Here is a 162,297-nt window from a genome sequence, read left to right as displayed (position 1 = left end):
CCGCATCCGCAGCGAGAAAGGCATCCGCTGGGGCGGACGCCCCCTCACCACCGCAGCCTGACAAACCCGGCGAACCAACACGGTCACAGCACTAGTGAGCGGGCGGACCGACGCGGGCCTCTCCGTACGGCACGAGGCGTACCGGCCCCATCAGTCCGTACGCCTGCCGTGCCAGGCCGCCGTACACCCCGGGATCGCTCACCCGCAGCCGGTTGGCGAGTGGGGTCGCCACCTCGACCTCGACGACGTTCTGCCCGCGGCGGAGCAGGCCGCCGAGATCCACCACCGGATGGATCTGGTCGACCGGGTCGAGGCGGTGGCCGTTGACGGTGACCCGGCAGGTGTCGGTGACGGCGCCCAGTTCGAGGCGTGCGCCCCGGCCGCCCGTCCAGGCGTCGCCGAGCGTGACCGTGGTGCGGTAGCGGCCGATGCCCGAGACGTCGGCGAGTTCCGGGAGCTGCGACCAGGGCACGAGGGCGTCCAGGGTCAGTTCGTGCTCGACGACGGTGGTCCTGGTGGCCGTGGCGCCGGGCCGCCAGTCCTGTACGCGCAGGCGCCAGGAGGTGAGTTCCGTCGGCTCGGGGACGTCCTTGAGGGACGTACGCACCGTGCGTCCGTGGGACAGCTCGGTCCGGTACGTGCCCGCCTTCGTGGCGCGGACGGTGAGTCCGGCGTCCGTGAAGCGCACCTCGTCGGCCTCGCTGCCGACCGCGTGCGGGCGGTCGCCGTTGCGGTCGCCGAAGAGGCCGGGCCGCCCGATCGCCACGACCAGGGTCTCCGCGGGCTGGAGGGCGACCCGCACGGTGACCGCGTCGCCGTCCTCGGTGTACCGGGCGACGCGTTCGGCTCTTCCGGTCCACGGGTCCAGTAGGTACGGCACTCCCTTGGCCGTGGTGCGGTGAAGGGTGACCTCGTGGTCGACGGCGGCCACCGGTGGCTTCACGGTCTCGGCGTGCTTGCCGTTGCACAGGTAGTAGTAGTCGACGCCGTCGGCCACCCGGTGGGCGTTGAGGAGGGTGGAGGCGGTCGCGTATCCGACGTCGGGCCGCACCCCGAGTTCGGCGAGCGCGGCCGGCACCGCGGTCTTGTCGGTGACGCGACGGACCCGCGGCTGGGCGAGCAACTCCGCGACGACCGCACGCAGTTCGTCGGTCTCGCGGCTGTCGGGGATGCCGGACGGCACGACGGTGTCCCACGCCCCGAGCAGCACGATCGGCAGTCCGGCGCGGGTGAGCCGCAGCAGGGCGCGGGCGTCCCGCAGGGCGAGGGTCACCGTGGAGCCGTAGAAGAAGTCGCCCTCGACGAACAGGGCCTTGTAGGCCGGGCCGTCGGGTGCGAGTCGTCCCCGGCGCACGGTGGCTGCGGGCAGGTCGAGCAGCGGGCCGCTGAGGAACTGGTGGGTCCAGCCCAGGGTGATGCCCGTGGCGGTGAACCAGGACGCGCCGATGCCGGTGGCGGTGTAGCCGGTCTGCCGGAACACCGCCACATCGGCTCTGGGCCGGCCGGTCTGCAGCACCTGGTGCACCCGCCCCAGGTAGCCGGAGACGTCCGGCACATGCTTCCAGGTCGGATGGCGGGGTCCCCAGGACTCGCCGTAACCGGCCGTGCCCTTGTACGGGGTGAAGGCCGCGTAGCCCGGCCAGTTGACGCCCGGCAGCTCGGCGTAGGAGAAGCCGTGCACGACGGTCTGGTTGACGCCGGCCGCGTAGGCGCCGCCCATGGTGCGCAGGAAGCGCTGCCAGGTGGTGCTGTAGGCGCTGCCGGAGTAGGCGCCGGCCTCGCACGAGAGCACGGTGTGCCCGGCCATGTCACGGCCGCCGGCCAGACAGCGGTGGTCGTCGAGGTTCTTGAAGCCCAGGGACTCGCCCTCGGCGATGTCCAGGAGCGCGGCCGAGGCGATGGCGTCGGTCTGCAACCCGTAGGGCTGGGAGCGCAGTTGGAGGCCGAGCGAGTGGGCCCAGGTGCGCAGCGCCCCGACGTGGTGCCTGTTGAAGAGAGTGGAGACCGTCTCCCAGAAGTCGTGCCGGATCTGGCGGGTGGCGGCGGCCTCGAAGGCGAAGACCTGGTTGCTGTTGTCGAGGATCACGGCGGGCAGCAGCGGCAGCAGGGAACGGCCGGTGTGCTCCCGGAACGCGTCGGGCAGGCCCGGCGTCCACTGGAGCCCGTCGGTCTCCAGCTCGATGGAGTCCTCGAAGAGCGCGCCGCCGGAGACCTTCAGCAGACGGCGGATCGCCGGGGTGAGGAGGTGGGCCTCCCAGAAGTCGGTCACCGCTCGGGTGCCGGCCGCGCTGAAGTGGTCGACGACGTAGGACGGCGGGTCGGTGTGCGGGCCGGCCTCCGGTGTCTGGCCGGAGCCGCGCGCCCAGTACGCGATCAGGACCCAGGTGCCGTCGTCGGGCGCGGTCCAGCCGAGCGTGCCGCCGGAGACCGTGGAGGTGAGGTCGCGGACCGAGTCCTGGTCGAGGCCGGTCTCCTTGCGGGTGGAGTTCGCGGTGTTCACCCGCGCTGCCTGCACCAGGAGCAGTTGCCGCTTGGTGACGCCGGACGCCGCCTCGTGGACGGGCTCGGGGACGGGGCCGGAGTAGGCGGTACCAGGGGCCAACGTGACGGCCCCGTGGGCGAGTTCCTTGACGGCGGCCCCGCTGTCGGGGGTGATGCCGGGGACCGCCGCGGGCCACGCCGGGCCGACGGTGAGGTCGATGGTGAGTCCGCGTCGGGCCGCCTGGCTCAGCGCGGCCTCGACACCGGCGACCCAGGAGGGGCTGCCCCAGCCGTGGCGCTCGGTGTCCAGCACCGCCGGGTCGGCGACGCTGTGGTGCACGGCGGCTATCTCGGCGCCGCCGAAGCCCGCGTCGGCGATCTGGTCGATCTCCCGTCTGATCTCGTCGGGCCGCACCAGGCCGTCGGGCCACCACCAGCGGAACTTCGGCCGCACCGCGCGACCCGGCTCGGCGAAACCCGAGAAGGCGGACGAGGCGGAGGTGGCCGAAGCGGAGGCGGCCGAAGCGGCGGAGGCGGCCGCGGCGCTCCCGGGCCCAGCCCAGGTGAGCGCACCCGCCCCGGCAGTCGTGGCCGCGGCGGCGAGCAGCGTACGGCGTGGAATGCCCGTCCGGTGAACTGCGGTGGGGTCGTCCATGGTTCCTGTCACTCCCGGAGGGCAGCACGAAGAGACCCCCTGAGGGGCCTGGCGGTTGAATCGTTTTAATCGCTGCGAAAGTAAGTCTCTCGATCAAGAGGCGTCAAGAAGCGTGCACGACGCAAAATCCTGACGAGAGCCGGCCGGGCGGTGAGGCTGTCGCTGTCGCGCGTTGCCCCGTGGACCTACCGGCGGGTCTCCTCCACCTCGCCGAAGCCGTCCGTCCGGCTCCAGCGCAGCCGGGTCAGCCACTCGGTGGACGAGCGGGTGAACGTGAGGCGGTCGGCGCCGTCCGACGCCTCGGCCTTCTCCCAACCGTCGAAGCTCTTCTTGAGTTTCGTGTCCCACGCCGACAGGTTCTCGGTACCGACCGCGGCGATCGACTCCATCGGCGGTTCACCGTCGGAGCAGTAGGGACCCCAGTTCGCGATGGCCGCGACCGTACCGTCGAACGCCTTGAGCGTGATGCTCTGGCACGGATCGGACTTGGTCGCGTGGACCAGGCGAGGCTTGCTCCACGCCCCGCCCGCGGTGTCCTGGTGCTGCTCCATGAGCCCGTGCTTCGCGGCGTAGTACATGCCCACGCGGCGACCGTCGGCCCACTCGATCTCCTCGACGAAGCGAGCGTGCGACGGCGAGGGGCGGGAGGTGGGGGAGGCATGGGCGGTGCCGGGGCCGGGCGAGGCGTCCCCGGCCCCCGCTTCGGTGCTCCCACAGGCCACGACGGCCCCCAGGAGCGCCGTCACCCCGGCCAACCGCGCCGGCCGGACCCCGTGTACTCGTCGCATGTCTGTCTCCCGGCCCTGACCACGTCAGGCGTCGTACGAACGGCTCGGGTGAACACGACGGCTCACCTGAAGACATTGTCCGCGTCGTCCCAGGTGTAGGGATCAACGGTCGAGAGATTACGGGGGACTCGCGAGGACGATTGGTACATGGCCTCGATCTCGGCGGCGTAGCGCTGAGCGATGGCGTCCCTGCGTAACTTCATCGAGGGGGTGAGCATGCCGTTGGCCAGGTCGAACGCCTCGGGGAGTACGCGGTACACCCGGATCGACTCCGAGCGCGACACGGTGCTGTTGACCGCGGCGACGGCGCGCTTGACCTCTTCGCGCAGGGCGTTCTCCTCGCGCATCTCGCGGTCGTGCACCTCGCCCGGTATGGCGAGGACCGAGCGCCAGTGCGCCAGGAAATCCGGATCGAGGGTGATCAGCGCTCCCACACAGGGCTGGTTGTCGCCCACGACGACCGCCTGATGGATGAGCGGATGGACGCGCAGCCGCTCCTCGAGAGCCGCGGGAGCCACACTCTTGCCGCTGCTCGTGATGACGATGTCCTTCTTGCGCCCGGTGATGCTCAGATAGCCCTCGCTGTCGAGTCGGCCGATGTCGCCGGTGGCCAGCCAGCCGTTGTACAGCGCGGCCCGGGTGCTCATCTCGTCGTTGATGTAGCCCTGGAAGACAGCGGGGCCCCGCACCAGGATCTCCCCGTCCTCGGCGACCTGGACCTCCATGTCGGGCAGGGGGCGTCCGACGGTTCCGAATTTCTCCCGGCCCACCGGCTGGGCCGTAATACCTCCGCTGGTTTCCGTCAGCCCGTATCCGTCGTGGACGAAGATCCCGATTCCCGAGTAGAAGAGGGCGAGTTCACGGTTGAGGGGCGAGCCGCCCGACACCGCGCCGCAGACCCTTCCGCCCAGCGCCGCACGCAGCTTTCGGTACACCGTCTTCTCGTAGAGGGCGTGTTGCAGTCGCAGATCGAATCCGGGGCCCGGACCCGTCCCCAGCCTGTGCCGCTCGGAGGCGGCGGCGAAGTCCCGCGCCGTGCTGACCGCGCGCTCGAACAGGGCGCCGCGGCCCGCCTCCTGAGCCTTGCGCAGGAAGTTCTTGTAGATCTTCTCGAACACGGACGGGACGGCGTAGAGGAACGTGGGGCGGAAGGACAGCAGGGCGGCGGACAGCGTCTCCTCGCGCAGATCGGGCACGTGCCCCATCAGCATCCCGCCACGCATGCACAGCCCCTGGATCATGAGGCCGTACACGTGCGAGAACGGCAGGAAGGCGAGGATGGCCGGCTGCTGCCCCGAGCGCGCCACCGTGTGACCCCAGCCGGCCAGCAGGGTGTCGCAGGAACTCGCCAGGCTGCGGTGGCTCAGGGCGCATCCCTTGGGAGGCCCCGTCGTACCCGAGGTGTAGGCGATGACCGCGGTCGAGTCGGGCAGCACGATCCGGCGCATCGACTCGACGGTGGTGACCGGTACCGACCGGCCCTGCTCCATCAGATCCGTCAGGGCTCCGGAGTCCAGCTGCCAGACGTGCTGCAGAGTCGGCAGCGAGGCGCACACGGAGCCGACCGTCATGATGCCCTGCTCGTCCTCCACCACGACCGCGACGCAGCCGGCGTCCTTGAGGATCCAGCCGACCTGCTCGTGCGACGACGTCGGGTAGATCGGCACGATCTCGGCGCCCACCGACCAGAGGGCGTAGCTGAGCACGGTCCACTCGTAGCGGGTGCGCGCCATGACGGCCACGCGGTGGCCCGGGAAGATCCCGGCCGCGATGAAGCCCCGGGCCACGTCGACGACTTCGTCCCGCAGTTCGATCGCGGCCACCGGTTCCCAGGCCCCCGGGGCGGCGTCCGAACGGCGGGCCAGCTGAGACAGGGTGGGATCGCGTTCCGCCGTCTCGAAGAGACTGTCCGCGAGCCCTCCCTGCATCAATGGCGGAGCGGGTCTGACAACTTCCAAGGGGTGCATGTACCGCTCCAGTAATTCCGCGCAGAGCGCCCCTCCGATGGAGTCCGGAATCGAGGCGTTCGAAATCTAGCCCACGGCGGCGGTGAGTGTATGACGAACCGTCGAACGCCTGGCCTGATGTCGATTCCGGAAAGAGCGGTTCACGTGGTGCCGAGCCACTTCAGCCCGTCGAGCAGGAAGCGGTTCTGGGGCGCACTCGCGAACGTGGACGACAGCGGGGTGTCGGACGCGTAGTCCATCGCGTCGTGGCCGAAGTTCGCATACAGCATGCGGTACTTCGCGTTGGTCCAGCGGATCGGGTAGTACCCGCTGTACCAGGTCTGATCGGGATCCGTTCCCAGGGGGAAGCTGCTTGCGTCGACAGAGGCAAGGATCTTGATGTCCGGATTCCGTCGCAGGTCGTTGGACCAGCTGTACCACTCGCTGACCGACGAGGTGAAGGTGGCGGGCAGGTTCCTGGTCGAGGCGTGCGTGCGGTCCTCGGTCCGCAGGACGGCGGTCGTCGGACCCCAGGTGTTGGATCCGAAGTTCCCGCTGCCGAGGAACTGCTGGTGGTACCAGGGCCACTGCTGCGCCTCGGTCGTGAACGCGGAGACGTGGAAGCCCAGCCAGCCGCCGCCCCCGCGCATGTACCGCTCGAAGCCCGCCCGTTGGCCGGCAGGTTCCAGTCGGTGCTCGACGTGTAGGTGAAGCCGTTCTCGGCGGCCCGGGCCGGAAACCACCGGTTGGCCTCGCGGACGAAGCTCATGTGCGCGGCGTCCCACGTACCGCTGTAGAGGGCGAGCACCCTGAACGGGGCCGCCGTGGAGGCCGCCTGGGCGGGCGGCGAGGCGAGGCCGAGCAGAGTGGCCAGCAGTACGAGGACCCGCAGCGCGAGGCGCACCGGACCGGAGGATCTGATTCCGAGGATGGAACGTCCCTTCCTGTTCACGATCACGGGCCTGGCCCCGATCACGGGTAGCTGACGAGGTTGGCGACGTCGGTGGCGGAGTCGGACGGGCCGCCGCGGTCGTTGACGACGTGCCGGATCGTGCCGGTGCCGCCGAGCGAGACGGTGACCATGCTGCGGAAGCGCACGTTCGCGTTGACCGGCGTCTCGATGGCGTGCTCCGCGGTGACGCCCGGGTTCACGTTGAAGTAGCAGTAGCTGCCGAAGCCGTACACCTGGTGGCTGGTCACGGAGTTCGCGACCTTGTAGGCGGCGTAGCCCTGGGTGGAGCCGTTCATCCAGGCCGCCTGGCTGGGCGGGTCGTAGGGCATCTCGTTCTGGTAGAAGTACGTGCGGCCGCCGTTGCCGTTCCAGATCGTCTGGTGCTTCTGGTAGTGCTCGACGAACAGGCCGTACATGGTGACGTCGTGGCCGTTGACCACGAGCCCGGTGTCGGCGGTGTTGGTGTTCCAGCCGACGCCGCTGACGTGGTCGGCAGGCCAGATCCACAGGTGGTCGCCGATGACGTCGTCGCTGTTGATCGTGAGGCTGGTGGTGGCCTTGCCCGCGGCCGCGCCGTCCGCGGCCGCGCCGTCCGCGGCCGTCACGTCGGCGACGTCCCAGGTCTTCGTGGTGTCGCCGCGGCTGTCGACGCGGACCCGTCCGTCGGAGGTGTCGCGGAGCCGCCACTGCTGGGCCTGGCTGCTGTTGCACGCGTACTGCTGGACGGCGTGCCGTCGGCCGTTCCGGCGGCCCGGGCGTCCACGCACTTGCCGCTGCCCGCGTTGACGACGGTGGCCCAGCCGGCGGGGAGGGCGGCGGCCTGTGCCGCTTTCGTGGGCGGGGCGGCGGCCACGGCGGTCGCGGCCGACGCCACCAGGGCGAGGGCGGTGAGGAGCGTGGGTATGCGACGGCCGGGTGATCTCGTCGATCTGAACACGGATTCTCCTGTGCGAGTGGGGGGCGAGGAATCGCTGTTCATGAATGTGAACGGTGAGCGTTGAAGGCGGCGCACCCGGAGGAGCCGCCGGAAGGGCGCTGAAAAGTCGCCGGCAAGCGGCCGGGGAGCGGTGGACCGTCCCGCCGTGGACGCGCGGTCCACCGCGCCCGTCCTTACGATGAGAGAGATCGTGGCGCCGCCCCGCGGGTCCGCGTGCGAGGGGGCCGACCGACGTCAGGAGGGCCGCCGTGAGCACGATCGCGGTGAAGTCCGCCCGGCTGGGGAGCGGGCTCGTCCTCCCTTATGCCGAGGCGGGCTGTCCGGACGGCCTTCCCGTCGTCTTCGTGCACGGTCTCGCGGACTCCTGGTGGACGTTCGAACCGCTGCTCCGGCAGCTCCCCGCCGCGGTGCACGGATACGCCCTCACTCAACGGGGGCACGGTGACGCCGAACGGCCCCCGGACGGCTACGGGCCGGAGGACTTCGCCGGTGACCTGGTGGAGTTCCTCGACGCGGCCGGCATCGGCCGCGCCGTCCTGGTCGGGGCGTCGAGCGGCGGGGTGGCCGCACGGCTGGTGGCGGGCAGCCATCCCGACCGGGTGGCGGGCCTCGTCCTGGTGGGCGTCCCCGCGACGCTCGCCGACAAGCCCGGCATCACGGCTCTGTGGGAGAGGATCCAGGCTCTCGAAGACCCCGTCCCGCGTGCCTTCGTGGAGGATCTGCTCGGCGACCTCGGGACCCGGCCGCCGGCCCGCGGACTCCTGGCGACGATGGCCGAGGAGAACCTCAAGGTGCCCGCACGGGTGTGGCGGGAGACCATGCGCGGCCTGCTGGAGGCCGACCTCGCCGCGACACTGCGGGGAATCCTCGTACCCACACTCGTGATCTGGGGTGACGCGGACAGCGTGCTGCCGCGCGCCGACCAGCAGCGGATCCTCGACGCGATCCACGGCTCGACCCTCGTCGTGTACGAGGGCGCCGGGCACCTTCTGTACTGGGAGGAGCCCGAACGGATCGTCCAGGACGTCGCCGGCTTCGCCGCCCGGGTCCTGCCGGCCCGCCCCGACGGCGACGGGGGCGGGCCTTCCGCGTGACGTCGGGTCAGGCGTTGGGGTCGAACGCGATCCCGGACGGCTTCGCCGAGGACAGGTGCGAGTTGAACGTGCTGTCCTTGATGCCGAGCGTGGCGCTGCCGAAGTTGTACGAGGTCAGCGTGTCGCGTACACCGGCGGGGTAGCCGTTCCAGCCGACCAGTGGCGGGTACTGCCAGGTCCCCTTGTGGTTCTCCGGCGGCTCGTCGCCGGAGGTCGCGGCCCGGAAGCAGTGCGTGCTGATCCCGTCCTTGTGGTACACGATCTTCGGGTGTGTCCCTTCCCAGCGGATCGCCGAGCGGTTGTGGACCGTGAACGAGCCGTGGTTGGAGGTCGAGACGTACTGGGCCTCGTTGTTCTGCACCCAGACCACGACGTGTTCCCAGTCGTGCCGGTGCCCGCCGAGACTGCTGCCGGGCAGGGCCTGGTCCTTCTCGAAGTAGAGGGCGTACACGATCGCGCACCAGCCGTTGTTGCACTTGGAGCGCGAGTAGCCGTTGGTGTTGTCGAGGTCCGAGGCGTCGCGGCACTGGCCGTTGAGGGCGCCGCTCGGGTTGAGACCGCCGTTGACGGCGCCGCCGGGGCCGATCGCGGGCGTCGAGTAGCAGCCGTCCGTGTCGTAGTCGTAGGCGGGCTGGAACGTCTGGTCCAGCCCGTCGGCGTTGGCGGGCAGTGCGCCGGGCGGGGCCGCCAGGGCTGTGGACGGGAAGACGAGGACCAGAGCGGCGGCGCCCGCGAGGACGCCGAGTGACCTCCGGCGCAGACGCCGGGATCCGGAAAGCTTCGATGCGGGTCTGCCGTTCAAAGTGTCCTCCTCATCGGCCCTGCGCAGGCCAACGCCCTTTGTGACATGTGCAGTTCAGAGTCCCGGGTTTTCACTCGCGTGCCAAGAGGTCGCAGGCGTCGCATTGGTGAAGGAGTGCCCAACACTTGGGCCCCGCGTCGGCAAAGTGCGTCACGGAGGGTGGGGTTGATGGGAAGGTAGGCCCCATGAGCGCGCCGCGGATCACCGGGCTCGACGGTGACGAGCACACCGCGCCCGACCTGCCCGCACCGACGGCAACGGGCGGGCGGCCAGGTCGAACCGATGCGCTCAAGCGCTTTCTGCGGCACCGGCGTTCGCTGTATGTGCTGGCCGTCGTCGCGCTTCTCGCCCAGATGGCGGTCGCGATGGTCACCACGGCCGTCGAACAGACCCCGACCATCGACGAGCCCGTTTACGTGGCCACGGCCGAGGTCTACCTCAAGGAGCACAGCCTCCGTTACAACCCCGAACACCCGCCCCTGGGCAAGCTGATCATCGCCTCCGGGCTGGTGTTCACCGACGCGCACCTCGACTCCGGCTTCGTCGGCAGCCAGTCGGCCCTGGGGCGTAGCGTGCTGTACGAGTCGGGCAACGACCCGGAGCGGCTCATGCTGTGGGCGCGGCTCCCGGTGATCGCGCTGACGCTGCTCTTCGGACTCGTCGTCCTCGTGTTCGCCCGCGATCTCACCGGCCCGGCGGGAGGGTTGGTGGCCCTCGCCCTGTACGCGTTCTCGCCGGACGTCATCGCGAACGGATCGCTGGCCACGCTCGACGTCCCCGCGGCCGGTTTCCTGCTCACGTCCGTCTGGCTGCTGTGGCGGGCGCGGGAACGGCCGTACCTCTGTCTCCCGCTCGCCGGGGTGGCGCTGGGCGCGGCCGTGGCCACGAAGATGAGCATGCTCGTGGTGGTTCCGGTCCTGATGCTGCTGGCCGTCCTGTCGTTCTGGTCCGCCCGAAGGACGCCCGGGCTCGGCGCACGCGAACGGATGCGGATCCTCGCGTACGGCGCCGCGGTCGCCGTCGGCATGGCGCTCGTGGCGGTCGCCGTCGTGTGGGCCACTTACCTCGTCGTCGACCCGCGGTTGCGCTGGACGCAGCCCGAGAACGTGCCGGACATCCGCGGGATGCGCGGCCGTGTCGCCGCGTGGCTGCCCTTCCCGGAGGCGTACCGGGACGGCATGCGCATCCAGTTCGGCTTCGAGTACGACATCTGGCAGGGCTTCCTGTTCGGCAGGCTGTACGAGGGCTCGCTCTGGTACTACCTGCCGGCCGCGCTCCTGGTGAAGACCCCGCTCGGCATGCTCGCCCTGTGGCTCGCCGGCGCCGTCGCGGTCCTGGCGCTGCGCCGACTGCGGCCCGCGGCACCGTACGTGCTCGTCCCCGCGGGCCTGCTGCTGGCCGTGTCCATGAACGGCGCCCGCGACCTCGGCGTCCGGTACGCGATCTTCATCCCGATGTTCGCGGTGGTCGCCGCCGCCGGTGTGACGCTCGTGCGCCGCCGGTGGGTGTACGGCGTGACGGCCGCGCTGGTGTGCTTCGTTGCCGTCAGTTCACTGCGGACGTTTCCGTACTACCTGCCGTACTCCAACGAGGCGTTCGGCGGGCCGTCGAAGACCCATCTGCGGCTGCACGACTCGAACGTCGACTGGGGGCAGGACCTCGGCCGCCTCGCCGACCGCCTCCGCCGCGACCACCCGGGCGAGCGGGTGTGGCTCGTCTACAAGGGCGCGGGCGTGCCCTCGTACTACGGAATCAACGAGGCCAACCCGCTCAAGGCCCCGCTGGGCGAGGTCCACGGACTGCTCGTCGTGTCCAACTCCTCGGCGGCCAAGGCCGACGGGCGGCTGGCCGCGCTGCTCGACACCAGCACACCGATCGACGAGGTCGGCCACTCGATCACGCTCTACCGACGGCGCTGAGCGCCCAACTGCCATGGGGGACTGCGCCATTCACATGTGACACTTTGGTCCAACCGAGTCACAGGTTCCGACGGTATCTTCTATGTCATGACAACGCGTCGTACGAGGAGACGCGGCGGGGCCAGAGCAATTGTGCTGGCCCTGTTGTGCGTTCTGGTGGCACTCCCCGCGGGAAGCGGTGCCACCCCTGACGCGGCCGCCGCCCCCGATGTGGCCGCCCGACCGAACGTCACCCCGAGCCTCTACGTCGGCACCTTCAACATCTACGGAAACATCGGCCATCGAGGCGACGCCGGCGACTGGATCAAGGAGGAGGCCGACGCCATCAGGAACATCGCGCGCGGCGGCATGGACCGCTGGCTGTTCATCGGCCTCCAGGAAGTCTGCGAGACTCAAGGCGAGCGGTTCGCCCGGGAGTTGGGCCTGCGCAGCGCCTTCATCGACACCGGGACGGACTGCGCCGACGGCCAGCCGTACGGCAACGCCGTCCTGTTCCACTCGGCGGCGAAGATCCTGCCACCGGCCCTGCTGCCGAACCCGGACAACAGAGGTGGGGAGCGGGGCATCATCTGCGCCCTCGTACGCGCTGCCGGACACCAGGGCGCCTCGGGACCCCAAGTCACCGCGTGCAGCACGCACTTGAGCGTCGGCGTCACGAAGGACGGTGAACGGGACGCCCAGACCGAGTTCATCCGCCACGGCTGGAAACCGGACGGCACGCACACGCTGGGTACGGACGGCCCGGTCGTCATAGCCGGTGACCTCAACGCCCCGCCCGACGCACCGGAGTTGGACGTCATGTACGACGGCGTCGAGGCGAGCGGACCTCGTGAGTCCGGGCCGCCGTACGCCTTTCCGACCTACGAGGACGGCCGCAAGCTCGACTACCTGTTCGTGTGGGGAGACCGGGGCGCCGCACGCTGGGCCGGTACCGGCACCCGCTCGACCGCCCACTCGGACCACGACTTCTACTACAGCGAGTTGTCGATGGGGATCGGTTGAGCGGGGATCCGCGGCGCGGTTGAGCGGGCGGGTTCCGGGCGGTGGACGCCGCGCGGCCGGTAGCCCAGCCGGTCCGACACGCCCGCCAGATCGGCCAGCAGCCAGATGATCGCCAGCCACATCTCGGTGCCCTGGAGACCCGGGTCCCGGCCGGGACCCGAACCGCCCTCGCCGGGTGGGCCGAACCCGAAGCCGGCCCCGTCCCGCCAGCGCTCCAGCGCCTGGGCCAGCTGCTCCTCGGCCCAGGCCCGCGCCTCGGCGGCACGGTGGCGGGTCTGCTGCCCGGCGAGCCACAACGGGTGCGCCACATCCAGCACGTTGCACGCGTTCTGCCGGCCCGCCGCGAACCAGCGCGGATCACCGCCGTGGGCCAGCACGGTGTCCACCACCCGTTCCGGATACGGCACTCGCAGCCCGAACTGCGCGAACGAGCCCCGCGTCAGTCGGTAGTAGCCGTTGACCAGTTGCAACCGGCCCGCGGCGGGAGAGACGGCTTCGCCCCACATCCCCGTCCAGGGATCGACCCGGGTGCCCAGCCAGCCGAACAGCGCCTCCAATGCGCCGGGCGTGCCCGCCTCGGCGCCCAACTCCAGGTTCCGGTGCGCGCCGGTCGCCCAGCAGTCCACCCACGCACCGGCCGACCACGCCCGGGTCCGCCACGGCAGCGAGTCCAGGCGCGCGACGAGTCGATCGGCCGTCATACGCCGTACGACGTGGACCGGGTGGGCGAAGCGGGAGCCCAGCAGGCCCAGCGCGTAGCCCACGGACAGCACGTGGTACTCAGCGGTCCCGTCGTCGATCCAGCCGTCCGCCGCCGGGGCGGGCAGCACACCGGGACCGCCGTCCGCGGCGAGTTCGGGCACGAGTCCGCTGTCGGGGTCCTGCAACGCGCGCAGCCGCTCGGCGTGTTCGGTGGCGGACAGCTGCGGCGGATGCGAGCGCAGGAGGAGATCGGCGATCTCGACGGCGTCACAGTGCGCGCGGACGGTCCCGGGCGCTCCGGGCCGGTCGCTGTACCGGCCGGTGTCCGCGTTCCAGGCACGGGCGAGGAGGTCGGCGGCCTGGCTCCGAGCCAGGTCCGCGAAGCGGGCGACGGCGTCGCCCGGGCCGCCTGCCGTCACCGGGCTTCGGCGCTGTCCTTCCTCTCGCCGCTCCCCGACGTGACCGAACCGCACGGTGGACGCGGCCCCCTGACCGCGACGGTCGCGCAGCGGGCGGGCCGGGTTCCCGGCGGCGACCGTCCACGGCGGCAGATCCTTGGTCACGACGGCGCCCGCGCCCACCACACAGTGGTCGCCGATCGTCACCCCGTCGAGGACGACGACGTTCGAGCCGATCCACACGTCGTCGCCGACGGTGATGCCCTCGCTGGTGAGGGGCTGCCGGTGCACGGGCCGGTCGGGAGCGAAGCCGTGGTTGAAGCCGAGCAGGGAGCTGTGGGCGCCGATCCGCACACCGTCCCCGAGGGTGATCCGGCCCCGCACGGTGGCGTACGGATTGACCGTGCAGTCGGCACCGGCCGTCACCTCGCCGGTGACGTACGCGTGCCCGGCGATGTAGGAGTTCTCGCCCAGACGCAGGACGTCGGTAAACACGCCGGCGGCGGGGGAGACATAGGTGCACGGGCCGAGACTCGCCCCGCCGGCGGTCAGCCGTTTCTGAAGCGCTGCCTGCGCGGCGCGCTGCTCGTCGGACGCGCGACGGACGAAGTCCCAGGGGCAGTAGTCGAAGTAGGAGTCGTCCACCGCGCCTTCCGAGTTCATCGCACGCGAGTCTAGATAGCGCTTACTGCCCCCCGCAATCCTTCTGCTGCCGGTGCTGCCGCCTGAACTGCCGCTGCTCCTGCCGTTGATCATGCCGCCGGTCAGGGGCATGGCGGTCGTGTCAGCGCGGGCGTCGGCGGGCCGGGTCGTACGGTGGCCACCGCAAGAGCCGGACCCGAGCGACGAAACACCTGGTGGCGTGATGTGCTGGAGCGCGACGGCCGATCTCGTGGCGGGCTGCGGCATCGCCGCCGTCGGAGTCGCCTGCGTGGCGCGGACGCGCAGGGCCGGTGACCTTCCGCTGGCCGGGCTGCCGTTGCTGCTCGGGGCACACCAGGTGGTCGAGTCCCTGGTCTGGCGTTCCGGGGGAGGCACCGGGCCCGCCACCGTGGCCTGGGCGGCGATGGCGCTTCCGCTGCTGGCGCTGTGGGTACCGGTGGCCGTGCTGTGCGCGACGCCGCCGCGTGTCCGCCGCCGGCTGATGATCCCGCTCGCAGCCGGCCTCGCCACCGCGGCGACCCTCTCGTACAACCTCGCCACGCACGCCGTGACCGCCGATATCCGAGGCCACACCGTCGGCTACGTCATCGATCTGCCGCAGGCCGAACTGCTCGTGGCGGGCTACCTGCTGGCCACGGTCGGCTCGCTGCTGCTCTCCGGCGACCGGATGCTCGTGCTGCTGGGTGTCCTGGTCGCCGTCGGCGCGGTGGTCTGCTGGGCGCTGTGGGAGCTGGAGTTCGTCTCGACGTGGTGCGCGTTCGCTGCGGTGTGCTCGGTGGTCATGTACGGCTGGGTGCGCGGGCGGTCCGTGTCACCGGGAGTTCCCCGCGTGTCCGCCGAACGGTGACGGTGACGCGCGGCGGCGGACACCGCAGGCGCGGGAGATACCTCGATGAGCATGTCGGGAGCCGATGAGATTCGGCGCGGCGCGCAGTCGGTACTGGCGGGAGGCGGCGAGCGCCTCGAACCGAGGAAGGGCAGTGCACCGTGAGACTGATTCTGCAGGAGTTCCTGTCGCTGGACGGCGTGGCACAGGGCCCCGGTTCCCCGGAGGAGGACACCAGCGACGGGTTCACCCGGGGAGGCTGGCTCGTGCCGCACCTGGACGACGCGTACATGCGGATCGTCACGGGCTGGCTCGACGAGGTGGACGCGTTCCTGTTCGGCCGCCGTACCTACGTCGACTTCGCCAGGGACTGGCCGAAGATGAACGACCCGGACGACCCGATCGGCACCAAGCTCAACGGCCTGCCGAAGTACGTGGCCTCGCACAGCCTGACCACGGCCGACTGGGACCCGACCACCATCCTTTCCGGAGATGTCCCGGCCCAGGTAGCGGAGTTGAAACGGCAGCCCGGCCGCGAGCTGCAGATCCACGGCAGCGCCCGTCTCGGCGCGTCCCTGCTGGCCGCCGGGCTGGTCGACGAGGTGCGCCTGATGATCGCGCCGGTGGTCGTGGGCGGCGGCCGCCGGCTGTTCCCGGAGAACGGCGAACCGTCCGGGCTGCGCCTGCTGCACAGCGAGACGACGCCGAGCGGAGTGACCTCGCAGATCTACGAGACGACGGGCCTGCCCCGGTACGGGACCTTCGACTCCGGCGCGTAGGCCCCGTCGGCGCGGCTCACCGGCCGAGGGGGCTGCCACGTCCCTGCTCTGTCATCGAGGGCCTCCGCCGCGCCCGGTCGGCTGCCGGGCGCGGCGGTGTCTCGGACGCGGTGGCTCAGAAGGTGAGGCTCCAACTGTCGAGATAGCCCGGGTCGACGGTGAAGATGCCGGGCGTGTTGTCCGTGACGCGCAGTTTCCAGGTGCCGTTGGCGGGGATCGCCGACGCGTCGACCGTGAAGGTCGCGTGCAGTTCGGAGCCCGTGTCCCAGACGAAGTCCTTCACGGGCAGCGTCGTGCCGTCCTCGCCGATCAGCTGGATGATCTGGCCGCCGATGAAGTCGTGGATCAGGTCGACGGTGACCTTGAGATCGCTGGAGGCGTTGCCTTCGCGGCCGGTGACGGTGATCGGCGACTCGATGGTGCGCCAGTTGGGGATGTCGAATCGGGCGGGATTGACGAAGTGGTCGCCCCCGGAGGCCAGGACCTTCCAGGTGAAGGGCAGCGCAAGGGTCTCCGCGGCGGAGTTTCTGATGGCGACGGCGGCCGTGAACGTACCGGCCGTCGTCGGGGTGCCGGAGATGAGCCCGGTCGCGGAGTCGATGGACAGGCCGTCCGGCAGGCCCGTGGCGGAGTACGTCAGGATGCCCGGTCGGGTGCTCGTCGCCTCGATCGGACGGCTGGTCGGCTGGCCGACGGCGGAGTCGCGGGTGGAGGGCGCCTTCGCGGCGATGTGGTTGACGTAGCGGGGGCCGACGTTGACGGCCGCCCAGGCGTTGCCGACGGTCTCGTACGCGTCGCTGGACATGCCGAACAGGTCTGCGGCCGCCTGGAGCGTGGCGGTGCGGGCCCCCGCGTAGTCGGTGCCGCTGGTCATGTAGCGGGTCAGGGCCCGGTACCAGACGTTGGTGGCGTTGTGCAGGCCCAGCCCCGCGACCGGCAGGCCGTCGTGCGTGGGGCTGTCGTAGGCGATGCCGTTGACGGTCTTCTTCCCGCTGCCCTCGGCGAGCAGGTAGAAGAAGTGGTTGGCCACGCCGGAGCTGAAGTGCGGGTCCAGCTTGCGGGTCTGCGCTGTCCAGTGGTCCTGCGAAGTGCCCTTCACGGAGGCGTCCTTGGAGGGCTCGTCCATGTACCGCAGGGGTTTTCCGGTGCCGCGTACGTCGGCCAGTTCGCCGATCCGGTAGTCCGGCACGTCCTTGGCGTTGTCGGCGAAGAACTCCACGGCGGTGCCCATGATGTCGCTGGTGGCCTCGTTCAGGCCGCCGGATTCACCGGAGTACGTGAGGTCCGCGGTGGCGGAGGTGACGCCGTGGGTCATCTCGTGGGCGGCGATGTCGAGTTCGGTGAGCGGCCGGGCGTTGTCCAGGCCGTCGCCGTACGTCATGCAGAAGCAGCGGTCGTCCCAGAAGGCGTTGGCGTATCCGTTGCCGAAATGCACCCGGGAACGGGCGCCGACGCCGTCGTCGGCTATGCCGTTGCGGCCGAACCGGTCGTGGTAGAAGTCCCAGGTCTTCTGGGCGCCGTAGGCGGCGTCCACGGCCGCCGTCTGCCGGTCGGTGGGCGTCCCGTCGCCCCAGACATCGTTGTCATCCGTCAGGAGCGTGCCGAGCCCGCCCGCGCTCATGTCGTACGTCGCGTGCCCGCCGCGCTGGGGATCGGTCAGCTGATACAGGTCACCGCCGCGTACGGAGCCGACCTGCACCGTGCCGCTGTACTGGCTCACGCCCGTGCCGGAGTGGACCTGCTCGAAACTTCCGAGCCGCGCGCCGCTCCTGGCGTCGGTCACGACCCGCAGACTGCTCGGGGTCCCGTCCTCCCGCACGCCGGTGACGACGGTCTCCCAGGCGAGCACCGGTTCGGCGGCCCCGCCTCCCGCCCAGACGGCGAGCCGCGGGGCGCCTTCCGGTGCGGCCCGGTCCGTCTTCTTCGACTCGGCCGCGTCGAGCGCCGACCTCTCCGCCTTCGCGGCCGGTACCGAGGCCTTCGTGGTCGGTACGGAGATCGTCGTGGGCGACGACTTGGAGACGGTACGGGTGCCGCCGCGGTCGTGGACCACCAGGTCGCCGCCGAGGACGGGCAGCCCGGCGAACGTGCGCTCGTAGCGGGTGTGCACGGTTCCGTCGGCGTCCTTGACGACGTCCTTCGGTATCAGCTTCTCCCGCTCGCCCAGCTTCAGGGAACGGGCCGTGGCCGTACGGGAGTCGGCCGCCGCCGTGAGCATCCTCTTCCGCTGTGCGGGGGAGAGTCCGACGGTTCTGGCGCCGGGTCTGGGCTCCGCCTCGATCTGCCGGGGCGCCCGATCCGCGCGGGCGGTGCCGGTCCCGGTCACGGGTTCGGTCGCGGGCTCGGCGCTCCAGGCGGGAAGAGCCGAACCGAGAAGCGCGACCATCGTGGTGACCGCGACCGTCGCCACGCGCGAGCGAGCGGAGGTGTGACGTCGGGATGGCGGAGGATTCTGGGGCGACGATGCCGCCCCGGGCGTACGGAAGGTGTCCGTCACTGCTGCAACTCCTGTTGTCCGGCTGTGTGGTGACAGCTCGTCAGGGTGTGGAGCCGGAGGACGGGACGTCCTCGGCGGGAGCGGTGCGAGTGGCGACCGTGCGGTCGCTGGATCGTTTCAGTGCGAGAGGCGACTGTCACCACTGCGGAGATCGTTGTCCGAAATACGGTCAGCGAGCGTCTGCGCGTCCGCTGCCGCGCGTGGTGGATCACATGGGCCTTTACCTGGTGGCAACACGGCTTCCGTCAGCCACTTTGGCCACTTCCCGCCCTGTCGCCCTACCGCCCGAGCAGCCGTCACAGCCGTCCCCGGCGCGCGGCCTGCCAGGCCGGCTGCACACCGGTCCCCGGGCCCGCGAGCTCCGTCATGCGCTGGATGTGACGCTGCACCGTGCGGCGGCTCAGGCCCAGTTGGGCCACCACCGCCTTGTCGGTGACGCCCGCCACCAGGAGGCCGGCAGCCGCCGGTCGATCGCGGACAACGGGTCGGGCCCCTGGGTGAGTACACGCCCCGCCGACCTGAGTATGTGAACTCATGCCTCACCGGACCCACCCGAAGAGACTGGACCGCAGTGGGGCACCGGAGCGGCCGGAACCTCTCGTACGAGGGAGCAAGCACGATGAGTTCAGTCACCGGGGTCCAGAAGCTCAGCGCCCCCTTCGGCACCTGGCCCGCTCGGCTGTATCTCGCGATGTCCGCCGCGCTGATCGTCTGGCTGGCCGTCGTGTCGTCGCAGCCTCAGGAGGACGCCTCCTTCGCCGCCGTGATCCCGATCCTCTTCACGGCCCCGACCAGCCTGCTGATCCTGGCGATACCGGACGGATCGGTGGCCTGGCTGTACGCCGTGCTCGGCGCGTCCGCCATGGCCAACGCATGGCTCATCGACCTCGTCTGGCGACGGCTCAGCGGCCGGAAGGGCTGAGCGCTGCGGACTCGCCCGGCCCGCCCCGCCGTCCTCACCAGCGCCGCGGTTCGCTCCCCACGATCGGTGCCGACGGCTTGCCGTCCACGCCGACCGGGACCTCGCCCGCGAGCATCACCCGGTGCATGATCCGCGGATGATCGAGCTGGGCCGTGTCGCCGGGAGCCAGATGAATGGTGGCCCTGTTGTCCCAGAAGGCCACACTCCCCGGCTCCCAGCGGAACCGCACGGTGTACTCGGGCCGGGTCGCCTGACCGAGGAGCATCTCCAGCAGCGGCGCGCTCTCCATGCGGGAAAGACCCAGAATCTGCTCGACGTAGTAGCCGTTGACGAACAGCACCCGCTCGCCCGTCTCCGGGTGCACCCGCACCAGCGGATGGTCGGAGGCGATCTGCCGGTCCAGCAGCTGCCGTACGTACGCGTCGTCGCCGGGCCGCGGCTGATAACCGACTCCCAGCCGGTGCTCCGCCCGCAGCCCGTCGACGAAGTCGCGTACGGGCTCCGAGAGCCCCGCGTACGCCGCCGCCAGGTTGGACCAGGTCGTGTCGCCGCCGTACGGGGGCACGTCCTCGGCGCGCAGGATGGTCGCGGCCGGCGGATCGACTCGGGCGCCGTGGTCGCAGTGCCAGCCGCGCAGCAGCGAGTGCCGGCGCCTGCGCAGCCACTCGTCGTGGTCCATGCCGTAGCGCCCGCCGAGTTCCAGCCGGTCGGCCGTCGTCTCGACCTCCGGGAAGTCAGGGGGTGACGCGCTGCCGCGTCTGCCGAGGCGGACCGGTTCGCCGAACCGCCGGGCGAACGCGACATGCGAGGAGTGGTCCAGGCGCTGCCCCCGGAAGAACACCACCTTCCAGCGCAGCACCGCCGCCCGGATCCCGGCGACCGCCGCGTCGTCCAGGTCCCCGGCCAGGTCGACGCCCGTGATCTCGGCGCCGATGTGTCCCGCGACCGGCCTCACCTCGATCTGTGTGTCCCTGTCCGTCGTCATACGGGCTCCGTCGATCGCTCGTTCCGACTCGTCGGGGCAAGCATGACCGCTCCGTCCGGAGCGCGACAGTGCGCCTCGGAGGAGCGGTTCACGTCCGCGCGCGAAGGGTCTTGGCCCGGGCCGCCAGCGCGCCCAGCAGCAGGTCCACGGCCGGTTCGAAGGAGCTCTCGGCCATGGCGTGCAGCTCGCCCCGCACCTCGCCCAGCACGGGATAGGCCGCCGGGTCGACCGACTGGTAGGCCTCCGTCCACGCCTGCTCGTCGGCCTCGCGCTGCTCCCGGGGGAGTGCGTGGCACGCGGCGTCCAGCGCCGCGTGACCGAGGACGGTGTCGATGAAGGCCAGGTAGAGACGGACGGCCTGGGCGGGCGGGAATCCGGCGGACAGCAGCAGCCCCACCCCGGTCTCCACGGCGCGGATCTCGTGCTCACGACGGGTGATGCGGTACGAGGCCATGGCGGCCGCCCGCGGATGGGCGAGATACCCGGCACGCACCCGCATCGCCATGTCGCGCAGCGAGGCGACCCAGTCGGGACCCGGGACGAAGCCGGTCATGGCATCCCCGATGATCCGGTCGGAGACGGCCAGCAGCAGGTCGTCGGTGTTGCGGAAGTAGCGGTAGAGCGCGCTCGGATCGCAGCCCAGGGCCGCGCCCAGGCGGCGTACGCTCAGCGCCTCCGGACCGTGCTCGCCGATCAGCCGGAGCGCGGTCTCGGTGATGAGTTCCTTGGACAGCACGACGCCCGAGGCGGCGGGGCGACGGCGTCGGCGTTCCTGCGGGGTGCGGGTGGGCATGAGGGTGGATCCCTTCGCACGGTCGACGGGCCTCTGCACGCTCAGTGAACGGCTCACCGCAGCCTTATGTCAACAGCATTGACGCAAGGTGTGCGGCCGTTGTTCCATCCTTCGCATCCCCACACGGCTCTTCCTCCCGTCCCTCTCCCTCCTCGTGAGGAGCCCTGATGTCCTCCCTCGCCCCCGGCAAGTCCGCCCCGGACCGCCCGCCCGCCGAACTGCGCCGCTCGCTCGGCGTCCTCGACGGTGTCGCCATCGCCGCCTCCAGCACGGCGGCCACCACCAGCATCGCCATCGGCATGGGCGCCATCGGCACGATCGTCGGTCTCCAGGCCCCGGCCCTGCTGCTCCTGGCGTTCCTGCCCGTCCTCGGCATCGCCACGGCCTTCGCCCGCCTCAACCGCTCGGAACCCAACTGCGGCAACGGCTACACCTGGGTCGGCAAGTCCCTCGGCCCCTGGCCCGGCTTCCTGGCTGGCTGGGTCACCCTCGTCGGCTCGATCATCTTCCTCGCCTACACGAGCGCGGTGACCGGCTCGGTCGTGCTCATCTTCGCCAACAAGGCCGGCCTGGACTCCCTCGCCGGGATCGCCCTCGACCCGACGTCCACCGCCGTGAGCACGGTCGTCGGCCTGGTGGTCCTCGCAGCCGTCACCGTCCTCGCGATCACCGGGGTGCGCAGCGCCACCCGGCTCCAGTTCGGCCTGCTGGTCTTCGAGTACGCCGTCCTGCTGGTCTTCTGTACGTGGGCCCTGGTCACCGGCCACCAGGACTTCTCCTGGGCGTGGTTCAACCCCTTCGAGATCTCCAGCGGCACGGCCTTCGCGCAGGGCATGGTCCTCGCGGTGTTCTTCTTCTGGGGCTGGGACGCGGCGTTCAGTGTCACCGAGGAGACCAGGAGCCCCGGCGACTCGGCCCGCGGCGGGTTCATCGCCCTGTTCGCCATGCTCGGGCTCTTCATCTTCGCCTCGGTCGCCTTCCAGCGGGAGATGAGCCTGCCCGAACTCATCGAGAACGGCCCACAGGCCCTCCCGTACCTCGGCGCCAAGCTCGCCGCCGAACCCTGGGCCAGCCTCCCGCTGCTCGCCCTGATGTTCTCGGCCGTCGCCTCCGTCCAGTCCTCCGTCATCCCCACCGCCCGCGGACTGCTCGCGATGGGCCGCGACCGCACGATGGGCCCGGTGTGGACCCGTATCCACCCCAAGTACGGCACGCCCGCCGCCGGAACCGTCGTCGTCATGTCGATCGCCGCAGCCATCGCCCTGCTCGCCATGGCCATCCCCAAGCTGAGCGACATGCTGCTGGCCGCCGTCAACGCCATCGGCCTCGTCGTCGCCCTCTACTACGGCCTCACCGCGCTCGCCTGCGCCGTCCGCTTCCGTGCCGCCCGCCACGACGGGCCGCGCGAGGCACTGCTCGCCATCGGTGTGCCGGCCGCCTCCGGACTCGTCCTGCTCGGCCTCGGCGGCTACCTCGGATACTCGTACCTGACCATGACCGACCACATCGAACTCAGCCCCGACAACGGCTGGTTCATGCTCTCCCTGCCCGTCACCATCGTGCTGAGCGGACTTGTCATGGCGGCCGTCGCCAAGTACGCCCGCCGCTCGCCGTACTTCACCACCGGGCGCGGCACCGACGCCGACGCGCTCGCCCTCCCGATGGACCGCACCGCCGTCTGATCTCCCGATGGACCGTCCGCCCCCCTCTCCTCTGGAGCGTTGAACCCATGTCCCACCCCCAGGCCGCCGATCTCGTCCTCACCGGCGGACCCGTCCACACGGTCGACGCCGCGCGCAGCCGGGCCACCGCCGTGGCCGTGCGCGGCGGGCGGATCGTCGCCGTCGGCCACGGCGAGGTCCACGAGCTGATCGGCACCGGCACCGAGGTCGTCGACCTCGCCGGACGGCTGCTGCTGCCCGGCTTCCAGGACGCCCACGTGCACCCTCAGGGCGCGGGCACCGAACTGGGCCTGTGCCACCTGAACGACACCGTCGACCCGCAGGAGTACCTGCGCCGCGTCAGGGCGTACGCCGACCAGCACCCGGACGCCGAGTGGATCACCGGGGGCGGCTGGTCCATGGAGGCCTTCCCCGGCGGCACGCCCACCGCCGCCCTGCTCGACACGGTCGTCCCCGACCGGCCCGTGTTCCTGCCCAACCGTGACCACCACGGCGCCTGGGTCAACTCCCGTGCTCTGGAACGGGCCGGCATCGACGCCCGCACCCCCGACCCGTCCGACGGCCGCATCGAGCGGGACGCCGACGGCAACCCCACCGGCATGCTCCAGGAAGGCGCGGCCCACCTGGTGTCGCGCCTGATGCCCGACCGCAGCCCCGAGGAACAACTCACCGCGCTGCTGCGGGCCCAGTCGGTGCTGCACTCGTACGGGGTCACCGCCTGGCAGGACGCCATCGTCGGCGAGTTCGCCAACATGACCGATCCGACGCCCGCCTATCACGAGGCGGTCGACCGCGGTCTGCTCACCGCCCGGGTCGTCGGCGCGCTGTGGTGGGACCGGAGCCGGGGCGGCGAACAGATCCCCGAACTCGCCGCCCGCAGGGAGGAGTCGAGCCGGGGCCGGTTCCGGGCCACCAGCGTGAAGGTCATGCAGGACGGCATCGCCGAGAACCACACCGCCGCCCTGCTGGGCCCGTATCTCACCGGCTGCGGCTGCGCCTCCGACAACTCCGGCCTCAGCTTCGTCGAGCCCGACGAGCTGAAGAAGTACGTCACCGAACTCGACGCGCTCGGCTTCCAGGTGCACTTCCACGCGCTCGGCGACCGCGCGGTGCGTGAGGTGCTGGACGCCGTGGAGGCGGCTCGCGCGGCCAACGGTTGGCACGACACCCGCCACCACCTCGCCCACCTCCAGGTCGTCCACCCCGAGGACGTGCCGCGCTTCCGCGCACTGGGCGCGACCGCCAACCTCCAGGCGTTGTGGGCCGCCCACGAACCGCAGATGGACGAACTCACCATCCCGTTCCTCGGCCCCGAACGAGCCGCGTGGCAGTACCCGTTCGGAGACCTCCTGCGCGCCGGAGCGACCCTCGCCGCGGGCAGCGACTGGCCGGTCAGCAGCCCCGACCCCCTGGCGGCCCTCCACGTCGCCGTCAACCGCGTCGCCCCCGACGCACCCGAGGGCACCCAGGCCTTCCTCCCGGACCAGAAACTCGACCTCGGCGCCGCCGTCGCCGCGTACACCGCGGGCAGCGCCCACGCCAACCACCTCGACGACACCACCGGCAGCATCACCGTCGGCAAACTCGCCGACCTCGTCGTCCTGGACCGCGACCCCTTCGCCGGACCGCCGGAGGAGATCGCCGCCACGCGGGTGCTCCAGACGTTCGTCGACGGCCGCCGGGTGTACGCGGCAACCGACGCGTGACGGACCGGACCAGGTCGGCTAGGGCGTGTCGGGCGACTGCCAGTCCGAGGCCAGCAGGCCGAACACCAAATCGTCCGTCCACTCGTCCTTGAGCCAACTGGCCTGGCGGAGAAGGCCCTCCTGGACGAAGCCGACCCGTCGCAGCAGCCGTGCCGAGCTGTCGTTGCGCGCGTCGCACTCGGCGGAGACCCGGTGCAGCCCTCGGCGTTCGAAGAGATCACCGAGGACAGCTCGTACGGCCTCCGTGGCGTAGCCTTGCCGCTGCCGGTCGCCGGCCAGTGTGAAGCCGAGCTCCGCCTGCATGCGGTTCTCGTGCAGGCGGACTCCGACGTCTCCCACCAGACAGCGGTCGGCCTTGAGCTCGATCGCGTACTGGAACCATCCCGGTTCCTCGGGGGACCCCGTGGCCAGCCCTCTCACCATCCGCGCCGCCGAGTCGAGCGACACCGGCGCGGTCCAGCTCTGGTAGCGGGCAACCAGCGGATCGGACCGGTACGCGGCCAGCGGCGCCGCGTCCTCGGCACGGAACCGGCGCAGTACGAGCCTCGGGGTCTCCAGCAGCATGGCCCGATCGTCCCACGACCGCGATTCGCGCTCGGTTCCGCGGAGCCCCGGACGTCGGGCCACGAACGGACGGAGCGTCAGGACACGTACACGGCCGGGGCGTCAGGACACGTACGAGGCGTTCTGCGCCGTGGTCACCACCTTCTGGCCGTCGGCCTGGGTGAGGAGGCCCGCCGACGCCCAGGAGTTCACCGCGCTCTGCACGCGCGAGACCAGGGCGGCCTTGTTGCCGAAGGGGGCGCCTGCCCAGATCTCGTCAAGGAGCGTCGTGCCGTCGGACTTTGCCGGGTTGGTGACGCCGGAGTCGGTGGTGCCGAATACCACCTTGGGCTCGGCCCGCCGGAAGTAGGCGTGGGTGGGGTCCTCGGTGCCCTCGAAGAACGGGGCGAACTCCGTGCCGTTCAGGGTGTAATGGAGCGGCTTGCCCGACACGGGGGAGAGGCTCGGCAGCAGGTCGCCGGAGAGTGCGGCGTTGCGGTAGAGCCCGAACTGCAGGGAGCCCGTACCGGAGTTGCGGGCGACCAGGTTGACCGGACCGTAGAACAGGGTCTGCAGCCCCGAGTCGTCGAGGGCCTTCTCGACCCGGGCCCGGAAGGGGATGGCGACCTTCACGACGTCACCGCTGCGCCAGGTCCGTGAGACGGCGAAGTAGCTCCCGGCGACCGGAGTCCCGCTCACCGCACTGCCGTTGACCGTCACGCGGAAGCCGCTCGCCGCCCAGGACGGCACGCGCAGCCGCAGCTCGAAGGCCGCGCTGCCGCCGCCGAAGGTGAGGGTGGAGCCCTGCTCTCTCGGATAGTCCGTGGTCTGCGTGACCGTCACGCCCTTCTCGGCCCAGGTCAGGGTGGTGGGGCTGTAGAGGTTGACGTACAGCGCGCTCCCGTCGGCCTTCCTGAAGTACACCGAGTCCTGGTACTTGGTGGCGCTCTCCATGCCCGTGCCCTCGCAGCAGGTGGTGCCCTGCTTGGGGGTGTAGTCCCGGACATGACCGGGCGTCAGGCCTATGAAATAGGTGACGAGCGGCTTCTCCGCGTCGGCCTTGTCCTGCTTGGAGCCGAGGACCTGGTTGTAGAGGGCCCGCTCGTAGTAGTCCATGTACTTCGGGTCCTGCTCGTGGAAGAACAGCATCCGGCTGAGCTTGAGCAGGTTGTACGCGCAGCACGACTCGGCGTTGGTGTCGCTGATCGTGCCCGCGACGACGCCGCGCGCCTTCCAGAACTCGGCGGTGCTGGTTCCGCCGATGCCGTACATGCGGTGGGGCACGACCATGCCCCAGAAGTTCTTGGCGGCGGTGAGGTAGCGGGTCTCACCCGTGGCGTCGTACAGCCGGATCAGGCCGGTGAAGATGGGGATGTGCTGGTTGGCGTGCAGGCCGTCGAGCGTGTCCGTGTTGGCTGCGCAGGCGTCGATGAGTTTGTCGAGGTCGAACAGCTTGGCCAGCGTGAGGTGTTCGGCCTTGCCGGTGATCGTGTACAGGTCGACGATCGTCTCGACGATGCCGCCGAACTCGCCGCTGGAGAAGATGCCCCACATCCGCTGCAGGGTGGCCTCGGGCAGCTTGGACAGCCGGGAGTACATCCAGTCGCACATGCCGGACGCGAGGTCGAGCGCCCGCGCGTCGTCCGTGGCGAGGTACGCGTCCAGCAGGCCCTTGAGGATCTTGTGCGCGGTGTAGTAGGGCGCCCACACCTTGGTGTAGTCCGGGCTGGTCCGCGACTCCAGGTCGATGAACTGCGTCTCCGGATACGCGGCGAGGAACCCGGCGTGGCTCGGCCCGCCCCAGGTGCGTCGCAGCGTCGCGGTCAGTCCACGGCCCGAGGCGTCGGCGAAGGTGCCGCCCGTGGTCTCGTCGAAGGTGTATGAGGCCAGGGTGCCGCGGCCCGCCGAGGAGGCCGCGGCGCGATTGTTCTGCAGCGACGTGATCTCGGCCGCGGTCAGCGCCCGCGACCAGACGTTGAACTCGTCGTAGGCGCCCGCGAACACCGGGTCGTCGAAGTTCGAGCGGCCGAGCCAGTTGTTCGTCAGGGCGCCCAGGGACGACGGGTTGAGCGTCATCGACGTGTTCTGGGCGACGGAGGTGCCGTTGACGTAGAGGGTGCCGGTGCTGCCCGAGATCGTGACCGCCAGGTGGCTCCACTGGTTGAGCGGCAGCGCGGCGGTGCCGTTGAGTCCCTGCTCCCCGCCGGGCCCGTTGGTCGAGATGGCGAAGCGCGGTACGCCGCTCGCGTTGCGGGCGGCCAGGTACATGTACCGGGTGTTGTTGTTGCCGAAGTCGAAGACCCGGGTCCAGTTGGCGTCGTGGGTGGGCTTCACCCAGGCCGACAGGGTGACCGTCGCGGAGCCGTTGAGCACGGCGGCCGGCAGGCTGACGTACTGGTGGGAGCCGCGCACGTTCTCGGCCGCGGTGCCGAACTTCCCGGTGACACTGAGCACCGCGGGGTCCTTGCGCAGGGCAGCGCGCACGTCGGTCAGGGCGCCGATCATGGTGCGGATCCTGTCGGCGTAGACCTGGTCGCCGGTGCTCGCGTACGCCTGGGACAACATGGTCAGGAAGTGGCCGGTGTAGTGGCCGCGGAGATTGCCGTTCGCCTCACCGTCCAGGCCCTCCCAGCCGCCGGGGGCGACGGCGCCGCCGGTGGAGAGCCCGGCGTTGGCGCGGAAGACCTGGAGCAGCCGGTTCACGTCGTAGCCGCGGCCGTGGTCGAGCATCAGCTGGCGCTTGGCGGCGAAGACGCCCTGACCGACCTTCACGTCCTTGAGCTCGAACGGTCGGAGCGTCCAGGAGGAGGGCGCGGGCAGCGTTGCGGCCGCGGCAGAGCCGCCTCCCGCGGCGTAGGAGAACGCCGGTGTCGCCGTGGCGAACAGTGCGGCCTGGAGGAGTCTCCGTCTGGGGAGGGCGGGGGCCATGCGTTCCTCGTCTCTGCGCGGGAGGTTGGGACCGTGTGACGGGTGTAGGGACATCGCAGATGTTCGAAATACCGTACGCTGTGCGGAAGTTCGACCAAAACATAGGTTTGGCGTGGAGGCACGTCAACGCTTCCGGCGCGTTCGGCTCCGGTTAATTTCGCGCGACGGGCGTCTGTCGAGGGTGTCGTGTGCCGGGGCGGGTGCGGCTGACCGGTACCCGGTGGTGGCGATCCGTCGACTTCGCGGTGGCGCGGGCATGGCTTCGGTGCCCCGCTGGGGCGCGGGCCGTCCTCAGCGCGTGACGTTGGTCGTGAGCAGGCGGAGCACCTGCTTGGCCGTGGCGTCCTGTTCGGGGGGCAGGCCCATGGCGTCGCCGATGGCGAGGGGGACGGTGCCCACCCGTTCCCTGAGCCGGGCTCCGGTGTCGGTGAGGCGCAGGGCGACCGAGCGCTCGTCCTCCGCCCGGCGCTCGCGCCGCAGCAGGCGGTTCGCCTCCAGGCGCTTGAGGAGCGGGGAGAGGGTGCTGGACTCCAGCTGGAGTGCGTTGCCCCGGTCCCGTTCGGAGATCCGGTCCTGCTCCCACAGCACGAGCACGACGAGGTACTGCGGATGGGTCAGCCCGAGTTCGTCCAGCAGGGGCCGGTAGCCACCACCGAGCAGCTCACCGGCCTGCCGCCGGCTCTCGTCGTCACCGCCGAGGCCGACGTCCTGCGTGACGAGGGCGAGGCCTACGCCGACAAGCCGCGCGAGGCGGGCGTCCCGGTCGCGACGGCCCCGCCCCCGCGCGCAGGTCCGGGAGGCCGGGCGGCGTTCGGCCCCGAGCGGCAAGACGGGCGGGCAACGAGCGGGAGACGGGCCGTGTACGGCCCGGTTCTTCGGGTAGGGCCGACCTACACGACAGCTGCCCTGCCCGCAGTTCACCGAGAGAGCGCATGTGGAGACCGACCGGCCCACGGGCCGCGACCAGGACCCCGGCCATGAGCCGGACACGCTTGCCCGCCACGTCGTCGACACGGTGGAGAGTCTGGTGACGCTCTGGTTCGCGGCGACCGAGGACGTCGTCCCGCACCTGTCGGCGCGTCAGCTGTTCGCGCTGCAGACGGTCCGCCGCCGGCCCGAGCTCAATCTCACCGCTCTGGCCGAGCACTTGGAGATAGGGCTGCCCACCGCCAGCCGGCTGTGCGGCCGGCTCGTGTCCGCCGGGCTGCTCCAGCGGACCGTCCAGCCCCACAACCGCCGTGAGGTGCGGTTGGCGGTCACCGCTGACGGACGGCGGTTCCTGGCGGACGTCACCGAGCGGCGATCCCTCTGTCTCGCGACCGTGTTCGAGGCGATGGCGCCCGGCGAACGTGCGTCGCTGCAGCGGGGACTGGGCGCCTTCCAGCAGGCCCAAGCCCGCACACACGTCCGCGACCGCGGGGCGACAGGCAGGCCGGGGGAGGAGCGGTGACCGGCGGCTGAAGCCCGTCAGACGGGCAGCCGGGCGGGGGAGGGCCGTACCGTCTCCGCCCCTCGGCTCGGGAGGTGGCAGAGCAGCAGACACACGTCGTCGTCCCGCTCGGAGTCGCTCAGCAACGGATGCAGGAGACGGTCGGCCGAGCCGTCCAGGTCCGTGTCGAGGTCCTCGGAACGGAAGGCCCCGAGCGAGGCGGCGAGACGCTCGATACCCGGGTCTATGCCCTGCGCGCGGCGCTCGACCAGCCCGTCCGTGTAGAGGGCCAGCGTAGAGCCGGGAGCGAGGCGCACGGTGTGGTCGTCGATCTCCTGCCGCAGCGGGATGCCGAGCATGGCACCGGGCTTGGCGTCGAGTGTGTGCACCTGCCCGTCGGGGGTACGCAGCACCGGCGGCGGATGGCCCGCGGCGGCCCAGGTGAGCGTCGGATCGTCGGGGTGGAAGCGCGCGATGACGGCCGTCGCGTACAGATCGGGCTGCAGATGGTGCAGGAGGATGTGCAGCCGGGTGAGGAGTTGGCCGGGGGTGCCTCCGTCTACGGCGTACGCGCGCAGCGCCGTGCGCAACTGGCTCATCATGACGGCGGCGTGCAGTCCGTGCCCCGTCACGTCGCCGATGACGGTGATCAGGCTGCCGTCGGGCTGGCGGAAGGCGTCGTACCAGTCCCCGCCGATGTTCAGACCGTGCGTGGCCGGCAGATAGCGGGCCGCCAGGCGCAGTTCCGGAGTGGTGGGCAGGTCCGTGAGCAGGGCCCGCTGCAGGGTCTCGGCGATGTCGCGGTTGTGCTCGAAGCGCCGGGCGTTGTCGATGGCGATGCTGGCGCGGCGCGTGAGTTCGATCAGCATGACCGCGTCGTCGGCGTCCCAGCGATCGCCGGGCGGCGTCAGGGTCAGCACTCCCAGCGGTGCCCGCCGCGTCGGCAGCGGGACGCACAGCAGGGACCGCGCGGGATGCAGCGCCGAGGGCGGCTGGTCGTCGACACCGGGCAGGCCGCCCGGATGGTCGGCGGCGTACTGGGGGCGCCCGCTGCGGGCCGCGACCACGGCGGCGGCCGGACGCGGACTCTGCCGCAGCCTGTCGTCCTCGCCGTCGAACAGCCACACATCGACACTGCGGGCGTACTCCGGCACCAGGAGACTGGGCAGCCGTCGCACGATCTCGTCGTGGTTGAGCGACGCGGTGAGTACGGCGCTGGCGTCGGCCAGGAACGTCAGCCTGCGGCGGGCGCTCTCCGCCTCCGTACGAGCCTTCCGCTCGGCGGCGAAGAGCTCGCGCTGGGCCCGCCCCGCCGCGTCGAGTTCCGCGTGCAGTGCCAGGACACCCTGATTGGTCTGGTGGAGCTCCTCCCGGTGGAACTCCACCAGCCCTTCCTGCTCGCCGAGTTTCTCCAGGACCAGGGCCGTGTCCTCGTCGGCGCCCAACAGCGCCTCGGCCAGGATCGCGGAATCGTCCGCCACGAGGCCGACGTCGGAGAGGTCAGCGCCCGCCGGGCACGTGACCGTCATGTGCCACGGCGGCTGCCCGTCGGCGTCGGCGTCGTCGAACGAGGTCACGACGGCCCGCAGGAGACCGTCCCCGGGCGGCACCGCGGGCGTCGTTTCCAGGCAGAGCCGCCACGTGCCGCCCTTCGTGAGGCACTGCCGCAACTGCGCGCTGAGCGCGGTGGTCAGCCTGGTCCGCTCCAGACCGGGCACCCCGTACGCGGCCGTCAGGCGTGCCGTGTCGATACGGGCCCGTGCGGCGTCGGTGACCGTGGTGATGTGCCAGGTACGCATCATGGTGTGCCGTCCGGCGGAACGGGGCTCAGTACGGCGACGGCGGTGTCGTCCCGTACCGGCCGGGCGGAGCTGCTCGCGTCGCGCACCGTCACGGAGGCGATCACAGCCGGGTCGAAGGACGCGAGCCAGGCGTCCGCGGGCGGGGTCCAGCGGCTGGGCAGCCCGTCGCTGTGCAGGACGAGCAGACAGTCCGCTCCCCACGTCGCACGGTGTTCGGGGATGGTCGTGGGCCGGTGGGCTCCGACTATGCCGGGACGGGACAGCAGCGGCCGCCAGCCCTCACCCGTGCGCAGTCTGGCACCGATGTTCCCGATGCCGGAGAAACTCAACTGCTCGGTCTCGGCGTCGAGTTGGGCGACGGCGACCGCGGCGCCCCTGGTGGGGCGGAGCTCCGCGTCCAGGTACCGGAGCACTTCGGCCGGCGGCAGATGGCCCGAGCGGCGCAGTGCCTCCACCGCCGCCGACGAGGCCCTCGCGGCCTCGGGGCCGTGGCCCAGTCCGTCGGCCAGCATCAGGGTCGTACGGTGGCCCGCCCGGACCCACGCCCACGCGTCACCGGAGAACTCCGCGCCGGCGAAGGGGATGTTGACCCCTCCAGCCCGAGCCGCGGCGGCAACCGGTGCGGGAGCAGCCGTGCGATTGCGGCCGCGGGTGGTGCCGATCCGTGCCAGCGCGACCGTGCCCCGCCCCGGCACGCTGTGCAGGTCGAAGTCGTCGGCGATGCGTCGGCAGGCGCCGAGGCCGGCGCCGAGGGTGGACGCCGTGGAGAAACCGTCACGCAGGGCGGCCGGGACGTCGGCCATGCCGGGGCCGTGGTCGATCGCGGCGATCTGCACCACGGAGGCCGCTTCCCGCCCGGCCGGCAGCGTGGGAGGCGGCACGGTCTCTATGAGCAACTGGCCTCCCTTGGCGTGCTTGAGCAGGTTGGTGGCGAGTTCGGTGGCCACCAGCGCGGCCGCGGCGGTGCGGTTCCTGTCGAGCCCGGCCAGGGCGGCCGCGCCCTCCGCGGCGACCCTGGCGTCGCGCACGCGTGTCGAGTCGTGGACCGGGACGTCCCAGACGCGGGGCATCAGGTCTCCTCCCGGTACCGCGGCGGACGGACGGTCCACGAGGTCACGGTGACCGTGGTGCCGTTCCCTGGGCTGCTGTCGACCGCGAACTCGTGGACCAGCCGCCGGGCGCCGCCCAGCCCCATACCGAGGCCGTCCCCCGAGGTGTAGCCGTCGCTCAACGCCCGCTCCAGGTCCGCGATGCCCGGTCCCTCGTCGATGAACGCCAGCCGCAGCCCAGGCGCGTGACCGTGCTTCAGGACCGTGGCCTCCACCTCGCCACCTCCGCCGTGCACCAGCGTGTTGCGGGCCAGCTCGCTCGCCGCGGTGACCAGCTTGGTCTGCTCCACCAGACCGAAGCCCAACTGAGCGGCCGTCTGGCGCACATGCTGCCGTACCCACACCAGATCCATGTCCGAGTGGATCGGCAGGCGGGCATCGACAGAGCCGGCTGTCTGCATCACGGACTCTCCCGCCATGTGCCGCGGGGACGGTACGGCGAGACCTCCACGGCCAGGAGGCCCAGGGCGTCCTCCGTGGTGAGCGCGGTCCGCAGACCCGGCAGCGTCAGCCCCAGTTCCACCAGGGTGATCGCGACCGCCGGCCGCATGCCGGCCACCACGGTCTGCGCGGCCAGGAGCCCCGCCTTCGCCGCGATCTCGGCCAGCACCCGCCCCAGGAACGAGTCGACCATCTCGACCCCCGAGAGGTCGATGACCACACCGGTGGTCGAACTGCTCGCGATGGTCTCGCTGATGTCCTGCTGGAGCTGTTCCGCCGTACTGTCGTGCAGGTCGCCCTGGAGGGTCACGAGGAGGACGTCGCCGAGCCGCAGCACCGGGACGGACCCCCACGGAGGTCCCGTGTGCGCGTGGGTCACCGCGCGACCGCCCCACGGGGCGCCGGGTCCACGATGCCGGAGCCCTGCTGGTCGAGGGCGTACGCCAGGGCGTCGGCGAGGCTGGCGCGGGTGACCACCGTGCCCAGGTCGAGGCCGAGGTGGACGATGGTCTGCGCGATGGCCGGGCGGATGCCGGAGACGATGCACTCCGCTCCCATCAGCCGCGCCGCCGCGACCGTCTTCATGAGGTGCTGCGCCACGAGGGAGTCGACGGTCGGCACACCGGTGATGTCCAGGATCGCGAAGCGCGCGTGCTGGTCGACGACGGACTCCAGGAGCGTCTCCATCACCACCTGGCTGCGGGCGCTGTCCAGCGTGCCGATCAGCGGTACGGCGACGATGCCGTCCCAGAGTCTGATCACGGGCGTGGCCGTCTCCAGCAGTTCCATCCGCTGCCGGTCGATGAGGGCCCGGCCCTCGTTCAGCGCCGACTCCATGACGACCAGCCGCAGCGTGCCCATCAGCACGGTCAACGCGGTCGCGCACTCCCGCACATGCTCGTCGGACGCCTGCGGCAGGTCGGCCACGAGGAGGTCCACGGCGGGCGGACGCAGGGCGTCCACCTCGTTCGACACCTGTGCCGAGCCGGCGCCGGCGCGTGACCGGGCGGCCGCCGTGCGCGTCAACTGCTCGCGCACCACGGTGAATCCGTCCGCCTCGGCGTCCTCGACGCGTCCGGCCGCGGCCACCGCGGCGAGTGCCTCGACCACCGCCTTGCCCGCCTCCACCGCTTCGTCCCTGGACACGGTGAAGACCGTACGGAACAAGGGGGTGTCGGCCCACCGCTGGGCGATCTGCTCGCGGCGGCGCCGCAGGAAGTCCCCCACCTCCCGCGCGGGCGATCCGTGCTGTCCTGCCGTTTCGTGCTCCGGCACCTGTTCCACTCCTTACGTGCGTCACGTGCGTCGTATCGCTCCGAACTTGCCGAAGGCAACGAGAAAGCGATGTAAAGCTTGCCGGATGACAACTGTAGCCGTGGCGCCGTCCGGCGGGACACCTACGGTGCGGGTGCCCGCCTAGGGCGCCGGCTGCTTTCCGTGCCAGTCGAGACAGGCCACCAGCGCGTCGTCGTCCGGCTCGGGTCCGCCGCGATGCCCCGTCAGCTCCCGCAGGACCGCCCCGGGTACCTCGGGGGCCGGCACCAGGCTCGTGGAGGTGACGGCCCGGGCCAGCGCCCGGTCGCCGTACCGCTCGCCGCCCGGGGCCACGACCGCGTGGACCCCGTCGCTGACGAGGACGAGCCGGTCGCCCGGCTCGACGCTGAACTCCTGCGCCACGTAGTCGGTTTCCTCGAACATGCCCAGCGGGAGCTGTGCCTCCATGTCCACGGTCGTGACGGACCTGTCCCGCAGACGCAGCATCCGGGTTGAGCCGGCGTCGACGACCCGCAGGCGTCCGGTGGACAGTTCGAGGTCCAGCAGCAGCACCGACAGATGCGCGGCGCCGCGGTGGTGGGCGTACACCGCCTGGTCGGCGAGAGCCGCCTGGTCCGCGATGGGGATGCCCGCCCGCCGGGCGTTGCGCAGCGCGTTGATGCCGAGACTGGTCAGCAGCGAGGCGTCGATGCCCTCCCCCATGCCGTTGGTGACGTACAGCGTCAGCCGGTCGGCGGTGACGCACCAGTCGAAGTTGTCCCCGAACACGGCGTAGGCGGGCTCCAGTTGGGCACCGAGCGTGAACTCGGGCCGGGCGCAGGAGCGCGCGGGCAGCAACTGCCACTGCATCTCCGCCGCCAGAGTGAGCCGGTCCCTGCGCCGCGCCAGCAGATACAGGTCGGTGTCGCGGTCGGCGACGACCACCTCGTGGCCCAGGACCTCGGCCACCTCGGCCAGTTCGGTCCGGCACTCCCGGGCCATGTCCGCCGAGGGCAGGGTGACGGACAGCACGCCGAGCCGGTCGCCGCGCACGGTGACCGGCAGATGAAGACGCGCGCTCCCGGCGCCATGGTCCTCCGTGTACGGCTCCTGCGACCCGAAGGCCCGGCCGGCCGGGCTGTCGTGCACCGGCAGCGGGTCCGGGGTGTGCCGCACCGCGGACACGGGCTGCAGCAGGGTCAGTCCGTAGTCGGCGAGGAATAGTTCGGCGTCCTGCGCCCCGTACTGGTTGCACAGCACCTCGCGGACCGCGTCCAGCAACTGGTGCGGTGCCGCGGAGCGCAGTGCGCGCTCGGCTGCCACGAATCTGTTCACGATGGTGGATATGCCATTCTCTCCGCGTCGGCGTCGGGTCCGTTTCGTCGGGTACACGACGCCGACGGTCTGTTGTGTGAGTCGGTCATTGGGGGCCGGTCGTCCGAGGCGGCGGGCTGACAGCGTTCGGGAAGCCTGGGAGAGTGTCACCGTGACTTCCTCCTACGCGCGCCCGCGACCCCAGGAAGTGGCGCGTGTGACCTCAGAGGCGGCGGAACTGCTGGAAGTCCTTTGGGGGCGTGCCTCGACGGCTCCGGTCTCGGCGTCCCAACTGCGTGTGCTGTTCATCCTGGAACACCACGAGGGCATCAACCTGCGCACACTCGCCGACGCCCTGGGTTCCACGCCTCCCTCGACCAGCCGGCTCTGCGACCGCCTCCAGGCCGTGGGGTTCGTCGAACGCAGACCGGGTGCCACGAGCCGTCGCGAACTGCGGCTGTACCTCAGCCGCCGAGGGAGTGCCTTCCTGGTCGACCTCCGCTCCCGCCGCGAGCGGGCTCTGCAGTCCGTACTGGAGCACATGCCGGCCGAACAACGGACCGCACTGCTGGAAGGCCTGGTCGCGTTCTGTGCCGCCGCGGCGCAGGAGATCCACGAGGACGACGTCGCCGACGCCAGGACGGCCTGACCGCCTCGCGGAACTCGCTCCGTGTGATTGTCCGTCGTCATCCATCGCCCCATCCCTGGCCCCCTCCCCACGCCGCCGTACCGCTCGCGCTCCCGTTGTTCAGAGCTCGGGCTCGTCCCGCGGTCTGTCCACGAGGGCGAGTGCTTCGTCGACGGTGTCCGACACGGGCACGGTGATGCTGACGCCTGTGAGGTCCAGGATCCGCCGCACGGCCGGTGGCGGCCCGATGATGTGCACGCTCCCGGAGGACTCCCGGGTCTGCTGGTACGCCCTGATGATGATGTTCATGCCGGACGAGTCCATGAAGGGCACGGCCGAGAGATCGAGCAGGAAGTGCCGGCGGCCGTGCTGGAACTGGTTCGCCAGATGATGCTGCAGCCCTGTCGCGGTGTCGATGTCCAGATGGCCCTCGACCGTGAGCAGGGCGATGCCCTCGCGAGGCAGTGCGACCTCGACGGACAGCGGGTTCTGGGCAATGGACACAGGTACCTCCCGAAGAATTGACGGCTTGGGCCGGTTACCCCCCTGCGCGCATTCGATGCCCCCGGTGGCCGCCCGCGCGACGTGATCAGACTCTCGTCGGCGCCACGGCTACGACACGCGGATGCCGATGATGCAGGTGTCGTCGTCGGTGTCCGACCTGCTGTACGTGAGCAGCCGGTCCAGTTGCTGGTCGAGCGTGGACGGGGCCGCACGGACCATCGTCAGCAACTGGGTCATGGACTCCGCCATCGAGCGGTCCCGGCGCTCGATCAGGCCGTCCGTGTACATCAACAGCGTGTCGTCGACCGCCAGTTGGATCTCGTCCTCCTCGTACGTCACCTGGGGTGCCGCGCCCAGCAGCAACCCCTTGACGAGGGGCAGGGACACCGCCCCCGTGTCGCGTACCAGCACGGGCGGCAGATGACCGGCCCTGGCCCACCGCAACGTGCGGTTCTGCGGGTCGTAGAGGCCGCAGACCGCGGTGGCGGTGACGGTGCCCGTCAGATGGTGCGCCACGCTGTTGAGCCAGGTCAGCAGCTGGCCCGGGCCCGCGCCCGTCACGGCCAGTCCCCGCAGCGCGTTCCGCAGGACGACCATGCTGGTCGCCGCCTCCATGCCGTGACCGGCCACGTCCCCCACGCACAGGAGCACGAGACCGGACGGCAGGACGACCGCGTCGTACCAGTCGCCGCCCACCAGGTGTTCCGTCTCGGCCGGCCGGTAGCGGACCGCCACGTCGATTCCCGGGGCCCGCAACGGATCCTGGGTCGGGGGCATGATCGCGTGCTGGAGCTGCAGCGTGAGGCGGCTGCGTTCGGTCGCCTGCTGCTCGGTGTGGGCGAGCTGGACACGGGTGGCGGCGAGCGCGACCTCCGTCCAGTGCTGGGCCGAGATGTCCTGATAGGCCCCGCGCACGACGAACAGCCGGCCGTCGGCGTCGAGCACCGGCTCCGCCACCACCCGGATGTGGCGCGTCACCTCGTCGGGACGCCGGAGCCGGAACGACGCGGACGCCGGTCGCCGGTGGTGGAGCACGGTGCGCAGGAAGCGGCCGATGGCGACGGCGTCGTCCGGGTGCGCGTGGACGGACAGTTCCTCCAGCGGGACGGGCGCGCTGGTCGGAGGCCTGCCGTACAGGGTGAAGAGCTGGACGTTCCAGGTGATCTCGCCGGTGAGCAGATTCTCCTCGAAGCCGCCGATACGGCCCAGGCGCTGTGCGTGCTGGAGGATGCTCGCGAGCCGTGCCGTCTCGTCCTCGATGCGCCAGATGAGCAGCACGCTGTTGGCGTGCCGGCTGATGCTGATGTCCGCCACGGCCGACAGGGGCACCTGGTCGACGAGGGCCGTGAGGTTCATGCGCTGCGCGCGGAACGGCTCGCCGGTGGCGTAGACGCGCTCGATCCGCTGGAAGAGTTCGCTCTCCCCGGCGGCCAACGGGTAGGCCTCCAGCAGCATCGCGCCGTTGACCAGCCCGCGCGGCCGGCCGGCCGGATCGAGGAAACGGCTGTTGACGTGATGGATGTGGAAGTCGACGAGCTGCCCGCCGTCGAGGTAGGGGACGAGGACCAGGGCGGGGTCGTGCAGCCCGTCGGCCAGGTCCACCAGTTCGGTGGCGTCGGGGACGACACGCGGCTCGCGCAGGGCCTCGTCGCCATGCACGAAGGCGTACGTCTCCAGCGTGCGGGCGCACAGTTCCGCCAGGGCCTCCACCTGCCGGACCACCTGGGGCGGTTGCGGTTCCAGGCGGGAGGGCCAGACGATCTCCAGGGCCCCGTGGATGCGGCCTCCGGTGCCGGCCGGAACGGCGGCCCTTCCACCGTCGGGGAACTGGTGCTGGCCGATGGAGGGAAGACCGGTCTCGGCCAGTGATCCGATCCACTGACCGGCACGCTCCGAGAGACTGGTGCGCGCCACCGTCACCACTCCCGGGGGCACGTGGTGCCAGCGCCCCGCCTCCGCCGGGGAGAACCCGGCACTGCCGGCCAGCGTCAGGGAGCCGTCGGAGCGCACGGTCCAGATGGCCACGGCCACCGCGCCGAGCGGGGTCAGCGCGTGCTGCAGCAGGGAGTCGGCGACGGCCTGGGTGTCGGGGGCGGCCAGCGCACCGCTCTCGGCCTCCCGCATCCGTACGGCGGGGGAGTGCGCGTCCGACGCCCCGTCACCCGTGGCAGCGGCGGTGGACTTCGCGGCGGTGAGGAAGGCGTCGGCGACCTCCGAAAGCCGGTCGCGGGCAGCCTGGTTGATGACCTCGACGGCGAGTTCGAGGGTGCTCACCCCGGACTGCTCGGTGAGTTCGGCGAGCTGGCGGGCGGCCTGCGCGGGCCCGCACCCCAGCCGCTCCACCAGGATGCCCTTGGCGAGTTCGATCAGGGCACGTCCGTCGGCCTCGGCCTGGGCCGCACGCACCTCGCGGCGCAGGCGCTCGACCGTGGCGGCGAGCCTGCCCACCGGGTAGGTCGCGAGAAGGGCGGCCGAATCCTCGGGCGACTCGTCCGCCGAGGGCTCAGACGACTCGTCTCCCAACTCGTCGGTCGGCTCGTCCGCGGACTCGTCCGGTGACCGTTCGTCGGCCGGATCAGGGCACTGCTCGGTCCGGGTCACGCGGGCAGCCACCGGCGGACGCAGGCGATGAGGTCGTTGGTGTCGACCGGTTTGGTGACGTAGTCGCTGGCCCCGGAGGCGAGACTCTTCTCCCGGTCGCCGGGCATCGCCTTCGCGGTGACGGCGATGATGGGAAGCCCCGCGTACTGGGGCATCTTCCGGATCTCCGCCGTCGCGGTGTAGCCGTCCATCTCCGGCATCATCACGTCCATCAGGACGAGCGAGATGTCCGGGTGGTGGAGCAGCGCCTCGATGCCCTTGCGGCCGTTGTCCGCGTGCAGGACGTGGAATCCCTGGAGCTCCAGGATCCCGCTGAGCGCGAAGAGGTTGCGTGCGTCGTCGTCGACCACCAGGACCGTGCGGCCGAGGAAGGCGTCCTCGACGGGGTGCGGTGTCTCGGACTGCGGTTCCTCGGCACGGGCCAGGGAGGGGACATCGCCCAGCTCCTCAGCCGAGAGGTGCAGGGCGATGCGCTCGCGCAGTTCGTCGAGGCTGGACAGGAACTCCAGGGCACGCGTGCCCGAACGGGCCTGCAGCGTCTGTTCCTGCGCCAGATCGGCGCGGTGACCGCTGTGGACGAGGACCGGAACGTTCGCGAGGGCGGAGTCGCCGTGCATCGCGTCCAGGAACCGGGTCGCCTCGCCGTCCGGCATGCCGAGTTCCAGTACGACGCAGTGGCACGGTCCCGCGGCCAGCGCGCTCGCCGCCTCGTGTGCCCCGACGGCGGTGATGACGTCGATCGTGCCGCGTGGATCACCGGTGTCCGGGCCGTGGGCGACATCCGCGACCGTGCTCTCGGCGACCAGGGTCAACAGGCCGCGCTGCCGTTCCTCGACGACCAGCAGACGACGCCTGCGGCTCCTGGGCGGGGCGGCCGGGCCCGAGGGTGACGCGTGTGCCGCCGACTCCTCGGACGGAGCCGCGGTCAGGGCCTTCTCGGACGACCGGTCGCCGCTCAGGAGGTCCTCGAAGTCGGCGCGCGCCACGGGCAGGAACAGCGTGAACGTACTGCCCTGTCCGGGTGTGCTGGCGACAGTGACGGCACCGCCGAGCAGATGCGCGATCTCCCGTGTGATGGACAGACCGAGGCCGGTGCCGCCGTACTTGCGGCTCGTCGTCCCGTCGGCCTGCTGGAAGGCTCCGAAGATCGTCTCCAGATGCTGTTCCGGGATCCCGACCCCCGTGTCCCGTACGCGGAACGCCACGATGGTGCCGCCCCGGAGCACGCCGTTGGGTACCTCGTCGTCCGCCGCCGGTTCGATACGCAGCTCGACGCCGCCCTGCTCGGTGAACTTGACCGCGTTCGACAGCAGGTTGCGGAGCACCTGACGCAGCCGGGAGTCGTCGGTGAGGAGGTCGCCCGGCGCCCCGGGCGCGGTGCGCACGGTGAAGCTCAGGCTCTTCTGGGTCGTCATCGGCCGGAAGGTCGCCTCGACGTACTCGAGAAGCTGCCTCAGCGGGACGCGCTCGGGAGCGAGTTCCATCTTCCCGGCCTCGACCTTCGACAGGTCGAGGATGTCGTTGATCAACTGCAGCAGGTCCGATCCCGCGGAGTGGATGATGCCCGCGTACTCGACCTGCTTCGGCGTGAGGTTGCGCGACGGGTTCTGGGCCAGGAGCTGGGCGAGGATGAGCAGACTGTTCAGCGGGGTCCGCAGCTCGTGGCTCATGTTCGCCAGGAACTCCGACTTGTACTTGGAGGCCAGAGACAACTGCTGGGCGCGGGTCTCCAGTTCCTGTCGGGCCTGTTCGATCTGCAGGTTCTTCGCCTCGATGTCGCGGTTCTGCGCGACGAGCAGCGAGGCCTTCTCCTCCAGTTCCTCGTTGGAGCGCTGCAGTTCGTCCTGCTGGACCTGCAACTCCTCCGACCGGGCCTGCAGTTCGGTGGTCAGACGCTGGGACTCGTCCAGCAGCTCGTCGGTCCGCGCGTTGGCCACGATGGTGTTGACGTTGACGCCGATGGTCTCCATCAGCTGGTCCAGGAAGTCCTGGTGGATCTGCGTGAAGCGGGTGACCGAGGCCAGTTCGATGACTCCGAGCACCTGGTCCTCGACCGTGATGGGCAGCACCACCAGGGCGTTCGGCACCGTCCGTCCGAGCCCGGAGGAGATGGTCACGTATCCCGGCGGCAGCTCGTCCACGGAGATGGTGCGGCGGCTGCGCGCGGCCTGGCCGACCAGCGAGCGGCCGAAGGGGATCCGGACAGGACGCCCGTCGTCGTCGGGCCAGCCGTAGGAGCCGACGAGCCGCAGCTCGTGGCCGCGCCCGGCCTCCTCCGCGAGGTAGAACGCGCCGTACTGGGCCGACGCCAGGGGCGCCAGCTCGTCCATGATGAGCTCGGCCACCACGGACAGGTCCCGGTGACCCTGCATCAGGCCGGAGATCCGCGCGAGGTTGGTCTTGAGCCAGTCCTGCTCCTGGTTGGCCCGCGTGGTCTCGCGCAGGGACTCCACCATCGAGTTGATGTTGTCCTTGAGTTCGGCGACCTCGCCGGATGCCTCGACGGTGATCGAGCGCGTCAGGTCGCCCTCGGCGACGGCGCTGGTGACCTCGGCGATCGCGCGTACCTGCCGCGTGAGGTTGCCCGCGAGCTCGTTGACGTTCTCCGTCAGACGTTTCCAGGTGCCGGAGACACCCTCCACCTCGGCCTGTCCGCCGAGCCGGCCCTCGCTGCCGACCTCGCGGGCCACGCGGGTCACTTCGGCTGCGAACGCGGAGAGTTGGTCGACCATCGTGTTGATCGTCGTCTTGAGTTCCAGGATCTCGCCCCGGGCGTCCACGTCGATCTTCTTGGACAGATCGCCCTTGGCCACCGCCGTCGTCACGAGCGCGATGTTGCGCACCTGGCCGGTGAGGTTGTTCGCCATCGAGTTGACGTTCTCGGTGAGGTCCTTCCATGTGCCCGCCACGTTCGGCACCTGGGCCTGCCCGCCCAGACGGCCCTCGGTGCCGACCTCGCGCGCCACCCGGGTGACCTCGTCCGCGAACGCGGACAGCGTGTCGACCATCGTGTTGATGACGTCCGCCAGGGCCGCGACCTCGCCCTTGGCCTCGACGGTGATCTTCTGCGACAGGTCGCCGCGGGCCACGGCGGTGGCGACCTGGGCGATCGAGCGGACCTGCCCCGTCAGGTTGGACGCCATCACGTTGACGTTGTCGGTGAGGTCCTTCCAGGTGCCCGAGACACCGCGGACCGTGGCCTGCCCGCCGAGATTGCCGGCCGTGCCGACCTCGCGGGCCACGCGGGTCACCTCGTCGGCGAACGCGGACAGTTGGTCGACCATCGTGTTGATGGTCTCCTTGAGCGCGAGGATCTCGCCGCGGGCGTCGACGGTGATCTTCTGTGAGAGATCGCCCCTGGCCACCGCGGTCGCCACCTGGGCCACGTTGCGGACCTGGGCGGTGAGGTTGCTCGCCATGAAGTTCACGGAGTCGGTCAGGTCGCGCCAGGTGCCCTTGACGCCCTTGACGTCCGCCTGGCCGCCGAGCCGTCCCTCGGTGCCGACCTCGCGGGCGACGCGGGTCACTTCGTCGGCGAACGCGGAGAGCTGGTCGACCATCGTGTTGATGGTGTTCTTGAGCTCCAGGATCTCGCCGCGGGCCGGCACGTCGATCTTCTGGGAGAGGTCGCCCTTGGCGACCGCCGTCGCCACCTGTGCGATGTCGCGGACCTGGGTGGTGAGGTTGCCCGCCATCGCGTTGACCGAGTCGGTGAGATCGGCCCAGGTGCCGGAGACGCCCGGCACCTCCGCCTGTCCGCCGAGCGTCCCCTCGGTGCCCACCTCGCGCGCGACACGGGTCACTTCGGAGGTGAACACGGACAACTGGTCGACCATGCCGTTGAAGACGGTGGCGATGTCTCCCAGCAGACCCCCGCCGTCGTCCGGCAGACGTGTGCCGAAGTCGCCGTCCCGCACCGCGGTCAGCCCGGCCAGCAGCCGGCGCAGCTCCGGCTCGCCCGGAGTGCCGCCGACGGGGACGGTCGTCTGGCTGGTCATGCGCACCCTCGTTCCGTTCAAGACAAAGAGCCCCGTGAAAAGGGGGGACTCGGGAACTCCAGGCCCACTGCCGGACCCCTCCTCGCCGGCGCGAACCCGTGAACTCGGGGCCGCCCGTCGAGGAGGTACGCCGCAGGCTAACCCGAAGGTCATGCCGTGAACAAAGGTCGAGCCAGATTGATGCCGGGAAGCGTGATCTTCCCTGGAACACGCCACCGGAGCCGCGCACGACGAAGCCCGCCGTCCCGCTGTCGCGAGGTGAAAGTGCTCGCGAGAGCGGGACGGCGGGCTCGACGACCTGGTGCGGGATCAGGCGGTCGGCGGGACGGCGGCTCAGGCCACCGAAGGGTCGAGCAGACCGGCGCGCAGCCGCTTGATGATGCGGCTGATCAGTCGCGACACATGCATCTGGGAGATGCCGATGACCTCACCGATCTCCGCCTGGGTCCGCTCCTCGACGAACCGCAGATGGATGATGAGCCGCTCGCGCTCGTCGAGTTCGGCGATGAGGGGGGTCAGGGAGTGGAGGTCGTCCACGAGCTCCAGCGCCCGGTCGTCCTCGCCGATGAAGTCGGCCAGGACGGTCTCGCCCTGCGAGTCGCCGTCGGAGGTCATGGCCGCGTCGAGCGATGAGGAGTTGTAGCAGTTCGCCGCCTTGCGGGCCTCGATGACCTCTGCCTCGGGCAGCGACATGAGCTGCGACAACTCGGCGGTCGTGGGCGTACGCCCCAGACGCGTCCGCAGTTCCTCCGTGGCTTTCGCCAGCTCGACCCGGGCCTCCTGCAGACGGCGCGGCACATGGACGGCCCAGCTCGTGTCGCGGAAGAACCGCTTGATCTCGCCGACGATGTAGGGGACGGCGAAGGAGGTGAACTCGACCTCGCGGGCCAGCTCGAACCGGTCGATGGCCTTGATGAGCCCGATCGTGCCGACCTGGACGATGTCCTCCATCGAGTCGCCCCGGCCGCGGAACCGGGAGGCCGCGTACCGGACGAGGGACAGGTTCATCTCGATCAGGGTGTTGCGCGCGTACTGGTATTCGTGCGTGCCTTCCTCCAGCACGGCCAGGCGGTCGAAGAACTGTCGGGACAGATCGCGAGCGTCCTTCGGCTTGATCAGCGACGGTTCGTCGATGAGAGGGAGTGCCGTCTCGTCGACCGTCTGCGTCCGCTGTGCCGTGGCCGTTGCTACGCCTGCCGTCACGGCTGTCATGCCGTCCACCCCACTCGTCGCCGCTGATGTGTCAAAGCCCGCATGCCCTGCTTCAGGGCGCCCACTCCCTCTGAGAGGTAAGAGAAGGCAGGCGCCGGGAGGATCTGGCCGGAAGTCGCCCCTTTGTTCCCTCTTCTGAGGGGGTTTCGGGCGGGCGGCGACCATGGACGAGGCCTGGCCGGAGCCGTGGCGGGGCGGGAATCCCGCCGACACGTCGTGTGGTCGATTTCGAGAAGCGGTGTTTTCCCTCGGCGAGCACGGGCAAGCGGAATTTCGTGCTTCGGACCGGAGGCACGTCCGTGGGAGCGAGTAGGTGTGAGCTCCGGGGGCCTCCGGGCGGCTCGGGCGACCCCACTCCTCCTGCGGCATTCCCCCGCAAGCCAATGTTCAGGAGCGAATCCGTATGCCTAGCGATTTGTCTATAAATCGACCTGACAAGCCCGTGAGCACAGAGACGGCCGTCCGGCCGGACTCATCCGCCCGGCCGTCCACCCGTGCGAAGCACCCGTCCACCCACGCGAAGCACTCGCACGACGACGCCCCTGACGCCGCGGCCGCGTTCGCCCGGCTCGCCGAACTGGCGGACGGGCCCGAGCGGGACGCCGTACGCGGCGAACTGGTGACGGCGTGGCTGCCCATGGCCCACCGGATCGCCGGCCGCTTCCGCGACCGGGGCGAGTCGGTCGAGGACCTGCGCCAGGTCGCGGCCATGGGGCTGGTGAAGGCGGTCGACCGGTACGACCCCTCGCGCGGGGCGTTCGAGAGTTACGCCGTGCCCACCATCACCGGTGAGGTGAAGCGGCACTTCCGGGACCGGATGTGGGCGCTGAGAGTGCCCCGCCGGGTCCAGGAACTGCGCAACAAGGTGCGGCTGGCCCGTCGGGATCTCACGTTGAATCCCGGGGCCCCGGAGCCGACGGTGGCCGAGATCGCGGCGCACACGGGCCTGACGGAGGACGAGGTCGGGGCGGGGATGGAGGCGATGGAGAGCTTCAGCACGCTGTCCCTGGACGCCGAACTCGCCTCCGCGGACGACAACTACAGCCTCGCGGACACCCTGGGCGACGTGGATTCCTCGTACGAGCTGGTCGTCGACCGGGAGGCTGCCAGGGAAGGACTGCGCCGGCTGCCCGAACGCGAGCGGGCCATCCTGTACATGCGTTTCTTCGAGGACATGACGCAGACGCGCATCGCCGATGTGCTCGGCATCTCCCAGATGCACGTCTCACGTCTCATCAGCCGCAGCTGCGCGCGCGTGAGGGACGAGGCGATGGGCGGGCAGCAGCCGGGTGCCGGGCGCCCCGATGGCGACGTACGGACCGATGCCGACGGACGTGACAGGGCCGCGTGACGCGGAGAACCGAGGAGGCCGAGGAGGCCGAGGAGTGAGCCCGATGCTGATGCCCCATCCCGAGGCCCTGCGCAGGCTCGTGGACGAGTACGAGGCGCTGATCGACCCCGAGGGCGAGGCCGGCGCCGTGGCGAAACCGGACCAGCGGGTGCGGGACCTCGCCTACACGCTCTGTGTGTCGACCGGCACGCGTGACGTGAGGCGCGCACTGGAGCGGGCACGCCGCCATCTCACGGACGCCCGGCAGCCCGTGGCGCCGCTGTTCCCGCGGCCTCCTGGCGCGGGCGGGACCGAGGTGCGTGACGGCGGGGAAGCCGTCACCAGGTGAACCCCGAGGGCCGGGCGCGCAGACGTGCGACCGGCCCTCGGGGCGCGCGACGACGCCCCGGACACGTTCGACGAAGACTCGGACACGTTTATGGAACGCCAGTGCGACGGCGTATTGTGGCCCCGGGGTGGCACCGGTGGACCTGATGGGCAGCACGGACGGATCGTTGTCCGTGTCGAGGTCCCGCAGCGGTGGGCCGCCCCGGCCGAGTCGGCCGACGGCCGGCTTCACGCCCGGAGCCCACGAGACCCGGGCCGGGTGGTGGCGGATTGCCCAGACCCCCCGGCTCCTACCCCCGAAGACTGGTGGGGCGGCATGACGACGACGGCCACCGAGGACGCCCCCTTCGTCCATCCCGCGCTCTTCTACCGCGGTGACCAGGAGTACGTGGCCGGGACGGTGCCCTTCCTCCTGGAGGGACTGGCCGAGTCGGAGCCCGTCGCGGTGGCCGCCCCCGTCCCGCGGCTGGAACTGATCGCGGCGGCGCTGGGAACAGCGGCCGAGGCCGTGCACTTCGTCGACATGACCAGAGCCGGCCGGAACCCCGGCCGCATCATCCCGTCCGTCCTGCGGGCCTTCGCCGACGCCCGGCGCGGCGGCCACGTGCGCATCATCGGGGAACCGATCTGGTCCGGCCGCACCGCCACGGAGTATCCGGCCTGCGTCCAGCACGAGGCTCTGATCAACGCGGCGTTCCGCGGCCGGGACGTGACCATCCTCTGTCCGTACGACGCACGGTCGCTGCCGGACGACGTCATTGCCGACGCCCACGCCACACACCCGCTGCTCATCACCGCGGGCCACCGGTCGGTCAGCGGCGCCTACGACCCGGTGAAGGTGCTCGACCGCTACAACGAACCGCTGCGGTGTCCGCCCGGGGCGGCGACGTTCCGGTTCGACGCCGAAGCCCTGCCGGTCACCCGGGACTTCGCGCTCCAGGAGGCGCGGGAGCGGGGGATGGGAGTGGTCCGCCTCCAGGATCTGGCGCTGGTCGTGGCGGAGTTGACCACGAACAGTGTGGTGCACGCCGGCGGCAGGGGAACGCTGCGGCTGTGGGCGGAGAGCGAGCAGATCGTCTGTGAGGTCCAGGACACCGGCCGGCTGACGGACCCGCTCGTGGGCCGCCGCCCGGCACCCCCCGACCAACTCGGCGGCCGGGGACTCCTCCTCGTTCACCATCTGTCGGATCTGGTCCGTGTGCACACCGATGAGCACGGCACGACGATCCGCAGCTACGTGGCGCGCGTATAGAGCACGCGTACGTGGCCCGCGCATAAAGCACGCGGGAAGGCCCTTTCGGTGAAATCGTTGCGAATGCCAGTCCGTCGGCAGGGTATTTGCTGCCCGTGGAGCATGACGGGCGGCGGATGTCCGGCCCTGGTACTCCACCCGGCCTCACACGAGACGGAATGCACACGGGACGGAAGGAGCGGCGTGGTCACCGACAGAATCTGGTCGTACGCGGGGGACAGCGGGCACACGGAGGGGCAGCGGCTCACGGGGTTCACGGTGGTGGCGTCCGACGGCACGATCGGGCATGTGGACCGGCAGGCCGACGACTCGGGCCTGCGCCATCTGATCGTCGACACCGGAGCCTGGCTGTTCGGCAGCAGTGTGCTGATACCCGTGGGCGTCGTCGCCGCCGTCGACGCCGGGGCCGAGGAGGTCAGGGTGGCGTGCACCGAGGAGGAGATCAAGGCCGCGCCGCGGTTCAAGACCGATCGCGAGACGCTGGACCCCGAGTACCTCGCCGGTGTCGGCGACTACTACCGGACTCTGCCTCCACGGCGGGCGGCCGCGCCCTGACCCGGCACGACGGTCGGGGGATTCGCACCCATGGTCGTGCGCTCAGTGGGAAGACGGTTGTGGACGGACCCGTTCTGGGAGCCGGCATCGAGCGAGCAGATCTCAGGGGCACGACGGATATGGACCGAATCGACACGACTGCCTTCGCGCCGCCCGACCGCATGTCCGGTGGGACGTCGATGACGGCCGTTCCGATCACCACCGCGGCGATGGCCCGTGCCCACGTCCGCGCCGTGGTGCTGGAGCAGTGGAACACCCCGTCCCGCAGGGCGACGGAGACCGCTGTCATCGATCTCCTGCTGGTCGTCTCGGAGTTGGCCGCGAACGCCGTCCGGCACGGGGGCGGGCTGGTCGGCGTCGAGGTGACGTCCACGCGTGAGGGCGTGGGGCTGGCCGTGCACGACAACAGTGACGTCGTCCCCGCCGCCGCCTTCGGCCCGGGCGGCCTTCCCCCGGTGCATCACGGCAACGGCTACGGCTGGCCGCTGATCATCCGGCTGGCACGCGACATCGCCATCGAAAGGCGTCCGGGAGGCGGCAAGACGATCCGCGTCCTGGTGCCGCTCCAGACCATGCCGTAGGGGAACGCCGGGAACCTCACCACGGCATGAACACGTGGATGTCCTTGCCCTTCTCGGTCGGCACCACACTCACCTGGTCGCACAGCGTATGGATCAGATGCCATCCCACGCCCCCGTCGTTCCGGCCGGGACGGAAGGGACGAGGCGCAGGTGGTGTGGTACTGGTGTCGTGCATCGTTACGTGTACACCGTCGAACGTGCGCCGCATGTGCAGCGTGAACGGGCCCGGCGCGTACTGCACCGCGTTGGCGGCCAGTTCCGTGACGACCAGCAGGATGTCGTCCCAGCGCTCGGGCTCCGCCGGCGGCGAGGCACGCGTGAGCGCAAGAAGGAACGCCTCCGCGGCGAGTCGTGAGGCCGTCACGTCGGACGGTTCGCCGGCGAATTCGGTGGTCTGGGTGTAAGTCTCCTCAGAAGGCAGTTTGTCGTCCCAACGCGGCTCGGTCGCCATCATGGCTTCCCCTCAGCCCATTCCCTGTGGGGCTGTGGCGCTTGCTTTGCTTCCACCGTTGCTGCTTCCCGGAGGCAAAGGGCTTACTCGTCCGGTTCCGGTGACGATGGCGGGGACTCCGGAATGCGGTGGTCTGCAGGGATTCCGCTGTGGTGGGCGGGTACCACGATCGGCCCGGGTCATGGGCGTCTGATCCGGCCGGGCCGGGGCACTCGTCGGGTGGGAGCGGGATCTGAACCCGCTCCGGAAACCGCAGAGAGGGGAATCCATGCTCGGCATGGCAGCGGCCGTCCTGTTCCTCATCGCGTTCCTGATCAATGCCGCGGAGATCTCGACCAACGATGTCTTCACCTCGACCAATGTGATGCTGATAGGGCTGATCGTGCTGGCCCTGCACCTCGCCGGGGTCGGCAGTGGCCTGGCGAGCAGGGGCCGCCGAAGGTGACATACGGAGGGCGGTCCCGTATCCCTCAGATCCAGGTGTCGAGCCACATTCTCGAATGCCAGTCGGAATACGGGATCGTCGTGCCGGTGTAGATCGGGAAGAAGTAGATGAAGTTCCAGACGATGAGCAGTACGAGGACACCCGCGCTCATCGCCCCCACGGCCCGGCGTCTCTCACTCGACCCCGGCGGCCCCAGCATCGCGCCCACCAACATCGCGACGGCCAGGCACAGATACGGCACGAAGGCGACCGCGTAGAAGGAGAAGGTCGTACGGTCCTGGTACTGGAACCACGGCAGGTAGCCGGCACCCACCGCGCACAGGACGGCGCCCGCACGCCAGTCGCGACGCAGCGCCCACCGGTAGAGCAGATAGAGGATCGCGAAGCACGCCGACCACCACAGCAGCGGTGTGCCCAGCGCGAGGATGGCCTGTGAGCAGCCGGACGCGGTGCGGCAGCCGTCCTGCGTGAAGTCCGTCTCGTACGAGTACGCCACCGGCCGTCCGAGGACCAGCCAGCTCCACGGGTTCGACTCGTAGCGGTGCCAGGAGCCCAGCCCGACGTTGAACTCGTAGACCCCGTACTCGTAGTGCCACAGGCTGCGCAGGGGGGCGGGGATCCACGACCACGGGCCGCCCCGGCCGTCCGCCCAGTGCCGGCCGTAGCCCTTGTCGGACAGGAACCAGCCGGTCCAGGTCATCAGATACGTGACCAGGGCGACCGGCGCGAGGGACAGCGCGGACCAGCCGAGGTCCTTGCGCAGCACCGAAAGATACGGGCGGCGTGCCCCGGCGACGCGGCGGGAGCCGACGTCCCACAGCACGGTCAGGACCATGAAGAACGCCAGTACGTAGAGGCCGTTCCACTTGCTCGCGGCGGCCAGGCCCAGCAGGGCGCCGGCCGCGATCCGCCACGGCCGTACGCCCGTCCCCGCGTGCTCGCCGGTGTGTTGATGCGGACCCGCGAAGCCGTCCGCGTCCACCGGCAGGGCTTGGGCGAGGCGGGCCCGTGCCCGGTCCCGGTCGACCAGCAGGCACCCGAACGCGGCCAGGACGAAGAACATGACGACGAGGTCGAGCAGGGCGATACGGCTCATCACGAAGTGCAGGCCGTCCACCGCCAGCAGCAGCCCGGCCAGACAGCCCAGCGCCGTCGAACGGAACAGCCGGCGGCCTATTCGGCACAGCATCAGCACCGACAGCGTGCCGAGCACCGCCGTCATGAAACGCCAGCCGAAGGGGTTCAGGCCGAACATCCACTCGCCGAGGGCGATCACCCACTTGCCCATCGGCGGGTGCGCCACGAAGGTCCCGGTGTCGGACAGCGGGATCACCTGAGGGTCCGCCAGGATCTGCGGGTCGACGGTCTTGCGGTCCGGCCACGTTCCCTCGTAGCCGAGTCTCAGCAACGCCCAGGCGTCCTTGGCGTAGTACGTCTCGTCGAAGGCGACGGACCGCGGCCGGCCGAGGTGCCAGAAGCGGATCGCTCCGGCGAGGACGGCGACGAGGACCGGACCGATCCAGCCCATCGCCTTCATGACGCGGTAGGTCAGTGCCGGGCTGAGGCCCAGGGCCTCGCCGACACGCGTGCCGGGCTCCGGGAAGGGCGGGACCAGAAGGTCGCGGGTGTCCGTCCGTGGGCGTCCGGTGTAGCCGAACCGGCGCAGCCGCCTCGCCCAGGGAGGGGAATCCGTCTTCGGGTGGGCGTCGGCGTCGGCGCCCACCTGCGCCGCGATGTCACTGGTCACCGGGTCATCGTAGGGAACGGATGTTCAGCTCATGCGTTTTCGGCCACCGACCTCACCGGCCGGGGTCAGGGAGACCCGGTGTGTGGTGCGGTCGAACAGCGGGGTGCCCAGCGCGCGCACCGCGCTTGACACGGAGGAACGTCCGCCAACACGCCTCTGTGCCCGCCGTGCGTGACGGCGGGCACAGAGATGTGCGACAGAAGGTGCGTCCGGGTGCCTGCCCGGGCGGTGGCCGGTCCTAGTCGGTCACGTCCGTGACTTTCCAGCGCTGGTTGGCGCCGGAGTTGGGCGTCCACAGTGTGACGGCGGCTCCGTCGTTCGTGGCCTGGCCGCCGACCTCCAGAAGCCGTCCGGTGGCGGCGTTGACGAGGGTCCAGGTGCCGTCGCCGGTCGTCGACATGATCCACTGGGTGGCCCTGTCGCGCGGGCCGGAGTCGGCCTCCAGGACGGGGGAGCCGTCACGGACCGCCAGGCGCTTGCCCTCCACCGGGTTGGTGAAGACGTACCGCTGCCGGTTGCCGGTGTCCCCGGAGATCTGCCGCAGCTTCCACTCCTGGCCGGCCGCGTCTCCCGCCGAGGTCCTGATGACGAGGCCCGTGCCGTTGTCGGCGACGGTGAGTGCCTTGCCGCTCTGGACGCCGGTCAGCTCGTAGCTGTGGCCCTTCCGCAGCTCGGCCGCGTCCTTCGCGACACCCGAGACACCCTTGACGACGAAGGAGGTCACGGACTGCGCGGGCACGGTGAAGGTGGCCTTGCGGTCACTGACCTTGACGGCCCTGTGGCGTTCGAGCTTGCCGTCGGCGCTGGTCACGACCGGGGTGACGGTGGCGCTGCGGCTGACCTTGCCGAACTTCGACAGGTCGACCGTGACCGCGCGGGCGTCGGCGGTGCTGTTGACGTGGACGACGGTGGCGCCGTTGCCCTTCTTGGAGACGGCGGCGGCGCTGGAGGTGTCGTCGGTCTTGATCAGCCGGTCACCGGGCTTGATGTAGTGCGTGAAGTTGCGGGCCGTGTCGAACTTCGTGTTCGTGTAGATCGGGCACGACTTGAGGGTGTCCTTCGAGGTGCAGCTGAACGGGAGCTGGATACTGCCCCAGTTGCCGCCCTTGGCCGACTCGCCGCCCGGCTTCATGTTGTCGTAGTCCTCGACGGGCTGCCAGAACACCCAGGCCTTGGGCTCCAGTTCACGCAGGTCGTCGACGATGCGCTGGGCGAGACCGAGGCCCGGCCGCATGTCCGTGAAGCTCTGGCCGTCACCCCAGTCGCCCTCGACCTCGCTCTGCCACAGCGGTTTGTCGGCCGCCTTGGCCAGGTCACGTACGGTGGTGCGCTGACCGGTGCCGTAGGTGTGGACGTTCATCTGGCCGACGAGGTCCCGCACTTCCTGCGGGTAGGTGTTCCAGTTCGTCGAGAAGATGGACGGGTTGGTCTCGTCCATCGCGGAGATCTCCGCCTTGGTCTTCGCCTTCTTCAGCGCCGGGGCCAGGGCTTTGATGACCTTCTGCTGGAGCTCGGGGCCGATGTGCGCCCCTTCCTGGCGGCCTCCGACGGGCTCGCCGTCGGCGCCCAGGCGGGTGCTCCAGTAGTTGGTGTTGGGCTCGTTGAACGGGTCGATCGTGTCGACCTTGATGCCCTCGGCCTTCTCGAGACGCTTGGTCGCCCCCGCCATGTAGGCGGCGAAGTCGTCGACCGACTCGGTCTTGAGCTGGTCGTCGGTGGCGTTGAACCCGCCGGAGACATAGCCGCTCTTCGTCATGAACCACGGCGGGGAGTTGCTGAACGTCTCCCAGTGGTCGATGTCGTTCTTGATGCGGTCGACCCACCAGCGCTGGGTCGCGTCGGCGTTCTTGTTCCAGTCCGCCGGGTCGTCGGCGCTCCACCAGTCGGTGTCCTCGCGGGTGGTGCCGTCCGGGGCCTTCCACCAGCCCTCGACCGCGCCGCCGGGGCGCAGGTAGTCCTTGACGTCCGGGGCGTTGCCACCGCCGATGTTGTAGCGGGCGATGTTGAGCGCCAGGCCGTCGTCACCGAAGAGGAGCTTGGCGAGCTTCTCGCGTATCTCCTTGGGGTAGTCGCCGGTGGCGTTGGCGAACCAGACCAGGCTGGTGCCCCAGCCCTCGAACTTCTGCTGCTCGTACGAGGGGTCGGGCCGCACGGTCACGGCGGCGGTGTCGGCCGCTGTGACCTGTGCGGTGGACGACGGGGCGGAGACCAGGGCGGCCCCGGTGGCCAGGGCGGTGAGGCCGGCGGCTCCGAGGAGCCGTCTGTTGCGGGTGCGGCGTGCCATCGTGTGCTCCCAACTGCGGTGGTGGTCGCTGCGGTTGACCCCCCGCCCGTCGGGCAGGAGGGATGGCCCTCGAACGGATGCGGCGACGTTCGAGGAGTCGGCGGTGTGCGGGTGCGTGGGTCAGGTGGCGGGCTGCCGCACCACGGCGACGTCCCTCGGCCCGAGGACGAGAGCGCCCTCGGCGTCGGTGTCACCGACCAGGACCTCACCCGAGAGGCCGGTCAGCGGCACGCTCTCGTCGGTCCGGTTGACCAGGAACAGGAAACGGCCGTCGGGCCCGCGGCGTACGGTCTGCTCGACCGAACCCCGTGCGTCGGCGGGCAGTTCGCTCCGGACGCCGGCCGGGCCGAGCAGCTCCGGCAGCAGACCGGCCAGCCCCTCGACGCCGAGCCGGGTGGAGACGTACGAGGCCGAACCCTGCCCCGCCGCACGGCGGGTGACGGCGGGCATGCCCGCGTACGTACCGGTGCTGTAGTGGGCCAGCACCTCAACCGCCGGGTCGGTGACGGTGATCCGGTCGGTCCACAGGGTGCCCGTGCCGGCGCCGTCCAGGCCGACGCTGTCACCGTCGAGCAGCGGTCCGAACTCCTCGATTCGGATGCCGAGGAGGTCGCGCAGCGCTCCGGGGTGGCCGCCGAGCCAGATGTGGTCGTTCTCGTCGACGACACCGGAGAAGTACGTGGTGACCAGGTGGCCGCCGGTCTCGGCGTACCGCGTCAGCTCCTTGGCCAGGGGCGCCGGGATCACGTGCAGCACGGGTGCGATCAGCACGTCGTAGCGGCCGAGGTCGGCCGTGGTGGTGACGACGTCGGCCCGGACGCCGAGGGCGAGGAGGGCGGAGTACCAGTCCAGCGCCTCCTGGCGGTAGTCGAGCAGGGCGGTCGGGTGCGAGTCCTGCTCGCTCGCCCACCACGACTCCCAGTCGAAGACGATCCCGACCCGGGAGGGCTCGCGCTCGGTGCCCGCGATCGGCGCCAGCGTCCTGAGGGTCTGGCCGAGGGCGGTGACCGCGCGGAAGACCTCGCTGTCGGCACCGGCGTGCGGCACCATCGCGGAGTGGTACTTCTCGGCGCCGGCCGCGGACTGGCGCCACTGGAAGTAGCACACGGCGTCGGCGCCGTGCGCGACGTGCAGCAGCGAGTCGCGGGCCAGGTCGCCGGGCCGCTTGGCCACGTTGACGGGCTGCCAGTTGACGGCGCTGGTGGAGTGCTCCATCAGGAACCACGGACGGCCGCTCGCGATACCGCTGGTGAGGTTCGCGGAGAACGACAGCTCGTCGCGGTCCTGCGGGCCCGGATGGACGTAGTGGTCGTTGGAGACGAAGTCGATCTCGCCCGCCCAGTCCGGGTAGTTCATGCCCTTGGTGTTGCCCATCACCATGAAGTTGGTGGTGACCGGCACGCCCGGCGTGATCTCCCGCAGCACGTCCCGCTCCGCGCGCAGGTACTCCTTCAGCGCGTCGGAGGAGAAGCGCTTGAAGTCCAGTTGCTGAGTCGGGTTCGGGTGGGAGGCGGCCAGCCGCGGCGGCAGGATCTGCTCCCAGTCGCTGTAGCGCTGCGACCAGAAGGCCGTGCCCCAGGCGTGGTTGAGGGCGTCGAGGGTGGTGTACCGGTCGCGCAGCCAGTCGCGGAAGGCACGGGCCGCGTCGTCCGAGAAGTCGTAGATGTTGTGGCAGCCCAGCTCGTTGGAGATGTGCCAGGCCACGAGCGCGGGATGGTCCGCGTACCGCTCGGCCATCTTCCGCACCAGGCGCAGCGCGTGGTCGCGGAAGACGGGCGAGGTGGGCCGCCAGTGCTGCCGCGCCCCCGGCCACACCGTCTCACCGGAGGCGGTCACCGGAAGGATCTCCGGGTGCGCCGTGGTGAGCCAGGGCGGCGGGGACGCGGTGGCGGTGGCCAGGTCGACCCCGATGCCGCCCGCGTGCAACAGGCCCATGATCTCGTCGAGCCAGCCGAAGTCCCACTGGTCCTGGGCCGGCTGGATGCGGGCCCAGGAGAAGATCCCCACGGAGACCAGGTTGACGCCGGCCTCACGCATCAGCCGTACGTCCTCCTCCCACACCTCGCGAGGCCACTGCTCGGGGTTGTAGTCGGCGCCGTACGCGAGGCGTGGGGTGGAGTCACCGTCCGGCCCGTTCAGCTGGGACAGGAGGGTGGAGATCATCGTGGTCCTTCCGGTGTGGCACAGGGGGCGGAGTGGGGGCGTGTGTCGAACTACTCGACGGTGAAGCCCTGTTCCTTGCCGTACTTGATGGAGGCGTCCTGCCAGGCCTGCAGCCCGGCGGAGAGCTTGGTGTCGCTGATGTAGGCCTTGCCGACGGTGTCGTTGAAGATCGAGTTGGCGTACTGCTGGAAGGGCAGGTACGACCAGTCGGAGGCGACGTTGGCGGCCGACTCGGCGAAGATCTGGTTGGCCTTCTGGCCGCCGAAGTACGGGAACTCCTTGTTCTGGAACGCGCTGTCCTGGAGCTCCGCGGTGGTCGCCGGGAAGGCGCCCTCCTTGATACGGGTCGCGACGCCGTCACCGGAGTTCGCGTACTCGACGAAGGCGTAGGCGAGTTCCTTGTTCTTGCCCAGCGCGGGCACGGTCAGCGCGCTGCCGCCGTTCTCCGTGCTCGCCTTGTCGCCCTTGGTCCAGGCCGGCATCGGGGCCGCCCGCCAGTCACCGGAGGCGTTCTTCACGCCGGTGACGAAGTTGGCGGGCATCCAGGCGCCGCTGGGCAGGGTGGCGATGGTGCCGTCGCCCAGGCCCTTGTACCAGTCGTCGGTCCAGCCGTTGATGGGGGCGACGAGCTTCTCGTCGATGAGCTTCTGCCAGGTGGCGGTGTACTTCTTGGCGCCCGCGTCGTTGAAGTCGATCTTCACCTTGGTGCCGTCGACCTTGTAGGGACGCGAACCGGTCTGCCACAGCAGGCTGGTGGTGAGACCGGCGTCGCCGGCGTCGGCGGCGATGAAGATCTTGGAGTCGGCCTCGTGCAGCTTGCGGGCCGCCTCGACGTACTCGTCCCAGGTGGTCGGGACGGCGATCTTGTACTTGTCGAAGACCTTCTTGTTGTAGAACAACGCCATCGGGCCGGAGTCCATCGGCAGGCCGTAGGTCGCCTTGCCCTCGCTCACCGCGTTCCACGGGCCCGGGGTGTACTTGGACTTGAGCTTGTCCGCGCCGAAGGGGGTCAGGTCGCTGAGGCCCTTGGTGAGGGCGTACTGGCTCATCGCGAAGTACTCGACCTGCGCGACGTCGGGGACGCCCTTCTTGGCCGAGATCGCGTTCGACAGGGCCGTGTAGTGCTTGTCGCCGGAGCGCTCGCCGACGAGGTTGATCTTGACCTTGGGGTACTTCTTCTGGAAGTCGGCGGCGACCGACTTGAGCGTGGGCTCCCAGGCCCAGACCGTGACCGAGCCGCCCTTCTTGAGGGCCGCCTGGATGTCGTCGGCGGAGACCGGCTTCTGGCCGGAGCTGTCGTCGTCGGAGCCGCCGCAGGCGGTCGCGCCCAGGGCGAGGACGGAGAGGACGGCGAGGCCGCGCATCAGGCGGCGTGTGGTTCTGCGCATGGAGGTGCTTCCACTTCTTCGTGGGTGGGACAGGGTGAGGGTGAGAGATGAAGGTGAAAGAGATGGGACCGAGAGGCCCTTGAGGGCCGGGCTACTCCTTGACGCTTCCGGCGGCGAGCCCGGACTGCCAGAACCTCTGCAGCAGCAGGAACGCGGCGATCAGCGGGATGATGGTGAGCAGCGAACCGGTGATCACCAGGTTGAAGATCACGTCACCGCCGATCGTCTGGGCCTGGTTGTTCCAGGCGTCCAGACCCAGGGTTAGGGGATACCAGTCCGGGTCCTTGATCATGATCAACGGCAGGAAGTAGTTGTTCCAGGTGGCGACCGTGGTGAACAGCAGCACGGTCACGGTGCCGGGGGCGAGCAGTGGCAGGGCCACCTGGAAGAAGGTGCGGATCTCGCCCGCTCCGTCGATCCGGGCGGCCTCCATCAGTTCGCCCGGGATCGCCTCGGTGGCGAAGACCCACATCAGATACAGGCCGAAGGGTGAGACGAGCGAGGGGATGATCACCGCCCACGGGGTGTCCGTGAGCCCCATCTTGCTGAACATCAGGAAGGTGGGCACCGCCAGCGCGGTGCCCGGGACGGCGACGGCACCGATGACCACGGCGAACACGGCGCGCTTCCCGGGGAAGGTGAACTTCGCCAGCGCGTAGCCGCCCAGGATCGCCAGGAGGGTGGCGCCACCGGCACCGAGCACCACGTACAACAGGGTGTTCAGCAGCCAGCGGACGAAGATGCCGTCGTGGTACGAGAACGTCTGGCTGATGTTGTCCCAGAGGGCGAAGTCGTTGCTGAACCAAAGCCCCGACGAATCGGCGAGCCCGTCCTGGGTCTTGGTGGCGCTGATGACCAGCCACACCAGGGGCACCACGGTGTAGAGCAGGACCAGGCCGGTGAGGACGGTCAGCAGCACACTGCGCTTGGGGCGCCCGGGAACGTGGCCGCGGCGTGTGCGCAGACGGGGCACGCCCTTGGAGCCGCCGGAGTTCTGGGCGGGTGCGGGCTGGGAGGCGGTGGTGACGGAGCTGCTCATGTTCACGCTCCCTTGCGCATGCCGCGGAGCTGCACGACATAGGCGATGACCATGGTGATCAGGCCCATGATGATGGCGACCGCCGCGGAGTAGTTGTGCTGCTGGCCGTTGAAGGACAGCGAGTACGTGTAGAAGTTCGGGGTGAAGTCGGTCGTGATGGCGTTGCGCGCGATCGGCCGCAGGATGGCCGGCTCGTTGAAGAGCTGGAAGCTGCCGATGATCGAGAAGATCGTCGCGATGACGAGGGCACCACGGATCGCGGGGAGCTTGATCGCGCTGATGACGCGGAACTGTCCGGCGCCGTCGATCTCCGCGGCCTCGTAGAGCGACTGTGGGATGACCCGTAGCGCGGAGTAGAAGATCAGCATGTTGTAGCCGATGAACTCCCAGGTCACGATGTTGCCGATCGACGCCAGGATCAGGTCGGACGAGAGCGGGTCGGGCAGGGTGACGTCGAAGGCCGAGTTGATGTCGCCCACCAGTCCGTACTTCGTGCCGTACATGAAGCCCCACATCAGGGTGGCGACCACGGCGGGCACGGCGTACGGCAGGAAGATCACGATGCGGAAGAAGTCCTTGCCGTACAGGCGTCCGCTGTCCAGTGCGAGGGCGATCAGCAGGGCGATACCGAGCATGATCGGAACCTGGACGGCCAGGAAGAGCGAGACCCGTGCGAGCGAGTCCCAGAACCGGTCGTCCTTGAGCGCCTGGGTGTAGTTGTCCAGCCCGACGAAGGTGGTGCCACCGATCAGCTGGTCCCGGAACAGGCTGAGGTAGATCGAGTACACGATCGGTGCCAGGAAGACGAGGGCGAACACGGCCACGAAGGGACCGATGAAACCCCACCCCGTCCAGGAGCGGCGATCCCGTTTCGCCGGAGGCCGGTTCGGGCGCCGCTTGGCTGCCGCCGGCGGTTGTAGCGTCGTCATGTCGTTCCTCGCTCGTCCCTCTCGCGAACCCGGCGTCGTGCGCCGCTGATGTTTGCGTAAACATCCAGTCCCCAAGCAGGTCGTGGCCTGTTATGTTTACGTAAACATCTGATGGCGGCATGTCTACACTGCCCCGTTGACGGTGGTCAAGGGTCATTTGAGGAAACTGCGGCTCGAACGGCGAGGGAGACGGGTGGACACAGCGGACAGCGCCTCGGTGAGCAGGCCGAAGGCGTCGGCACGTGCCGGAAAACGGGCCTCACGCCGGACGCAGAGCGCGTCCATGGCGGATGTCGCCCGACTGGCGGGCGTCTCCTCGCAGACCGTCTCGCGGGTGTCGAACGGTTACGCGGGCGTGAACGAGGAGACCCGGCAGCAGGTGCTGGCGGCCATGCGGGAACTGGGCTACCGGCCCAACAGCGCCGCCCGGGCGCTCAAGCGCGGCGAGTTCCGCACGATAGGCGTCATCACCTTCGGCCTCTCCACCACGGGCAACGTGCGCACGCTGGAGGCGATCGCCACCTCCGCGGCGCACGAGGGGTACGCGGTCACGCTGCTGCCCGTCGCCGTTCCCACGCAGGACGAGGTGCGTGGCGCCTTCTCCAGGCTGGGGGAACTGGCCGTCGACGCCGTCATCGTCATCCTTGAGGTGCATCTGCTGGACGCGGTGGCCCTCACCCTGCCGCCCCACATCCAGGTCGTCGTGGCCGATTCGGACGCGGGCGACCGCTACACCGTGGTCGACACCGACCAGGCCGGCGGGACCCGCGCCGCGGTGCGGTATCTGCTCGACCTCGGCCACCGGACCGTCTGGCACCTGGCCGGTCCCGAGGAGTCCTTCGCGGCCCAGCGCCGCGCCGACGCCTGGCGTGCCGAACTCACCGAGGCGGGCTGCACGGCGCCGCCGCTGGTGCGCGGCGACTGGTCGGCCGAGTCCGGCTACCGGGCCGGCCTCGAACTCGCCGCGCAGCGGGAGTGCACGGCGGTGTTCGCGGCCAACGACCAGATGGCGCTGGGCCTGCTGCGGGCCCTGCACGAGCAGGGCCGGTACGTGCCCGACGACGTCAGCGTCATCGGCTTCGACGACATCCCCGAGGCGGGCTCCTTCCTGCCTCCCCTGACCACCGTCCACCAGGACTTCGCCGAGGTGGGACGCCGCTGTGTCGAGGGCGTGCTGCGGCAGATGCGCCACGACACGCCGGAACACGGGACCACGCTCGTGCCGACGCGGCTCGTGGTGCGCGACAGTACGGCGGCGCCGCGGGTGGGCTGAGCGCTCGGCGCTCCGCCGGACGTGCCGTGCGTCGTCGTCCGCGGGTGCCTCGTGGCCGGTCGCGCGGTGCCCCGCGCCTCTAATGGGGCGGGGCGGGGTTCTGCGTACGGCGCGGGACGCCGGGCGCATGGCCGTGAGGCGGGCCGCGGGGATGGCGACGTGCGGTCAAGCGGTCCGGGGGAGCCGTCGGCTCGGCCGGCCGGTCGGGGCCATGGGGGCCGAGCGAAGTACCGAGGGCGGGCCGGCCAGGAGGGCCTGGCCCCGGGGAGGGCCCGCCCGGGAACCGGGATCAGTTGTCCGGCTGTTCCATGGCCTCCACGATCGCGTCCCAGAGGCGGGACCTGGCCTCCAGCGCGAGGGTCGCCGTCTCCGCGGCTTCCTTCCAGCGGGTGTCGTCGTCGCGGCAGAGGTCCGCCACCATGGCCATGGCCATGGGTGTGTGCTCCTCGCCGTCCACCTCGATGTGCCGGGCCAGGTAGTCGCAGAAGATCGGGAACCGGTCGGAGCCCTCCTTCTTGATCACCTGGTCGAACATGTCCGGGATGAGGTCCTCCCGGGAGAACGCGAAGGCCGCCGCCTGGCAGTGGAGGGGCCTGTCGAGGATGATCCCGAACGTCGTGGTGACGAACTCGGCCGCGGGGCCGGGTACTTGGGCGGCCCGCAGCGCCGCCTGTACGTCATGGCCCTCCCCGAGCAGTGCGAGGAACGTGTCGAGGCGTGAGGTGTCCGCTCCGGCCTCGATCATGCCGCCCCGGTAGAGCTCGAAGTGGCTGGTGAAGCCACCGTCCAGCTCGTCGCTCTCCTCCACCAGCACGATGTCGTTGATGAGCCGTCGGCTCACCTGCGAGCCCCGCGGCACCCAGGGGACGTCCACACACGTCAGCTCCCGCTGGAGGGACTTCAGGAGCGACATGAAGTCCCACACCGCGAAGACGTGGTGCTCCATGAAGGTCGCCATGTCCTCCCGGGTACTTATCCGCTGGTAAATCGGATGGGCGGTCACTTCTTTTCGGGCCGGTTCGATCTCGGCGCGCGCCCGATCGATTCCCTCGTGGGTCATGCTCCAGTCATACCTGGACATGGGTCTCCTTCTTGCTTTTCAGATCCGGCTTATTCGGCTCGACGTTCGGCTCTTCACGTCGCCGGCGAACGGTGCCCCCGCGACCGATGGTGCCGCTTTGCTCGAGAACCCGGCAAGTGGTTTCAGGAATTGACAAATGTTACCCGAAGTACGCCATGACAAAAGCCATCAAGGCGGGCAGAAGGATGACAAAGTGCCGCTTTCTCGGCTGCGCGCAAAAACTCCGTTGAGAGTTGAACATCAGGAGTTGCCTTTCCGTATTCAGAGGCGTGACCAGGAATCCCGTTACCGTCACCGTCGCGTATCGAGTGGTGCCGGGCCGCGAGGCCGAGTTCCACTCCTGGGGGTGGGGCGTGCTGCGTGCGACCGCGCAGGAACCGGGCTTTCTTGGCGGTGGCGTACTTGTCGACGGAGAGGCGGAGTGGCATGTGGTCTACCGCTTCACCAGTGAAGGTTCCGCCCTGGCCTGGGACAACTCGGTCGAGCGGGCGGAGTGGCAGGCCCGTGGGGAGACGCTGGCCCGTGAGACGGGCCGGCGGACCGTGCGGGGGTCGAAGGCCTGGTTCGAGTCCCTGACCGAAACGCCTTCCGCGGCGGCACCACGTCCGCCACCGAAGTGGAAGTTATGGTTCGTGAATATGAGCGCGGTCTTCCCTCCCGTCCTCATATTCAATTTGTTGGTGCTTCCTTACCTCGGTGACTTCAACCCTCTCATCCGCACCTTGTTCCTCTGCCTGGCCGTGACGGCCATTGTCACGTGGATTCTCATGCCGCGGCTGCAGCGTTTCTTCAAGAAATGGCTGTACCCGCCGTTGCAAGCGATCCGTGGACGGCACAAACGACGGGCTGCGCAAGGCTGAGAACGACCAAAAAAGGGGGGTGGGCGGGTGAAGACCCTGCTCATCGACAATTATGACTCGTACACATACAACCTGTTCCAGCTGATTGCCGAGGTCAACGGCGAGGAGCCGGTGGTGGTCCTCAACGACGCCTCGGCCGACGATCTTCCGGACCTCCGGGGGTTCGACAACGTGGTGGTTTCCCCGGGACCGGGGCACCCCGCCCAGGCCCGTGACTTCGGCATCAGCGCCACGGTGCTGGCCGAGGCCGCGATCCCCGTCCTCGGCGTCTGCCTCGGACACCAGGGCATCGCGGCTGGCGAGAGCGCCCGGGTGACGGCCGCACCGGAGCCCCGGCACGGCCATCTCTCCAGAATCCGGCACACGGGCGAGGGCCTGTTCAGCGGACTCCCGCAGGACTTCACCGCGGTCCGCTACCACTCGCTGTCCGTACGGGAACCACTCCCGGCGAGCCTCAAGGGCACCGCCTGGGCCGAGGACGGCGTCCTGATGGGGCTGAGACACCGCACCCGGCCGCTGTGGGGCGTGCAGTTCCACCCCGAGTCGATCCTCACCGAGTACGGCCACCGGCTGTTCCTGAACTTCCGAGGCCTCACCGCGGCGCGCAGTCGCGGGGTCCGCCTGGCCAAGTCCCGGCCGCGGGAGCCCCGAGCGGAAGGCGGCGCGGCCAAGGCGTTCGTGCCCCGCCCCCGGCGCTCCGCGCCCGTCGGCCACCGGCTGCACAGCCGCCGGATCGCGACCGCCGTGGACACCGAGACGGCCTTCACCCGGATGTGCGCCGACGCGCCCAGGGCGTTCTGGCTGGACAGCTCGCGGGTCGAGGAGGGGCAGTCCCGCTTCTCGTTCTTCGGCGACGGCACCGGTCCGCTGGCCGAGTTCGTACGGTACGACGTCGAGTCCGGTGTCTGTGAGGTCGAGCGGCCCGGGCGGCCCCCGCGCAAGGTGCAGGCCAGCGTCTTCGACTATCTGAAGCGGCAGTTGGCGACCCGCCGGGTGGACGCCGGCGAGCTGCCCTTCGACTTCACCGGCGGCTACGTCGGCTACTTCGGCTACGAGCTCAAGGCCGACTGCGGCTCGCCGAACCGGCACCGGGCCGACACCCCGGACGCCTCCTGGCTCTTCGCCGACCGGCTGATCGCGGTCGACCACCAGGAAGGCTTCACCTACGCGGTCTGCCTGGCGGAGGACACCCCGCAGGGCGCGCGGGACGCCGGCGACTGGCTCGACAGGGCGGTGGCGCAGCTGAGCTTCGTGCCGGCGGCCGGGCCCGCCGTGACCCCGCCGGCCGCGTCCGAGCCGGACCTGCACGCCGCCGAACCCTGGCTGGTGCGCGACCGGGATACCTATCTCGCCGACATCGAGGCCTGCAAGCGCGAGCTGAACGCCGGCACCAGCTACGAGATCTGTCTCACCGACGCCGCCGAACTACCGGCGCCGCCCGACCCGTTGGCCTACTACCGGGTGCTCCGGCGCATCAACCCGGCGCCCTACGCGGCCTTCCTGCGGTTCGGTGACCTGGCCGTGGCCGGCGCGTCCCCCGAGCGCTTCCTGCGGATCACCCGGGACGGCATCGCCGAGGCCAAGCCGATCAAGGGCACCGCGCCCCGCGACGACCGGCCGGAGGAGGACGCCCGGCTGAGGGACTCGCTCGCCGCGGACGCCAAGACCCGCGCCGAGAACCTGATGATCGTCGACCTGCTCCGCAACGACCTGGGGCGGGTCTGCGAGACCGGCACGGTCCGGGTGCCGCGCCTCATGGCCACCGAGACGTACGCCACCGTGCACCAGCTCGTCTCCACCGTCGAGGGCCGCCTCCGCGAAGGCACGGAGGCCGTGGACTGCGTACGCGCCTGCTTCCCCGGCGGCTCGATGACCGGGGCGCCGAAGCTGCGCACGATGGAGATCATCGACTCGCTGGAGACCGCCGCCCGCGGTGTCTACTCCGGGGCCGTCGGCTATCTCGGCTGCAGCGGCGGAGCCGACCTCAACATCGTCATCCGTACCGCCGTCTTCACCGGCGGCCGGATGCACCTGGGAGCCGGCGGCGCCATCGTCCTCGGCTCCGATCCCGAAGCGGAGTACGACGAGATGCTGCTGAAGACCGCCGCGCAGTTACGTGCCCTCCGCGAGTCCACGACCGCCGAGCCGGTCTCCTTGCAGGAGCAGATCCGATGACGCCCACGACCTCCGCCCCGAACCCCACCGACACGGGCGGTGTCACCGAGACCGAGGCCGGGAACCTGGCCTCCGGGCTCGCCGCGCTGGCCGAGGGCCAGGGCTGGACCGACCGGCCCGCCTTCCACCAGGGCCACCGGGCCTGGACCCACGGCGAGGTGCACGACCTCGCCGCCCGCGCGGCCGGCGTGCTCGCCGACCACGGTGTCCGCCCCGGCGACCGGGTACTGCTCGCGCTGCCCGACTCCCTCGCCTGGGTGACGGCCTTCCTGGCCACCGCCCGGCTCGGCGCGGTCGCGGTCCTCGTCAATCCCGAACTGCCCGCGGCCGACCACGAGTTCATGGCCGAGGACGCCGGGGCCGCCCTGTGCGTGACCGGGCCGGGACTGGAGGAGCGGTTCACCGGCCGGACCAGGCTGGGCGCCGACCAGCTCGTCGCGCTCACCCGCAGCACACCGCCGACCACCGGCGCCCACCCGGCCGGACCGCGCACCCCGCTCTACATCCAGTACACCTCCGGAACGACCGGCACCCCCAAGGGAGTTGTGCACTGCCACGGTGACCCCGGGACGTACCACGAGCTCATCGGCGACCCGCTGCTGCGCATCACCCCGGACGACGTGACCCTCTCGGTGTCGAAGCTGTTCTTCGCCTACGGCTTCGGCAACGCGTTCGTCTTCCCGCTCTTCTCGGGATCCTCCGCCGTACTGGTCGACCGGCGCCCCTCGCCCGCCGCGGTGGACGAACTCGTCGCCCGCCACCGGGTGACCCTGCTCTACTCCGTCCCCTCGGCGTACGCCGCCCTGGTCGCCGACCGGGCCGACGGACACGCCGCCTGCTTCGCCTCCGTACGTGTGGCGGTGTCGGCCGGCGAGGGCATGCCCGCCGGACTCGGCGAACGCGTCACCGAACTGCTCGGCGCGCCCGTCCTGGAACAGATCGGCTCCACCGAGGCCGGGCACGCCTTCTGCGCCAACAGCCTCGACGCCAACACCCCCGGCACCGTCGGCCGCCCGGTCCCCGGCTTCTACGTGGAGCTGCGCGACCGCGCCGGACACCCGGTACCGGACGGCTCGGAGGGCGAACTCTGGGTCAAGGGACCGACGTTGACACCCGGCTACCTGAACCTGCCCGGAGAGACGGACCGTGTCCTCGTCGACGGCTGGCTCAACACCCGGGACCGCGCGCGACGCGAACCGGACGGCACCTACCGGCACTTGGGCCGCGCCGACGACATGGAGCTGGTCGGCGGCATCACCGTCTCCCCGCTGGAGGTGGAGGCCGTGCTGCGCAAGCATCCGGCGGTACGCGAGGTCGCGGTGGCGGCCGTCACCGACGAGCGCGGCGCGACCGCGCTGCGGGCCTACGTCGTGATCGGCGTGTCGCCCTCGACGGCTCCCACCTTCGCGGCGTCCAGGTCGGGTCTGGAGTCCGAACTCATCGCCCTGGCCCGCGAACACCTCGCCCCCTTCAAGGCACCCCGAACCGTCCACGTCGTGCCGTCACTGCCCCGCACCCCGACCGGCAAGCTCCGCCGCCACCTCGTACGCCAGGGAGCGTGGTGACCGTGTCCACGACCGCGAACACCCCAGAAAGGAAAGGGCACATGCCACAGCCGCAGTCCCTGTTCTCCGATCGTGGGTTCTACCTCGGCCCGATGTTCCAGCAGGCCGCCGCCCGGCACGGGGCCGTCCCGGTCACCCTGGACCGGCCGCTGGACGTCAACCCCGACCTCGGTCTCGACCTCAGCTACCCGGTCCTGGCCGCCCTGGTCGAGGACCTGTCCGGGCGGTTGTGGGAGGCCGGCGTCCGGCCCTCCGAGCAGGTCGTCGTCCACAAGACGGACAACGTCGACATCGTCCTGCTGACCTGTGCCGTCTCCCGGATCGGCGCCGTCCCCGTCCTGCTCTCCCCGGGCCTCCAGGGCCCCGTCGTCGGCGAGCTCCTGAAGCGGCTCCGCGAGCCGTGGCTGGTCACCGACCGGGCGAAGCTCACCGGACAGCTCAAGGACATCGAGGTCGCCCGGCTCGTCCGGCAGACCCTCAGCGTGGGCGACGCTCCCGGAGCGGTCCCGCTGGACAAGTACGCGGGCGCCCCGCCCCACGGGCCCGTCCGGCTGCACCCGCGCGAACCCGCGCTCATCACCCACAGCTCGGGCACGACGGGCATCCCCAAGCTCGCCGTGCACTGCCCGAACACCATGTGGAACCGGCTCGTACCGCAGAAGGCCATGGGCTGGCCCACCCGCGGCGAGACGGCCGCGCTCCACATGTCCTTCGTGCACTCGCGCTTCTACCACCTGCTCGGCGTACTGCTGCACTTCGGCAGCCCCCTGCTGTTCATCACCGACCCCGAGCCCGCCGCCGCGGGTCCGCTGCTCGCCCGGCACCGCCCCGGCATCGTCGAGACCCACCCCAACACCTTCGTACTCTGGGAGGAGTTGGCCGACGCCCCCGGCGCACCACTGGCCCGCGTCCGCTCGTACGGCAGCACCTTCGACGCGATCCACCCGCGCACCGTGCAGCGGCTGCTCGGTGCGTCGAACCGGCGCTCGCCCTGGCTGATGCAGCTGTACGGACAGAGCGAGACGGGCCCGGTCGCCTTCCAGTGGTACACGCGCCGCAGCGCGGCCAAAGCGGACGGCCGCCGCGTCGGCATCGGCATCCCCGGCTTCACCCGGGTCCGGATCGCCGACAGCGAGGGACGGCGGACGCAGCCGGGTACAGCGGGCCGTATCGAGGCCCGCACCAGGGGCCGGATCCTCACCTACCTCGGCGCCCAGGACCAGTACGACCGTCAACTGGGCGGCGGCTGGTGGCAGATGGGCGACATGGGCTACCGGAACCGCTGGGGCGCCCTCTATCTGATCGACCGTGAGATCGACCAGATCGACTCCGTGCACAGCAACCTGGAGATCGAGGACACACTGATGTCCCGCCTCGACGAACTGCGCGAGGTCGTCATCGTGCCGGGCGTCGACCGCGAGCCGGTACCGGTGGTGGTCGTCCGGGGCGAACAGCCCCTCGACCTGCAACGCTGGCACGAGGCGACCGCCGACCTCCCCAAGATGACCTACCCGCGGCAGTGGCGGTTCGACGAACTGCCGATGACCTCCACCTGGAAGGTCAAGCGGGTGGAGATCACCCGCATGCTCACCGAGAGCGCGACCGCGAAAACCACCGCCGAGCATCCCGGCGGCGCCTGACGTGAGCCCTGTCATCGTCGTGGGCGCCGGGCCCGTGGGCATGTCGGCCGCACTCGGTCTGCGCGCCCACGGACTCCCGGTCACCCTCGTGGAAGCGGACCCGCAGGGACGCGAACGGCCGGGCAGCCGCGCCCTGTTCGTCCACAAGGAGACCCTGCAACTGCTCGAAGGGATGCGCCCGGGTCTCGCCGCCCACATCACGTCGTACGGACGGACCTGGCAGACCAGACGCACCCTGTACCGGGGCCGCGAGGTGTACGCCAAGTCGTTCCCGCCGCCTTCCTTCCCGCCCCCGTTCACCAGTCTGCGCCAGGTGGACACCGAGCGGTTCCTGCTCGCCGCCTGCGAGGCGGCCGGGGTGGACTTCGCCTGGGGCGCGCGTGTGACGGGGGTCAAGGTCACCGACTCCGGAGTCGCGGTGAGCAGCGAGGACGGGCGTGGCTGGACGGGCACCCACGTCATCGCCGCGGACGGCGCCCGCTCGGCGGTCCGGCGGGAGCTGGACATCCCCATGGAGGGCACCCGTTCGGAGGGCTTCCACGTCGTGGTGGACGTGTCCGACATCCCGGGCGCCGACCTGCCGCTGGAGCGGGTCTTCCACTACGAGCATCCCGGCGTCGGCGGCCGCAGCGTCATGCGCGTGCCGTTCACCGGAGGCTTCCAGGTCGACCTGCAGTGCCGCGACGACGACGCGCAGGAGTCCTACGGCACCGAGGAGGCGGTACGGCGGTGGCTGCCCGCGGTCGTGGGGGAGGGGTACGGCGACCGGATCCTGTGGGTGTCGACGTATCACTTCCTCCGGAAGGTCGCGGCGACCTTCACCGACGAGGAGCACCGGGTGCTGCTCGTCGGCGAGGCGGCCCACCTCTTCCCGCCCTTCGGTGCCCGCGGAATGAACAGCGGCATCGCGGACGCGGCGGCGGCAGCGGCGGCAGTGGCCGCCGGCACCACGGAGGCGGTCGCGGAGTTCGCGGCGGCCCGGCGGGCGGCGGCCCAGTTCAACAGCGCGGCGGCCGGCGCCGCCCTGGACCATCTGCGGCCCAGCAGTCGGACCGTACGGGCGAAACAGTGGGCCGCGGCGGCTCTGGCACCCGTACTGCCCTGGTGCGGGGCCTGGTTGGAACACGCACCGTACGGTCCCAGGCACGGATCACCGGCGAGCGCCGGCCGGAAGTACTGACCGGAGCACCTGACGCACCGGCCGCACTGACGCACGTACTGAGAGGAGAAAGTTCCTTTGATGACACAACCGGCAACCGCAGAGGGGCTGTTGGCGTGGATGCCCGGCCGTGGACTGATCGCCGGCCTGGCGGCCGACACCCAGCTGCTGGTCGCGGACTCCTGGCTGGTCAGGGACGGACAGGTGCGCGGGCTCGACCGGCACCGGGAGCGGTTCCTGCGGGCCTGCGGCGACTGCGGAGGTCCGTCCCCCGATCAACTCGACGAGTTCTGGCGGGACATGACGGCCGCGCTGCCCCGTACGGGATCGTGGTTTCCGCGCGTCGAGCTCGTGGCCGGGTCCCTCCAGTTGCGGCTGCTCCTGCGGTACGCGCCGCCGATCGCCCCGGAGGTACGGGTGTGGGCGGCCGGCCAGCCGGACCCGAGAACCGTGCCACGCCGCAAGGGACCCGACCTGGACGTACTGGCCCGGGTCCGGCAGCGGGCGAGGGGACAGGGCGCGGAGGAGGCGGTACTGATCGCCCCCTCGGGCCTGGTACTGGAGGGGGCGACCTCCAGCGTGCTGTGGTGGGAGGACGACACCCTGTGCCTGCCCCCGCAGCAACTGCCGATCCTGGCCGGCGTCACCACCGGCCTCATCCAGGAACGGGCCGTGCACAGCGGGATCCGGATGGCCCACCGCGAGCGGACCCTGGAGCAGCTCGCCGGGCGGGAGGTGTGGCTGGTGAACGCCCTGCACGGAATCCGGCCGGTGATCGGCTGGGAAGGCCGGCCGATGGAAGCGGGTCAGGACCTCTTCGCCAAGGAATGGCGGGAATGGCTCGACGGCCTGGTGGAGCCCCTGCCCCCTGCCTGATCCGAACCTGATCCGAACCTGATCCGACAAAGAATCCGATAAATGATCAGATAAATAGGGGAAAGGTACGCGCCGGACCGAATGCATTCGGCCCGGCGCGATTATCCATATCCGCATTCAGTAAATTTCGGAGATCACTTCTCGGAGATCGCTCAGGCCTTCTTCTGGGCCGGCTGATAGGCGCCCGGAACCATCCGTGTCGCGATGGCGATGCGGTTGTACGCGTTGATGACGGTGGCCGCCCAGATCAGTGCCGCGATCTGTGCCTCGTCGAAGACCTCGGCCGCCTCCGCGTAGACCTCGTCCGGGACGTGCCCGTCGTGCACCAGAGTCACAGCCTCGGCCAACGCCAGTGCGGCGCGCTCCCGTTCGCTGAAGAAGGGCGTCTCTCGCCAGGCGTTCAGCGCGTACACACGCTGCTCGCTCTCGCCCTGCGCACGGGCGTCCTTCGTGTGCATGTCGATGCAGAACGCGCAGCCGTTGATCTGTGAGGCGCGAATCCGGATGAGCTCAAGGAGCTCCGGCTCGACCTTGGCGTCCTGAGCCGCCAGAACGGCCGCGCCGTGCAGCGCGCCCATTGCTCCGGACACGTCGGGGGTTATTTTCTTGAGGGCCACGCGGGGTGTGGATTCAATCTTTGGCATGGGCCGACTCTATCCGCCTTGTGGACTGCATGAAAAGGAAACAGTGCGAATAGTCGTGTGACGATTCCCCGGCAGGACGGCTATTGTGCGGCCATGACCGGATCCACGGAGCGTCCACTGCTCTTCCTCGATGTCGACGGTCCGCTCGTACCCTTCGGGGCGACATCGGGGCAGTACCCGGGCGGGTATCCGACGTATGGGGCGGACCCGGCAGGACCCGACGGGAATCCGCTCCTGGCCAGGATCAACCCCGAGCACGGACCCCGCTTGACGGCTCTGCCGTGCGAGCTGGTCCGGGCCACCACCTGGATGGCCGAGGCGAACGAGACCGTCGCCCCACGGCTCGGTCTGCCCGAACTGCCCGTCGTGCGCTGGCCCGAGACGGACGACGAAGAGGCCGACCAGGACGCGCGGCGCGGACTGCACTGGAAGACCCGCGCCCTGGTCGACCTGGCGGCCGGCCGCGCCTTCGTCTGGGTCGACGACGAGATCACCGACACCGACCGGGCCTGGGTCTCCGCACACCATCGCGGGCGCGCCCTGCTGCACCGGGTCGACCCCCGCCGGGGCCTCACCGACGCGGACTTCGACGCCCTCGACGAGTGGCTGGCCGCCGAAGCCGCCAGGGGTTCCTGACTCCCTGGACCACTCGACGGGTCTCCCGCCCCCTACGACGCTCCATATGCCGGTGCGATCAAAGCATCGTTAAATGGGGAAAATCGTGATCATTCACTGCGGGAGCAGCCCATGTCGCCAACGCGGTCCGGTACAGGGGATGGGCAGGCTGCACCCGGGCGGCTGCGCAGGCTGGGGGAGTGGTGCGCCCGGCACTTCGTGATCGTCATCGTGGCCTGGCTGGTCGTGCTGGCCGCGTTGCAGGTGCTGGACCGCTCGTTCGGCGGAGAGTACTCGGACGACTTCCAGCTTCCCGGGGTCCAGTCGGAACAGGGCCTGGACGTTCTGAAGGAGCACGACCCGGCGGCGGGCGGCTACAGCAGCCAGATCGTGCTCCGCGACGACAAGCAGTCGCTGACGTCGGTGAGCTCGCAGATGAGCCAGACGATCACCGACCTGCAGAAGCTCCCCCACGTGCTCTCGGCGCAGAACCCGTTGACGGCCTCCTCCTCCCAGCAGTCGTCGCAGCAGTCCTCGGGACAGTCCCAGCAGCCGAACGTGGGCCCGCTGTCCAGCGACGGGAAGACCGGGTACATCACCATCCGCTTCGACGTACAGCCGTCGACGCTCGGCGACTCGTACCTCGACGGAGTGGACAGCTCGGTGCAGTCCCTGAGGTCGGCGGGCGTGGACGTCGAGTACGGCGGCCCCCTCGGTGAACTCGCCAGGCCCGCCGCCGACGACCGGATCAGCGAGCTGATCGGCTTCGCGGTGGCGATCGTCGTCCTGCTCGTCGGTTTCGGCAGCGTGCTCGCGGCCGGCATCCCGCTGCTGACCGCCCTGATCAGCGCCGTGGGAGGGCTGGCCTGTCTGGGGCTGCTGGCCACGGCCTTCACCTTCGCCACGGTGTCCCCGACGCTGGCCACCATGATCGGCCTCGGTGTCGGCATCGACTACGCGCTGTTCCTCATCACCCGCCACCGGCAGAACCTGATGAACGGCGACGACCCGGTCCGCGCGGCGGGCAGGGCCACCGCCACCAGCGGCCGTGCCGTACTCGTCTCCGGCTGCACGGTGATCGTCGCCCTGGCCGGTCTCTCGGTCTCCGGAGTCAGCTTCATCGGCCTCCTGGGTGTGGCCGCGGCCGTGACGGTCGTCTCGGCCGTCGCCGGCGCGCTGACCCTCGTCCCCGCCCTGCTCGGACTCATCGGCCACCGCATCGACCGCTACCGAGTACGCCGCCCCGTCGCGGAGACGAACGCCGCCCCGGGCGAACCCGTCCAGGGCACGTGGCACCGCTACGCCCAGCGCGTGCAGCGCCGCCCCTGGTGGTTCCTGGCCGGCGGAGTCGTCACGGTCCTCGTCCTGGCGATCCCGCTGCTCTCGATCCAGCTCGGCCACATCGGCGACGGCGCGGACCCCAAGTCGTTCACGGACCGACGGGCCTACGACCTCATGGCGGACGCCTTCGGACCCGGCTCCAACGGTCCGTTGACCGTCGTCATCGACCAGACCTCCGTACCGTCCGACCAGCGTTCGTCGCTGGCGACACAGGCGCAGAAGTCACTCACCGATGTGCAGGGCGCGGCCACCAGCACACAGCTCACGCCCACCCAGGACGGTGACGTGCTGGTGGGCACGGTCTACTCCAAGGAGGCTCCGCAGAGCGCGGACACCACCGACCTGACGAACCGCCTGGTCGACGAGACCCTTCCCCAGGCCGTCTCGGGCACCGACGCCAAGGGCTATGTCACGGGCACCACGGCCGCCCAGGTCGACTTCCGTGACATCGTCGCCGAGCGCCTCCCGCTGATCATCGCGGTGGTGGTCGCCCTGGCCTTCCTCATCATCCTGATGGTCTTCCGCGGACTGCTCGTCGCCCTCAAGGCAGCCGTCCTCAACGTCCTGTCCATCGCCGCCTCGTACGGCGTGGTCGTCGCCGTCTTCCAATGGGGCTGGGGCGGGCCCGCGTTGGGCGTGTCGGGCAAGGTGCCCATCGAGAGCTACGTACCCATGATGATGTTCGCCATCATCTTCGGCCTCAGCATGGACTACGAGATCTTTCTGCTGTCGCGTGTCCACGAGGCATGGCTGCGCACCGGGGACGCGAAGGCCAGCGTGGCGCACGCCCTGGAGATCACCGCGCGTGTCATCACCTGCGCCGCCCTGATCATGGTGAGCGTCTTCGCCGCGTTCATCGTGAGTGACAACATCGTCGTCAAGATGCTCGGGCTGGGTCTGGCCGTGAGCGTGCTGATCGACGCAACTGTCGTACGCCTGCTCCTCGTTCCGGCCGTCATGACCCTGCTCGGGCGGCACGCCTGGTGGACGCCGGGCTGGCTCGACCGGATCATGCCGCACGTGGATCCGGAGGGGGACCGCGACTGAGCTTGCGGGGCGGCCGTCGCGACCCGTGCGGGAGGTGCGGGCCCCCGCCTGCGCGGGGGCCCGCAGGAGGTCAACAGGTCGAATTGGTCTGGGTCAACAGGCCGAGGCGATAGGGGAGTTGGGAGTAGTCGCCGCCGGCCGAGGGGTCCAGGCCCTGGTAGAGGAACTGCAGACGGCACGGGTTGATCGTCATGGTCTGGTCGTTGCCGGCGCGGACGAGTTCGCCGTGGCTGATGTCCTTGGTCCACGCGCCGGAGGGGAACGTCACGTTGGTCGCGCGGGCGAACGGGTTGGCCTCGGTGGCCGCCAGCGGCTGCCACTGACCGGTGAGTCCCTGGGCGGTGAAGGAGCGGTAGTACCGCCTGCCGTCGCCGCCGATGGCCTCCCACAGCAGCAGATACGTGTTCGTGCCTTGTACGCGATAGACGGCGCCGCCCTCGAACAGGGCGAACTTGGAGTCCTGCAGTACGAGTTGGGTGTTGCGGAAGCCGCCAGGGAACTCGCCCACGGTGGTCTCGGAGCGGTACACGTGGCCGTTGTCGTCCGCGGAGAACAGGTAGCACATGGCGCTGTCGCAGATGGTCCAGTAGTCGAGCGTTCCCGACGGGGCGGCGTTCTGGAACGTCCTGGGCGCCGACCAGCTCTGCGGGTTGCCGGGGTCCGTGCTCGTGGAGTAGGAGGGCGGGCCGGTCTGGTAGACGAGGTACCACAGGTTCTTCGGCGCGAAGTGGAAGACCTGCGGCGCCGCGCGGTAGCCGGTGCCGATGTCGGGGTTGGTGTCCAGGTAGGTGAGCGGGGCCGCCGAAGCCCCCGACCAGTCGGTGAAGCTCGTGTAGGCGAGGCTCCACGACCCGGCCGTGTTCGCGGTCGTCATGAAGACATGCCACTTGCCGTTCGCCTGGACCACCGTCGGGTCCTTGACGGAGACGACGGGGTGGCTCGCGTCGGGCTTGGGTGAGATCAACCGGCCGCTGGACGACCATCGGAAGCTGCTCGGAAGTTGCGCCGCGACCGCCGATTCCTTCGGAGGCGGAGCGGAGTACGACCGCGTGGGAACGGCGAGCAGCGACATCGCGAGGGCCAGTAGGAAGACCATGGCCGCGCGGCGGGCACGGTGGGCGTGGTGGATGTGCTGATGGCGCGGGCGTAAACCGTGTACGAGTGCGGGCATTCGGGCTCCCAGGGGAGATCGGGGCTCGCCGCACGAACACCATGTGCGCTCTTCGTCCGGAACAGTGGCGTGTGGGGAGAGCCTTGCCGGTACGGGTGATGCGGGTGCTGTCGTGCCCAGTTCGCGCGAAGGGGTGCACGAACCACTGTGGCCATGTCTTTGTTCGTGCAGTCGAACATGGACCGGCCAGTTGGACGCCTTGGATGATAGAAGCCTCACCAGGAGCGTCAATACCTCTCGCATCATTCGGGTCGAGAGTCGCATCTTTCGGTGTGGTCTCGCGGGGCTCTGGAGCCCGCTCCTGCCTCGGGGTTCACCTCGGTGGCACGCCCCTCGGAGGCCGGAGAGCGGGGGTCGTGATCAACTCGAAACATGGTGAACTCGTGAAGGATTGACGGGAGTTGTGAAAGGTGACAAGAATTCGGATCACTTCACTCCGCTGTGTCTGAAGCGGGTGAAGTGACGCGAGTGACTCGGTCGCGCACGCCTTCGTTGCGTCCGCCCGCGTCGGTCACGCGCGCTCAGCCACCTCCCACACATTTCGATCCATAGAGGCTTATCTTGTCGCGTTCACAACAATCAAGGATTCCGGCTGCCCTCGCGGCGTCCGCTTTCCTCGCAGTCGCCGCCGTGCCCGTGTTCGGGGCGGGCGTCGCAAACGCCACGCCCGGCGGGACGTGCCAGTCGGCCACCGTCCAGTACCGCCTCGTCGGCGCCGACGGAGGTGTCGTGGGCGAGGACTGGACCTCGCAGGGCGGATTCCGCTCCTGGGACACCGTTCCCGGCCCCGTCGAGGTCCGGCTGGCCCCCGGACAGAAGGTCGCGGACGGCTGCAAGTACCCCGTCTCCCTCGCCGAATACACCACCGAGGGGCCGAACTGGCCGACCTCCGGCCGCCAGACCATGGTCGACAAGGCCACCGTCTACCTCACCGCCGCGGACGTGGCCGGCGACGACGACGCGAAGCGGACCTGGCAGAAGCTGGCCGTGAAGCTGCCCGACTGCTACGGCCAGATCGACCTGTACGGCGACGACATCGCCTACGACGGCAAGACGGGGGACGGGCACGGCCCCGCCCCCTACCAGCCCGAGGGTGTCGTCACTCCGTACCACCTCATAGCGGCGTGGAACGGAGGCGAGAAGTCGTGTGACACCAGCCCGCCGGACTCGACCACCCCGCCCGCGACGCCGTCGGAGCCGACCCCGTCGACGCCCGCGGGCAGCACACCGCCCGCGGAGGAGACGACTCCGCCGACCACCCCGAAGCCCTCCACGACGCCTCCCACGACACCGGACGTGCCGCCGCTGTCGTCGAAGCCGCCCACCACTCCGGAGCCGTCGCCCAGCGACAGCACGCCGCCGCTGGCGGAGACGGGTGCAGGCGCGCCGGTCGGCCTGATCGCCGGTGGCGCAGCCGTGGTGATCGTCCTGGGTGCCGGAGGGGTGTACGCGGCATCCCGCGCGCGTCGCTCATGACGGACACGCACGAGATCATCCTCGGGCCGTAGCCGGCGCATGCCTGCGGCTCCGCCTCCCGACCGGCACCATCCGTGCAGCCGGGAGGCGGAGCCGCTGCCCGAGGGCCACGGCACGTTCAGGGGGCGATGCCCACGCCGCTGATCCGGCTCCAGGACCTCTCCTGGGCGGCGCTCATGGCAGGCCAACGCAGCCCACCAGGACGGGCGTTGACCCGCGTGGCGTAAGAACGGGGGAAGAAGCCCGGGTCGTAGAAGCAGCCGGTGCCGTACCTCTTGTCGAACGCTCCGCAGGACGCCGCGAGCGACTTCGGCGTCGGCTTCTTTCCGGTGCGTACCCAAGTGTCGAGAGCGGAGATCGAGTTGGCGTACTCGGAATTGCTCAGCCCGCTGTGTTCGCTCTCCCGGGTGAAGGACTGCACGAGCCTCTTCTCCCGGTGGGCGCCCCGAAGGCTGTCGCGATAGGCCGCCTCGTGTTCTACGAACGCCGTCGGATCGTCGATGGCGTGGAGAGTGAGCACGGGAATCGCGATCCTGCCCGTGAGATCACTGTCGTACGACAGATCGCGGACTGCGGTCGGATCCGCGGAGAACCGTTCGACACCCGCGTTGAGCGCCTCGTCGTCGTGGGACCCTGAATAGCGAACGCCCTTGTTGCCGAAGGGATTCCGCCCACCGAGCCGGTTGTGCACGATGTCGCGGAAGGTGAACGTCGCGAAGCGCAGATGCGATTCCAGGGTGCGCTCCGGAATGCCGGTGACCGCGAGGATGTCGTCCAGATTGCGCTGCTGCGGAGCGGTCCGCTCCTCGGCGGGGGAGGCGAATCCCGTGCATTCCTCCAGGCGGGCGCGCAGCCCCGCGCTCGTCATGGTCGAGGGCGCGCGCAGCCCCTCCCACAGCGGGTACTGGGGCTCGGTGGGACGAGGGTGGTTCTGGCAGTAGTACTGGTGGACAACCCGCAGGTCCACGCGGTAGTCGTAGCCGCGCGAGCCGCCACCGAGCACACCGTTGGTGAGCAGGGCGCCGTCGTACGGGCCGTGCTTCTTCGCGCCGTACGTCTCCACGACCTTCGCGGCGACGTCGCCGCCCCACGACTGACCGTGTACATAGGTCCGCCTCGGCCTGTCGAACTCCTCGACGAACAGGCGGCGCAGGTTCTCCGTGTCGGCGGCGGCCATCCGGGTTCCGTAACCGCCACGTCGATACGACGAACCGGCCCACGCGTATCCTTCCTCGACCATCACCGACCAGCGTTCCAGATCGCCGAAGCTGCGGTCCGGGTCGGAGTCCGCGCCGAGGTCGGGGCCTCCGTGCGCGTGCATCACGAGCGAGCCGTTCCATTCCTTCGGTACGGCGATCGCGTAATAGGCGCCGTTGGAATCCTGCCCGGTGTAACAAGTGGCCTTTCCGGTCAGAGCGGTTGGGCACTCCAAGGAAGCCGGTGCGCCCGCAGCCGTGGAGGCGGAGGAGGCCGACGTCGGTCCGGCGAGTGTGCCGACGAGAACTCCCGCGACGCCGACGGCGATTGCGGCACGGCGGCGTCGAAGTCCCTTGAGTCCATCGCGGATGTCACGGATACCCGACGTTCCGAGTCTCGGCCGGTCCATGGGCGTACTCCTTCTCCTCGTCGGCGCACCGTTGCGCGGCGGGGCCGACGCTAAGGAGAGGCAGGGTGAAAACCCATGGTTTGATCATTTGCGTTCATTGTGTTCATTCGGCGGTGACCGCAGGCTCGCCGGGCAGTCGTGGGCATTCCTGCGGTCGGGACCGCCGAATTGGTTCAGGAGAGCCAGTCGGTGTAGCGGGTGGGCGCGATGTGGGCGTCCTTCGGGGCGATGAGGACGGCGCCGCGCACGGCCGCGAACATGCCCGCGCTGTCGTCGGTCGTGACCGTGCGGCCGTCCGGGTGGGCGGCCAGCGTGATCCTGCCGAGCTCGTCGAGCCGGTAGACGTCGGGGCCCGCGACATTGTGGATACCCCGCAAGGGGGTACCCGCGGCGACCTCGGCGACCGCTGCGGCGACGTCCTTGGCCGCGATCGGCTGGATCGGTGTGCTGGGCAGTCGGACGGTGTCGCCGTCGGTGGTCCAGGACAGGACCGCGTCCACGAACTCCATGAACTGGGTGGCCCGGACGATCGAGTAGGGGACCGGCCCGGCCCTGAGGACGTCCTCCTGGAGGGCCTTGGCCCGGTAGTAGTCCAGCTCGGGCACCTGGTCCACGCCGACGATCGAGAGGATGACGAAGTGCTGGACGTCGCTCTTCCGGGCGGCCGCGATCAGGTTGTCCATCGAGGTCTGGAAGAACGCCGGGGAGGCTCCGTCGAAGGTCGGGGAGTTCGTCAGGTTGATGACGGTGCCGGCGCCCTCCATGGCCTGGTCCAGGCCCTTGCCCGTGATGACGTCGACTCCGGTGGACTGGGAGTGGGGCACCGCGTCGTGCCCGGCGGCGTTCAGATTCGTGACGACCTGCGAACCGATCAGTCCGGTACCGCCGATCACTGCGAACTTCATGACACGGCCTTTCCGTCTGGGTCTGTCGCTTGGCATACCGATCGCTCCCGATTCGGGAGGGACCGTACAAACGGTAGAGGAAGGTTCGAGCAGTCGCGCGGCATCCGGTGAGCGCCGACGGCCGACCGCGGTGGGTCAGCGCAGCTGCTTCTCGAAGAAGTCCATCGTCGTCTCCATCGAGGCCGGCCACTGCGGGGCGAACGTGTGGTGCTCGCCCTTGTACCTCACCAGCTCGACGTCCTTGCCCGCCTTCTCGAACGCGGCTGCGGTCCGCTCCGACCAGACGATGGGGCAGCTCTCGTCGGCGGTGCCGTGGTGGATGAGCAGCGGTTCGGTCACCCGGTCGACGTAGGTGATCGGGGCAACCTCCCTCCAGAACTTCGGGTTCTCCTCGGGGGTGCCGTGCGTCCTGTCGATCTCGGCGACGACCGGGTCGCCGTCACCGCGCTGGAAGTGGTCGATGTTCTCGTCCGGACGTGAGCTCACCGGGGCGAACACCACGGCGGCGTCGACCAGGCCGGGCGCGACCACCAGCGTGTTGTACACGACGCCGCCGCCCATCGACCGCCCCAGCAGGCCGATCCGTTCGCCGTCGATCTCCGGGCGCCCCGACGAGCGCAGCGCCATGACGGCGCCGATGGTGTCCTCGGTGTAGCCGAGGCGCAGGTTCACGTCGTTGTCCGGGTCGTCGTCGGAACCCGCGTGGTTGCGGTAGTCGGTGTGCAGGACGACATAGCCGTTGCGGGCCAGCAGCTCCTGCTCCCGGGCCAGTCCGCGCCCGCTGGTATAGACGGCCGGGTCGATGTACCCGTGCGCCAGTACCAGGGCCGGGAAAGGACCCTTGCCCCTGGGAATGTTCATGATCCCCGAGATCGTCAGCCCGTTGGCCTCGTACGTGACCGCGTACTGGGTGTAGGCGTCGGTCCGCACCCGTACGTTCCCGAGCCTGAGGTCGGAGCCCCGGTGCTCGCGCTGGATCAGCCCCGGGATCGACACGGGGTTGGCCGGAGTCGAGGTGGGGGCCGGGGTGGGCGTTGCGCTGGGCGTCTTGGCGGAAGTACGGGCCGAGGTCGGCGGGCTGGTGGGCTCCGCGTCACCGTCCCCGGTGCAGCCGACAGCGGCCACCAGCACCAGCACGGCGGCACCACAGGCCAAGCTCCGAAACCGCACACGGCCAGTATCCCCCCGGATCCAGAGCCATGAGCGGTGCCGTACGAGTTCCACCACCCCGCGGCCGTCCGTCAGCCCGGGACGGCGGCCGCACCGCTGTGAGTGACCTGGCCCCCGGTGCCGGAGAAGATGACCCCGGGCTCGGAGGGTGCCTGGTTCAGGACCCACAGACCGATCAGGGTGGCGAGCGTGAAGACGACCGCGATCAGGACCGCGAGCACGAGCCGGCGACGCCGCTCGCGGCGCAGCCAGTCGCCGCGGGCCGTGCGGTAGGCGTCAGGGGCCGCGTGCACCCCGCCGGCCAGTGTCTCCAGGGCCTCGCGCAGCTCTTGCTCCGTGCGGTCCGGCTCTTGTTCCGTACGGTCCGGAGAGGTGTCGTTCATCGCCGGGCCTCCATCGCCTGGGTCAGGGCGGCGATGCCGCGTGCGGTGTGTGTCTTGACCGATCCGCAGGAGATTCCCATCGCGGCGGCTATCTCGCTCTCCTTGAGGCCGAGCCAGTGGCGCAGCACGAGCGCTTCGCGCTGCCGCGCGGGCAGTTGCTGAAGCGCGTCGATCAGTACCCGCTGGTCGTCGTGGAGCAGTGCCGTGCTCTCGGCGGAGGCCACGACATCGCTCGGCGGCTTCTCGACGTGCTTGCGCGCGACCTGGAGGTGGCGTATCCGCATCCGGGTCAGATTGCACACCGTGGACCGCAGATAGGCCTCCGCGGCCTCGGCGTCCCGGAGCCGGCGCCACTTCCGGTAGATCTGGTAGTACGCCTCGGCCACGACGTTCTCCGGATCGTCGGCGCCGAGCAGCACGGCCAGGCGCAGCATCGAGGAGTAGTGCACCTCGAAGAGCCGGGCCAGAGCCGCTTCCCGTTCCAGGTCGACGGGGTCGCCGACAGCGGGGGAGAGGGTCGTCTCCCCGGGCGTCCCTTCGCGTACGCCGTCGGGGCGGGACTCTTCGTCGGGGCCTGGGTGGTCCGCGACCGGCGGTCGGGCCGTCGCCGCCGCGCGCGGGACGCGTGGCTCGGGAAGGGCGGCCGGAGCGGCCTGTGCCACCGTCGCACGGGTGTGGAGTCTGCGTCTCACGGGTTCGGAGCTCCCGTCTCGGGGCGGCGCCTGACGGTCAGGCGTGGCGGTAGGTCGGTGACATCGGCGCCTCGCGGGACGCCGAGCCGTTCGAGGGCCGCGGTCCCGGCCAGGGCGACGGCCAGATTGAGGACCAGGGCCGCGAGCCCGGCGTAGATCTCCAGCGGCCGGTCGGCGGAACCGAAGGCCACGATGGAGGAGAACCCCTCGCGCACCACCAGGAACGTGCCGGAGGCCATACCCACGGCCCACCCGGCGAGCAGTGCCCGAGGATGCAGCCGGCCGGTGAACAGCCCGACGGCCACGGCGGGGAAGATCTGCAGAATCCATACACCGCCGAGCAGTTGGAGGTTGATCGCGTCCTGGTCGCGCAGCCCGAACACGAAGGCGACCGCTCCCACCTTCGCGGTGAGAGAGACGGCCTTGGCGATGCGTACCTGCCGTTTCGGCGTGGCGGTCGGCTGCACGTACTCGACGTACACATTGCGTACGAAGCAGGTCGCGGCGGCGATCGACATCACGGCGGCCGGGACGAGCGCCCCCACGACGATCGCGCCGAACACCAGCCCGGCCAGCGGCCCCGGCATCAACCGGTCGACCAGCATCGGCACGGCCGCCTCGGCGCCTCCCTCCGGGGCCTCGACGCCCGCCGCGAGGGCCGCGACGCCGAGGAAGCCGAAGAGCGCGAGCAGGCCCGTCCAGGCCGGCAGGGCCACGGCGACCTTGCGCAGGGTGCGCGGGCTGTCAGCGGCGAATCCGGCGGTGAGCACGTGCGGGTACATGAGCAGGGCCAGCGCCGAGCCCAGGGCGAGGGTGGCGTAGGCGGGCTGCTGCTCGGGGGAGAGGAGCAGGGCTGAGTGCGCCGTGTCCGTACCGCCGAGCCGTTGCGCGGCCCGGTCGAAGAGCGGGCCGGGGCCGCCGAGCCGGTCGAGGACCAGCCAGCAGACCGCGGTGAGCGAGACGAAGACGGCCACCGCCTTGAGCGCGGAGATGACCGCCGGAGCGCGCAGCCCGTGCCGGTACGTCGCCACCGCGAGACCCGCGAAGAGCGCCACCATCACCAGGTCACCGGCCGCGCCGCGCGGATAGACGCCCCCGGCGGTGAGCACCGCGCGGATGCCCAGCAACTGCAACGCCAGATACGGCATCGTCGCGAGGATCCCGGTGAGCGCGACGACCAGGGCCAGCGGCGGCGAACCGTACCGTCCGCGGACGAAGTCGCCGACGGTCACGTAGCCGTGGCGCCGGGCCACCGCCCACAGCCGGGTCAACAGGACGAAGGCGAGCGGACAGACGATCACCGTGTACGGGACCGCGAAGAAGGCGGGCGCCCCGTTGCCGTAGGCCAGACCCGGGACAGCCGTGAAGGTGTACGCGGTGAAGATCGTGCCGCCCAGCAGCAGCCAGGTCCACACCGGGCCCAGGCTCCGGTCGGCCAGCGCCCAGCCCTCCAGGGACGGCAGCCGGTCGGTGGGGCGCAGTCGGCGTGCCGTGACGGCGAGCAGCGACGCTCCGCCGATCACGGCGAGAAACGTCGCGGTCATGGCGACATCCGCCATGGGTCACCGTCCTTGGTGTGCCTGTGCCCTTGCCGGAGAGTTGCGCGGGCGCCCCACTCGGAGGACAGAGAACCGGCGGGAAATCTTCTGGAAATTCGCTGTCAACCAGTTCCGGCCGGTGGGCAACTCTTGCACAGACCGACAACCAGGGGGAGAGGAGCACAGGTCGTGGCACCCACGGGTCAGCACCGGCTACGGCGCGTCGCGATCGCCGTACTGCTCCTCGCGCCCGCCGCGGGACTGCTGTGGGTCCCCTGGTACGCCGGCGAGAGCCCACGGCTCGCCGGGACGCCGTTCTTCTACTGGTACCAGCTCGCCTGGGTGCCGGGCTGCTGCCTGTGCCTCCTGGCCGCGTACGCGCTGACCAGGCACGACCGCCACGACCCCTAGCTCGTACGCGTTCCGCAACCCGCACCGCCGACCCGTACGCACCCGTCCCACCACACATCACCGTAGAGGTGAGGAGCCGCCATGCCCACGCCAGTCATGCCCGAATCCGGTCGCCCGGCGCCGGAAGAGCCGCCGCCCGCACGCTCCCGGATGACACCGCGGTCGATGCTCCTGTGGGCCGCCGTCGCCCTGATCGGAGCGATCGGCTGGGGCGTCCTCGCGCTGGCCCGCGGCGAGGAGATCTCCGCGGTCTGGCTGGTGGTGGCCGCCCTCGGCTCGTACGCCATCGCCTACCGCTTCTACTCCCGCTTCGTCGCGCGGCGCGTGCTGAAGCCCGACGACCGGCGGGCCACCCCCGCCGAACGCCTGGAGGACGGTGTCGACTTCCAGCCGACCGACCGACGGGTGCTGCTCGGCCATCACTTCGCGGCGATCGCCGGGGCCGGGCCGCTGGTGGGGCCGGTGCTCGCGGCCCAGATGGGATATCTGCCGGGCACCCTGTGGATCGTCGCCGGAGTGATCTTCGCCGGGGCGGTGCAGGACATGGTCGTCCTGTTCCTGTCCATGCGACGGGACGGCAAGTCGCTCGGGCAGATGGCCCGGGAGGAGATCGGCAGGGCGGGCGGGGCCGCGGCCCTGATCGCCGTCTTCGCCATCATGATCATCCTGCTCGGGGTGCTGGCCCTGGTCGTGGTCAACGCGCTCGCCCACTCCCCGTGGGGCACCTTCTCCGTCGCCATGACCGTCCCCATCGCCCTGTTCATGGGCTTCTGGCTGCACCGCATCCGGCCGGGCCGGGTCGTCGAGACCAGCCTGATAGGTGTGGCGCTGCTGCTTCTCGCCATCGTCGGCGGCAGCTGGGTCCAGGAGTCCTCGCTGGCCGATACCTTCACCCTCAGCCCGACGACCCTCGTCTTCTGTCTCGTCGGCTACGGCTTCGTCGCCTCCGTCCTGCCCGTGTGGATGCTGCTCGCGCCGCGCGACTACCTCTCCACCTTCATGAAGATCGGCACCATCGCACTGCTCGCGGTCGGCGTGATCGTGGCCGCGCCCGTGCTGCGGACCGACGCGGTCAGCGACTTCGCCTCCTCGGGCACGGGCCCGGTCTTCGCCGGAGCCCTTTTCCCGTTCCTCTTCATCACCATCGCGTGCGGCGCGCTCTCCGGCTTCCACGCGCTGGTCGCCTCCGGGACCACCCCGAAGCTGATCCAGAAGGAGTCCCAGGTCCGCATGATCGGCTACGGCGCCATGCTGATGGAGTCGTTCGTCGCGATCATGGCGCTGATCGCCGCGGCCACCCTGGAACCCGGCCTGTACTACGCGATGAACGCGCCCGCCGGGCTGCTCGGCACGACGGCCGAGTCCGCCTCCCACGCGGTGGCGGGCCTCGGCTTCACCATCACCCCCGACCAACTGACGCAGGCCGCCAAGGCGGTGGAGGAACAGACCCTCATCGCCCGCTCGGGCGGAGCACCGACCCTCGCCGTCGGCATGTCGGAGATCTTCTCCGGAGTCTTCGGCGGCAGCGCGATGAAGGCCTTCTGGTACCACTTCGCGATCATGTTCGAGGCTCTGTTCATCCTGACCACGGTCGACGCCGGTACCCGCGTCGGACGCTTCATGCTCCAGGACATGCTCGGCAACGTCTGGAAGCCGATCGGCCGGGTCAACTGGAAGCCGGGCATCTGGCTGTGCAGCGCACTCGTCGTGGCGGCCTGGGGCTACTTCCTGCACTCCGGCGCCACCGACCCCCTCGGCGGAATCAACCAGCTCTTCCCGCTCTTCGGCATCGCCAACCAGCTCCTCGCCGCCATCGCCCTCACCGTCTGCACGACCGTCCTCGTCAAGTCCGGACGGCTGCGCTTCGCCTGGGTCACTGGGATCCCGCTGGCCTGGGTGGTCGCGATCACCTTCACCGCCGGCTGGCAGAAGATCTTCTCCGCCGACCCGCGCGTCGGCTTCTTCGCCCAGCGCGAGCGGTACGCGGACGGCATCGACGCCGGTCAGGTCCTGCCACCCGCCAAGAACCTCGACGACATGCACACCGTGGTCACCAACTCCACGGTCGACGGCGTCCTGATCGCCCTGTTCCTGCTCCTGGTCGCCGTGGTGATCGTCAACGCGGCCATCGTGTGCGTACGCGCCGTACGGTCCCCCGTCCCACTGCCGACGACCGAGACGCCGTACGTCGAGTCCCGCATCGACCTCCCGGAGCAGCCCGCCGAACCGCTGGCGGGAGCCCGGACATGAGCGTCCGGCGGTGGGCACGGGCCGTGCGCTGGTACCTGCGCGAGCTGACGGGGGAGGCGGAGTACGACCGCTTCCGCGAGCGCCACCTGCGTCAGCACCCACTCGCCCCGGTACCGACACCACGCGAGTACCAGGCACTGCGAGCCCGGCACCGGGAGGACCATCCGCAGAGCCGTTGCTGCTGACTTGAGAGCGCGAGCGAGGGCGCGGCGGCCCGGCGGTTTGCCATGCCACCGGGCCGCCGCACCCTCGCTCGCGCTGCACCACCGGGCTGCCGATGACCGCTACTCCGTGCGCAGAGCCACAGCAGTTCGGGCCTTGGCCGCCCAGCCCGCAGGGAGCAGCGCGCCCAGCATCGCGATGGCGATCCCGGCAAGTCCCAGCAGCACCAACTGCCAAGGCACGTACACATCGAGGACCGAGGGCGGCAGATCGGTGCCTGCGGCATGCCCCATCACGGGCAGTACGACGCCGTGCAGCGCGAACCCGGCGGGCACGCCGATCAGACCGCCGAGCACACCGATCCCGGCCACCGAGGCGAGTACGAGGCCCACGGTCTGCCGCGGCGACATGCCGAGCGCCTTGCAGACGCCGAGGTCGTGGACACGCTCCCGGGTGTCGATGACAACGGAGTTGAGCACCCCGAGGCCGGCCACGGAGACCAGCATGAGGGTGAGCAGCGCCGCCATCGACTGCAGGATGAGGATGAAGTTGTCCTGTTCCGAAGGGGAGTTGGCCATCGCGTCGCCGCCGAGCGGGCGCACCGCCGTGGCGAGCTTCTCGGCGTAGTCGGCGGGAGAGACACCCGACTTCACCTCGACGAGGAAGGTCCGGGGTTCGGCCGCGGGGAAGTCGGCCATGCTCGCGTGGAGTTGCATGCCGTCGTCCTCCGTGTCGAAGGCCTCGCCGACGATCCGCAGGTCCCGGCTGTCCCCCTGGTGGGTCATCCGGACCGTGTCACCGACCTTGGTGCCGGTCCGTTCCAGGAAACCCGACGCGACCACGACCTGCCCCGCGCCGTCGATCCAGTGCCCGGTGATCATCTCGTAGCTGCCCGGGCGGGAATCTCCCTGGTAGAGGGTGACCATGACCGAGCCGGTGACCCCGGCGACGGTGGCGTCCTCCTGGGACGTGCCGTAGTACGAAGCGGTGCCGTCCTGAGCCTCGACGGCAGCGCGTATCCGGGCCGGATCGGCGGCCGGGGCCTCGGAGTTGCCCGGGGCCGGAGTTTCGGGTTTGGTCTCGGGCGGCGCTTCGGGATTGGCCTGGACCGGCTGGGGTCCGGGGCCGCCGGGTGGTCCGCCGGCGAAGACGGTGACCGCGGCGCGGTCCTCGGGATCCTGCGCTTCGCCGACCGCGGTGAGGGACGCGGTGAGCCCCACCGCGAAGGTCGCCGCGACCGTACCGAAGGCGACCGCGAGCAGCATCGCGACCGTGCGGACCGGGTGCGCGAAGGGGCTCGCGAGGCCGTACGTCACCGCCCTCGGCAACGGCAGCCGCCCCGCCACCCGGTGCGCCCACTGCCCGCGGCCCGTGCGCGGGGCCCGGCCCACCGCGATGGCCTCCACCGTCCGCAACCGCCCGGCCCGCAGCGCGGGAACCAGCGCGGCGACCCCCACGACCACCAGCGCGGCGACCGGCACCACGACGTCCACCCACCAGGCCACCGTCAGTGAGGCGGTGCCGTACGCCTGCTCGGTGTCGTCGAGGAGCGGCACGGCCAGCAGGTTTCCCAGCACGACGCCCAGCGCGATCCCGACGGCGGCCGGGATCAGCGCCTGGGCCACATAGGCCCGCACGACCTCACGCGGCGTGAAGCCGATGGCCTTGAGGATGCCGATCCTGCGCAGACCGGAGCCGACCGCGCCGCTGGTCACACTGCCGACGATGATCACCGACATCACGATGCCGAGGACGCCGAAGGCGATGAGGAAGGGGATGGTCGGCGCCGCGCCCTGGTCGGCGGCGCGCTTGGTCTCCAGATAGGACTGGCTGCCCAGCAGCGCACCGGACGGCACGGCCGCGGCGAGCTTCTTCCGGCCGTCGGTGATCTGCTTGTCCGTCCCGGCCGAGTCGAACCGGTACAGCATCTGACTGGTGAGAGGGCTGTCCGCCGACGCCAGCGCCCTGGTCTGCGCGGGGGTCGCCCACGCGTCGGCGGTCTTGCTGACCGACAGGGCGAAACCGACGACGGTCAGGGTCGAACTGCCCTCCGCGTCCGAGGTCTTGAGAGTGTCGCCGAGCTTGAAGGCGGGGCCCGAGAACGACGCGTTGAGCACGATCTCACCCGCCTTCGCCGCCCACCGGCCGGACTTGAGGTCCAGATCGTCCACGTCGGCCTTTGGCGCGGACCGTCCGACGAGCGTCAGCGCCGGCATGCGCCGGCCCTCCGAATCCTCCGGCTGGACCGTCGTGGAGGGGTACGGCCCCGCGCTCGCGGTGACGCCCGCCTGTTCCCGGGTGGCCTTGAGCTGCGCCGCGCTCGCCTTGGCCGGATCGAACTGGGCCGTCAGATGGGCGCCTTGCTGTTTCGCGAAGGCGTGGTCGAAGGGCGCGTTCGCGGCGACGATGAGCGAGCCGGCGACCACCGCCGAGGCCACGGCCATCATCGTGGCCACGGCGATCACCACGGTCTGCACCCGGCGCCGCCCCACACCGGAACGTATGACCCGGCCGAGCGCACCGCCGCCGAAGCGGATCATCGGACGGCCTCCGCCCGCGTGTCGAGGGCGAGATGGCCGTCGACCAGATGGATCGTCCGGCTCGCACACGCCTCGGCGAGCGCGAGGTCGTGCGTGACGAGCACGATGGTCTGCCCGCCGCGGTGCAGCTCCACCAGCAGTTCCCGTACGTCCTGGCCGGAGGCGGTGTCGAGGGCGCCGGTCGGCTCGTCGGCGAGCAGCAGCGCGGGCCGGTTCACCAACGCCCGGGCGACCGCGACGCGTTGGCGTTCGCCGCCGGAGAGCCGGCCCGGATAGGCGCGGGCGTGCTTCTGGATGCCGAGCACCTCCATGAGTTCATCGGCTCGGGCCGCCGTCTTGCGCCGTGCGGTGCCCGTCAGTTGGGCGGGGAGCTGGATGTTGTCGGCGACGGTGAGGTCGTCGAGCAGGTTGAAGAACTGGAACACCATGCCGATCTGCTCGCGGCGGAACCGGGCCAGCGCGTGCTCGTTGAGAGCGTTCAGCTGCCGGCCGCCCACGGACACGGTGCCCTCGGTCGGCTTGTCCAGGCCCGCGACGAGGTTCAGCAGCGTGGACTTGCCGCTGCCGGACGGGCCCGTCACGGCAAGGGCCTCGCCCTTCTCGACGGAGAGCGTGAGAGGGCCCAGCGCGGGCGTGCCGACGCTGTCGTAGCGCTTGGCCACGCCCTCCAGTTGGATCACCTGAGTCATGGGAGTCGACCGTCCTTCGGGTGGGTTGACCGGGCTCAGCGAACCTAGGAGCGCGGGGTGTCGTGGCGCGTCGGCCGCGGCACCGACATCAGGACCTCCTCGCGAAGGACCCGGCCGCGGGGTCATCCCTGCGACGTACACCTGCGGGACGGGACTCTGGTCGCGCAGACGGACGCGGACCGGGGCGGGGAGCCAGACAATGATCCGATGGAGACGGAGGACCGCCGCGACAGGCTCCGGCAACTGCGTGACGCGCTACGGCCGGAGGAGAAGCCCGACCCGCTGTCGCGGTGGGCGGTACGCGCCGACGTGGTGCTGGCGATCGTGCTGACCGTCGTCGCGTTGATCGTGGCGGCGCGCTTTCCCGGCGACGGGCCGGCCCGCGTCTCGGTCAAGTCCGAGCAGCGGACCGAGCAACGGACCGACCACCGGACCGAGGTGCCGCTCCCGCCACGACCGCCCGTACCTCATCCGGGATTCGTGGAGCCGGAGCCCGCAACCGTGCCCTGGCCCCTGGTCGTCATGTCGGCGCTGCCGCTCGCGGCCAGGCGGCGATATCCGCTGGCCACGTTCGGGGTCGTGATGGGCGCGGCGCTGCCCATCGGCGACGACGCCTCCTGGATCAACGTACTGACCTGCGTCATCGGTGCCTACAGCGCCGTCATGTACAGCCGCTACCAAGCGCGGGCGCTGGCGGGAATGGTCGTGGCGGCCGTGCTCGCCGGGTTCGCGTTCCGGGAGACGGATCCCACGCTCCCGGGCTGGTCGAGCCCCGCGGTCGTCCTGCTGGCCGCCGGGGTGCTGGCAGGGCTCGTCCGCGTCGGCGGCCGGCGGCTGACCGCCAGCCGGGACCGGTTCACCCAGCTGCAGCGGGACCAGGAGGAGGCCATGCGCCGGGCAGTCGAGGAGGAACGGGCCCGCATAGCAGCGGAGTTGCACGACGTCGTGACCCACAATGTCAGCGTGATGGTGATCCAGGCGGGCGCGGCCCGCAAGGTGATGGACACGGCGCCCGAGCGGTCGAAACAGGCACTGCTGGCGGTCGAGGCCGGGGGTCGGGCAGCCATGTCCGAACTCCGGCATGTGATGGGGCTGCTCGCAGCCCCGGACACCGGCCGCCCCGACAACCCCGCCGACGGGTTCGAACCGCAGCCCGGTCTCGAAAACCTCGACGCCCTCATCGAACGCGTACGCGCCGCAGGGACACCGGTCGCCATCGCGGTGTCCCTGCCACCGGAGCCGCTGCCGCCCGGGGTGGACCTCGCGGCGTACCGCGTCGTGCAGGAGGCACTGACCAACACGATCAAACACGCGCCCGGCGCCGACGCCTCCGTCACGATCGGCCACACCGACGACCGTCTGGAGATCGAGATCACGGACACCGGAGCCGCCCACGACACCCTCTCGACGGGAGTCAACGGCACAGACGCAGGCGTGGGCACTCGTACCGGCGGTGGCAACGGCCGCGGGCTGATCGGTCTGCGCGAGCGGCTGACGGTCTACGGCGGCGAGCTGACGGCCGGGCCGACCCTCGCCGGCGGATACCGGATCAGAGCCCGAGTCCCGTGGCGGACCGCGTGAACGGGCCGTCCCTGCGCGCCGTCATCGCCGACGACCAGGCTCTGGTCCGTACGGGATTCGGGATGATCCTCGCCGCCGACGGCATCGAGGTGACGGCGGAGGCGGCGGACGGGGCCGAGGCGGTCGCCGCCGTCCGGCGCACCCGGCCCGACGTCGTGCTCATGGACATCCGGATGCCGCGGATGGACGGCATCGAGGCGACCCGGCGGATCCTCGGGGACGAAGGCCCGGGCGACACCCGTGTCATCATCCTCACCACGTACGACCTCGACCACTACGTCTACGCGGCACTCACCGCCGGTGCCAGCGGCTTCCTGCTCAAGGACGTCACCCCCGAGCACCTGGTGGCCGCCGTCCGCCTGGTGCGGTCCGGCGACGCGCTCCTCGCGCCCACCATCACCCGCCGGCTGATCGAGCGCTTCGCCCACCGCGAGGAGCCCCGGCCACCGACCCTCCACCGCGACCTGTCCGGCCTCACCCCACGCGAGCTGGAGGTGCTCCGGCTGCTCGCGACCGGCCTCAGCAACGCCGAACTCGCGGACCGCCTGTTCCTCAGCCCCACCACGGTCAAGACACACATAGGCCGCATCCTGTCGAAGCTGGACCTCCGAGACCGCGTCCAGGCGGTCGTGCTCGCGTACGAGACCGGCCTGATCGCTCCAGGAGACCCGACACCCGACACGGGCTGACGACCACGCGGCTTCGACCTCCCTCTCACCTCCGAAGCCTGATCACTCCCGAGGCTTGACGAATTCGGTGACAGGGCGCTCCAGCCGCTCCCCGTCGACCGTGATGTCGACGGCCTCGTTGAAGAAGGCCACCCGGTCCTTGACGACTCCCACGGCCGGGAGAGGGCCGGGATAGCTCCACGCGATGTTCGGCGGTACGTCCCCGCCGGGCCACGACCAGTAGTCGGTCGCCACGCCCTTGTAGGGGCAGCGGGTCGTGAGGTCGCTGGGCGTGAACAGATCGAGGCGTACGTCCTCACGCGGGATGTAGTACCGCACGGGCAGACCGGTCTCGAAGAGGAGGACCGGCGCGCGGGTGTCCGCGACGACCGTGCCGTCGATCTCGACCTTGACATGCCGCGAACTGGGCAGCGCGTCCACCCGTTTGTGCGGGTCACGCGGATGGACGAAGATCTCCTCGTCCTCCTCGTACCAGTGGTCGAGCACCTCCCGCCCGAACCACTCGAACGAGATGTACGAGCCCAACTCCTCGCCGGGATACGTCCAGGCCGCCCCGGCAATCGTCTCCCCGCCGATGACGAGGTCGTAGAAGAGCGTCGTTCCGGCGTGCGGCCGCCCGGCGGACTTCTCCGTCTCCCGCAGCAGATCCGTACGGACGTCCTCGCGCGGGAACGCGTACAACGGCACCGGCCGACCGGGCTCCCAGACGAGGACCGACCGCCTGCTGTCGACGACGGTGACATCGCCCTTCGTCCCGCGTACCCATCGCTCGCCGGGTTCCCAGAGGAGGCTGTCGGCGGGGGCAGGTGGGTGACGCAGTACCGGGACGTTCCGTGAACTGTTGCCGGGGGAGTTCATGACTGCCTCCTTGCCGAACGTGGGGCGTCGAACTTGAGGCGCCGAACGTGGGGCTCGGACCGGGCCCACTGGTGCCTCGGACGTCAGCCTAGACGCCGGCCTCGGCCCGGCCGTCGACCGTCGTCGGCGATGTCGTGATCACTCTCACCCCGGCCTCGTGCAGGGCTCCGCAGGTCGCGTCGTCCGCAGACGCGGTGGTGATGAGCACGTCCAGGTCCTCCGGGCCGCAGATCTTCACCATGCCGCTTCCGGGGAACTTGCTCCGGTCCGCCAGCAGCGCCACCTTGTCGCCGGCGGCGATCATGGCGCGCCTGGCGGGCACCTCGGCGACGGTGGTGTCCATGACCTGGCCGAGCGGCGCCCGTGCAGTCGGCGTGCCAGCCGGTGGACCGTCGTGCCGCTGTCGAGGATGACCGACTGGCCGTCCTCGATCAGCTCGGCCGCGCGAGCGGCTATCGCATCCTTCTCGGCAACCTGGACGTCGGCGGCCTCGTCGAACGGCGCACGGTCCTCCTCGACGACCGCTCCGCCGTGCACGCGGCTGAGCAGCCCGTCACCCTCCAGCTTGAGGAGGTCACGGCGGACGGTCGCCGCACTCACGTCCAGCTGCTCGGAGAGGTCGGTCACGGAGGCGGTGCCGCCGGAACGCAGGGCCCGCAGGATGAGTTGGTGTCGTTGTTCAGCCAGCACGCGACGGAACACTACACACCATCACGAGGCCCGATCCGCCTGCTTTCCGCTCACTTCCGGCCGTTGTCGACGCGCTGCCGCGGGGACTTCCCGACGCCCGCGATCGCTTCCACCACCTCCATGAGGGCCGCCAGACTGTGGCCGCTCACGAACGCGTCGCAGTGGGGGAGCGCGGCGGTCATGCCGGCGGTGCGTGGGGTGTAACCGGGGGCCGCTTTGCGGGGGTTGACCCAGACGATGCGGTGGGTGAGGCGTGCGAGGCGGGCCATCTCGCGGCCGACGGCGGTGGGGTCCTCGCCCTCCCAGCCGTCGGAGAAGATCACCACGACGGCGCCGCGTGCCATTCCCCGGCGGCCGAAGCGGTTGTTGAACTCGGCCAGCGCGTGGCCGATGCGGGTGCCGCCCGACCAGTCGGACGCGGTGGCGCCCGCTCGGCGCAGCGCGGCGTCCACGCCGGACGGGCCGGTGTGCCGCAGGACGGGGGTCAGCCGGGTGAGGCGGGTGGCGAAGACGAACGCCTCCGCCGCCGCACCGGCCGCCGCTCGGGGGAAGAGGCGGAGGTAGGCGCGTGTGTACGGCTCCATGGAGCGGGAGATGTCGCACAGCAGCACCAGTCGTCGCCGTCGTAGGCGGTGGCGGGTGCGGGCCAGCAGTACGGCCTCGCCGCCGGTGCGCTGGCCCGTGCGCAAGGTACGGCGCAGGTCGATGCGGCGGCCCCGGCGGTCGGCCTCCTGGCGGCGGCCGCGGCGCACGGGCGCCCTGAGCGTCAACAGGGCCAGGAGCCGGTTCAGTTCGGCCAGTTCGCCGGGGCCGAGGGCGGCGAAGTTCTTGTGGGTGAGGACTTCGGCCGCGCTGCCCGCCGTCGGCACTTCCACGGTCCGCCGGTCCTTGTCCGTGTCGGGGTGCCGTGTACGGTCGCGGTCCGACGCCTCGCCGAAGGTGCCGCCCGGCAGGGGAGCGCGGGTGGGATCCGGGCCGATCCCGAAGAGCGGTGGGGGCCGACCGGGGGCGGTGCCCGGAGCGGGCTCGGATCCGCCACCGGCGACGCGGACCGCCACCGAGCGTGGCCCGCCCGCGAAGACCGCGTCGAAGACCCGGTCGAACGGCTCGATCTGCTCGCGATCCGTCACGAACGCCAGCCGCGCCGCCCAGTACAGCGTCGTACGGTCCACCGGTGGCAGCAGGTGCAGCGCCTCCAGGAACCGCACCGACCGCTCCGGAGTCACCGCCACCCCGGCGTGCCGCAGTTCCGCGCCGAGCCGGCCCGCGAACTCGGCCCGGTCGAAGAGCGGCACCGCCGTCGCGGTCACGGCTGGCGGTCCGCGACCAGCCAGTCCAGACCTCGCTCCCGCACCAGCTCCTGGTCCTCGCGGTACTTCAGCAGGGAGCCGAGCGTGCGCCCGGCGACACCGGCGTCGAGACGGGGCACGCCGAGCAGGTTCAGCGCGGAGATCCAGTCGATGGTCTCGGCGACGCCCGGTGCCTTCTGCACGTCCAGGGCCCGCAGCCGTCCTACGGCCGTCGACACCGCGACCGCCAGTTCTCGCGATGTCCCGGGTACCCGGCGTCGCACGATCTCGACTATCCGGTCCGTGTCCGGATAGTCGATCCAGTGGTAGAGGCAACGGCGTTTGAGCGCGTCATGGAGATCTCGGGTGCGGTTGGAGGTGAGCAGCACCACGGGCGGTACGACGGCCCGGATCGTGCCGATCTCCGGGATGGTCACCGCGGCCTCGGCCAGCACTTCGAGCAGGAACGCCTCGAAGTCGTCGTCGGCGCGGTCGATCTCGTCGATGAGCAGCACGGCGGGGGCGGGACCGGGGTGCGTGAGCGCCGCCAGCACGGGCCGCCGCAGCAGATACTCCTCGCTGAACAGATCGGCCTCACTGAGCTGCTCGTACCGGGACTCGGCCAGGCGGATGCCGAGCAGCTGGCGCGGATAGTTCCACTCGTACAGCGCTTCGGCCGCGTCCAGGCCGTCGTAGCACTGCAGCCGGATCAGCGGGCTGCCCAGGATCGCGGCCACCGCCTTGGCCGCCTCGGTCTTGCCGACGCCCGCCTCGCCCTCCAGAAGTAACGGCTGCGGCAGGCGCAGGGCGAGGAAGAGCGCGGTGGCCAGACCGTCGTCGGCGAGATATCCCAGCGAGTCCAGCGCGGCGCGCAGACTCTCCACGCCCGGCAGACACCGCTCGACGTACTCGCTCACGAGGTGTCGGCCTTCGCGTAGCGGGCGGGCTCCTTCTCGTACGCGGCACGACAACCGGCACAGCAGAACCAGCGGCGTTCGTCGCCGCCCCCGTCGGAGTACGGGGTGCTGTCCGCGACGGCGACCGTCATCCCGCACACGGGGTCGACGGCGGTCACCGAGCCGGTCTCCGGAGCCATATCCGCCTCCTCCGCGGAGAGCCCCCTCACCATCTGAATCACCTCCGCGAGGATCGACACCGCGATCTCGCCCGGTGTGCGGGCGCCGATCCACAGTCCCGCCGGTGTGAGTATCCGCGCGCGCTGCTCGTCGTCGAGGGCCAGCCCGTCCAGCACCGCGGCTCCGCGCCTGGGGCTGGCCACGAGCCCGATGTACGGCACCCCGGCGCGCACGGCCGAGACGAGCACCGGCACCTCGTCCCGGCCGTGCGAGGCGATGACGAGCGCCTGAGTGCCGGCCAGGTCCTCCGGCGTGATCCCGTCCGCACCGGACACCGCCGTGATCTCGTAACCGAGCACCGGCCCGAAGGCGAGCAACGCGCGGGCGATGGGGGACTCGCCCAGGACCACCACGCGCGGCACGGGCCGCAGCGGCTCCAGGAAGATCTCCAACTCACCGCCGGACAGGCACGGGTTGGCTACGCTCACCGCGCCCTCCTCGACGACGGGCTCCCCGGTGCCGTCCGCCGTCTCCTCCGGTGAGATGCGCAGCAGCAACGACTCCCCGCTGCGCAGCGTCCGCAGCGCCTGCACCCGTACGGTGGCCTCCGCGCAGGCGCCTCCGACGAAGCCCTCGACCCGGCCGTCCGCGAGTACCAGCGCGGTGTCGCCCGGCCGCGCGCTCGCCGGACGACGGGCGCGCACCACGGTGGCCTTCACGAACGGCACGTGGCGTCCCGTCAGTTCGGCCATGCGTGCCTCAAGTGGGAGTGCGGCGGGGCTCATTGCGGTGCCTCCACCTCGCCCCGCTGCAGCGCCTGCCACACGCGGCTCGGAGTCAGCGGCATGTCGGCGTGGCGTACGCCGATCGCGTCTAGGACCGCGTTGACGACGGCCGGCGGCGAACCGACCGTCGCCGACTCTCCGATGCCCTTCGCGCCGATCGGATGGTGCGGGGAAGGCGTGACGGTGTGGTCCAGCTCCCACGCCGGGACCTCCAGCGCGGTCGGCAGCAGATAGTCCATGAAGGACCCGGACAGACAGTTGCCGTCCTCGTCGAAGCTGATCAACTCCATCAGCGCCATGCCGACGCCGTCGGCCAGCCCGCCGTGCACCTGCCCCTCGACGATCATCGGGTTGATACGGGTTCCGCAGTCGTCCACGGCGATGAAGCGCCGCACCTTCACCGTGCCCGTGCCGGAATCGACGTCCACCACGCAGACGTACGCGCCGAAGGGGTACGTGAGATTGGGCGGGTTGTAGACGGTCGTCGCCTCCAGGTGACCCTCCACCCCCTCCGGCAGTTCCAGTGAGCCGTGCGAGGCGAGTGCGATCTCCTGGATGGTCTTCGTCATCGCCGGGTCGCCCGCGACCGACCAACGGCCCTTGGTCCATTCGAGATCGTCGGGGGAGACCTCCAGCATGGCCCCGGCGATGATCCGCGCCTTGTCGCGCACCTTCCGCGCCACCACGGCAGCAGCCGCTCCCGACACGGGAGTTGAGCGGCTGCCGTACGTGCCGAGCCCGAACGGCGTCTGGTCGGTGTCGCCGTGCACGACGTCGATGTCCTCGGGCGGGATGCCCAGTTCCTCGGCGACGATCTGCGCGAACGTCGTCTCGTGGCCCTGACCCTGCGTCTGCACGCTCAGCCGGACCACCGCCTTGCCGGTGGGGTGGACGCGCAGCTCGCAGCCGTCGGCCATGCCGAGGCCGAGGATGTCCATGTGCTTGCGCGGCCCGGCGCCGACCGTCTCGGTGAAGAACGACAGCCCGATGCCCATGAGTTCGCCCCGGGCCCGCTTCTCGCTCTGCTCCTTGCGCAGCTCCTCGTACCCGGCCAGGTCCAGGGCCTTGCGCAGACAGGCGGGGTAGTCGCCGGAGTCGTACGTCCAGCCCGTCTTGTTCTCGTAGGGGAACTGCTCGGGCCGCAGCAGGTTGCGCATCCTCAACTCGGCTGGATCGGCGCCGAGTTCGGCCGCCAGACAGTCCACCATCCGCTCGATCAGATACACCGCCTCGGTGACCCGGAAGGAGCAGGCGTAGGCGACGCCGCCGGGCGCCTTGTTGGTGTAGACGCCGGTGACCGAGCAGTGCGCGGCCTCGATGTCGTACGAGCCGGTGAAGATGTGGAAGAAGCCGGCCGGGTACTTGGTGGGCTGCGCTGTGGAGTTGAACGCGCCGTGGTCGGCAAGGACCTTGACCCGTACGCCCAGGATCCTCCCGTCCCGGGTCGCGGCGATCTCGCCGGTCATGTGGTAGTCGCGGGCGAAGGAGGTGCTCATCAGGTTCTCGGAGCGGTCCTCCATCCACTTCACGGGCCGCCCGGTGACGATCGAGCCGACGACCGCGCACACGTAACCCGGGTAGATGCCGACCTTGTTGCCGAAACCGCCGCCGATGTCCGGGGAGACGACCCGGATCTTGTGCTCGGGAATCCCCGCCACCATCGCGTAGAGCGTGCGGTGTGCGTGCGGGGCCTGGGTGGTGCAGTACAGGGTGAGCTTGCCGTCGACCGGATCCATGGCGGCGACCGCCCCGCACGTCTCCAACGGGGCCGGGTGGACGCGCGGGTAGAGCATGGTCTGCTCGACGACGACGTCGGCCCGCGCGAACACCTCGTCGGTGGCCGCGCTGTCGCCGGCCTCCCAGTCGAAGATGTGGTTGTCCCTGCGGCCTTCGAGGTCGTCCCGGATGACGGGTGCGCCGGGGTCGAGGGCGTGCCGGGCGTTGACCACCGGGTCCAGCGGCTCGTACTCGACGTCGATCAACTCGATGGCGTCGCGCGCCGCGTAGTGGTCCTCGGCGACCACGAACGCGACCTCCTGCCCCTGGAAACGCACCTTGTCGGTGGCGAGCACGGCCTGCGTGTCCATCGACAGCGTCGGCATCCAGGCCAGGCCGAGGCCCGCGAGCGTCTCGCCGGTGATCACCGCCTTGACCTTGGGGTGGGCCTCGGCGGCCGAGGTGTCGATGGAGAGGATCCGGGCGTGCGCGAACGGGCTGCGCAGCACGGCCCCGTGCAGCATGCCGGGCAGGTGGATGTCGTCGACGTAGCGGCCCTTGCCGCGTACAAAGCGGGGGTCCTCTTTGCGCTTCATCCGGCCGAAGCCGATGGGCCGTTCGTCCGGAGCGGGTGCGACGGGGGGTTCGTCGACGGCTGTCATGTCCGGCCTCCCGCCGTCTCGGCGACTCCGTCGGCCTCGGCCCGGTTCCTCGCCGCCCACTGGATGGACTTGACGATGTTGAGGTAGCCGGTGCACCGGCACAGCTGGCCGGAGATGGCCTCCCGGATCTCCTGCTCGGACGGATCCGGGTTGCGGTCGAGGAGCGCCCGGCCGGTGAGCATCATCCCTGGGGTGCAGAACCCGCACTGCAGACCGTGCTGCTCGATGAACCCCTGCTGAACGGGGTCCAGTTGGTCTCCGTCCGCCAGGTCCTCGACCGTACGGATCTCGTGACCGGCCGCCATGACCGCCAGGACCGTACAGCTCTTGACGGGCTCCCCGTCCATCAGCACCACGCACGTTCCGCAGTTGCTGGTGTCGCAGCCCCAGTGGGTGCCGGTCAGTTCCAGGTCGTCGCGGAGGAAGCGCACGAGCAGATGCCGGGGTTCGACCTCCCGGGTGTGGTCGTCGCCGTTGACGTTGACGGTGATCCGCATGCGCCTCACGCCTCCCTTGCCGTGGACCCGATGGGCCGCCCGGCCCGGGCGACCGCCCGCCGCAGCGCCCGCCTGGTGAGTTCGCCGGCCAGATGCCGCTTGTACTCGGCGCTGCCCCGGCCGTCGGTGACCGGCGAGCAGCTCTCGGACGCCACCCGGCCCGCCTCCTCGTACAGTGCCTCGGACGGTTCGCTGCCGTTCAGCAGTGTCTGGACCGCGTGGAGGTTCAGCGCCCCGGCGCCGACCGCCGCCAGACCCACGCCCGCGTCGGCGATCCGCCCCTCGCGCAGCGTCAGGGCGACTCCCGCCGCGGCGACGGCCCAGTCCCCGGCCTTGCGCTCGACCTTCTCGTACGCGCTGCCCGCGCCCGGCAGGACCGGCAGCCGCACCTCGGTCAGCATCTCGCCGACGCCCACGGCCGTTTCGTACGGGCCCTGGTGGAAGTCGGCCATGGAGACGATCCGTTCGCCGCCCGCCCCGCGGATGACGGCACGGGCGTGCAGCGCGCCGCACACCGCGGAGAGGTCCTCCGACGGGTCGGCCTGGCAGAGGGAGCCGCCGATCGTGCCCCGGTTGCGGACCGGTGGGTCGGCGATCACCTTCTCCGCGTCGTGGACGATGGGAAAGTACCGGCCGACCAGCTCCGACTCCAGCAGTGTGCGGTGCCGGGTGAGGGCACCGACGCGCAACTCGTCGCCGACCAGGGCGATGTGGTCGAGTTCGTGGAGGTCGTTGATGTCGACGAGGACCTCGGGGGAGGCCAGGCGCAGCTTCATCATCGGCAGCAGGCTGTGTCCGCCGGCCACGACCCGGGCCTCCTCGCCGTAGCGTCGCAGCAGTTCCAGCGCCTCGTCCACGCTCTCGGCGCGCTGGTAGTCGAACGAAGCGGGTACCTGCACGGCACGCTCCCTCCCGGACCGGGCCGCCCGGCACGCCCGGGCGAAGCAGCGCGCGCGGGAGCTGTCCGTCGATTGAGGACCTGGCCGGTTTCCGGAGGCCCGGGGGAACAATTGCGCGAAGGGATGGGGCGGTCAACGGCGACTCAAGCGAATGCTTAAGACACCTGGGCAACGGAGGGGGTCCTACCGGTCGAACAGCCGTTGTAATGGCGGACATGACGCTGACTCAGCTCCGCGCATTCGTCACGGTGGCCCGACTGGGCTCGGTCAAGGGCGCCGCGGGGTCGCTCGGCGTCACCGAGGCCGCGGTCTCCGGCGCGGTCGCCGCGCTCCGCCGTGAACTGGGAGACCTGCTCTTCATCCGGGCCGCCGGCGGGATCAGTCTCACCCCGGGCGGCAGACGCCTCGCCGCAGGAGCCGCCGAGATCGTCGGCCTCGCCGAGGAGACCCGCCACCGGGTCCGCCAGGCCGGCTCGGGCACCGCCCAACTGCGGGTGGCTTCCACCGAGGCAGGCGCCGAACAGGTCCTCCCCGCGCTGCTCGCGGCCTTCGGGCGGCGACAGCCCGATCTGGACGTCGACACCCTCGCCGTGCCGGTGGCGGTCTTCGGCGACCTGCTCCGCGACCGACGCGCCGATGTCACGATCGGCCCGTCGCCGCGGCCGGAACCGGGCATCGAGTCGATCCCCTTCCTGCGCTTCCAACTGGTCGTCGTCGCCGCGCCGGACCACCCGCTCAGGCACCGGAAGCGGCTCGCACCCGCCCAACTGGCCCACGAGTCATGGCTGTTGGGACCGGCCGGACTGGACCCGGACACCCTGTCCGGTACCTTCCTCTCCCACATCGGAGTGGAGGCCACCAAGGCCAAGGCATTCCCCAGCGTCACGGCCTCTCTCAACGCGGTGGCGGGCGGGGCCGGGCTGTCGATCGCCTTCCTCCACGTCGTACGCGACGAACTGCGCCGCGGATCACTGGCAGTGCTCGACGTCTTCGGCGCCCGGCTCGGCGGCATGCTGTACGCGAGCGCGCTCACCGGCGAACGGCGCTCGACGACCGCCGCCGCGCTGTGCCGCTTCGTCACGACACCGGCCGCCACACAGGCCGTGCTGACCCGGTCCAAGGGCGTTCCGATGAACGAGTTCCGACCACCGGTCCACGTCACGATCTGGAGCTGACCGGACTCGACGGGACTCGCGGAGTCGGCGGATCATGGCTTCCGGCGTCCCGGGCGGGGCCTCTTAAGCAAACCCTGAAGAGCTCATTGACGGCCCGGTCGCCCGCGCGCATCGTGTGTCCGTCATGGACTTCACGAACGAGTTCCGAGTGAACCTGCCGCCCGACCAGGCCTGGTCCCTGCTGACCGACGTCGAGCGGATCGCCCCCTGCATGCCCGGCGCCCAGCTCACAGGCATGGACGGCGACACCTACAACGGCGTCGTGAAGGTCAAGGTCGGCCCGATGACCGTCCAGTACAAGGGTGTCGTCTCCTTCGAGGAGAAGGACGACGAAGCGCGTACGGCGGTACTCCACGCGCGCGGCCGTGACACCCGCGGGCAGGGAAACGCCGACGCCCGCGTCACCGCCCGGCTCGTCCCTGACGGCGACGGAACGCGGGTGACGGTGGACACCCACCTCACCATCACCGGCAGGATCGCGCAGTTCGGCCGAGGGGTCATCGAGGAGGTCAGCGGGAAGCTCCTGGCCCAGTTCGTCGACAACCTGGAAGGGCAACTCGCGACGGAGAAGAAGCAGGAGGAGGAGCAGGCGCCGGAACCGGTCGCACCGACGCCGAAGCCCGGGTCGGAGGCCGCGACCGGGGCAGGGGCTGGGGCTGGGCCTGAGTCCGAGATCGGCGCCGGGGTCGCTTCGAGCGTCCCGTCGGAATCCGCTTCCGCCGGCGGGGCCACGGTGGACAAAGCCTCCGCCGCCGAAGCCCCGAGGAAGACCGCTCCAACCGCACCGGCCACCACCGCCTCGAACGGCGTCCGCCCCGCGGAAGTGCCCGCCGTCTCCCGTACGCCGGCAGCGGCCGCACCTGAGCCCCTGGACCTGATGAGCGTCGCACGCGGTGCCGTGCTCAAACGCGCTCTTCCGGCGGCGCTGGTCCTCGCAGTGGTCGTGGTCGTCCTTGTCGTCTGGCTCACGCGATGATGGGGGCATGACCGACATCCATACCCCCCGTCTTCTGCTGCGCCGCTGGCAGGACGACGACCTCGTGCCCCTCTCCGAGATCCACTCCGACCCGACGGTGATGGCATGGATCGGCGACGGCGTGCCCCGCTCCCTGGAACAGACCGCCGAGGACATCGAGGCCTGGGAGGAGGAGTGGGACGAGGAGGGCTTCGGGGTCTTCGCCGTCGAACTCCTCGGATCGGGGGAGCTGGCCGGGGCGGTCGGGCTGTACGTTCCCGATTCCCCGCCCGAGGTCGCGGGGCAGGTGGCGATCACCTGGCGGATGGCGCGTGTCTTCTGGGGCCAGGGCTATGCCTCGGAGGCGGCCCACGCCACACTCGAATTCGCTCTGCAGGACCGCGGCATCGACCGGGTCGTCGCCGTGTGCCGAACGGCCGACACCGCATCGTCGAACGTGCTGGACAAGCTCGGCATGCAGGCGGAGGGCGCGACCGTGGATCCGGTCCACCGGCACGACGTGCGGATGTACGGGATCGACCTGACGGAGTTCGAGGGCTGACCGGCTCGCCGGTGGTGCGCCGAACGACCGACCGGGCGGCCTACCGCGACCGGACCGCGATGGAGACCATGATGCAGATCCCTTCGCTGCCGTACCGCGATGAGCACACCACCGTCGTCGCGGCGGGAACCGATGACGTGTGGCGCAGTCTGGGCGCCACGCTGGACCGGTCCTTCTCGCGCTCCGGCGCGAACCGTTACGCGCGGCTGGTCGGATGTGCGGACCGCACGGCGTCAGGTCCGCGACCGCTTTCTGTGGGCTCGACGTTTCCCGGGTTCCGGGTGGCCTCCGCGGTCCCGGGGCGGGAGCTGGTCCTCGGCGGGCGCCACCGCTTCTCGTCGTACGCGCTGATCTTTCGCCTGGAGCCCGCGGGTCCGGGCCGGTCACGGTTGACCGCCGAGACCCGGGCCACTTTCCCGGGCCCGGCCGGCGGCCTCTACCGGTTGCTCGTCCTCGGGACAGGAGGGCACGCGGTGGGCGTGCGGCGCCTGCTCGCGGCGGTCCGCCGCGGGGCCGAGTCATGAGGGCCGCCGGTCGCGGGCACAAGCACGCGCACGCCCAGGGGCTCAGACGGGCCTGAGCCCCTGGGCGCCCGCTTCGGTGACGAAGGACGCCGCGGTCGTGATCGGAGCCCCGGGCGCGGTGACGGCGGACACGGTCTTGAAATCCGCCCGCGCCGCCTGCGGCGTCAGCCGCACCCTCACGTAACCGCGTTGTCCGTTGTAGAACTTCAGGTGGGGGTTGGCACTCAGATAGGTCGCCCAGTTCGTGGGTCTCACGATGCCGTCCCCTCCGCTGGCGATGGACGGGGTGACGATCTCCGTGCCCAGGGTCCTGGACGAGGGATTGTCGAAGTCGTCCTTGATGTCGAAGGCGTACCCGACGTGGACGTCCCCGGTGAGCACCATCAGGTTGTCGACGCCCGCCGCCTTCGCCCCGGCCAGGACCCGATCGCGTGAGGCCCGGTAGCCGTCCCAGGCGTCCATGGACACCTTGGCGACGGGGCTGAGGTCCAGCTTCCGCTGGGAGAAGCAGACCTGTTGCGGCATCACGTTCCACACGGCGTCGGAGGTGCGCCACCCGTCGATCAGCCAGCGTTCCTGGGCGGCGCCGGTGATGGTGCGTGCCGGGTCGTCCGACTCCGGGCCGGGGATGTGCGGCCGGTCTCCGTAGGCCTGGTCGGAGCGGTACTGGCGGGTGTCGAGGACGTCGAACTGCGCCAGCGTGCCCCAGTGCAGACGGCGGTAGAGCTGGGCGTCGGGCCCGTTGGGCAGCTGGGAGGCGCGCAGCGGCTGGTTCTCCCAGTGGGCCCGGTAGGCGGCGGCGCGGCGCAGCAGGAACGCGGCCGGCGGGGTGCCGTTCTCATCGCTGTCGGCCGCGTAGTTGTTCTCGGTCTCGTGGTCGTCCCAGGTGACGATGAACGGGTGCATGGCATGGACGGCCCGCAGGTCCGGGTCGCGGCGGTAGAGGGCGTAGCGCAGCCGGTGGTCCTCCAGAGTCACCGTCTCCCGGTTGAACAGGTCGGGCAGGATGCGGTCGGTGTACTTGCGGGCGCCGCCGGCGGCGTCGACCGCGTACTCGTAGAGGTAGTCGCCCAGGTGGAGGACCACGTCGACGTCGTCGCCCGCGAGATGCCGGTGAGCGGTGAAGTACCCCTCGTGGTACGCCTGGCAGGACACGGCGGCGAAGGTGAGCGCGGAGGCGGGGCCGGTCGTGGCCGGAGCGGTGCGCGTGCGGCCCGTCGGGCTGATCCAGGTGCCCGTCCGGAAGCGGTAGTAGTACACGCGACCGGCGTCGAGACCGTCCACCTCGACGTGCAGGGTGTGGTGAGCCTCGGGGTGGGCGATGGCGGTGCCGCGCCGGACGACCGCGCCGAACCGCTCGTCGTCCGCCACCTCCCATTCGACGACGACACGCTGCTGTGCCAGGCCGCCGTCGGCCTGGTACGGCTCGGGCGCGAGCCGTGTCCACAGCAGTACGGAGCCGGGCCACGGGTCACCGGAGGCGACGCCGAGCGTGAAGGGGTCGTCGGCGATCCTCGCCGCGTCGAGCTCGGCGGCGCTCGCTGCGCCGGTGGCGGGCAGGTGTGTGCCGAAGGCGAGCGCGGCGGCTGCCGCGGTGACGGTCAGGAAGCGGCGGCGTGCGAGATGGCGCGCGGCCGCACGCAGTTCGGGGGCATGCTGCGACGGCGGTCTCTGGCGGCCCGGGGGCATGGCTCGATCCCCTCACGGTGATGGCACAGGGCAGCCCCGGCAACGGGTGCTGCGGGGCTTGTGAATGCTAATCAGATGAAGATCATGAACCCGGCAGGCGCGGCGTCCCGAAGCGCGGGCGGCGTAACGGCCGAGGCACGCCACGGGCCCACCGGCGCGATGCGGCACGCGGCCGGCGGGCCCGGATCGCCGAAGGCATACGGCCGGACAGGGGTCATGTTCGGAACCCGTGGCTTGGAAGACGAGGAGGAATGGCCGGAGTTCGCCCTGGCTGCTTCCGTCGGACGTACATACGATGCGACCGCTCCGGTCTTCACAGCTCCTTCACAGGGCCGGGCTCAAATGGTCATGCGTTTGGCATGTGCATGACCATTGAACGACTGTGCTCGATGTCCGATCCATGCCTGATCCATGTCTGATCCAACGCACCTGGTCCGCGACGGCTCTTCGCGCAAGCGAAGGCCGCACCCCCCAATTCGCGGCGGGGCGCATTCGCCCGCCGCCGGAACACCGACGCAACGGATTGGAGCACCATGGCTGGTGCGATGCTTCTGAGCGGCGCGATCGCCGCTCTCTTCGCCACCGCACTCCCCGCGCACGACCCGTCCACCGGGATCGTCGACCCGCCCCCGGACAAGATCGTCATCAAGGTCGCCACGGTGAACGGCTCCGGCTGTCCCCAGGGCACCGCCGCCATCGCCGTGTCCCCGGACAACACCGCGTTCACGGTGACCTACAGCGACTACCTCGCGAAGGTCGGGGGCAACTCCGATCCCACCGCGTTCCGCAAGAACTGCCAGCTCAACCTGACAGTCGCCGTACCGGGAGGCTTCACCTACGCCATCGCCAGTGCGGACTACCGCGGCTTCGCCTCGCTCAAGGCGGGGGCGAACAGCACCGAGAAGGCCTCGTACTACTTCCAGGGTTCGTCGAACACGGCCTCCATCACCCATCCCTTCAGGGGCCCCTACGACGACAACTGGCAGGCCACGGACACGACGGAGTGGGCGCAGCTCGTCTGGGCGCCCTGCGGTGTGCAGCGGAACTTCAACATCAACACCGAACTCCGCGTGAACGCGGGCACGTCCTCTCCCGGCAGTACCAGCTTCATGACCATGGACTCGACCGACGGTGACATCAGCACCGTCTACCACCTGGCCTGGAAGGAGTGCCCCAGCTCCTGACCCGACCGCCTTGGCCGGCTCCACCGCACCGGAGTCGGCCAAGGCGCGGCATGCGCGCGTACGCCCCTGTCGGCCTTTGTGGCCGCCGACCGGATGCATCGTCTGGTCCGATGAAAACATGGCCCCGAACGAGGGGCGTGTGCTCGCTCGATCCGGTTGCCCTGGCGTGCGAGGGCGTACCACCGGCGCACGAGCCCCGTTGCACGGACATGGACAGCACATTCGCCACAACGGGGCCCTTCCTGGGCCGCGGGGGTCAGGACCGGCCGTCCGTCGAGATCGCCGGCGGCCACTGGACGGACCCGCCGATCTACGCGGCGCTGGTCGCCGACTGGCAGGCCCGCGGACGCGTGGTTCCCCGGCGGCACCAGGCGGGCCGGCCGGCCTTCCGCGCCCTGCGCGTCACCGGCGTTCGCCTCCCCGGTCCCGGCCGGCGCCGAAGCGACGGCCCTGGGGCGAGCGGGTCCTGAGGGGCTCTGCCCGGCCGGCGGCCCGGCCGACTCAGCCGAGGTGACCGCCGTGACCCGGCCCGGGACGCACCGCGTTGCCCACGGGGCGGCCCCGGTCCCCGTTCACCAGGGCGGAGAGCATCTCGGCGGCCTGATGGAGTGCCACTTCCAGGGCGGTCGGGAGGTGCAGGGCGCCCTGGCCGTCGGGCGGAACCAGCCAGCGCAGCGTGCCGGATGTCCGGCGCGGCGAGGGCACCGCGATCCAGGAGCCCTTCCCGGAGTAGCGGATGTCCTGGCCCACCCAGTAGCTGTCCGGGTCCGGGGGAAGGAAGAACCCGACCCGGTGGGCGCCGAAATCGGCGAGCGTGGGGCCGGGCATCGGCAGCGGGAGGCGCAGCAGGGCGTCCAGAGCGAACAGGCCGATCTCCTCCGGCACGCTGAGGACGTCCCAGAACCGGCCGGCCGGCAACAGCGCGGCACCGCTCGCGCCGTGCTCCCACTCGCGCTTGCAGGCCCGGGGGTCCACCGCGGCTGCTGCGAGCCACTCCACGGCTTGTTGGTGGGGAGCGCTTCTCATGTCTCTCCTCTTCGACCGCAGGTCCGTGTGAGCGGACCGTGATACCCCCTCCGCGGGCGCGGCTCCGTGTGTAATTCCCGAGGCGATGCCCAGGGTCATATTCGTAGATATATCTATCCAGTGGAAGGGGTGGCGTGCCGTGGCGTTTGTCCGTAGAACACCCGAACTTCGGACGAGGGTTCGGTCCTTGTGTGTGGGTGGGGGCGTCGTCGCGATTGCCGGAGTCACCTCGCTGGCACTGTTGCTGCGGACCTGCCGTCGAAGTCTCCTTCGACGCTTCCGATGTGCCCGCTTCGGGCTTCCCCGTTTCGCGCTTCCTCGCGGAGACCCGCTGACGCCGCTGGTGAGAACCGCGCGCGGCCTGAACTACGGCGCCGGAGACTTCTTCGGCCAGGTCGATACGGATGACGACGACGGCTGACGGATGCGCTACTCCACGGCCGGGACCGCCCGCCCACGCAGGACCATGAGTGAGCCCTCCAAGGTCGCCACCATGGCGAAGGGGAACCGGTCGAGCTCAAGACAGAGCTCGACGTCATCGGGATGGACTCCTTGGCGCACCCCCTCCGCCAGTTCGGCGGCGGCGCGTGACCCGGCGGCGCGGCGGAGGAACTCGGCGGCATCCGTCCCGGCCCCGGTGGCCCTGCGGGCGATGTACTGAGCGCACGCCAGGTCTTCATCGGCCTGTCCGTCCTCGCCGGTGACCACGAACGTGACGCTGTCGCTCTTGCGCATCCGCAGGAGCTGAGCCGTTGCCTCCGCCACCACGAAGCCGGCGCACAGCACCAGCGGCGCTTCCCTGACCGCCAGGGCGCCGACCGTCCCTGCCGTGGTCTTCTGCACGACGGTCCGTCCGCCGAGGTCGATCGACCGCAGCAGGCCCGGGGAGTTGACGGTGTCGAACCCGGGCGCGGGCGGACCGTCCTTGAGGGCCACCCATTCCGGGTGACGGGCCTTGAGCGCCAGGGCTTCGTCCAGCGACTCGGCGAGAACGATCTTCTCCGCGCCCTGGGCAAAGGCCCAGGCAGCCACGGTGAAAGCACGCATCACGTCGACCACGACCGCCACCGACGGGGTTTCGGCCAGATCGGCGATGCCAAGGAAACGAGTGTCCATTCCGATCATCATGGCGCATGGCCGGCCGGTTCCGGGAGTCTCCCTTCCACTCCCGGAACCGGCCGGCCTGGCTGTCGGTGGGTCAGAACGGTGTGTCAGAACCAGCCGGTGCACTCGATGGCGCCGCCCGGGCCGTTGGTGCCGCAGGCCCGCATCACGAGGCCGGCGTCGTTCCACTGGGTGGTGTACGCGTCGTTGCCCGAGGTGATGGTGGTGAAGCCCAGCATGGGGGACCAGGTCGCGCCCCCGTCGGCGCTGCGGTCGACCCAGATCTCGTCGCCGGGCGCGCCGCCGGTGATGCGACCCCACGCGCACTCGGTGGTGCCGTTGTAGCGCAGCTCCACGGTGCGGCCGAAGACGGTGGTCGACCTGGCCGTCCAGGCGCCCGTGGAGTTGGGCTCCGTACCGTCGCCGCAGGACGTGTTGTTCTCCGCGCCGGCCAGCGTGCCGCCGATCTCCGGGAAGTCACCGCAGGACGGCACATCCTTGAGCACGGCCGGCCCCTGTACGAACAGGTTGCTGATCCAGCTGTGGTAGTCCGGCAGGAACGACCAGACGTTGTTCACCATGCCGTCGACCGTGGCCCGTTCGCCCACCCGCTGGCACAGCACCCGCGCCTGTACGGAGATGCCGTTGCCGTTGGTGAAGTTGATGCGGCTGCTCATGTTCGAGTCCTGCCGCAGGTTGGGCTGGCCCCAGGTCTTGTGGTACGAGCCGCGCCCGTCCCAGGACCAGACCCCCGGCGTGACGTCGGCGTGCGGGCGGAACGCGCCCTGGTAGCGCTCCCAGCGTGCGCTGATGTTGTTGACCTGGATCTGCGCGCCCGACTGCGGCGCCTCGACCATCTTGCCGTTGCCGAGATAGATCGCGACGTGCGTCGGGCCGAGGCCCGTCGGGCCGAAGTACATGATGTCGCCGGGCAGCAGGACGCCCGATCCCTGCGACTTCAGGAACTTCGTGTGCGCGTACCCGGGCGCCGCGAAGGTCGCCTGCGTCGTGCGCTCGGTGATGAGGTCCCGGCCGGTCGCCTTGTACCAGGCCCAGCGCACCAGACCGATGCAGTCGAAGCTCCACAGCTCCGGGTCCGCGTACGACGCGGGGTCCGTGCGGTCGATCTGGCCCTGACTCGGACCGGGCATGCCCTGTGCGTGACCGCCACCCCAGGCGTACTGCTTGCCGACGTACCGGCACGCGACCTCGACGGCCGCCTCCGCGGCCGCGCTCGCACCGGACTGGAGCGGCGCGCACCCCGTGGCGGCGGCCGCCGGAGTGGCCGAGACGGCCGGCAGACCGAGACTGACCACGGTCACGAGCGCGGCCAGGACGAGCCGTACCCGGCGGCCCCATGACCGTTCTCCCCACCCCGCTCTTCCGGACCCTGTTCTTCCGTACCCTGTTCTTCCGGTTCCTGCTCTTGCGGTTCCTCGGATTCTGCGAACTCTGTTGATCACGGCACGCACTCCCCCTGGTCTCGGTGGTCTCCCGCGAACGTACGGACTCCACCCGCCTGCCGGTCCCTGTCATCTGTCAGGATGCGAGCCCCCGACGCGGTGGTCCGTCAGTGACCGGGCCGGTCGCGGGCCGGCGTACCCCTTGACTTCACAAGACCCTCGCGCGAGATTCCTGACTCCGCATCAGAACCGGGACGCCACAGGCCAGTTGCCTCCCGGGGCACAGCACGTCCTCATCTTCCATCGCCCTGTTGGAGTGCTGCCATGTCGACAACCGCGGACCCTGCGAGAGGTACCGAAACACCCCCACAGCCCGGCCCGTCGCGGCGCCGGGTGCTCGGCGCCGCGACGGCGGGCGGGCTCGCCCTCGCGGCCGGCCTCCCGAGCGCCGCCGACGCGGCCGAACTGCCCCTGCTCGGCACGTACGACGTCGTAGTGATCGGATCCGGAGCCGCGGGGATGACCGCCGCGCTGACGGCCGCGAAACAAGGACTGAGCTGCGTCGTCGTGGAGAAGGCGGCCACCTTCGGCGGTTCGGCCGCGCGCTCCGGCGCGGGAATCTGGATCCCGAACAACTCGGTGATCCTCGCCGCCGGTGTTCCCGACACCCCGGCGAAGGCCGCCGCCTACCTGGCCGCGGTGGTCGGCCCGGACGTCTCCGCGGAACGCCGGCAGGCCTTCCTCGGACAGGGCCCGGCCATGATCTCCTTCGTACTGGCCAACAGCCCGCTGCGCTTCCGCTGGATGGAGGGGTACAGCGACTACTACCCGGAGCTGCCCGGCGGGCTGCCCGGCGGCCGTTCCATCGAACCCGCCCAGCTCGACGGGAACATCCTCGGAGCCGAACTCGCCCGGCTGAACCCGCCGTACCTGACGGTTCCCAGTGGCATGGTCGTCTTCAGCGCCGACTACAAGTGGCTCGCGCTCTCCGCGGTCAGTGTGAAGGGCGCCGCCGTCGCCACCGAATGCCTGGCCCGCGGCACCAGGGCGGCCCTCCTCGGCCAGAAGCCCCTCACCATGGGCCAGTCACTGGCGGCCGGCCTGCGCGCGGGACTGCTCGCCGCCCAGGTGCCGGTCTGGCTGAACACCCCGCTCACCGACCTGTACACGGAGAACGGAGTCACAGCGGGAGCGGTCGTCACGAAGAACGGCACCCCGGGCCTGATCAGGGCCCGGCGCGGAGTGATCGTCGGCTCCGGCGGCTTCGAGCACAACGCGGCCATGCGCGCCCAGTACCAGCAACAGCCCATCGGCACCGAGTGGACCGTCGGAGCCAAGGAGAACACCGGCGACGGAATCCAGGCGGGCCGCCGGGCCGGTGCCGCGCTCGACCTGATGGACGACGCATGGTGGGGCCCGGCGATCCCGCTGCCCGGCGAGCCCTACTTCTGTCTCGCCGAACGCACCCTGCCCGGCGGGCTCCTCGTCAACGCGGCCGGCGCCCGGTTCGTCAACGAGGCCGCCCCCTACAGCGATGTCGTGCACACCATGTACGAACGCAACCAGACCGACCCGGACATCCCGGCCTGGCTGATCGTCGACCAGAACTACCGCAACCGCTACCTGTTCAGGGACGTCGCGCCGACGTTCACGTTCCCCGACGCCTGGTACACGTCCGGCGCCGCCCACAAGGCCTGGACCCTCGACGCCCTCGCCGCACGGATCGGCGTGCCCGCCGCCGCCCTGCGGGCCACGGTCAACCGCTTCAACGGCCTGGCCCGCAACGGCACGGACACCGACTTCCACCGCGGCGACAGCACGTACGACCACTACTACACCGACCCCGCGATCCTCCCGAACTCCTGCCTGGCACCTCTGTGGCTGGCCCCCTACTACGCCTTCAAGATCGTCCCGGGTGACCTGGGCACCAAGGGCGGTCTGCGCACGGACGCCCGGGCCCGCGTGCTGCGCCCGGACGGATCCGTCATCCCCGGCCTGTACGCCGCCGGGAACGCCAGCGCGGCGGTCATGGGCCACAGTTACGCCGGCGCGGGCTCGACGATCGGACCGGCGATGACCTTCGGCTACATCGCGGCACGGGACATCGCGGCAGGTGCCACTGCCTGAACCACGGGACACGATCCACGGGAAGCGCGTCCCCGCACCCCGTGCGAGCCCCGGCGGTCGAGCCCGCCCGGACAGACCCGGCCGGCTCACCCGCCGGAGCTCGCACAGATGACTTCGGGCGGCCGGAACGAGCGCCCGTCGGCGGACTCCTCGTCCACCTCGACACGCACGGTCTCCAACTGCCGCAGCAGCGAGTCGAGATGCCCCTTCGAGGGGTCCCGGAAGAACTCCAGGACCGCGCGGTGGAAGGCGTCCCTGAGCTCCGGCGGCATCACGTCCGAGGCGTCGAAACAGAGCGTACGGGCGCGTGAGTTGAGCAGGTCGTCGATCTCCTGCTCGACGGGGTTCGTCGGCACCGAGGGCGGCAGACCGGCCGTGTTCGGGAACAGCGGGCGCACCCCCGGGTCCGCCTCCGCCTGCCAGCGCTTGCGTCCGGCCGGGCTCGACAGCCGCTCCACCAGCTCCTGGGCCGCCGGATCGTCGCTGAAGACGGCAGCCATGTCGCCCGCGACCTCGTACGCGTCGCGGTACTCGGCCCGTCCGCCCAGGAACCGGGCCGACGGCTCCACACGGACGTCCTCACTCGCGTACAGGTACCGGATGAAGGCGCTCTGATGCTCGTACGCGCAGTCGAAGCCGGGGGAGTCCAGCAGGCCGCGGGGCCCGCCCGGACCGGGCACACCCTCGTACGAGGTGGTCAGGGACCGCTCGATCGACTTCGGCGGGCGGTCGCCGAGCAGCTCGGCCCAGGTCGTCCAGGCCCGCCGGACCGCCGGATTGAGCCAGCCGAGCCTGCTGGTGGCCCACTCCTCGTAGACGGCGGGGCCCGCCTGGTGGAGCAGGATGTCCTCGACCCAGTCGGTGCCCGGCCAGCCCGAGGTGGCCTGCGAGGCGAGTCCCACGCACCAGGTCGGATCATCGCTGGACGTGCCCTCCTTGCTCCACACCAGGCTCTTCAGATCGACCTTCAGCGGCACCCAGTACGTGCGGCGCCTGCCGTCCACCAGGAGAGTCGGAGCCCACGGCGGGTACGCGCGTTCGGCGGTCTCCTCGACCAGCGGCTTCAGCTCGTCGCGGCGCGCGTACTCGGTGAGTTCGCCGATGCTGTTGAGGATCGCCACGTCCGGCGGGGCGTCCGCCTCCAGCTGTGAGACGAGCGTCTCGCGCAGCGAGCGGGTGCCCTCGTACGTGTACGTCCTGCCGGTTCCGTCGTCGAGCCGGTTCAGAGCCGCCTCGAATGCCTTGCCCTCCTCGCCGGTCCACGGGCCCAGCACGACGAGCGGGTCGGGGGTGTCCGACGTACAGCCGGGGACCAGGGTGAGCAGACAGACCGCGAGGAGGACGCGCAGGACACGGCCGACGGCACGGTTCACGGGCCGGCTCTCGGCGCGGCACTCGGCACGGTTCACGACACGGCTCCCGGGCGGGCGACCACCAGATACTCGCGACGGTACGCGTGCAGGGCACCGCCTGCGACGACCGCGCCGACCAGGCCCGCGGGGAACACGAAGGGCGCGACCCCGTCCAGGAAGGCGAGCCGCCCGTTGGACAGCCCGTCGTCGATCCGCGCCTCCAGCACCTCGATGGACCGCGGGTCCGGACCGTCGAACGGACGCTCCTCCGCGATCGTCTCCGTCTGGGGCGAGGTCCGTTTCGCGAGTGCGTCCGCCACGGGGACCGCCTCCTTCTGCGCGTGCTGCGCGAGCAGCGCGTCGGTCGTCAGGAGCGGTACGGCGAGGAGCGGCAGAGCGGCGACCGCCAGCGGAACACTGAGCCGGATCCGGAACCGGCGCCGCAGGAACGACACCGTGCGCCAGAGCCCGGCGGCGAGCAGCACGAGGGCGAGTCCGCAGACCACGGCGGCGACGAGCACGGGCCCGCTCCAGGCGGCCCTGTCCACGAGCCGCTCGCGCAACTGCCGTTCGAGCCCGGCCACTCGGTCCACGATCGAGGTCGCGGCGGAACCGACCGTCGCACGGCACGGTGGATAGCGGTCCTGACGGTCCGCGACGGCGACCGGCGTCGAACAGAGCATGCTGCGCGCGTACGTGAGCTCGGCGTCCCGCAGCACGGGGTCGGCCACGTGGTTCTGCGCCCGGCCGATCCAGCCCGTGTAGTCCACCACCAGCGCGGACACCACGCGCAGTTCCTGTTCCTCGGCCACGGTCAGGGCTCCGCTGCGCGTGACCTGGTTCAGGCTCTGTGTGGCCCGCGCCACCCGTGTGCGATACCGCTCGCTGAGCCCGCTGAGTTCGGCCGCCCGTCCTTCGGCGAGGTTCTCCTCCGCCTCGCCCTGCGCGATGAACAGCGATGCCTTGGCGTTCGCGAGACCGACCAGCGCGGGCGCCAGCCGCTCCCGCACGTACGCGGAGTCGTCCCGCACACCCGAGTACGCCCACCCGAGCGCCCCGAACGCCACCACGGCGAGCAGCGGCAGCGCGACGAGCCGCTCCCGCAGATACGCGCGGTTGCGACGGCCGGCCGCCGACGGCCACACGAACAGCCAGACCCTGCGGGCGAGTTCGGCCGTGACGAGGCGTGCCGCCCACGCGGTGCGCAGGACCCGTGCGGGCGGCGCGGCAGCGTTCTCAGCGGGCTGCGTGGGCGCGGCTCCAGTCACTCGCGGACCGTCCGTGTGCTCTTCCCCGGTGCCGGCACCGGGAGGGGTGGCGGTGTCGGCGTACGGGCGATCGACCGGAGCCAGGTCGTGACTCTCTTTCCGAGCCATGGGCTGTCCCTGTGGTGTCGGAAGGCGAGCGGGCGGACCTCGTAGGCGCGGTCCAGCAGGGTTTCGGCGACGGCCGCGTCCTCGGGCGAGGCGGAACGGGCGGCCTGGTGGGCGAGGGTGAGATAGAGGCGGGAGAGGGCCTTGCGCAGACCGGGCCCGTCGGGCGGGAGGCCGAGCCGTTCGTCGGCGCCCGCGGCCAGCGAGGCCAGGCCCGCCGAGTCGAGGGCCCCCCGGGCGAGCGAGCCCTGCACGGCCTCCCACACCTCAGCCGTCATACGGACCCTGGCCTGCTCGTCCGTCAGCCCGTGCGCGTGGAAGAGCCGGGCCAGCCGCTCCAGCACCTCGCGGAGCCGCTCGGTCACCTCGTCCGGGCGCTCGGCGGTCCGCACGTGCTCGACGCCGACACGAACGGCGGCCGTGCGCGCGGCAGTTCGGTGCCGTGAATGCTGCGGCACCACGTCAAGGGCCCGCACGGCGTCGTCCCACGCCCGCTCTCCGCCCAGCGCGAGGCGAGCCCGTACCGCGCCGAACGCCGCACTGCCCAGCGACGGGTTGCGCAGTCGCACCGCCTCGTAGAACGTCAGCGCCTCCTGCCACCGGCCGAGCCGCTCGGCGCAGTAGCCGAGCGCGAGCTTCGGCGCGTACTCGCCCGGGATCGCCGCGAACACCTCGTCGAAGTGCCGCCGGGCCGCGGCCGCTTGGTCCCGGCCGAGTGCGAGCAGCCCTCGGTGCCAGCCGAGCCGCCAGTCGTGAGGAGCGCGCTCGGCCCCGATCAGCGCCTCGGCGGACCGCAGTTCACTCTCGGCGGCCGTTGTACCGCCTCCGGCACCGCGCAACCGCAGGCGGCAGCGCAGCAGATGCACCTCCGGTGAGTCGCGCCAGTCCCCGGTGTGCTGCAGCAGAGCCTCCGGCGCGGCGTCGGCCAGCCTGCTCAACTGTGCGTGGTGGTAGTCGTGCCGGTCGGGCCGCGGTACGGGCAGCCGCTGGGCGGCCTCGGAGGGCGACGGCGGTGCGTACGGGGCGGGAGCGTCCGGCGTGGCCCACCGGGCGAGGGGCGGCGCCGACCCGAGCGCCGCGTCCAGCGCGTACGACGACTGGAGGAAGAGCGGCGACGGTTCGAAGGTCTCCAGGCCGGTCCGCAGCGACCGTAACTCCCGGAAGACTCCGCGCAGTTGCTCCTCCATCTCCCGTGCGGTGGCGAACCGCTCGGCCCGCTCGCTCCGGGTCGCGCGGTGCAGCACCCGGGCGAGCGACACCAGACCGAGCCCCACGGGAGGGGGTGCCGTCATCGGACGGGCCCGCGCGGTCTCGGGCTCGCCGCACGGTGCGCCGAGCCCGCCGATCACGTCCAGGTGGCCGAGTTCCGCCAGGTCGTCAGGCGACCCGCCGAGGCCGCTCAGCCGCCGCAGCGTCTCGCCCAGGCTGAACAGGTCGTCCTGGCCGGTGGATTCACCGCTGCGGCCGGCGGTCGGGGCGCGGTACCCCTCCGTGGTGTGGCCGGGCAGACCGGCCATGCGGACGCTTCCCACGTCGATGATCTTCGTGGTGGTGCCGTCGTGCATGACGTTGTCCGGTTTGAGGTCGCCGTAGACCTTGCCGGGCCAGTCGCCGTGCAGATACCCGAGCGCGGCCAGGAGCCGTATCCCGTAGGCGAGTACGAACTCGTGGAAGCGGCCGCCGCCGAATTCCCCCGGGTTCACCTGCGCCCGCGCCCGCACCTCCTCCAGGGTGAGCCCGTCCACGTACTGGAGGACGAGGAAGTCCCCGATCTCGGGATGGTGCCCGTAGTTGAAGACGCGGATGATGTCGTCGTGGCTGAGGTCGACCAGCGCCCGCCGCTCCTGGGCCAGGGCCTCCGCCGCGGCCGCCGCCTGCTCGCCGCGCAGTACCTTGATGGCCACCTCGCGGTTGTCGACCTTGGTGTCGAGCGCGAGGTACACCTCGCCCATGCCGCCGTAGCCGAGCGGGCGGATCATCCGGTACTGCCCCGCGAGCATGTGCGGCGGCGGCAGCGGAAGCCCCTCCGGGTCGCTCCCGCGGGACGCGGCGCGCTCCAGCAGCGTGATCGAGGGCAGCAGGACGGGGTCGGGACTCTCCTCGGGCAACTCGACGCGCGCGGCCCGCAGGATCACCGGTTGCTGTGGCGCGATGAAGAACGGCTCGCTGGATTCCGGCGGTTCACCGGTCGCACCTCTGCCCGCAGCCCCGTCCATGCGTCCTCAGAATAGACGCGGGGGCCCTGAATGGCTGCGGGGCGAGGCGAAGATGATGTGCGGAAGTGACCCGAGGAGGCGTCCCGCTCTCTCGGGTCATGGCTTCCGTGCGTGACCTCGGGCCGGCGTCGGCCCCCTGCTCGAACGCCGGGCACACGCCGGCCCGTTGGATCAGCCCTCCTTGGCCTTCGCGTACTCCGTCGCCATGCCTCCGGCGAAGTCGTACACCACGGCGGGTTCGTCCCCCACGACCCAGGCGTCGTGACCGGGCGGGCAGACGAAGACATCGCCGGGGCCGACCTCGCTCTCGGCGCCGTCGTCCATACGGATCCGCATCCGGCCCTCGACGACGTAACCGTTGTGATGGACCTGGCAGCTCTCGGTGCCCGCGATCGGAGCCACGGACTCGGACCAGCGCCAGCCCGGTTCGAACGTCGCCACGGCGAAGTCGAGCCCGGTGAGGTGGACCGCTTCGAGGTGGCCGCGAGGGAAATCGCGCCGCTCGTCCGGCTTTTCGACCGCCTTGACCTCGATCATGACGGCTCCTTCCCATCTGGCCTTGCGCAGCATCGGCGGGCGGTCGGTCACCGCCTCGCGACGACCCGGCCGTACCCCTCGTCTCCATCGTCTGCCCGTCCGCCCGACTCCGCCATTCGGGGGACGGAAGCCCCTCTACAGGGCGATGGTCACCTCGTCCTCGACCGGCGGGTCGATTTCCTGCTGGAGATTGCCCGTCGCCGAGAAGCAGCGCAACCGGACCGAGTCCGGAGTGACGTCCAGGCGCAGGAAACACTTGAAGAACGGCGGGCTGTACGTCGCCGAGCCCGGGGACAGCAGCTGCGTGTACGCCTTGCGCACGGGGAGGCGGAAGCGGGAGGTGCGGTCCGGACGGCCCCCGGCGCCCAGCAGGCTCGCGACCAGGCGGGTACGCAGGGTGACGTGAACGGGCGAGGCCTGAGCGCGGGTCGGGCGGATGCCGAGCCGTTCCGCGATGACGGCGGTGGCCTGGGCCTCGGTGAGGGTGAAGAAGCGCCGCATGCGCAGCCGGCGTCCGTAGAGCCTGCTGTAGAAGGCGAGCGAGTCGCCGCGCAGCGGATAGCAGCGGAAGTCGTCCTCGCTGACACCGGCGACGGAGACGCGCGGGACGGTGTGGGTGGCGTGCATGAAGGCTCCACCGCCGCCGGCGACCACGTACTGGATGGTGCGGCCGTCCACCGTCACCGGATAGCGCTGGTAGTTGTGGATGTCACCGCCTATCGCGGCCACGTAGTGATGGTCCGGGTCGCGCACGATGTCGTCGACGGTTCCGCCGCCGTCTATCGGGCAGGGGTGGTGCTCGGCGTCCACGTACAAGGGCGAACCGGTGACGAGGATCTTCGGGGTGTCTCCCTCGGACACCTCGCGGAGCCAGCGGCCCTGCTCGGCGTCGACAGTTCCGAGCAGGCCGGTGTCTATACCTATGATGCGCACCGGCCCGGCGTCGACGGCCCAGTACGGGCCGGGCTGCACGGCCTGTTGCGCCGGCGCCGAGCGCAACTTCCGTGCCTCGGCGAGGCGTTGCTCGTCGGTGCTACGCGGCTTGTGCCACAGCAGTGACCGCAGCCAGGCGGGCGTCAGCGGGCGGGGCGCGGCTTCCGGCATGAGAGGCGGGGCCTCGCAGAAGACCCGCATGAAGCCCTGGAGGTCCTCGTACCAGTCGTGGTTGCCGGGTATCGCGTAGATGGGTGCCTGGTAGTCCTTGTACGGGCGGTGGAACTTCGTGCCGTAGTCGTCGGCGGTGCCGACCGGATAGACCACGTCACTGGCGAGAACCGCGAACCGTGTGTCCTGACTGACCTTCAGAAAGCCCGGCACGACTGCGTATTGCGGGTCGTCGCCCTCTCCCGTGTCCCCGATGACCATGAAGGAGAAGTGGTCCGGATCGTCGCGCCGGACCACCTTGTCGGCGGGTGCTCCGGCGACTGTCCGCTGCTCCACCCAGCGGCTGCGGGTCCGCCCGGTCGGGTCGCCGAACCAGGAGGCCAGTACGCCGTTGCGGGCGGGCCAGAGCGTCTTCGGGTTGAGCCAGGAGAGCTTCTCGACCCGGTGCGGCATCAGTTGCTTGTAGTCGCCGCGTTCCGCTGTGCCCCAGCCGGCGCCCTCGGCGGTGTCGCGTGAAGAGTGTGACATCGGTGCACGGTAACAACGCCCTCGTACGATGATCCACGTGGGGCGGCCGAGCGGGGGCGGGCACCAACTACCGTGACGTGTATGGACATCAGCGTGGTTGCCGCGGCGCGGGAGGACGACAGCCCGGTCGACGAGCCGTTGCGGGTGGCCGCGCTCGCCGACCGGCTCGGATACCGCGAGGTGTGGGCCGGTGAGGGGCCCACCTGGGACGCGTTCGTACTCGCCACGGCGATCGGGCTCGGCACCGAGCGCGTCACGCTGACCGCCGGGCCGGTTCCCGTTTCCGTACGGGACCCGCTGACGATCGCCAGGGGCGCGGCGTCGGCCGCAGCGGTGATCGCCCGTCCGGTCGGGGTGGCGCTGGGGACGTCCAGCAAGCGGGTGGTCGAGGGCCTCCATGGCCGGCCTCGCACCCGGCCCGCCGCCGCACTGGCAGAATCCGCCGAGACGGTACGCGGTCTCCTGCACGGCGAACCCGGCGAGGCGATCGTGCCCGGAAGCACCTTCCGCCGACGTCAGCGGCCGCCCGGAGGCCCGCTCACCGTGGCGGCGTTCGGGGACCGGGCGATCGCCGTGGCCGCCGCGCACGCCGACCGGATGCTGCTCGACGTCGTCTCCCCGGAGCAAGTCCGCGCCCTGCGAGCCAAGTTGACCGCGGCCGCCGAGCTTGCCGGCCGGACGCCGCCCCGGCTGGCCGCCTGGCTGCCCGCGGCGGTCGACCCCGAGGCCGAGTCCTTCCGGCAGATCCTGCGGAGCATCGTCGGCTATCTGACCGTCCCGGGATACAACGAGGTGTTCGCCGCGGCCGGCTTCGGCGAGGCGGTCGACCTGGCCCGGTCCGGTGCCACCCAGGACACCCTCCTCGCCGCGCTCCCGCCGGAGGCCGCCCACGCGCTCGCCCTGGTGGGAGACGGCCCGACCGTCCGCGCCCGCATCGACGCGTACGCCGAGGCAGGTCTTGACGAGATCGCGCTGGTCCCCGCCACGGCGGGCGACCCGGCGGGGGAGCGGACGCTGACGGCGTTGGCGGACCTGGTGTCCGAGTGAGGGAGACGGACGACGTCCGCCCCCGGCATCATGGCCGTATGAGTGATCGTGAGGAACTCCCGACGGCGGTCGACGCGGAGGCGCTGCTCGCGCTGGCCGAGGGGTATCACGCGCGCGGGACACGGGCGTTGGGCACCCGCGAGGCCAGTGGGCATGTGGTGAAGGTGTACGCGATCGAGGCGCCGGGGCGCGTCGTGACGGAGCGGGACGAGGCGGCTGCGTTGCGGATTGCCGGAGCGCAGCTGGCGCTCGGGCGTGCCCGGGGGTCGCTGGGCCTCGCCGTCCTGCTCGTGCACGCGGGAGGCGACGGGGACTATGTCCTCGTCTGCAACTGGATCGAGGGGTACATGTCCGACCTGGCGGTCTTCTCCGGCCCGGCCGGTCAGCCCGACCTGCTGCGGCCCGGGCGGGTGGGGCTCGCCCCCTGTGTCTGGGAGGCCGCCGTCCTGGCCCATGAGCGCGACGCGTTCACGCGGCACGTCCTCGACGGCAGTGGCCCGGTGGCGGACCGGCTGGCCGTGTGGGGTGCGGACACCATGGCAGGGGACGTCCGATGACGGGCGCTCCACGTGTGAGGCACGCCCGCCCCGCCGACCTGCCGCGTGTCGCCGAACTGGCCGCGGAGCACGCCTCGTACGAGAAGTCCGCACCACCCGTCCCCGACCTCGCCGAACGGCTCCAGGTACTCCTCTTCGGCACGCCGGCACCGCGGTTGAGGTGCCTCGTGGCGGAGTTGCCCGACGGCGAGGTCGTCGGCTACGCCACCTGCGCACCCGAGATCTCCACCTGGGAGGGCCGCGAGTACCTCACCATGGACTGCCTCTTCCTTCGCGACGGCAACCGGGGACTCGGCCTCGGCGCCGCGCTGATGGAAGCCGTGGTGGCCGAGGCGCGGGACCTCGGTGTGACCGAGGTCCAGTGGCAGACCCCCGCGTGGAACGAGGGCGCGATCCGCTTCTACGACCGCCTCGGCGCACGAGCCAAGGAGAAACTCCGCTACTTCCTGGCGGTGCAGGGCTGAGACTACGAGCCGCCGTGCCGTTGAACGAGTGAACGGCCGAACGACTGAACCGCCGAACGGCCGAACCGCCGGCCCGCCCGCCGCGGGCCGGTTTCTTCCCGCTCAGGAAAGGGGCGCCGTCGATCCCCTGATCACCACCCGGCAGGGCAGGGTCTCGACCCCCGGGCGCCGCGTCCCGGCGATCGCGGTGAACAGGGCGTGCGCGGCGGCGCGGCCGACCTGTTCCAGGTTCATGTCGACGCTCGTCAGGGGTGGCCGGGAGGCGGACGTCAGGACCTGCCAGTTGTCGAAACCCATGACCGCCACGTCCTCCGGCACACGGTGGCCGCGCTCACGCAGTACGTCCATGACACCGCGCGCGATCTGATCGCTGCCGCACAGGACGGCGTCCACGTCCCGGTGCTGGTCGAGCAGCATCGCGGTGGCCGCCCGGCCCCAGCCCTCCGACCACACCCCGAACCGCGGCTCGCCGACCAGGGCGAGGCCGGCGTCGGCGAGCGCGGTCAGCGCCCCCTCGGACCGCTCCTGCGAGGCGAGGTACCCGGGGTCACCGGTGATGTGCGCGATCCGCGTACGACCGCAGGCGAGCAGATGCTTCACCGCCATCCGGCCGGCGCCCACGCTGTCCGGGACGATGGACAGATCCGCCGGATCCTCGGACGGCGCGTACGCGTAGACGACGGGGACGGGCAGTTCGCGGCCCAGTGACGGACGAGGGTCGGTGCGGCTGCCCACCACGATGAGGCCGTCGACCCGGCGGCCGAGCAGCGCGCGGACATGGTGCTGCTCGCGGATCGCGTCACCACGGGCGTCGCAGAGGAACACTGCGACCTCGCCGGCGCCGAACGCGTCCTCGGCGCCCATGAGGATCGGAATGCTGAACCGGCCCTCCAGGTCGCTGGTGAGCAGACCGACCGTGCCCGTCCGCCCGGCCAACAGGCCCCGGGCCACCTCATTGGGCCGGAACGACAACCGCTCGGCCGCCGCGATCACCCGCTGTCTCGTCTCCGCACGCACCTGACTGCGGCCGTTGAGGGCCTTGGAAGCGGTGGCGATGGACACGCCCGCCAGCCGGGCGACGTCGCTGAGCGTGGCGGGCTGCGAACGAGAGGGGCCGGTGGCCTGTGCCATGGAGGTTGCTCCTGTCTCGCGTCTCACGCGTCACGTGCCGACGCCGTCGAGGGTGCACGCCGCCCGGAAAACAGTACGCGAAAGCATTTCGGTCCCGATGCCTTCCTGGCTTCGAGGGATCCCCATCAGCCGTTACCGACAAGGGGATTGACGGGTGGTGAGTCGCGTCCTAGCGTCGCAGAAAACCTTTTCGGGTTAGTTTCCTTCGCAGAGTTCTTCGCAGAGTTCAGTGCCACCACATCCATCGTCCCGACCGGCCGGCCCGCCCTGGGCCCGCCGCACACGAGGGGGATCGACCATGGGGAGCACGGCCGGACCGCTTGGACACACACGCCGCCTCGTCACCGGTGCCGTCGCACTGCTCGCCGCCGCGAGCATGGTCACCGCATGCGGATCGGGGGAGGACGACTCGGGCGGCGGGGGAGGGGGCGGAGCGGCGGACGCCACGGGCGCCGACGACGGCGCCAAGCTGACGATGTGGACCCGTGCGGCGACCAGGCCGCAGAGCGAGGCCCTGGTCAAGGCGTACAACGCGAGCCACAAGAACGAGATCGAGCTGACCGTCATACCCACCGACGACTACCAGGCCAAGGTCGGCGCGGCCGCCGGGTCCAAGGACCTGCCCGACCTCTTCGCCTCCGACGTGGTGTTCGTCCCGAACTACACCTCCAGCGGCCTCTTCGCCGACATCACCGGACGCGTGGACGCCCTTCCCTTCGCCGACGAACTGGCCCAGTCGCACATCAAGGCCGGTACGTACGAGGACAAGAAGTACGTCGTGCCGCACACCCTCGATCTGTCGGTGCTCTTCTACAACAAGGAGCTCTACAAGCAGGCGAAGCTCGACCCCGAGAAGCCGCCGACCAGCCTGAGCGAGTGGGACCGGCAGGCACGGGCCGTGGACGCGCTGGGCAAGGGCGTCAACGGCACCTTCTTCGGCGGCAACTGCGGCGGCTGCGGTGTCTTCACCTGGTGGCCGTCCATCTGGGCCGCGGGCGACGAGGTGCTGAACAAGGAGGGAACCGAGTCCGAGCTCTCCTCCGACACCGCGAAGAAGGTCTACGACACCTACCGCGGCTGGGTGGACGACGACATCGTGGCCCCCGGCGCGCGCGACGAGACGGGCACGACCTGGACCGGGGTCTTCCCGAAGGGCAAGGTCGGCGTGATGCCGATGCCGTCGACCACCCTCGGGCTGATGCCCAAGGACCTCGACCTCGGTGTCGCGCCCATCCCCGGGCCCGACGGCGGCAAGTCCACCTTCGTCGGCGGCGACGCCATCGGCATCTCCGCCACCAGCAAGTCGGCCGACCAGGCCTGGAACTTCCTCGCCTGGTCCCTCGGCGACAAGGCGCAGGTCGACGTCGTCGCCGCGAACAAGGACGTGGTGGCCCGCACCGATCTCGCGTCCAACAAGTACTCCGACGCGGATCCACGGCTCGTGACGATCAACGAACTCGTGGCCGAGGGCCACACCCCGTACGCGCTGAAGTTCGGCCAGACCTTCAACGACCCCAACGGCCCCTGGCTGACCCTGATGCGCAACGCGGTCTTCGGCGACGGGGCGAAGGTCGAGAAGGACAACGAGGCGGTCAGCGCTTCCCTGGCCGACTGAGCGGTCACCTGCGGCGCTGAGAGGCAGGGGCGCAGCCCCGTCCCGCCCCTCAGGGGCGCGGCGAACCGCGCGACCAGCCCCCACCGACCCGCCGCTTCACGGTCGCGGCCACCCGCGGCTGACGGTGACGCCCACCCGCGGCTCACGGTGACGCCCATCCGCGGCTCACGGTGACGGCTCTGGGCCACAAGGCTGATCCCATCCACTCCAACCACATCGCACGGCAGAGGAGAGCCATGCAGGTGAAGGCGGCCGACCGAACGGCGCCCACGCACCGGAGCCCGCCGGAGCGCCGGACCCGCCCCCGGCGGACACCCGCACGCCGGTGGTGGGCGTCCCGCAAGGCCCAGGGTCTCGCCTACGCGGCCCCGACGGCCGTGTTCGTCACGGTCTTCTTCGTACTGCCGCTGCTGCTCGTCGGGCAGATGTCACTCAGCGACTGGCCGCTGCTCGCGGGAGACCGGGGCGTCAACGCCCCCGAGAACTACACCGACGCCGCCGACAGCACCCTGTTCTGGCCGGCGGTCCGCTTCACCCTCCTCTACACCGTGATCGTCACGGTCGTACTGCTCGCACTGGCGCTCCTTCTCGCCCTGCTGGTGCAGGAGTTCCGCCCCGGCGCGGGTTTCTTCCGCACGGTCTACTTCTTGCCCAGCGCCCTGGGGCTGGCCTCCGCGTCCCTGCTCTTCTGGGGCCTGTACAGCCCGACCACCGGCCCGCTCGGCAGCATCCTGGAAAGCCTCGGTCTGGTCGACGACCCGGTGTCCTTCCTGGGGACATCGACCTCGGCCCTGCTCTCCACGGTGTTCCTCATCGTCTGGAAGTTCGCCGGCTTCTACATGCTGATCCTCCTCGTGGGCCTCCAGCGCATCCCCCACGAGGTGTACGAGGCGGCCCGGATGGACGGCGCGAGCCGCGGCCAGATCTTCCGCTCCATCACGCTGCCGCTGCTGCGCCCGTCCCTCGCCCTGTGTCTGCTGCTCTGCGTGACCGGATCGCTGCTCGCCTTCGACCAGTTCTTCATCCTCACCAAGGGCGGACCGGACAACAGCACGGTCACCGTCGTCCAGTTGATCTACCGCGAGGCCTTCCAGCGCCTGAACCTCGGTACGGCCGCCGCTCTTTCGATCATCGTGCTGGCCGTGCTGCTCCTGCTCAACGTCCTCCAGTTCCGCGGTCTGCGCCGCGCCGACGAGTCATGAAAGCCGCCTCATGAGCCTCATGAGAGGGGACACCACCGTGCTCACCCGCGCCCTCGGCCGGACGCCCTACTACGTCGTCGCCGGTGGCCTGGCCGTCATCTTCCTGTTCCCGCTGGTGTGGAACGCCTGGGCCTCGGTCAGCGGACAGCCGGGCACCGCGCAGGAATCCGGCCACGGCCTCGGCAACTACCGCACGCTCCTCGACTACGACGCCGGCCTGTGGCGCTATCTCCTCAACAGCACCGTCGTGTCGGCGCTCACCGTCGCCCTGACCCTCGGAGTGTCACTGCTGGGCGGCTACGCCTTCGCCCGCTTCGACTTCCCCGGCAAGAACCTGCTCTTCCTGCTCACCCTGGCCATCCTCATGGTCCCGTACGCCACCCTCCTCATCCCGCTGTACGTGCTGCTCGGCAGGCTCCACCTGCAGAACTCGCTGGTCGGGCTGAGCCTCGTACTGGCCATGTTCCAGCTGCCGTTCGCCACCTTCATGATGCGGATCTCGTTCGAAGCGGTGCCGCGCGAACTGGAGGAGTCGGCGCTCGTCGACGGCTGCGGCACGGCGGGCGCGCTGCGCCGCGTCCTCCTGCCGGCGGTGCGGCCGGGGCTGATCACCGTGGGGCTCTTCGCGTTCCTCGCGGCCTGGAACGACTTCATCGCGCCGCTGATCCTCATCTCCGACAGCGAGAAGGCGCCGCTGCCGCTGGCCGTCGCGAACCTGCGCCAGCAGAGCATGGGAGCCGTCGACTACGGCGCCACCGAGGCCGGCGTGGTGGTCCTCGCCGTCCCCTGCCTGCTCCTCTTCCTGCTGCTGCAACGGCACTACATACGCGGCTTCATGTCCGGCGCGCTCAAGGGCTGACGTGCCTCGCAGACCCCTGAACCGCCGTGACACCGACCCGAACAGACCCGTTCGGACCGGCACCGACCCGAACGGACAACCGGAAGGACGAACCGAAGGCATGAACTGGTGAGGGAGAACATGGCACGGTCATCCGTCCTGCCGGTGGCGCCGACCCGGGGCAGGCTGCGGCCGCTCGGTCTCGACGAGGTCAGGATCACCGGAGGCTTCTGGGCCCGACGCCGCCACATCAACGCGACCGCCACACTCGGACACTGCCGCGACTGGATGGAACGCGTCGGCTGGACCGGCAACTTCCGGGCCGCCGCCGAGGGCCGGATCCACCGGGACCGGCGGGGCCGCGAGTTCACCGACGCCGACGTCTACAAGCTGATCGAGGCCATGGCCTGGGAGGCCGCCGGGCACGGCGCGGGCGCCTCGCTGGACGCCGAGGTCGCCGCGCTCACAGAGGCCATAGCACCGGCCCAGCACCCGGACGGCTACCTCAACACCGCCTTCGGCGGCCCGGGCCAGGAGCCCCGCTACAGCGACCTCGAATGGGGCCACGAGCTGTACTGCTACGGCTACCTCGTCCAGGCGGGCGTGGCCCAGACCCGCGCCCGGGGCGAGGGCGAGCTGGCGAAGATCGCCCGACGGGCGGCCGACCACGTGTGCGCGACCTTCGGCCGGGGCGGCATCGAGCGCGTCTGCGGTCACCCGGAGATCGAGATGGCCCTGGTGGAGCTGGCCAGACTGACGGGGGAGCAGCGCTACCTCGACCAGGCCGCGCTCTTCGTCGACCGCCGCGGACACGGCACCCTCGCCGATCCGGAGTTCGGCCGCGCCTACTACCAGGACGACACGCCCGTCCGGGACGCCACCGTGCTGCGCGGACACGCCGTTCGCGCCCTCTACCTCGCGGCGGGCGCCGTCGACGTGGCCGTGGAGACCGGGGACGAAGCCCTGCTCGCCGCCGTCGTACGGCAGTGGGAGGCCACCGTCGCCCGGCGGACCTATCTGACCGGCGGCATGGGCTCGCACCACCGCGACGAGGCCTTCGGCGACGACTTCGTACTGCCGCCGGACCGCGCCTACTCGGAGACCTGTGCCGGAGTCGCCTCCCTGATGCTCAGCTGGCGGCTGCTGCTCGCCACCGGCGAACCGCGCTTCGCGGACCTGGCCGAGCGGACCCTGTTCAACGTGATCGCGACCTCCCCGTCCGACGACGGCCGGGCCTTCTTCTACGCCAACACCCTGCACCGTCGCCGCCGCGGCACCACACCCGCCATGGACACCGACAGCCCGCGCGCCGAGTCGAGCCTGCGCGCGCCCTGGTTCGCGGTGTCCTGCTGCCCCACCAACGTGGCGCGGACCCTGGCCCAGCTGCCCGGGTATCTGGCGACGGCGGACGACCACGGCGTGCAGCTGCACCAGTACGCCGATTCGGAGATCACCACCGCGCTCGCGGACGGCCAAGGCGTCGCGCTGCGCGTCCGTACCGATTACCCCTCCGGCGGGCACGTGGTGGTACGGATCGGCAGGTCCCCCGACCGGCCCTGGACCCTGTCGCTGCGCGTCCCCGCGTGGACGACGGGCGCCACCACGTGGCTGGTGGACCCGGACGGGGCACGTCGCGCCGTCGCCCCGGGCACGGCCGAGGTCACCCGGGTCTTCCGGCCGGGTGACGAGATCCGGCTCGAACTGCCCGTGGTCCCGCGCTGGACCCGCCCCGATCCGCGCATCGACGCGATTCGCGGCACGGCGGCCGTCGAGCGCGGGCCGCTGGTGTACTGCGCCGAGTCCGTTGACCTGCCGGACGGCCACGAAGTCGACGCCATACGGGTGGACCCGTCCGCCCGGCCGACGGACGGACCGGATGGACCAGGTGGACCGGGAGAGTCGGAAGCCGCGGGTACCACCGTCGTCGTCCCCGGGGAACTCGTCGCACACGCCGAGGTGACCGACACGGCCTGGCCGTACGAGCCGCTCGACACTCCCCTCGCGGCGGACACCGACCGTACGGGGATCGTGCTCGTGCCCTATCACTCCTGGGCCGGCCGAGGCCCCTCGTCGATGCGCGTGTGGCTGCCCACCGCGGACCGGGACCGAACCTCGGACCTGGACCCCGAGGAACAGGACCGCCCCGCCGAGCCGGACAGCACCCCCACAGGGAGGTAGCGGTGCCCAGACCGCCCGTACCGGAGTTACCGGCGGGTTTCTCCGTCCGTCGCACGATGCACGCCCAGTACGAGGCCGACCGGAAGGCCGGGAACGGCACCGACTTGTGGATGGACCGCATGCTGGCCCGCAAAGGCGAAGACCCGTCCGGCCCCTGGCTGTTCACCCGGGGCCGGGCCGTGTTCATGAAGGAACACAACCCCTCCCGACTCGGGTTCGGCGGCAAGGCCGCCTACTGGGAGAGCATCGACAACCGGCCCGCGTACACCATCACCCTGACCGTGGACGGCGAGAACCTCACCCTCCGCGAGAACACCACCGCCCGGACGCAGACGCCCAGTTACTGGCGCGGCGAGTTCACCCACGAGGCGACCGGGCTGGTGGCCCCCATTCCCGACGGCGAAGCCCTGACGCGAGCCGTCGCGGTCCCAACCGGTGGCACCGTCACGACCAAGGTCCAACTCGGCTTCGTCACCGAGGAGATGGCCCACTCGCGACCGGAGTACGACTCCCTGCGCACCGCGAGCGCGCCCGCCGCCTTCCGGCACCACGTGCAGACCTACAACCGCTGGTGGGCAAAGAACCTGCCGTCCCTGGACGTGCCGGACGGCAACATCGAGAAGACGCACGGCGCCCCGGCTTCCGGCGACCGTGGTCGCCACCTACAACGACGGCTCCAAGGACAGCCGGATCGTTGTCACTTGGGACCCGGTGGATCCGGACCGGTACGCCCGGCCGGGGACCTTCGAGGTGAAGGGAACCGTGGACGGCACCACCTACCGCGCCACAGCCACGACCAACGTGACCGCTCCGCCGTGACCGCCTCGTCCTGACCGCTCCGCCGTGACAGAGCGGTCGCCGTTCCCCGCCGTCGCCCCATACGTACCGACGATCGGAGTCCGAGCATGACCTCCCAACCCCCCACCCGCCGCCGTCTGTTGACGCTCGCAGCCGGGACGGCCGCCGTTCCGCTCGTACACGGGACCACCTCGGCGCATGCCGCCGCCGATACTGCCCCGGTGCCGATCGCCGCCCGGGGTACTACCGTTGCCAAGGTGCCCGCCCCGCCGACCTGGTCCGTCATCCCCTTCGCGCTGGATCAAGTCGCCCTCGGCAACGGGGTGTTCCGCCAGAAGCGCGACCTGATGCTCGACTACGCCAGGAGCTACCCGGCCGACCGTATCCTGGCCGTCTTCCGGGCCAACGCCGGACTCGACACCCGTGGGGCCCGGCCGCCCGGCGGCTGGGAGACCTCTGACGGCAACCTGCGCGGCCACTACGGCGGCCACTTCCTCACGCTCATCGCCCAGGCGTACGCCGACACACGGGAGTCCGCCCTCAAGACCAAGCTCGGCCAGTTGGTCGGCGCGCTCGGCGAATGCCAGCAGGCCCTGGCACAGAGCGGCTCGCCGAGACCGAGCCACCCCGGCTACCTGGCGGCGTATCCGGAGACGCAGTTCATCCTGCTGGAGAGCTACACGACGTACCCCACCATCTGGGCCCCGTACTACACCTGCCACAAGATCATGCGCGGTCTCCTCGACGCGCACACCCTGGCCGGCAACGCCCAGGCCCTGGAGATCGTCTCGAAGATGGGCGACTGGGTGCACAGCCGACTCGGCCGACTGCCGAAGGCCCAGTTGGAGCGCATGTGGTCGATCTACATCGCGGGCGAGTACGGCGGCATGAACGAGGTGATGACGGACCTGTACGCCCTCACCGGCCGGGCGGAACACCTCGCCGCCGCCCGCTGCTTCGACAACACCGCTCTGCTGGACGCCTGCGCGGAGGACCGCGACATCCTCGACGGCCGGCACGCCAACCAGCACATCCCGCAGTTCACCGGCTATCTGCGGCTCTTCGACCACACGGGGGAGGAGGAGTACGCCGCCGCTGCCCGCAACTTCTGGGGCATGGTCGCGGGCCCCCGGATGTACAGCCTGGGCGGCACGGGCCAGGGCGAGATGTTCCGGGCCCGGAATGCCATAGCGGCCACCCTGGACGACAAGAACGCCGAGACCTGCGCAACGTACAACATGCTGAAACTGAGCCGGCAGTTGTTCTTCCACGAGCCGGACCCCGCCTACATGGACTACTACGAGCGAGGCCTGACCAACCACATCCTCGCCTCCCGCCGGGACACCCGCAGCACGACCAGCCCCCTCGTCACCTACTTCGTGGGAATGGGACCGGGGGTTGTGCGCGAGTACGACAACACGGGCACCTGCTGCGGCGGCACCGGCATGGAGAACCACACCAAGTACCAGGACTCGGTGTACTTCCGCTCCGCCGACGGCAGCGCGCTGTACGTCAACCTGTACCTCGCCTCGACCTTGCGGTGGCCGGAGCGGGGCCTAGTCGTCGAGCAGACGAGCGACTACCCGGCCGAGGGCGTACGCACCCTGACGTTCCGTGAGGGCGGCGGCCCACTCGACCTGAAACTCCGGGTGCCGTCCTGGGCCACGGGAGGCTTCACCGTTACGGTCAACGGGGTGCGGCAGCGGGTCGTCGCCGAACCCGGCAGCTACCTCACGCTGAGCAGGAACTGGCAGCGCGGTGACCGGGTCAGCGTTTCAGCCCCGTACCGTCTGCGCATCGAGAGGGCGCTGGACGACCCCACCGTCCAGTCGGTGTTCCACGGTCCTGTGCTGCTCGTCGCCCAGAGCCCGGAACAGGCGTTCCGCGTGTTCTCCTTCTACAAGAACTTCAGACTCCGGGGCGACCTCGCCGACGCGATCCGTCCCGAGGGGCGGCCGATGCACTTCAGCACGCACGGCCTGACCCTGGCGCCGTTCTTCGTTGGGGACGACACCCGGTACCACGCCTACTTCAGGCGTTCCGAGCCCGTGGTCGTGTTCGGGGCAGCCGACTCGGGCGTACCCAATCGCGCTCGCGCCGACGGCCTGACCTTCCTCGACGTGCTCTGGGCACAGGCGCCCTTCGAGACCTCCGCCCGTTTCGTCGGGGCGGTGCGCGCCCTCGCCGACACCTGGCTGTCAGGCGGGCTGTTCACGCGCACCGAACGGGACCGTGTCGTCGCGGCGGCGGTCGGGGCGAACCTGAGGAACTGACGCCCTCGAAGGCCAGCGAAGGCCATCGAAAGCCATCGAAACAGGGCCAGCTCACTGGTCAGGGTTTCACGGCCACCGCGCCGAACTGGGGGACCAGGGCAGGGCTGTCGGACTCGGCACGCCATCGCGCGCAGGAGACGAGGCCCGGGTCTAGGAGGTCCAGGCCCTCGAAGAAGGCAGTGATCTGTGCGCGGCTGCGGGCGGTGATCGGCGGGGTGGCGTTCTCGTTCCAGAACTTCATGGCCGGGATGTTGCCCTCGCCGCCGAGTTCGGCGTCGGTGGTGGGATGTGTCAGGACCAGCCAACTGCCCGACGGTACCGTCGCCATGACCCGCCGCACGATGTCCTGTGCCCGGTCGGTGTCGAGGACGAAGTTGAGGATGCCCAGCATCATGACCGCGACGGGCCGGTCGAGGTCGAGCGTCGCTCCGGCGCGCTCGATGATGGTCTCCGGGTGGTGTATGTCGGCGTCCATGTAGTCCGTGGCGCCCTCGGGCGTGCTGGTCAGCAGCGGCTGGGCGTGGGCGAGCACGATGGGGTCGTTGTCGACGTAGACGATCCGCGACTCGGGGGCGATCCGTTGCGCGATCTCGTGGGTGTTGTCCAGGGTGGGCAGTCCGGTGCCGATGTCGAGGAACTGCCGCGTCCCGAGATCGCCGGCCAGATGCCGGACCGCGCGGCCCAGAAAATCACGGTCCGCGCGGGCCACTTCCCGGATCACGGGGAACATACCGGCGACCTGGTCACCCACCGCCTGGTCGACCTCGTAGTTGTCCTTCCCACCGATCCAGTAGTTCCAGACCCGCGCGTTGTGCGCCACCCCGGTGTTCAGCCGTGCCGAACCACTGGACGGGGTCGGGGCTTCACTCATGTCTTTCCCTTCCCCGGACAACACGTCGGGCGTCCTGGGTGTGTGCGGCCGCCGGGGCGACATCGGACCCTTGTGTTGCCCGCCATTGTGCCGCTCCTTGATCAAGGAGTCCCGGGATTCGGCTCGCTCGTCCGTCCGGCGTCCGGCGTCCGGCGTCTGTGCGACGTCCTACGGCCAGTGGACGAGGGTGCCGTTCTTGTGATCCCCGAGCCAGATGACGCGTTCCGGTTCATCGATGAAGCTGATGTCCGCGCAGGGGCCTTCCGGTTCCTTGTCGGCAGTCTGGAAGTGGCGTGCCTTCCAGCCGTCGAGGCCGTACCGGGTGAAGAGCTCGCTCATCACCTTCCTGAGCTCGGGGTGGGGGATGCAGGTGCGGTCCGCGAAGCGTTCCTTGAGGTCGGCACGGAGGCGGGAGAGGGCGAGCTGTTCCCGGGTCGGCCCGAGGTAGGGGTCGGCGCGGTGGCGTGCGCACTGGTCCTTGCCACCGGGGTACACCTTGATGGAACCCTGCTGGGAACTGTCGACGCAGGCGGTGAGTGCCTCGGGTGCCGACCGGCCGGACATCTCGGACCACGCCTCCCGGCACGTGGCCACCGGATCGTCGGTTCCGGGGTCGAAGCCGACGACCGCATCCCCCTGGCCCGGCCCTACGCAGACCAGCCCCGTCGAGTCCAGAGTGTGTCCTCTGCCGTCGCCTGCCACCCAGGCGTACGTCCCCGCGGTCGCGCCCGCCACGACCAGCGCCACCACCGGCGCCACGATGAGGGTGCGCCTGCGCCGCTGCCGGGTGCGTCGGCGTACCTGGGCGAGAATCCGTTCCGCGGCAGGCGAGTTGGGGTCCGTGGCCGCGTCGGCGCGATCCGGATCGCTGCTACGGAGCATTCGATCGAGCACGTCATCGCTCAGCATGGTCCTTCTCCTTTGCTGGATCTGCCGGATCCTGGTGCGGGTTCGCCGCGGCGAGGCGTTGACGCAGCCGCTGTCTGGCCCGGTGAAGGCGGGTGTCGACGGCGCCGACGGAGATGCCCAGCACGGTCGCGATGTCGCTGCGGGACAGGTCGTCCCAGTACGCGAGCAGCAGCAGTTCCCGGTCGGTGTCCGAGGCCTGTGCGAGGGCTGCCGTGAGGCCGTCGTCCCCTTCTCGGGCGCCGTACGGGTCGGCGGCGGGCGGCGGATCAGGCTCCGCCCGCTCGGCCACCCGCATCAACAGCCGAGCCCAACGCCGTTGACTGCGGGCCTGGTTGGCCAGCACCGGCGCCCGGGTGATCGGCACCGGCCGGGCCGGCGACCGCGACACCGCCCTCGGCCTGGGCGCGGACGCCTTCGTCGACCTCCAGGCCGAGAAACTGGAGGACATCGGCGAGGTTGACGTGGTGTTCGACGTGATCGGCGGCGAGATCCTCGAACGCTCCACCACGCTGGTCCGCCCCGGCGGCACCCTGGTCACCATCGCCGAGCCGATGACCGTCCACCCCCGCGACGGGCGAGCCATCTTTTTCGTCGTCGAACCCGACCGGCCCCGCCTGTCCGAGCTCGCCCAGCGGCTGCGGGACGGCCGCCTCAAGCCGATCGTCGGCGCCGTCCGGCCGCTCGCCGAGGCGGCCTCCGTGTTCACGCCGGACAAGCGCACCCCCGGCAAGACGATCATCCGCGTCACCGAAGACTGAGCGGGAAAGCCCGAGGGTGCGCAGCTGGATGTCGGGCCGACGATGGCTGCCGGCGTTCACCCCGAGGCCAGGAGCCGGCGGGCGCCGTCATGGACGACAGGCCGTACGCGCACCGACGCAGACGAGCGGCGTCCCGGGGCGCTGAGTGAAGCCGCCCGGGGACGCCGCAGTAGGTCATGCCGTGCCGAGAGTCTTCATGGCCTCGGCGCGGTATCGGTGGGGTCAGCGGCGGTGGTTGCCGCCGCCGTTGTGGCGGCCCCAGGACTCGTCGTCGACGCGGCGGCCGTTGTCGTTGCGCAGGGTGGCGGTGTCGGAGCGGTTGTCCCACACGTAGTTGCGGCGATCCTGGAAGACGTGGCCGTCGTGGTCGCGGCCCTTGCCGGTGTGGACACGGACGGTCTCGTGGCCGTCCAGGCGGAGGCGGTTGAAGGTGTAGGTGCGGCCGTCCTTGTTGGAGAGGGTCCAGCCGTTGAGGTTGACGCCGCGCCGGCCGGTGTTGGTGATCTCGACCCACTCCTTGTTCAGGGAGCGGTTGGAGCCGTTGTCGTGGCCGGGGGAGTCGTACTGCACGTCGCTGATCTTGACGTTGGAGCGCCTGTCCTGGGGTCCGCTGTCCGCGGAGGCGGGCAGGGCAACCGCGCCGAGTGCGGCGCCGGCCACGAGAACCGCGGCGATACGACGGGTGGTACGAGATGACATGGGGGTCCCCCAACGGTGCGAGTCCTGATGGCCGGCCCTGACCGGCCAACTGGGACGGTGTGCGTTCCCGGCGAGTGCCGAGGACCCACAGCTTGGCCCCGGCCCGCCCGGCGCTGCACATGTCCTGCTTGGTGTTGCAGTATGCGGACATTTCCGTGACCGTCGGATGCGGGCCGCAGCTAACCCGGCGGACGATCAACGGCAGTTCGCTGCCCCCAGCACCGACACCGGAAGGCCGCCGCGGAAGCGGTTACCAGCGCCCCGCGCGCCCCTGCCGCACTCCCTCCGCGTCCCGGCCGCCGTGCCTGCAAAACCCGTAACAGGTCGACGACCCGGTTTCTCGCTCCGCTGTTCCAGTGCGCCGGAAGCGTTCGAGTGGATCGGCGCTGATGCGGTACTGCACGGGTACCCAACCGTGCCGGGCTCCCCGTGTCCGTGCCCGCCGGGCATGACGGCGATGGCCCCTCAGAACATCAGCCCTTGACGGGGCCGCCGTTGATGGCGACGCGCTGGCCGTAGCGGGCGTAGGGGTAGTAGTCGTACGTCGCGTGGTGCTGGACGCACCGGTTGTCCCAGAAGACCAGCGTGCCCGGGGTCCAGCGGACGCGGCAGTGCAGGACCGGCCTGCGGGCGGTGATGTCGAAGAGCATGTCGAGCAGGGCCCGGCTCTCGTCGGCGGAGAGCTGCGGGATGCGGCTGGTGTAGGCCTTGTTGACGTACAGCAGTCTGCGGTCGGTCTCGGGGTGCCGGGCGATGAGCGGGTGTTCGCTCTTGGGAATGACGTAGTCCGCGGGCGGTGTGTACCCCGCCAGGGCCTGCGCGCCGTCGTGTATCGCGGTCAGCGGGTCCAACAGGGCACGCATGGCCGGTGAGAGCATGTCGTAGGCGAGGTGCATGTTGGCGAACAGGGTGTCGCCGCCGCATCCCGGCTCGGGTATCTCGGTGATGTAGAGCATCGACCCCAGCGACGGTTCGGTGTCGGCTGTACCGTCCGCGTGCCAGCCGTTGCCCGCCACGTCCGCCGCGGCCGACGTCGTGCGGATCTCCAGGACGCAGGGATCGCCCTCGGGCGGCGGCGGGTTGACGGGGCGCGGTTCGCCGAAGGCGGTGGCGAAGCGCTTGTGTTGCTCGCCGGTGATCGTCTGATCGCGGAAGACCAGGACGTGGTGGTCGCGGAAGGCGACCCGGATCTCCTCCAGTTGCTCCGCCGGGATCTCCTGTGACAGGTCGACGCCTGACACCTCCGCCCCCAGAACAGGGGTGATCCGTTCGACCGTGAGCGTGCGGTAGGAGTACACGGGGCGCGTGGTCACCGCTTCCAGTGCTTCGCGTTCGTACGACTCCATGTCAACCTCCGGAGGGGGGTGGGGTTTACAGGTCAGTGGCTTCGCGGGTACTGGCACCCGGGGGCGCCAGCGTCGCCCTGATGGTCTCGGCCACCGTGTCCACGTGGGGTGCCGCGACGATGCCGTAGTGCTCCGTGGGCAGATGCCTGAGCACGGCGGACGGAGGCAGGCAGGCGTTCCACTGCCGGTCCGACTCCTGAGGGTCCGCGGGGGTGGGCATGCCCGCCGTGGGGTGTTCGGCCAGCCACAGATACGTAGGGACGGAGACGAGCGGCCGTACGCGATGTTCCCCGAGGCTGCGCAGGTTGGCGCGGCAGCAGCGGGCCAGCCGCTCGGCGTACGCCTGTGCGTGCCCGCTCGGCAACGAGGAGGCTCCGGTCCCGAGTTCGGCGGCGAACACTCTTTCCAGGTGAGTCTCGTCGTAGGCGGCGACCAGCGCCTCTGCCTCGGGCGGTGGCGGATCCAGCAAGTAGAGCGCTTCCAGCGCCCGGCCGGCCGACTCGGCGAGACCCGCCATCTCCATCGCCACGCGGGCGCCGTAGGACCACCCGGCCAGATGAAGCCGGTGGTCCGGTCCGCCGAAGCGCTCACGTAGCTCCGCGTCGTAGTGACGGGCCCGCTCGGCCAGTGACCATGCGGGCATCTCGGTGTCGCGGAGTGCCGGGTCGGCGATGAGGCACACCGTCGGCGCGGGTCCGAGGGCTGCCACCAGGGAGCGGTAGGCCTGGATGTCCCCACCCACCGGGTGCACCAGGCACAGGACGGCCGAACCGGTTCCCTCCTGCCAGATGTCGAGGACGACCCGGGAGGCGCTTCCGGCCGCCCCGATGGTGGGCCCGGTGGTGCGCTCGGTGGAGGCGAGGGCCGCCTCGATGTGTTTGAGGATCTCCGTGAGGCTGACGCGGTGACTGAAGGAGGCAAGGTCGAACTCGACGCCGTAGTCGTCCTCGATCTGGGCGATCACGCCGATCAGGGTCAGCGAGTCGGCGCCCAGGTCGTAGAGGGAGTCCTCGGGGTCCAGTTCGTCCACGCCCAGCAGATCCTGGATCACCCGGGCCATGGCGTCCGCTCGCTCCTCGACACCGCCGGTGTCGGAGGCTTCCGCCTCTGCGTCCGTCGGGGGCGTCGCTCCGGAGCCCGAGGACCGATCCGCGATCCCGGCAGGAGCGTAGAAGGCTCGGGAGCCCTCGATGTCCGTTGTGGACACGAGGAGTTGCGGCAGTTGCAGAGCCAGGGCATGGGCGAAGACCGCTCTGCCCTCCTCGACGGTCAGGCCGACCGCGAGGTGGGCCTGATGACGGCTGTCCGTGTTCAGGGCCCGGGTCGCCATCCCGGTCTCGCTCCAGATGTCCCAGTCGATGCCGATCCGGACGGTCGCCTCCGTCTCGGTGGCCCGGTGGTGGGCGAAGCCGTCGAGGAGGCTCGCGCCCGCCGCGTAGTCGCTCTGGCCGACACCGCCGAGCAGGGCGGACATCGAGGAGCAGTAGACCGCGATCTCCGGGCGGAAGGCTCCGATCAGGTGCTCGACGACGAGTGCGCCACGCTCGCGGACCGCGGCGGCGTCGCGCATCGCGGTGGCGTCACGTCGTACGAGCAGCCCGCCGTGTCCGAGACCGGCCGCGTGGATGACGCCGTCCAGCCGTGACGTGTGGTCGGCGACGGCCGCCGCCACTTCGTGAACGGGCAGGGTCGCGAGATCCGCCGGGACGAGGCCGACGCGGTCGGCCCAGCCGCTCAACTCCTCGGGCAGCCGCGGGTTTCGCGACAGCAACAGCACCCGGCCGCGGGTGTGTTCGAGCAGCCAGGCGGCGATGGCGCGGCCCATACCGCCCGTGCCGCCGAGCACCAGGTGGACGGTGTCGGCTCCGGCCGGTACGAGGGGCTGCGTACCCACCGGCTCCGGTACGGGGACGGTGCCCGGCCGCCACCAGTAGCCCTGCCGCAGCGCGAGCTGGCGTGGCAGGGCCGGTTCGCCGGGAGGACCGGCCCCACGTGTTCCGGCGACGACCGAGGCCACATGTCCGGCCCAGCGGGTGAGGTCGCCGTCGGGGAGGTCGAGCCAATGGCCGTTCAGCGCGGACTCCTGATGGGCGACCTCGACCGGCCCGGCGAGGAGCGCCAGTTCAGGCCTGTCCACCGTTCCCGTCACGGGCCGGGCGCCGTACGACAGCCACCACACACGTGGGGAGCCGTTGCGCCCGGTCAGCGCCTGGGCCAGGGCCGCCGTGCTGTCCAGGCAGGCATGGCGGGCGTGTTCCAGGCTGCCGGGACCGACCGGCCCCGTCACGTCGAGGGGCAGGGCGTGCACCCACTCCGTGTCGCTGGAGACTGGGGCACCGTCCTCGGACAGCGCGTCGAGCAGTCGTCGCACGGACGCCGGATCGGCGGGGTCCACGTCGTAGGAGTCCGGTCCTCTGCGGGCGAAGGTGGCGGCCGGGCGCACCTGAATCACTCGCGAGGCCACCGCTTCGAAGGGCGCGAGGGCTGTCGACGGGGTGTTGTCGGAGGTGACGACGACCACGGCGGACGTACAGCCGGCCGGCACGGTCGTGTCCGCGACAGCGGCACGGCGCAGCCGGACCCAGTGCGGCTGGTGCAGCCAGTTCTCCCGCGGCAGCCGCCGGGGCGTGGCGGCCGGGGCCTCGCGCGGTTCGCCGGTCAGTCGGTCGAAGTCGTATTCCGCGAGGGAGAAGGACGGGGGAGGGAAGTCCCAGGGCGCCGGAGCGGAGCCCGCCCCCCAGTCGACCGGGCGCCCGGCGGTCCAGTCCTCGGCGAGTTCGCGGGCCGTGCGATCGGCCGCTGGGACCGCTGTGGCGTCCGGGTCCACGGTACCGACCGGCACCGCTCCCGCGGCCACCGCGCGCAGCCAGTCCACGGCCGCGGCGGCGTCCGCCACGGCCGCCGCCGTCCGCAGGCGGCGGGCGACCCGACCGGCCTGGAGATGGCGCAGCACGAACTCGTGGCGTTCCGGGCGCAGTTGGAGGTAGTCGGCGATCCGGGCGGCGTCGGCGGCCAGGGCATCCGCGCTGGAGGCCGACAGTACGAGGCACTCAGGTACCTCGCGGGTCGCCACCGGTCCTGGCGCGGTGTCCTGCTCCACGATGACGTGGGCGTTGGTGCCGCCGATCCCGAAGCTGCTGACCGCGGCCACTCGTTGGCGTCCCTCGGGCCAGGGCGTGGCTCGGACCGGGACGTGGAAGGGAGTGGGATCGGGGCCGATCTCCGCGTTGAAGGCACGGAAGTTGAGGTTGGGCGGGAGTGTCCCGTGGCGCACGGCGAGGACCGCGCGCACGAGGCCCACCACACCGGCGGCCGCGCCCAGGTGGCCGAGCTGACTCTTGACGGAGCTCAGGGCGCAGCGGCCGGACTCACTCACGTCGAACGCCTGCCGCAGCGCCCCCACTTCGATCGGGTCACCCAGCCGGGTACCGGTGCCGTGCGCCTCCACATAGCCGAGGTCGGCGCCCGTGCGTCCGGCGCGGGACAGGGCGGTCCGGATCACCTCCCGCTGTCCGGCCAGCGACGGCGCGGTGTAACTCATCTTCGCCGCACCGTCGTTGTTGATCGCGGAGCCTGTGATGACTGCGTGGACGGTGTCGCCGTCGCGACGTGCCTGCCGCAGCGTTTTGAGGACCACGACGCCGACGCCGCTCGCGCCGACCGTGCCGGTGGCGTCGTCGCTGAAAGGCCGGCAGTCGCCGTCCGCGGAGAAGATGTGCTGCGGGCGGTAGCGGTAGCCGCCGGTCAGCCCGGGGTCGACGAGCACGCCTCCGGCGAGCATCACGTCGGCTTCGCCCTGCCGGAGCAGCCCGGCGGCGAGGTGCACGGCGACCAGAGAGCTGGAGCAGGCAGTCTGGGCGCTGAAGGCGGGGCCGGTCAGCCCGAGGTGGTAAGCCACCTTGGTGGCCAGGAAGTCCTTCTCATGGTGCAGGGCGAGCTGAAAGCCGTCGGGCAGCCGGCCGGGGTCCGCCTCGCGCAGCAGGGACTGGAAGTAGGTGTTCTCCCCGGCACCGGCCACCAGGCCCACCCGGGTGGCCGAGGTGTCCGCCACTCCCGCGTGCGCCAGGGCCTGCACACCGGCCATCAGCAGATGACGCTGCTGAGGGTCCATCAGACGTGCTTCTTGAGGGCTGATGCCGAAGTGGCCCGGGTCGAAGCCGAGCATGCCGTCGAGCGTGCTGTGCACGCCGACGACTCCCTCCGGCGCGTCGATACGGCGGATTCCGGTGCCGCCGGAGACCACCAACGCCCAGAAGGCGGCCAGGTCCGGGGCGCCGGGCACCCGTACCGCCATGCCGACGACCGCGATCGGTTCCCCGGGTTCGGGGGGCCCGTCATCCTTCGCTGCCGACGGGGTGAGTGGCCGCGGGGCGGTGAGGTGGTGGGCCAGCGAGCGGACGGTGACGTGCTCGAAGAGGTCCGCGACGCCGAAGCGCAGACCGAGTGCCGTGGTGCAGCGCAGGTGGAAGCGCATCAGGGCGAGACTGGAGGCACCCGCCTCGAAGAAGGTCTGGTCCGGTGCGATCGTCGACCCGGTGACCTCCTCGAAGGCAGCGGTGAGGCGCTCCTCCTCGGCCGACAGGCCCGTTCGGGCGATCGCGGAACGACGTAACTCTTCCCCCGGCGCCCGGGCGACCGCCTGCCGGTCCAGCTTGCCGCTGGGTGTGCGGGGCAGTCTCTCCAGCCTGCGGAAGCGGTCCACACGTACGTAGGAAGGCAGAAGGGCGGAGAGGTGCGCGGTCAGGTCGTCGGAGGACGGTGCTTCGCCACGGACTTCCAGGCCGGCCGTCAGCCGGTCCCCGTCACGGGTGACGACCGCGTTGACCACCGCCGGATGGCGCAGCAGGGCCGCCTCGACGGAACCGAGTTCGAGCCGGTGCCCGCTCAGTTTGATCTGCTGGTCGTCGCGGCCCGCGTAGTGCAGCAGGCCCGCACGGTCGAAGAACGCCCGGTCACCGCTGCGGTAGAACAGGCCCGCGCCGGGGAGCTCGACGAAGCGGGCGTCGTCCAGTGTGGGCTCGTCGAGGTAACAGCGGGTGGTCATGGTGCCGCCGATCAGCAGCTCGCCGGTGCATCCGGTCGGGGCCGGGTCGCCCTGGGCGTCCACCACACGCAGGTCGGCGCCGGCCACCGGGCCCCCGATGGCGGGCCGTTCGGGCCATTGCCCAGGATCTCCCCCCAGACACAGGGCGCTGACCACATGTGTCTCGGTCGGCCCGTAGTGGTTGAACAGGCGCGCGCCGGGGAGTCCGGCGAACCAGCGCCGGATGCTGTCGGTGCACACCAACTGCTCGCCCGCGGTGACCACTTCGCGCAGCCGGGAGGGATACCTGTTCAGGCGGACGGCGTACTCGGCCAGCAGTTGCAGGGCCACGTAGGGCATGAAGATCCGCTCGGTGCCCGCGGACTCCAGCCGGTCCAGGAGCGCGGGCACGTCCTGACGCCACTCGGGACGTACGAGCTGCAGGCTGCCACCCGTGCACAGTGTCCCGAAGATCTCCTGGAAGGACACGTCGAACGCCAGCATCGAGAACTGCTGGGTGGCCGCGGGAGCGGTCAGGCCGCCGGGACCGGACTGCCACCTGATCAGGTCGCACAGCGTGCGGTCGTGGATCTGCACGCCCTTGGGGACGCCCGTGGAGCCGGAGGTGAACAGTGCGTACAGGGGGCGTGCGCCGTCATGTGTCGGCGCACTCACCGTGCCTCGGTCATACATGACCTCGCCTCGGACATACGCGTGCCCGTCGTACGACGCACTCGTGCCGTCGCCCTTCCGCGGCGCCCGATCCGCGCCCGGTACGAGGAGGTGGCGCACCACACCGTCCGGGAGCAGCGTGTTCAGTGTCGCCGAGCTGTCCCGCGTGGCCAGGACACACAGCGGGTCGATCCGTTCCAGGACGCGGCGCAATACATCGGCCGGGTAGGAGGGGTCGAGAGGGACGGCGGTGACGTTCAGCCTCGCCAGTGCCAGGAGCGCCACCACGTGTTCGGCGGAGGGATCCAGATACAGGGCCACCCGGCAGGGGCTGCCGTCGGCCGGGATCGGGTAGCGGTCGGCCAGTTCCGTGGCGAGGGCCGCGGCACGGGCGTCGAGGGCCGCGTAGCTCAGGGTGCCGCCGTCGGCCGTGACCACGGCGAGGGAGTCCGGAGTACGGGCGACCTGTTGGCCGAAGCCTTCGGCGATCGTGGTGAAGCCGGGTTCCGGGGCGGGACCGCGCCCGTGCTCCGGGAGGGACCGCCGGTACGGCACGACGAGTTCACGAGCGGTGGAGCGGCCACCGGCCGCGAGCGCGTCCACGCCCCGCCGGAACAGTTCCGCCATCGCCTCGACGTCCTCACCGGTGAACCGGTCCTCGGCGTACTCCCACAGCACGTCGAGTCCGTCCGCGTGCTCGACCACGGAGACCGTCATCGGGCACTTGGCCTCCGGTGCCCCCCACCACAGGGGGCGCTGGGTGCAACCGGGCAGCCGCAGCGCCCCGAAGTCGGTGTTCTCCAGGACGAACAGGAAGTCGAACGGTGTGCCGTCGCCGACGGCCTCCCAGCCGGTCAGGACATCCGTGAGCGCCACGTCCTGGCGCCCCAGTACCTGCCCTGTGTCGCTCTTCGCACGGGCGAGGAGCGAGCGAAGGTCCTCACCGGGCGCGACGGTCAGGGGCAGCAGCACGGTGTTCGCCATCATGCCCACGCTGTTCTCGAACTCGCGCACCGGGCGGCCCGCGGCCGGGGCGGCGATGCGCGGGCGGACCAGGCCGCTCACGCCGTACAGGCACCAGGAGAACACGCTCAGCAGGACCTGGAACCGGGTCAGCCCGAACTCGGCGCACAGCTGGTCCACCTGGGCCCGCCGAACGACGTCGAGCGACGTGTGCAGCAGACGCGCCCGCGGCGGCGGACCCGCGTCCTGGGCGGGCAGCGGCTCCCGCGGTTCCACCAACTCCTGGTAGAACGCGAGGAGTTCATCGCGCCGTGCCCGGTAGGCGGTGCTCGCGAACCGGTCGCTCTGCCAGGCGGCGAAGTCCAGCGGGGTCGGAGCGGGTGCCTCGTGCCCGGCGCTTCCGGCGTAGGCGGCCGACAGGTCGTGCAGCAGGATGCTCAACGACCAGCCGTCCACGGCGATGTGGTGCAGGTGCAGCAGGAGTGTGCCGCCGCCGTCACGCGGCAGCCAGCAGGCTCGGAGCATGCGGGGGAGGGCGAGGTCGAAGGGCTCGGCGAAGAAGGTGTCGGCGAAGGCGTGTGCTTCTTTCTCGTCCCAGGCCTGCCGACGGCCCGGCTCGTGCCAGGGGTCGTACGCCTCGCCGACGGTCTGTTCCAGGCCGTCCGGCCCGAGGCCGAAGCTCGTCCGCAGCGCCTCGTGGCGTGCCACCAGGCTTCGCAGGGCTCGCCGGAGGGCAGCGGTGTCGACCGGTCCGTCCAGGCGGAAGGCCTGGTTGACGGAGTAGGCCCGGGAACCCGGGGTGCGGCGCTCCACCAGCCACAGCCTCTGCTGTTCGCTGGTGGCGGGCGCCGAGCGGGCACCGGAGACCACCGGTGCCGGCAAGGCGCTCTCCTCGCCGGGACGGACCGTGGCGAGCGACCGGGCGACGGCGGCCAGGTCGCCGTGGAGGACGGCCGCCTGAGTCAGCTCGCGGCCCCATCGCCGTCGTACGGCGAAGCAGAACCGAAGAGCCTTCAACGAGTCACCGCCGCTGGCGATCCACCGGTCGCCGAGCCTGAGGCCGGTGGTGCCGAGTATCTCCTCGGCCAGTTCGACGACCCGGCGCTCCGTCTCCGTCGCGGCCGGTCCGTCGGATTCGGCGGCGGCGGGTCGCCAAGGGCGGCCGGCCCGCCGCAACAGGGCGGCCTGGTCGACCTTGCCGTTGGCGTTGAGCGGCAGCTCAGCCGTGAGATGGATCCGGTGGGGGCGCATGTAGGCGGGCAGATGGGCCGCCAGGTGGCTGTCGAACTCCTCGTATGACAGCTCCTGTTGGAGGACGACGAACGCCAGCAGTTCGTTGGGCCCCTCCTGGCCCGCGCGGCTCGTGCACACGTGGGCCCGCTGGACCGCTGGGTGGGTGAGAACGCGCCGTTCCACCTCGCCGGGCTCGATCCTGAAGCCACGGACCTTGACCTGGCGGTCGGTTCGTCCGACGTACTCCATCAGGCCCCCGTCGCCGGCCCGTACGAGGTCACCGGTGCGGTAGTGCGGCTCCTCGCCACCGTCGAGCCACGGCAGCCGTACGAAACGCCGCTCGGTCTCCTCGGGAAGGTTGCGGTATCCGACGGCGAGTCCGGCTCCCCTCAGCAGGAGTTCGCCGACCTCACCGGGCGCGGCGACCCGCTCCTGGCCCGGTACGACCAGCACCGCACCGGTCTGCGGCAGGGGTCTGCCGATCGGCACCACGTCCCCGTCGAAGTCGCGCGGGATCGGATGGCACAGGGCGAAGGTGGTGGACTCCGTCGGCCCGTAGATGTTGAACAGACGGGTGCCGCTGTCGGCGTTGTCCCGGTACCAGCGGCGCATCACGTGGGGGTTGAGCTGTTCACCGCCCACGAGAACCTCGCCGGCCGAGGCGAAGCAGTCCGGCACAGCCGTGACCATCGCGTTGAACAGCGCCGTGGTGATGAAGAGGGTGTCCACGCGCTCGTGCCGCAGTGCCGCGGCGAGCCGCTCGGGAGTCTGCGTCTCCCGGTCGCTCAGGACCACGCAGCAGCCACCGGTCAGCAGGGGCACCCAGACTTCGAAACTCAGCGCGTCGAACGCCGGATTGGCCAGGCAGGCATAGCGCAGACCGGGTTCGACGCGGATGTAGCCGGGTTGGGCCAGTCGCCGGACTCCCGCGTCACGGACCTCGACTCCCTTGGGCTGACCGGTCGTTCCGGAGGTGTAGAACAGGAAGGACACCTCGCCCGGGGCGGACGGTGCCTCCACGGCGGCAGCGGCGTCCGGAAGTTCCGGCAGAAGTGCGTCCGCGGCGAGCGCCTTCACGTCGTGCGGGAGGTCGGTGACGCTCTCGGTCGTCTCGTGCACCAGGGCGACCGCGGCGGAGTCCCGGAGGATGAAGTGACGGCGTTCGGCGGGGCTCTGTGTGTCGAGGGGCACGACCTGCGCTCCCAGCCGCAGAATGCCCAGCATCACGCCGACCAGCCGCCACGACCGCGGCATCGCCACCGCCACCGCCTGCCCCGCGGTGACGCCCTGGCGCTCCAGCTCCTGGGCGACGGTCGCGGCTGCCACGTTCAACGTCGCGTAGTCGAGGCGGACCTCGCCGTCGACGACCGCCTCGGCGTGTGGCGTGCGAAGGGCTCGGCGGTGAATCTCGATGGCTATTCCGGCCGGGACGCTCAAGTCCTCGGCCACGTCGGTGCGGGACGTTTCGACGTGCGGTTTCATCGTGCCTCCGCCGTTCCTGAAGGCGCTGTGCGCTCCGTCTCGCCCTGGTCGGGGGCGGATGTCAGCCGGTGCAGTTCGGTGGTGAGGACGGCGGCGACGCGGGGCAGTTCGTCGCTCTCCAACATGTCCCAGTGGCCGCAGGCAACCGGCTCGACCACGAACTCACCGCTGACGCGGTGCCGCCAGAAAGCGCGTAGACGAGCGGCGGCATCCTCGACGTCCGCGTCCTCGTCCTCCACGGCCGTCGCCTGCATCAGCACGACACGGGCGGGCGATTCGGGTACGGCGTAGTCGCGCCCTGTCTCGCGATGGTGGTTGTAGACGTTCAGGTACCGGGCCACCTGGTCGTCGTCGATCCCCGGGTACATGCCGTTGAAGCGCACCAGCTTCTCCCGGAACTCCGCCATGCCGACCGGCGCGATCGCGGCGCGCTGCTCGTCGTCCTGGGCACCGTGGGTGTCAAGGAGGACCACGCTCACCCTCTCGTGTCCGGCCGCCACCAGGCGCCGGCCCATCTCGTACGCGATCAGACCGCCGTAGGAGAGCCCGCACAGCACCAGCGCCTCGTCGGCGCGAGGACGGACGAGCCGCAGATACTCCTCGGCCATCGCCTCGACACCGGGCAGGGTGGACTCGCCGGGATTGATGCCGGGTGCCTGAAGTCCCACCACACCGATGTCGTCGGCCAGTTCGGCGGACAGCGGCAGGTAGCAGAACGCGGTGCCGCCGGCGGGATGCACACACACCACGCGCTGTCGTTCGTCGCCCGCACGGAATTCGACCAGGCTGCCGGGTTCCGCGGACTGCGAGGTATCGCCGACGTCGCCGCGCACCCGCTCGGCGAGCGCCTCGATGGTGGGGTGCAGCATGACGTCCCGGACGGGCAGGGCGACGCCGAGTTCCTCCTGGACGGCGGACGCCATCTTGATCGCCGATATCGAAGTGCCGCCCAGCTCGAAGAAGTTGTCACTGACGCCGATGTCCGGGTGCAGCAGCACCCCGCGCCAGACCCGGTACAGCGCCAGCTCCACATGGTCGCGGGGAGCGGCCGTGTTGACCGGCCCCGCGCGGGTTCCTGCCACGGCGCGCAGCACCTCTGTCCGGTCCACCTTGCCGCTGCGGTTCAACGGCAGCCGCGGGAACTCGACCACCACGGCGGGGATCATGTAGTCCGGCAGACGGCCCCCCAGGGCCGCACGCCACTCGTACGGCATCCGCGTGGCATCGGCGTCACATCCCACGCCGGCGACCAGGCGGGGGCCACCGGGTGTGTCGCGATCCGCCAGGACGACCGCCTCCCGGACTCCGGGGACCGCCAGCAGCGCCGCCTCCACCTCGCCGGGTTCGATGCGGAAGCCGCGCAGCTTGAGCTGGTCGTCGCGGCGGCCGACGTACTCGGCGTTGCCGTCCGGCAGCCAGCGCGCCAAGTCGCCGGTGCGGTAGAGGCGTTCACCGGGGACGAACGGATCGGGCACGAAGAGTTCGTCGGTGAGGTCGGGGCGGTTCAGATATCCACGGGCCAGACTTGCCCCGCCGAGGTAGACCTCTCCGGTGACTCCCACGGGTACCGGGCGCATTCGGTCGTCGAGCAGGTACAGGCGTGTGTTGCGCAGTGGCCGCCCGATGGGACATGACCGCTCGTACGGCTGCGGGTCGGTGTAGGCGGTGGAGTAGAGGGTGGCCTCGGTCGGGCCGTAACCGAAGCAGATACGCAGGCCGGGCAGCAGCTCACGCATGCGGTGCAGGGTGCTCTCAGGCAGGGACTCCACTCCGGTGAGGAGCTGACGCAGGTTCGATCCGGCCAGGCGTGTGGCCGGGTCCTCGCCGATCCACTGGACGTAGGACGGGGGCAGGAACGCCTGGGTGACCTTGCGTTCGCGCATCCAGTCCAGCAATGCCGCAGGGTCTGTACGGAGTTCGTCGGGGACCAGGTGGAGGATGGCGCCGGTGGTCACCGGGACGAGGAGTTCGTGCACCGACGCGTCGAAGCCGATGCTCGACCAGGCTGATGACGCCTCGCCGGGAGCGTCCCCCATGAGTTCGCGCCAGTGGTCGAGGAGATTGACGACGCTGCCGTGTGTCACCGCCACGCCCTTGGGCCGGCCGGTCGATCCCGAGGTGTAGATGACGTAGGCGAGCCGAGACGGGTCCGTGTCGATGGCCGGCGCCTCGTCGTGGGTGCCCTCTGCCTCCACCTTCGACAGGAGCTTCCACAACTGTCCGTCGTCGTCCGCGGTGTCCTTCTGGTCGGTCAGCACGAGGACCGGTGCGGCGTCGCTCACCATGGCGGTGAGCCGCTCCGGGGGCTGGCCGGGGTCGAGGGGCAGATAGGCGGCTCCGGACTTGAGGATGCCGAGCACGCCGACGACGAGTTCGGCCGTACGGCCGACGTGCAGGGCCACCACTCGATCGGGACCGGCACCACGGGCGATCAGCGCGTGGGCGAGACGGTTGGCGCGGCGGTCGAGGGTCGCGTAGTCCAGCTCCACGTCGTCGGCCACCACCGCACACTGCCCGGGTCGTCGGCGGACGTGCGCGGCGAAACGCTCCAGCACGCCCTCCGATGCCGGGTCCGTGACGGTCGGCCCCGTGCTGAAGGTGGCGAGGAGTGTCCGCTGCTCGTCCTCGTCGAGCAGTGTGAGGTCGGCGACCTCGGCATCGGGCTGTTCGGTCATCAGACGCAGCACGCGCAGGAATTGACGTGCGTACCGTTCTGCCGTGGGCCGGTCGAAGAGCGCCACCGCGTAGTCGATCTCCCCGATGAGGTGCCGGCCTTCATCGGCGAGGGCCAGGACCATGTCGAACTTCGCGGGTACGTGGGCGGCGTCCTCGCGTAACTCGACGTCCAGCCCCGGAAGTTCGAGTTTCCTCCGCATGGAGGGGACCCAGGCGAACATGGTCTGGAACAGGGCCGTGTAGGCGGGGCTCCGCGGCGGGTTGACCAGTTGGACGACTCGCTCGAAGGGGAGGTCGACGTGCCTGAGGGCGTCACGGGTCCGCTGGTTCACCTGCCTCAGGGCGTCCCTGACAGTGGGGGAGCCGGAGAGGTCCGTGCGCAGGGCGAGGGTGTTGACGAAGAAGCCGACCAGACCCTCGACGTCGCCGCGCCGGCGGTTCGATGTGGGGGCGCCGACCACGATGTCGTCCTGCCCGGAGAGCAGGGACAGCAGTACGGACCAGCCGGTGAGGACGGTCGCATAGAGGGAGACATCGTTGTCAGAAGCCAGGGCGCGCAGGGCGCGTGTCAGGTCTTCGTCGACGGTCACGGGCAGCCGGTCGCCGTGGAAGTCCTGTTCGGGTGGGCGCGGCCGATCGGTGGGCAGGGAGATCACGGTCGGGGTGTCGGCCAGTGCGGTGGTCCAGTAGCCGGCGTGCGAGGCGGGTTCGTCTCCCGACATCCACTCCCACTGCCGACGCGTGTAATCGCTGTACTGCCAGGTAAGTTCGGGCAGCGAGACGTCCTGCCGCTGCTGAAGCGCGGAGTACATCAGACCCAGCTCCTTCAGTAGCAGGGAGCGGGACCAGCCGTCGAAGACGATGTGATGTGCCACCAGGATCAGTACGTGATGGTCCGGTTGGAGCGCTATCAGGCAGCCGCGCGCCATGGGCTCCTCGCCCAGGCGGAACGGGGCGCCCTCCACCTCCAGCCGTATGCGTGCGAACCGTTCGGCCCGGTCCGGTAGTCCCGTCAGATCCTCGAAGGCCACCGGGAACCCCGTGTCCGGCGGATCGACGACTTGAAGAGCCGAACCCTCTGAGGGGACCAGCCGGGTGCGCAGGGCCTCGTGGCGGGCCGCGAGCAGATCCAGCGCCATGACGAGCAGGTCCCGGTCCAGCGGTCCCCGGATGTCGAAGGGCATCGGCTCGTTGTAGGCGGCGCTGGCGTCTCCGTCCATGAGCGCCATGGCCCACAGGCGTTCCTGCGCCAGTGACAAGGGTGTGGATTTTGTCTCTTCGTCGGAATGAGTGCTGTCGTCGGAATGATTACTGACTGCGATTCGGGGTAAAGACACGGATTACCCTTCACGAGAAGAGAACGCGGCGGAAATCAGTTCCGACGTTCCCGGAGTATCAGACTGACGTCCGGAATGTGAGCGTTGTAGTCAAAGTGCGATCTCAAAACAATGCTTGCGGATCCAGGGCCTTCGTTGGACCACGGCTGGGGTGATCGGCTGTCCGGCCTGGTCGACTTCCTCGTTGTGCTGCTGCGTGAACAGCATGGACGGCGGACTGTTCGGGATTTCGAACCGGACTTTCGCGGACTCGGCGGAGCCTCGCGCAAGCTTGTGGAAATCGCCATCTGTCAATCAAAACTCCGTCAAATTTGCGCGAGGTGCGCGCAGAGTGACGATTGCGGACGCTTCTGTTATTCGGCCACTCGTGCGGTGACGCATTTCGGTTGATGCTAAATGCGCTCCGATCAAGTGGTCAACCGTGACCAACGCCACAAGCATTCGGCGACGGAACGCTGTTTGCGCTCGGCATGCGACATTAAGAGGTTTGCCTGAAGATAGCGGTCCAAATGAGGCCAATAGGCCGATGTTCGCTTCGGTCGTGCCGCCCGCGTACACGCCGTCATCCATGAACCCGGGCGCCGGCAACCGAGGGCGTGGTGTCAGCCGCAGTGTGATCGATCTCGGCGTGATCGATGACCGTGGGCCATGGTCCCCGCATGCCGAAGCCCCGGACGGGTTCGCCCTGCCCGGGGCCCACTCGCCCGGATCGGTCCGAGCGCTACGGGCCGGCGTTGTTCACCGCGTCCCGTCGACCAACCGGCGCGCGGCCACCTCCGCTCCGTCGGCGCGGAACCGGCTGCCCAGGGACTTCGCACGCGCCCGGGTCTCGGGTGACAGGGCGGTCTTGAGCGCGATACCCAGAGAACCGACGGTCGCGGTCGGAGCATCGGGGGCCGCACCGAGGCCCAGTGCCGCCACCTGGCCGGCCCAGTACGGGTTGTCCGACAGCTGGAGAGGTATCACCACTTGCGGCGCGCCCGCCCGCGCCGCCGTCAGCGTCGTACCCGCGCCACCGTGGTGCATCACAGCGGCCACCTTGCCGAACAGGTTCTGATGGCTGACCTCGCCGATGGCGAAGCAGTCGTCCCCGCCGTCGACGAGATCCAGGTCGGCCCAACCGCGGGACACGAGCACGCGGTGCCCCTGTGCGCGGACCGCCTCGACGGCCATGCCGCCGATGCCTTCGGCCGGGGACAGACTGCCGAAGCCCACATAGACCGGCGGGGTGCCCGCGTCCAGGAACCTCGCCAAGTCGGCAGGTAGGGGCCGTTCGTCCGGGAGGGTCCATGCGCCGGTCTGTACGACGTCGAGGCCGGGGGTTTCCCGCCACGCTCCCAGGACCGGGTCCGCAGCCAACCACGGACGGTCGGTGAGGATGTGATCGCGCACGTTGTCCACCAGTGGCAGACCGAGGGCTTCCCGGTGACTGTTGAGTGCCTCGCCGAACTGCGCGTTGACGTTCTGGGCGTCCAACTCCCACAGTGTCCGGTTGTCGGCGACCTCGGGCTTCGGCCAGCCCGGCCGCGGCGGTGGCGCGTGGTGCGGCGACGGCAGGTGGACCGCCGCATAACTCACGTACGCGTAGGAGATACCCGCGGCCTCGGCCACGGATCGCGCGGCGACCTGCCCCAGACCTGCCGCCAGCACCACGTCACATCCGTCGAACGCCGCAGGGAAGGTGTCGAACTGCGTCTCGACCAACTCGTTCCTGTACCGGGCCAGTTCCGTTGCCGAGGGCAGGCTCTTCCCGCGCATCAACTCCCTGACGGGTGGCCCGACCGGCACCAGTTGCACTCCGATACCCGCGAGCCGCTTGGCGAATTCCTCGTCCGGCGGGGCGCACATTCTTACCGTCGCGCCGAGTGCCCGTAGCCGTACCGCGAGTGCCACCAGCGGTTCGACGTCGCCACGTGTCCCGTATGTAGATAACAGCACCCGCATTCAGCGTCCTCTTCCGTCGAGTCTTCCCTGCGCTTGAGCCGTTTCCGCCGGGGCTCGGGGTGATGGCCGCCTGCGGAGATACGTCGGGCGTCAGGAATGATCGGCAGCAGTGTAGGTCGCGTGTTTACTGCAGGCGCCCGGTTGCCTTGCGTCATCGCGCTTGGTTGCGTGGGTCAATTCGCCTATTCAGTAGCAGACTTGCGCATTCGGGAGTTACCGGGAGCGGTCCTCTCGGTGGCTATGTTGCGTGTGGGGCCGGAGGTTCGGCGTCGGCCTGCTCTGGGCAGCCTGTGCTCGGCGAGGTGTGCAAGATCCCCCATGGTCCACACAACCGGAGTGCTACGCGATGCAGAGTTCGTCCACACCCTTACCTGATGTTTCGGTCATCCTGCCCTGCGCCGGATACGGAACCCGTTTCGGTGCGCCTTACTCGAAGGAGTTGCATTGTCTGGCTCCTGGGGTCACGGTGCTGGACCGCAGCCTGGAAGCCGTCGTCGAACTCGCCAAGAGCGGACTCAATGTGCGCCTGGTCGTCGTGTTCGCAGCACACAAGATGGACACGGTGAGTTACCTCGCTCGCTATGCCGACATCTTCCAGATGGTCTTCGTCTACCAGGGCGAATCGTTCGGACCTGGTCTCGACGGGGCGATCCGGTCCGCCCTGCCGATGACTCAGGGGCCGGTGGCCCTTGTCCTGCCTGACATCGTTGTCGCGGGGCCGGACACGCCGGGCAAGCTCCTTGAGGCCTTACGGCAGGTGGAGGTGACGGGCTGGAGCGTGGTGGCCGCCGAGGAGCGGGATCACGACACGCTGCGGCAGATGGGCGCGTTGGCCGTGGCCGAGGCGGGAGGCGTCCTGACCGTGGGGGCGGCCACCGACAAGCCGGCGGATCCCTCGGGCTTCAACGCGTTCTGGGGCATGGTGACCGTCACCGAGAGCGAGGCGCACAAGCTGCCCGACGTCATGGGCATGGGAACGGCCAACCCGTTGGTCGGTGCCGTCGCTCTCATGGTGGAGGGGATCGTCAACTACAACACCCCCGCAGGCTGACTTCCTGTGCGCCGACGATTTGGTCCACGGTGTGGTGTACGGGCTCCCTCCCTCTGAGCTGGGCGTTTGTCCTGGCGTCAGAGCGAGTGTCTGGATGGACGAACGGCCACGGGCTGATCCTCGATCGAGGTGCCGGAGGCCGAAGGGGGTCAGCAGGACGACCGCACCCGAGAGTCAGCCCCTGCATGCCCCTACGGAAGACAATCCCGACGCGGTGAGCCCCGATCTGCGCGCGCGGGTCAAGACGTTGACCGACGCCCTCATGTCCACTGAGGCCGATGGCCTCGCAGTTCGAGGGCGCCGATCGCCGAGTGGGTGGTGTTGGCGGCGAAGCAGTCATGCGATGCGGTTGGTGCGTCAAGCAGCAGCGGGCATCTGAGTGGTGTGTGGGGCCTATCTCTTTGGCCAATGTGGATGAGTGCTGCTTCAGGGCGTCTGCAACGATGTGCCCGTGCATGTTGATGATCAGACGGTGGCAGTGGGCGGGAACGGACCGGAGTGGACGGGTGCGGCGAGCGAGCGTCTCCTTTGCTGCGTCTGCGGCGGGCCGACTGATGGCTCAGAGAATTATGTGCTCGTCGAGCTGACGGCACAGTTCTCTGGCGCACGCCAATGGCTGGGTGCGCATGCGGAGCACCTGAACTCCGTCCTTGCAGCAGGGTTCTCCGTGGAGGTTCACGAGATGTAGGGGTTCCGTCATGGCCCCGCACGATCTTGGTTCGCAGACAAGACCGGTTGCCTTCACCTTGCTCCGGGTGTCTCGGGTTCGTAGAAGGTGCCGTCTCTGAGCAGTGTGAACAGGACATCGGCCCGGCGGCGGGTGAGGCATGGCAGGGCTTGGGTGTGGTGCTTGCCCTGGGCGATCTTCTTGTCGTAGTGGGCCCGCGATGCCGGGTCGCCCAGGGCGGCTAAGGCGGAGAGGGAGAAGGCGTGTTTGAGCTGCTTGTTTCCTCTCCGCGAGGGCTGTTCGCCGCGGATTGAAGACCCGGAACTGCGGGTTGCCGGGGCGAGTCCGGCGTAAGCGGCGAGGTGGCCGGCGGTGGGGAAGGTGCTGCCGTCGCCGATCTCGATCAGGATCCGGGCTCCGTTCCTGACGCCGACTCCAGGCATCGACGTCAGGACGTTCGAAAGAGGCTGAGCCTCCAGTAGTTCCTCAATCTGCCCGGCCAGCAGCTTGCGCTGGTCGAGCACCGTCGGCAGCAAAGCAGTAAGGTGCGAGCGCGTGATCGACCAGCGTCCGCACCGGTCCGTCCGTGCACGGCAGTGCGTCGCACAACTCGAACAACGCGGCGCCGCGCGCGGTCAGACATGCGTACAGCTCCGTCGGGAGGTGTGACACTTCCGCGAACGCATCCCGCAGGACGCCCTGATGCACCAACCTCACGATCGCGGCCTGCCTTCGCGCTGATCCACTCGGTGACGGAGCTCAGGGTCAGACGGAGGCCAGCTTCACGCCCCCTGAACTGCGAAAACGCCGACCAAGTCCGGACCGCGTTCGACATCGGAACCCCGTATCGGCAGGTCAAAAGGCTGAGCGGTGGAGACAGGGCGGCAGCGTGAATGGCTTCGGGGCGCGAGGTCGTTCCAGATTGGTGCAACGTGGAAAGGGAACGCTCAATCAGTTGCGGGCTGACGGAGGAAGCCTGCGCCGCACCAGTTCTGCTGGTTGAGATGGTCGAGCATGGCCGTCTCTGCGGAACCCGGATTGCGTCGCACGCCGACGAGGACGGGCTCGGTCAGGGAGGGGAGTAGCGGGCAGGCCAGTTCTTCGAAGCCTTCGGGGATGGCCGAGGCCGGGACCACGGTGACGCCCAAGCCCTGCGCCACGAGCCGCACCGCAGTGGAGATCTGTGACGCTCGGGCCACCGTGTGCGGGCTGAGGCCCGCGTCGGCGAGGAGGCGGGCGAGGTAGTCGTCGAGCAGGCTGGCGCGCCGGAACCGGATCCACCCCTCTGACGCCAGATCTTCCAGGCGCAGGGCGGCGCCGTCCGAGAGAAGCGGGTGCCCCTTCGGCAGGACGGCGACGTAGGCTTCCTCGCCCAGAGGGTGAATGTCGAAGGCGCACCCGGCGGGGACGCGGTGCACGAGGACCATGTCGAGGGTTCCCTGGCGGACCAGTCGTTCCATGTCCGTGGGATCGGGCTCCTCGTGGAGAGTCACCTGCAGCTTCGGGTGGCGATTGCGCAACTGCCCCAATACCTGTGGCAGTTGGCGTGCTCCCAGGCCCATGTGGACAGCCATGATGAGTTCCCCCGCCAGTTCTCCGTTGGCGGCGCGGGCGGCCGTGATGGCACGCCGGGATGCGGTCGTCGCGATCTTCGCCTCCGCGAGGAAAGCCCGCCCTGCCACCGTCACCGTCACTCCGCTCGGGGTACGGGTGAACAGCTGCACCCCGAGGTGCTTCTCCAAGGTGCCGATCTGCTGCGACAGAGAGGGCTGGGTGACCCGCAGACGTTCTGCTGCCGCTGTCATGGAGCCCTCGTCGGCGACGGCCAGGGCGTATTCGTATTGGCGCAGGTTCATTCGAATCCAACCTTCGACATGACATAGAAGATGTCAATGCAGAGTATACGTTGCCACTATTTGCCTCTATGTCGAGCCCGGTCCTACCGTGGTGCACGCCCAGCGCAGCCACTAGGACCGGAAAGCTGCGGGACGGCAGCCGCGTCCTACGGACACGCAAGTCCAGCGACGCCAACTGTCAAAAGCCGGATAAGGGAAAGCAACGTTTCCGGTGCTCACAGTCTCGACCCAAGGAGAAAGCATGCGTCTCGCGAATAAGGTAGCCCTCGTCACTGGCGGGAGTGCGGGGCTTGGTCTGGCGATTGCCCAGCGATTCGCAAGTGAAGGCGCCCACGTCTACATCACGGGGCGACGGAAGGAGGCACTCGAAGCCGCGAAGGATTCCATTGAGGGACATGTCACAGCGGTCACCGCAGACGCTACGGATTCGGGTGATCTCGACAATTTGGTCGAGGCTATCCGTCAGGAGAGCGGGCGCCTCGATGTGATCGTCGCGAACGCTGGAAGCATTGAGCGGACGAACTTCGGGGACGTGACCGAGGAACACTTCGACCGCACATTCGACATCAATGCCCGCGGCACACTGTTCACCGTCCAGAAGGCGCTGCCGATTCTGCGAACGGGCGCCTCGATCGTTTTGCTGGGCTCGATCACGGCATTCAAGGGGGATCCCGGGGCAGGGACTTACAGCGCGGCGAAGGCCGCCGTGCGCTCCTACGCGCGCACGTGGGCGGCAGAGTTCGGCGACCGGGGTCTTCGGGTCAACGTGCTGAGTCCGGGGCCTATCGACACGCTCATCATCGACGGACAGGCCGAGTACTTCGGTCAAGATCCAGCAACTGTCCGAGCCCAGATGAGTACCCTTGTCCCGATGGGCCGCCTCGGACTTCCCGAGGAGATCGCCAATGGTGCGCTGTTCCTCGCCTCGGACGAGAGCAGTTTCATGACAGGTGCAGAACTCTGCATCGACGGCGGTATGGCTCAGGTGTAGCCCGCTTCGGCCGGAGTAGAACTGGGCATGAGCTTGTCCTACGGTTTTGGCGCGGGATTACTCCGCGCATTCGTGGGAGCGGTGAGTTCGAGAACTCCGGGTATGGCAGTCAGCTCGTCGCCGCTCGATGGCTGAAAACTTGGCCGCTCGGGAACTGTTGACGGTCAGTCGCGTTGAATCCCTCGGGGGAGGTCGACTGCCCGTTCCTGCGGGAGCTTCGACGGGTGATCTGCCTGGCTATAAGGGTAATCGCGGCCCAGGTGATGAGCGATTCCGATTCTCTGAACTATTACTGACCTTCAAAGCGTGGTGTCGTGAGGGCTGACAGCTGGTGGTCCCAGCGGTATGCCGTCTCCATGAGGTATGCGCAGGGTGGCGAGCTGACCGCCGAACGTCGGGCGTTTCGTGAGCGGTTGCGGAAAGAGGCCGCCGAGCGCTTCGTCAGGGGTGGCGGACACCGCCGCGGTCGCCCGTGATCTGCGGGTCACCGGCCGCTCGGTGCAACGCTGGCGGAAAGCGTGGGCCGAAGAAGGTCCGCGAGCACTGACGTCGAAGGGCCCGGCGTCGCTTCCGCTGCTGAGCGACGAACTGTTCGCGGTGCTGGAGAGGGAGTTGGGCAAGGGACCGGTCGCGCAGGGCCGGCCGGACCGGACCTGGACGCTGTCGCGGATCAAGACCCTGATCGGGCGCCGGTTCCACAAGAGCTACACGGTCCAGGGCGTCGCAGCCCTGCTCAAGCGGCACGGCTGGACCTGTCAGGTCCCCGCCCGCCGGGCAGTTGAGCGGGACGAGGAAGCGGTGGCCGGCTGGGCTCACCGTCTACCAGTTGCCTGCCTACGCTCCCGACCTCAACCCGGTCGAAGGAATCTGGTCCATCCTCCGCCGGACGACACTGGCCAACCGCGCGTTGGCCGACCTCGATGACCTCATCGCTGCCGTCCTGCAGGGCGTACGCCTACTCCCGTACCGCAGCGACGCACTCGACGGCTGCCTCACCGGCACCGGACTCCGCCCCGCCATGACGACATCACGCATTCAAGGTCAGTAGTCAGTACGTCCTTGGTCGGAAGTCATCGAGGACATCTACGCGCTGCCGCGACAACTCGTCGAAGAGGGTGAGCTGTTCGCCCTGAGTGTGGTCGACGGCAGCGTGATTGTCGGCGTACTTGCGTATGTGCAGAGGTAGGTATGGATGAATGTGCAGAGCAAGTAGCCGCCGAATGGCGCTCATTGCCATGCGAGATGATGGGGCAGTGGATCTTCGTTACTTCAATCAAATCGGCTGGACTGCCATCCTCAACGGCACCGAATCCGAGATCGGCCGCATGGTGCGGGTGGAGGCATGGGGCCCGGCAACGGGAACGGCACTTGTCGTCGACCCCAAGCGCGGCGCCATGCGTCCCGTCACGGACTACGAGGACTTCTCCCACCTAGAGAAAGCCGACCAGGTCGTAGCTGCAGTGCCGGGTGGCGGGTGGCGGGCCCACTGGAAGGACGAGGGCCCGGGGAGAACCCCGCTCACGGAACAGGTGCTCGCGTGGCTGATCTCCTCGCAGGGCCGGGCAACGGCCATCACGATGGATGCTCACGGGCATGTTGACGATGCCGACAACGCCGACGCCTTCATCCCGCCGGGCGAGGAACTGGGGCAGGTCTGAGGATCCGGATCAGGCGACTTCCGCCTCAAGGCCATCGAGCGAGAAACCGAAGTGGCCTGACCGGCCACCCCGTGATGGCGACCGAGGGCCTGGTCAGTCGCTGTCAAGTCGCTGGAAGACTTCGGAAAACTCGCCGTTGTCGATCAGCCCGGCAACCACCTGAGTCATGTTGTCGATGCCGGGCTCCCGGACGATCAGGCCGTCCGAGACCCAGAAGTACCGGCCGCCGAGAGCCTCATCGTTTCCTGCCCACGTTGCCATCAAGCGTTCGACCTCTGTGACCGTGAAGACAGTTGCGCTCCACCGGGAGCCGTCATCAAGGTGCACGAAGACATCGACGTTACATACTGCACCCAGGTCCTCGTCCGGACCGGGAAGGAATGATGCCTCGAAGGCGTCTGCGCGAACCCGGTACCACGGCCCGTCCCAACCCCGGTCGACCGATCCAGGCAACGCGCCACCACTCATCGTGCGAGTGTCTCTGACCAGCCCGACGATCTCAACCAGAATGCGCAGCAGTGCTCTTGCCCGTGACCTAGTTGGGGACATTCATCTGTACATGGTTGGGGAGCTTAGAGGTTGTCTCACGTGGCAGGTTCCGCGAGCTTCTTGAGTAGCTCAGGGCAGTGGCCATTGCCAGGCTTCGGTTCTGCCGGTCGTTGCGGTCCACGTACGGGATCTTGAGGCCACGAGTAACTCATGGCAGGCTCATGCCGCATGATCGATGAATTCGCGAAGGAGAGCCTGCACGGGAGACTGCGGCGGGACCGCGAGGCGCTGCTCTGGAAACTCGACGGCCTGTCCGAGTACGACGCCCGCCGACCTTTGACAGTGACCGGGACCAACCTCCTCGGCCTGGTCAAACATGTGGCCAGCGTCGAGGCCAGGTACTTCGGCGAGGTCTTCGACCGGCCGTCCTCGGAACCGCTGCCCCGGTGGCAGGACCACGACGGCAGCGATCTGTGGGCGGCTGAGGACGAGGCGCGCGATCAGATCATCGAGTCCTACCGGCGCACGTGGGAACACTCAGACGCGACGATCGACGAGTTTGCCCTCGATGCCCCCGGCCACGTGCCGTGGTGGCCGGAGCCCTGTCCCAACACGAACCTGTTCGCCATCCTGGTCCACGTCCTCGGCGAGACAAACCGGCATGCGGGGCATGCCGACATCCTGCGCGAAGGCGTCGACGGCCGAACCGGGATGCGCCCCGAACACGAGATGCAGATCGATGAGGACGCCCGCACCGCCTACTGCGCGAAGATCGAGCAGGCCGCCAGATCGGCCTCATCAGTCAAGGCGTAGAGGGCTATCCCACGTGACTTGATGTTCGAGCGGCATGATGCCTGCCGTGAGTGCTGATCTGTCACAGCGTCTGGTTCCCGATGAACTCTGGGAGCTGGTCGCCCCGTTCTGTCGTCGTTCGCGGCTCGACCGCAAGGTGGCGGGACCGCTCCGCGTGACGAGCGGGCCGTGTTCACCGCAGTGGTGTACGTGCTGACCAGCGGCTGTGCCTGGCGGCATTTGCCGCCGACGTTCGGCACGTCCTCCGCCACCGCGCATCGCCGCTTCACGGTATGGACCGAGGTCGGCCTGTGGCGTCGGCTGCATCGGGCGGTGCTGGACGAACTCGGGGTCCGGGGCGAGGTGGACTGGACCTCGGGGATCGTCGACGCGGCCTCCGTTCGCGCCAAAAGGGGGGGATCGCTGACGGGGCCGAACCCGGTCGATCGCGGCAAGAAGGGCAGCAAGCTGCACGTGCTGTCCGATGCCCAGGGCATCCCGCTCGCCGTCGCCGTGTCAGGTGCGAACATGCACGACAGTCTCGCCCTCAAGCCGCTCATCCGCGGCATACCCGCCGTCCGGTCCCGCCGGGGACCACGGCGGCGCCGGCCCGTCAAACTCCGTGCGGACAAGGCGTACTTCTCCGCCGAACACCTCAGCTGGCTACGCGAGCGTGGGCTCGTCGCGCGCATCGCGCGGCCAGGCATCGAGTCCGGCGAACGCCTTGGTCGGCGCCGCTGGAAGATCGAGCGGTCGATCGCTTGGCTCTTCGGCTACCGCCGCCTGACCATCCGATACGAACGAAAGGGCTCGCACTTCCTCGCCTTCCTCAGTCTGGCCGCTGCCCTGACCTGCTATAAGAAGCTCGCGAAACTTGCCACGTGAGACACCCTCTTAGTGGCTCTGGCAAGTTTTTCGTAGGTGTAGATCATCTCGGTGCGGTGGTCGACCGGTCCGGATGGCGGGCAGTCTTTGAGCGTGCTCTGTTGAACTCTCCTGTCTGCTACCGCACTTGGCGAATGTTCAGGTCTCAATTGACGAGGCAGGGCCGGGCGTGGTGGTTCGGGCACGTACGAGGTTGCATGTCCCCGCGGTGTGCACGGGCTGCGGGATGGGACCGGCCGCAAGTCCGGTGGCATCAGCAAGATCCCCCAGCAGCCGTGCCTCGGCATACCCGGCCACTGGCGAGCCATCGGCACTGACTGCACCCAGTAGACACGCCACCCTGACACCACGAACCTCCCTGCTGACCTGCTGCAACACGCAGATTCAACAGGGAGTTGAAGACGGTCCCCTCCAGGCCCATCGCCGACCACGACAGCCACTCGTTCACCGTGTCGGTCTCAGCGGTCGACGGGCACAGCGCCCACGGCGTCTCAGCGCGTGCTCGGTGAACAGGTCCCCAACGCGGCCCGGCGCCGCCGGTACGGCCACCCGGTGGCGTCGGTGCCCGCGAGGCGCACCAGATCGAAGGCGACGAAGTGGGCGGGCCACTGATCGGCGAGCCGGACCGCCACGGCACCGCGCTGTTGCAGCCGGCCCTGGAGCCGCTCGAATGCGAGCCGCTCGGACTCCCATACGATCAGCTCCCCGTTTATGCGGGCTACCACCCCTGTCTCATCAACAGCCCCTGTCCGTCGGCAGATCATCGACGCGAGTGGTTTCGAGGCGGTGTGCAAGCTGGAGCAGATCTCTCAGACGCAGTACCCGTCCGTCGAATCCTGGGAGGGGGATATGGAGCGGCTGGGTCCAGTGGGCGGGGATTGCATCGAGCCCGTAGTACGCGCCCGCGAGGCCTCCGGTCACCGCGGCGACGGTGTCCGTGTCACCGCCGAGGTCGATCGCCGTGCGTATAGCGTCTTCGAAGCTGGTGGTGGTGCGCAGGGCCCAGACGGCTGAGCCCAGGCAGGGCCAGACGGCACCGTTGAATTCGGTCGCCTGATCGGGGTGCCAGTCGGGCGCGAGGACGGTGGCGTAGCGGTCGCGGTGGTCGGGGTGGACAAGGGCCAGGATGTCCGGGAGCGCGGCGAGGGGGTCGGTGTCCTCGAACATGACGCGGATGAGTTCGTGGAAGATCGCGGTGCCTTCCCAGGCCGCGCGGTCGCCGTGGGTGAGAGCGGCGATCCGGCGGGCCGCGTCCATGGTGGCTTCCTGGCCGCCGGCTGCGAAGTGGACCGCGGAGGTAGATGCCCGCATCAAGGAGCCGTTTCCTGCTGCTCGTTGGTTGACCTGGAAATGGATCGCGGCGGCGAGGTCCCAGGGCATGCCGTTGGTCAGGACGTCTTCGGTCTGCAAGCCGATGTCCTTCGGTTCTGATGCTGCCCACCGCTGGAAGCGGGCGAAGATGTCCGGCAGATCCAGTCCGTTCCGCTCCAGCAGGGACTCCGCGACCAGGACGGCCATCTGCGTGTCGTCGGTGGCCTCGCCGGGGTCCCAGCCACCGCCTCCGCACATCTCGCCACCGGCACCGGGCGCGGGAAACCGCGCGGAGAACGCTCCCTGGGGACCGAACTCGAAGGGGCCGCCCAGGGCGTCACCCACGGCTGAGCCGACGAGCACGCCGGCGGCCCGCTGAATCCGCTTCATTCGCGCAGGTTATCGGCGCCCGCGCCGACGGCCACGCGGCCCTGTTTCTTCTTCGGCTCTCCGAATCATCGGCGGTGAACGCGTCACGTCTACGGAGGTGCGCCGCCTGAGAGACTCTGGGTCTGAGACACCCGTACAGGTGACATAGCGCCGTTCAATGCGGTCGCGTCCGGGAGCTGGCTGGTCCGGGATTCGGTCTCCGGGAACGAAGCCGCCAGACTCGTGCCCCGCCGTGAGTGCAGCAATACCCGGCCCATGTCGACGGAGACCAGGGCCCGCCACCCGTCCCACTTCGGCTCACCCGCCCGCCCCGGCAGCAGCGCAGGGTCGGACACAGGGGTGGCGAGCATCGGTTCCGGCAGTGTCCACGTCACAGCCCACGCCTTCCACCCAGCCCGCCCGTCGGCAAGCCGAGTGCGCGTACGCACCCGACACCGGCCCGACCACGGCAGATCAGCGCACTGCAGCAACTCGCCGGGGGCTGTGTGCTGAGCTCCTGGCGCACGTCCAGGCAGCGCAGCCGGATGCCGGGCTGCCCGGATCCCGTGTCGTACGGTCTGATGTCGCGAGCGCCCACCGTCCGCAACGGATCTCACCGAACCTGGCGGTGCCGCCGGTACGGCCGGGAGATCCGAACCCATACCGGGAATCAGGCGGCGACGAGCTCCTGCTCGCGGTCCGGCGTGTTGACCTTGGGCTTCTTGTTCGGCAGCGAGAGCCGGAAGACCTTGTGCCACGCGGAGAACACCTGCTTGGGCAGCGGGCCGGTGACGTACTCCAGCTCGTACTTCTCGAACAGCGCGCGCACCTTCACCGCGACCTCGGCGTACCGGTTGCTCGGCAGGTCCGGGAACAGGTGGTGCTCGATCTGGTGCGACAGGTTGCCGCTCATGAAGTGCATGGCCTTGCTGCCGCTGATGTTCGCCGAGCCCATCATCTGGCGCAGGTACCACTGGCCGCGGGTCTCACCCTTGATCGACCGGCGCTCGAAGACCTGTACGCCCTCGGGGAAGTGCCCGCACATGATCACCGAGTGGGTCCAGACGTTGCGGACCAGGTTCGCGGTGAACGTGGCGGCGAGTGTGGGGAGGAACGACGGGCCCGACAGCAGCGGGTGGATCACGTAGTCCTTGAGGACCTGCTTGCGGATCTTGCGGCCCACGGCCTTGGCCCGCGCGCGGAACTCCGGGTTCTTGCGGCGGCGCTTGTGCAGGTTCTTGCCGAGCTCCAGGTCGTACGCCGCGATGCCGTACTCGAAGAAGCAGGCGTTGAGGAAGTTCCACAGCGGCTGGCCGAGGTGGAACGGGTGCCACCTCTGGTCCTCGTCGACGCGCATGATGCCGTAGCCGAGGTCGTTGTCCTTGCCGATCACGTTGGTGTACGTGTGGTGCACCTCGTTGTGCGAGTGCTTCCACTGATCGGACGGCGAGACGTGATCCCACTCCCAGGTGGTGGAGTGGATCTTCGGGTCCCGCATCCAGTCCCACTGGCCGTGCAGGATGTTGTGGCCGATCTCCATGTTGTCCATGATCTTCGCCACGGACAGCCCGGCGGTGCCGATCAGCCACGCGGGCGGGAAGATCGAGAACAGCAGCACGCCCCGGCTGACCAGCTCGAGCTTGCGCTGCGCCGAGATGACCTTGCGGATGTAGGCGGCGTCTTTCTCGCCGCGGTCGGCGATCACCTCGTCGCGGATCGCGTCCAGCTCGCGGCCCAGCTCCTCGATCTGCTCCGCGGTCAGGTGGGCGGTGGGGTCGATGGCGGTCAAGGTGCTCCTACCGTTCGATGTCGCAGGGGCCCGCCGCGGCGGACACGCAGGTCTGGATGAGGACGCCCGGCTCGGCCTCGGTGATCTCGCCGGTGCGCAGGTCGCGGACGGCGCCCGTCTTGAGCGGCGTGACGCAGCCGAAGCAGATGCCCATGCGGCACCCGGAGGGCATGAGCACGCCGGCCTCCTCGCCGACGTCCAGCAACGGCGTGGCGCCGTCCGCGTCGACGGTCTTGCCGGTGACGCTGAACGTGACCTCGCCGCCCTCGCCGGCGACGACGATGCTGGGGCGGAAGCGTTCGGTGTGCAGGCGCTCCTGTACGCCGTGCTCGCTCCAGTGCTCTTCTACGGCGTCGAGCAGGCCCGCGGGCCCGCAGGCCCAGGTCTCGCGCTCGGCCCAGTCGGGCACGAGTTCGTCGAGACGGGCGATGTCGAGCTTGCCGTCCGTGTCGGTGTGCACCTCGGTGAGCCGCAGCTTCTTGTCCGCGACCAGGTCGTGCAGTTCGTTGCGGAAGATCACGTCCTGCGGCTGTGGCGCGCAGTGGACCATCACGACGTCGTCGAACTCGGTGTCGCGCAGCATGCCCATCACGGGCGTGATGCCGCTGCCGGCCGTCAGGTACAGCACCTTGGCGGGCTTGGCCTGCGGCAGCACGAAGTCACCGGTCGGCTGGTCGAGCTGGATCAGCGTGCCCGGTTTGGCCCTGCGGACCAGGTGGTTGCTGACCTTGCCGTCCGGGATCGCCTTC

The 162,297-nt window shown here is 70.3% G+C and carries 124 protein-coding genes and 9 pseudogenes (1 of these 133 cut by a window edge); 56 read left to right on the top strand and 77 right to left on the bottom strand.

Annotated features, from left to right (window positions below; translation table 11 throughout):
- Nucleotides 1-91: 91 nt before the first annotated feature.
- The 6 genes and pseudogenes from ACH4YP_RS41275 to ACH4YP_RS41250 all read right to left on the bottom strand — a co-directional run.
- Nucleotides 92-3,136, bottom strand: coding sequence for a glycosyl hydrolase (locus tag ACH4YP_RS41275; RefSeq protein ID WP_361063226.1), 3,045 nt, complete (start codon nt 3,134-3,136; stop codon nt 92-94).
- Nucleotides 3,137-3,321: 185 nt separating this feature from the next.
- Nucleotides 3,322-3,924, bottom strand: coding sequence for a hypothetical protein (locus tag ACH4YP_RS41270; protein WP_361063229.1), 603 nt, complete (start codon nt 3,922-3,924; stop codon nt 3,322-3,324).
- Nucleotides 3,925-3,986: 62 nt separating this feature from the next.
- Entirely contained in the window at nt 3,987-5,852 is a 1,866-nt protein-coding gene (locus ACH4YP_RS41265) for an AMP-dependent synthetase/ligase (protein WP_398496292.1), read from the bottom strand.
- A gap of 188 nt (nt 5,853-6,040) precedes the next feature.
- A pseudogene (locus ACH4YP_RS41260) lies at nt 6,041-6,678 on the bottom strand (ThuA domain-containing protein); the annotation flags it as partial.
- Nucleotides 6,679-6,842: 164 nt separating this feature from the next.
- A pseudogene (locus tag ACH4YP_RS41255) lies at nt 6,843-7,397 on the bottom strand (coagulation factor 5/8 type domain-containing protein); the annotation flags it as partial.
- A 66-nt stretch (nt 7,398-7,463) separates the two neighbouring features.
- A pseudogene (locus ACH4YP_RS41250) lies at nt 7,464-7,589 on the bottom strand (RICIN domain-containing protein); the annotation flags it as partial.
- A gap of 418 nt (nt 7,590-8,007) precedes the next feature.
- On the opposite strand from ACH4YP_RS41250, the gene ACH4YP_RS41245 reads away from it, so the two are divergent.
- On the top strand, nt 8,008-8,853 hold the full coding sequence (locus ACH4YP_RS41245) for an alpha/beta hydrolase (protein ID WP_361063235.1): 846 nt from the start codon (nt 8,008-8,010) through the stop codon (nt 8,851-8,853).
- Between the two features lie 7 nt (nt 8,854-8,860).
- Here ACH4YP_RS41245 and ACH4YP_RS41240 read toward each other — a convergent pair whose 3' ends face one another.
- The gene (locus tag ACH4YP_RS41240) at nt 8,861-9,655 is read right to left on the bottom strand and encodes an NPP1 family protein (protein ID WP_361063237.1); all 795 of its coding nucleotides are present in this window, start codon (nt 9,653-9,655) and stop codon (nt 8,861-8,863) included.
- A 185-nt stretch (nt 9,656-9,840) separates the two neighbouring features.
- Between ACH4YP_RS41240 and ACH4YP_RS41235 the strand changes: the two genes are divergently transcribed.
- Nucleotides 9,841-11,574: a phospholipid carrier-dependent glycosyltransferase gene (locus ACH4YP_RS41235; protein WP_361063240.1), complete on the top strand. Its 1,734-nt coding sequence runs from the start codon at nt 9,841-9,843 to the stop codon at nt 11,572-11,574.
- 87 nt (nt 11,575-11,661) lie between these two features.
- Nucleotides 11,662-12,576: an endonuclease/exonuclease/phosphatase family protein gene (locus ACH4YP_RS41230; protein WP_361063243.1), complete on the top strand. Its 915-nt coding sequence runs from the start codon at nt 11,662-11,664 to the stop codon at nt 12,574-12,576.
- On the opposite strand, the gene ACH4YP_RS41225 is transcribed toward ACH4YP_RS41230, so the two are convergent.
- Entirely contained in the window at nt 12,546-14,339 is a 1,794-nt protein-coding gene (locus ACH4YP_RS41225; protein WP_398496278.1) for an acyltransferase, read from the bottom strand. The genes ACH4YP_RS41230 and ACH4YP_RS41225 overlap by 31 nt on opposite strands.
- Nucleotides 14,340-14,541: 202 nt before the next feature.
- On the opposite strand from ACH4YP_RS41225, the gene ACH4YP_RS41220 reads away from it, so the two are divergent.
- Both ACH4YP_RS41220 and ACH4YP_RS41215 read left to right on the top strand, forming a co-directional pair.
- Nucleotides 14,542-15,186, top strand: coding sequence for a DUF6629 family protein (locus ACH4YP_RS41220; protein ID WP_398496290.1), 645 nt, complete (start codon nt 14,542-14,544; stop codon nt 15,184-15,186).
- A gap of 140 nt (nt 15,187-15,326) precedes the next feature.
- Nucleotides 15,327-15,944, top strand: a complete 618-nt coding sequence (locus ACH4YP_RS41215; RefSeq protein WP_398496276.1) for a dihydrofolate reductase family protein — start codon at nt 15,327-15,329, stop codon at nt 15,942-15,944.
- Nucleotides 15,945-16,059: 115 nt separating this feature from the next.
- Here the strand turns inward: ACH4YP_RS41215 and ACH4YP_RS41210 are convergent, their stop codons facing one another.
- Both ACH4YP_RS41210 and ACH4YP_RS41205 read right to left on the bottom strand, forming a co-directional pair.
- The gene (locus ACH4YP_RS41210; RefSeq protein ID WP_398496289.1) at nt 16,060-18,330 is read right to left on the bottom strand and encodes a M4 family metallopeptidase; all 2,271 of its coding nucleotides are present in this window, start codon (nt 18,328-18,330) and stop codon (nt 16,060-16,062) included.
- A 407-nt stretch (nt 18,331-18,737) separates the two neighbouring features.
- The gene (locus tag ACH4YP_RS41205) at nt 18,738-18,887 is read right to left on the bottom strand and encodes a hypothetical protein (protein ID WP_361063254.1); all 150 of its coding nucleotides are present in this window, start codon (nt 18,885-18,887) and stop codon (nt 18,738-18,740) included.
- A gap of 173 nt (nt 18,888-19,060) precedes the next feature.
- On the opposite strand from ACH4YP_RS41205, the gene ACH4YP_RS41200 reads away from it, so the two are divergent.
- The gene (locus ACH4YP_RS41200; protein ID WP_361063257.1) at nt 19,061-19,363 is read left to right on the top strand and encodes an SCO4225 family membrane protein; all 303 of its coding nucleotides are present in this window, start codon (nt 19,061-19,063) and stop codon (nt 19,361-19,363) included.
- 34 nt (nt 19,364-19,397) lie between these two features.
- Here the strand turns inward: ACH4YP_RS41200 and ACH4YP_RS41195 are convergent, their stop codons facing one another.
- Nucleotides 19,398-20,348 carry a TauD/TfdA family dioxygenase gene (locus tag ACH4YP_RS41195; RefSeq protein WP_361063259.1) on the bottom strand — a complete coding sequence of 317 codons (951 nt, stop codon included), beginning with the start codon at nt 20,346-20,348 and terminating at the stop codon, nt 19,398-19,400.
- A gap of 88 nt (nt 20,349-20,436) precedes the next feature.
- A complete protein-coding gene (locus ACH4YP_RS41190) occupies nt 20,437-21,141 on the bottom strand; it encodes a TetR family transcriptional regulator (protein ID WP_361063262.1) in 705 nt (234 codons plus the stop codon).
- A gap of 167 nt (nt 21,142-21,308) precedes the next feature.
- Between ACH4YP_RS41190 and ACH4YP_RS41185 the strand changes: the two genes are divergently transcribed.
- Nucleotides 21,309-22,823, top strand: a complete 1,515-nt coding sequence (locus ACH4YP_RS41185; RefSeq protein WP_361063265.1) for an APC family permease — start codon at nt 21,309-21,311, stop codon at nt 22,821-22,823.
- A gap of 47 nt (nt 22,824-22,870) precedes the next feature.
- A complete protein-coding gene (locus ACH4YP_RS41180) occupies nt 22,871-24,529 on the top strand; it encodes an amidohydrolase (protein WP_398496273.1) in 1,659 nt (552 codons plus the stop codon).
- 18 nt (nt 24,530-24,547) lie between these two features.
- Here ACH4YP_RS41180 and ACH4YP_RS41175 read toward each other — a convergent pair whose 3' ends face one another.
- From ACH4YP_RS41175 to ACH4YP_RS41165, 3 genes are all read right to left on the bottom strand, one after another.
- Nucleotides 24,548-25,093, bottom strand: a complete 546-nt coding sequence (locus tag ACH4YP_RS41175) for a GNAT family protein (protein ID WP_361063271.1) — start codon at nt 25,091-25,093, stop codon at nt 24,548-24,550.
- Nucleotides 25,094-25,195: 102 nt separating this feature from the next.
- Complete coding sequence (locus ACH4YP_RS41170) at nt 25,196-28,000, bottom strand: beta-L-arabinofuranosidase domain-containing protein (protein WP_361063274.1); 2,805 nt, start codon at nt 27,998-28,000, stop codon at nt 25,196-25,198.
- Between the two features lie 291 nt (nt 28,001-28,291).
- Complete coding sequence (locus ACH4YP_RS41165; RefSeq protein ID WP_398496287.1) at nt 28,292-28,660, bottom strand: MarR family winged helix-turn-helix transcriptional regulator; 369 nt, start codon at nt 28,658-28,660, stop codon at nt 28,292-28,294.
- Here ACH4YP_RS41165 and ACH4YP_RS41160 point away from each other — a divergent pair.
- Nucleotides 28,646-28,765 (top strand): annotated as a pseudogene (locus tag ACH4YP_RS41160) (alpha/beta hydrolase fold domain-containing protein); the annotation flags it as partial. The gene ACH4YP_RS41165 and the pseudogene ACH4YP_RS41160 sit on opposite strands and share 15 nt — an antisense overlap.
- A gap of 169 nt (nt 28,766-28,934) precedes the next feature.
- Entirely contained in the window at nt 28,935-29,450 is a 516-nt protein-coding gene (locus tag ACH4YP_RS41155; protein ID WP_361063277.1) for a MarR family transcriptional regulator, read from the top strand.
- A 17-nt stretch (nt 29,451-29,467) separates the two neighbouring features.
- Here the strand turns inward: ACH4YP_RS41155 and ACH4YP_RS41150 are convergent, their stop codons facing one another.
- The 6 genes from ACH4YP_RS41150 to ACH4YP_RS41125 all read right to left on the bottom strand — a co-directional run bounded on the left by ACH4YP_RS41150 (nt 29,468) and on the right by ACH4YP_RS41125 (nt 35,370).
- Nucleotides 29,468-31,231 (bottom strand): PP2C family protein-serine/threonine phosphatase, encoded by a 1,764-nt coding sequence (locus tag ACH4YP_RS41150; protein ID WP_398496270.1) that lies wholly within the window; start codon nt 31,229-31,231, stop codon nt 29,468-29,470.
- Entirely contained in the window at nt 31,228-32,301 is a 1,074-nt protein-coding gene (locus ACH4YP_RS41145; protein ID WP_398496268.1) for a SpoIIE family protein phosphatase, read from the bottom strand. Before ACH4YP_RS41145 ends, ACH4YP_RS41150 begins: the two co-directional genes overlap by 4 nt.
- On the bottom strand, nt 32,301-32,741 hold the full coding sequence (locus ACH4YP_RS41140) for an anti-sigma regulatory factor (RefSeq protein ID WP_361063313.1): 441 nt from the start codon (nt 32,739-32,741) through the stop codon (nt 32,301-32,303). The genes ACH4YP_RS41145 and ACH4YP_RS41140 overlap by 1 nt, the downstream gene beginning before the upstream one ends.
- A complete protein-coding gene (locus ACH4YP_RS41135) occupies nt 32,741-33,160 on the bottom strand; it encodes an STAS domain-containing protein (protein WP_398496266.1) in 420 nt (139 codons plus the stop codon). Before ACH4YP_RS41135 ends, ACH4YP_RS41140 begins: the two co-directional genes overlap by 1 nt.
- Entirely contained in the window at nt 33,157-34,056 is a 900-nt protein-coding gene (locus tag ACH4YP_RS41130; RefSeq protein WP_361063288.1) for an STAS domain-containing protein, read from the bottom strand. Before ACH4YP_RS41130 ends, ACH4YP_RS41135 begins: the two co-directional genes overlap by 4 nt.
- Nucleotides 34,057-34,197: 141 nt before the next feature.
- Entirely contained in the window at nt 34,198-35,370 is a 1,173-nt protein-coding gene (locus ACH4YP_RS41125; protein WP_398496264.1) for a PP2C family protein-serine/threonine phosphatase, read from the bottom strand.
- Nucleotides 35,371-35,566: 196 nt separating this feature from the next.
- Here ACH4YP_RS41125 and ACH4YP_RS41120 point away from each other — a divergent pair, with 196 nt between their 5' ends.
- A complete protein-coding gene (locus tag ACH4YP_RS41120) occupies nt 35,567-35,998 on the top strand; it encodes a MarR family transcriptional regulator (protein ID WP_361063293.1) in 432 nt (143 codons plus the stop codon).
- Between the two features lie 99 nt (nt 35,999-36,097).
- On the opposite strand, the gene ACH4YP_RS41115 is transcribed toward ACH4YP_RS41120, so the two are convergent.
- The 4 genes from ACH4YP_RS41115 to ACH4YP_RS41100 all read right to left on the bottom strand — a co-directional run bounded on the left by ACH4YP_RS41115 (nt 36,098) and on the right by ACH4YP_RS41100 (nt 44,292).
- Nucleotides 36,098-36,481 (bottom strand): STAS domain-containing protein, encoded by a 384-nt coding sequence (locus ACH4YP_RS41115; protein ID WP_361063296.1) that lies wholly within the window; start codon nt 36,479-36,481, stop codon nt 36,098-36,100.
- Between the two features lie 108 nt (nt 36,482-36,589).
- Entirely contained in the window at nt 36,590-39,082 is a 2,493-nt protein-coding gene (locus tag ACH4YP_RS41110; protein WP_361063299.1) for a SpoIIE family protein phosphatase, read from the bottom strand.
- Nucleotides 39,079-43,080 (bottom strand): HAMP domain-containing protein, encoded by a 4,002-nt coding sequence (locus ACH4YP_RS41105; protein ID WP_398496262.1) that lies wholly within the window; start codon nt 43,078-43,080, stop codon nt 39,079-39,081. The genes ACH4YP_RS41110 and ACH4YP_RS41105 overlap by 4 nt, the downstream gene beginning before the upstream one ends.
- A gap of 333 nt (nt 43,081-43,413) precedes the next feature.
- Nucleotides 43,414-44,292, bottom strand: coding sequence for an RNA polymerase sigma factor SigF (locus ACH4YP_RS41100; protein WP_398496260.1), 879 nt, complete (start codon nt 44,290-44,292; stop codon nt 43,414-43,416).
- A 403-nt stretch (nt 44,293-44,695) separates the two neighbouring features.
- Between ACH4YP_RS41100 and ACH4YP_RS41095 the strand changes: the two genes are divergently transcribed.
- From ACH4YP_RS41095 to ACH4YP_RS41075, 5 genes are all read left to right on the top strand, one after another.
- Nucleotides 44,696-45,643, top strand: a complete 948-nt coding sequence (locus ACH4YP_RS41095; RefSeq protein WP_398496258.1) for a SigB/SigF/SigG family RNA polymerase sigma factor — start codon at nt 44,696-44,698, stop codon at nt 45,641-45,643.
- Nucleotides 45,644-45,686: 43 nt separating this feature from the next.
- A complete protein-coding gene (locus ACH4YP_RS41090; RefSeq protein WP_398496256.1) occupies nt 45,687-45,971 on the top strand; it encodes a DUF5133 domain-containing protein in 285 nt (94 codons plus the stop codon).
- Nucleotides 45,972-46,286: 315 nt separating this feature from the next.
- Complete coding sequence (locus tag ACH4YP_RS41085; RefSeq protein WP_398496254.1) at nt 46,287-47,222, top strand: anti-sigma factor RsbA family regulatory protein; 936 nt, start codon at nt 46,287-46,289, stop codon at nt 47,220-47,222.
- A gap of 183 nt (nt 47,223-47,405) precedes the next feature.
- Nucleotides 47,406-47,777, top strand: a complete 372-nt coding sequence (locus tag ACH4YP_RS41080; RefSeq protein ID WP_398496253.1) for a PRC-barrel domain containing protein — start codon at nt 47,406-47,408, stop codon at nt 47,775-47,777.
- A gap of 119 nt (nt 47,778-47,896) precedes the next feature.
- Nucleotides 47,897-48,358, top strand: a complete 462-nt coding sequence (locus ACH4YP_RS41075) for an ATP-binding protein (RefSeq protein WP_398496251.1) — start codon at nt 47,897-47,899, stop codon at nt 48,356-48,358.
- A gap of 16 nt (nt 48,359-48,374) precedes the next feature.
- Here ACH4YP_RS41075 and ACH4YP_RS41070 read toward each other — a convergent pair whose 3' ends face one another.
- Entirely contained in the window at nt 48,375-48,809 is a 435-nt protein-coding gene (locus ACH4YP_RS41070) for an ATP-binding protein (protein ID WP_398496285.1), read from the bottom strand.
- Between the two features lie 268 nt (nt 48,810-49,077).
- Here ACH4YP_RS41070 and ACH4YP_RS41065 point away from each other — a divergent pair, with 268 nt between their 5' ends.
- A complete protein-coding gene (locus ACH4YP_RS41065; protein ID WP_398496249.1) occupies nt 49,078-49,254 on the top strand; it encodes a hypothetical protein in 177 nt (58 codons plus the stop codon).
- A gap of 25 nt (nt 49,255-49,279) precedes the next feature.
- Here ACH4YP_RS41065 and ACH4YP_RS41060 read toward each other — a convergent pair whose 3' ends face one another.
- The 7 genes from ACH4YP_RS41060 to ACH4YP_RS41030 form a co-directional block, all read right to left on the bottom strand.
- Nucleotides 49,280-51,001: a dolichyl-phosphate-mannose--protein mannosyltransferase gene (locus ACH4YP_RS41060; protein WP_398496247.1), complete on the bottom strand. Its 1,722-nt coding sequence runs from the start codon at nt 50,999-51,001 to the stop codon at nt 49,280-49,282.
- Nucleotides 51,002-51,025: 24 nt separating this feature from the next.
- A complete protein-coding gene (locus ACH4YP_RS41055; protein WP_361071429.1) occupies nt 51,026-51,133 on the bottom strand; it encodes a LysR family transcriptional regulator in 108 nt (35 codons plus the stop codon).
- 106 nt (nt 51,134-51,239) lie between these two features.
- Entirely contained in the window at nt 51,240-53,285 is a 2,046-nt protein-coding gene (locus ACH4YP_RS41050) for a glycoside hydrolase (RefSeq protein WP_361071426.1), read from the bottom strand.
- Between the two features lie 120 nt (nt 53,286-53,405).
- Complete coding sequence (locus tag ACH4YP_RS41045) at nt 53,406-55,448, bottom strand: beta-galactosidase (protein ID WP_361071423.1); 2,043 nt, start codon at nt 55,446-55,448, stop codon at nt 53,406-53,408.
- 50 nt (nt 55,449-55,498) lie between these two features.
- Nucleotides 55,499-56,836, bottom strand: coding sequence for a sugar ABC transporter substrate-binding protein (locus ACH4YP_RS41040; RefSeq protein WP_361071420.1), 1,338 nt, complete (start codon nt 56,834-56,836; stop codon nt 55,499-55,501).
- Between the two features lie 91 nt (nt 56,837-56,927).
- Nucleotides 56,928-57,875 carry a carbohydrate ABC transporter permease gene (locus ACH4YP_RS41035; RefSeq protein ID WP_398496244.1) on the bottom strand — a complete coding sequence of 316 codons (948 nt, stop codon included), beginning with the start codon at nt 57,873-57,875 and terminating at the stop codon, nt 56,928-56,930.
- 2 nt (nt 57,876-57,877) lie between these two features.
- Nucleotides 57,878-58,804, bottom strand: a complete 927-nt coding sequence (locus ACH4YP_RS41030) for a sugar ABC transporter permease (RefSeq protein WP_361070300.1) — start codon at nt 58,802-58,804, stop codon at nt 57,878-57,880.
- 283 nt (nt 58,805-59,087) lie between these two features.
- Between ACH4YP_RS41030 and ACH4YP_RS41025 the strand changes: the two genes are divergently transcribed.
- Complete coding sequence (locus ACH4YP_RS41025) at nt 59,088-60,077, top strand: LacI family DNA-binding transcriptional regulator (RefSeq protein ID WP_361070297.1); 990 nt, start codon at nt 59,088-59,090, stop codon at nt 60,075-60,077.
- Nucleotides 60,078-60,366: 289 nt separating this feature from the next.
- Here the strand turns inward: ACH4YP_RS41025 and ACH4YP_RS41020 are convergent, their stop codons facing one another.
- On the bottom strand, nt 60,367-61,158 hold the full coding sequence (locus ACH4YP_RS41020) for a DUF3050 domain-containing protein (RefSeq protein ID WP_398496242.1): 792 nt from the start codon (nt 61,156-61,158) through the stop codon (nt 60,367-60,369).
- A 269-nt stretch (nt 61,159-61,427) separates the two neighbouring features.
- Between ACH4YP_RS41020 and ACH4YP_RS41015 the strand changes: the two genes are divergently transcribed.
- The 6 genes from ACH4YP_RS41015 to ACH4YP_RS40990 are packed head-to-tail and all read left to right on the top strand — an operon-like array spanning nt 61,428 to nt 69,433.
- Complete coding sequence (locus ACH4YP_RS41015; RefSeq protein WP_361070291.1) at nt 61,428-62,018, top strand: antibiotic biosynthesis monooxygenase; 591 nt, start codon at nt 61,428-61,430, stop codon at nt 62,016-62,018.
- 27 nt (nt 62,019-62,045) lie between these two features.
- Nucleotides 62,046-64,193 carry an aminodeoxychorismate synthase component I gene (pabB, locus tag ACH4YP_RS41010; protein WP_361070289.1) on the top strand — a complete coding sequence of 716 codons (2,148 nt, stop codon included), beginning with the start codon at nt 62,046-62,048 and terminating at the stop codon, nt 64,191-64,193.
- On the top strand, nt 64,190-65,758 hold the full coding sequence (locus ACH4YP_RS41005) for an AMP-binding protein (protein WP_361070287.1): 1,569 nt from the start codon (nt 64,190-64,192) through the stop codon (nt 65,756-65,758). The genes pabB and ACH4YP_RS41005 overlap by 4 nt, the downstream gene beginning before the upstream one ends.
- Before the next feature lie 41 nt (nt 65,759-65,799).
- Complete coding sequence (locus ACH4YP_RS41000) at nt 65,800-67,398, top strand: class I adenylate-forming enzyme family protein (RefSeq protein ID WP_361070284.1); 1,599 nt, start codon at nt 65,800-65,802, stop codon at nt 67,396-67,398.
- 1 nt (nt 67,399) lies between these two features.
- Complete coding sequence (locus ACH4YP_RS40995; RefSeq protein ID WP_361070281.1) at nt 67,400-68,578, top strand: FAD-dependent monooxygenase; 1,179 nt, start codon at nt 67,400-67,402, stop codon at nt 68,576-68,578.
- Nucleotides 68,579-68,638: 60 nt separating this feature from the next.
- Nucleotides 68,639-69,433: an aminotransferase class IV gene (locus ACH4YP_RS40990; RefSeq protein WP_361070278.1), complete on the top strand. Its 795-nt coding sequence runs from the start codon at nt 68,639-68,641 to the stop codon at nt 69,431-69,433.
- A gap of 152 nt (nt 69,434-69,585) precedes the next feature.
- On the opposite strand, the gene ACH4YP_RS40985 is transcribed toward ACH4YP_RS40990, so the two are convergent.
- Entirely contained in the window at nt 69,586-70,077 is a 492-nt protein-coding gene (locus ACH4YP_RS40985) for a carboxymuconolactone decarboxylase family protein (protein ID WP_361070275.1), read from the bottom strand.
- Nucleotides 70,078-70,170: 93 nt separating this feature from the next.
- Between ACH4YP_RS40985 and ACH4YP_RS40980 the strand changes: the two genes are divergently transcribed.
- A complete protein-coding gene (locus ACH4YP_RS40980; protein WP_361070272.1) occupies nt 70,171-70,713 on the top strand; it encodes an HAD domain-containing protein in 543 nt (180 codons plus the stop codon).
- Between the two features lie 111 nt (nt 70,714-70,824).
- Nucleotides 70,825-73,080, top strand: coding sequence for an MMPL family transporter (locus tag ACH4YP_RS40975; RefSeq protein ID WP_361070270.1), 2,256 nt, complete (start codon nt 70,825-70,827; stop codon nt 73,078-73,080).
- Nucleotides 73,081-73,150: 70 nt separating this feature from the next.
- Here ACH4YP_RS40975 and ACH4YP_RS40970 read toward each other — a convergent pair whose 3' ends face one another.
- The gene (locus tag ACH4YP_RS40970; RefSeq protein WP_398496239.1) at nt 73,151-74,176 is read right to left on the bottom strand and encodes a non-reducing end alpha-L-arabinofuranosidase family hydrolase; all 1,026 of its coding nucleotides are present in this window, start codon (nt 74,174-74,176) and stop codon (nt 73,151-73,153) included.
- 705 nt (nt 74,177-74,881) lie between these two features.
- Here ACH4YP_RS40970 and ACH4YP_RS40965 point away from each other — a divergent pair.
- Nucleotides 74,882-75,727, top strand: a complete 846-nt coding sequence (locus ACH4YP_RS40965) for a hypothetical protein (RefSeq protein WP_398496238.1) — start codon at nt 74,882-74,884, stop codon at nt 75,725-75,727.
- Nucleotides 75,728-75,845: 118 nt separating this feature from the next.
- Here the strand turns inward: ACH4YP_RS40965 and ACH4YP_RS40960 are convergent, their stop codons facing one another.
- The 6 genes from ACH4YP_RS40960 to ACH4YP_RS40935 all read right to left on the bottom strand — a co-directional run bounded on the left by ACH4YP_RS40960 (nt 75,846) and on the right by ACH4YP_RS40935 (nt 82,042).
- Nucleotides 75,846-77,333: a hypothetical protein gene (locus tag ACH4YP_RS40960; RefSeq protein WP_398496236.1), complete on the bottom strand. Its 1,488-nt coding sequence runs from the start codon at nt 77,331-77,333 to the stop codon at nt 75,846-75,848.
- A 173-nt stretch (nt 77,334-77,506) separates the two neighbouring features.
- On the bottom strand, nt 77,507-78,238 hold the full coding sequence (locus tag ACH4YP_RS40955) for an SDR family oxidoreductase (protein ID WP_398496235.1): 732 nt from the start codon (nt 78,236-78,238) through the stop codon (nt 77,507-77,509).
- Between the two features lie 135 nt (nt 78,239-78,373).
- The gene (locus ACH4YP_RS40950) at nt 78,374-79,408 is read right to left on the bottom strand and encodes an alpha/beta hydrolase family protein (RefSeq protein WP_398496234.1); all 1,035 of its coding nucleotides are present in this window, start codon (nt 79,406-79,408) and stop codon (nt 78,374-78,376) included.
- 71 nt (nt 79,409-79,479) lie between these two features.
- Nucleotides 79,480-79,791, bottom strand: a complete 312-nt coding sequence (locus tag ACH4YP_RS40945; RefSeq protein ID WP_361072366.1) for a hypothetical protein — start codon at nt 79,789-79,791, stop codon at nt 79,480-79,482.
- Nucleotides 79,788-80,483: a sigma-70 family RNA polymerase sigma factor gene (locus ACH4YP_RS40940; protein WP_361072363.1), complete on the bottom strand. Its 696-nt coding sequence runs from the start codon at nt 80,481-80,483 to the stop codon at nt 79,788-79,790. The genes ACH4YP_RS40945 and ACH4YP_RS40940 overlap by 4 nt, the downstream gene beginning before the upstream one ends.
- Entirely contained in the window at nt 80,480-82,042 is a 1,563-nt protein-coding gene (locus ACH4YP_RS40935; protein ID WP_398496231.1) for a sodium:solute symporter, read from the bottom strand. Before ACH4YP_RS40935 ends, ACH4YP_RS40940 begins: the two co-directional genes overlap by 4 nt.
- Nucleotides 82,043-82,210: 168 nt before the next feature.
- On the opposite strand from ACH4YP_RS40935, the gene ACH4YP_RS40930 reads away from it, so the two are divergent.
- The 3 genes from ACH4YP_RS40930 (at nt 82,211) to ACH4YP_RS40920 (ending at nt 84,867) form a co-directional block, all read left to right on the top strand.
- The gene (locus ACH4YP_RS40930) at nt 82,211-82,432 is read left to right on the top strand and encodes a DUF3311 domain-containing protein (protein ID WP_398496229.1); all 222 of its coding nucleotides are present in this window, start codon (nt 82,211-82,213) and stop codon (nt 82,430-82,432) included.
- Nucleotides 82,433-82,513: 81 nt separating this feature from the next.
- Complete coding sequence (locus ACH4YP_RS40925) at nt 82,514-84,682, top strand: carbon starvation CstA family protein (RefSeq protein ID WP_398496227.1); 2,169 nt, start codon at nt 82,514-82,516, stop codon at nt 84,680-84,682.
- Nucleotides 84,679-84,867 (top strand): YbdD/YjiX family protein, encoded by a 189-nt coding sequence (locus ACH4YP_RS40920; RefSeq protein WP_361072352.1) that lies wholly within the window; start codon nt 84,679-84,681, stop codon nt 84,865-84,867. Before ACH4YP_RS40925 ends, ACH4YP_RS40920 begins: the two co-directional genes overlap by 4 nt.
- Before the next feature lie 99 nt (nt 84,868-84,966).
- Here ACH4YP_RS40920 and ACH4YP_RS40915 read toward each other — a convergent pair whose 3' ends face one another.
- Both ACH4YP_RS40915 and ACH4YP_RS40910 read right to left on the bottom strand, forming a co-directional pair.
- Nucleotides 84,967-87,384: an FtsX-like permease family protein gene (locus ACH4YP_RS40915; RefSeq protein WP_398496225.1), complete on the bottom strand. Its 2,418-nt coding sequence runs from the start codon at nt 87,382-87,384 to the stop codon at nt 84,967-84,969.
- Nucleotides 87,381-88,073, bottom strand: a complete 693-nt coding sequence (locus ACH4YP_RS40910; protein ID WP_361069067.1) for an ABC transporter ATP-binding protein — start codon at nt 88,071-88,073, stop codon at nt 87,381-87,383. Before ACH4YP_RS40910 ends, ACH4YP_RS40915 begins: the two co-directional genes overlap by 4 nt.
- Before the next feature lie 207 nt (nt 88,074-88,280).
- On the opposite strand from ACH4YP_RS40910, the gene ACH4YP_RS40905 reads away from it, so the two are divergent.
- Nucleotides 88,281-89,654 (top strand): sensor histidine kinase, encoded by a 1,374-nt coding sequence (locus ACH4YP_RS40905; RefSeq protein ID WP_398496223.1) that lies wholly within the window; start codon nt 88,281-88,283, stop codon nt 89,652-89,654.
- Nucleotides 89,651-90,343, top strand: a complete 693-nt coding sequence (locus ACH4YP_RS40900) for a response regulator (RefSeq protein WP_373466865.1) — start codon at nt 89,651-89,653, stop codon at nt 90,341-90,343. Before ACH4YP_RS40905 ends, ACH4YP_RS40900 begins: the two co-directional genes overlap by 4 nt.
- 42 nt (nt 90,344-90,385) lie before the next feature.
- Here ACH4YP_RS40900 and ACH4YP_RS40895 read toward each other — a convergent pair whose 3' ends face one another.
- The 8 genes and pseudogenes from ACH4YP_RS40895 to ACH4YP_RS40860 form a co-directional block, all read right to left on the bottom strand.
- Complete coding sequence (locus ACH4YP_RS40895) at nt 90,386-91,201, bottom strand: DUF427 domain-containing protein (RefSeq protein ID WP_398496221.1); 816 nt, start codon at nt 91,199-91,201, stop codon at nt 90,386-90,388.
- Nucleotides 91,202-91,289: 88 nt separating this feature from the next.
- Nucleotides 91,290-91,891, bottom strand: a pseudogene (locus ACH4YP_RS40890) (DeoR/GlpR family DNA-binding transcription regulator).
- A gap of 50 nt (nt 91,892-91,941) precedes the next feature.
- Nucleotides 91,942-93,201: a VWA domain-containing protein gene (locus tag ACH4YP_RS40885; RefSeq protein WP_398496219.1), complete on the bottom strand. Its 1,260-nt coding sequence runs from the start codon at nt 93,199-93,201 to the stop codon at nt 91,942-91,944.
- Complete coding sequence (locus tag ACH4YP_RS40880) at nt 93,198-94,097, bottom strand: AAA family ATPase (RefSeq protein ID WP_398496217.1); 900 nt, start codon at nt 94,095-94,097, stop codon at nt 93,198-93,200. Before ACH4YP_RS40880 ends, ACH4YP_RS40885 begins: the two co-directional genes overlap by 4 nt.
- Nucleotides 94,094-95,041: an XdhC family protein gene (locus tag ACH4YP_RS40875; RefSeq protein WP_398496215.1), complete on the bottom strand. Its 948-nt coding sequence runs from the start codon at nt 95,039-95,041 to the stop codon at nt 94,094-94,096. The genes ACH4YP_RS40880 and ACH4YP_RS40875 overlap by 4 nt, the downstream gene beginning before the upstream one ends.
- Complete coding sequence (locus tag ACH4YP_RS40870; RefSeq protein WP_398496213.1) at nt 95,038-97,419, bottom strand: aerobic carbon-monoxide dehydrogenase large subunit; 2,382 nt, start codon at nt 97,417-97,419, stop codon at nt 95,038-95,040. The genes ACH4YP_RS40875 and ACH4YP_RS40870 overlap by 4 nt, the downstream gene beginning before the upstream one ends.
- Complete coding sequence (locus ACH4YP_RS40865; protein ID WP_361069043.1) at nt 97,416-97,916, bottom strand: (2Fe-2S)-binding protein; 501 nt, start codon at nt 97,914-97,916, stop codon at nt 97,416-97,418. The genes ACH4YP_RS40870 and ACH4YP_RS40865 overlap by 4 nt, the downstream gene beginning before the upstream one ends.
- A 5-nt stretch (nt 97,917-97,921) precedes the next feature.
- Entirely contained in the window at nt 97,922-98,815 is an 894-nt protein-coding gene (locus tag ACH4YP_RS40860) for an FAD binding domain-containing protein (RefSeq protein WP_398496211.1), read from the bottom strand.
- Nucleotides 98,816-99,030: 215 nt separating this feature from the next.
- Here ACH4YP_RS40860 and ACH4YP_RS40855 point away from each other — a divergent pair, with 215 nt between their 5' ends.
- The 4 genes from ACH4YP_RS40855 to ACH4YP_RS40840 all read left to right on the top strand — a co-directional run bounded on the left by ACH4YP_RS40855 (nt 99,031) and on the right by ACH4YP_RS40840 (nt 102,031).
- Nucleotides 99,031-99,990, top strand: a complete 960-nt coding sequence (locus ACH4YP_RS40855; protein ID WP_398496209.1) for a LysR family transcriptional regulator — start codon at nt 99,031-99,033, stop codon at nt 99,988-99,990.
- 124 nt (nt 99,991-100,114) lie between these two features.
- Nucleotides 100,115-100,966: an SRPBCC family protein gene (locus ACH4YP_RS40850; RefSeq protein WP_398496207.1), complete on the top strand. Its 852-nt coding sequence runs from the start codon at nt 100,115-100,117 to the stop codon at nt 100,964-100,966.
- Between the two features lie 7 nt (nt 100,967-100,973).
- On the top strand, nt 100,974-101,507 hold the full coding sequence (locus tag ACH4YP_RS40845) for a GNAT family N-acetyltransferase (protein ID WP_398496205.1): 534 nt from the start codon (nt 100,974-100,976) through the stop codon (nt 101,505-101,507).
- Between the two features lie 71 nt (nt 101,508-101,578).
- Nucleotides 101,579-102,031 carry a hypothetical protein gene (locus ACH4YP_RS40840; RefSeq protein ID WP_398496283.1) on the top strand — a complete coding sequence of 151 codons (453 nt, stop codon included), beginning with the start codon at nt 101,579-101,581 and terminating at the stop codon, nt 102,029-102,031.
- Between the two features lie 42 nt (nt 102,032-102,073).
- Here the strand turns inward: ACH4YP_RS40840 and ACH4YP_RS40835 are convergent, their stop codons facing one another.
- Nucleotides 102,074-103,720: an alkaline phosphatase D family protein gene (locus ACH4YP_RS40835; protein ID WP_398496203.1), complete on the bottom strand. Its 1,647-nt coding sequence runs from the start codon at nt 103,718-103,720 to the stop codon at nt 102,074-102,076.
- 533 nt (nt 103,721-104,253) lie between these two features.
- On the opposite strand from ACH4YP_RS40835, the gene ACH4YP_RS40830 reads away from it, so the two are divergent.
- Together ACH4YP_RS40830 and ACH4YP_RS40825 are read left to right on the top strand one after the other, a co-directional pair.
- Complete coding sequence (locus tag ACH4YP_RS40830; protein WP_361069025.1) at nt 104,254-104,904, top strand: DUF4360 domain-containing protein; 651 nt, start codon at nt 104,254-104,256, stop codon at nt 104,902-104,904.
- Between the two features lie 209 nt (nt 104,905-105,113).
- Nucleotides 105,114-105,374: a hypothetical protein gene (locus tag ACH4YP_RS40825; RefSeq protein ID WP_361069022.1), complete on the top strand. Its 261-nt coding sequence runs from the start codon at nt 105,114-105,116 to the stop codon at nt 105,372-105,374.
- 31 nt (nt 105,375-105,405) lie between these two features.
- On the opposite strand, the gene ACH4YP_RS40820 is transcribed toward ACH4YP_RS40825, so the two are convergent.
- The 3 genes from ACH4YP_RS40820 to ACH4YP_RS40810 all read right to left on the bottom strand — a co-directional run bounded on the left by ACH4YP_RS40820 (nt 105,406) and on the right by ACH4YP_RS40810 (nt 108,356).
- Complete coding sequence (locus tag ACH4YP_RS40820) at nt 105,406-105,930, bottom strand: hypothetical protein (RefSeq protein WP_398496201.1); 525 nt, start codon at nt 105,928-105,930, stop codon at nt 105,406-105,408.
- Between the two features lie 429 nt (nt 105,931-106,359).
- Complete coding sequence (locus tag ACH4YP_RS40815; RefSeq protein ID WP_361069016.1) at nt 106,360-107,046, bottom strand: 2-phosphosulfolactate phosphatase; 687 nt, start codon at nt 107,044-107,046, stop codon at nt 106,360-106,362.
- 95 nt (nt 107,047-107,141) lie between these two features.
- On the bottom strand, nt 107,142-108,356 hold the full coding sequence (locus ACH4YP_RS40810; RefSeq protein ID WP_398496199.1) for an NlpC/P60 family protein: 1,215 nt from the start codon (nt 108,354-108,356) through the stop codon (nt 107,142-107,144).
- Nucleotides 108,357-108,761: 405 nt separating this feature from the next.
- Here ACH4YP_RS40810 and kstD point away from each other — a divergent pair, with 405 nt between their 5' ends.
- Entirely contained in the window at nt 108,762-110,564 is a 1,803-nt protein-coding gene (gene kstD / locus ACH4YP_RS40805) for a 3-oxosteroid 1-dehydrogenase (protein WP_398496197.1), read from the top strand.
- 86 nt (nt 110,565-110,650) lie between these two features.
- On the opposite strand, the gene ACH4YP_RS40800 is transcribed toward kstD, so the two are convergent.
- The 5 genes from ACH4YP_RS40800 to ACH4YP_RS40780 form a co-directional block, all read right to left on the bottom strand.
- Nucleotides 110,651-111,973, bottom strand: a complete 1,323-nt coding sequence (locus ACH4YP_RS40800; RefSeq protein WP_398496195.1) for an alpha-glucoside ABC transporter substrate-binding protein — start codon at nt 111,971-111,973, stop codon at nt 110,651-110,653.
- A complete protein-coding gene (locus ACH4YP_RS40795) occupies nt 111,970-113,184 on the bottom strand; it encodes a hypothetical protein (protein WP_398496193.1) in 1,215 nt (404 codons plus the stop codon). The genes ACH4YP_RS40800 and ACH4YP_RS40795 overlap by 4 nt, the downstream gene beginning before the upstream one ends.
- Nucleotides 113,181-115,505 carry a tetratricopeptide repeat protein gene (locus tag ACH4YP_RS40790; RefSeq protein ID WP_398496191.1) on the bottom strand — a complete coding sequence of 775 codons (2,325 nt, stop codon included), beginning with the start codon at nt 115,503-115,505 and terminating at the stop codon, nt 113,181-113,183. The genes ACH4YP_RS40795 and ACH4YP_RS40790 overlap by 4 nt, the downstream gene beginning before the upstream one ends.
- 171 nt (nt 115,506-115,676) lie before the next feature.
- A complete protein-coding gene (locus ACH4YP_RS40785) occupies nt 115,677-116,042 on the bottom strand; it encodes a cupin domain-containing protein (protein WP_359718653.1) in 366 nt (121 codons plus the stop codon).
- Nucleotides 116,043-116,177: 135 nt separating this feature from the next.
- A complete protein-coding gene (locus ACH4YP_RS40780; protein ID WP_398496188.1) occupies nt 116,178-117,674 on the bottom strand; it encodes a metallophosphoesterase family protein in 1,497 nt (498 codons plus the stop codon).
- A gap of 81 nt (nt 117,675-117,755) precedes the next feature.
- Here ACH4YP_RS40780 and ACH4YP_RS40775 point away from each other — a divergent pair, with 81 nt between their 5' ends.
- The 3 genes from ACH4YP_RS40775 to ACH4YP_RS40765 are packed head-to-tail and all read left to right on the top strand — an operon-like array spanning nt 117,756 to nt 119,742.
- Nucleotides 117,756-118,721 (top strand): LLM class F420-dependent oxidoreductase, encoded by a 966-nt coding sequence (locus ACH4YP_RS40775; protein ID WP_398496186.1) that lies wholly within the window; start codon nt 117,756-117,758, stop codon nt 118,719-118,721.
- A gap of 38 nt (nt 118,722-118,759) precedes the next feature.
- Entirely contained in the window at nt 118,760-119,278 is a 519-nt protein-coding gene (locus ACH4YP_RS40770; protein ID WP_361061873.1) for a hypothetical protein, read from the top strand.
- Nucleotides 119,275-119,742, top strand: coding sequence for a GNAT family N-acetyltransferase (locus ACH4YP_RS40765; protein WP_398496184.1), 468 nt, complete (start codon nt 119,275-119,277; stop codon nt 119,740-119,742). Before ACH4YP_RS40770 ends, ACH4YP_RS40765 begins: the two co-directional genes overlap by 4 nt.
- Nucleotides 119,743-119,844: 102 nt before the next feature.
- On the opposite strand, the gene ACH4YP_RS40760 is transcribed toward ACH4YP_RS40765, so the two are convergent.
- Nucleotides 119,845-120,873: a LacI family DNA-binding transcriptional regulator gene (locus ACH4YP_RS40760; RefSeq protein ID WP_398496182.1), complete on the bottom strand. Its 1,029-nt coding sequence runs from the start codon at nt 120,871-120,873 to the stop codon at nt 119,845-119,847.
- Nucleotides 120,874-121,171: 298 nt separating this feature from the next.
- On the opposite strand from ACH4YP_RS40760, the gene ACH4YP_RS40755 reads away from it, so the two are divergent.
- From ACH4YP_RS40755 to ACH4YP_RS40730, 6 genes are all read left to right on the top strand, one after another.
- A complete protein-coding gene (locus ACH4YP_RS40755; protein WP_398496180.1) occupies nt 121,172-122,488 on the top strand; it encodes an ABC transporter substrate-binding protein in 1,317 nt (438 codons plus the stop codon).
- 236 nt (nt 122,489-122,724) lie between these two features.
- Nucleotides 122,725-123,690: a sugar ABC transporter permease gene (locus ACH4YP_RS40750; RefSeq protein ID WP_361061862.1), complete on the top strand. Its 966-nt coding sequence runs from the start codon at nt 122,725-122,727 to the stop codon at nt 123,688-123,690.
- Nucleotides 123,691-123,727: 37 nt separating this feature from the next.
- Nucleotides 123,728-124,549, top strand: a complete 822-nt coding sequence (locus tag ACH4YP_RS40745) for a carbohydrate ABC transporter permease (protein WP_307531956.1) — start codon at nt 123,728-123,730, stop codon at nt 124,547-124,549.
- A gap of 120 nt (nt 124,550-124,669) precedes the next feature.
- Nucleotides 124,670-126,706, top strand: coding sequence for a glycoside hydrolase family 127 protein (locus ACH4YP_RS40740; RefSeq protein WP_398496178.1), 2,037 nt, complete (start codon nt 124,670-124,672; stop codon nt 126,704-126,706).
- 435 nt (nt 126,707-127,141) lie between these two features.
- Nucleotides 127,142-127,525 (top strand): Ig-like domain-containing protein, encoded by a 384-nt coding sequence (locus ACH4YP_RS40735; protein WP_361061857.1) that lies wholly within the window; start codon nt 127,142-127,144, stop codon nt 127,523-127,525.
- 86 nt (nt 127,526-127,611) lie between these two features.
- The gene (locus ACH4YP_RS40730) at nt 127,612-129,777 is read left to right on the top strand and encodes a beta-L-arabinofuranosidase domain-containing protein (protein WP_398496176.1); all 2,166 of its coding nucleotides are present in this window, start codon (nt 127,612-127,614) and stop codon (nt 129,775-129,777) included.
- Nucleotides 129,778-129,835: 58 nt separating this feature from the next.
- Here ACH4YP_RS40730 and ACH4YP_RS40725 read toward each other — a convergent pair whose 3' ends face one another.
- The 3 genes from ACH4YP_RS40725 to ACH4YP_RS40715 form a co-directional block, all read right to left on the bottom strand.
- Nucleotides 129,836-130,648 carry an SAM-dependent methyltransferase gene (locus ACH4YP_RS40725; RefSeq protein ID WP_398496174.1) on the bottom strand — a complete coding sequence of 271 codons (813 nt, stop codon included), beginning with the start codon at nt 130,646-130,648 and terminating at the stop codon, nt 129,836-129,838.
- Between the two features lie 168 nt (nt 130,649-130,816).
- Nucleotides 130,817-131,557 carry a hypothetical protein gene (locus tag ACH4YP_RS40720; RefSeq protein WP_361061850.1) on the bottom strand — a complete coding sequence of 247 codons (741 nt, stop codon included), beginning with the start codon at nt 131,555-131,557 and terminating at the stop codon, nt 130,817-130,819.
- On the bottom strand, nt 131,544-131,900 hold the full coding sequence (locus tag ACH4YP_RS40715) for an RNA polymerase sigma factor (RefSeq protein ID WP_398496172.1): 357 nt from the start codon (nt 131,898-131,900) through the stop codon (nt 131,544-131,546). The genes ACH4YP_RS40720 and ACH4YP_RS40715 overlap by 14 nt, the downstream gene beginning before the upstream one ends.
- Before the next feature lies 1 nt (nt 131,901).
- Here ACH4YP_RS40715 and ACH4YP_RS40710 point away from each other — a divergent pair.
- Nucleotides 131,902-132,315 (top strand): annotated as a pseudogene (locus tag ACH4YP_RS40710) (zinc-binding dehydrogenase); the annotation flags it as partial.
- 222 nt (nt 132,316-132,537) lie between these two features.
- Here ACH4YP_RS40710 and ACH4YP_RS40705 read toward each other — a convergent pair.
- The 5 genes from ACH4YP_RS40705 to ACH4YP_RS40685 all read right to left on the bottom strand — a co-directional run bounded on the left by ACH4YP_RS40705 (nt 132,538) and on the right by ACH4YP_RS40685 (nt 149,690).
- Entirely contained in the window at nt 132,538-133,014 is a 477-nt protein-coding gene (locus ACH4YP_RS40705) for a lamin tail domain-containing protein (RefSeq protein WP_398496170.1), read from the bottom strand.
- A 473-nt stretch (nt 133,015-133,487) separates the two neighbouring features.
- Nucleotides 133,488-134,360 (bottom strand): TauD/TfdA dioxygenase family protein, encoded by an 873-nt coding sequence (locus ACH4YP_RS40700; RefSeq protein ID WP_398496168.1) that lies wholly within the window; start codon nt 134,358-134,360, stop codon nt 133,488-133,490.
- Nucleotides 134,361-134,385: 25 nt separating this feature from the next.
- Entirely contained in the window at nt 134,386-143,733 is a 9,348-nt protein-coding gene (locus ACH4YP_RS40695) for an amino acid adenylation domain-containing protein (RefSeq protein WP_398496166.1), read from the bottom strand.
- The gene (locus tag ACH4YP_RS40690) at nt 143,730-147,668 is read right to left on the bottom strand and encodes an amino acid adenylation domain-containing protein (RefSeq protein WP_398496164.1); all 3,939 of its coding nucleotides are present in this window, start codon (nt 147,666-147,668) and stop codon (nt 143,730-143,732) included. The genes ACH4YP_RS40695 and ACH4YP_RS40690 overlap by 4 nt, the downstream gene beginning before the upstream one ends.
- 816 nt (nt 147,669-148,484) lie before the next feature.
- Nucleotides 148,485-149,690: a glycosyltransferase gene (locus ACH4YP_RS40685; RefSeq protein WP_398496162.1), complete on the bottom strand. Its 1,206-nt coding sequence runs from the start codon at nt 149,688-149,690 to the stop codon at nt 148,485-148,487.
- Between the two features lie 466 nt (nt 149,691-150,156).
- Here ACH4YP_RS40685 and ACH4YP_RS40680 point away from each other — a divergent pair, with 466 nt between their 5' ends.
- Nucleotides 150,157-150,741 (top strand): hypothetical protein, encoded by a 585-nt coding sequence (locus tag ACH4YP_RS40680; RefSeq protein ID WP_361061831.1) that lies wholly within the window; start codon nt 150,157-150,159, stop codon nt 150,739-150,741.
- Nucleotides 150,742-151,482: 741 nt separating this feature from the next.
- Here ACH4YP_RS40680 and ACH4YP_RS40675 read toward each other — a convergent pair.
- Together ACH4YP_RS40675 and ACH4YP_RS40670 are read right to left on the bottom strand one after the other, a co-directional pair.
- Nucleotides 151,483-151,932, bottom strand: a pseudogene (locus tag ACH4YP_RS40675) (transposase); the annotation flags it as partial.
- A 423-nt stretch (nt 151,933-152,355) separates the two neighbouring features.
- Nucleotides 152,356-153,264, bottom strand: a complete 909-nt coding sequence (locus tag ACH4YP_RS40670) for a LysR family transcriptional regulator (protein WP_398496160.1) — start codon at nt 153,262-153,264, stop codon at nt 152,356-152,358.
- Between the two features lie 241 nt (nt 153,265-153,505).
- Between ACH4YP_RS40670 and ACH4YP_RS40665 the strand changes: the two genes are divergently transcribed.
- From ACH4YP_RS40665 to ACH4YP_RS40650, 4 genes and pseudogenes are all read left to right on the top strand, one after another.
- Nucleotides 153,506-154,255 (top strand): SDR family NAD(P)-dependent oxidoreductase, encoded by a 750-nt coding sequence (locus ACH4YP_RS40665; protein WP_398496158.1) that lies wholly within the window; start codon nt 153,506-153,508, stop codon nt 154,253-154,255.
- A gap of 356 nt (nt 154,256-154,611) precedes the next feature.
- Nucleotides 154,612-155,179 (top strand): annotated as a pseudogene (locus tag ACH4YP_RS40660) (winged helix-turn-helix domain-containing protein).
- Nucleotides 155,067-155,303 (top strand): annotated as a pseudogene (locus ACH4YP_RS40655) (transposase); the annotation flags it as partial. The pseudogenes ACH4YP_RS40660 and ACH4YP_RS40655, both read left to right, overlap by 113 nt.
- Nucleotides 155,304-155,475: 172 nt before the next feature.
- Nucleotides 155,476-155,913 (top strand): hypothetical protein, encoded by a 438-nt coding sequence (locus tag ACH4YP_RS40650; RefSeq protein WP_398496156.1) that lies wholly within the window; start codon nt 155,476-155,478, stop codon nt 155,911-155,913.
- Nucleotides 155,914-156,006: 93 nt separating this feature from the next.
- On the opposite strand, the gene ACH4YP_RS40645 is transcribed toward ACH4YP_RS40650, so the two are convergent.
- Nucleotides 156,007-156,381 (bottom strand): hypothetical protein, encoded by a 375-nt coding sequence (locus ACH4YP_RS40645; protein WP_398496154.1) that lies wholly within the window; start codon nt 156,379-156,381, stop codon nt 156,007-156,009.
- A gap of 249 nt (nt 156,382-156,630) precedes the next feature.
- Here ACH4YP_RS40645 and ACH4YP_RS40640 point away from each other — a divergent pair, with 249 nt between their 5' ends.
- Nucleotides 156,631-157,215 carry a DinB family protein gene (locus ACH4YP_RS40640; RefSeq protein WP_398496153.1) on the top strand — a complete coding sequence of 195 codons (585 nt, stop codon included), beginning with the start codon at nt 156,631-156,633 and terminating at the stop codon, nt 157,213-157,215.
- A 46-nt stretch (nt 157,216-157,261) separates the two neighbouring features.
- Nucleotides 157,262-158,079 (top strand): IS5 family transposase gene (locus ACH4YP_RS40635; protein WP_398496281.1). Its coding sequence is split into 2 segments (ribosomal slippage): nt 157,262-157,313 and nt 157,313-158,079, totalling 819 coding nucleotides; the frame shifts between segments, so codons are not numbered across the junction.
- Between the two features lie 491 nt (nt 158,080-158,570).
- Here the strand turns inward: ACH4YP_RS40635 and ACH4YP_RS40630 are convergent.
- From ACH4YP_RS40630 to ACH4YP_RS40615, 4 genes are all read right to left on the bottom strand, one after another.
- Nucleotides 158,571-158,804 carry a hypothetical protein gene (locus tag ACH4YP_RS40630; protein ID WP_398496151.1) on the bottom strand — a complete coding sequence of 78 codons (234 nt, stop codon included), beginning with the start codon at nt 158,802-158,804 and terminating at the stop codon, nt 158,571-158,573.
- 10 nt (nt 158,805-158,814) lie between these two features.
- Nucleotides 158,815-159,780 carry an ADP-ribosylglycohydrolase family protein gene (locus tag ACH4YP_RS40625; RefSeq protein ID WP_398496149.1) on the bottom strand — a complete coding sequence of 322 codons (966 nt, stop codon included), beginning with the start codon at nt 159,778-159,780 and terminating at the stop codon, nt 158,815-158,817.
- Nucleotides 159,781-160,429: 649 nt separating this feature from the next.
- Entirely contained in the window at nt 160,430-161,548 is a 1,119-nt protein-coding gene (locus ACH4YP_RS40620) for a fatty acid desaturase family protein (RefSeq protein ID WP_398496147.1), read from the bottom strand.
- Between the two features lie 7 nt (nt 161,549-161,555).
- Nucleotides 161,556-162,297, bottom strand: the 3' portion of a protein-coding gene (locus ACH4YP_RS40615; protein ID WP_398496145.1) for a ferredoxin reductase. It continues 314 nt past the right edge of the window; only the last 742 of its 1,056 coding nucleotides appear in the window; its start codon lies off the right edge, out of view; the stop codon is at nt 161,556-161,558.

This window comes from Streptomyces sp. NPDC020747 (assembly GCF_044334695.1).
Lineage (GTDB): Bacteria > Actinomycetota > Actinomycetes > Streptomycetales > Streptomycetaceae > Streptomyces.
Note: the sequence above shows the minus strand (reverse complement) of the source record. Positions and strands in the feature narration are given on the sequence as shown.

Coding starts and splice junctions, on each gene's coding strand:
- ACH4YP_RS41275 (WP_361063226.1), bottom strand. CDS start 3,136: ATGGACGACCCCACCGCAGTTCACCGGACGGGCATTCCACGCCGTACG.
- ACH4YP_RS41270 (WP_361063229.1), bottom strand. CDS start 3,924: ATGCGACGAGTACACGGGGTCCGGCCGGCGCGGTTGGCCGGGGTGACG.
- ACH4YP_RS41265 (WP_398496292.1), bottom strand. CDS start 5,852: ATGCAGGGAGGGCTCGCGGACAGTCTCTTCGAGACGGCGGAACGCGAT.
- ACH4YP_RS41235 (WP_361063240.1), top strand. CDS start 9,841: ATGAGCGCGCCGCGGATCACCGGGCTCGACGGTGACGAGCACACCGCG.
- ACH4YP_RS41230 (WP_361063243.1), top strand. CDS start 11,662: ATGACAACGCGTCGTACGAGGAGACGCGGCGGGGCCAGAGCAATTGTG.
- ACH4YP_RS41225 (WP_398496278.1), bottom strand. CDS start 14,339: ATGAACTCGGAAGGCGCGGTGGACGACTCCTACTTCGACTACTGCCCC.
- ACH4YP_RS41220 (WP_398496290.1), top strand. CDS start 14,542: ATGTGCTGGAGCGCGACGGCCGATCTCGTGGCGGGCTGCGGCATCGCC.
- ACH4YP_RS41210 (WP_398496289.1), bottom strand. CDS start 18,330: ATGGTCGCGCTTCTCGGTTCGGCTCTTCCCGCCTGGAGCGCCGAGCCC.
- ACH4YP_RS41200 (WP_361063257.1), top strand. CDS start 19,061: ATGAGTTCAGTCACCGGGGTCCAGAAGCTCAGCGCCCCCTTCGGCACC.
- ACH4YP_RS41195 (WP_361063259.1), bottom strand. CDS start 20,348: ATGACGACGGACAGGGACACACAGATCGAGGTGAGGCCGGTCGCGGGA.
- ACH4YP_RS41190 (WP_361063262.1), bottom strand. CDS start 21,141: ATGCCCACCCGCACCCCGCAGGAACGCCGACGCCGTCGCCCCGCCGCC.
- ACH4YP_RS41185 (WP_361063265.1), top strand. CDS start 21,309: ATGTCCTCCCTCGCCCCCGGCAAGTCCGCCCCGGACCGCCCGCCCGCC.
- ACH4YP_RS41180 (WP_398496273.1), top strand. CDS start 22,871: ATGTCCCACCCCCAGGCCGCCGATCTCGTCCTCACCGGCGGACCCGTC.
- ACH4YP_RS41175 (WP_361063271.1), bottom strand. CDS start 25,093: ATGCTGCTGGAGACCCCGAGGCTCGTACTGCGCCGGTTCCGTGCCGAG.
- ACH4YP_RS41170 (WP_361063274.1), bottom strand. CDS start 28,000: ATGGCCCCCGCCCTCCCCAGACGGAGACTCCTCCAGGCCGCACTGTTC.
- ACH4YP_RS41150 (WP_398496270.1), bottom strand. CDS start 31,231: ATGATGCGTACCTGGCACATCACCACGGTCACCGACGCCGCACGGGCC.
- ACH4YP_RS41145 (WP_398496268.1), bottom strand. CDS start 32,301: ATGCCCCGCGTCTGGGACGTCCCGGTCCACGACTCGACACGCGTGCGC.
- ACH4YP_RS41140 (WP_361063313.1), bottom strand. CDS start 32,741: ATGCAGACAGCCGGCTCTGTCGATGCCCGCCTGCCGATCCACTCGGAC.
- ACH4YP_RS41105 (WP_398496262.1), bottom strand. CDS start 43,080: ATGACCAGCCAGACGACCGTCCCCGTCGGCGGCACTCCGGGCGAGCCG.
- ACH4YP_RS41100 (WP_398496260.1), bottom strand. CDS start 44,292: ATGACAGCCGTGACGGCAGGCGTAGCAACGGCCACGGCACAGCGGACG.
- ACH4YP_RS41095 (WP_398496258.1), top strand. CDS start 44,696: ATGCCTAGCGATTTGTCTATAAATCGACCTGACAAGCCCGTGAGCACA.
- ACH4YP_RS41090 (WP_398496256.1), top strand. CDS start 45,687: ATGCTGATGCCCCATCCCGAGGCCCTGCGCAGGCTCGTGGACGAGTAC.
- ACH4YP_RS41085 (WP_398496254.1), top strand. CDS start 46,287: ATGACGACGACGGCCACCGAGGACGCCCCCTTCGTCCATCCCGCGCTC.
- ACH4YP_RS41075 (WP_398496251.1), top strand. CDS start 47,897: ATGGACCGAATCGACACGACTGCCTTCGCGCCGCCCGACCGCATGTCC.
- ACH4YP_RS41070 (WP_398496285.1), bottom strand. CDS start 48,809: ATGGCGACCGAGCCGCGTTGGGACGACAAACTGCCTTCTGAGGAGACT.
- ACH4YP_RS41065 (WP_398496249.1), top strand. CDS start 49,078: ATGCTCGGCATGGCAGCGGCCGTCCTGTTCCTCATCGCGTTCCTGATC.
- ACH4YP_RS41050 (WP_361071426.1), bottom strand. CDS start 53,285: ATGGCACGCCGCACCCGCAACAGACGGCTCCTCGGAGCCGCCGGCCTC.
- ACH4YP_RS41045 (WP_361071423.1), bottom strand. CDS start 55,448: ATGATCTCCACCCTCCTGTCCCAGCTGAACGGGCCGGACGGTGACTCC.
- ACH4YP_RS41040 (WP_361071420.1), bottom strand. CDS start 56,836: ATGCGCAGAACCACACGCCGCCTGATGCGCGGCCTCGCCGTCCTCTCC.
- ACH4YP_RS41035 (WP_398496244.1), bottom strand. CDS start 57,875: ATGAGCAGCTCCGTCACCACCGCCTCCCAGCCCGCACCCGCCCAGAAC.
- ACH4YP_RS41030 (WP_361070300.1), bottom strand. CDS start 58,804: ATGACGACGCTACAACCGCCGGCGGCAGCCAAGCGGCGCCCGAACCGG.
- ACH4YP_RS41025 (WP_361070297.1), top strand. CDS start 59,088: ATGGCGGATGTCGCCCGACTGGCGGGCGTCTCCTCGCAGACCGTCTCG.
- ACH4YP_RS41020 (WP_398496242.1), bottom strand. CDS start 61,158: ATGTCCAGGTATGACTGGAGCATGACCCACGAGGGAATCGATCGGGCG.
- ACH4YP_RS41005 (WP_361070287.1), top strand. CDS start 64,190: ATGACGCCCACGACCTCCGCCCCGAACCCCACCGACACGGGCGGTGTC.
- ACH4YP_RS41000 (WP_361070284.1), top strand. CDS start 65,800: ATGCCACAGCCGCAGTCCCTGTTCTCCGATCGTGGGTTCTACCTCGGC.
- ACH4YP_RS40990 (WP_361070278.1), top strand. CDS start 68,639: ATGACACAACCGGCAACCGCAGAGGGGCTGTTGGCGTGGATGCCCGGC.
- ACH4YP_RS40985 (WP_361070275.1), bottom strand. CDS start 70,077: ATGCCAAAGATTGAATCCACACCCCGCGTGGCCCTCAAGAAAATAACC.
- ACH4YP_RS40980 (WP_361070272.1), top strand. CDS start 70,171: ATGACCGGATCCACGGAGCGTCCACTGCTCTTCCTCGATGTCGACGGT.
- ACH4YP_RS40975 (WP_361070270.1), top strand. CDS start 70,825: ATGTCGCCAACGCGGTCCGGTACAGGGGATGGGCAGGCTGCACCCGGG.
- ACH4YP_RS40970 (WP_398496239.1), bottom strand. CDS start 74,176: ATGGTCTTCCTACTGGCCCTCGCGATGTCGCTGCTCGCCGTTCCCACG.
- ACH4YP_RS40960 (WP_398496236.1), bottom strand. CDS start 77,333: ATGGACCGGCCGAGACTCGGAACGTCGGGTATCCGTGACATCCGCGAT.
- ACH4YP_RS40955 (WP_398496235.1), bottom strand. CDS start 78,238: ATGAAGTTCGCAGTGATCGGCGGTACCGGACTGATCGGTTCGCAGGTC.
- ACH4YP_RS40945 (WP_361072366.1), bottom strand. CDS start 79,791: ATGAACGACACCTCTCCGGACCGTACGGAACAAGAGCCGGACCGCACG.
- ACH4YP_RS40935 (WP_398496231.1), bottom strand. CDS start 82,042: ATGGCGGATGTCGCCATGACCGCGACGTTTCTCGCCGTGATCGGCGGA.
- ACH4YP_RS40925 (WP_398496227.1), top strand. CDS start 82,514: ATGCCCACGCCAGTCATGCCCGAATCCGGTCGCCCGGCGCCGGAAGAG.
- ACH4YP_RS40920 (WP_361072352.1), top strand. CDS start 84,679: ATGAGCGTCCGGCGGTGGGCACGGGCCGTGCGCTGGTACCTGCGCGAG.
- ACH4YP_RS40915 (WP_398496225.1), bottom strand. CDS start 87,384: ATGATCCGCTTCGGCGGCGGTGCGCTCGGCCGGGTCATACGTTCCGGT.
- ACH4YP_RS40910 (WP_361069067.1), bottom strand. CDS start 88,073: ATGACTCAGGTGATCCAACTGGAGGGCGTGGCCAAGCGCTACGACAGC.
- ACH4YP_RS40905 (WP_398496223.1), top strand. CDS start 88,281: ATGGAGACGGAGGACCGCCGCGACAGGCTCCGGCAACTGCGTGACGCG.
- ACH4YP_RS40895 (WP_398496221.1), bottom strand. CDS start 91,201: ATGAACTCCCCCGGCAACAGTTCACGGAACGTCCCGGTACTGCGTCAC.
- ACH4YP_RS40875 (WP_398496215.1), bottom strand. CDS start 95,041: ATGAGCCCCGCCGCACTCCCACTTGAGGCACGCATGGCCGAACTGACG.
- ACH4YP_RS40870 (WP_398496213.1), bottom strand. CDS start 97,419: ATGACAGCCGTCGACGAACCCCCCGTCGCACCCGCTCCGGACGAACGG.
- ACH4YP_RS40865 (WP_361069043.1), bottom strand. CDS start 97,916: ATGCGGATCACCGTCAACGTCAACGGCGACGACCACACCCGGGAGGTC.
- ACH4YP_RS40855 (WP_398496209.1), top strand. CDS start 99,031: ATGACGCTGACTCAGCTCCGCGCATTCGTCACGGTGGCCCGACTGGGC.
- ACH4YP_RS40850 (WP_398496207.1), top strand. CDS start 100,115: ATGGACTTCACGAACGAGTTCCGAGTGAACCTGCCGCCCGACCAGGCC.
- ACH4YP_RS40845 (WP_398496205.1), top strand. CDS start 100,974: ATGACCGACATCCATACCCCCCGTCTTCTGCTGCGCCGCTGGCAGGAC.
- ACH4YP_RS40840 (WP_398496283.1), top strand. CDS start 101,579: ATGCAGATCCCTTCGCTGCCGTACCGCGATGAGCACACCACCGTCGTC.
- ACH4YP_RS40835 (WP_398496203.1), bottom strand. CDS start 103,720: ATGCCCCCGGGCCGCCAGAGACCGCCGTCGCAGCATGCCCCCGAACTG.
- ACH4YP_RS40830 (WP_361069025.1), top strand. CDS start 104,254: ATGGCTGGTGCGATGCTTCTGAGCGGCGCGATCGCCGCTCTCTTCGCC.
- ACH4YP_RS40825 (WP_361069022.1), top strand. CDS start 105,114: ATGGACAGCACATTCGCCACAACGGGGCCCTTCCTGGGCCGCGGGGGT.
- ACH4YP_RS40820 (WP_398496201.1), bottom strand. CDS start 105,930: ATGAGAAGCGCTCCCCACCAACAAGCCGTGGAGTGGCTCGCAGCAGCC.
- ACH4YP_RS40815 (WP_361069016.1), bottom strand. CDS start 107,046: ATGGACACTCGTTTCCTTGGCATCGCCGATCTGGCCGAAACCCCGTCG.
- kstD (WP_398496197.1), top strand. CDS start 108,762: ATGTCGACAACCGCGGACCCTGCGAGAGGTACCGAAACACCCCCACAG.
- ACH4YP_RS40790 (WP_398496191.1), bottom strand. CDS start 115,505: ATGGACGGGGCTGCGGGCAGAGGTGCGACCGGTGAACCGCCGGAATCC.
- ACH4YP_RS40785 (WP_359718653.1), bottom strand. CDS start 116,042: ATGATCGAGGTCAAGGCGGTCGAAAAGCCGGACGAGCGGCGCGATTTC.
- ACH4YP_RS40780 (WP_398496188.1), bottom strand. CDS start 117,674: ATGTCACACTCTTCACGCGACACCGCCGAGGGCGCCGGCTGGGGCACA.
- ACH4YP_RS40775 (WP_398496186.1), top strand. CDS start 117,756: ATGGACATCAGCGTGGTTGCCGCGGCGCGGGAGGACGACAGCCCGGTC.
- ACH4YP_RS40770 (WP_361061873.1), top strand. CDS start 118,760: ATGAGTGATCGTGAGGAACTCCCGACGGCGGTCGACGCGGAGGCGCTG.
- ACH4YP_RS40765 (WP_398496184.1), top strand. CDS start 119,275: ATGACGGGCGCTCCACGTGTGAGGCACGCCCGCCCCGCCGACCTGCCG.
- ACH4YP_RS40760 (WP_398496182.1), bottom strand. CDS start 120,873: ATGGCACAGGCCACCGGCCCCTCTCGTTCGCAGCCCGCCACGCTCAGC.
- ACH4YP_RS40755 (WP_398496180.1), top strand. CDS start 121,172: ATGGGGAGCACGGCCGGACCGCTTGGACACACACGCCGCCTCGTCACC.
- ACH4YP_RS40750 (WP_361061862.1), top strand. CDS start 122,725: ATGCAGGTGAAGGCGGCCGACCGAACGGCGCCCACGCACCGGAGCCCG.
- ACH4YP_RS40740 (WP_398496178.1), top strand. CDS start 124,670: ATGGCACGGTCATCCGTCCTGCCGGTGGCGCCGACCCGGGGCAGGCTG.
- ACH4YP_RS40730 (WP_398496176.1), top strand. CDS start 127,612: ATGACCTCCCAACCCCCCACCCGCCGCCGTCTGTTGACGCTCGCAGCC.
- ACH4YP_RS40725 (WP_398496174.1), bottom strand. CDS start 130,648: ATGAGTGAAGCCCCGACCCCGTCCAGTGGTTCGGCACGGCTGAACACC.
- ACH4YP_RS40720 (WP_361061850.1), bottom strand. CDS start 131,557: ATGCTGAGCGATGACGTGCTCGATCGAATGCTCCGTAGCAGCGATCCG.
- ACH4YP_RS40705 (WP_398496170.1), bottom strand. CDS start 133,014: ATGTCATCTCGTACCACCCGTCGTATCGCCGCGGTTCTCGTGGCCGGC.
- ACH4YP_RS40700 (WP_398496168.1), bottom strand. CDS start 134,360: ATGGAGTCGTACGAACGCGAAGCACTGGAAGCGGTGACCACGCGCCCC.
- ACH4YP_RS40695 (WP_398496166.1), bottom strand. CDS start 143,733: ATGAAACCGCACGTCGAAACGTCCCGCACCGACGTGGCCGAGGACTTG.
- ACH4YP_RS40685 (WP_398496162.1), bottom strand. CDS start 149,690: ATGCGGGTGCTGTTATCTACATACGGGACACGTGGCGACGTCGAACCG.
- ACH4YP_RS40670 (WP_398496160.1), bottom strand. CDS start 153,264: ATGAACCTGCGCCAATACGAATACGCCCTGGCCGTCGCCGACGAGGGC.
- ACH4YP_RS40665 (WP_398496158.1), top strand. CDS start 153,506: ATGCGTCTCGCGAATAAGGTAGCCCTCGTCACTGGCGGGAGTGCGGGG.
- ACH4YP_RS40650 (WP_398496156.1), top strand. CDS start 155,476: ATGGCGCTCATTGCCATGCGAGATGATGGGGCAGTGGATCTTCGTTAC.
- ACH4YP_RS40645 (WP_398496154.1), bottom strand. CDS start 156,381: ATGAGTGGTGGCGCGTTGCCTGGATCGGTCGACCGGGGTTGGGACGGG.
- ACH4YP_RS40640 (WP_398496153.1), top strand. CDS start 156,631: ATGATCGATGAATTCGCGAAGGAGAGCCTGCACGGGAGACTGCGGCGG.
- ACH4YP_RS40625 (WP_398496149.1), bottom strand. CDS start 159,780: ATGAAGCGGATTCAGCGGGCCGCCGGCGTGCTCGTCGGCTCAGCCGTG.